Below are 224864 nucleotides of genomic sequence, written 5' to 3' on the forward strand. Positions count from 1 at the left end.
TATTTTTATTAAAATACTATAATGCCGAAAATAATCGTGCGCGAAGTTTAGCAGGCTTTCAAGAACGGTTAGAAGTGGCAATTTTAGCATCTAATATGGAGTATTGTCTAGAAAAGTTTCACTAGCACCACGCGTATTTTAATAATCCGCAATTTACTAGCACATACAGCCGAAGAAATTACAACAGTTCCGAAAACATGGCGATTTTTAACTGATCTCAGTAATCAATTTGATCTTGTTGGCTTAACAATTGCTGAATATATGCCATGGAGTGCTCAGCAGCTAGCAGATTTAATGGACAATCTTAAAATTTTTAGGCAGTAATTGAAAACGCAACAAATTCAGCCACTTAAAAAGATCACTATCGACTCATTAGGTGGCTGAATTAATTTACTCAGTTCTTTCATCTGCTAACCGGGTAGAATGGAGCGGTTCGTTATGCTGGCTTAAATCCAGACCAAGTATTTCATCATCGCTAGAAACTCGAATTTGCATCCAGCAACTAATTAACTTAATTAGGAGCATTGAAATTATCAAAGTCCAAGCAATCACGATAATAGTTGTTAATAATTGAATATTAAATAAATGCCAACCGGCACCAACAAATAGGCCATCGCTAGTAACATGACCATTAATCGCATGACTGGCAAATAATCCTGTTGCAATACTACCCCAGATTCCACTAACCCCATGACAACCAAAAGCATCAAGGGTATCATCCAGATGGATTCTTGGCTTAATCAGTGTAACAAATAAGAAACTCACGATCGAACCAATTAGCCCGATCCAAATTGCACCGTCGATAGCAACATAACCAGCAGCCGGTGTAATTGCTACTAGGCCACATAAAGCGCCCGAACATGTCCCAACCAGGGTAATATGACCAACTCGCCAAACTTCTAATAATTGCCAAGCAACCATTGAAGCGGCCGTAGCGATAGTTGTTGTAATCATCGCTTGCATTGCAACATCATTAATTGCTAAGGCAGAGCCAGCGTTAAAGCCATACCAGCCAATCCATAAAATTGCGGTACCTAATAAGATCCAAGAATGGTTGGCGTGTTCGTCTTCGGGATGAGAACGGGGCCCAACCATTATAGAAAGGGCCAGCGCGGTAATCCCAGCATTAATATGAACTACTGTTCCGCCTGCAAAATCTAATGCTCCCAGTTTTGAAAGTAATCCATTGCCCCAAATCATATGGACGAGTGGATAATAGACACAGATTGACCAGCAAATTATAAAGACCATTAAAAACTTAAACCGGACCCTTCCAACAATCGCACCAACGAATAAAGCCGGGGTAATGATTGCAAACATCATTTGGAATAGTGAATACAGTCCTAATGGGATTTTCCCCGTAGTTAACTGGTCGAGTCGGACATTACTCATCATCATGGCATGAAGATTACCTACTAATCCAAAGACGTTGCCGTTGAATGATAATGAATATCCTAGGATAACCCATAGAATAATGGCGAGTCCTGAAATAAAGAATACTGAGAGCAGCGTATTGACTGAATTACGGCGTGACACCATTCCACCATAGAAAAAAGCTAATCCTGGCGTCATAAAAAACACCAGGATACTAGCAACCATTACAAATAATGTGTTTGTCGTACTCATCTCAACTCACTCCTCATCGTTACTAAGATAATAGTTAGACTATACAGAGGTAGGTGGTCTAATTCAATACGATGACAAAAGATTCGTTTAATATTAAGCAAATTAAGATGGACTCGAAATGATAATAACCAGATTGGTCCAAATAGCGAATAATATAAAGAGCTTGCAGATAGATCTTAGGCTTAACTACATCTAACATTATTCATTCCATTGACCTAAAAGTGTATCAAAAAAGATGAGTAGCAATTCATAACCTACTACTCATCTTTACTATTATTTCCGCTTATTCAATTTGGCGTTAATCTCTCGAACATCGCTTTCTTGTTGGAACCGCAGGACAATCCAAATAATCACGTAAGCAACCACGATTAGCCACAACGACTGCAAAGTGATTCCCCAGTGGTTGACGACAATCATCACTGCCACCAGCAGAACCGTAATTATAAAATGAACGATTAACGCCACAAAATAATTTAAGTCCGTTTGAAAGATAAACGTTGCCACGCCAATTAACCCACTGATGACCATAACGCTGACCGTGTTCAATGCCGTTGGCAGCATCGGTTGGAAGTGAATGGTTAAAAACACTAAGTACGTGGCTGACCCAATTGCCAGTCCTTTTAAAAATCGCTTTAAAATTCTCTTCATCTGTGAAATCCCCACTATAAGCCTAAGTATTGCTTAATTACCGGTACGTACCGTCTGCTAACCGTTGTTCTGACCCCCGTTTCGAGCCTGGCTACTAACGTTCCCGAAAAGCCGTTCTCAATTGCCTGCAAATAATCCATATTGATAATTGCAAAGCGCGAAACCTGGATAAAGTTCGGCGCTGTTAGCCGGGTATGAACATCCTTCAATTTGCCCACCGACTTAATCACTTGAGCGGTCGTATAAAACGAGAGCTCATTTTGGTTGACTTCGACCATTACTAAGTCAGCCGTCTTAATAATCATAAAGCGGTCAGGTGTCTTGATCGGCAACTTCTCCGCTGGGTTACTCTCAAACGCTTTTAAATAATTAAGAAGGCGGTCAACACGGGCCGTTTTAGCGGAGCTCTCGACAATTACTGTCAGTTCTTCTGGCTCTAGGTCCGCCTGTTGAAACCGAACTTTCAATTTATGAAAACCTCCTGAATAAGTTAATGCTGCTTATATTTTAAATGATTAACGATAATTAGCAAACCAAGGCCAAGCAGACTTACGATTGTGACCAGCAGCATGTTTTGTGACAGTCCCAAAGAATGCTTAAACACCGTCAGCTTAATCCCTAAGTAGTCATTGAGCTCTGGTAGGACTACTGCCGGAATTCGGTTTCCAACCAGAAGCTCACGAAAGCTGCTGGCAATATAAGAACTTGGAAAGGCCTTGACCAGGTGGCGGCCAAACGCTGATAGTGCGCCCACCGGCATGTAAGTAGCAATTGCGAACCCGATTCCCGTTCCAATCAAGGCCGACGTTCGGTTAAAGACGACGTGACTGTGGATAAACTCGATAATAATCTGGCAAAAGACGGTCGCGACAAGCGTGCCCAGTAGTGAAACCAGCAGGAGCTTACCCCCATCTGCCCATTTAATCGTCAAGTTATCAGTCACTTTAAAGTAGACTGCCATGATGATAAAAGACACCAATTGCATAATCAAGCTAATTAAAAAGGCACTGATAAAATAACTAATCGCGAGCTGCCACTGCTTTAGTGCTGTCATCCGGAAATCCTGATAGCGGTTGTCTTCCCGGTCGCTTACTAACTGGCCTAAAGCGCCAAAGGCTGTCGTGACCCCGGCAATTGTCAAAATGCCGCCCATCATCCAGGCATCTAAGACCTGGTTTGCGTTAGCGACTTTTTGCCATTCTTGGACTAAATTTTCTTTCAGAAAACTAATGTAAATAAAGAATGTAATCAGGGCTCCTAGTAACGACATCATGGCACCCATGCGGTTACGAAAGTATAGTTTGAGGTTACGGTAAATTAAAGCTGCCATTATTGAATCTCCTTTCCGGTAATGTTGACAAAGGCGTCATCCAGGTCGCCCTGCCGGTATTCAAAGTTTTCCAAACTGCTCCGGTAATGGTCGAGGAGCGTCAAGGCTTGCTCATGGTTAATGCCATTGATTTCATAGCGCCGGTGGTCAACCAACTTGGCACCCTCTGGAACTGTGTTATCCTTGAAGATCAGCAGCAATGAATTCCGCGCGTATTGTTGTTTTAACTGCGCTGCCGAACCGGTCGCCAGTACTTTCCCCTCTTCCAGAATATAGATTAATTCCGCGTTACTGGCCTCTTCCAGGTAGTGGGTCGTCAGAAAAATCGTCAGTCCCTGCTCGTACTGCAGTTTTCTCAAAAGCCCCCAAATGACGTTGCGCGTTTGAATATCAAGACCCGTTGTTGGTTCGTCCAGAAACAGCAAATTGGGATGGTTTAACAGTGCCCGGGCAATATCGACCCGTCTTTTCTGACCACCGGACAGGGTTCCGTACCGCTGGTGCAGGAACTTAGTCAGGACCATCATCTTGGTCAGGCGCTCAATCCAGTCTTGGTCAATCCCCTGGTACATTGCCGCCCGGCTTTGTAAATTCTCGCTGACCGTTAAGTGATCATCCAATACGCTATTCTGGAAAACAACGCCGATTTTTAAGTCCTTGGCGTAGGAAATGATTCCGCCAGTTGGTTTTAGCAGGCCCACCAGCATGTTAATGGTGGTTGATTTGCCAGCGCCGTTTGTTCCCAAGTACGCAACCAATGCTCCTTGGGGTATCGCTAAATCCAGCTGATTGACAGCAATTTTGCTACCATACTTCTTAGTTAAATTTTGGGTTGTTATTAGCATTTCTCTCACCTCAGTTAGCATTGTATTAACCTGGGGTCACTAATACGTTGTTTCCTCAATGGGCGGTCAACATTGACGGGTAAGTTGCTGATTTCCTTATCCCAAATTCAATTTGCAATCCCTACTATTCTCTGCTATGATACTGATAATTTAATAACAGGCGCTCAAGAACAGCGGGCGAAAAAATAAGAGCTGGATAAGGAAGTTAATTTCCTGTCCAGCTCTTTTACTTTGAAAGGAGTTATTATGTCTCGTCAAAATAAAATTCTAATGGTGGTTACCCTGCTCTGTGGGAGCTTCATCACTGCCTTTTCCGAAACCTTGCTTAATAATGGCCTGCCAACAATCATGGCAGAGGTCCACGTGAGCGAAATGACTGTTTAATGGCTCAGCACTGGTTACATGCTTGCCGCTGGAATCACCATGCCGCTCGCGGCTTACCTTACTAATTCGGTTAAACTAAAGCCGCTTTTCTCGGTTACCATGATGATTTTCCTCGTTGGGACCGTTATCTCAGCATTGGCACCGAACTTCGCCCTCTTACTAATCGGGCGGCTGATTGAAGGTGTTTCCGTTGGTATTACCATGCCACTGGTTCCTAATGTTCTTGCCCTGATTTTCTCGCCGCAGCACCGAGGAACCGTAATGGGCCTGGCAGGAATTATCATTAACTTCGGACCGGCTACGGGACCCACCGTTTCCGGGATCATCGTCGACTACTTTAGTTGGCGGATGCTATTTATTATTCTAATTCCAGTCTGCATCGTTGTCCTGATCGCCACCCAATTATTCGTTAAAAACGTGGCTCCAGCCAAGCCGTCATCCCTTGATATTCCTTCCGTCCTCACCTCGATGGCGGGCCTGGCAATCTTACTATACAGTCTGGGGCGAGTTGGTGAAACTGGACGGTTAGATTGGCAGACTGTGATTCTCCAGGTAGCCGGAATCGCCATTATGACTTACTTTGTCAAACGCCAGCTCAGGCTCAAAAGGCTACTACTGGAAATGCGGGTCTTCAAGGCGCCCTCTTTCCGGCTTGGCGCAATTCTGGCCCTCCTTAACACTTCGTCCTTAATGGCAACCGAACTAATGCTGCCGCTCTTTAACCAGAACGTCTTGAAAGTCACGCCCACTGTCTCCGGATTGATGCTGATTCCGAGCGCCCTCGTGATGATGGTGGTTTCACCAATTGCTGGGCAGCTCTATGACCAAATTGGGATTAAGAAGGTCGCCTTCCTCGGTTTTGGGATTGGCTTGCTGACGACAATCCCGATGGCCTTTTACTCACCAACTACGAGTATTTCTACCGTGACGGCCCTGTACGCCATTCGCTGTGGTGGTATTAATCTGGCTTACTCCCCGGTCAGTGTCTATGGTCTAAATGCCCTTTCGCAGGAGTATGTCGTTTTCGGTAATACTCTGATGGTTAACCTGAACCAAATTGGGAATGCTTTCGCTAATGCGATGGCTGCTAGCTTGCAAGCACTCGGCCAAAAGCACGGCATTGCCCACCAGCTTTCGATGCCCGCTTCAGTTCTCCAGGGTTTTCACTGGTCTTTCTGGTCGATTGCGGTTCTCAATATTATTGCCTTTGCGCTCCTATTCAAGCTCAAAAATCGTTCGGCGGTAGAGCTAAAGTAGCTACATCGGCTCATGCACCATCTTGATATGTGGTGTGGACTTATAAATGAACGGCTCTCCCTCACTGACAAAGCCGACTCGTTTATAAAAATCTTCAACTTGGACCTGAGCCTCAATTTCAATCTGTCTGCCTGGGAACTCTTGTTGGATTGTTTGCATAATTTTATCCAACAACTGACCACCAAATCCCTGGCCACGCACCTTGTTGCTCGCTGCAACCCGACCATCAGGATCCTGGTAAACGCGCTGTTGGTCAACCACAAAAACTTGCGCCCGTAATGCGAGAAGTTGATAAAGATCGGTTACCGTTAATTCATTGAATCGTTTAACCTGCCACATGCTTAATCCATCCCCTTCTTGAAAAGTAACTGATTAATGGTCTTGATACTTTGAAAATATTCTTCCTGCTCCGCGGGCGAAAGATCTTCAATCATCTTCTTAATCAGGTCGTTAGATTTCTGATTAATATCTTCAAATACCGCGTGACCATGTTCGGTCAGCGAAATATTAATTGACCGTGAATCCGTTGGTGAGGGTGTCTTTTGTAAGATCCCCTTATCTGTCAACCGTTTAATTGTCCGGCTGGCATAACTTTTATCCAGGTGCAGGGCCCGGGTGACTGCCATCGGGGTGTCGAGGTGGTTAACTGCCACTTCGATTAAGATCCGCCCCTCCGGCCAAGTTAGGTCAGTATCAAAAGTCCGTTTGTTCAATACTCCTAAGACTTGGGTGTAGTGCCGGTTAAATGCCCGAATACTATCAATTTCTTGGTCGGTTAACATAGTTACGTTCCTCCTTGATTAATGATGCTTTTTCACGAAAAGATTAAAGATAATGTTATACTGAGCGCCTGCAAGACCAAATAGATCAATCTGTTCTTCTGTCGTCATGCTGTATGGGTATAGAGTTAATAAATGTTTGTTCAGCTCTTCCAAGTAGAGATATGAAAGACCAGCCCTTTCAAGCCCTAAAACTGCTCGTTGGTCACGTAATAAGTAACGCCACACTTCACGCATATACTCCTTTTGAAACCGTTCTTTAATTGTCTGGGGATGGTACTGCTGATCAAAGGCAGTTAATTCCTGTTGGATTAAAAAACGGACAAAATCTAATTTATCTGTAAAGTGCCGATAAAAAGTTGATCTTGCCACACCGGCAGTTATTACCAACTGGCTAATCGTAATTTTCTCAAAACTCTTTTGGTCTAATAACTGTAATAATGCTTCCTTTAACGAAGAAAATCACTTGTTTCTCTTCGGCTCGTTTTTGCATAGACAATTCCCTCTTCATTGTCCGACTAACATTAATTATCTCTCACTAAAATGATTATAAAGATAATGTTAGAAAGGTGTCTAAAATGAATCAAATAACAATCCAACAAATCACTGTCAATCAGCAAACATTCACGGTTCGGACAGCTGGACTTGATAATAATGGTGACCTGGTGGTGCTACTCCATGGTTTCCCCGAAAGCTCGTTAATGTGGGAAACATTAATGCTTAAACTAGCGAATCAGGGATACCGGGTAATTGCCCCTAACCAACGCGGATATTCTGCTGGGGCTAGGCCACTGGGTGTTCAAAATTATAAGATGAAGTTACTGGCCGCTGATGTTGTTGCGTTAGCTCACTTTTTCGGTTTTCAACAAAAATTTCACCTAGTAGGTCATGACATTGGAGCAGTTGTCGGTTGGACAACGGCAACCCTTTACCCACAACTATTGAAGTCCTGGACTGCGCTTTCCGTTCCTAATTGGCCTGCATATATTTGGGCATTGGAGAATGATCCTGTCCAAGAGGAAAAAGGGCATTATGTTCATACCTTCCAGCATAAGTACATTCCTGAACTAATTCTTCGCGCATTTCACTACCGAGTATTAAGGAAACTATGGGCCGGGTTCCCACAAGCAACGATTGACGCTTACCTAGATCTCTTCTCTGAAAAAGGTGCGTTAACAGCGGTTGTTAATTGGTACCGTGCCCTTCTCCAACTACCGCAAATTAATTACAAACAGATCACCGTGCCAACCAAATTTATTTGGGGTAATCAAGATCTTGCAATTGCTAGGAGTGGTGTTGAGCGAAACCGCCAATATATCACTGGCCCTTATCAATTTGTCGAATTAGACGCTGGTCACTGGTTCATGGAATTCAACCGTGAAGAAATTTGTAAACAAATTAGTGAACACATTAAAAAATATTCTTAATAACTGATTGTTAAACATTATAGCTGATTTAGTTTACTTTAGCCACTATATTAAAAACGAGGCGGGAAATAAGGCCGCCTCGTTTACTTTACTAAACTGTCCCCTGCTTCTTCTTTACCCAATACATGCAAGAAACAAGCAACAGGAAAACGACGCCAATGGATACGGAAACCTGAGTGTCTGGATTGATGAACATGAAGAATAAAATTACAATCAATAAACCAATCGAGAGATAGTTAGAGTATGGATATAGGGGTAATTTAAACGGATGGGAACGCATAACCGCAAAGAGGGCCATCCCCACTAGCAGGTAGGCGAGCACTACTGAAGGACCAGTCCACTTAATCGTTGAGGTTGAACCCATGAAGAGGCCAACCCCGATAGAGCCACCAATGCCAATCATTTCCATTTGCAGTGGGGTCATTGACCGGCGAAGTTTTTTACTTACAACGTTTTTTGCCATTCACATTCCTCCCCTATAAAACTTGTACTTTAATACGTTTCTTTAGCCGACCCTTGTTCTTTAACTGGATAAACTTAAAGTCCCCGACTTCTCCGGTTAAAGCCACATGAGTGCCGGCACATGCTTGTTCATCGAAGTCGCCGATTTTGACCAGGCGGACGTTTGTAATTGACTTGGGAATCAGGTTGGTGTAAGTCCGGATCAGGTCCTCTTCGTTCAAAGTGTTCCGGTCAACCGTCTCAGTGGTAACCGGGAAGTCATCTTTAATTAGTTGCCGGATGTTTTGCGTAATTAGTTCCGGGTCAAACTCACTTGGGACATTGTCCTCCTGAAATTCGACTTCGAGTCGGGCGTGGTCAGACATTATCCCGCTACTAGTGATGCGGTACAAGTAGCCGGAAATAATGTGGAGTAAAGTGTGATAACGCATGTTTTGGTAGCGGAAGGCCCAGTCAAACTGGATGAACGCCGCCTGGCCACCACCCACGATTGGGCGAGCTTGTAGCTAAGCCCGTTCTCCTGCTCACGTAGGGTAGCTGTTATTCAAGTATAAGTTTTCGATAGGATCTCCTCCTTTTATGGTAGCTTTCGTCCACCATCGGTTTTAAATTCAATTTTTGAATAGGTAATTACTTGATATTGGTATTTTTCATTTCTCACCTAGCGGTTTATAGTAAGAGTACAGAGAAAGTTTTGAAGGGAGTTTTTCTTATGGCAAAGAAACAAACTGCTGGCCGTGATCAACTGGGTGCTTTTGCCCCGAAATTTGCAGAACTGAATGATGATGTCCTCTTCGGACAGGTTTGGTCCCGGGAAAAGGAACTGAGTCCCCGTGACCGGAGTTTTCTCACCGTCACTGCGTTAATCACTAAGGGCGCTTTTGAGCAGCTTCCCTACCACATGCAAACCGCAAAGAAAAATGGGATTACCAAGGAAAAAATTGCCGAAATGATTACCCAACTCGCCTTTTATGTTGGCTGGCCGAATGCCTGGTCAGCATTCAACGTTGCCAAGAAGGTCTGGGACGATTAATGAAGTGACTCTGGCTCGCCGTTACATTCACGGCAAGCTGGAGCTTTTTAGGTTTAAATCAACTTCAACAACTGGTCGACACTCTCTGCCGGGGTGGCCCAGCAGGCGACAAAACGGATGACCGAGTGCTGGTCGTCATACTTTTCCCAGCGGGCAAAGCGCACCTTCTTTACTAACTCGGCAATTTTTTGGTTGTCGACGATGAAGAATTGCTGGTTGCTGACCGAGTCGAGGTAAAGCCGGTAGCCTTTATTCAGGAAACCCCGCTTGATTTTTGCCGCCAGTTCGTCGGCGTGCTGACTAAGCTTGAAGTAGAGGTTGTCCTTAAACAGTTCAGCAAACTGAACCCCGAGCAGCCGCCCCTTTGCTAACAGGGCCCCGTGCTGCTTGACAATCGTAAGGAAATGGTCGGGCTCATTGTGGTGACAAAAACTACTGTCTCCCCACATAGAGCTCCCTGCTTGGTCCCGCCGATGTAAAAGACGTCACATAAATCGGGTAAATCACTAAATTGGAGGTCAGCTTGTGCGCTCATCAGGTCGTAACCGAGTCGCGCACCATCAATGTACAGGGGTTGGCAAACCGCGTGCAAGGCGGCTAATTCCTCCCTTGAGTACAAGGTCCCGAATTCTGTTGGGTAGGTAATGTAAACCATTCCTGGGAAAACCATGTGGTCCCGATTCTCGTCCTGTTCGAAGGTCTGAATGTATTGGTCAACAGTTTGGGCATCGAGCTTCGCATCCTTAGCTGGCAGGGCCAAGACTTTGTGTCCGGTTGCTTCAATGGCTCCGGCCTCATGGACGTTGATGTGCCCCGTTTCAGCCGCGATGACTCCTTGGTACTGCGTCAGCATTGCATCAATAACAACCTGGTTGGTCTGGGTGCCTCCTGTCAGAAATTCAACCTGAGCTTCTGGGTGCCCCAGTGCCTTTTGAATTCTTTCCTTTGCCAGCTGGGAAAATTCGTCAAAGCCATAGCCCGGTTCCTGGTCCATGTTGGTTGCCATTAGCTACCGTAAGATATTTGGATGGGCACCCTCAGTGTAGTCACTCTCAAAAGATAACATTTGCTAGTCCTCCTCTTAATGCTTGGACAATGAATGAATAACTTCGATCAACTCTTCAATTAGTCTTGCGTTGTGTAAGTATTCGTTTCTCATCAGATTCCTTCTCATTTAGTTGACTTTAGCAACCATTATAATGATATGGTTGCTAAAGTCAACTATATCTTTGGGATAAGTTTGTATTCCGCGCACAATGTAGCTTGGCCCACTTTACCGATTCCATTAGCAAAGCGACCAAAAACGGGCAGTTTGCGTTCTTGCCCAATTGTCGGAAGCGGTTTAAAATAAAAATGGGTAAATTTAATCTCCCACTAACTTAGAGCCAGAGAGTATCGGTTCAATTACAGGTAGGTATCAATTATGAAAAAAATCAGCTTATTTTTTCTCCTAATGCTTTGTTCTCTGGGAATGTCGTTTGCAATTGCACAACCGCAAGCAAAGGCCGCACCAGCTGACCGACAAAGCCAAAAACAGCTTGAGGATTACCTTAAAGCCCACCACATCAACGGGGTAATGCTGGTCAATGGCAAGGGGAGCCAGCCAATCACCATCACTCACAACGAAAATGCTAATCAAAAGCAGGTTGTCAAAGCTAACCAACTATTTCCCATTGCTTCCCTTCAAAAAATTATTACCGGAACGGCGATTTACCAGCTAAGACAGAAAAAACAGCTTGACTGGGATACACCGCTGAATAGATACTTCCCCCAAGTTGCGGGCAGTGAGGATATTACGGTTCGCGAATTAATGAACCACACTAGCGGATTGGTCAATAACGACCGTCCAGTAATGCCGCTAAAGGGTGAAAAGCAGCAAATTGCCTATATGTTGAAACACCTGAAAAACGACCACGTCCACACTTGGGACTACCAGGACGTGGATTATGAAATGTTAGCGGCCATCGTTCGCAAGCAAACTCATACCAGCTACAATACTTACCTCCACCAGAAGTTCGCCCAGCCCCTGCAGCTTCATCAAATGAAGGATTTTTCCGAGGTTGCTCAAAAGGAAGTTCCCCAGACGATGGACCGGACAGTTGATTGGCGGCAAGTGACGGTTACGACCTCTTCAGACTTCGGAGCGGGAAACCTCTTTATGTCGCCAAATGATTATTGGAAGTTTATTTACAACGAAGTCTTGAATAACCCCAAGATGACTGCGGAATTTTACCAGCAGGCGGCCAAGCAAGAAGTTGCCTACTTCGGGGGTGTGTACTTTGGCGGAGACATTATCCGTGCCAACGGCAGTGTCCCTGGCTATAACTGCTGTTTCATCGCCAACTACAAGACCAAGAAAATGGTAATGCTTTTTACCAACAATATCGACTACCTGACCCTCAAGTCAACGTCTGATGACCTATTGCACAATTATATGGGCGATTAGGAAAGTATCATTATTAAAACGAAATGAGCTCCAGTGCTCGGCAAATGATATGCTCCCCTTAGAGTAGACACGGAATTGTACAAAATTCTGTATCTAACTCTAGGGGGAGTTTTTATGTCCAATCGAACTAGTAATCATACTCTAAATCAGCGGCTAGTAGCCGTGGTAAAGGTTCTGGAGAGAAAGCACTCTTTAAGCGGGGTGGCCCGAGAACTGGGAATTGCCAGGACAACTTTAAGAAGGTGGATCGTTAACTACCAGAATAATGGGGTGGCGGGCTTAAAGGAGTCACACACTTGTCGCCGTTATCCTACTGACCTCAAGCGAGCGGCGGTCCTGGATTATCTGGACAATCATTACTCGCAACTAGAGTGCTGTCGTAAGTATAATATCTCCAGTCGTAGTCTTCTCATGCGTTGGGTGAACCAGTATACTAACGGTAAAACCTTGAAGAAGATTACGGGAGGTTCTACCAAGATGAAAACACCGCGGAAAACTACTTACGATCAACGGCTGGAAATTGTCCACTTCACGCTTGCCAATGATAAGGACTACCAAACAGCGGTGAGGAAGTATGGTGTTTCTTACAGCCAGGTTTATAGCTGGGTTCGGAAATATGAACGTGACGGTCGAAAAGCACTCGTTGATCATCGCGGACATCAAATGCAAAAACCGGCTTTGGCTAAGTTAAGTAAAGAAGAACAATTGGAACGGCGGATTAAGGAACTAGAAGCCCGCAATCAAGACCTCGCCGCGGAAAACTTCTTCCTAAAAAAATTAAGTGCCCTGGAGGACGAAGACAAGAAGTAAATAATCGTAGTCATCTGATGCGATATCAGGCCATTCAGGCTACTTGTCAGGCTTTTCCAGGGCAATTAGTCAAGCGACTTTGTGCTCTTGCCCAGGTCTCACGATCAGCTTACTATCGCTGGCTTTCCCGACCACTTCCTACTAAAGAAGCAGTCAATAAGCAACTAAAAGCGCGGCTCAGACAGGCCTATTGGGAAATGAAGGGTACCTGGGGCTACCGCAGACTAACGATGCTCATTAATCGCCGCTATAACTGCCACTACAACCACAAGCGCATTCGGCGACTTCTCGTTGAAATGAACCTGCGGGCGGTGATTCGTCGTCCTCGTCACAGCTGCACAATCGCTCGTGGACAAAGCTATGAGCCGAACCTCCTTAACCGCGATTTCACAGCTAAACGGTTAAATGAAAAGTGGGTAACTGATGTAACATATCTGACTTATGGTAATGGTCAAAAAGCCTATCTCAGTGCTGTTAAGGACTTATACAACGGCGAGATTATTAGTTATGTCGTTAGCCAGCGCAATGACAACCCATTGGTAATGAAGACGCTTGAACAGGCTTTAAAACTCTATCCGACTGCCAAACCATTACTTCATAGTGATCGCGGTTTCCAATACACTTCCAAGGAGTTTGCTCGTTTGACGGCCGAACATGGTATTAGTCGCAGTATGTCCCGCGTCGGGAAGTGCATTGATAATGCCCCGATGGAAAGTTTTTGGAGCCACTATAAGGACGAGGCCTACTATGGACAAATCTTCCGAAGCTATGAAGAACTAGTCACTTCAATTGATCAATATATCTACTTCTACAATCATCAACGTTATCAAGTAAAATTAAACAGCCTGACCCCGGTAGAATACCGGCATCAAGCTGCCTAACATTCATTGTATAATTACCTGTCTACTTGACAGGGTGCAGTTCAAAAGAAAGTCCTGGAGCTTTATTTATGATTCAGAGTATAAAGGTACCTTTACACAAGTCAATGAACTTCGTAAAATGCAAAATTACTTTTCTATACAAAAAAAGGGATAGGTAATTGAGCCCACCCCAATGTACGAAATGAATGTTGTTACGTTTGGTAACTTTATATCTATACCCTTACTTATTACATCTCTGGATCAAAGCCGTTTGCCATCATGACTTCGCGACGTGGACGGTCACCATCAGAGCCCGGCTTATCAACCCCGATTGAGTCCCGAACATCCTTCTCAGAATCGTTGACCAAGCTGACCACATAAGCGGCCACGCTCTTTCGAGAAGTTTCGGTCCCCTTAAATGCTTCGCCATTATTATAGCTAGTCGTTTCGTAGTCAACTTCACCATTATCCGTTAGCCATGCTGGACGAATAATTGTGTAGTCCAGATCGCTATTGCTAATAACATCGGCTGCTTCACGGTAAGTTTGCAGGTAACCTGGTAATGCCCTGGTATTCAATTCGCCAAACTTGCCAGGAACTTCATCGTAAATTCCCAGTGAAGAAGTCCAAATCAAGCGTTTAACGCCCTGCTTATCCATGGCAGCAACAATCTTCTTTGCTTCATCAACGACGTTTCCCGCCAAACTAGCATAGACGATGTCCTGTCCCTTGATTGCTGCTTCAAGGTCAGCGCTATTAGTGGCATCCCCCACAATTACGTTCTGATCCTGTAATTCTGGATCAAGTTTAGCCTTATTCCGTACAAACATCGTTAAATTAGCATCTTGTCAGCCCATTGTGCAATTCGACTGTTAGCACCAATAATTAAAACGTTCTTTGTCATCATAAAGACCCTCTTTCTTAAATTAATCCTTAATCGTCAGATATTAATCTAGGTTCATCCGTTCAGAACGGAACTGATTAATCTTGGCGTCTTTTGGATAGCCAAGCCCAATTCCTACCGCAAAGAGATAGTCATTGCTTACCCCTAATACTTGGTGTATGTAACTTGGATTGAAGACGAACTCTTCAGCGGGAATAGAATCAATCCCGCGGTCCTTAGCTGCTAGTATCAAAGTCTGCCCAAAGGCACCCAGATCATAAGTTGTCCAGGGGTTGATGTCCCGCGGCAAAAGCAAGTAGGCGATTGCCGGCGCATTAAAAAGTTTTTCTGAATCGCTATACATGTCATTGGCATCGGCGCCTAAGAAATTATGAATCCCGCTGGACCAGGTTCGTAAGTTCGCCTGTCCCTGCTTTCCCATGCTTCCGCGGTGGAGGGATGGGAATTCAGAATGTTCCGCCCTTCCTGATTCATGGTAAGAACGAATCTTTTCCAAACTATCGCCAGTTGCAATTACTACTTTCCATGGCTGGGTGTTTGCCCATTAAGGGGCCTTCCCGGCAGTTTCAACAATTTTTTCGAGCTCTTCTTTAGCAATTGGTTGTGACTTAAAATCACGAACCGAATGACGGTTGTTTACTGTATCGATAAATTCCATTTCTAATCCTCCATTCTTCCTTAAAGGTATTTCTTACTTTCTGTAAGTATAGTAGTCCATGCTAAAAGAAAGCGGAAGTATTAAAATGTTATTAGCTAATAACTTTAGATTAAAAGGATGGTATTAATAAATGATCAATTAACAACTTTCATTGCTGTAGCGGAGAGCAAGAGCTTCAACAAGGCTGCCAGCCAACTATTCATTTCTGCTCCCGGTGTTATCAAGCAGATCAACGCTTTGGAGAAAAACATTCATGTCTCCCTCTTCAATCGAACCCACAGCGGGGTCACATTAACGCCAGCTGGCGAATCTTTCTACCAGGATGCCAAGAAATTGGTAGCTGCTTATACCCAATCAATTAATCATGCCCAAAACCTTGCCGAAGAAAAGCAGGTTGTCAAAATCGGTGTCGGCCCATTAGCGACCGGCGTGGGAACAAATAATTTATGGCTGGAGATTAGTCAAAAATACCCCAATATCAATTTTCAATTCATCCCTTGCTCATGTGCCCTGGGGAGCTTTAATGAATTTCTTGCTGGCATTAATAGCGAATTCGATTTGGTTTCATCAGTATATGATGTTAATTTACTGCGAGCTTACAGCCTGACTGCGACTGAATTAGACCTAACTCCGTTAAAAATTTCCGTCCCGATTCAAAATCCGTTAAGTAATAAGAAGCGCTTATCATTAGATGACTTAAAATGACAGACAATTGCCCTATCACCACGGGGAGAATTTTCCTGTTTTGACCGGGTCAGAGACCTACTAGAAAAAGAGCCAACTATCACGATTAAGAATATTAACGGCTTTGACATCCCAGTATTAAATTCATGCGTTGAAAATAATTGGCTCCTTTGCTCAGCCGAAGATTGGCAGACTGCCCACCCCATGCTCAAAACCCAAAATGTCGACTGGGACTTCACTGCTCCCTTTGGCTTAGTCTATGGAGAAACGCACCGCCAAGTCGTTAATCAGATTGTTGATTTTGTAAATAGTAATCATTAGAAACAAACGGGAAGCTGCCAAGTTACAACAGCTTCCCGTTTTTAGTTATTTATAACTGCCGGGAGTTTTAGTAGCCCACTGACAAGCAGGGCAATGACGATAATTACCGGTGATAGTTCAACCGCTACCAGGAAAAAGAGGAGGACGATCACAAGGATCGGTTTCCCTAAAATTCTGGTCAAGCTGGCAGTTACCACAACGATGGCATTGACCCGCAGGTTCCCAGGCAGGAGCATTGCGCAGGCAACTCCAACTGCCACGCTCGAAAAGATTGCCGGGAAAATCGTTCCCCCGCGCCAGCCCATTACGAAGCCCAGGTTGGTCAGCACTGCTTTGAGCAGGGCGAGCAGGATCAGGAAGGCAACCGATAAATTGAGGGCTTCGTTACTAAACGGCACAATCCGGAATTCGCCGGAAAACATGACGTCAGGACTAACCAACGAAGCTAGTGCTAAGGTCAGCCCAAAGATGATTCCCTGCATGACTGGCCCCAGGCGAATGTTGATCAGCTTGGCGAAACTATTTTCAAGGTAGACGAAGAAGCAGCCAAAAGCGATCCCGACAACCATTGCCGGCAGCCAGGTCCACAGGTTGGCTGGCGCCCATTGAATAGCCTGGTGGTGAATACCAAAGGCCCCTTCTTCCGGAAATAATTTAAAAATAATACTGGCGCCCACGACCCCAACAATAGTCAAGGCGGTCACCGTCGCTAAGCGCTCCGCCTTTGAATGAAATAATGCCGAAAAGCGCGGCGCTTGCTTTAACTGTACTGGGTCCATTCGTCCGCTCCATAAGTTCCGGGCGGGCTGAACGGAGGAACTGGACTTTTCCCAGCGCAGGCGGTCACCGAGCCAGTTGATCATACTGCCCGTCAGGACTGCTGTGGACGCTTCAGGACCAACACTTCCACCAAGCCCAAGAACCAAGAGACCGAGGACCAGTGACTTCCACCACTGGTGATAATCCAGTTCACCATGGAGTCTGACCTTGCTCAGCACCTGTTCAATCGTCCAGGGGTAGTTCCCCCAGTGGCGGTTCAACCAGCCGACCAGGCCTCCGCCGAGCCCACACACCAGGAAGGGATACCAACGACCAAACGCATTATCACCGTGTAAGTAGGAGTGCCAGACCAGCTCAATTAGCCAGTTGACAAAATTAAGGTAGCTTGCCGTGGCAACCCCAATCACGAAGCTCCAAACGATAGCATATATTCCAAGGTTGAGTTGGCGTTTCCACTGTTTTTTCATTTGCTATTCTGCCCCCGCTTTGCCAAATTGTCCTTCTAACCGTTGCAAGTCGCGCAAGAAGCTAGCAACGAGCCGCAAGTCCTGGGAAGAATACTTCTTTAGTAGCGCGGCTTCAATGTTTGTCCTGATCGATTCGTGCATTTCGTCGTGGGCAGCAGCTACCTGTCTTCCCTGGGGAGTCAAAGAGTAGTAAATTTTCTTTTGGTCATCTGGCCGCTTATTGGCCCGTACCAAATCATACTCCAATAATTTTTGGGCCGCCCGGGTAACCCCACCGCGGGTAACCCTAATTTTCTGGGCAAGTTCAATTCCAGTCAGCGGAGCATCTTCCAGGGCCGAAAGGATGTGGAGGGCGACTAACGAGAGTCTGGTCACGGTCTCCTGAAGATTCTCGTTAGCTAGATGGTGCTGGAGCCATTGCTGTTCGTACGACCCACGTGGATTCTCGTGGGCTGCCCGGAGTTCCTGGATAGCCCGATAGATTTCATCAGTAGCAGTAGTCATAAAAATACGTTCACCAGCCTTTTTTTACTGATTATATCAAAAATGCTGTGCAAGCGTTTCGGCTTGGGTGAGCGCCTGCTTTAAAATCGCCGCTCGCTGGTCATGGTGGGCGTCAGCACCTTCAATGAAGAGCTTTGTAACGTCCTTAATACTGTAGAACTTCATCATGTTAGTTAGGTAAGTATCGCCCAGGTCCTGTAACGCACAGCTTTCCTTGCTTTGAATCCCCAAGGCCTTGCGAACCAAGAATTTGACAATCCCCCACTTACCGCTTCGGTGGTATTCACTCCCCGCCGCCTGAATATGCAGGGCTTTCTTTCCCTCCAGCAAGCCGACCGGCCCCTTTGACGTGTACTTGAAAGTTTTATGGGCTACCGCTGTCAGATCAAGGTACTGCTTCATTTCAGCCGGCAGAAAGTGATTGTACATCGGGTTGACAAAAACGTACTTGTCAGCATTGATAAACTCGTCCAGCCATTCCTCGTGGCGCTTTAGCAGCGCCTTTTCTTCCCCGGTCATTGGCTCATCAAACTTTTGCTTTCGCCAGGCTTCCATCGTCACATCGTTCAGCGGGGGAACGCCGCCCGCAGCATACAAGTCCCGGATGATGATTTGGTCGTTGGAGTGACTTTGCCGGTAGGAATCAATGAAATGCTGACTAACCGTCAGTGACAAGCTGTTTGAAGTATGCGGATGGGCTTGAATTACTAATAACGTACTCATGATTAATCTCTCCTTTATTGACTAGCAACATAAATCAATTGTAGTTTATCATCATTTTGTTGAGTGTCAACAAAATCGTAGTTGAGAATATTTGGCGGATTTACCCTTTAATTCTGGTCGAGATATGATAAAATGCTACTATCAAGACGGATTATCCGGCAATAATGTTCGGATTTTGCTGATCAGACAGGGAGAATAGAATGAATAACGATATTGAACAGGTCTTATACAGTCAAGAAGAAGTTAACCAGCGAATCGACGAACTCGCGGCAATCCTCACCGCTAAGTACCAGGGTGAATTTCCAGTCGTCGTACCGGTAATGACTGGGGCAATGATGTTTGCGACCGAGTTGATGAAGCGCCTGCCATTCAAGCTCAACATTGATTACGTTGATGTATCCAGTTATGAGGATAACTCCCAATCATCAGGACGGGTGCGCCTGCTCCGGGACCTTTCCCATGACGTGAATGGGCGGCCAGTTTTAATCATCGAAGACATCGTGGACACCGGTCACACCCTCCAATTCTTGAACAAGCTGTTTGCCAGCCGGGGCGCCAAGAGCATTGAAACCTGCTCCCTTCTGGACAAGCCGGCCCGCCGGGAAGTCGAAGTCAACGCTGATTATGTCGGCTTCGAGGTGCCAAACGAATTCATCGTTGGCTACGGCCTTGACTATGACGGCCTTTACCGCAACCTCCCCTACGTTGGAATCTTAAAACGCTCAGTTTATGAAAATTAAAAATGAAGTCTGTTGCACAGCAGTGTGTGGCAGGCTTCATTTTTATTACAAGTTTTGCTTAAAGAAACTATCAATCTTGCCAAACGGAATCTTATCCATTTGGTCATAAAGGTCCGTGTGGGTAGCGTTAGGTACCAATACTAATTCCTTGTTGTCACCCTTTAATTTTTTAAAGGTATCTTCCCCCATGTAGCGTGAGTGAGCCTTTTCACCATGAACGATCAAAACGGCATTCTTGATGTCTTCCGGGTGAACTAGGATCTGCGTATTCATCCAGGCTGGCTGACTCTGCAAAACCCAGCCTTCATTGGAGTTAACGGAACGCTTATGGTAACCGCGCTTGGTCTTGTAGTAAGCACTGTACTGCTTAACAAAGTCCGGTTGGTCATCAGGAGCCGGTTAATCGTCGCAGCCACCCGCCTTTGCCAAATCCTGCTGACTATATTCCTTGGTGCGTTGTTCCGCAATTTGCTTTTTGCTTGCATAACGTTCCTCAGCAGTTCACTGATCAAAGTAGCCCCAGGCACCAACCTGTGGCATATCATACATCGTCACTGCTGCCGTGGCCTTAATCCGGGGATTAATTGCCGCGGCGTTGAGCGAAATACCTCCCCAACCACAAATACCGATAATTCCGATTTTTTCTGGATCAACATTACTGAGGTTGCTTAAATAGTCCACTGCCGCTTGGTAGTCTTCAGTATTAATATCCAATGAAAAAACGTCGCGGACATCGCCACCACTTTCGCCAGTAAAGGATGGATCAAATGCAATCGTTAAATGCCCTTTTTCAGCCATTGTTTGCGCGTAAAGGCCACTTGATTGTTCTTTAACTGCTCCAAAGGGCCCTGCCACTGCTAATGCCGGTAATTTGCCCTCATAATTTTTAGGTGTGTACTGGTCAGCTGCCAGCGTAATTCCAAAGTGATTGGTGAAAGTGACCTTCTTGTGATCAACTTTATCGCTTTTAGGAAAAACCTTATCCCACTCTTGAGTTAAATGTAATTCTTGCATTGCTATTTCCTTTAATTATGGATTTCCATTGACTTAATAAATGCCGCTTATCTAATATTTTCTATTATATTGACCCTAACCTATAATCGGAAATACTTATATAATATCAATAACAATAGCTTTTAGTTATAGGAGGAAGTGAAATGGAATTAAGAGTACTGCGCTACTTTCTCGCCGTGGCTCAGAAACGGAACATCACTAAGGCCGCGCAGGAATTGCTTATCTCGCAGCCGACACTTTCTAAGCAACTGGCCGACCTGGAAGACGAACTCGGTGTCCAACTCTTTATTCGTGGACACCGGCAAATTACCCTAACGGATGAAGGAGAATATTTACAGACGCGAGCCAGGGAGATTACCCAGCTAGCCGAGCAAACCGCCTTAAACATTAAAGGTCAAGAAGTCATCAGCGGAACAATTTCAATTGGTGCTGGGGAAAGCATTGCCATGGAAAGGATTATGCGGGTCCTTAGTGAAATTATTAAAGACTATTCTGATGTCAAGGTTCGCTTAATCAGTGGCAACGCTGACGAAATGGAAACGGCCCTCCAACACGGAAGCATTGACTTCGCAGTGTTAATGGCAAATCGCTCGCTTGATAATTACCATCATCTTCAGATTCCCGAAAGCGACCGGTGGGGATTAGTGATGCGGAAAGATGATTCCCTCGCAAACAAAGCGGAGATCAGTCCTGAAGATCTTGCTGACCTTCCCCTTTTAATGTCAGAACAAGCGATTGAAGAACACCGTTTTCAAAGTTGGTGGGGTAACCTCGACAGAAAAATGAACATTATCGGAACCTATTCCCTGGTTTTTAACGCTCAATTAATGGTGGCCCAAGGGAGCGCCTACCTAGTTACTTTTGACCATCTGATTAATAATGCTAATAACAGTCAACTAACTTTCCGCCCCCTTGCACCTGCACTGACCGAAACTACCAATGTAATTTGGAAAAAGAATGTTACTCAATCTAAAGCCGCTCAGCTTTTCATAAAACGCCTCATGGCATCACTAGACACATACGCATAACATTATAAAAATGGTCTAACCGGATGTTAGATCTTTTTTTGTAGTTGACAGGTGAGTATTCACTCACTATAATAACCGCAAAGTCTAAGTGAGTGTTCACTCACCAAGGAGGTACAATTATGCAACACTTAATTGAGCTTGATCATTTAGCCAAGTCATTTGGTAACCGCGCTATCCTTCACGATATTAATTTAGCTGTCAACCGCGGGGAAATCGTTGGCCTGATTGGCCCATCTGGTTCCGGGAAAACCACGACTATCAAAACAATGCTGGGGATGGAAAAGGCAACTTCCGGTACCACCCTCGTTTCGGGTCAACAAATGCCTAATCGGCAGATTCTTGGGCAGATTGGTTACATGGCCCAATCGGATGCTCTATATGAAAGCCTATCGGCCCGGGAAAACCTAGAATTCTTTGGTGAAATGAAGGGCGTTACTGGTAAAAAATTAAAGCAGGAAATCGCCCATGTCAGTCAGGTGGTCGATTTAACAAGTGATCTTAACCAACGCGTCAGTGGCTATTCAGGTGGGATGAAGCGCCGCCTGTCACTAGCGATTGCCCTCCTCGGTCAGCCTGAATTATTAATTCTGGATGAGCCAACGGTCGGGATTGACCCCGCATTGCGGAGAAAGATCTGGAAAGAGCTAAAGACATTGCGCAATCAAGGTCAAAGTGTCCTAATTACTACCCATGTCATGGATGAGACCGAACTCACCGACCGGGTCGCCCTCTTATTGCATGGTGATGTCATTGCCTTTGCTTCGCCACAAGAATTGGAAAAGCAGTATGGAGTCCCGACAATTGAAGATGTCTTCTTAACGGCAGAAAAGGAGGAAGAACAAAATGAGAACCCTCGCCATCACTAAACGAATTTTGAAGGAACTGCTCCGGGATAAGCGAACCCTCGCTCTAATGTTTCTTGCGCCAATCTTGATTATGTGGTTGATGAACGTCATGTTCTCTGCTAATTCAAAGACGGATGTTGAAATTGCAACTGTCAACGTTAGCCAAACGATTCGCCACAACCTGGCTCAGGTTGATGGCGCTACAGTGACACCCACGAAAACGGTCCGCCAAGCCGAAGATAAACTTAAAAGTGACCATGTTGACGCGGTAATCGAATACCAAGAGAAAGGAAACCGTCTCAACGTAACGTACGCTAATACTGATTCCAGCAAGACTGCACTGACTAAACAAGCACTTAAAGCAGCAATCACCGGGCAAACCATCACGACCCTTTCTACCGGAATCCAGCAATTGCAGTCAGTGATTAAAGACACTAACCCTAGCTTCAACGCTCCACAGCAAAGTAATAAGGCACCATCAATCAGCAACCACTACCAATACGGAAACGCTGATACCGGCTTCTTCGCTAAGATTGTGCCAATCCTCATGGGCTTCTTCATCTTCTTCTTTGTTTTCCTTATCTCTGGAATGGCCCTGCTCAAGGAACGAACATCAGGTACGCTTGACCGCCTCCTGGCGACACCGGTTAAAAGGAGTGAAATTGTTTTCGGCTACATGCTCAGCTATGGGATCCTCTCTATCCTGCAATCGACGGTCATCGTGATGGCAACCATCTGGCTATTAAAGGTCGAAGTGGTTGGTAATATCCTCAACATTATTATCATTAGCGTCCTGCTGGCCTTTGTCGCCCTCGCCTTCGGGATTTTAATGTCAACTTTGGCTAACTCTGAATTTCAGATGATGCAATTTATCCCGCTAGTAGTGGTGCCGCAAGTCTTCTTCTCGGGAATCATTCCACTTGATTCAATGGCTTCCTGGGTCCAGTACATTGGTAAAATCCTTCCCCTAACTTACACCGGGGATGCGTTAACCCAAATCGTAATGTACGGAAAAGGATTACCGTGTCTCGGCGGTGACATTTTAGCCCTGCTGATTTTCCTCATCGTCCTCCTCTGGTTGAACATCATTGGCCTGAAACACTACCGCAAAGTATAATAAGGGAAAAGGAGGCGCTAACCTTGTCACAAGTATTAAATAATTATGCCGCCCAGCTTGACCAAGCAAAAATGCCGGCCGGCAAGAAGAAAGTCCTTCAAACCGCCCTGACCCTCTTCGCCAATAATGGCTTTCACGCCACTACAACCGCGAAAATCGCCAAACAGGCCGGGGTCAGTGAAGGAACAATTTATAAGTATTTCAAGTCGAAGGACGATTTGCTGGGGAAGCTACTGGAGCCGATCCTATTTGAAATCAAGGATAACTTCTTCGCGACGATTGACGATTCGCAGTCGTTAGAAGAGCTGGTAGCCTTCATTGTTGCCGATCGTCTGGAATTTATCGAAGTTAACTTTGCTTTCATCCGGCTGATTATCCAGGAAGTCTTAACCAACCGGCTGGCACCCCAGTACTACGGTGCTTTCTTCAATGGCGATAATGGAATGTTCGACCGGGTCCGGGAGTTGCAAAGCCATTACCCGGAGATTAATCAGCAACTCATCCCGAGCCAGTTGCTGCGGGCGTTTGTTGGCCCCCTTCTAACCTACGTCGTTCAGGAAAGAATTTTTCAAATCCCCGGCACAACAACCGACCGCCAAGTTATCGTCAAGCAAATTATCGCCAGCCTAACTTTTAAGTAAATAATCAGCAGGCAATGAGTGCATGTTTCATTGCCTGCTGATTTATTTTTAAAAATTTAGTTATTTAATCAAAGCATTTATTTCAACGTTGAGATTGATATTGCTAACCCCTACTCCCTACCTGCCCGTTTGCATTCTTTCAATCAAGCGAGTATGCTTCTTGATTGTAAATAGTAATCATTACGATTAAGAAGGAGAAATTGTATGCAAAAGAAATCTACTTGGGGCTGGAGTGCCCTAATTGCTATCTTAGTAATCGTCCTAGTGGCGGCTCTTGTTCCTTGGAAATCAATTGGCAGCCGGCAAAAGCCGATCCGTGTTGTTACCGGAATGGACTTTTATGGTGAGGTTGCCAAGCAGATAGCCGGCAGCCATGGTCAAGTCACCTCGTTTATCAATAATCCCTCTGTGGACCCTCATGACTACCAGCCAGGAACTAAGGAAGCCCGGGCAGGTGGAAATGCCAACGTGGTAGTTGAAAATGGTCTTGGCTACGACCAATGGATGAACAAACTGACACGTGCCAACGCCGGGCAAAATGCCAAAATAATCAACGTTGGTCAACTAGCCGGCAAAAAAGTCGGTGATAATGAACATATCTGGTACCAGCCAGCTACCATGGAGAAACTCGCCCACCGTTTGGCAAAGCAATATAGTAAGCTCGACCCAGAGCACGCGGCTGATTACCAGCAGAACGCTCAAAGTTACCTCGCCTCACTGCGACCACTTAAACAGGAAATCAACCAGGTCAAGCGCCAGGTGAACCCCAATAATCGACAGGTGGCCGTCAGTGAGCCCGTCTTTGACTACGCCCTCAGCAACCTTGGCTATCAGGTAATGGACCGTCACTTTGCAAAAGCAGTTGAAGATGGTAGCGACCCGTCACCCAAAGACATTGCTGAACTCCAAGCCGCCATCAAAAATCATCAAATCGCATTTTTCGTTAATAATTCGCAAGCTAGTGATTCGGTAGTTAAAAATCTGGTCAAACTTGCCCAGCAAAACAACGTTCCCGTCCTGAACGTGACGGAAACCAAACCGAAAGGAAAAACCTACACTGAATGGATGTTAAATCAGTACAAGGCCCTGGCTGCAATTCAAAAGCGGGAACAATAATGTATTAAAGCTGGAATACTGTTCTGTATGCAGAACAATATTTTAGGTTTATCAACCTGTATATTGAACACTGTATCGCCAAAATCGACTTATCAAAACTGGAAACCCATTGATAGTTAGCGGTTGGTGAATTAGAAATCAACCTTTTGCTCCACAACTATCCTTACGGAAGCGCTCAGAAACTTTATTTGAAAGACAAACGACCCAAATCAGCTATTACCGCCGATTTTGGTCGTTTGTTGCTTACTAGGGAATAAGGAAATTTGGCCGATGTTTAGTCTTCATCTTGTCCCCAGCTATATTTTCCAAAGCGTTTCTTCATATCTTCTTCGGTCAGGAGTATATCATACTCAAAAGATTGTTCAACCAGGTGCCGATCATGTTCAACATCAGCTGAACTTATAATTAGACGATCCTGATTTGTCCCTCCAGCCGCTTTATAATTCATCCACTCACCTCGCACATAAGTATGTCACTACTTTACATCCTTAGGCAGCAAGCCATCTGGATTGCTATCCAACGCACCAACAATCTCATGGGCAGTGTAAGGTTCATCAAGGTAGGCAACCTCTTCTGGTGTCAGCGTAATTTCAGTAGCCTGGGCCGCGTCGTCGAGGTATTGCTTCTTTGTTGCCCCGACAATAGGTGCAGTAACGCCCTTCGCCCACTGCCAAGCAAGGGCAATCTGCGACATCTTTACATTATGCTTTTCCGCTAGTCCTGCTACCCGTTTGATAATCGGCAGGTCTTGCTGCTCGGCGTGGTCGTACTTGGATCGGGCCGAGGTATCAACCTGGCTCCGTTTTGATGAACTGTCCCATGTTGGCCGAGCAAGGTGCCCACCAGCTAGCGGACTGTACGGCATCAGCATCACCCCGCCCTGCTTGCAAATCGGGATCAGTTCCCGTTCGTCTTCCCGGTACAGGAGATTATAGTGATTTTCCATTGCCACAAACTGGTGCCAGCCATTCTTTTCCGCAACGTGTTGCATATTTTGGAACTGGTAACCGTACATGGCGGACGCACCGATTGCCCGAACCTTTCCTTCTGCAACCAAGCTATTAAGAGCTTCCATTGTTTCTTCGATTGGGTGGTCATAGTCAAAGCGGTGAATGATGTAGAGGTCTAAGTAGTCGGTTTTCAGCCGCTTTAGGGTTCCGTCAATTTCCCGGTTGATAGCCTCTCTTGGAGAGACGGCCGTCATTGAAGTAAACCTTGCTGGCAATCGCTACTTGGTCCCGTGGAACCTGGTGTTTCTTTAGTGACTTGCCGATAAATTCTTCACTGTTCCCGGCACCGTAGACATTGGCGGTGTCAAAAAAGTTAATTCCTAGGTCAAGGGCGTGCTGAACCATCTGATCAGTCTGGTCTTCGTCCAAAATCCAGCGGTAGGTTTTCACTGCGGGGATCCCGAAACTCATCCCCCCGACCGCTAACTGAGAAATTTTAATATCTGTTCCTGGAATATGACTGTATTTCATTTGGCACCCTCCTGCCTTCTTGCTAATTTTCAGTATAAAGAAGGGCGAATCCAATGTTAAATGCTTATCATTGATGGCAATCTATCTAAGAAGTGAATATCAAAGCTGTTCATATAACGGCAACAAGTCGTTAATGGCCGTCAAGATATACTCTTCCAAATCGTCAACGGTGTCCTGACGCCGAAAAGCAAACTTTCCCAGGAGGAAACTCGTCTGCAAAGCTGTGTTATTAAAAGTCTGCCGTTTCTCCTGATTATCAAGGTACTCTGCTAGTGATAAATGGTCAGCAAACTCCATTTCATCCTTGTCCCAGAGATACCAGTGGGCAGGAGCGATTCCCGCGGCCCATGCTGGTATCTGCGGCAAAAGCTGGTTGTACTCTGCCGCCGTGCCGGTCCGCTGGTCGCTCTTGTAATGCTGAAACATCAGGTAAACCTGAAATTGTTTGCGGTCCAGCATCACCCCAATACAGGGGTTGGCATCCGCCAGGCGATCCAGCCGGTAAGCGGCCCAGTAATGATCACGTAAATTCCAGCCATTAGTCCAGCTCTCGACGTGGACTTTCGCGAACCTGCCTGCTGGTAATTCTTTTGCTACATTTTGCTGAACCTGTTTCCAAGTCTGCCAAACGGTTTTAAATTTGGCCTTTAATTGGTCAACCTCGGCAGGCGTGTGCTGCTCCTTAATCTTTTTGAAAGAAAATTCGGGCTGGTCAAAGATGCCATACATTTCTTCTGTTAAAGCGGTCATTAATGTTATTCTCCTTAAAATTGCCGATGTTCAAAAATTCTGCACCTAATCTCATACTAAATTATCTCACTATATTCAGCCAGTTTTAAAATCCCCACCATTTGCCATTAACGATTAACTTTGGTAGGCTAATAATAAATACCAATATTCCCACCTGGGAAGCCGAACAACTATTACCATCATTAGGTCATTGAAGATGGTGATAATTATTCGGCATTTTTATTTTTAGGAGGAAATTACAATGGCATGGATCTATTTATTAATTGCCGGAATTTTTGAGGTTGTTTGGGCGACAGCGATGAAACTCAGCAATGGCTTTAGCAATCTGCCTTACGCGGCCCTAACGCTGGGAGGGATGGTCATCTCTTTTGCCAGCTTAATCATGGCTACCAAACACCTGCCGCTCAGCCTCGCTTACCCTATCTGGACTGGGATTGGCGCGGTTGGTTCAATCATTGTTGGGGTGATCCTCTTTCACGACCAGCTCCCAGCAATCACCTGGATTTTCGTCATCCTATTAATCATTGCTATCATCGGGATTAAGCTAACAGCGGGCCACTAAAACAAACGGCAGGAAGCCGATCAAACAATCAAATTCCTGCCGTTTATTATTTCGCAGCCAACGGTTAATTTGCAAACCTAGCAGCTCTCCTACCATTTAGTCGCTGCGGGTTATCATGTTCAAGAATATTCTGCTGGATTAGGTCCAACACTTCTTGATTTTGGGGCAAGGCTGAATGTTGAGCCAGTTTCCCGGTCACCGTTACCTGAGTGTAATGCTTGACCTTCCCCTGGTAAATATACTTGCCGGCCATCACACTACTGAGCGGGACCAGGCCGTCCTCGACGTAGTTTTCCGAACCGGCTACCGAGTACATTGTCAGGTTGCTGGGCAGGTTATTCCGGTACTTAATGAAGTCGGTCAGCATTTGCGTCCGCCGGTTGGCCGGTTCCGCAAAGTTATACGGTGTCCCAATCGTCATCAGGCGTTTAATTTTAATCTGTCTTTCATTGAAGTAATGTTCCAAGAAGTAGGTATAAATCAGTCCCCCATTGGAGTGACCAATCCCCTTAAAATTGTTAAAGTTATAACGGACCTTTAGTTGGTTAAACGCGGCCTTGAACATTTTCGCCTGTTTCTTGATGTTGTTATAGCCATCATGATTATTTTCAAAGCCAACGACGATGAATGGTTCGTTATCGTTTTGGCGAATTTGCCCGGTATAAGTGATCTTGCCGTTATTATAGACCTTCACCTTTAGCAAACTATGGTTCCGCTGGTCCATCCGGTTAATTTTGGCAACCAGTGTATCAAAGCGGTTTACGGTTGCGCTACTTCCAGGAATCATAATCACCGGTGACATCCGTGACTGCTGCCGCCGTTGAAGGACGTCAATGCTTTGCCGTGACCAGCAATAGGAAAAGAAGGTCAGGACGGTAAAGATTCCCACAAAAGCAGCAATAATCCACCTGCGTCGTTTAGTCATTTTCATTTTGAGACGCTTCCTTTCCGCCGTCTTTAAGTTGAGGCTCAAACGCCCACTTAATGAAGGGAAGATAAACGGCAATATCGAGAATCAGTAAGGCAATCGAAAGCACCAGGGCTCGCCAATCGCCACCCGTCCCAATAAACGGAACCAGGATTCCTGGGGTCCCATTAGGAACCGGGTAAACAATTGGCGGAATGATGTGCAGGAAAGTGAAGCCACTGGCAATCACCATATTAAGAACCGGCAAGAAAACGAACGGCAGGACAAAGAAAGGATTGAGAAATACCTGCGCCCCGAACATGATTGGCAGACCCGTATTGAAGATTGCTGGTAGGGCACTCCACACGGCCACCGTTTGCTGGTTCTTGTGTCGACCAATCCATAGAATCCCAATTACCAGTGCTAACGTAACCCCCACACCGCCAAAGTTGGCAAAGCCATTGTAGAGCGAGGACGGGGTAAAGGGGTACGGAACATTGACGAGGGTCTTATGGGTCAGTGCATAGACCAAATTACTCGTCACCTCATTGTTATAGGCCCCTGATGATAGGCGAACTGGTTCTGCGAATCCTAGCCAAACCGACATGGTATTGTTGAGTGAAAGAAAGCCATTTAATAAATAATTGCTGTTTTTGCTGATCGATGACGTTAAAATTTGGTTGGCAGTGACGTCGATGTTAAAAGTCCGTAATAAGGCGTATCCCAAGTGGAGCACGAACGCCCCGCTAAGGATTCCTGCGACCAAGGGAAGGTTTGCCAGGCTCTTGCTCATTAATTGCTGATCCTTTAACCGAACATCAGCAATGCTGAATTCTTTGCCCCACTTAGCAAAAATCAGGCCAATCGCGTAGCCAATCAAAACGGCAACTATAAGCCAACCGGCATTGTAATAACGCATTTCGATTGTCTGCGCCCCCCGCTGGCTATGGAAGAAAATTAAAATATACGCGGCCGCGGCCGTTAACCCAGCAATGATATTGGGGTGCTTGTAGTGATAGGTTGTTAGTGTCGCACTCGTGAAGGCCGCATATGGCGACACCAAACCAATCGTCGCCAAAGTGATGTCATTAAATAGTTGCTGCAAAAATTGCATTTGGGGCAACCACTGGCGAACCCGAAAAATATTTGCTAAAAAACCATTAGTGGCTAATAAGTTATCGCTAATCATCCAGGTAAAGGACCCAATCAGGGCCACCGGAAACAGGATAATCATTGTTTGCTGCATGATTTTGACAAATGGCCGCTCGTTAAACCATGTCGCCCAGTTGACAAACCGTCGCTTCTTTCCCATGAGGCACCTCCAACTTTGTTTCCTTCCTATTATAAAGCTAGATAATGAAAAAGAGGACGGAATTTTTCCTCCTCTTCATTATTAATCTTAATTACGCCCCATTGGTTTATTCGCTAACAATCAATAATGACTTGATTGCTTCACATTTGTCCATTGCCTGGTAAGCGTCTTGGATTTTATCCAATGAGAAGCTCTTCGTAAAGACCTTACCAGGATTAATTTTACCATCGAGGACTGCCTGTAACAGGACTTCCTTGTCCGGCTTAGTAACAGAGGCAATTCCGCCGCGGAGACCAACATTCTTCCAGAAAAGTTGGTTGGACTTGGGTTCAGTTTGCGGAACACCAACCCGGCCGATGACGGCACCAGGACGGGCAATCTGGCCAGCTTGATCAATCGCGCTAGTGGCATCGACACATTCCAACACGGCATCAGCACCGGCATTCTCCTTGGTTAATGCTAAGACACCCTGCACTGCTTGATCGCCTTTTGTTGCTACAATTTCAGTTGCACCAAATTCTTTACCTAATGCTGCTCGATCCTCATGGTGGCTAAGCAAGATGATCTTTTCAGCACCCAAAAGCTTGGCACCAATCACCCCACACAGACCAACAGCACCGTCACCAATTACCGCAACCGTGTCACCTTCCTTTATCTCAGCACTCTTAGCGGCATGGAAGCCAGTAGCCATAACATCAGAAAGGGTCTGTAAGGATGCTAATTGGTCAGCAGTATAATCTGCTGGAGTACCCGGAATTTTGACTAAGCCAGAGTTGGCTGGTTCGTACTTCTTAAATTCTGCTTGGTAACCACCATTGGTACCTGGCTTCTGGTTTAGACAGTTACCTTCAAAGCCATTCACACAAGCAACACAGTGACCACAACCATGAGTAAACGGTACGATTACAAAATCACCCGGCTTGATCTGGTCAACATCATCGCTAACACTTTCGACCACCTCGATGGCTTCATGGCCGACTAAGGAATTTGCTTGCCGCTTAGCAATTCCCCGGTACCACCACAAGTCAGAGCCACAGACACTCGCCCGAACCACTCGAATGATCGCTTGATTATCACCATCAATTGTTGGCTTAGGAACATCGTGAATTTCAACTTTTCCTGGTTCCATAAATACGGCTGCTTTCATTTATATCCGCTCCTTTAATATTTTTTATAGTATCAACTTAACAGTTCTTACTATAAACTTTGAAGTCGACTATAAGGTAAGTAACAATTGATCTAGTATGTATGCCACATGATGACTTCGGTTGATGGCCGAATTGACTGTGGAATGACTGCACAACTTCAAGGAAATAATACTTATTATTCGGCACTTGATGAAATTGACACCCCAACACGGATTAGTGGACGGGTAACCGCGCAAACTGAACTTTCGAACGGTCAATTGCTTTCTAGTAGTGCTAGTCCGATCAATAAGGAAACATTTTATCAAAATACGGTTGCAGACGCCTATGAAATCGTGATGGATACCAAAGGACGAACCAGTTGGGGTGATGATTGTGGCAGTTCCAAGCCGCACCTCATTATTACTAGCGAACAAGCATCAACAGATTATTTAACTGATCTTGATAATAAGGGAATCTCTTGGATTGCAACCGGAAAAGAACAAATTGACCTCGCACGAGCCATGGAGATCTTGCAAAACAAATTTGGTGTTGAACGCCTAGCGATTGTTGGCGGTGGCAAAATCAATGGTGGTTTCCTTGAGGCTGGGCTGATTGATGAAATCAGTATTGTCATTGGGCCAGGTGCCGATGGACGGGTTAATCAACCGAGTTTATTTGACGGTCGCGCGGAAAATCAGCAACCAATTGATTTGAAACTAAAAGCTGTTCGATCATTTGATGACGGCGCGGTTTAGTTGAGTTATTTAACTAAGTAACTTTAATACCGGAACATTAAAAGTGCGTAAGCGAGCTATGTATATAGTTCGTTTACGCACTCTTTTTCTAAGAAATTCACTTAGAAAATAACGTTAATTAATTTCCACTTCTTTTTAATTTCTGATAGCGAGCAAAGGTAATTATCATCAAAATAGTCATTATCAGTGTTGCCATAAATGCATAGCGAGCACCAAGAACAATATTACCTGGAGCGGCAGTAATGACTACCATTAATGTTACCGAAGCAGAACCACAAGCCTGGCGGACTGTATTATTTAATGATGTTCCGTGACTATTTTCTTCTAAACTAAGTTTGTTTCACCTCATTATTTTTGATATCCTTTCAACGGTTTATATACTAATCCTTATAGTCGACTTTAAGGCAAGCACTTTTTTACAAAAAAATCCTGGACAGGTGTTTAATCTCTCCATCCATCCAGGATTTTTGCGCTGCTAAGCAATTAGTAGTCGAATAATTCAGTTGATAAGTAGCGGTCTCCACCATCAGGCGCAACGGTGACAACCTTCTTGCCCTTGCCCAGCTTCTTCGCTAGTTCAATGGCGCCTTTAATATTGGCACCCGCGGAAATCCCCACGAGAATTCCTTCCTGGTGCCCGACCTCACGGGCCATGGCAATCGCATCGTCACTCTTGACTTCCAGAATCCCGTCATAAATATCAGTATCTAACACATCCGGGATAAAGCCAGCACTGATTCCCTGAATCTTGTGCTTGCCGCCCTTACCATCTTTTAGCAACGGTGACTCAGCGGGCTCCAGGGCATAAACCTGAACCGCCTTGTCAGCATTCTTTAGCGCCCGGCCAACACCGGTCAAGGTTCCACCGGTACCAACTCCAGCTACAAAGACATCCGGGGCCTCACCGTCAAACGCTGCTAAAATTTCCTGACCGGTCGTCTTTTCGTGGATTGCCGGGTTGGCGGGGTTTGCAAACTGCATTGGCATGAAGTAACCCTTTTCTCTTACTAGTTCTTCGGCCTTCGCAATCGACCCCTTCATTCCATCAGCGCCGGGTGTCAGAATCAGTTCAGCACCGTAGCCTTGCATGAGCTTCCGCCGCTCAACGCTCATCGTTTCCGGCATGGTAATTACCAGGTGGTAGCCCTTTGCCGCAGCAACCATTGCCAGACCAACACCAGTATTCCCCGACGTCGGTTCAACAATGGTTCCCCCAGCCTGCAGCTTTCCTGCCTTTTCCGCATCCTCAATCATTGCCAAGGCGATCCGGTCCTTAATTGAACCCGCGGGATTAAGAAATTCAAGTTTAACGTATACGTCAGCAGCATCTTCAGGCACCACCCGGTTCAGCTTTACAAGCGGGGTGTTTCCTACCAAGTCAACGATTGAATTAACGATTTTAGTCATAGTTATTACTCCTTTACTAATTGATTAACGGTCATCTGTTCAGCAACCGACCGCAGCCAGTTGTCAAAGAAAGTGCGCTGGGTTCGTTCCCAGCTGAACTCCGGCCCCTTCATGTGAAGCGGATCCCGGAAGTAGTTTTGCGGCTTTAAGTATTGAATGTCAGGATGGGCATTGCGTTCACGCCGGTATTCCTTTAGCAGGGCATCCCGACCGTATTCCAAATGTGAAAACAGGAAATACTGATTTTGTCCACGCGCCTGGAATGAAAATAAACGCTGCTCCTTAGTAACTGCATTGATGACTAGCCGTGGGTCCGCGGCTACCCGTGCAGCATTTAATTCCGCGTAGCGAGCATGGGGAGCCCAAAAACCGTCGGGCAGTCCTGCCAGCAACGGGTCAGGGTCGCGCCGAAAGTTGGGAAAGACACCAAAGAGTTTCTCCGGTAAAAGCCGCTTTGGAATACCATAAAGGTAGTCAGCCGCCGCCATTGCTCCCCAACAGATATATAGTTGGGGAATCTCTTGCTCTACCAACCGGTCAATCAGTCGGTGAACTTCTTCTAGGTAAGTAATTTCTGCAAATGGTAGCTGCTCAACCGGGGCACCAGAGATAATAAAGGCATCGTACTCCGTAACTTTCCGCAAATCCAAGGGTTGTGAAATTTGCTGAACCAGGTCCGGAACCGGACGACCAGTGTAATGGCTCCAGGGGTAGAAGAAATCGACTTCAACTTCGTACGGGCCATTTTGCAAAACTTTGCTAAAGCGCTCTTGGGTATCGACCTTATCATGCATTAGGTTAAGGATACCGATCCGCAATGAAGGCTGCTTCATTAAACCACCTCACTTATAATGAATACTGTTGCAAGCTAGAGGTTTCCCAATAGGAGGCTTAACAACAGCAGCTAACCGTAGGCTGATTATGAACAACCGTAAACTTCACTGTAAGCATCTCCTTACAAATATTTTTATGCTTATAAATAGTAAGTATAGTTTATACTCTACCACTGGCAACTGTCAACAAATTAGTTTCGCCATAAAGCAGTTCACATTAACCCTCGGCTGTAAAGAAAAGACTAAGCAATTGACCTGCCCAGTGCATATGCCTCCTGAACATGCCGGGAAAGTTTTGCTTCATTCCACGAATCGGCTGCCAAGACACTCCCCGCTAGCTGCCAGCGCATATAATCCAACAACTGTTTAAAATACAAATTCAGGGAAGCAAAGGCCTCCTCCTGCCCGTAGCCGGAAACCAGGGTGATTGCCTGCTTATTACCGTGCAGTTCGTGATTATAACTGTAAAAACGGTCGATTACGGCCTTTAAAGCGGAATTAATTCCGTAGTAATAAAGGGAACTGACCAGCACTACCAGGTCAGCCTCTAATAGCTTGGGCATGACTTCCCGTTTGATGATGTCGTTTGGTTCGACCTCAACTTCCTGCCCCGGATGATTATCTTCTAATTGAATTAGCGAAAATTCATTGACCCGCCGGCCAGCATCAAAGCGGTAAACCTCATTTCCTGCTTCAGTAGCACCCTTAACGAAAGCATTCGCTAATTGTTCCGAGCTTCCCGGGTGGTGTGGGCTTCCGGTTAACACAACAATTTTCTTCATAATAACGTCACTCCTTTGGACTAAATTACAATCAGTACTGTTTGAAAAAATAAAAAATTTAACTAAGACTGGAAATGGACGCAGCCTCTTAAATATTATACTTAAAGGTAAAAACGTAACAGTGCAACCGCTGATCAGCCAGCGCTTGACCCCCCCATAGGTTAACGGAGCTGGAACGACAAACTAGTCAAGCTAGTTCTGTCCCACTTCCAAGCTCCCTACCGTTTCTTCCGCGGCGTGCCTCCTGTTAAGATCAGCAGCAGGCCTGCCATCACGCTCAAACCGACCATTTGACTTACTAGCATCATCCAACCTCCTCAACATTTACATATCGCTATTTAACGATTTATACTCGCAAAAGAAAAGAAGAACCACTACAATTCTTCCTTGATCAACTCACCCAGCTTTTGGATTGCCGCCTCATTCCGACGGTAGAATGTCCACTTGCCATGCCGCACCGCTATCAGCAGGTCCGCCTCCACTAGCATGTTGAGGTATGACGAAACCGTCGACTGTGCCAACCCCGATTGGTTGACCAGGTCGCTAACACAGACACCCCCGTAATCCTTGATTTCCTCGCTAATGGGTATGCAGGTGGGCACGTGAATCTCATTTTCTGGGTCCTTGAGCCACTGTAAGATTTCTAGGCGCGTCTTATTAGCGAGCGCCTTAAAGAGTTTTTCATTTAACTTCATGTTTACATTATATCGTCGTTTTTCGATATGTCAATGAAACACTGACAAAAAATTAGTAGTTGGTGCAAACTACTAATCTTGCTTGATTAGGAAGCGGACCAGCATCCCCGCATTAATGACCGTTACGAGTGCCGCAACTAACGTTAACAGAGCAAACTCATGGCTGGTTAATGATACTAAGTAGCCGGCCAGGGTGACGGCAATAAAGCCCCCCTTTACCACCGGGCTTACCCGTAAATGACGCTGGTTATAATAATTCGCAATGTCTAAACCGATATAGAAGAGCAGAATGACTACATACAAGAAGGTCACTGCAAAGACATGGTTGGCTTCTGGTTCGTGGATAAAGCGTAGCGCAACGGTCACCATGCTCAGGCCAAACAGAATGAAATAGTGCAGGTAAATTAGCAGGTTTCCCGTCTCCTTGCGCCGGTGCTCATCGATCAGGTGGTCGAATTCAACGATATAAGTAAAGAAGAGCCCTACCACAACGAGAAAGATAAGAATTGACGGCCAGGAGAGCGTTTCTCGGGTAAAGTAATCCGCAATTCCGACAATGGTTTCCCAAACATCACGATAATCAGGGCCGTCAGCCGTTCCAGAATGTGGGAAAAGATAATCGGGTGGTGGCGGGTATACTTACCAGTAAACGCCGGCGCAATCCAGCTAACCACGATTCCAGCCAGGGCAATCGCAATCCCCCAGGTGTTATAGAAGAAGCCACCAATCAGCAGGGTGACCGTCCGGAAGCCGAGGATTCCAGTAAACGCCACCGTAATCTTCTTATCTACCTCTTTTTCGGCCTGGAAGTAGGTAATCAAGTATTGCAGGCACAGCGTTAACGACAACAAGCCTGCCGCAATGAAAAAGGTCGCCAGCTTCCGGTCAAAGGTCACCGTAAAGGCATTCGACATGTACAGCACAATTGCCATGTCGACAAACGAAAAGATAATGTTAGTCCACGATGATTTGCCATAGCGGTTGGTAAAAACCATCTGCACCATCCAGGAATTGATAAAGACAATTACGATTCCCAGCGTCGTTAGACTAACGACGCCGTGGTGCAGGTGGCGAATCAGGCCCGTGGCCTGCGAAACCATATAGACAAAGACCAGGTCGTAGAACAATTCAATCAGTGAAACCCGTTTGCTCAAAGTATCTGCCATCAAGAATCCTCCCCTATTAGCCTAATAAGAACTTTTTAGTCATCTGAAAGTAGTTCTTATATAACGCGGTGAATTTCCCGTGGTTGACGTTCTCCAGCCACGGTTTCTGCCTTCCGCAATAATGAAGGAGGACGGTATTTTTCATGACCCAATCCAGGGTATCAACCCCCATGGAAATCGTTTCGTAAATTCGCAGGTTGCGAACATCAAAGTTATACAGTTCGTCCGGCACGGACTTAATATGGTGGCCATACAGAGCATTGAGCACGTCCTGGTCCGGCAGCAGGAGGACGTGGCTACGGATGTAGTTAAAAATGTCATCCGGCCGGACATGACTACGGATCTCGTCAAGGTTCATCAGCAGCACGCCCGAATTGTAGTAACCATCCGCATCGAAGTTTTGCAGGCGGATTTTGTTAATAACCTCGGTTGCGTTGGTCAAATTGGTATGGATTGCCGAAGCATAAAGATAGCCAGTCAGGTCGGTGTTATACAGCGGCTGCAAGTCATTGATACAGAGAATGTCGGCATCTAGGTAGAGGATGCGGTGCAGGTCCTTCGGTAGGTACAGGTGTGCTAAGAGCCGGTAATAAATGGTTAGCGGATAGCGATCGGTCACCGGGGCATTTTGAAAGGCGGTGTCCGGAATCGGCACCTCGTGGTAGTGCATCCCCAGGCGCTGACACCCGGCCGCTAATTGGGCCGAATAGTGGAACTGTCCATTAGCAATGACATAGACGTTCACTTTCTCACCAGCAAAGCTCGAATTGAGCTTAATGGAGTACAGGGTCGTTAGCAGTTGCTGGTAAAAACGGTCGTCAATTGAAAATAATAAGTTCATGAGTAGCAGAGTCTCCCGTTGCTAATAATTAATTCGATTATCCCGCAAGTGGGGATTCCTTATCCAGTTTTGAAACCGGGAATGCGCACAAATTTTCTTTCCGTATATATAATTTGACTAAATAAAAAAGAGGCCGGAGCCCCTTTAAATTTTTACTTTTCGAGTTGATCGTAATATTCATCATCAACTTTTTCCAGCCATTCACTAGTTCCCTTGGTAATCGCAATGTGGGAGAACCAAGAGTCCTTAGTAGCGCCATGCCAGTGTTTAACGCCTTCGTGAATGGCAACCACGTCACCAGGCTTGAGCAGTTGAGCAGGCTTACCTTCTTCTTGGTACCAACCTTCACCGGCAGTTACCAAAAGGATTTGGAAACCATCGTGATGGATATGCCAGTCGTTCCGGCAGCCGGGTTCAAAGTTAACGTTAGAAACATTCACGTCAATGTTGTCGTCAGGTGCCACCAACCCATTTAAATAACTGTCACCGATAAAGTACTTAGCAAAGGCAACGTTCTTTTCACCAAAGCCAAACAGGTCCTTCTTTACTGTTTCTTCATTTTTTGCCATTATAATCACTCCTTGAATTTCATTACCGTTAGTCTAAACCGGAGTCATGGCAATGTGAAATACTTATTTCAATTACCTTTACATGCAAAAAGTGAATTATAGTTTCCGCAGCCAGGACATCAGGCTTGCCTGGTCATACCGCGGCCGGCCGTGGGTCAAGATGTGATAGCCGGGAAGGACCCGCAACTTTCCGGCATGGGCAGTGAAGTCCTGCTGATAATTCCCCGTCGCGGACCAACCCGTGCTAAACGGGGCGACCTTACCTTCGAAGCCCTGCAACCGTTCCAGTAGCGCCATAATTGGCGACGAGAGCTGCCCATCCCATACCGGACCGCCCACTAGAATCACATCGTAGTAATTAAAATCCGGCCACTGGTTTACAAGTTTAGGCAGCTGTCCCCGTTGTCGCTGCCGTTTGTACACCCGGTCAGTGTCTTCCATATCCGCGGGAAAATCAAGTGCGGTTTGGACACGAAGAATATCGGCTCCGGTCAATTGACGAATCTGACCTGCCAGCCGGGCAGTGCTGCCAAATTGAGAATAATAAAGAATCAACGCTTCTTGCGCCATGTCGGACACCCCTTAATGCTATAATAATCATATTAACTTTACTTGGAGGAAGACAGATGGATACGCGGGTCTTAAAATACTTTTTAACCGTCGCTCATACCAATAATATCACGAAAGCGGCGGAGCAATTGCACATTACCCAACCAACCTTGTCCCGGCAAATTATGGACCTGGAGCATGAACTGGATGTGCCGCTCTTTGACCGTAGCCAGCGGCGCCTTCAACTCACCAAGGCCGGGGTGCTGTTTCAGCAACGCGCTACCACCATGCTCCAGTTATTAGATCAGACCAAAGACGACCTCCACCAGCACGAAAAGGAGCTGGTGGGGACGGTTAACCTGGGCTGCGCGGTTTCCGCCGCTTCAATCGCTTTGATGAAACTCGTTGACCGGTTTCAAGCAACTCACCCGGCAGTCCGCTTTAACATCTTTGACGGGGACGGCGACATTTTACGCCGGCAAATTGATGAAGGAACTGCCGACCTGGCTTGCCTGCTAGAACCAGTTGAAGCAGCCAAGTACAACTACCTGGTAATGCCCCAAAAAGAACATTGGGGTGTGATCATGCGCGCCGATGATCCGCTTGCTAAGCGGGGACACATCACTAAGGAAGACCTCTATAAACTTCCCCTAATCCTCCCCCGCCGGAACATCATCCGTGATGAAGTCAGCGATGTCCTTCAACTGGATCAGACCAAGCTAAATATCATGGCTAGCAACAACTTGCCTAATAATGCCCTTGAACTTATCCGGACCGGTCACTACTATGCAGTTGCCATCAAGGGGGTAACTGACATCTTAAAAGATCCTGACGTTCGGTTCATCCCCTTCTCTCCCGCCAAGGAAACCGGCCACGTAATGGTCTGGCGGAAAAACAATGTTCTCGCCCCCGCTGCCGAAAAGTTCCTCCAGTACGTAGTGGAGGAAAGCAATAAAAAAGCCCCCACTGAGGAGGACTAATCAAATCTTTACTTATCTTCTTCTGAATGGGTCAGCTGTGCGTAAACGTACAACACTTCATCTGGCCGGTAGTAGCCGTACACCTCGCCGACCTTCTTAAAGTCGTGCTTGGTAATCAGGTGCTGCATAATTTTGTTGTCGATATGAGTATCAATCCGAATCGTCTCGATGTCCGTCCGGTGTTCCTTAATATAATCAAGGACCGCAACGAACAGCTTTGATGCGTATCCGTGGCCGGCGTGGCTGGAGTGAATAGCGACCCGGTGAAGAACAACGTACTTATCGGTATCGATCAGCCAGTTTCCCTTCATGGTATCGTATGAATGATCTGGACCATCAACGATTGCGATAGTACCAACAGTCATGCCATCCGCGGATTCAGCGAGATACGCCCAACCATTCTTAATGTCATTTTTAACAACATCTGGATTAGGGTAATCACCCTGCCATTGGTCAATCCCTTGTTCTGCCAGTTGGTTGCTGCCATCACGTAGGATCGTCATAATTTGGTCGTAATCTTCCATCGTGGCCTTTTTAAGTTTCATCGTTATCCTTCCCCTCTGATTTTGATTGTTAATCGTTTTTCACAGAATCAACGTAAAAAACTTTACCACACTCTTTTATTTTTGCCAACTAAAAATAAAGAGCCGGTTTGCTTAGAAATTTTTTAGCTATCAATGCTATGATAGCACTAAATGATTAAAGAAGGTTTTAATTTGTCTAAGATCAAAAATTTATTTCTCTGTTTCCTCGCCGGTAGCATTGCACTTATTCTGACCGGACAGCCGGTCAAGGCCAGCCAACAGTACGTTCACTCCTCTACCCCAACGCTCTTTTTCCACGGCTATAACAGCGGGGCCCATGCTGAGCAGTACATGATCAACGGCATTAAAAAAGCCGGTGTCAGCAAGACGGTCATTACCGCCGTAGTCGCGGCCAACGGCAAGGTCACACTCCAGGGTCGAATCCCCGACGGCGCTGTTAACCCGCTGGTAATGGTCAACTTTGTTAATAGCCGCAATACCGATTACCCCCTGCAGGGACAGTGGGTTAAAAACGTCATCGTCAAGCTGCGGGAGCAGTACCATTTTAAAAAGATCAATATTGAGGCCCATTCGATGGGCAACATGGCCGTAATGTACTACCTGCTGGCTAACGCGCAGAATAAAAAGCTCCCTCAGTTGCAAAAACAGGTTGCGATGGCCGGAACCTTTGATGGTGCGATTGGCTGGAATGAGCCGGAAAACCTGACCGTCGACAAGAAAACTGGCAAGCCCTCGGCCGAAAATGACGCCTTCAAAAAACTCTTACCGCTCCGCCAGACCTACCCCCGCCAAGTCAAGGTTCTCAACATTTACGGTGATATTGGCGGTGGCAACGATAGCCAGGTCAGCAACCGCTCTTGTCAGACCCTCCGCTACCTGATTAACGGCCGAGCCAAATCGTACCGGGAGATTAAGGTTACCGGGAAGAATGCCTCCCACGAGCTGCTGCACCACAACCCAGCAGTTAACAAACTGCTCATCCAGTTTTTCTGGGCAAAATAAGGAGTCACTGGAATGGAACTGACTTTAGAACAACTCTACCAAAAAATGCGGCAGGAAATGGGACCGTCAGGCTGGTGGCCCGCTGACTCTAAAGCCGAAATAATTATTGGCGCCATCATGATTCAAAATACCAACTGGCAAAATGCTGCCCGGGCCGTCGCAAATTTTCGCCAGGCGAGTGAATTTCTCCCGGCAAGAATCCAGCAACTGCCGCTTGAGCAAATTCAGGACTTAACGCGCCCTGCCGGTTTTTACCGCAATAAGTCCCGGGCAGTGCAAGCGGTCTTTGCTTGGCTCAGCCAGTACGGTTTCGATTACCAGCGGGTCGTGGCCGAGAACGGTGACCAGCTGCGTGATCAGCTCTTGGCATTGCATGGAATCGGTGAGGAAACTGCCGACGTCCTGCTGACCTTTGTCTTTGGTATCCCGACCTTTGTCAGCGATAAGTACGCACGAACCCTTTTTACCCACCTGGGAATCACGGGTCTGACCGACTACCATTCGCTCGCCAAGCGTTGTCGGCTAAGCGCCTACTTCGACCTGGCCCGGGCCCAAGACTTCCACGGCTTGATTGACGAATTCGGCAAGCAGTACCTCCGCAGTCCCGGTCGTTTCCAAGACAGCTTTCTCGCTGGTGACCGGTTGGTATTAGAGTAGCCATGACTGCTTGCACCACCAGCAAAAATTAGGTACCCTTAGAATATTAGTTAAAAAGGAGCAAGAGACGGGAATGAATCACGAACAACAGATTGCTGCTGTAAAGCGCTATACGGTCGAGAAGCTGGGTGAAGATAGCACGGGCCACGGGATGGACCATATCAATCGGGTCGTTAAGATGGCCAAAAAGATTGCGATTGGGGAAGGTGTGGATCCCTTTGTGCCAGTTGCTGCGGCCTACCTTCACGACACGATCGACGAGAAGCTGATTGCCAACGTTGACGAGGCAAAGGAGGAACTCTGGACCTACCTCGAACAACACGACTTTGATGATGCCGACATCATCACTATCATGGACGTGATTGCCAACATTTCTTTTGCCCACACCCTTGATGACCAGCCGATTCACCTGACCAAGATTGGGGAAATCGTCCGTGACGCTGACTGGTTAGACGCGATTGGGGCCATTGGGATCATCCGGGCCATCTACTACGGCGGTGCCCACCACGAAAAGATCTATGATCCACTGGTTAAGCCGCGGGAGAATATGACCCACGAAGAATACCGCAATTTAGAAGACGAAACGATTATCAACCATTTCCATGAAAAAATTCTGAAACTTGCTGACATGATGCAGACAGCAACTGCCAAGCAAATTGCCCGTCACCGCCAGCAGGTTCTGGAAAACTTCCTGGATGAATTTTACAGTGAATGGGACAACGAGTGCTAGCAAAAAGGAGCATGACAGAAGTAACTTGAACACCTCTGTCATGCTCCTTTTTTGTTAAAAGTGCAAATTAAGCAGGGTCACGATACAATAGGTCATTCCACTCGCGATGACCGGCCCCGCGGCCACACCCTTGAAAACTACCACACCAATAATCGTTCCGAGGACCAGAGCAACGGTCACCTGGGGAACGGCGGCCAGCTGATTGACCCCGTACTTAGATAAAATGGCTACGGCAATTCCGGCCGCAATCGCAATCCAGCCTGCCGGCGTCCGAAAGGCCTTCCACAGGTCATTAAAGGTAATTTGTCCCGTCGCAATCGGGATTAAGATGGCAACGGAAATCACTGTTACTCCCCAATTAATCCCTTTGTTCTGGATGATTGGTAGCCACTTGGTCGTCATCGGCAGGAGTTTAAGCACCATCACAACAATACTGGCGATAATCAATGAGGTATTTTTGCCAAAAACCGCAATTGCCAGTACCAGTGCTAAAAACAACCAACTTTCCATTGTTACGTCCTCACTTCTGCTTATGTTTATCTTTGTTACTAAGGTCAATTTCCACCGAGCCCTGTGGCGAATTTTCGGAATCGCCTTCCTGTTCTTCCGGCGGCAGGACCTGTCGGCCAAGCCAGCGCCAGAACATTGCCAGGGGGCCCACCAAAACGGCATACATGAGCGCCGTTAGTACACCGGGAAGCAGGGCCAGGCGGATAAAGATCAACCAGCCTGCACCCGTCAGTGCCCCGATCAGAGCCACTTGAACCAGATTAAGGATAAATTCACTGATACCAGCGACAATCCCTAACCAAATCAACTGTTGCTGGGTTACCCGTTGACCAAGTGGAATGCACCAGCCAATCAGCCAACCGACAAGAAGGACCAACACAAGGAAATTAAGGACGAGGGGCCAATCCGCGCTCGCCAGTAAAAGCAGTCCCAAGCCACCAACCAGTGCGGTGGCAACGCCGCTGACGGTTCCCAGGCCAATTGTCATCGACACTGCTACCAGGCCAGCAAGTGGCGCAACCAGGACGGCGGTCGGCGCACTAATCCGCCAACTGTTGACCCCCAGCAATAACATTAATACAACCGCGAGAATGATAATTCCCGCGGTTTTTAGCTGTTTCTTCGTCTTCATTAGAGCGGCTTCTTTGACGTGTCTTGCAGCCATGCTAACGCCAAAGCCCCTTGTCCCAGGTGGGTCCCGATCACCGGACCAAAGTAGCCTAGGCTAAAGTCAATTTCAGGGTGGTCCGCCTGGAGCTTATCCAGCCACTTTTGCCCCGCCTCTTCCGCGTTGGCATGGATAACCATTCCACGAACCGGGTAGTCGACGTCAGCAATCTTGTCATTAAAAATTTCCTCACAACGGAGCTTAGCCTTCTTCATCGACCGCACCTTTTCAAAGGCTTCGATTGAGTGGTTAGGGTTGTCGAATGACAGGAGCGGCTTAATTTTTAGAATCGAGCCAACAAAGGCCGAAGCATTCGATAACCGACCACCGCGCACCAGGTTTTGCAAGTCATCAACCACGAAGAGGTCACCAACCGTATCACTCAACGCTCGGAGCCGGCTGGTAATTTCGTCAGGATTATCGTATTCTTTAACCAGCTTTGCCGCCTCTAAGACGATGTAGTGCATTGGCTCCGAGGTGATATGACAGTCAAATGGGATTACCTTAATCGTATCGGCCATTTCTTCCGCAATCTGAGCAACGTTGTTCAAGAAACCAGAAATCGAGCCTGTCAAAAAAATGCTGATGGCGGCATCGTAGCCGTCTGCGGCTAGTTGCTGGTACAATTCCATCATTTCACCAATTGATGGTTGGGACGTGCTGGGGAATGAACTAGATGATTTCAGCATTTGGTAGAAGTCATCGGTTGAAATGTCGACCCCTTCACGGAAATTTTGCCCATCGATTGAGAATGGAATGGGCACTACGTGAATATTATTCTTCGCCGCCTCTTCAGGAGTGATGTTGGCGGTGCTGTCAGTCACAACAGCAATTTTCATCTTCTCTTCCTCCAAGTCGTTATAAACTTTGAATAATTGCAAAAATTAAATATCAATAATATAAGAAGCATACCACATGAACGCCGATAAACCAAACAATTCTTCTAGCTGATAAACCTTCTAGCTTGTGTCTTTTTTGCGAAAAACGTTATAATAATAACCGCATTTAACTTGTTCGAATAAAACAAAAAAGGAGTAATCACCATGTCCTTTGACGGCTTTTTCACTCATGCCATCGTGCATGAATTAAATTCTACCTTGAAGACGGGCCGCGTCGCCCGGATCAGTCAACCCTACCCAGCCGAACTGATCATCACAATTCGCGCCCAGCGTCATAACTACGCCCTTTTGCTTTCGGCCAACCCAACCTATCCCCGGGTCCAGATTACCGAAGTGCCCTTCACCAATCCCGCTGTCCCAACCAACTTTACCATGACCATGCGGAAGTACCTTGACGGGGCAATCCTAGAAGAAATTGACCAGGTGGGCAACGACCGAATCATCCGGTTGACTTTTAACACCCGGGATGAACTCGGCGACAGCCAGCGCCTGGTTCTGGTTAGTGAAATTATGGCCCGTCACAGTAACATCTCACTGGTTAATGAAAAAACGGGCAAAATTATTGACACCATTAAACACGTCGGGTCTGATCAAAATCGGGTCCGCCTGCTCCTCCCAGGAGCGACCTTTGTGATGCCGCCGAAGCAGGACAAGGCGAACCCCTACCTGCCCAACCAGCTTTATAGCGACCTTGTTCGCCAATATCCGGATCCTCAAGAACTAGCCAAACAACTGCAAGCCCGCTACGAGGGGCTAGGCCGCGATACTGCTCGTGACCTTGCAGACCGACTGATTGCCAGTGACCACCTGCCGACAACCTACCAGCAGTTCATCCACCTCTTTGACCAGCCCGAACCCGTGATTATTGACGGCCGGAAGAAGGATTTTATGGCTTTCCCACCGTTAAACGCGGCGGCAGATGGGCTCCAATATTTTGCTACCCTCTCTGCCCTGCTTGATAATTATTACCAGCAAAAGGCCCAGCAGGACCGTTCTAAGGAACTTGCTGGACAAGTCATCAAGGTGATTAAAAACGAGTTGAAAAAGGACCGGCGGAAGGTCAAGAAGTTAAATAAAGAACTTGACGATGCTAACAAGGCCGATCAGTACCGGACTAGGGGCGAAATTCTGACCACCTACCTAGGCAAACTAAAGCCGGGGATGGATTCAATTACCCTGCCTAACTTCTACGATGACAACAAGCCGCTAAAAATTAGTCTGTCACCAGAGCTGTCCCCCTCACGAAATGCCCAAAAATACTTTACCAAGTATGACAAACTCAAGGCATCCGTCGCCCACGTTAATGAACAGCTCAAACTGGCTAATGCTGAAATCGACTACTTTGAAAATATTCAAAACCAGATTGAACTCGCCTCCCCGGCAGATATTCAGGAAATCCGCCTGGAATTGCAAGAAGAGGGTTACATTAAGCGAAAGCACAAGGGTAAAAAGCAACGCAAGGTTCGTGCTAGCAAGCCGGAGCAGTTCCATACCAGTGATGGGACGACTGTGCTGGTCGGCAAAAACAACCTGCAAAACGACCGCTTGAGTTTTAAGACTGCCAACAAGAACGAAATCTGGCTCCACGTCAAGGATATTCCGGGTTCCCACGTGGTCATTCGGGATACTAACCCGAGTGACGAGACGATTTTAGAAGCGGCCCAGCTCGCCGCCTACTTCTCTAAGGGACGGGACTCGGATAACGTCCCAGTCGACTACCTTCCCGTCAAGCGACTACGGAAACCCAATGGCGCTAAGCCCGGTTTCGTTACTTTCACGGGCCAGAAGACATTGCGGGTCACACCGAAGAAACTGAATAATTAAGCTGTATAAAGCCACGAGATTTTTTGTCTGGTGGCTTTTTATTTCAGGTTATTGGTTTGCTTTTAGTTAAAGTAAATAATATCTTCTAAGCCGGCTCCATTATAAAAAGGCACCAGCCGGTGAACATTTCGGCTGGTGCCTCCCCTCATCATCAGCTGAGCTAGGAGTAAACCTGCTTAACCACTAACAATAAGGCTGTTTCTAGTATAAATGACGAAATCAACAGTAAACTTTCCATCGCAATCGCGCGCTCCTTTAACTTAATTATTATTTTAGTAACCGTTTTCATCTTCTAGTATAGCACTTCCCAACAAAATGCGCGGCCCAAACAGGCCCCTGAAACTCTTTTCCGTTCCAGGGGCCTCGTTTAGTTATAGTAAGTGCTGTTCTTCCATCAATTCGCCAATCCAGTTTTTCTTGATTTTATTCAATAGCGGCTTTTTAATCATCTTTGGAATTGGTAAGTCAATGTCTTCAAGGGGCATTTTATCGTTCATGTAGTACATTGCCCGCATCAGCTCCCGGATATCGTAAATGGAGTTGAAGACTTCGGGTACTCCCCGGTCAACATTTAAGAGCGAGTATACAGCCTCCATTGCCGTCCGGACAGAGTATTCGGTTGTAAAGACCGTATCACGGGTCGGCGATTCGGCGAAGTTGCCGATAAAGGCAAGGTTGGCAGAGCCTTCAGGAACGACCGCGGGACGGTCACCCTTAACCCGGGGCATGAAGTAGCTGGTAACAAATGGCATGTAAACCGGAACGGTATTAATTGACTCTTCCTTTGCCAGGTCATCAATTAACGCTTCCGGTACACCAAGGTGGTAGAGCCACTCCTTAGTAATCTCTTCCCCGGTGCAGTCAACAATCCGCTTTTTAATGTAGTTACCCTCAGTGTCTGAGTACAGGCCGTAAATCCAGACAATCGTTTCATTTTCCTTTTGACTCTTAAAGTGAGGTTGCCGGTGAATTGTCCAGCTCATCATCCAATTAGAGTCCGTTACCGTAATTATTCCACCGGTGTTAACCTTTCCATCGTGGAGGTCCCGTTTGGTCAGCCGCTCAATATACGGTTCGACCTGCGGATTCTTCACAGTCGCGGTGGCGGAAATAAACCAGCTGCGGTTGGGGATATTCTTACAGAAAACATCCGGATGACCGAACGCCGGTGACTGTTTTGCAATGTTTTCCCATAGCTTCCAGCTACCGCCAAGGGCCCGGGTTGGCTGCGCCACTCGATGGTGACTGCCATAATTAGAACTTTCCGTAATTGACCCATTCGTAACAAAGATAAGGTCGTCATCGGTGAGAGAGATGGTTTTATCTTCGCCCCCTTGCTTTAAAGCAATCTTCTGAGCGTGCTTCTCCCCATTCTTGGTGTCGACAAGGACATTTTGGACTTGGCTATCATATTCAAAGTTAACGCCGTGATCTTTAAGGTAGGCAAGGAGCGGTTTGGTCATTGATTCGTATTGATTATACTTATTAAACTTTAAAGCGGTAAAATCAGGCAAACCATCAATATGGTGGATAAAGCGCATTGCATACCGACGCATCTCCGCCAATGAGTGCCACTTTTCAAAGGCAAACATAGTTGACCAGTAAATCCAGAAATTACTCTCAAAGAATTCATCAGAGAAGTAGTCGCCAATTGTTTGGTCCCCCAGCTGTTCTTCGGGAGTAAGGATTAATTTCATGAGCTCCTTGGTCGACTTGCCAAGAAGGTACTTTCCGTCCGTTGGCACCTCATTTCCCCGCTTGTAGGTTAGCCGGCAGTTGGAGCTATTTGGGTCGTCTTTGTCCAACCAGTAGTATTCATCGAGGTAGGATGCGCCTGGTACCTCCAGTGAAGGAATTGACCGGTACATATCCCACATACATTCAAAGTGGTTTTCCATTTCCCGACCACCACGGGTTACAAAGCCGACGTCTGGCCGGTCTTGACCATCTAATGAGCCCCCAGCAATGGGGAGTTCTTCGAATATATGAATGTTTTTTCCAGGCATCTGAGCATCCCGAATTAAAAAGACGGCGGCGGACAATCCGGCAAGGCCGGCACCAACGATGTAGGCGTGTTTATGGTCTACCCCTGCTGGTTTGCGTGGCCGGGCAAATGCTTCATAGTTACCATTAGAGTAATACATAAGAATGTCTCCTTCCTGTAGACAAGCACCCAACTCTTATAACTACATTATAGCGCTTTCAAAGGACTCTTTCCCAGAAAATAAAATCACTGAATGCCGGCTAATGGTCCGGTTCTTGATCCTAACAATAAAAAGGTCCCCAGTGCTTGGCAGCCAAGCTCTGAAGACCTGATTATAGAAATAGTGGCACGGTGACGGGGAACAAGGTGGGGGACCTATAAGTAGTCCCTAGCCCGCCTCTCAGTTTCACTTTAGGAAGTGGATTTGGGCCCCAATAATTTTGTTCGCAGCTGGTACACCATCAGCCACGTGTAAAGCCTTAAAAGGAAAACTCGGCTGATACAGTACGGTGCCCATCGTCGCTTCCCGCTTTAGAAAAGTGTTGATTTGCTCATCACTCACCTGTCCAGTCATAATCCGGGTAAAAATTCCCGTTAAATCCAGCTGGAGCGCCTTGGAAAGAAAGGCTAGCTCAGGAAGGGGCATTTCTTGAATTCCACGTTTAACGTAACTATCTCCTGGCTCTTGTTCGAAAAGCACTTGGTATAGTCCCGGACGGTTCTCCTTTAGCACGTCGGCAAGTCCCTGTTCGGTCAACTGCTGGTTAAGTGAACCATTGACTTCCGCCGGGTACTGAATCACCGTTGAGGCTAGCTCAGGGTGAGCAGTGTGAGTATTGCTGGTCGAGCCCAGCGGATAAGCATACTTGCCATCATAAAGAAAATTAACGGCCAGGAGACGCTGGTCAGGATTTATCAGCTGGGAACGGCTCGTATCTGGAATCACTACCACCCGTCCGCTGATTTCATTTTTTGCCAACGCATTGAGGAGCTCAGTATAGCTGGCCGGGACAAAGAGAAAGCGGGGCTGCTCAATGCGAACGATTTGAAGAATGTTTTCCGCGGTTGCCGGTTCCAGGTAGCGTTTATCGGCTAATGAATAGCTGAGGTTAACTGAGCTGGGGTTGGAATTAACGACAATCGTGTGGAAACCATCCGCATGTAGATGCCGCATCAGCATTGCCACGAAGTAGTCCCCAGCATTGCTCAAGCCCAGCCGCAAGCCACCGGTACCAACAACTAGCGCACTGGGTTGCGCAGTCTTTCGAACCTCGTTTTCGTCCTCAAAAGCAGCGTAAAAACTGTGCGTGTGCTGAGTAAATTCGCCTCCCGATGGCTCAATTTCTTTGTACTTAGCCATCAGCTGGTGGTCTTCCGCCATTTGGTAAACCTGCTCAGGGGTTGTCTCCCAGAGGTGAGCAATCAGCTGGTTGCTCAGGCCATAGTACTTCGCCTCCGCCAGCATTGGCTCCTTCTGACGGTGTTCAATCACGTCTTCAATCAGCAGCCGCATCCGGTTAATCTGGTCAAAGTAAAAGGGATCGATCTTGGTCATTTCGGTTAGTTCCTCAACCGAATAGCCCCGGCGCATTGCCTCAATCAGGGTAAACAGCCGCCCTGCTTCAGGGTGAACTAACTTAACTACCAGCTCATCATCAGACAGCTTTTCCTGCTCATGCAGACGGGCATCAGTCGACTTGCTGTGGGTCGCCTCAATGGCCTTAAAGACCGCCTCAATCGGACTCCGCCCTACACCAAAGGCCGTTCCCACCGACTTCTTTTCGGTCGCCAGTTGACGGTCGGCTTCGGGAAGTTCATGAAAGCCCCACAGCGGAACCCGGGCGGCAATATGGTCCATTGTCGGTTCTACCAGGGCGGCATGATGGATGTAATCATCGCCGAGGTCAATTTCCCGGAGCAGGCGGCCAGCGTACAATTGCGCACAGACTTGGGCAATCGGGTAGCCGGTCGACTGGGCTACGAACGACGTCATCCGGTCGAAGTAGGGACTGTTCTTGATGACGTAAAAGCGGTCGTTGGCGGGGTTCAGGGCAAACTGAACATGGTTAATCCCCACGATCCGCAGCTTCCGGGTGATGGCAAAGGCCGTGTCCCGCATATCCTGAATCTGTCGGTCCAAAAGTGTCTGTGGCGGGTTAAAGGCGATGGAGTCCCCGGCGTGAATACCGATCGGGTCCATGTCTTCCACCATCGACAGCATCATCATGGTGCCGGACCGGTCACGCTGGACCATGACCTCGATTTCCTTATAGCCCGCCAGGCTCTGTTGGACCAGCACCTGGTCGGCCCGGGATTGCTTCAGGCAGTTTTGGACGGCCGTGGCCAGTTCCCGCCGGTCATGAACGATCCGCCGCGTACTGCTGCTCTTGGGGAGGACCGACCGGATGATGACCGGGTAGCCAAGCTGGTTGGCCTCCTGTAGGGCATCCTGGTAATTATCGACGGTGGCAATTGATTTCATTGGCGCGTCCATGGCGTGGAGGGTCCGACTGAGCAGCACCGGGTTATTAATTTGGTGGATCGTTGCCTCCGGGATCCCCAGCAGCTGGATATTCTTCTCCCGGAGGACCCCCTTCTCCATTAACTTTTGGGTCAGCTCGAAGGCCCGCCGGTTGCCCAGGGTCGGCAAGATGGCGTGCGGCTTGTAACGGTTGATCAGCGCCATCAAGTTATCGACGGTTAGGGCTTCGACACACAAATGGTCAATGACATCGTGGCTTTCAAGGCTTACCGAAAAAGGATTATCATCGACAAAGATTGTGTGAATTCCCAGTTTCTTAAACTCGGTCGCTACCTGAAAGGTGGCCGCGTCGACTTCATCCCCATGCTGGATATCGTTAGCCCCCGCACCGATAATTAAGACTGAGTGCACATCACTTTCCATCAGCGCTGAGCCTCCTTTCGGTTCATTACGTCAATAAATTCGTCAAACAGTGCGTTGGTCTCATCAGGACCCGGTGCCCCATCTGGGAAGAACTGGACGGAAAAGGCCGGATATTCCCGGTGCCGCAAGCCCTGAATGCTATTGTCCAACATATCGATATAGGTGACGAAGAGCTTGGTCCGGTCAACGGTCGTCGGATCAACCTGGAAGCCACCGCCCTGGGTCGCGTAAACGATGTGGTCAGTAATCACTTCCCGGAGCGGGTGGTTCATCCCGTGGTGCTCGACCGGCTGCCGGTTCACGCGGGCACCATTAGCCATCGCGAAGAGCTCGTGCCCCAAGCCAATGGCAAACAGCGGAATCCGCTCTTCAACTTCCCGAATGGTCTGGAGGATCGACGCCTTGAGCCGGTTCGGGTCCCCCGGCCCGGTTGACAGGACGACCCCGTCTGGATCTAAGCGAAGAATTTCGTCGGTCGTCGCCGTGTACGGTAATACGGTAACGTTACACTTGCGACGGCTCAGTTGGCGCAGGACACCGTTCTTGAGTCCAAAGTCGACCACGACGACGCTCTTCCCCACTCCCGGATTTGGGTAGGGCTTGGGCGTTGCTACCTGGGCGACCTGCTGACTGGTAAGCACGGTCGCATGCAGCTGGTCAAAGGCGTGATCATCTGGCACGGGGACAATGCTCCCCTTGAGCGGTTTACCCGCCGTCCGGAGCTTATGGACGATTGCCCGGGTATCAATGTTGGTGATTCCTGGGATGTTCATCTGCTTCAGGTACTGATCCAGGGTCAGACGGCGCACGTTATTAGTAGCCACATTGGAGAGGGAGCGGACAACGACCCCCTTAATCGTTGGCACAATTGTTTCATAAATATTCCGTTGAATCCCGGTACTGCCAATATTCGGCTGGGTAAACACCAGCAGCTGGTTATTGTAAATCTGGTTAGTAATAATTTCCTGGTAACCGGTCATGCTGGTGTTAAAAACTACCTCGCCAAACGTGACCGCTGGAGCCCCAAAGTCTTCGCCGGCAAAAACCGTGCCATCTTCAAAAATCAGGTAACGTGCTGCCATTGAATGTCCCTCCCTGTCATTGCTTGCTCATTAATTCACTCATATTATTATAAACGAATTTTCGCTGACTGTTAATTAGAATCCGTTTTTTTCAGCTTGTCTAGCATCTGCTGGAAATACTCCGGTAACGGTGCCGTAAAGACCAGTTCTTTCCCGGTTCGTGGGTGTTTAAACCCGAGAAGCCGTGCGTGCAGGTACTGTCCCCGGCCAGGCAAGGTCTTCCGTGGTCCGTACAGGGGGTCACCGGCCAGCGGGTGGCCGATTGACTTCATATGAACCCGGATTTGGTGGGTCCGGCCAGTTTCCAGACGGCAGGAAACCAGGGTGTAGTGACGGAAGCGGTGAAGAACCTTGAAATGGGTGACTGCGTGCCGCCCGTCACTCACAACCGCCTGCTTCTTGCGGTCCTTTTTTGAACGACCGATGGGGGCGTTGATTGTCCCCGCATCCTGCTTAATGACCCCGTGGACCAGGGCCACATATTCCCGCTGGTTGGTTTTGGCCTTCAGCTGGGCCGCCAGCGAGCGGTGAGCCAGGTCATTTTTGGCAATCATCAGCAGGCCCGAGGTATCCTTATCGATCCGGTGAACGATTCCGGGACGAAATTCCCCATTAATAGTTGAAAGCGGGCTATGATACAGCAAGGCATTAACCAGGGTATGGTTCGGGTGCCCGGGGGCTGGATGGACGACCATCCCCTGGGGCTTATTCACGACGATGACATCATCATCTTCATACACAATGTCAAGGGGGATCTTTTCCGGTGTTAGGTCAACTTTCTGGGGTGCCTCGGGTTCAATTACGACCTGGTCCCCGACCGCCAGTTTATACTTAGGCTTAACCGGTTGACCATTAACGCGGACGTTTCCGTCCTCAATCCACTTTTGCAGGTGGGAACGGGAAAATTGATTAAACTGGTGGGCGAGGACCTTATCAATCCGCCCCGTCAGCGTATCATCTACTGTTAGTTTGAGTGTATCTGCCATCTAATCTTCCTCCCGCACGACGATTACCAATAACCAGAGAACCCCGACCGTCAAACAGCAGTCAGCAAGGTTAAAGACCGGGAAGTTAATAAACAGCAGCTCAAACATATCGACCACGTAGCCATTTTGCAGGCGGTCGATGAAGTTGCCAATCGTTCCGGCAATAATCAGACACAGGGGCGCCAGTAAGCGTGGCTGCCGGCGCCACCGCCAGGCAAAGAAAAGTTCTGCCAATAGTGCAACCACGGTGATGACCGTAAAAAGCCACTGCTGCCCCGCCAGAATGCTCCAGGCAGCCCCATCATTATGCAGGTTGGTTAACGCAACAAGGTTACCAAGAAAGGGCTGACTGGCACCCAGGGCAATGTGAGCAACCACCCAGTGCTTAACCAGCTGGTCAGCAACTATCAGGATAACCGTTAGCAGCAAAGCTCCGAGTACTGGCACGACTAATTCTCCTTTTCCTGTTGTTTGATAAGTGCCTGCAAGCGGCGCACCGCTTTATTACTGAAGGTAAAATTCAAGACCTCCCCATTAACTGTCATTGTGACGGTATGTTTAGTAAAATGGGGTTGGCGAATATCAGCCAGGGGAATTACCAGGTAGTCCCGTTGTAAGAGCCGGCTAAAAGTCAGCTTGGTCGGGGTGACCAGGACGGTGCGCCGTTTGATTTCCAAGAAGGTTAAAATTGCAAAGAGGGCAAACAGGATGGCCGTCAGCCACTGAAAGTGAGTAATTTCCAACCAGACCACCAGACCGGCGACGAAAATCAAGAAGGTCCATGACCAGCTGATAATGGCTCCGGTCAAATCAGGCTGATAAAAATAGCGGGTTTCTTCTTCCATTATGTAATCAAGTTCCTTTCAATCTGAGGTGATTTTGAATGATCAAACTATATACTGACGCGGCAACCAAGGGCAACCCGGGGCCGACGGGACTGGGGGCCCTTGTGCTCGCCGACCACCAGCAATTTCAGCTAACATCAACGGTTGCCAACTGTGACAACCACCAGGGAGAATTCGCGGCAGCCGAATTTGGCTTCCACTACCTCCTCCAGCACTTTCCTACCGCGCAAACAATCCTATTTTACACTGACAGCCGCCTCCTGAGTGACGCCATCGGCAAAAATTATACAAAACATTACCAAGCTGAGCTGGATCGGCTGAATGACCTGCTCAACCGTTTTCCCACCGTGGTAACCCAGTGGATTCCGGACGCCCAAAATCAGGGTGCCCATCACTTAGCAAACCAGGCCCTGCAATCAGTAGAATGAACTCCTCCAGTATAACAAAAAGCTGTGCTGGTGTCCCTAATAGTTCCTTGTCGATGCTCCTATAATAGATATACGTAATAAGGAGGAATTTTAAATGAAAAAACAATCTACGACGATTATCTCAATTATCCTATTAATCATTATCGCTATCCTTGCCGTTGCCAATATGGCGCCCGTTGAGGTCAACCTGCTCTTCACCCGCTTCCAGAGCCCGTTGATTCTGCTGATCCTCGGTTGTTTCCTAATAGGGGCACTGATTATCTACCTCTTTTCCTTCTCTAACCACCTGAAACAGGGGAAGGAACTCAAAACACTCCGAGCCAGCAAAGCCGATCCGCAGAAAGTTGCTAAGCTGGAAAAACAAGTTCAAGAACTGTTGAAAGAAAACGCCGCCCTCAAGTCCGCCAATGCCAACTTGAACAAGGAGCAGCAAAAAGCCGCTGCCGCCAATCCAGCAAAGTAAGCTAAGTGCCCCCATCTGCCCTTCACAGCCGGTGCGGGGCCTTGCCGTTTTCCCTTTATGTCCTTCACCCAATATTGAGACACAGTAAAAGGGCTGTGACAGAAGTCATTTATGACTTCACCTTCACGCCCCCGTCGACGCGCAGCTAGTCTTTAGAAAGCACAAAAAGGGCTTCAGAGTTCGGCTTTGCCGAGCACTGAAGCCCCTTGCTATATTAGCGTTTCTTTTTGCCCCAATATTGGAAAAGATCGGTCCGCAAGGCACCATTGTATAGTTTACGCCGCTTCGTAGCCGGCGCACCATAGTACTTTTCAAACTCCAGGTCGGCGGTCAGAATGTACTTGCTCCAGGTCGTCATTGGCCGGTAGATATCCCCCATCTGCCGATACAGCTCGTGGACTGCCTCGTGGTCGGAAAGCCGCTCCCCGTACGGCGGGTTGGCGACGATCACCCCGTTAATCTTATCGGTATGCCAGTCCTTGACCGCCAGTTGCTTGAAGGCAATGTCATGGGTCAAGCCAGCGGCCCGGCAGTTTTCCTGGGCGATGTCAATCATGTTCTGGTCAATATCATATCCGTGGATATCCAGTTCAACGTCGTAATCAGCCTGGGCATCAGCCTTATCGCGGACCTCGTCACTAAGGCCCGCTGGCGTCAAGTTTGTCCACTGCTCACAGACAAAACTCCGGTTGATTCCAGGAGCAATGTTGTGGCCAATCAAGGCCGCCTCAATCGGGATCGTCCCCGAACCACAAACAGGATCAACAAACGGGTTATCGGTAAACCAGTGGGCCAAAAGCACCAGGGCTGCGGCCATGTTTTCCTTTAATGGCGCGCCCCCCTTATTCCGCCGGTAACCACGTTTAAACAGGCTATCCCCCGTAGTATCCAGGGTTAGCATGACCTGGTCCTTGTTAATTGCTACTTCTAGCGAGTACAGGGCACCGGTTTCCGGCAGGCGGGTCCGCCGGTGGTAAACTTCGCTTAGCCGCTGGACAATCGCCTTTTTGACGATGGCTTGAACACTCGGCACGTTATGCAGCTGCGAGTGGTGACTCCGCCCTTCCACCGGAAATTCAGCGTCTACTGGCAGGAAACTTTCCCAGGGTAACGCCTTAGTCTGTTCAAACAGCTCATCGAAGGTGCGGGCCGTAAACTCACCCACAATAATTTTGACCCGGTCAGCTGTCCGCAGCCAGAGGTTCGTAGTCAGGATATCCCTCATGTCCCCCTGGTAGCGCACCCGGCCATTCTCCACCTGGGTGTCATACCCCAGTCGACGGAGCTCCTTGCCGACCAGGGCCTCAATTCCCGCTGCTGCAGTTGCCATTAATTTATATTTTTGCAAAAGTATCTGCTCCTCTTCGTCGAAACTTCTGTTACTATTCTACCCGATTTCCGGCGAAAGCCAAAGCTAATATTGGTCCTCCTGCATCGCGGCCGGCCAGCCGTCAATTGACTGCCGACTATCAAGGCTTTCTAATACCCGGATATCTGCCAGTTCAATGGTAAAGTTATCGATATTAAAGTTATCAACCATGTGCTGGGGATTCAGTGTCTTCGGGATAACAACAATCCCTTCTTGAACCAAGAAACGCAGGGTAAGCTGGGCCGGAGTTTTGTGATAACGGTCGGCCAGTTTGACTAGGGTTAGATTGTCTAAGAAGCCCCGCTGCCCTTCACCCAGTGGCGCGTACGATTCGTGGATCATCCCCCGACTGGTCAGATAGGCGTGCATCCGTTTTTGCTGTCAGTTGAGATGGGTCTCAATCTGGTCGAGTGCCGGCATGACTGTAGCGCCGTCAATAATTGACTGTGCCTGCTCAGCATTGAAGTTGCTCAATCCCAGGGCCCGTACCTTACCATCACGGTAGGCGTCCTCAAGGGCCCGGTAAGTTTCGGCATCGTTTCCAGTCGGCCAGTGAATAATGACTAGGTCAAAGTAGTCATGGTTGAAACGGCGCAGGGATTCATCAAGGCCCTGCTTGGTTGCCGCATAACCACTGGTCTGCACCTTCGTCGTCACAAAAACCTGGTCTCTCAGTCAGCGCCTCACCGACCTCGGCCTCGTTGCCATAGTATTGAGCTGTGTCGATCAGCCGGTAGCCCGTGCGCAATGCTCGTAAAACATTCTTAGTCGTTACTGCCGGGGCAATCTGGTAAGTCCCATAGCCCACCATCGGCATGAAAATGCCATTGTTTAATTCTACTGTTTCCATTTTATAACCTCCAATTTATTCCCAATACTCTTCATACTTACGGGAGGCAGCGGTACTAGCATCAGCCGGAGCTGGCGTTGGTTGCTGCTTCGTGGTGTCTACGTTCGGGACTGGCTCAGCAGCAATTTCATACGCTAGCCGGTCATCACCGCGATAGTCGATTGTCACCTGCTTGCCAGAGAAAAACCATTCTTCGGCAAACTCAACGTAAAAGTCCACGCCACCCTGACTAACAGTTGCCACTGCTTGATCAGGCTGCTTAGCCTGGTAATTAATCCGCACTTGATTACCCTGTTTCTCCGCCCAGACAGCCACCTGACTGCCCCTAGCGATTCCCCTTTGTTGGAGCCAGTCACTGGCCCGTTCAGTCACCACTAATTTCATCCCGTCCACTTCCTTTCATTATAAAAATAACATAATTTAAAAAAGAGGGTACAAAAAAGCGCCTAAACTCAGCCAAAAAAGTCGAGTTTAGGCACTTGTCGTTTGATCTGTAACCGAGCTAGGCTTGCATTTTATTAAAGCGCCTATTCCCGGTCCAATTTTTTTACAAGGCGGTCGTCGAGAAGGAACGGTTCTCAAGCGCCCGTAACAGGGCATCAACCGTGTCCAGCGCCGTCAGCAGCGGGATGTTGTGTTCAATCGCCGTCTGCCGGATGATAAAGCCGTCTGAGTTCTTTGCATAGTCATGCCCCATCGTGTTGATAACCAGGTCGACCCGGTTATCCTTGAGCTTGTTGATGATGTTAACATCCCCATCATCCTCGCCAATCTTGCCGACCGTTTCGACGTGGAGGCCGTTCTCTTTCAGGAAGTCCGCGGTCCCCTTCGTTGCAAGAAGCCGGTAGCCAATCAGGGCAAAGCGCTTCGCCAGCGGCAGAATCGTCTCCTTATCGTTATCTTCAATCGTCAGTAGGACGCTCCCGTTATCCGGCAGCTGCATTTTAGCCCCAGCGAAGGCCTTGTAGAGCGCCTTTGCGAAGGTCTGGTCGCTGCCCATTACCTCCCCCGTCGACTTCATCTCGGGACCGAGGTAGGCATCAACGTCATCCAGCTTGTTGAAACTGAAGACCGGTGCCTTGACGTGAATTGTCTTGCTCTCTGGATAGAGACCATCATGGTAGCCCTGGTCCGCCAAACTCTCACCGAGGATTACACGGGTCGCCACCTGGGCCATCTCAATTCCGGTAATCTTGCTCAGGAACGGTACCGTCCGGCTTGCCCGCGGGTTGACTTCCAAGACATAGGCCTCGTGGTCGTGAATGATGAACTGGATATTCATAATTCCCCGACACTTGAGGGCAATTGCCAGCTTCTTAGTAGCGCCGACAATCTGCTGCTTGATATCATCATCAAAACTCTGTGGTGGGTAAACCGCCATTGAGTCCCCTGAGTGGACTCCGGCGTGTTCAATGTGCTCCATGATTCCCGGCAGGAGGACGTCCTGGCCGTCACAGATGGCGTCAACTTCACACTCCCGTCCTTCCAGATAGGCATCGATCAAGATTGGATGATCGCTCGCCACGTCGGCGTTTTCCTTAAGGTACTGGCGGAGCTCATCTTCGTTATAAACGATTTCCATCGCCTTTCCCCCGAGGACGTAGCTCGGCCGAACTAACACCGGATAGCCGATTTGTTTAGCGGCGTCGATAACCCCCTGGTGGGTCGTGGCGGTCAGACCAACCGGTTGCTTTAAGTCAAGCTGCTTGATAATCTCATCGAAAATCCGCCGGTCCTCAGCAGCATCAAGGTCCTTGACACTGGTCCCCAGGATCTGGACACCGTTTTTCTCCAAGCCGGCCGCCAGGTTGATTGCCGTCTGACCGCCGAACTGAACGATGACCCCTTCCGGCTGCTCAAGGTCGATCACATTCATAACGTCTTCAAGCGTCAGTGGTTCAAAGTAGAGCTTATCGGAAATGGAAAAGTCGGTTGAGACCGTTTCGGGATTCGAATTCATGACGATAGCTTCGTAGCCCAGTGCCTGCAGGGCCTTAACACAGTGAACGGTGGCGTAGTCAAATTCGACCCCCTGCCCAATTCGAATCGGGCCAGAACCGATAACCAAGACTGACTTTTTATCCGTCCGCTGGCTTTCGTTTTCCCGGTCGTAAGTGCTGTAAAAGTATGGGGTTGCCGACTCAAACTCGGCGGCACAGGTATCAACCATCTTGTAGACCGGCACAATCCCGTTAGCCTTGCGCAAGTCCCGCACTGCCGCCGGAGTCGTTTCCCAAAGGCGGGCAATTGTTGGGTCACTAAAGCCGCACTTCTTGGCCTGTCGCAGGGTAGCGACATCGTTCGGCTGGTCCTTGATTGCCTGCTCCAGTTCAACCAGGTGGGCCACGATATCAAGAAAGTAGTCGTTAATCTTAGTCAGCTCGTGCACGTCGTCAATACTGTAACCGCGGCTGAAGGCTTCGGCAATGTAGAAGAGACGATCATCCTCCGCATGGACCAACTTGTCCTCCAGGGCGGTATCGGTCGCCGCATGGGCCGACGCAGAGTACAGGTCCTTTTCGTCAATTTCCAATGAACGAACGGCCTTTTGGAGGGCTTCCTCGGCGGTCCGACCAATTGCCATAACCTCCCCAGTCGCTTTCATTTGACTGCCTAGCCGGCGGTCAGCTCGGTTGAACTTGTCAAACGGCCAACGGGGAATCTTGCAGACTACGTAGTCGAGGGCCGGCTCAAATTCGGCGTAGGTCGTCCCGGTAACCGGGTTCTTAATTTCATCTAGCGTCAGGCCAACCGCAATCTTTGCCGCCATCTTAGCAATTGGGTAACCCGTAGCCTTGGAGGCTAAGGCCGATGACCGGGAGACCCGGGGGTTGACTTCGATCACGTCGTAGTGGTAGCTGTTGGGGTCGAGGGCCAATTGAACGTTACAGCCCCCCTCAATCTTCAGGGCGCGAATCAGCTTGAGAGCACAGTCCCGCAGCATCTGGTAATCACGGTCGGAGAGGGTTTGGCTCGGTGCAAAGACGATCGAGTCCCCAGTGTGGATGCCGACTGGGTCGAAGTTTTCCATGCAGCAGACTACCATCGCGTTGTCAGCGGCGTCCCGCATTACTTCAAACTCGACTTCCTTGTAACCGGCAATTGACTTTTCAATCAAGCACTGAGTTGCTGGCGATAAGTCCAACCCGTTGGCCGCAATCGTCCGTAATTCCTCATCGTTGTGGCACATTCCCCCACCGGTGCCACCCATGGTAAAGGCGGGCCGGACAATGACTGGGTAGCCGATCTGGTGAGCAAACGCCAGCGCTTCGTCAACCGTTTCAACCGTTTGGGAAGCCGGAACCGGTTCACCAAGACGCTGCATCAGTTCCTTAAATTTTTCCCGGTCCTCGGCCTCATCGATTGAGGCCAGCTTGGTCCCCAGCAGTTGGATGCCGAGTTCATCCAACAGGCCGGTCTTCGACAAGGCTACCGCCAGGTTTAAGCCAATCTGTCCACCCAAAGTCGGCAGGATGGCATCCGGGTACTCCTTACGAATAATCCGGGAAACGGACTCGACCGTCAGCGGTTCGATATAAACGTGATCGGCAATTTCATTGTCGGTCATGATCGTTGCCGGGTTGGAGTTCACCAGGACGGTCTCATAACCTTCTTCCCGCAAGGCCAGGCACGCCTGAGTTCCTGAATAGTCAAATTCTGCGGCCTGCCCAATGATAATCGGGCCAGAACCAATCACTAAAATTTTATGAATATCCGTGCGTTTAGGCATTCGTCCGTTCACTCCTTTGTTGGTCTACCATGCTAATAAAATCGTCAAATAGGCTGTCGGCGTCGTGAGGACCGGGAGCCGCGTCCGGGTGGAACTGGACGGAGAAGGCCGGGTACTGCTTGTGGCGCAGGCCCTCAACCGTTCCATCGTTGACCTCCACGTGGGTAACCAACAGCTTTTCCGCGTCCACCGAAGCCGGATCCACGGCATAACCATGGTTTTGGGAGGTAAAGTCGATTTCGCCGGTGGCGATGTTGCGAACCGGGTGGTTGAAGCCCCGATGGCCGAACTTCATCTTGTAAGTCTTAGCACCGTTCGCTAGCGCAAAAATCTGGTGCCCCATGCAGATGCCAAACAGCGGCAGGTGCTTTTCCACCTCAGCTACCATCTTGGCCGCCGCCGTCATTTCTTCCGGGTCTCCAGGGCCGTTGCTCAGCAAAATACCGTCCGGCTTAAGGTTGAGGATTTCTTCAGCCGTCGCGGTATATGGCAGGACAATCACGTTGCATTCCCGCTCTGCCAGTTCCCGGAGGATACTATGCTTGATCCCGAAGTCGATGACAACAATGTTGCGCTTCGTTCCCGGATTCGGGTACGGCGACTTGGTCGAAACTTGGCTGATGATGTTAGCCGTTGGTGCCGCTGTCTGGAGCTTTTTAACGATGTCTTCCAGATTGGCCACACTATCAACGATGGCACCGCGCAGGGTCCCGTGATGGCGGAGCTTCCGCACCAATTCCCGGGTGTCAATCCCCTGGATCCCCGGAATGCTGCGGTGGCTGAGGAAGTGCGGTAAAGTATCCTGCATCCGCCAGTTGCTTGGCCGCCGGGCAACCTGGTGGCAGATAACACCCTTGATTTGCGGTTCCAGGGACTCATAATCATCGAGGTTGACCCCGTAGTTGCCAATCAGCGGGTTGGTAAAGACCAGGATCTGGTTGGCATAGGACTGGTCCGTAATTGCCTCTTGGTAACCCGTCATCCCTGTGGTGAAGACCACCTCACCGAGGGTTGACCGGTCGGCGCCAAAGGCTTCCCCGGCGTAAACACTGCCGTCTTCTAATACTAGGTAGCGTTCCATCATTAATCTTCCTTTCGTTCATAAACTACATGACCATCGACTAGGGTCATGACCGTCGCCCCATAAACGTGATCACCGGTAAACGGCGTGTTAATGCCCTTGGACTGGTAATCTTCCTGCTTGATTTCACTTTCGTGTTCCAGGTCAAAAATTGCGATGTCGGCAGGCTTCCCTGGTTCTAGGTGCCCCGCCTGATCCAAGCCAAACAGGTCTGCCGGTTTCGCCGTCAGCAGGTCCAAAAGCTTTGCTAGACCGCAAATACCGGTTTTGACCAGCTTCGTATACAATTCGCAGAATGCCGTCTCGCTCCCGGTAATCCCGTTAGCCGCCTTGGTAAAGTCGCCCGGCTTGTCGTCAACGGTGTGGGGGGCATGGTCGGTCGCAATCATGTCGACCGTCCCGTCCAGCAGCCCCTGAAGCAACGCCTGCCGGTCTTCTTCACTGCGCAATGGCGGGTTCATCTTATAGTTGCTGTTGCAGGTCGGAATGTCTTTGTCGGCCAGCAGCAAGTGGTGGGGAGATGCCTCACAGGTAACGTTCACCCCCTGCTGCTTGGCAAAACGGATCATGGCAATGCTTTCCTTCGTGGAAACGTGGCAGACGTGGTAGTGAACGCCAGTCGCCTTGGCAAGCACCAGGTCCCGGGCCACCTGAGCTGATTCAGACACGCTCGGTGCACCCGGTACGCCCAATTCACGGGACCGTTTGCCCTCGTTCATCACTCCACCGAAAAGGAGGGAGTTGTCTTCGACGTGGGCTGCTAGTGGCAATCCCGCGGCGGCTGCGCCCTGCATTGCCTTGTACATCGTTCCGGCGGTTTGCACCCCACTGCCGTCATTAGACACGGCAAAGGCGCCGGCTTCCTTGACGCCGGCAAAGTCAACGAGCTGGTCGCCGCTCCGCCCGGTCGTAATCGTAGCGTACTGGGCAATGTGAACCAGTCCTTCTGCCTGGTTGCGTTTAACCATTTCCGCAACTCGTTCCGGCGTGTCCGGTGTCGGTTCAACGTTTGGCATCGCACCAACGGTCGTAAAGCCACCGTGTGCCGCCGCGGCAGAACCGGTTTTAATCGTTTCCTTCTGGGTCTGACCGGGGTCACGGTAATGAACGTGAACATCGACCAAACCCGGTGCAACCAGCTTGCCACTAGCATTAATTACCCGGCCAACTTCATCACCGAGGTCGCCAAAATCGCCAAGTGCCTGAATCTGACCATCATCGATCAATACATCGGTTTTCACTAATTGACCGTTAGTATATACGGTCCCGTTTTGAATTAAGGTTTTCATTATTGCAGACCTCCTAGATGCCGTCCCCGTACTACTGCTTCTAACATCGCCATCCGCATGAAGACACCGTTTTGCATCTGCTTGAAGAAGGCCGACTTTGGTGCTTCCACCAGGTCCCCGGCCAGCTCAACGTCGTGGTTGATCGGACCCGGATGCATAATTAGACAGTCATCCTTCAGACGGTCGTAACGGTCGTGGTTAATACCGTACTGTTGATGGTACTTAGCGGCGTCGAAACTAGTTTCGTTAGCATCCCCGGCGTGCCGTTCGTGCTGAACACGGAGGAGCATCAGCACATCGACCTGGTCAACCAGCTCGTCTACCGGCAGGTACTTACCGTACTTGTCGAAGCGGTGGTCATACCAGTAATCTGGACCGGAGAAGTACACTTCCGCACCGAGACGGGTAAGGATTTCCATGTTCGACCGGGCCACCCGGGAATTGGTGATGTCCCCGACAATGGCAACCTTCAAGCCGGCAAAGTGACCGAAGTGCTCATGGATAGTCATCATATCCAAGAGACTTTGCGAAGGGTGTTGACCACTACCGTCGCCAGCATTGACAATTCCTAAGTTCAGGTGCTGGCCCGCAGCCGGGTTAATCAGCGGTTCGTAGTAGGCGTTCTCACTGGCCCGGATAACGGACAGGTCCACGCCCAAAGCATTCATGACCAGGCAGGTATCATAAAGGGTCTCCCCCTTGCTCATTGACGAGTGGGCCGCGTCAAACGGGATTTCCGTCAGTCCCAGCTTTTTCTCGGCCATCGCAAAGCTAGTGTGGGTCCGGGTTGAGTTCTCAAAGAACATGTTGGTAACATAGACCGGTTGGGTCAGTGTCGGCGTTGCGCCCCCCTGCTTGAAATATTCGGCCCGGTCAATCAGGGCGTTGATCTGGTCAACGGTTAAATTTTCAACACTTACGAAATGTGGTAATTGAACAAGTTCTGTCATTATGATTCTCCTTATACTAAAAAAGCCTGGGGCAATTGCTCCGGGCGTACTGATCGCTAGTTTTCTCGCTAGCGTAGATACCATGACGCCCTCTCTGGAGCAGAGTTAATGGTTGCTATTTAATTAATTCGACCTTATCCTGGTCATCAATTTCGGTCATATTAACCCTGACCGCCTCGCTATTCGCCGTCGGGACGTTTTTACCAACGAAGTCCGGTCGAATCGGCATTTCCCGGTGCCCCCGGTCAATCAGGACCGCAATCTGAACTGTTTGTGGCCGGCCCTGGTCCATGATGGCATCCATGGCCGCCCGCATTGTTCGGCCCGTGTAGAAAACATCATCTACAAGAATCACCCGCTGATCGTCAATCGAAACTGGCAAGGCTCCTTCTACATGGCTCTGACTTTGCGCTGCCTGACTAGGCTGGTCATCACGGTAGCCGGTAATGTCCAGGGCAATAACTGGAACCGTTGCCCCCTCGAGCTTCTTCATCTGCTCAGCGATTCGCTGGGCGATAAACTCGCCGCGAGTCTTGATGCCAATCAGGACTAGCTGGTTAGTACCCTTGTTCTTTTCGATAATCTCGTAGGTGATCCGGGTCAACGCCCGCTTCATCGCCATTGCATCGATAATCTGCTTATTCATAAACACACCTCTTTCTGCAATGCCCCAAAAGAAAAGCCCCTAGACTCATCCGTGTAGTCTAGGGGCTCCAATACCAAACAACTGGTATTCTCGTATTTTTAGCCGCACCTTACTAGCCTCACGGGACTAACTTAAAGGACATTGATTGTCTATAAAGATACCAGCTTTTAAGAAAATGTCAAGACGATCTGGAATTTTATTCTGAATGCGACATAAGATAACGTGCTTTCCACCCACGGGACTAGCACTTCCACAAAAAAAGCCCGGCAGAACCGGGCACCTGTTTGCAAGAATCTATAGGCCATGTTTTGTCGTAGGGCCACCACCAGGCAATGGCCACCCCGAGGCAATCATCTATCTCAGAGCAAAAGCTCTCCCCTGGAATCGCTTCAATTTGCTATCCAAAGCTCCCCTACCGTAGTTTGGGTTTACCGCTTGAGGGGTTTACCGCGTTCCACCAGCTGGGTTTCCCCAACTGTATCGTCACTGTGGCACTTTTCAGGAATACTCGGGCATAGTAAAACCGTAGCCGTTTTTTCCGCCGTCACCGGACCAGCCGGTGCCCCGCCTTATTTTTTCAGCGAGCACAAACACTACAGGCATCGCAGCCTGTGCGAGCATGGACCTTCCTAACACAACAATAGCTGTGCTCAATCACCCAAGACTTGCAAGTAAATATTATAAACTTTTACCGCGCACTAAAGCAAGTGTGAATCTTCGTTATTGTTATTTTCCCCACCGAGTTGGGAGCCAAAGACCCGCCGTTCCAGGTTAGATAAGCGTTTGAGGATATCCATATTGGTAGCGGATGATACCGGCTGCCGGCTAGCAGACCGACTCGGCATCGAAGAGCCTACCTCGACCTGGCGGTTTAATTCGTCAACCTTCGCTTTGAGCCGTTCGTTCTCGTCGTTCAAGCGGTCAACTTCCTTGTTGTAGGCGTCGTAGTCCTTAATCACATTGTCGAGGAACTCGTCCACATCAGCCATGTCATAGCCCTTACCAATGCTCTTTTCTTTAAACTGCTTGTGCAGGATGTCCTGCGGCGTGTAATTAATACTATCCAACCTTAAACACCTCAATCTTTAGTTTGCGTAATACACTAATAATGGTAACAAATTTAGCTTCGATTGCAAGGGCCAATTAGTAATCCTGTTCAGCCAGCTTCCGCTCCCGTTGCTCTTCGCCCCACTCGATTGCTGCTTCCTGCAGTTCATCAAAGTCCACGAGGTCGACCGGGTAGTCCTGCTGGTCACCGTACTTTTGGGCCAGTTCGTAATCGTACTTTGGCTTGCCCGGATGATCCGGGTCGTACACCATCAGCATACTGTCCGTGTGGTCCAGCATAAAGCGTTGGTACAAGCGGAGCTGCTCCGGTGACTCATAAGGCTTAGTCGTCACCTCGCGGGCAAAGTCAACTCGATCACGCAGGTTTAGCAGCCGGTCGCGGTTAGTAGCGTTCCACTGCTGACCAAAATCTGCAAACGGCAGCATCATCGCAACCTTTAACTGGCGAAAGTTCTTTTTAAGTTCTAAGGCCACCGCCGCTCCCCACTGCTCGACCCCGAGCTGGGGCCCGGTAATCACCCAGAATTCATCGTCATCCTCTTCTAGCAGACTCGTCAGCCGTTGCGTAAGGACCCGCTTGACCACGGCTACTTTGGGGTCATCATCCTGAAAAGCATTCAATTCATAACTGCGGTAGCCTGTTAACCATAAACGACGCATAATTTCACCCCCGTAACTGTTCTGTATCAATCATTTTACATTTTTTCTGGTATAATATAATGCTAGTTAGGAGAGTGAGCAAATTGACTATTCACTATCCCAATGGTCAGCACCCTCACCAATCATATCACGCTAACCGGGATTTACCGACCCCCCACCAGTCGATTTACGCGAAGCGGGGGATGTCGTTGGAAGACGAAATCAACCATAGCAACCAATACTACCTTAGTCGGCACATCGCAGTTATTCATAAAAAACCGACGCCGATTCAGCTAGTCAAAGTTGACTACCCGAAACGCAGCGCCGCAGTCATTAAGGAGGCCTATTTCCGGCGTCCTTCTACCACCGACTACAATGGTATCTATAAGGGCTACTACATTGACTTTGACGCGAAGGAAACCCGCAACAAACGTTCCTTCCCACTCAAAAATTTCCACGAACACCAAATCCGGCATATGCAAGAGTGTGTGCGGCAGGGGGGCATTTGTTTTGCCTTCATCAAATTCACCGAATTGGACCTGGTATACCTTCTACCAGCCAGCACCCTGATCCGGTACTGGGATGCCCAAACAAATGGTGGCCGCAAATCAATCCTGCTGACCGATATTCAGCAAGCGGGATTTCCTATTGACTACCAATTGAATCCGCGCTTACCATATCTTCAAGCAGTCGATCAGATTATCGCTGCAAAGAACAAAGGAGCCTATCATGTCGAATAACGAACAACCGACTCGCAGTTCTCGCCGGCAAGCCGATGAAGAACGCGACGAGGAACAACGAAGCGGCGGTTTAGTTAAGAAGATTATCCTCTCAATTGTTGGGGTCGTCGTCTTGCTATTCGTCGCTGGTGCTGCCCTCTTCTTTTACTACGCGTCGAGCGCGCCTAAGATTAGTCAAAGCGAATTAGCTAGTCAGAATGGAACAACTATCTATGACAGCCAAAATCGGGTCATCTCCCGGCTGGGCCTGCAAAAGCGTGAATACGCCAAGGATAGCCAAGTTCCCGCGACCTTAAAGCACGCGGTCGTTTCCATCGAGGACCGGCGCTTCTACAAGCACCACGGGGTTGACCCGATCCGAATCGTGGGCGCCGCGACCGCGAATATCTTTGGCCGTTCCGACGGGATGCAGGGTGGTAGTACCCTTACCCAGCAACTGGTCAAATTATCCGTCTTTTCCACGGCGGCTTCAGACCGGACCTTTAAGCGCAAGGCCCAGGAAGCCTGGCTGGCAATCAACGTTGAACGGCACTTCAGCAAAAACCAGATCCTCGATTTCTACATTAATAAGGTTTACATGGGGAACGGGGTCTATGGGATGCAGACCGCGGCCCAGTATTACTACGGCAAGGACCTTAACCAGCTCAGCCTCTCCCAACTGGCTCTGCTGGCAGGGATGCCCCAGTCACCGACCTACTACAACCCCCTGTCTACTAACACCCAGGCCGCAACGCGCCGGCGGAACGAGGTCCTAAACGCGATGGTCCGGAGCAAGTACATCACCCAGGCCCAAGCGGACAAGGCCGCCCAGGAAAGCATTACCGCTGATCTGGATTCCAGTCACGGCAATACTTCTAATGGGGACGTCAACGTTGATGAAAAGGTCATTGACCCGTACATTAAGGAAGTGCTGGCCGACCTGCAATCTAAGGGCTACAACCCTTATAACGACGGTCTGCAAGTCCACACTAACATTGACCTGGCTGCCCAAAAGCACCTCTATACCGCAGCTAACGATACCGTACCGTTCCAAAGTAGCCAGATGCAGGCTGGTGTAGCGATTACCGACCCGCATAACGGTCAAGTGGTTGCCATGCTTGGCGGCCGGCACACTGGGAACGTAGTTTATGGTCTGAACCGGGCCGTACAAACCAACCGGAGCTCTGGTTCGACTGCCAAGCCGTTAATGGATTATGGTCCGGCAATCGAGTACCTCCAGTGGCCGACCTTCAAGGCGGTTCAGGACACGAAGTTCTACTACCCAGGCACCAGCATTGCCCTTCACGACTTTGATAACAAGTACAAGGGAACGATGACAATGCGGGCGGCCCTCGTCCAATCACGGAACGTTCCCGCAATCCGGACACTGCAGGATGTCGGAATCAAACGGGCGACGACCTTCTTAAATGGTCTTGGTATTTCGCAAAAGAAGCCGTACACCCTGCAAAACGGGATTGGCCTCTACATCTCCCCATTACAAGTATCTGCAGCGTACGCAGCCTTTGCCAACGGTGGGACTTACTACGAACCATACTATATTTCTTCAATCACTACCCAGGACGGTAACGTCAAGCGCTTCAGCTCCAAGGGACACCAAGCAATGAATAAGGCCACTGCTTACATGATGACCGATATGCTCAAGGGCGTCTTCACCGATTCCCAGGGGTCTGGACGGGAAGCAAACATCAGTGGCGTTAACCAGGCCGGAAAGACCGGGACGACCAACTACCCTGGCGGCAACCAGTCTGGGGTCATGGATTCCTGGATGGCTGGTTACACCAAGAACTACTCGATTGCTGTCTGGACCGGTTATGACCGGCCACAGTCAGCCAGCCCGATTTCCGACACTTACACCAACTCCGCCCAGTGGTTATACAAGGACGAAATGCAGTACCTTGATAGCCGGAACCACGCCTCCAACTGGAAGATGCCAGACACAGTCGAAGCTGTCCGGGTCAATGGTAAACGTCAGTTGGTTATTAAGGATTCCAAGTGGGCCTTAGAGTACGCGGCAATTGATGATGACGACGACAGCAGCAGTAGTAGCAGCGAAAGCCGTTCCTCATCACTTAGCAGTTCGATTGTTTCTTCGTCTTCAGTCTTTAGCAACAATCAGGAGCAAAACAGCTCCAGTCAGACGACCCAGTCGAGCAATGCTAACACGACTACGCCGGGTAACGGGAATGGTAATCAACAGCCAAATACACAACCCAGCAACGGGAATAATAATCAATAAGTACAATTACAATTAAGACTAATACAACGGCCCATGCCAGAACTACTTTTCTCTGGTATGGGCCGTTGCTGTATTTAAAAGAGGCTGGCTGGGACGACGACGCGGAGCTAGCCTGTAGGAAGGATAACTCCGCCGCACAGCAAGGCTATTTGAACTGCTAGCCAGCTACTGCGCTGTTGCATTTTGTCTTTAAAACAGTAAGAGGCTGTGACATAAGTACTATTACTTAGATAAAAGACGAACAGCGCAGTACACAAAGGGGCTTCAGTGCTCGGCAAAGCCGAACTCTGAAGCCCTCTTTGTGCTTGCGGGGGCGTGAAGACGAAGTCATAAATGACTTCTGTCACGCTCCCTTTAAGTTTATTAAATGGAACATCATACCTGAATCTTCCGACGACCATCCTGCAAGAGGTAAATCGCGACCAGGACCAGGATAATCCCGATAATTTCCACCCAGTTCATGAAGAGGTGGAAGAAGATCACGCTCAACACTGAGGTAACGATTGGCTGCAGGGCATCCATAATGCTGACCACGTCCGATGGCGCAAAGTTCGTCGCGTGCAGCAGCAAGCCAAATGGCAGAATCGTTCCGAACAGGATTACCGTCCCCACTGATAACACGAGGGTCGTCGAGATGTGAGGCGGGTTGACCCACATTGGACGGTAAAGGTTAAACAGGACCCCGGCAATCATTGTCCCCCAGCCGAGGACAACCAGTGGCGGGTTTTTGGCAACGGCTCGCTTCGGCAGAACAACGTAGAAGGCGGCCGTGATTCCGGATCCCAGGCCCCACAGCAGGGAAACCACTGGCAGCGACAGGGAATGCAGGTTACCCCGGGTAACGCACATTACAATCCCGATCATTGCCAAGACAAAGGCAATGATGTCGCTCCGGAGGGGCCGTTCCCGCAGGATAAAAATATCCCCGAGAACAATAAACAGCGGTGACAGGTACTGCAAAATCGTCGCCGCGGAGGCGTTCCCCGTCTGGACCGCATAGTAGAAAGTCAGCAGGTTCAGCATCAGGCCAAAGATTGCGTAAGTCACAACCGAAATAGCAGTTTCCTTAGTCTTAAAGACGTCGAAAGTTCGCTTCCCATAAATGCAAAAGCTGATTGCCAGAAGAATCACTCCGGTAATCAGGGTCCGGGTCGAGAGCATCCAGGTTGCCGGAATGGCTAAGTTTTGCGAGATCAGCTGGAGCACCGTCCCGGAAATCCCCCACATAACGGAAGCGAGGGCCGCCCAGCCAATCCCTTTCATTACCTGCCGTGACAAATTACCATTATCCATTTTCATCCATCCCTTCTCTACTTCTACTCACCTAGTTTGTAAATTGGAATCTTGGGGCCACGCGGTTGTTTGCCTTTCCCGCTAGCAGCTGCTGACTGCCCCCGCTGTTCCTCAAACTGTCGTTCATGTTCCTCAATATCATGCTGACTGCGCAAGCCCTGATGAGCCCAGCTTTCCAGGATACGCTCCATATACTTCAGGTTGAGCGCACTGTTCAGGACCGCCTGGCGTAGGGCCAGCTTGATCATTACCGGGCTATAACTATCCTTGTCCAGCCAGTCATTGACGATCTGCATCTCCATTGACGACAGGGGCCGGTTGAATTCGGCTTCCAACTGGTTAAAGGTCTTCATCCGTTCATTAGCTCCCGTATCATCTTTTTGCTGGTCAGCCTGCTGCTCATCATAAAGAACCAAGCGGTTGATTAGCGGCGTAAAGTCATACACCGCCTCTTCCTTGCCGTCCGCCTGACGTTGCATTTTCTGCTCCGCAAGACCATTGACCATCATCTGGTGAAGCTGGTCAAACACCTGCACTTCGGACGTCCCCAGGTTTTTCGCTACTTGGCGGATATCGGGATTAGCCACCCCCTGGTCTTGGTACGACTTCAATTGTAAGTAGAGCACCAGCTGCGAGGTCGTCAGCCCTAACTCCTTGTAATGGTGGAGTAGCAGGTTGCTGATTAGGGTTTCCCCTGCCGCCAGGTACCGCTGCAAGATATTTTCTGCCATTTAACACCCCTCCTAGATAAGAGGTTGGAAGAAAATGCAACTTTCTCCCAACCTCTTTGTAATCTTATAGGTTATTAATCTCTTGAACATATTTCCCGGTCTTAAAATTGATCAGGTCATAGCACAGGCGGCCCTTCCCGTTACGGTAAGTGACTTCCCAGACAGCCTTATCGTTAAACACGCCCGGCGCCACCTTGAGGATTTCAGCGGGATGCCGGCGCTGCCTGGTCATTGTCCGAACCTGCTGAGCAGATAAGCCGTCCGCCTGCTTGAGCACCCGGATGTTGCCGCCTTTCTGCGGAACAATCACCAGGATCGACTGTCCCTGCTGGTTCTTGCCGGCTACTGTGTAGAAGGTACTCTCCCGATTATAGATGTAAAACTTTTGCGGATCCTGGAGATGACCGTATTTTTCGGCCAGCTGGATGGCCTGCCGGCGAGCGGCCGCTCGTGGTTGGTTGCTGACTGCGTAAGTCACCCAGCCTACCAGCAAGATTACCAGAAATACCAGCAAAACATTGCGAACCCGTTTCAGAAACGAACCGCGGCTTTGCGCTTGTTGAACTTCACGTCGACTTTGCATTCTTGCTATCCCTTCCTCAGCTTCTGATGTCAATCTTTTAGATTATATCAAAAAATTAGCAACTAGCGCTAACTAATGGTGCTTTTTAAGAAAATTATTAGCAGTCCGCACCAGCTGGTCGGTCGGCAGAATGGTAAGCGGGTAGTCCCGCTCCAAGTTTTTCATAATCGTCTGACCGTACCGACGGGTCAGGAGCCGCGGATCCAAGATTACCGCGACCCCGGTGTCCGTCTCGGTCCGGATGAGGCGGCCAATTCCCTGCCGGAGCCGCATCGTCGCTTTCGGCAACTCAGACTGGTAGAAAGGATTCTTTCCCTGTCGTTTAAGCAGGCTATTGTAAGCCCGGTTCATAATTTCGTCGGGAGAATCAAACGGCAACCGGGTAATGATCAGGAGTTCCAGGGCCGTATCCGGCAAGTCAACACCCTCCCAGAAACTGGCGGCCCCAAGCAGCAGCGCGTTTTCTCCAGTTGAGAACTGCTTTAAGATTTTTTCTCGGCTACCGGTGATTCCCTGAGCCAAAATATCACGCTGGTTAAACAGGCCGGTCTCGCGCAACTGTGAATAGACCTGGTCAACCATCAACAGGGAGTTGAAGAGGACCATCGTCTGACAGTTGCTGTCCTTGGTCAGGTCATAAATCGTCTGGGCCAGGTAGTGAACATAGTCCGCATTCTTCTGGTTGCCAGGCAGTGGAGCGTCCTTAGCAATCAGGACCTTAGAGTGGTGTTGGTAGTCGAACGGCGATGCAAAGCGCTTGGTCAGTGTTCCTCGCCGGTCTAGGTCTAGCTGCTGGTATAAATACTGCGACCGGCTCGAGCTAAAGAGGGTCGCGCCAACGAACAGCGGCTGGGCAAAGTACGGGTAGACCTGCTCCGTCAAAAAGTGGTTGACCGACAAGAGGCCCCCACGGAGGACCATCGTACTGTGCTCGGCTGACTGACGGATCGTTAGCCAAAATGCTGCCTCCTCACCCCGGTGGCGGAGGGTTTCGTTAAAACTGTTCAAGGTCGTGTCAGCGTCGACGAGCGTTGTCAGCTGACTCTGAAACTGGCTCATCAGGTAACGGTCACTCGGCAGCCACCGCCCCGCCTGCTGGCTAAAAATGTGGCGCAAGGCGGAGAAGTGCAATTGCACGCTCCCCAGCGCTTGTTCCAGCTCCATCATTACTGGTCCACCGATGTCGAGCAGTTGCTCCAGCTGTTCGTTTGCCAGCGGCTGCTCAATCAGCTCGTTGTCCGTACTCGTAGTCGACTGCTGCATAAACTGACGGTAAAGTGCCTGTTGAAACTGGTTAACGGCCTCGCTGACATGGTGCAGGTCCTCCCGGAGCAATTCAACGTTGTAGCTCCCCAGGGGGTGGTCGGCGAAAATGTTGACCAGGTTGCGCTCACTACTATTACTTACTAGGCCATCCAAAATATGAACAGCCGCCCTGATCTGCTGAAAGTTAAATTGCCGCCGCGACTGACGCAGGATGTTGCGACTGAGGTGCTGGGCCTCATCAACTACCAGGTACGGCCGCCGGGTGCCATCCCCCAGTAACTCAGCATGAGCTACCAAGTAGGAGTGGTTAGTAATAATCACGTCGGCTTGGTCGAGCCGCTTGTTCCGCCGAACCAGAAAGTCATCCCTGTAAAACTCACTCTTCGGGTTGAGTGTCCGCACACCCCGGTGGCGAATCTCGGTAAAGTATGGCGACCTCGTAGTCGTCAGGTTCAGTTCATCAAGGTCCCCTGTCGTCGTTTGCAACAGCCAGACGAGGATTTTTGCCTTAATCAGCTGGACCAGCTTGGAATCTTCAATAATACTCAGGGAGTGCACGAACTTGGCAAGGTCAATGTAATGCTGGTTGCCCTTAACCACCACGCTATTGACGGTAAACGGCAACACCTGGTTAAGCTGCCGAACAGCCTGACTATCGACCTGTTCCTGGAGCAGGTTCGTGGCGGTGCTGACGACAATCCGTTTGTCAGGGAAGGCAGCGTAGGCCAACGGCAGCAAGTAGCCGAGGGTCTTCCCACTCCCCGTCCCGGCTTCCACAACCATATTTTTGGGTTCGTCATGCGTGTAGTTATTGTAGATACTATTCATCATCTTGGCCTGGACCAGACGAAAAACGAGCTGGTCTTTAAAGAGCTTTTCCTTTGCGCGCCGGGTGGCCGGGTAACGAACCTTGGCGGTGGCTTTTTCTACCGCTACTAGCCGTTGCTTATGTAAGACCAGGCCATGACTGACGAACAGGTCCTCGCTGAGCGGCTGCGGGTGGGTACGGCGCCGTTCGAGCTCAGCCGTGAACACTTCGGCTGTCTGCTGAGGCAGGTCCAACTTCATCTGAACCAGCTGGTCAAGGGTCACCGTCGGCAGGTCATGAACCCGCTTTAAGAGGTCGACCAGCAAACTGGCGGTCGCCTCGGCGTCAGAGACCGCACTATGCGGATGGTCATGCTCGATTTGCAAGCTGCTCGTCAGGTCCCGCAGGCGGAAGCTCTTCGCCGTGGGCAGCAAGATTTGACTGAGCGTCACTGTGTCAATGGCCTTGATTGGCAGCGGTGGGTAGCCCGCCCGTTCAAGTTCCGCGTTTAAAAACGGAAAATCAAAGTTAACGTTATGGGCGACGAACGTTGTGCCCGTCAAGAGGCTGTAGATTGTCCCCGCCACATCTTCAAAGAGCGGGGCCTTGCGAACGTCCCGGTCCTGGATACCGGTCAGCTGTACGACCGCCCGGGGGATCTTCTCCCGCGGGTTAACCTTTGTCTCAAAGTGGTTGATGACCTGGCCGTCCTGGACAAGAACGCAGCCAATTTGGATAATGCGGTCACCGTGATTAACACTGGTACCAGTCGTTTCCAGATCAACGACCGAATAGATCGGCGCGGTCCGGTCACGCTTGGGTGTCCGCCGTTTATTCTTCTTTTGCAAAATATCACCGGATTTCTCCTATTTTATTCCTAATAGTATGATACACCATTCTTCCCCGGCCGCGGGGGATTAAGTCGCCGATTTCTTTAGATTTGGTTACAAGTCAAGTCCGCCCCTTTGACTTTGGACCATTTTAAGTTATGATGGAAAATGGAATTTTTATCTGAGAAAGTAGGTTACGATGGTGAAACAACAGGGGATTGGAACGAGCCATGCCAAAATTATTTTAATGGGGGAGCACAGCGTTGTCTATGGACAGCCCGCAATTGCGCTTCCGCTTCCCAACGTTAAACTCACGGCGACCATCAAGCACATGCCGACTAGCGAGCAGCTCATTGCCAGTCGTTACTATAACGGTCCACTCAGTCAACTGCCTCCGACGATGCGCGGCATTCAAAAGTTGATTGGGGCCCTCACCCAGCACTTTGCTGGCGAAAAGGATGGCTGGCGCCTGACAATCGCTAGTGAACTGCCCGCAGAACGGGGAATGGGATCATCAGCCGCAACCGCAATTGCGATTGTGCGCGCTTTTTTTGATTACTACGAAAAGTCCTTAGACCGTCCGACCCTGCTCCGGCTCGCCGACATCGAAGAGGAAGTCACCCACCGGAGCCCCTCTGGTCTGGACGCGGCCACTAGCTCATCTGCTAACCCGCTCTACTATGTCAAGGGTCAGGCCGGACAACCACTTGAAATGAAGCTCACGGCTACGATGGTGATTGCCGATACCGGAATCAAGGGGGCCACTAAGGAGGCCATTACCGACGTGCAAGCCCTCATCCGAAAGGATCCGGCAGGCGCTAACCAGCACATTGACCACCTGGGCGCACTAGTAAAAGATGTCCGTGGTTTCCTAGAACACAATGAAGTCGGTAAACTGGGGATGGCACTCGATGCCGCCCAGGCTGATCTAACAGCTCTCGGCGTCAGCAATGACCAGCTGGACCACCTGATCGCCGTTGCCCGGGCAAATGGCGCCCGGGGGGCCAAACTAACGGGGGGCGGCCGCGGCGGCTGTATGTTTGCCATTATGGAAACCGCCCTCGGCGCCCGCAAGCTCGCCAGCATCCTCAAGGAGAATGGCGCGGCGCAGACCTGGATTCAGCCACTCGACCAAGGAGGGACGATTTAATGGCGACCGCGAAAGCCCACACCAACATCGCCCTAGTCAAGTATTGGGGCAAAAAGGACCAGGAGCTGATTATTCCGCAAACGGACAGCCTGTCCTTAACGCTTGATGAATTCTACACCACCACCAGGGTCAACTTTGACCAGGAACTAACCGCCGACCAAGTAATGATCAACGGCCAGCAGCTTGCCGGACCAGCGGCCGCGAAAGTGACCCACCTGTTGGACATTGTACGACAGCGCAACGGCCTAAGTGCCCGGGCACGGGTAGATTCGCAAAACCACGTGCCCACAGCAGCAGGATTGGCCTCTTCTGCCTCCGCGTTTGCGGCTCTGGCGGGTGCTGCGAGCCGGGCGGCTGGTTTACAGCTGAGCCGGCGCGAACTTTCCCGACTGGCACGCCGGGGGTCCGGTTCGGCAACCCGGTCAATTTATGGCGGCTTAGTCGAATGGCAGGCCGGCCACGATGACCAGACTTCCTACGCGCTGCCGATTATGGAACAAGTCGATTTTGGTATTGAAATGATTGCCATCCTGGTCGATACCCATAAGAAGAAGATTTCGAGCCGGTTTGGCATGCAGCAGAGTGTTTCGACCTCTCCCTACTACCGGGTCTGGCCGGAAGTGGTCGCTCAAGACATGGCGGCGGTTAAAAAGGCCATCGCGGCCCAGGATATTGACCAGATTGGGGCCATCGCCGAGGAAAACGCCCTGCGAATGCACGCCCTGACACTCTCCGCCGACCCCGGCTTCACCTACTTTGACAGTGATACCATAACGGCGATGACCATCGTCAGGGAGCTGCGTGAAAATGGTGTCAACTGCTACTTTACAATGGACGCCGGGCCGAACGTGAAGGTCATTTATGACCAAGCCAACCGGAAAGCAGTCTACTCGACCCTGGCAGCCCAGTTTGGTACTGACCGGCTGGTAGTTGCTAAACCGGGACCGGGAATTGAGATTTGGAATGATTAATTTGGATGAGAAGGGAACTTACGCAATTGATTACTGAAAAAGCACCAGGAAAATTATACATTGCTGGCGAATACGCCGTGGTTGAAAATGGTTATCCCGCCGTGCTGGTCGCCCTTGACCAGTTCGTCACCTGCACGATCAAGGAGTCGGCGCGGGAAATGGGCCAGATTTTTAGCCGGCAGTACCACAACAACCAACTACTTTGGCGGCGAATGGGTGACCAGATGGTAGTGGATAAAAGGGATAACCCTTTCTCCTACATTCTCTCTGCCATTAAGGTAACCGAGGAATACGCCCGGCAGTTTGAGCGGGAACTGCGCATCTATGACTTGCAGATTGACAGCCAGCTTGATAGCCAGAACGGCCGTAAGTACGGCTTGGGATCTTCCGCGGCGGTCACGGTCGCCACTGTAAAGGCCCTCTGCCGTTTCTATAACCTCCCCGTAACAAAGGATGAAATTTTCAAGCTGGCGGCAATCGCCCACTTCGAGGTTCAGGGCAACGGCTCCCTGGGTGATGTGGCGGCGTCCGTGTACGGGGGCTGGATTTCCTACCACTCCTTTGACCGGCAGTGGCTCGCTCAGCAGCGGCAATACCTGGACATCAAGTCCCTGGTCGACCTCCCCTGGCCCGACCTGCAGATTGAATCACTACACGCGCCAGAAAACCTCCAGCTCCTAATCGGCTGGACCGGTAAACCGGCGTCTACCTCTCAGCTGGTCGACAAGATTTCCCTCTTCAAGGCCCGGCGGCAGGATGATTACCACCGCTTCCTCGAGGAAAGCAAGTCTTGCATCCAGCGGATGGTCGATGGCTTCCACCAGCAGGATCTTGAACGAATTAAGCGGGAAATCCGCTATAACCGCGACCTCCTCAAGCAGCTTGGAACTAACTCCGGTGTTGACATTGAAACCCCCGTCTTAAACCGTCTGTGCCAGATTGCGGAACAGTTTGGCGGGGCAGCTAAAACCTCGGGGGCTGGGGGTGGCGACTGCGGAATCGTTGCTATCGACCAGAACGCCGACTTCAATGCCGTGCTAAAGTCCTGGGCGCAGAACCACATTGAACAGCTCCCCCTTAATGTCCACTTTATCTCTGACATCAAGCGGCGGATACAGCAGCACCTGCCGTTGAATTAACCCACCGGGGCCAATCATGCACTAACGACCCATTATTTTAAGGAGTAAGTTTATGGAATCGCGTCAAGCACAACGGAAAAACGAACACCTTTCCCTCGCCAGGAAGTATTACGACCAGGCACACGCCAGCCACCCCTTTGATCAGGTTCGGCTGATTCACACGGCCCTGCCCGAAACGGCGGTAGCGGACGTTGATATTACAAGCCCGCTGACCAAGCAAATCCGGCTTAACGCTCCCTTCTACTTTGAGGCAATGACGGGTGGCAGCCAGGCCGCGCTGACTATCAACCGCCAGCTCGCGCAAATTGCTGCCAAGTACCAGCTGGCAATGGCAACTGGGTCGGTCAGCATTGCCCTGAAGGATCCCGCTGCACGGGAATCATTCACCGTGATCCGGGATGAAAATCCGGACGGAATCGTCATTGCAAACCTCAGCAGCGGGGCCAGTCTGACGGATGCCCGGGCAGCCATTGACTTATTGGGGGCCAACGCGCTGGAGCTGCACCTCAACGCCGCCCAGGAGTTGATAATGCCGGAGGGCGATCGCTGGTTCTTCTGGCTCGACAATATTCGTGAGTTAGCAACCGCCCTTGACGTCCCGGTGATTGTCAAGGAGGTTGGCTTTGGGATGAACAAAGTCGACGTTGCTAAGCTGGCGCAGGCCGGTGTTGAGGCCATTAATGTCAGCGGACGGGGCGGCACCAACTTCGCCTTGATTGAAAACCGCCGCAACCACAAGCAGGACTTCGCTACGCTTGCCCAGTGGGGGCAAACAACGCCTGAAGCCCTTTTAGAAGCCCGGGCGTCTAAGAGCGGCCTGCCAGTTATCGCCTCTGGGGGAATCAGCTCACCTGTAGACCTTATCAAGGCCGCCGCTCTGGGGGCCAGTTCCTGTGGAGTGGCCGGCTACTTCCTGAACATTCTCCAGGCAGCCGGACCAGCAGCGCTCGACCAGGAAGTCGCGGATTGGCTGACCGTGATTCCCCGCTTGCTAGCCCTGCAAGGAGTCGAACAGTTCACCGACCTCTCGGTAATGGCCGATACAGTTCTAGCCCCAGAGCTAGCAAGCTACGCCCAGCAACGCCAACTGTTATAATTTAAAGATTAAAAGTAAAAGAGGCTGGGAATAAACCCAGTCTCGTTGCTATTTTAAAGCTAAAAATGTAACAGCGCAGTAGCTGGCTGGCAGTTCAAAAGCTGATAAATCAGCATTTGACCAACCTAGCCATCCTTGCAGGTGTGGGACAACGAACTAGACAAGCTAGTTCTGTCCCACTCCCTTTTACGACTGCAATAATTAATTATTTGTTCCAGTGTTAATTACCGGCTGGGTGCCCCGCTCGCTGACAATCGCAACCATGATGTTGTTAATAATCTGGAGGCGCTGAGCGTCAGTCAAATCCAACTCGGTTTCCCGAGCAAGGCGGTCAATGGCGTCCTCCGTAATGGAGACCGCCCCCTCAACAATAATCTTACGGGCAGATAGAATGGCAGCCGACTGCTGTTTCTGCAACATTGCACTGGCGATTTCGGTTGCGTAGGCCAGGTGAGTCAGCCGGGTTTCAATAATTTCAACCCCGGCAACATTGAGCCGTTCCTGGAGCTCCGCGGTCAACCGGTCTGACACCTCTGTTGGGTTGCTCCGCAAGGTCAGGGCGTCCTCATCCTCAAAGGTATCATATGGGTACTCACTTGCCACGTGGCGGACAGCCGACTCGCTCTGAATCTGAACAAACTGCTCGTAGTCATCAACAGCAAAGAGTGCTTTGGCAGTGTCAACTACCCGGTAAACTATTACGGCAGCAATCTCAACTGGATTCCCTTGTGAGTCATTGACCTTGAGAATCTGACTATTGAAGTTGCCAACCCGTAACGATACCCGTTCCTTCTCGGTAAAGGGCACCGTCAAAAAGAGGCCGGCATCCCGGATTGTCCCGATATAATTGCCGAAGAAAGTCAGGGCCTTGGCCTCGTTTGGCTGGATAATGGTCAATGACGTAGCAGCTACTGCTACCAGCACCAGCAAAATGGCACCGATCACCGTGAGGCCCACCTGGTCAGCGGTTAACCCCCGGTAACCCAGCCAGGCAGCAACCAACGCGACTATAATTGTGAGGAGGAAGGCTAAGTAGCCGTTGATATGAAACGCATTCTTTTCTTTCATTATTGGTTGTCCTTTCTAAAAGCGTAATCCTTTGGGATAAAAGTTTTTCACCGTGCCGTTAACTAACTTACCGAAGCCGACGTTAAAGCCCTGGCAGGTTAACAGGTACCAGCCGTTGGAAAGCTCAGCCGACCCGGACAGGACATCCCCGTGAACGTAGGAACGCCACTGTTCAGTGCTAAGGTCAATCCGGCGGGTCGTTACCGCGGGGTCAATCGCCAAGGCCAGTGCTAGGGCCGGTTCAAAGCGCCGCTTTTTAAACGTCCCCAGGTGGAGACCAGGTCGTAAGGCGGTCAGCCCCTCGACGGACGACATTTCAGCTGGCAGGTCATAAAGTTGGTCACCATAAGTCAACAGTTGATGTGGCTGGTAATCCGGCATGAACCACTGGCAGAAGTCACTAAAGAATTGCCGCTGCTCCTTAGTCACCCCGTCCTGCTGGTGACTCTTGCGGTGTTTCTTTTTCTTCTTCGCTTGTCCGCTAACCGCTGGCTCTGAACCAGTAGCCGCCAGTTGGAACTTGGCGATAAAGTGCCCCTCCCCTGCAATGTGGTGGGGGAAGAGCCGCACCGCCTTGGCTAAGTCAGGATTGCCATCAGCCCACTCCGGCCGGCCATCATCCATTCCCGGGTATTTTTTGATTGGAACCATCGTTAACCCCGGGTAGGTAGCCAACAGCCAGGCAGCATTCTGCTCGTCCTCTTCCGGGGCAAAGGTACAGGTCGAATAAACCAGCGTCCCCCCTGGCTTTAACATTCTCAGTGCCGAAGCGAGAATCTTCCGTTGCCGGTTAGCACATTCGGCCGGGTAGTCAGGCGTCCAGTATTCTATTCCCGCCGGCTCCTTCCGAAACATTCCTTCACCAGAACAAGGGGCATCCACCAGAATCCGGTCGAAAAACTGGGGAAAATGCTTTTCCAAATCAGCTGGGCTCTCGTTAGTAACTACCGTCTGGGCGGTCCCCCACCGTTCCAAGTTTTCCGCCAGGACCAGGGCCCGTTTGCGAAAAATTTCGTTGGCAACTAGCAAGCCCTGATCCTTCATCTTAGCGACCAGGTGGGTCGTCTTGCCACCAGGGGCCGCACAGAGGTCAAGAACCCGCTCGCCTGGTTGGGGAGCAACCACCTCGCCGACGTACATGGCGGACGGTTCCTGGCTGTAAATTGCCCCGGCGACATGGTCGAGCGACTTGCCATCCACCGGTCCCCGGTAGCCGGTCGGGACATACTCCACCTTTCCTACCGCCCTCTCAAGCGTCGCGGTCGGTGCCGCCTTAGCCGGGTTGACCCGAAAACCGCCGGTCGATGGCTGGTCAAAGGATGCCAAGAAGGCCGGTGCCTCGTCACCGAGCAGGCGCTGGTATTTGTTAATAAACGCATCTGGTAGTATCATCAATTATCCCTCATTTCTCTTCCCCACTATTATACAGTAATTTCTGGCCGCCACGAAACAGTTCACATTTAGCAGCAATTCCCGTATAATTATTTGATAAGTATTTTTTATAAAGGAGTGACGAACGTGGATCAGCACTTAATCGCCCTCGATCTCGACGGGACCACGTTAAATAACCAGTCCACCCTCACCCAGGAAACTATCCGTACCCTGCGAACCCTTGCGGATGAAGGCCATATCGTCAGTATCATTACCGGTCGGCCCTACCGGATTGCCCGGCATATCTATGATCAAATTGGAATTAAGACACCGATGGTCAATTTCAATGGTGCCCTGACGCACATCCCCCACGAGGCTTGGGATGGTGAATACGAAGTGGCACTGACCCGGGAACTGGCGCTGGACCTGCTTGCCAACCGCGAACAACTCGGCATCAAAACAATCACCGTTGAAGACAAGTACCGGGTCTGGGCAAACCACCCCACTAAGGACCTGCCCGAATTCTTACCGGACCACCTCCGGGATGACCAGCTGCTGACGGCCGAGAACCTTACTGGCCGACCGATCTCATTGATTATCGAGTACCAACCGGGCCAGGCTGAAAAAGTCATTAAGGCGGTCAACGAGAAGTATGGCACCTTCGTAGAAGCACGGGTCTGGGGCGGTCCTTACAATATTCTGGAACTAATCCACCGCGGCACGCACAAGGAATCAGGAATGTACTACGTTGCCAAGCAGTACCAGATTAGCCGGTCCCACATCATTGCGTTTGGCGATGAACATAACGACCTGGAAATGCTGGATGCTGCCGGCCGCGGGGTCGCAATGCAAAACGCGATTCCAGACATCAAGGCGATTGCCGACGACGTCACTCCGGTTGATAACGACCACGACGGGTTGGCAAAGTATCTTCAAGAATACTTTAAACTTAGTATTTAAAGCACCTTAATGACGTAACCGATAATGAGGAGGATAAAAAGACCGGTAACCACAGTGATGAAGCTGCGGTGCTGGTTGACAAAGCGGTCGGTAGCCAGCAAGACCAGGCAACCACCACAGGCAATGATCAAGCCCAGGACAACCATCATCATCCGCTGCGGGGTGTTGGTCACAAATGCCGCCCCAACAATCAGCAGGCCGACAAGGGCGAGGAGCAGAGAGAGTTTTGTTCGCATCCTATTACCTTCGGGATAATTAAAGTGCAGTAATTTAATAATTATTAGCACTTTTGATACTTTATTTAAAAATTTTGTTATAATGAAGGCGAAGGCGATTTTGCAATCACCTTCGCCAACATACTTCTACTAGGGGAACTGTGACCAGGGTGTCATGGCTCCCTTATGTATTTTAGCATGCTTTTTCTGCCAGTAAAAGCCGAAGCATAGCAAGAGCTGAAAACGAAATTTAACTAAATCGGCTGATAAATAAAGAATAGGCATTTAGACGTTCGTCTTTGCCCGCAAAAAGTCTCAGAACATTTCCTAACGCTTCACTGGGCCCCCGCGCCAGAGAAAAAAGCCTCTCTGCCGTTTCTGGCAGAAAGGCAATCTCCTTCGCTAAAAAGCAATAGCGAGGATCCTGGCTTGAGCAGCTTCCAATTCGGCCGCAGATATATTAATAAAGCGATTGACAAGCCGTGGAGCTACTCCAATATCATTAGTTAAGAAGTCGTGAATTGTGCTGATCGGCACCCCAGCGTGACGGAGGTGCTGAATGGTCATGGTCACCGCTAATTCCTTCACATGAGCAGCGGACAGGGCAGCTGGTGCGACTTCAACGACACCCTGATAGTAGCCATTCATAAATGTCCGGTTCATCCAGCACACCCCCTTTCGTGTCCCGGCTTACTTAATGTACTTTGAGAGGATTTGGTTATACTTGACCAAGTCCTTTAGTTTTGCCGTACTTTCCGGTTCAACTACAAGTACCGACTGGCGGTCGGCGTTATCATCCTGCTGCTGGGCTCCCCAGACGCTGAGTGACATCATCAGGCACCGCAGCTGTTCTCCATCCTCAGTCAGCGAATACTTATTTTCCGTATCCCGGATTGGGTTAGCAACACGAAGGTTTTGTAATTGACACAACTTTGCTGATAACTCTTCTTCTGACAAGGCTGGAATCAATTCCAGTAATTCCTGCTTTGTAAAGGTCCGGAAGCCTAGCCAAAAAAGCAGAACTGGTGCCCACTTGTCTTGTAAAATTTCATTGGCATAAGCTAAACCACTTTCTTTAGTTTCCTTTGTCATAGTTATCAATTCCTCCTATTCACAAGTTTGATAGCTAAACCCTTGGCACCTTCTATTATAAATTGTCCGCTAATCAGTTGAACATTATTTGACGAATTTTTCATATTTTTTAAGGGGCAGGCCAGCATAACCAATAACACTATTAAGTCGCCGCTGAAAATCAGCATCTGGCAGCTCGCCAAAGGTCGCCAAGAACGCCTCGTTAGTAACTGCCATCACGTAATTTGCGAGAATCTGCTGGTGAATAGCTAGTCCCTGCTGGTGACTCAAGTACGTACCGGAAGCAGGCCGCAAACCGCTGCTGTCCTGGTAGACCCCCATCCGCCACATGGCCCCTTCGATATTCGCTAATTGGAGGTTGGCTACCTGGTCAGCCGCGTCCAGGATCCGACCAAAACTGCTAAAACTTGCGTCAACCCGAAGCTGGTATAAGCCACCCTGTCCCTTGAGGATGATTAGCAGGCGGTTGAGCTTCTGTGAATAGCTATAAGTATCTAGGTGGTGGGCCATGTAATAGACAACTTGACGGTTGCTGGCACCATGAGTAGGAACCAGCCGGTAATGCCCCGAAATAATTGCCTGGGTCTGACAGCGGGCCAAGGAATAATAAGCGGATAGTTCATGCCGACAGATGCCATTCTCCTTGCGAAAACGGCAGAGACACTCCTGCAGCCGGCAATTCAGAATAACCGCCTGCCCCTCCCGAGTTAGGATCAAGGTTTGCTGCCGGTAAGCGGTCAGGGCTAGTGTATTATCAAAGCGCGGCTGAAAGCCTTCCATTTCCGCGTTAATCTCAATGGTCGACAAATCGCTAAAGTCAAACGTCTTCATAAAAGTCACAAAGACTCCTCCTCAAATTTTAAAAATTAGCATTTCTCCCCCAAAGTAAGAAAGCGTTTTCACAAATAATAAGATACCAAGCACGTTTACCCAGCGTCAACACTTTTTACCCTGCTAATCCCCTTTTTTATCGTTTGCTTAGCTGCTAGTAGATGCCTATAATCAGCGGTACTCAGGAGCTCTTGAGAATTTATCACAAGGATGATTCTCAGTATGAAAAACGAAAAAATTACGAACGGTCTGTATTTCCTAATGGACGATAAGCGGACCGGAATTATTTATGGGGTCCTTAAACGGCTCCATATTACTCCCTGGCAGGATCAGTTCGCCGACCTCTTTCAAGACGGCTGTCTAGCCTATGCGACCGCCTTTGCCGACTTCCCTGGCGACCCACGGACCAACAGCCGATTCCCCGCCTACGCCTATCAGAAAGTCTACTAGCGGCTGTTAGATGAACTGCGGCACCAGCAACGGGGACTAGCCTTGACCGAATACTCCCTTGACGACCAGGATAACGAGCTAACGGAACCGCTCCCCAGTACCGGGGCAGGATTAGCGATGTGCTTAGACAGGGTTTGTCTCCAGCATTTGCTGACCAAGTGCACCCCTAACCAGCAACGCTACTTAATCGGTAAATTGCATTTCCACCTCACCGACCGGGAAATTTAGTCCCAGTGCCGTCGCCCAGTGGAAACGGGGACTAATTGCCAAGGCACGGCAACTTGGCTACAATAAGGATGAATTTGAGGTGAGAAAATGACAAAACACCAGATTAGATTTGACCAGGACTGGTTCAACTCCCGTTATGCCGGTGAGGATGCTGATGACGGTTGTCCGAACGAATTGAGCCTGTATCGGCAAGCTGATAGTGACCAGCTTACCCTCCTGCTATCTAACATCGACTTTGCTGGAAGCAGCCATGACAACACTTACTTGCTAGACAAGCATGACGCCCAGGCACTGGTTCGCTTTTTAACGCAGTGGTTAGATAATAATATCTCAGCGAAGTAGCTAGCTGGCAAGATAACTGCTGACAAATCAGCGGTAATCTCCCTAAATATGCCTACTGCATAGCTATCCTTGTGGAGGTTGCCAAAGGTTAGTTTAGAGTTGAAAGACTAACATCGAAAATCAGCTTGTCAGCCAATTTTCGATGTTTTTTCTCTCTCAATTGAATGGTAGTACCAGTTTTCCCCTTCTTGCCGACACCATTAGCACTAAGCAGCAACTTGTCCAGCATTCGTCAAATTAATCTATAACGCCACTTTTTAATAAGCAATACCGGTAGTTACGACCTCTTTTGCCAATTGTGCAAGCAATAAGTATAGCCAGCCAGATGAAGAGATTAGGATATGTAGTTCGTCATGCATGATATTTTCCATCCTTACAATCTAAATACCTTAATAACACGGGATTACTTGTCAAAAAATGCTACTGTAGATATTTAAAAGGGCTAGTAGCAGTTTCTTGCTAATAAATTCAAATATCTGGACTCGCTCGAGTTAAAAATAGACTGTCCGGTAATTTTACCAAGACAGCCATTATTACTATATCGTTATTATTTCAATCAATAATGGATTTTTTGCTTTGACTAGGGTTACTGGATTATTCTGATAATCGGTATAGACTTTGACAATCTTGCCACTGACTGGGGACTTGAAGGTCTCAACCGCCTTTCCGCCCTCAATGTTAATTAGCTGGTCAGATTTATGAATGACATCATCGACCTGGGGTGTTTCCAAGAAGGTAATATCTCCTAATTCAGTAATCACCTTACTATCAAGGCCAACTTTAACCAGGTTACCTACCTGCTGCCACCAAAGGCCACTGTCCTCAACGTGAAGCAGGGGCTTACGACTGAAAAAGCGCTTAAAGCAATTTATAATTCGTTGCCACATTTTAATCTCTCCTGTCTGATAAAAGCAGGGTCGCCAATTCCTCGGCGCTAACTTTTCCCAGGTTAGCATCCAGATGAGCATCGTTAAAGGCTTGAATCAGGTTTTCACGATTCAACTTCGTACCGAGCAAATGCTGTTCAACGACGCGCGGATCGCCAGTCGTGAAGAAGTCACCATAGATTTTAACAGCCGTGATCTGACCATCTTTCTCATTGAAGTTGAAAGAAACAGTCCCAATTGGGTAGTGTTTGGTCACATAGTGCTTAAAGCCTGGATTCTTCCCGTAGTTCCATTCATCAGTGCGATACTGCTCAACTAAACGTGAGTCGATGATATCCCAATCGTGGTCGGTCAGGTGGTAGGTCTCTACATCCTCCATAGAGTCAACGCCAAACATGTGACAGAGCAGATAATTCTTGAAATCCTCCGTCGTCCAATTCTGATACTTTTCCGATAGGTAAGGCTTGATGTTAGTTACGCGTGCGTTAACGGACTTAACTCCTTTCGAAGCTAGCTTATCCTTTTCTGGTGTCAGGACTTCACTTGCGGCCGCCATATTCAAGTCAAACATGACTGTCCCACCGGCAGCATAGGAGTTGTCACCCTTGACAATTGCCATTCCAGAGAATTTCTTACCGTCAATTGTCATGTCATTTCTCCCACTAACCTCGGCAGATTCAATCCCCAAATCGTGGAGCGCATCGACAATCGGGTCACCAATGGCGTGGAAATTGCCAAACTCACTCATATCACCGACAACAATGTTTTCAAAGACCAAGTTGCCAAAATCATGGTAGACCGCACCACCACCACTGGAGCGCCGAACCAGTTCAATATTGTGCTTTTTTAGGTAAGGCAGGTCGATTTCGGCATAGGCATTCTGGTTGACGCCAACAATGACAGAAGGACGGTTAATGTAGCAAATCAAGCCATGACCCTTTAGGCGTAGGTCGTTAATCAAGTAGTTATCCAAGGACTGGTTGACGAGGGCATCGTAAACCGGCTTCCCATTTCGACTGGTATCAATAAAAAACATAAAAACACCTCTAATTAATTGCTGTATGCGATTTCAGTATATACCATAATCCGGTTAATTAACATTAGTTTGTCCAATCTTAGTTAGACTTGTTTTTTCTTTCCCGAAATGTCAAATTAAGTTAGAAAAAAGCTAGTTGTTCATCTGTGACGTGCTTCATGAATACTTCAAGTGGTGTGCGGTAGTTGAGTGACTTACGAGGAATGTTGTTTCACCAATGCATTAGCTGGGTGATGAGCTCGTTGGGCAGATGGCGGAAGTCCAACCGCTTACTGAGACCATCGCGCCGTAAGATCCCATTGTTGTTCTCGTTCAGACCACGCTGATTGGGAGCACTTACCTCCGCAAAGCAGGTGTGAAGGTCATGCTTATTAGCAATCTCACGCCAACCAGCGAATTCCTTACCATTATCAAAGGTAATCGACCTGACGAAGTGCCGCGGCAGTTTTGACAACCAGCAATCTAAGTGCTGATTAACGCTCTTAGCCGTCTTGTGATGGACATTTAGCACAATCATGACTTTCGACTACCGCTCAACCAGCGTCATAACGGCGCCGCGATGCGCCTTGCCTTGGACAGTGTCGGCTTCAAAGTGGCCAAACTCGTGTTGATAGTGCGGAAAATCCTGATAGCGCTGATAAATACTGCGTCCCAGGTGTCCAGCCTTCCCACACCGTTCCACGTAACCATTTGGACGACGTTGGCCCTTCATTGGTAGCTGCTGAGCCGCAAAATGGTACTGTCCACGGGCAAACATCCGGTACAGCGTCCGCATACTACAACTGATTGGCCGCTCTGCACGACCAATGATTGTATCTGGCGTCCAACCGGCCGCAACGCGTTGCTTGATATACTGGACCTCATCACGAGGCAATTGCGATTGTTTGCGGCCACAGCGACGCTTGTGCCGCTGATAGGCAGCTAAATATTGATCAATCGTCTTACCGCTATCTAGGAAGCGGTAAATTGTTTCTTGGCTCCGTTTAAGTAGCTTAGCGGTTTAATAGGCTTTAGTACCTTGGTGCCAAAAATCAGCTATGAGAGTCAGTTCGCGTATGGTAAGATGATGATAGGTCATTTGTGATATCCTTTGCTTTTGTTTGTGGTTATTCAAAAGTCTATCACAGATGGCTTTTTTTATATTTCTAACTGAAACTTGAAAGCACTCAAAATGACCAGAGCCCATGTCAGCTCTGGCTTTTCTTTGCCAAAATTAGTTTCAAACCACCTTTTGAAGGATATTTTGAACATTATGCGGTAAGTAAGCCAGGAATTGATTAATTGTTTGGCTGATAAAGCCTGCCTCCTGTGACTGGAATGTCTTCAAGAGGTAGACCAATGCCTCGATAAATTTAATTTCAGGCAAACTGTCATTCATCAAATAAAATAAATCACCAAGGGTCCGGTCGTCTTTATTCAGGCGCTCTTGCCAGGCTAAAAGAATGTAAGTCATCGCCGTGACAGTAATTTGGGCAACCTGGCCATCATAACTTTGAATTTGGGACTTATTTTTAGCGACGAAAACAATTTTGACTGGAAAGACCTGGCCTTGAAAGTTGGCTTCAACGATACTGCTATATAGGTAGCTTTGACCAGCGGGACGTTTAGAATTAAGTAATCGCTGATAAAGAGCTTTGATACTATAATTACGACCACGATATCGATAGTAAACTTTCGAACTGCGCTTAAGCATAGCGACACTTTCCAGCCCCAATTCTTTAAGGTGCCAGAACATTTGTGGCGAACTATACCAGCTATCAAATAAAACATATTTAGCAGTAACCCCAAGTCTAAGTGCTTGGCTAATTAACTCCAGAACTACTTCATTCATTTTACGTTGTGCCTGAGATCGACGTTGACCAGCGATGGTCCGTTGATCAGTTATGCTAGATTTAGAGCCAACGAGGTTAGTTTTCTTCCTAGTTGACATTAAGGCACAGTTAACCGGTAAAAAGGTATTACCATCACTCCAACCAATTGTTAAATTCCGATAGCCGGTTGAATACCGATGCTGGTCATGATCATAAATTTTAGCTAGTAATTCAGTTTTGGTCGAGTATGCCCGTTCTATTAAAGTATCATCAACGATTAACGCTAATCGCCGCCGTTGATCAATAAACGGAGTGAGGATTAAAATCATTTTAATGGCGACAAGGCATAGTAATTTCTGCCAATTAATCCGGCCATCATTGAGAATGTTTCTGGCTGTTCGAGAACTAAACCAGCGACTAGGCTGAGCACGATAGAGTGAGCGTCGACTAAAGATAGCCTCAAACAGCCAAGTAATAACAGCAGTTAGCGGAATAGTTGAGTGGCGTTTGAAGTTAATCCGTTTACTAGCCGACCTAGACCAATTAAGTGAATAAATGCAGAAATTATATTTTTGGCAGATTGCAAGAAATAACTTGAACGAATTTAATGACGTAAATTAAGCAGGAAGATCTCGATTGGTGTGCGCCAGTTAAGACATTTAAGTGGCCGGGAATTCAGATACCAATTGATTTGAACCAGCTGGCGATCGCTCAGCTCTTCAATGGCTTGTCCCTTGGGAATAAACCGTCGCAAAACTCGGTTACGGTTCTCATTACTACCGCGTTCATGTGGTGAATAAGCATGAGCAAAATAAACCGGAGTACCAGTTCGCTGCTCAATTGCCTGGTAGTTAGCGAACTCTTTACCATGATCTACGGTCAGCGTCTTGAGTTTGTCTTGAAGTTGACTAGCTAGTTCAAGCACGGCTTGAGTCATGGATTGACTATCGCGACCATGGAGCCGTTTAACAATTGTCAGGCGACTCTTACGCTCCACAAAAGTAGCCACAGCTTGACCTTTACGCTTGCCAGAAAGCACGGTGTCAGCTTCAAAGTGGCCAAATTCCTGGCGAGTTTCGATTTTATGAGAACGCTCCTCAATTGAGCGGCCGTGACTGAATGTACCACGCTTTTCTTTAGCGCGATGGCGACGTATTCCATGATCAGGCAAATCAGATAACTGCACATCAAGCCATTTTTGATCAATCCAGTTATAAACCGTCTTGTGGGCAATCCCAACCACATGGGCAACTTGTTCAGGGGACCACTTCTGGACTTGAATCTTTTCCTCGACCAAGTGTTTAAGGTTTTTAGTGAGCGAAGACTTCCGCCCCCGTTGACTAACCTTTTGTTCAAAGTCAGTTTGCGCTAGCTCAGCCTGGTACTCACTATTTAGCCGGTGAAGTTCGTTAAAGATGGTGGTCTTACTAAAGCCTAAGTAGTTAGCGATGTATCGCAAGGAACGTCCTTCATTATGAAGCGTTTCAATGACAACACGGTTCTAGAATGATAAAATAGTGGTGCTCATCAAGGTCCTTCTTTCTAATGGATTGTGTGGTAAAACCATTAAAGACCTTGATGGGTTTTCTGTCCACTTAAATGTTCAACTTAAATTTTACAATCTGCCTTAATTAAAAATTCTCTGCCTAAATTTAAGCAAAAAATTAATTTAAAAGTAAAAGAGAACCCTTGCTACACAAGGGTTCTCTTCATTAGGATTACTATTCAGCATCGCGACGACGTTCAGCAATCCGCGTAGCCTTACCAGTACGTGCCCGGAGGTAGTACAGTTTGGCACGACGAACGCGACCATGACGAAGAACATCGATTTTAGCAACCCGTGGTGAGTGCAGTGGGAAAGTCCGTTCCACACCAACACTGTTACTGATCTTCCGAACAGTATAAGTAGCGCTGATACCAGCACCGTGACGCTTGATAACAACCCCTTCAAACATCTGGATACGTTCACGGGAACCTTCAACGATCCGCGCGTGAACTCGCACAGTATCACCGGCACGGAATTCTGGAATATCATCACGCAGTTGACTAGCAGTAATCTTTTCGATTAACTTATTTTGACGCATACAATTTCTTTCCTTTCGCCGACATTCATGTCCACAATGGGCAGCGGAATACCGTTATTCACGGCTAAACAGCCATTAACTACTATACATGGTTTCGTGCTAACTTGCAAGGGCTATTTCCCGTGCTCCTGGTTAATGATGGAATGCCGAATACCATAAACAAAGTAAATTAGCAGGCCAATCACGAACCAGCCGACCATCAGAATCTTCGCATCCTTATTCAGACCCCAGAAAATCACCGCAGAAAACAGGGCCGAAACCGTCGGCAGCACCGGGTACCAAGGCATCTTAAACTGGGCATCCGGCAGATTCTTCCCCTCACGTGGCCGCAAGGCGTAAATTCCGAGGGACACGAAAATGAAAGCTACCAGTGTCCCGGCAGAAACCAGGGTCGCCAGGAAAGTAAACGGAAAGACCGAACCCAGGACCATCGCCAGCAAAGTAATCAGCCAGAGGGCGTGGCTGGGCACGTGGCGGCCATTAACAATCCCCAGCCGGCTCGGCAAGAGGCCGTCCCGTCCAAAGGCATAGATTAGCCGCGACGACGCCAGCAGAATCGCAATCAGCGCGGAAAAAATCCCGATAATCGCCACCACTGACAACAAGTTGGCCGTCAGGTAGTGCCCCGACTGGCGCAGCGCCCAGGCCGCCGGTTCAGCATTATTGGCGTAGCGGGAGTACTTAAACATCCCCACCAGCACCAGAGAAACGGCGATAAAGAATCCAGTCCCGAGCACCAGGGTTCCAATTAGGCCCCGGGGCATCGTCTTTTGCGGGTTCTTCGTTTCCGCTGTGTTGGCCGCAATTGCGTCAAAGCCAACGTAGGCGATAAAGATTTGGGCCGTCCCAGCGAGGATCCCCTGCCAGCCCCCAAAGCTCGTTCCCGGCCGGTGCGCTGGAATAAAGGGCACGTAGTTATGAGCCTGGATGGCGGTCGCCCCGACCACGATGAACATGATAATCACCAGGAGCTTGATTGCAACGATGATGTTTTCAATCCGGCTCACCTGGTGGACCCCACGGGAAATCAAAATTCCCACCGCCAGGATGGCGACCGCCGCCAAAATGTCAACATAGGATCCTTGCCGGGGATTAAAGCCCCCGGTCAGGGCCACCGGCAGCTTAATCCCCAGGCTGGCTAAGAAGCCCTGCATATAGGCCGACCAACCGGAGGCAACAAAAGCAACCGAGATAAAGTATTCGGCCAGCAAGGCCCAGCCGGCAATCCAGCCGAAAAATTCACCAAAGAGGACGTTAATCCAGGAAAAGGCCGAGCCGGCAAAGGGCAAGACTGACGACATTTCTGCATAGGCTAAGGCTGATAAACCCGCCCCAATTGCCGCCACGATGAAGGCCAGGGGAACTGCGGGTCCGGTATGCTCAGCCGCGACGATTCCTGGCAGGGTAAAGATCGCGGTACCAACAACCATCCCGGTCCCGAGACCAATCAGGTCAATTGTTCGCAGACTGGGCGTCAGTTTAGCATCCTTTTGCTGGTACACCGCCGGATTCTGCTTCCAAAGCAAGCGTTCAAACAATTTTTTCATGAACCTCTCCCTAATCCGGTACGTCCGGGTCTTCGTCCAGCTGAATATCTTCTAGCATCCGCTGCTGTTCCCGGCTGAGCGGGGCGGATTCCAGCAGGTCTGGCCGCCGGTGGAGGGTCCGCCGCAGCGACTCCTTCATACGCCATTCGCGAATTTTCTGGTGGTTCCCGCTGGTCAGGACTTCCGGCACCTTCATGCCACGGAAGTCCGCCGGCCGCGTGTACTGCGGATATTCAAGCAGACCGTTACTGAAGGAATCACCCATCGGAGAAGCCATGTTGCCAAGGACTCCCGGGATAAAGCGCACGGTCGCGTCAATCATCACCATCGCCGCTAGTTCGCCTCCGGTCAGGACATAGTCGCCCAGGGAAGCCTCATCAGTCACCAGCTGACGGATTCGCTCGTCATAGCCCTCGTAATGCCCGCAGATGAAGGTCAGGTGTTCCTCCTGGGCCAGTTCCTGGGCATAGTCCTGGTCAAAACGCCGACCCGCCGGATCCATCAGGATAACCCGTCCCCGGGGATACTTGCCCGCCGTTTCCTTTTCAATTGCATCCATCGCGTCAAAAATTGGCTGGGGCTGGAGGAGCATTCCGGCGCCCCCACCAAATGGCGCATCATCGACGTGGTTGTGCTTATCAGTGGTGTAGTCACGGAAATCGGTCACCTGGAGGTCCAAGAAGCCGTTTCCTTGCGCCTTACCGATAATCGACTCGCCCATCGTCGCTTGAAACATGTTTGGAAAAAGGCTCAACACATCAATTCGCATTATTCTAACCCCTCCATTAATTCAACCAGCACTTGACCGTTGTCGAGGTCGACCTGCTTGACCACGTCGTCAATCACCGGTAGCAGGAGTTCCGCCTTTCCTGGACGCTCCACAACCCAAACGTCATTAGCACCTGGAGCAAGGATCTCCTTGACTTTACCGAGTTCTTCCCCCGCCACCGTCTTAACAGTCAGGCCAATAATCTGGTGGTAGTAATACTGGCCGTCCTCTAAGGGTTGCTGGTCCGCTGCACTGACCATTAATTCATGGTTACGAAAACTTTCGACATCGTTGATATTGTCGTAACCCACGAACTTTACCAGGATAAAGCCTTTGTGCTGGCGGGAGCGTTCAATCGTTAATTCAATCGGCGCGCCCGTCCCTTGCAGGTAGAGTTTCTGCTGGGGCGCAAACCGCTCGTCAACAAAGTCAGTGGTGGGCAGGACCCGAACCTCGCCCCGAATACCATGGGTGTTGACAATTTTACCAACATTATAAAATTGCATATTTTCCTCCTAAAAAAGATAAAAACTCCCACAGAACTGGTGTGGGAGTTTTTATTTAGTGACGATGATCGTTAATCAGTAACCGGACTTTCTTAGAATTGGAACGCCGAGAACGCGCACCCTCAACAATAGTCCGCAATGCTGCAGCAACGTGACCCTGGCGGCCAATCAGGCGCCCAACATCATCTTGGGCAACATTAACAATATACTGGCGGTAACGCCCACTATCCTCTTGGGAAATTGTTAACGCCGCCGGATGTTTTAATAGCGGGGTAATCAAATCACGAATCAGCGTCTCTATATTTGTCTCAGTCATGATAAATCATCACTTACTTCTTTGCGTACTTAGCTTCGTGGTACTTCTGCATAACGCCAGCCTTTTGAAGCATGTTGCGAACAGTGTCGGATGGTTGGGCACCCTTTTGCAGCCATTCCATAACAGCATCTTCATCAAACTTGACTTCCTTAGGAGTAGTCAATGGGTTGTAAGTACCTAAAGCGGTAATGAAACGACCATCACGTGGTGAACGTGAGTCGGCAACAACGATCCGGTAGAAAGGACGCTTCTTAGAACCCATACGCTTTAAACGAATTTTAACAGACATTTTTGCACCTCCCTGATTTCTTTTAACAGGTAATAATATACCAGTCTTCCGAGAGAATGTAAAGTAGTTTTTCTTGACAGGCTTAATTATTTTTCCGCCGGGTACCTGCAAGGCCGAACAAAGCAGCGAGGACCGCTAGCCCAAGAGCAACCAGTCCTGGATTTTCACTCTTTCCGGTCTGGGGCATTCGCTGATGACCAGCCAGCTCATTATTAGCAGCTGGTGCAACGGTCATCGGCAGCCCGGTCCGCGTCCCGGACTGAGCTCCGCCTTCACCCGGTCGAGCCGGTTGCCCCGGTTGTTCTGGCCGTGGAGTTGGCACCGGAGCTGCAACTGGCCGGTAAACCACTGTTCGTTCCACATTTGAACTCACATGGTTGACCGTAAGCGCAACCACCGCCGTGATGTCGGGCCGGTAGCCGGAAATGGCGGGTGAGACCACGGCCGGGAAGGTTTGTGGTCCAGACCAGGTGGCCGTCACTGCCCCGGTCACCAAATCCCGGTTCCCCGTCTGCGTAAAGGTGACCTGCTTCTGGTAGTCCGGCCGCAAGTGGTGGCCAGCCGCGTCGACGTAATGAATAGTTTCCGTCACTGTTTACTGCTCACTAACCGGGGCAGTTCGGTGTGTAAAGTGGGCAATGAAATACTGGTCACCAGCTGGGGCGGTGTCAAAGTTGCCAAAGCTAACTTCGCTCAGCACAGTCCCATCCAGCCACTGGTCCTTGTTAGCCGGATCATCCCCCACGTAGATACCAGCATAGTCGTACTTACTAAAGTCATAGCTTGTAGGAATTGTAAAGGCAATCGGCTTATCACTCTTACCGCTAACGCTCAGGTCCGATAAGCCCGGAATAAAACGGTGGTCAGTATCATCGTAAAAACGCAAATGGGCATTCTCCTGAGCAACCGGCTTGTAAACCACATACTCAATAAAGTCAGCGTTCGGAAAGTCAAATGGCGCTTCCTGGCCGGCCTGGTGGATTGCCGTCCCCGTCGTTTGCACTTGACCCTCAGACGTCATTGTCAGCTGCCCGTCAGCCGACTGGACACCCTGATAAGCGGTATACCCGTCAAGTACTGGAAGGTTCAAGACGTTAAACTGTTCATCAGTATGGTAGCTGCCGGCTTTCCCCGTTTTGCTGGTGAAAACTACCTGCCGCTTGACATCGGGGATTTTCTCCCCAGACGGCTGCGTCATTGCTTGGCCCTGCTCATTAACAAAGTGGATCACCTGGTTAACAAAACCATAGTAGGTCGAGTCGACGTAGGCCCGGCTAACCGGCTTGAGGTCGTTCTTGATATCAATCCAGTATCCCCAGTCCGCGTCATACTTCGTTTGCCCCTGACTAACGACCTTCGCGTGCCAGGGATGACTATCCATATATTCACGAACCGCTGTGCTTTGGATTGAGTAACCACCCAGCCAGTTGCCCGGCTGGTCACCATAGCTAGCCGCCTGCCGGTCTTGCTTGTAGTTCCGAATACCATCCCCGGGCATCAGTGCGACCGGGTCCGTCGGTTTCCAGGTCAGCAGGGTGACCGGTGAACTCACTATTAGTTGAGCGGAAGCCCGCGTAATCCCCGCTAACAGTAACGTGGTAGGTCGCTTCATCGGCACCGTTATCCGTGCGTTCCACCTTTACCAAGGGCTTTTGATAAACATACTGTTTCGTCAGGTAAAAGGCGCCGGAATCCGTCAACTGGTCATTCAGCTTGATAGAATCACTGCTGATTACCGGAACGATAATCTCCTGCAGCTCCCGTTGCAAGTCCGCAACAGGAACGGTTAGGCCCAGGTGGAGGGTAACTGTCCCCGGATTACCAGTATCCTTATCGCCCGCTGCTTCGGTAATCGTATGATTGATAACCGTAACCCCTTGATCGACCTGGTCGGCGTTAAACTCTTGCTAGTACTCGTTGCCGCGGCTAGAGTAGCCGCCAGATTACTAGTAGCGTTCGTCAACGGTTGATGCTGATCATTTGCGGACACCCCACCCCGCTATTTGCCTGGGTGCCTGCCGGCGTCGGATTAACATCCACCCACACATTGATGGTCATGCCTAGCCAAAAGCTGGTGGATAGCAGGACCGATGCAACCCCGACGCCGGGCTTTCGCAGCCCGTAGCGTGGATACCGAGCAAGTACCCGTTGGTGATTATTACAAGAAATCATCATCAATCCCCCTATAACTAATTTTGAGACATACTTATAACATTCCATTCCATCCCCAATCGCAATATCAAATCATTTAACTGGCCAAGTACTAAAAAACAGCGCTACTAGCATCCGGAAATCTCGAATACTGGCAACGCTGGTTTTCATTTACTTTTTCCGCATCTTGCGAAGTTTCTTAATCCGCTTGGCCTTGTCCTTTTTCATCTTCCGGGCCAGCCGGTTCATCGCCATCTGCCCCATCTTGCCACCGGGCATCTGGCCGCCGAAGAGGTTTTGCATCCCACTCATGTTACCATTCGTGACCTGCTTCATCATCTTCCGCATCTGGTTAAACTGCTTGATCATCCGGTTGACCTCGACTATTGGCCGACCAGCACCAGCAGCTAGCCGGCGCCGACGACTGGGGTTCATCAGGTCCGGATTTTCCCGTTCCTCAGGGGTCATTGAGAGAACAATCGCCTTGATGTGGGCAAACTGCTTGGGATCAATGTTGATGTTCTTGAGTGCCGGATTGTTCGCCATCCCCGGCATCATCTTGAGGATGTTTTCCAGCGGCCCCATCTTGGTGACCTGGTCCATCTGGGCAAGAAAGTCGTTGTAGTCAAACGTATTTTCCCGCATCTTGTCCATCGTTTCCTGGGCCTGTTCTTCATCGAAGTTCTTCTGGGCCTTCTCAATCAGGGTCATCATGTCCCCCATGCCGAGAATCCGTGAAGCCATCCGGTCCGGGTGGAAGACGTCCAAGTCCGCCATCTTTTCCCCTTCACCGACAAACTTGATTGGCTTGCCAGTGACGGCCCGGATTGACATGGCAGCCCCACCACGGGTGTCACCATCGAGCTTGGTTAGGATAACCCCGGTAATGTCGAGTTTGTCGTCAAAACCCTGGGCGGTGTTGACGGCGTTCTGCCCGGTCATCGAGTCGATTACCAGCAGGATTTCGTCCGGGTTAACCAGCTCCTTGATGTTCGCCAGTTCGTCCATCAGCTGCTCGTCAATCTGGAGCCGGCCGGCGGTATCAATGATGACGTAATCATTGTGATTTTGCTTGGCCACTTCCATCCCCTTGCGGACAATTTCCACGGGGTCAACGTCGGTCCCCTTCTCAAAGACCGGGACGTCGATTTGGTCAGCGACCTGTTGCAGCTGGGTGATGGCAGCTGGCCGGTAAACGTCGGCCGCGATAAACATCGGGCGGGCGTGGTCTTCATTCTTCAGCCGCAGCGCCAATTTGCCGGCGGTGGTCGTCTTACCAGCCCCCTGGAGCCCAACCATCATGATAACGGTCGGGATATGGGCGGCCTTGTTCAGCGGTACCGCCTCTTCCCCCATCAGCTTTGTCAGTTCGTCGTTCACGATCTTAACGATTTGCTGGGCCGAGTTCAAGCCCTTAAGGACCTCCGCACCGGCGGCCTTTTCTCGCACGGTCTTCACGAAATCCTTGACGACGGTAAAGTTAACGTCGGCTTCCAGCAGGGCCAGGCGGATTTCCCGCATTGTTTCCCGCAGGTCGGCTTCCGTCACTTTCGGTTTGCGCCGAAGTTTTTCCATCGCCTTTTGCAGGCGTTCCGTCAATCCTTCAAATGCCATTTATTCTTCCTCCAAACTCTCTAAGTGGTTGACCAATTCATTGAGCTGGTCATCATCTGGGTAATGGCTGCGCACGTACTGCTGAATCTCGTCAGCCTGGCGGTTGCGAGCTTGAAATTCAGCATAAAGGTGCAGTTTTTGCTCGTAGTCTTCCAGAATACTTTCCGTCCGTTTGATATTATCATACACTGCTTGCCGACTGACGTGAAAGTTTTCCGCAATCTCGCCCAGCGAATAGTCATCCCCGTAGTACAGCTCTAAGTAGTCATTTTGTTTTTTAGTCAGTAGTGGTTGGTAGAACTCAAATAAGGAGTTGATCCGGTAATTTTTTTCGATTTCCATCGCGACGCTCCTAATCGACTTCGACTAGGCCCTTGAAGAGGCCGTAAACAAAGTCGCTGGCGTTAAACTTCTGCAGATCGTCCACCTTTTCACCTAGACCGACATACTTGACTGGCAGGTGAAGTTCGTTCCTGATTGCGAGAACAATCCCCCCGCGGGCGGTCCCATCAAGCTTTGTCAGGACAATTCCAGTAACGTCGGTACTCTGCTTAAAGAGCTTGGCCTGGTTGAGGGCGTTCTGGCCGGTCGTCGCGTCGAGGACCAGTAAGACCTCATGCGGTGCGTCGGGAATCTCCCGGGTCAGGATCCGCTTCATCTTCGCCAGCTCGTTCATTAGGTTGACCTTATTCTGCAACCGGCCGGCGGTGTCGACGAAGAGGACGTCATAGTCTTCCCGCTTTGCCTTTTGAACCGCGTCAAAAACGACGGCCGCTGGGTCACCATTTTCGGGACCCGTCACAATATCGACGCCGTCCCGCTGGGCCCAAACGTCTAACTGTTCAGTGGCCCCAGCCCGGAAGGTATCGGCTGCCGCCAGCAGGACTTTCTTACCCTGCCGCTTAAAGAGGGCCGCCATTTTCCCAATGGTAGTTGTCTTCCCGGCACCATTAACCCCGACGAACATGATAACGGTTGGGCCTTCCGCGGCCATCCGCAGGTCAGGATTTTCACCCTGGCCCGCTTCTTCGTAGAGGTCGACCATCTTTTCGATGATGACGTTGGAAACCTCCTGCTTGCTCTTGGCATTTTCAAGTTTAACTTCTTTCCGCAGGCTGTCACTGAGCTTCATCGCCATGTCATAGCCAACGTCTGACTCAATCAGCATATCTTCAAGGTCGTCAAAGAAGTCCTCATCAACGTGGCGGAAGTTCGCCAGAAAGCGGTTCAAGCGGGTACCAAACCCCGTCCGCGACTTTTCCAGGCCCCGGTCATACTTTTTCTCTTGCTGGTCTTCATTTAGTGCGGTGGTTGTTGACTTTTCGCCACTTGGTGCTTGTCCGGCTGTCTCATCTGGCATTTCTGAGGATGGTACCGCTGGAGAAACACTAGCCGCCATCGTCGTTGACTGGTTGGCAGCATCCTTACTCAAGCTAGCTGCCGCACTAGCACTCTCAAGGTCGCTCGTACTAGCTGACAACGATGACTGACTAAGTGGGGCCGCCGATTGGCTTACGCTAGTGCTTAGAATGCTGCTGGTCGACTGGGAGACCGAACTTGACCGTTCTGTGCTGGCACTTGCCACACCGGTCTGGTGGCTGCCACTGCCACTAGCGGAAACACTATCCGCCCCCGTCGTCGATGTGCTGGCCGACGACGCGGTCGTCAACGATGTGGAAGCTACGTGGTCACTCGCCGGTGTTTCCTTTTTGTGGCGGCGGAAAATATCAAATAATCCCATTCTGATTCCTCCTACTCTTCTTGGTCATTTAGGGTATCAATCACGTCTACGGAAACCATCTTCGACACCCCTGATTCTTGCATTGTCACCCCGTAGAGGACGTCCACCCCCATCATGGTCCCCTTCCGGTGGGTAATTACGATAAACTGTGGTCCTTCTTTGCCAAAGCGTTGCAGGTAGTTAGCAAAGCGTTGGACATTAACTTCGTCCAGCGCTGCCTCCGGTTCATCCAGGATGGCAAAGGGGACGGGACGAACCTTTAAGATGGCAAATAGTAAGGTAATAGCCGTGAGGGCCCGTTCACCACCAGACAAGAGGTTCAAATGCCGGTTCTTCTTTCCCGGCGGCTGGGCCATAATATCGACCCCAGTCGTCAAGAGGTCATGCGGATCGGTTAATTCCAGCTTGGCCCGCCCGCCAGCAAAAATCTGCCGGAAGGTTTCGTTGAAGGCAGCCGAGACCTCCTTGAAGGTGGCCATAAAGCGTTGCTTGACCTCACCATCCATCTCGTCCATCGTCTGCTGGAGTTGGGTCCGTGATTCCAAGAGGTCTTGCTGCTGGCCTTTTAGAAAGTCATAACGCTCCTTGACCCGGTCATACTCTTCAATTGCGCTGACGTTGATTGTGCCTAATTCATTGAGGCCCCGTTGCAGGAGCTTTAGCTGCCGGGCCAGGTCAGCATCACTGATTTGCTGGTCAGCCTTTTGCCGGGCGGCAGCAATCGTCAATGAGTGGTGGTCCCGTAGCTGGTTTTGCAACTGGTCCAACTGGCCTTCACACCGGATGCGTTGTTCATTCAGGGTATTCAAGTTATCGAGGGCGGCCCGCTCAAGGCTCATCAGCCGTTCCTGATTGCTTTCAGCGGCGTTCAACTGGTCAGCTAAAGCTGTCAGCTGATCATCGGCCGCTGCCAACTGTTGACGATAACCCGCCAATGCTTCCTGAGCCGTCGACAGTGCCGTCGCGGTATCCTCACCGTGAGTTCCCTGCTGCCAGTAACGTTCTTCCAGCTGGTGAAGCTGTTGCCCCAGGTCAGCGTCGGCCGATTTCAATTGAACTAGTTGCTGGTCGAGAGCAGCGGCCTGGCGTTGATACTGCTGCTGCCGCTCCTTAGCAACTGCTAACCACTGCTGAAGTTCGTGGACCTGGTCATTTTGCGCGTCTGCGTTGTGCCGTAACTCAGTAATTTGCTGATTAACCTCTTCAGTTTGCTTCTTGACCGTTGCCAATTGAGCATCAATCTGCTGCTGGGCCGCGGAGTTCGTCTGGAGCTGATCCTGATAAGAGCTGTGACGGGCGGTCTGTTCATCGGTCTGGTATTGAAGAGTCGCCACCCGCTGGCTTGTCGTTTTGGCCTGGTCAGCCAGGCGGTTAAGGGCCGTCTCTGCCGTCCGTAGTTCGTCCGCTTGCTCCTGGGCCGCTGCTTGCAGGTCAGCCAATTTGGCCTGCCCCTGCTGCTGGGACGCCTGTAGCTTTGCAACCGTTGCTTCAGCCTGCTTGGCATTTTGTTGCTGGTCAGCCAGGAGGTTCGCCAGTTGCTGCCCGGTCTGCTTTTGCGTCAAAACTCCAGCACGCTGATGGCGATTAGCCCCTCCAGTCATCGCTCCGCTGGCGTTAATTAATTGACCATCAAGGGTTACCACCCGGACCTGGTGGTGGCCAGCCCGGGCAATGGCCGTCGCATTATCCAAGTTATCAACGACCACAGTGCTGCCCAGCAGGTAGTCAATAATTAGCTGGTAGCGCTGGTCATACTGGACCAAGTCGGTAGCCCGGCCAACGTAGCCCGGCATCCCCTCTAGGGTCGGCCAAATCGACAGCGTCCGCCGAGGACGGAGGGTATCCAGAGGAAGAATCGTTACCCGACCGGCCCGTTGCCGCGTTAAGAAGCGAATAATTTCTTTCCCGGTGTCCTGTCGATCTACGACCAGTTGCTGGAGTTGCCCGCCGAGGACGGTTTCAATCGCCGTCGTAACGTTGGCTGGAGTCGTAATCAGCTCCCCGACTGCCCCCGCAAGCCCCGCAAACTGCTGCCGGTTGCGCAGGACACTTTGGACACCGTGATAGTAGCCGTCGTAGTCATCCTCACGTGTCCGGAAGTCCTTGATCCGAGCCGCGGTTGAATGAGCATCCCCCAGCAGCTGGTACCACTTTCGCTGCTGTTCCTGGTAACGGTTGGTCAATTGTTCCAGCTGCTCTTGGACACCAGAGAGTTCATGGTTAGTTGCCGCCAGGCGGTCCCGTTGCTGAGCCACTTCCTGCTGCTTAGTAGTTAATTCCCGCTGTTGGGCAGTCTGTTGCTCTTTCAACGCCGCCAGTTCGGCATCGCTTTCCTTTTGGACGTTTAGCGCCTGCCGGTGGTTTTCCTGGAGGTAGTTGGCCTGGTTGTGCAGGGTCGTCTGCTGCTGGAGAAGTTCAATCTGCTGGTTACGCAGTTCTTCTAGCCGGGCTTGCAACTGCTGTAACCGTTCACTAGCTGTTTGCTGTTCAGCCGCTTGGAGCTGTTTCTTGTGGTCCGCCATCGTTTGCTCGTGAACAGTCAAATTCTGCTTGACCGCGGCTAATTGCTTTTGTACTTGCTCTTGTTCCTGCTGGTTAGCACTAATTTGTTCACTCAGCCGGTGCTGCTCCTGCTCTTGCTGCTGGCGCTTGACCGTCGAAATCGACTGCTGGTTCTGATAATCAGCAATCAGCTGGGTTTTGCGCAGAATCGACTGGTTCGCGGCATCCTTGTCCCGTTGAAGGGCCGTCCGCTGCTGCTTGTATTTTTCTAATTCAGTATCAGCGGCCGCGGTCTTTTTACGGTACTGGTCGACCAGCTGCCGCGAGTCAGCCAGTTTGCTCTGCAGCCGTTGCAGCTGGTCATGCTGCTGATCATAATTGCGAACCAATTGGGTCTGATCCAGGCGGTCAAACTGTTCCTTTTGTTCCAGATAATCCTTTGCCAGCGCGCTTTGATCAGCTAACGGTTCTAACTGACTAGCTAATTCGCTGACAATATCGTTGACCCGGTTAAGGTTGTCCATCGTCTGTCCAAGCCGTCGTTCCGCCGTTTGCTTATTTTTACGGTACTTAGCGACGCCGGCTACCGTTTCGATAATGGCCCGGCGGTCTTCCGGCTTCCCATTGAAGATTGCTTCAATTCGTCCCTGGGAAATAATTGAGAATGACTCCCGGCCCAGTCCAGAATCGATGAAAAGGTCGACAATGTCTTTCAAGCGCACTTTATTACCATTGAGCAGGTATTCACTATCCCCATTGCGGAACAACTTCCGAGTAATGGTTAGTTCGTTAAAATCACTGGCAAGATAGTGGTCACTATTATCAAAGGTAATTGAGACCAGGGCCCGGTTTAGCGGTGCCCGGTTAGCGGCCCCGTTAAAGATTACGTCCACCATCTTATCTCCCCGCAGGTGCCGGGCAGACTGTTCACCCATTACCCACCGGATAGCTTCGATGATGTTGCTCTTCCCACTCCCGTTTGGACCAACGATTCCGGTCATCCCCTCCTCAAACTTGATCGTTGTCTTGTTGGCGAATGACTTAAAGCCGTCAATTGTTAATGACAATAATTGCATACTAACCTACTCTCACGTTACTTCTTTGCTCGTAATTTCTTTAGAGCACGCTGGGCTGCCTGCATCTCAGCCTGCTTTTTCGATGACCCTTGACCATCCGCAATGACCTGACCATTGGCTGCCACGTCAACATGGAAGGCGGGGTTGTTTTCAGTCCCACTCTCTTCAAGGAGGTGGTACTCGATCAAAACATCGCCATCCCGCTGAAGGAACTCTTGCAGGCTGGTTTTAGCATCAACAGCGTGGTCGAACCAGCCCATGTCCAGCTTCGGGAAGATGACCCGGCGGACAAACTTTTCAACTGCCGGCCGCCCTTGGTCAAGGTAGAGGGCCCCCACAAAGGATTCAAAAATATCACAGAGCAGTCCCGGCCGCTGGCGAGCACCCGCGAGTTCCTCCCCGTGACCCAGCCGGATGTACTGGTCAAAATGACACTCCTTGGCGAACTTAGAAAAGCTATCCTCGCACACCATGGCAGCCCTCAGGCGGGTCAGCTTACCCTGGGGCAACTCTGGATAGCATTTATAAATATATTCTGAAACAATCAGTTCCAACACGGCATCGCCAAGGAATTCGATTCGCTCGTAAAACTTCAAATTCTGATGAGGGTGCTCGTTGACGTATGAAGCCTGAGTAAAGGCCTCAGCTAACAAGCGCGGGTCAGAAAAATGAATATCAAATTCCTTGGCCAAGTAGTCTTGTAGTTCTTCGATCATGTTTAGATTCCTTTCTTCTTATCTATAAAAATTACATTCTTTCCTATTATACTAAACAAGTTCGCCCTGCGCAGGCTTTTCGCGATTTAAAAAGAAAAAAGCCCCACCATGCGGAGAAGAGAAACCGGTCCAACTTGGTTGAGTACCCGTTCCTGATGTTTGCCGTTTACCGCGGGGCTTGTCGGGAGAGTCCTTTACTGGCCGACCAGCGGGCAAACTTACAGCCAGCGCCGTGGCATTCTTACCTTTAAAATAGGAAAGAGGCTGGAGTTAATTCCCCGCCTCAACTATTACATAGATAAAATGCTTCAACACAGCAGCTGGCAAATTGGCCACCTAACTTAGTCAGCGGTGTGCTGGTCGATGTAGTCCACCACTTCACCGATTGTACTGAGCTTTTCTGCTTCGTCATCGGCAATTTCCGCGTTGAAAGTATCTTCTAGTTCCAGAACAAATTCAACAAAATCAATCGAATCGGCATCCAGGTCGGCCTTGAGATTCAAATCATCGGTAATCTTAGCCCGGTCAATATCGAAGTGGTCTGCCACGATTTCAGAAACCTTATTAAAAATTTGTGTACGCTTATCATTTTCAGCCATGGTAAATAACCTCACTTTATTAAATCCGAATCCTATTCTATTCGTTTTTGGCGTCCTTGTCCACTACCGCTTCCTGACCAAAAAAGTCAACCGTTTTCTCGATTACCCCAGAGGTCAGCATCGTCCGAATCTGACTAATCGTGTTAGCAACCGCCGTTGCATCAGAAGAGCCATGAGTCTTGACTACGGGCGCTTTCAGGCCGAGCAAAACTGCCCCGCCGTATGTCGACGCGCTCATCTTTTTGCCGATATTATGAAAGACTGGTTTTAAGAGGAGGTAGCCTAGCTTTGCCCGGAGGCCGCCATTTAAGATCCCGTCCTTAATCAGGGTCAGCATCATCTTGGCAGTTCCTTCGGTCGCCTTCAAAGCAGCGTTGGCAGTCCAGCCATCACTGACCACCACATCAACTTTACCCACGAGGAGGTCCCCCGATTCAATGTTGCCGACAAAGTTAAGGTCACTCGCGGTATTCAGCTGCTGCCACACATCCTTATGGAGCTTATCACCCTTGTCTTCCTCGGCCCCGTTATTCAGTAGGGCAATGCGGGGGTTTGCAACCCCCAGGACATTTTCAGCATAAAACTTCCCGAGATAGCCGTACTGAACCAGGTTGCGTTCCTTGCTTTCAGCGTTGGCCCCGGTATCGAGGTAAACAAAACTCTGCCGGGTCGCACCGGGCTGGGTAATAGGCAAAATGCTGGTTAAACCAGGACGGTCAATCCCTTTGATCCGGCCCACGATAAAAATTCCGGCAGCCAATACGGCACCGGTATTGCCGGCAGAAAAGAAGGCGTCCGCGCTGCCCTCCTTTACGGCCCGGGCTGCCCGGACAATCGAAGAATCCTTCTTCCGTCTGATTGCCCGGACTGGTTCTTCACCCATCGTAATTTCTTCGGTGGTCTCAATGACCGTCAGCCGTTCAGCATTTTTAATCAGTGGCTTAACCTTTGCCGGGTCGCCAAAAAGTTGGAATTCGAGGTCCGTGTACTGGTCACGTGCCTGTTCGACCCCCGCAATAATCGCCTGAGGGGCATTGTCGCCCCCCATAGCGTCAACAGCAATTTTCATTATTATCTACTCCTTAGTCAAAGTGTGTTTCAAGCTGGTGGCGTTGCAAATATAACACCAGCGGCTGATTATCGTCCTGTTCGTCCCAGTGGGGAGTCCGCAAGAGGTCGGTCGCATCCTGCCGTGCCACCTGGAGCATTTTAAGGTCACCAACCGGGTCACCAACTTTGAATTCCGGCATTCCTGACTGCTTACTGCCCAGGACATCGCCGGACCCCCGCAGCTCCATATCACGTTGGGCGACGACAAAACCATCATTCGTCTCGACCATTGTTTTCATCCGTTGCTTACCGTCATCCGTCTTCGGGTCGGCAAGCAGGAGGCAGTAACTCTGCCGGTCCCCACGACCGACCCGGCCCCGGAGCTGGTGAAGCTGTGCTAATCCAAAGCGATCAGCATTGTAAATCAGCATGACCGTCGCGTTCGGGTTATCAACGCCGACCTCAATCACCGTGGTAGAAACCAGGAGCTGGTACTCACCCCGTTGGAACCTATGCATTGCCTGCTCCTTTTCCTCAGCAGACATTCGGCCATGCAGCAGGCCAACCTGATAGCGGGGCTGAAAATACTCTGCCAGCTCATTATATAAGTCGGTGGCGTTTTGGACGTCGAGCGCCTCAGATTCCTCAATCAATGGACTAACGATGTAGGCCTGGGCCCCCGTGGCGAGCTGGTCGCGCAGGAAATGAAGGGCTTCACTCTGCTGGTCGACCTTTAACCACCGGGTTTCAATCGCCTTCCGTCCCGCAGGCAGCTCATCAATCACGGAAACGTCCATTTCCCCGTAAGCAGTAATCGCGAGGGTTCGGGGAATTGGTGTCGCCGTCATTGCCAGAACATCCGGATGGGCGCCCTTTTCACGCAGAAGCTGCCGTTGGTTGACCCCAAAGCGGTGCTGCTCGTCAGTGATTACCAGACCGAGGTTGGCATACTCGACGTCGTCCTGGATGAGGGCGTGGGTCCCAATAATCAGGTTGATTTCTCCCCGTTTGATGGCCCCGGTAAGTTCCCGGTGCTGCTTAGCGGTCAAAGAACCAGTCAGCAGGCCAACGTGAACGTGGGTTCCCGCGAACACCCGGGACAGCTTTTCAGCGTGCTGGGCTGCCAAAATTTCCGTCGGGGCCATCAGGGCGGCCTGATAGCCAGCCGTAATCGTTGCGTAGATGGCAACCGCCGCGACGATGGTCTTTCCCGACCCGACATCTCCCTGCAGGAGGCGGTTCATCTGGTAAGGTTCACGCAGGTCACGACAGATTTCATTCACGACCCGTTTTTGTGCTCCGGTCAACTCGAAACCGATTCCCGCGATAAACTCTTTTAATTCGTCATTGCGGTACAAAATACGGTCACCATTCGCGTGCCGGCGGGCCTGCCGAATGGCCTGTAAGCGCAACTGAAACAAGAAAAACTCCTCGTAGGCAGCCGTCCGCCGCGCGGCCTTGGCCTGACCCACGTTTTCCGGGAAGTGCAGGGCTTTAATCATCGTCCGCCGGTCCAGCAGACGGTAGTGCTGGCGAAGTGACGCCGGCAGGAGGGTGGGAATAACGTTTTGGTACTCATCAAAAGCCTGCTTGATCAGCCCCCGGAGCGTTGCCTGGCGAATATGCTTATTGACCGAATAAACCGCTCCCGAATCGGCCTGCTCCTGGTCACCAGCAGACAGGAATTTATTTGCCGTAACCTGGGCACGTTGGGCATCCCACTTCCCCATTACCGTAACGGTTTGCCCCAGCGCGACCCTTTTTGCGAGGTAGGCCTGGTTAAAGAAAGTCACCATGATTACCCGCGGGCCGACTTGGAGGCGAAAGCTGAGGCGACTTCGCCGGTAGCCGAAGTGGGAGAGGAGGGGTTCGGATACCACCGTTCCCTGAGTAGTGATTCGTTGCCGGTCTTGGACGTTCTCCAAATCTGCTGGAGTAACATCGTCATAACGGTTTGGATAGTAAGTCAGGAGATCCTCGACCGTGTCAATGCCGAGGGTCGCCAGGTCCGCGGCCCTTTTTGGCCCCACGCCCTTTAACGTCGCTACCGGATCCTGTAAGCTCTTCATCTGTTCCCCTCCTTCCTACATAAAAAGAGGCTGGGAAAATCCAACCTCACCTGTTGCTTTAGTCTACCAGTAAACTACTCAACTGAAATCAGGTATGGGTACACCGGCTGTCCACCCTCGTAAATCTGAATATCCAGTTCGTCGTCAACTTCTTCTACGGCCGCCTTAATTGCCTGGGCGGTTTCCTCCGTGCCGTCTTCGCCGTAGAGGATTGTCACGATTTCACTATCCTCGTCAAGCATCTTCTTGACCATTTCAATCGCGGTTTCCTCCAGGTCGGGGTTAGTCTCAACAATTTTGCCGTCAACAATTCCCAAGTAGTCGTTCTTCTTAATTTCCTGACCATCAATGGTCGTGTCGCGGACAGCATGGGTGACTTCCCCGCTAGCAACGTTGCCAATGTTGGCCTCCATGCTTTCTTGGTTAGTAGCCAGGTCAGCTTCTGGATTGTAATCCAGCAATGCTGACATCGCTTGGGCAATCGTCTTGGCGTGAACGACCCGGGTCGGGATTTCCGCTACCTCTGCCGCCTGTTCAGCCGTCATGAAGATATTGCCGTTATCCGGCAAGACCAGCGCCTGCTTGGCACCACTCTGGTTAATGGCATCCACGATGTCCTGGGTGCTAGGGTTCATCGTTTGTCCGCCACTGATGATGTGGGTCACGCCCAGGCTCTTTAAGAGCTTGATCACCCCATCACCAGAAGCGACCGCGATGACCGCAGTTTCTGGTGCAGGCTCAGTTTCTGCCGGCTGGGATACCTGCTCATCAGAAGCAGCTGCGTCGCCCTCGTCATCATGTTCCATAATCTCTTCCTGCTGCCAGACCATGTTATGGATTTCAATCGTCTGCAAGTCACCAAATTCCTGTCCCCATGACAAAACCTGTCCCGGGTGTTCAGTGTGAACGTGAACCCGGACAACCTGGTCGTCATTTAGGACCAGCAAACTGTCGCCAAGTTTAGCCAGGTAATTGTAGAAAGTATCGTAATCAAACTTCTTGGTTACTTCCTTCCCCTTCCCCAGGCGAACCAGCATCTGGGTACAGTAAGTATACTTGATGTCAGCAGGGTCTAGTTTACCCTGAACGCTTTGGTGGTCCATTGCGTTAACCATTTCATCTACCTCAGCCTGATCAGGCTTGTAGTCGGCACTCTTAGCAACTTCCTTGCCGCTGAGGGATTCGTCAAAGGCTTCAAGAACGTCAACCAGGCCCTGACCACCAGAATCAACTACACCGACCTCTTTAAGCACCGGCAGCAATTCAGGGGTCTTTTGCAAGGCAGCCTTGCTGGCTTCGTAAATGGCGTTGACGATTTCAACCAGGTCTTCGGTCTGCTTGACCTTGTTTAAGCCGGCCTGAGCTGACTCCCGCACTACCGTTAAAATCGTCCCTTCAGTTGGCTTCATTACCGCCTTATAGGCAACTTTGGCGCCATTAGCGTATGCGTCCACAAAATCTTGGGCATTCAAGGTCTGCTTGCCAGCAGCGGCCTTGGCAAAGCCCCGGAAAATTTGGGAGAGGATTACCCCCGAATTTCCGCGGGCCCCCATTAACAGGCCCTTAGCCAGCGCACCACTGAGGTCACCAACATTATCGCTTGCCGTTTCCCGCTCGTACTTAGCACCGCTCGCCATTGAGGACGCCATATTCGTCCCGGTATCACCATCAGGAACAGGGAAAACATTGAGCGAATTAATAAAGTCCGCCTGTTGGTTTAACTTATCGGCAGCGGCTTGGACCATCTTGCCGAATTCAAGATTTGTAATTTCTGTTACAGCCAATTAAAATTTCCTCCCGTGTTCCATCCTAGTCTTCTGTTGAGCGGACACCTTGGACGCAGACGTTAACGGCGTCCGCGGTGATGCCGAGCATTGATTCCAGGTTATACTTGACTTTTGCCTGGACGCTCTTGGATACTTCTGAAATTTTGGTACCGTAGCTGACGATAATATTCACGTCAACGACGATTCCGTTATCCTGCTGGCGCACAACCACGCCCTTGTTGAAGTTTTCCCGGCGCAGAATCTGGTTAACACCATCGCGCACCGGGTTACGGCTTGCCATTCCAACAACACCGTAATTATCCGTAGCGGCACCACCAACAACGGTCGAAATCACATCGTTATCAATGTCAATTGTTCCCGCTTTTGTTTTAATTTTTACTGCCATCGTCATGGCCTCCCTGTTAGTTAGAAAATCATTCTCTTTACAATTAACAATATCATAGCATAGCACACTAATAATAAAAAGTAACCCCAATAAAAAGTAGTTAATGGGGTGTTGTAATTTAGGTAAAAAATAAGCCGCCCACAATGGACGGCATCATTTTTAATTAAACCCGAGTCACTTTACCGGACTTTAAGGTACGTGCTGAAACGTAAACCTTCTTTGGCTTACCGTTAACCAAAATGGTTACCTTTTGCAAGTTAGGCTTCCAGCTACGACGACTTGAGTTAAGGGCGTGAGAACGCTTGTTACCAAAGCGTGTCCGTTTACCGTTGATGAAATCTTTAGCCATTGGTGATACCCTCCTCTTTATTACAGTATTGTTTATACGCATATCTGCGCTGTAACTCACCTAATTAATTTACCATAGCGGTTAGCACAATGCAATAGTTTTCTTTCAAGTATTTTTCCTTGACAGCTATAATTGCGGCCGGTCCGCTGCTTGGATTACCGCTACCACCCCGCTGGCAAAGTTGAAGTGGTTCTCCGCCGCCGTAAAGCGGTTGCTGGACCAGGAAAACGGAATCGAACTTGACCAGTCAGCAAGCGGGTACTGCTCATCTACCAAGTTCAAGCCCGTGACCGGTGTGAGGTTGACAAAGGCCAAGTAGTCCTTATCGGCTTCCTTAGTAATTGTATAGGAACCCGGCCGGTAGTAGCTAACCGTGTTGCCCCGGTCCAAGAGCCGGATCCGGTCGAGATAGTCCCGAAAATCATCCTGGAGAGGCAGGTACAGGTTAGCTAGGAGGTGGTCAAGCCGGCCGCCAGTAGCACCAAAAATGTCGATTTGAGTTGGCTGGAAACGGTCAATTGCCAGCTTGACTCCCAGCTGAGTATCCGTGAAGTCCTTCGCCGGCGGGAAAGTTTCAATCTCTGCCAAGTGCTGCCGGAGCCGTGCAAACTCCGCCTGGCTGGTCGAATCAAAATCGCCAATTGCTACTGCGGGTGTGATTCCCCATTTCAGGAGCAGACTCGCACCGTGGTCAACCGCAATCCAGGTTTCCGCCTGGCGTGCCCGGACCACTTCCTGGGGAACCAGTCCAACCGGTCCCCCGACCAATAAATTAACCCGCATTAATGCTTCCTCCTCACTTGAAAACATCCTAAAATGCTTCGATTATGAAGCCGAAACGGCCTCTAAAGTTCGTTTGAGAAACTTTAGAGGCCGTTGACGCGCCGTAGTTCACCTTAAAAGGTCTGGGAAGCAACTGCCTCCTTGGTGGTATGCTCCGGCGCAGAAAAGCAACTTATTTTGTCGCGTTCCGCAGTGCTTCGATCCGTTCTGCCGGGTTGTCAGCGTTAAAGACGTAGGAACCCGCCACTGCCACGGTAGCACCGGCCTGGTAGCAATCCTTGACGGTCTGATCGTTGACCCCGCCATCGACTTCGATGTCAAAGTCATAGCCCTTTTCCTGCTTAATAGCGTTCAATTGGGCAATCTTATCAACGGTTTCAGGAAGGAACTTCTGACCACCAAAGCCAGGGTTGACGGTCATTACTAGAACCTGGTCGACCATGTGCAGAACCGGTTCAATCATTGCCACTGGCGTACCAGGGTTGATGACAACTTCCGCCTTGACACCACCGTTCTTAATGATTTGCAGCGCCCGGTGGATGTGCTGGGTAGCCTCGACCTGGACCCCGATAATGTCAGCCCCGGCATCAATAAACATTGGGAGGATGTGTTCTGGGCTCTGAACCATCAGGTGGACATCCAAGGTCATATTAGTGATTGGCCGAATGGCTTTAACGAAACCAGGGCCGTAAGAAATACTTGGCACGAACGTTCCGTCCATCACGTCGATGTGGAGGTATTCTGCCCCGGCCTGTTCAACCTTTTCAATGTCCTTTTGCAAGTTTACGTAATCAGCACTCAAAATTGATGGTGCAACCTTAATCATTCTAAATTCCCTCATTTCTTGTAGTTTGGCTTCTGGTGGACGATGATGTCATGAAACTGAACATAATCGTCATACCGACTCTTCATGATTATACCATGTTCCAGCGCGTCCTTCACTGCACACCCCGGTTCTTTCAGGTGGAGGCAGCCGCGAAATTTACATTCAGGCGCCAAGCGACGCATCTCGGGGAACAGCGACGGCAACTCTTCCACCGTCATATCAAAGGTTTCATAAGATGAAAAACCAGGTGTATCAGCAATCAACGCGCCATCAACGTCTAACAGACTTACCTTGCGGGTTGTATGCCGGCCCCGCTTTAGTGCCTGGGAAATTTCCCCGGTCGCAAGGTCCAGCCCCGGCACAAGGTGGTTCAACAGCGTTGACTTACCGGCCCCCGTTTGCCCCATCATCGTGACAACCTTTCCCACCAGGAGTCCCTTTAGCTTAGCCAGTTGCTCCGGTGCAAATGGTTCTTGGTTGAAAAAGACTTGATAGCCAATATTGGCATAACCAGTCGCCACTTTTTGCAATTGGGCAAACTGTTCCGCCGTCAGCAGGTCGGTCTTGGAAAAATAAACCACGGGAGTAATCCGCTGCTCTTCCAACCCCACGAGCTGCCGGTCAAGCAAATTGGGTGAAAAGGCCGGCTGGGTTGCAGCCGTGACCACAACCGCAACGTCAATATTGGCCACGGGCGGCCGGACCAACAGGTTGCGTCGGTCTAAAATTTTGAGCAGGTAACCTGATGTCCCATCATCGTTGACCGTAAATTCCACGTGGTCGCCCACGACCGGTTTAACCTTCTTTTGACGAAAATTCCCCCGGCCCCGGGTCCGGTACAGCTGGCCATCTGCCAACACGTCATAAAAGCCGCTTAAAGATTGCTGAATGATTCCTGTCTTCACGTCACACCTCCGTTACTTAACCCGTGATGTTAGTAGCACTCATAATTGTCCGACCATTGCGAACGACCCGGTAAGCCCCCATCTGACCATTCCGAAGGGTGAACGGGACGTTAATGGTTGTTTCCTGGTTGATCGTAATGTCCTGGTACTCCATCGTCAGGTTGTGGTTAGCATCCCGGATATAAATCTGGACCCGGTTTTCCCGCTGACCACCATTGCCATCAAACGGAATATTAATCTGAATATTGGTCGTTTTCGTCTGGTTGCCCGAATTAGCCAGCGTCACGGTCAAGGTATCGCCGTGGTTCAACACGCCACCAGCCTTAGGAGTCTGACTAATCACGTGGTTGGTTGCCACCGTCTTGGATTTTTTCTCCTGGGTGGTTAACTGGAGCTTGTGTTCATTGGCAAACTTTTGAACAACGCTAATGTCTTGGTTCCGGAAGTTGGGAATTTTGATGTTCTCTTTTCCAGAACTCACTTGAAAGCTGATTACGTTGCCGCTAGTCGCCACCACTTTACCCTTGCTGTAATTCTGCTTAATAATCATCCCTGAATCGACCGTGTCGGAATGAAGCTCCTGCTTCCGCACCGTAAAGCCCTTGGCGCGGAGTGAAGAAGCCACTTCATCATAACTATCGCCTACGTAGTCTGCCATCGTCATGTTTTTGACCCCGGTGCTAACGGTCAGGTCAACGGTGCTGTTAACCCGTTTCTTTGAACTGATCCCCGGCGTGGTTGAAATAACGTGGTTTTTATCGACCTGCTGGTTAGTAACCCGGGTAATATTGCCGACGCGGAGGCCCTGCCGGTTAAGGGTCCGTTCCGCTTGAATTGGCGTCTGCCCCTCAACATCAGGAACGATTACCTGACGGAACATAAACCACCAGCTGGCAACTGCCAGGCCAACTACCGCCACTGCCGCAATTCCAGCAGTCCAGTAGCGAGCATGGTGCTTCCTTTTGGCCGGCTGCGTGGATTCAGGCTCTTCCTCCTGATTCTGCTCTTCCTGGCTGGCATCTGCTGCCCGGATCTGCTTAGCAATTTCAGCGGTAGAAAGAACCTTCGTCTTGCCGTCGTCACACTCGGCATGCCACTTCGGCTCGCCATCCCGGGAGGAATCTAAACTAGTCGCCAGATCTACCGCCATTTCTTGGACACTAGCATAGCGTTCGTGCGGGTTCTTAGCAGTCGCCCTGAGGACCACATTTTCCAGGGGCTGGGGAATTCGACTGTTAACCGTGCGCACTGACGGAATATCTTCGCGGAAGTGTTTAAGGGCAATCGAAACCGCCGTCTCCCCCTCAAAGGGAACCGTTCCCGTCAGCATCTCATAAAGAATTATTCCCAGCGAATAAATATCCGACTGCTTGGTTGCAATGCTCCCCCGCGCCTGTTCTGGCGAGAGGTAGTGAACCGACCCCATTAAAGTGTTCGTCTGGGTCAGCGAATTTTGGGAGGTCGCAACCGCAATCCCAAAATCGGTGATTTTAATATTCTTATTAGCATCAATCAGTATATTCTGTGGCTTTAAATCACGGTGGATGATTCCCCGATTATGAGCGGCCTCAACAGCTGACAGGACTTGTTCCATGATATCAACTACTTGGGGCAGCGGAATCGGATAGTGCTGCTTGATAAAGGCCTTCAGATCCGTCCCTTGCACGTATTGCATCACCATGTACTGCATTCCGTTATCTTCACCGACATCGTAAACCCCTACGATATGGGGATCATTCAGCTGGGTTGCCGCCAATGCTTCACGGTGAAAACGCCGTTTGGTATCCGGGTCGTCCCGTAAGTCTAACCGTAGGAGCTTAACCGAAACATCACGATCTAAAACCAAATCATGAGCTAAGTAAACGTTTGCCATTCCGCCCTCACCTAAGGAGCGGATAATCCTGTATCGGTGACCGATTATGTCTCCAGGATTCATACTCAACCCTCCTGGCTATTATTCATTTAATCCAATTAAGACGGTGATATTATCTGGGCCCCCGGCTGCATTTGCCAGTTGCACTAGCTGCGCGCACTTATCACTGCAGGAGGCTGTTGTCAGCAGAACTTCCTTGATTTTTTCCTTATCAACAGTCTTAAATAGGCCGTCTGAGCACATTAGTAGTTGGTCACCAGGAGCAAACTTAAACCGATTTACTTCAATTCGTGCATCGGGAGAAATTCCAATTACCCGGGTAATAATATTGCTCTGTGGAAGTTTCAGGGCCTCTTCTTCTGTAATATCGCCGCTCTTAACTAATTCATTTACAAGGGAGTGGTCGATTGTCACCTGAGTCATTAAGCCATCGTGAAAAAGATAGCCCCGGCTATCACCAATATTGGCAACCACCAAGGTTTCCGCAAAAGCAATCGCGGCAACCATCGTCGTTCCCATCCCCTGGTAAATCGTTTTTTCTTTTGATTTTGTTAAAATTTCATCATTAATCAGCTGGGTTTCCCGGGCAAACCACCGGATTGCTTCCAGCGGTGTCCCCGGCCCAGTTGTCATAAATCGATGACCAAGCTGTTTGACAGTGATTTCCGCCGCAACATCGCCACTGCGGTTACCACCGATTCCATCGGCAATCACCACTAGCTGATTTCCGCGTTGATTGGTAAATTGGGCAACCCGGTCTTGATTTTGCGACCGCCGGTGCCCAACATCTGTTTGATAAGCAACTTTCATTCTAGTGCTAATTCCCTTCTAAAGAATCCGTTGAAGACTACTGATAAAGAACCCGTCTGACCCATAGTCAGAGGGCAGAATCGTCAACGTGGCTGATGCTCGATCATCTTTTAAGTTCCGTGACGTTTTAGTTGTTAGCAGCCGAAAGTCGGAACGTGCTGCCAAGAATTCTTGGACCGTCTGCTCATTCTCTTGCTGCAAAATCGTGCACGTACTGTATGTGATTATACCGCCTTTTTTCACTTTTGGGGCAACTGCATTTAAAATACTTCCCTGGATTTGGTGTAAATTTTGTGAATCAGTCAGTTCTTTCGTATAACGAATCTCTGGTTTACGGCGGAGGAGGCCAATCCCGCTACAAGGAGCGTCAACTAAAATCTTATCAAAACTTTCATCGGCAAACTCCTCGTCCACCCGCCGAGCATCCAGAGTATGAGCGACTACCCGGTCGTCAACCTGCATCCGACGAGCGTTTTTTTGAATCAAGCGGGCCTTGTGCTGGTGAATATCTAAGGCGTCGACCTGCCCACCTGCCGTAGGATCAAGCCGTTCCGCAATTTGTACCGTTTTTCCCCCAGGTGCCGCACAAGCATCCAGGACCCGGTCACCAGGCTGGACAGCCATGCTATCGACAGCCAGCATCGCGCTTTCGTCCTGGACCGTGATCTGTCCGGTCGCAAATAAAGGTGAATCTAGGATTTCCCCCTTGGTAATCACCAAGGCGTTGGGAGCTACACGGCTCTCCTGATATTCGATCCCGGCCGCGTGCAGTCTGGCCTTCACAGTTGCCAGGTCCGTAACCACGGTATTAACCCGTACGACCAGTCTGGCCGGATCGTTGACGGCTTTCAGAATCTGGGCTGCCTGTGCTCGTCCATACTGAGCATCCAGTTCATGAACGAGCCAGCGGGGAATGCTATATTGAACCGCCAGTCGTTCTTCCGGATCCTGAACCTGGTCAAAGTCCGGGAAACCCCGTCGTAAGACAGCGTGTAAAACCCCCGTTACGAACTTCCGAATACCGGGATTTCCCCAGTGCTTGGCAATTTCAATCGTTTCATCCGTGACCGCCCAGTCAGGGACCCGCTCCAAGTAGTGGTACTGGTAAAGGGCCGTCAGCAGGAGGGTTTCCACCCAGGAATCCAGCCGTTTGCCTTTCACAAACGGTTGCAGCCAGTATTCCAGGGTCAGCTGGTGCTGGAGCGTCCCGTACACGATTCGCGTCGCCAGTCGGCGGTCACTATCATTCAAGTGGTATTTGCTGAGGAGTTGGTTTAACTGTAAGTTGGAATAGGCCCCTTGCCGGCGGATCCTGTCGAGGGCCGTCAGCGCGACTTCACGCGCCGTCATGTCTTGCTTAGTCATCGCTTACCGCTTGAGCTCCTTCCGTCAAGTCCTGGTGACCATTTAAGTAGGCGGTAATATCCATTGCCTGTTTCCCTGCCGGTTTTAACCGGTTAATCTGGTAGGTTGTGCCATCGCCAGCCGCTAAAACCAGCTGGTGTTTAGTTGTCCGAACGACCTGTCCCGGCTGTAAATTCGTTTTTTCGTCCAGGGGGGTTACATCATAAATCTTCGTTCGCAAGCCATCAATGACCATATTGCCCAGTGGCGCCGGCCGCAGCCCCCGGACCTTGTTATCAATTTGGTCCGCCGGCAGTCGGTAGTCGATCCGTTCCTGGGCCGTCGAGATGTTTGGCGAAAAGACTACTTGGGATTCATCCTGGGGAGTCGCGGTGGCAGTCCCATCGACCAGCTTAGGGAGCGTCTCCAGTAGCAAATCACGGCCAAGAATACTCAGCTTATCAAACATCGTGCCATTATCATCATCTTTTTCAATCGGGATGGCTCGCTGGGCAAGTACATCCCCTGCATCCATCTGTTTGACCATGTACATGATAGAAATGCCCGTTTCAGCATCCCCATTGATAATAGAATATTGGACTGGCGCCCCACCCCGGTATTTCGGCAGGAGGGAACCATGGACGTTTACCGCGGCAATTTTAGCCGCCGCGAGTAGTTTGCTCGGCAGGAATTGCCCATAGGCCGCCGTAATCAGTAAATCCGGCTGGAGGGCGATGATTTCGTCCATTTCAGGGCTCTTATTTAGCTTAGCTGGCTGGAGAACCTTGATATTATTATCAACCGCCAACTGCTTAACTGGTGAAGGGGTCAAAACGTGCTTGCGGCCGACCCGGTGGTCAGGCTGTGTCAAAACGGCTTGAACGTCATACTCGGGCTGGTCTAACAAGCCCTGTAAAACCGGCACGGCAAACTGGGGAGTTCCCATAAATACGATTGAAGTGGTCATAAATATTCATCCTTTCATTTACATAAAGTATTGGGGATCAGGGTCGATGCTAACCTGAACATCCTTAAAGCCTTTACTTTGTGTCTTCTGCATAATCTCTTGAAGGGTTGCGTGCAACGCCGGATCCTGCTTGTACTTGATAACGATTTGATAATAATAGCGGCGCTTCATCCGTGCAATTGCCCGGGGAGTCGGTCCCAGTACGATTGTCTCCGGTGCTAAGCGCTGGCTGAGCAGGGACTTGATCTCCGCCATGGCCCGGGCGGCCTCCTGCTCTTCAGGATGGCTTGCCATCAGGCGTACCGTGTAATAGTACGGTGGGTAGCTGGCCTGCCGTCGCAAACTCATCTCCTGGTAAAAGAAACGGTCATAGTCATGCCGCTGAGCATCCTGAATCGCATAATGCTCCGGGTTAAAGGTTTGAATAATCACTTGGCCGGGCTTATCCGCCCGCCCCGCGCGGCCACTGACCTGACTCAACAGGTCAAAAGTCCGTTCACTCGCCCGAAAATCAGGGAGTCCCAAACCAGTGTCGGCATTCAAGACCCCCACAAGGGTCACGTTGGGAAAGTCTAAGCCCTTGGCAATCATCTGGGTTCCTAAGAGAATATCAGCCTGGTGGTCGCCAAACTGCCGGAGCAATTTTTCATGCATCCCCTTACGCCTGGTCGTGTCAACGTCCATCCGGATAATCCGGGCCTGGGGTAGCAGCTGCTGTAATTCTGCCTGGACCTTTTCCGTTCCCGTACCGTAATAGCGGATGTGACGGCTATGACAGTGGGGACAGACGCGGGGGATCGGCTCCTCATGACCGCAGTAGTGGCACTTCATCGTCCGGGTATCCATGTGGAGAGTCAAGGAGATGTCACAGTTGGGACACTTGAGAACCGTTCCACAGTCCCGGCACATCATAAAGGAGGAAAAGCCCCGGCGGTTAAGCATCAGGATGCTCTGTTCTCCCCGGGATAGGCAATCATTAAGGGCCGTGAGCAGCGGCGTTGAAAAGTTGCTCTCCCCACGCCGCTTGATTTCGGGCCGCATATCAACTACCTGGATCGGTGGCAACGGCTGCTGGTTAACCCGGTGTGGCAGGCGGAGGAAGTGGTAACGCCCCTTTAATGCCCGGGCTCTGCTTTCCAAACTCGGGGTGGCCGAGCCGAGAACTACCGGGGCACCATGATAGTGCCCCCGCCACTTAGCAACCTCACGGGCATGGTAGCGGGGTGCTTCGTCCTGCTTGTAGCTGCCCTCGTGTTCCTCATCTAAAATCACCACTCCCAGGTTGTCAAGCGGGGCAAAGACGGCGGAACGCGCGCCGACTACTACCTTGGCCTCGCCCCGTTCGATCCGCCGCCATTCGTCATATTGCTCCCCGTTCGACAGCCCGCTATGGAGAACCGCAACCTGGGACCCGAAGCGGCACCGGAACCGGTTCACGATTTGCGGGGTCAGGGAGATTTCGGGAACCAGCATCAACGCCGTTCGGCCATCAGCCAGTGCCTGTGCAATGGTTTGCAGGTACACCTCGGTCTTGCCGCTGCCGGTGACTCCCTGGAGCAGGAAGGTCGTCGCCTTGCGGGCATGAACCTGACTGCTAATTTCGTCAACCGCCCGCTGCTGGTCAGCATTAAGCTGGAGCGACGCTTCCAAATGGTGGTCATCGGGGAGCGGCTGCCCGTGAGCTTGCGGTGTCCGGTAAATCTCGACAGGGACCTTCTTTAACCAGCCCTTTTTGACCCCCTGATTAAAGGTGGCGGCGGAAATTCCCGTTTGCTGCTCCGCCCGTTTTCGCACGACTGTCTGCCCGATAATGCTTTGCAAATAGGAAAGCAGGCGATTTTGGGCATGCGCATTCGGGTGAAGCGAGGTCCGGGCTTCTTCAAGGGCCTCAAAGTCGAGTTGGGGCCGAATTCCGGTAATTGTTTTAGCCTTGGCCCGATTTTCGACCTGGTAGTCAAACCGTACCTTCCCCGCTTTTTTCAGCTTCAATAGGCGGGCGATAGCCTCCGGTTGATTCTCAAAATCAGCGTAGTCGCGAAAGTCACGGCCAGCAAAGAGGTCATAGTAATCCTGCTCGTCAAGCTCATCCACGACCCGGACGATGCGGTGAGCCTTCCCTTTAAGGAGGTTGGGCAGCATCGTGTAGAGGCAGGCAATCCAAAAGGAGTAGGTCTGGTCCGCCAGCCACTTGCTAAGGGTCAGTAATTCCGCATTCACTACTGGCTGAAGGTCCATAACCGACTGGATTGGTTTTAACTTCCCCTGGTAGTCAGTACCGTCGGTGAAGCCAACGACGAAGCCCTGGACCTGCCGATGACCATTGCCAAAGGGCACCACCACCCGGGTCCCAACTTGTAACTGCCGCTCCAGCAGTACTGGTACCTGATATGTATATGGCCGGTTAGTCTGCATCGTCGGAACGTCGACTACCACCTGCGCCAATTCCACCATTTAATCACCTGATTCCATCTTCTGTGCTAAGGTCGCTACCAAGCGTGCGGCGACCGCGGTCTTCTTCATCAACGGCCACTGTTCCGGCTGGTGCCCGGCTTGGAGGAGGGTTACCTGGTTGTCATCACTCCCAAAGGCTCCCTGGACGCCCGCCACGCTATTGGCGACAATCATGTCCGCCCCTTTTACCGCTAACTTGCGCTGGGCATTGGCAAGCAGCTGCTGAGTTTCCGCCGCAAAACCAACGACAAGCTGCCCTGGCCGCTTGCTGCGTGCGACGGTTTTTAAAACATCCGGGGTTTCTGTCAAATCAAGCTGCCAATTGTCATGCCCTGCTGTTTTCTTAACTTTCTGATCAGCGGTTTGCCGGGGCCGGTAGTCGGCAACTGCCGCAGCCATTACCAAAATATCAGCGGCGCTAAAGCTAGTTTGCACTGCCTGGAGCAGTTCTTCCGTCGTTTCAACTTTAAGGTTGTGCACCCGCGGAGAAGTCGGCAGAGCAACACTAACCTGTCCCGTGATCAGGGTCACCTGGGCACCAGCAGCAGCGGCGGCCTCTGCAATGGCGATCCCCATCTTACCTGAGGATCGGTTGCCAATGAAGCGAACCGGATCAATCGGTTCACGGGTCCCCCCTGCTGTAACCACTAACCGCTTACCGGCCAGGCTAGTGGAACTGGTGAGCAGGGTATGGACCTGGTCAACGATTGCTGCCGGTTCAGGCATCCGCCCCTTCCCGGCATAGCCCTCGGCAAGGATTCCATCAACCGGGCTAATGACTGTTACCCCGTCACTTTGCAGCTGGCGGAGGTTCCGCTGGGTCGCGGGAGCCTGCCACATGTGGCTATTCATTGCCGGCACGACCACCTTCGGGGCACTGGTCGCCAGGAGGGTCGTCGAAGCGGCATCATCGGCCAGCCCCGTAGCCATCTTCGCCAGAATATCAGCTGACGCCGGCACAACCAGCGCCAGCTCTGTCCAGTCTGCTAGTTCGATGTGGGGAATCGGGTCCGTATTTTCCCAGAGCGAGGTTAGCACCGGCTGCTTGGTAAGTGCTGCCAAGGTCGTTGGCGTTACTAGGCGACTGGCCGCCGTCGTCATCACTGTCCGCACCTGGTGGCCCTTCTTTTGCAGCCCCCTAACTACTTCCACGCCCTTATAAGCCGCGATGCTTCCCGTCAAATAAACCGTTATCCTTGCCATCATTTCACCCCATCGTTCTTCTTATTACCTGATTATAGCATTTACAAGGTCAATCATGCGAGACAGTCGTTTCCGCCCCCTGGTAAAACTAAAAAGGCTCTGGTATTCGGCCAAGCAAATACCAGAGTCCATGCCAACTATTTAATTACTAGTCTTGCAAATCTTCTGTGTGGTCAGGATCAATCGTCACCTTGTCTGCCAAAATTTCTTCAAGAGCCTTCCCAACTGACTTGCTCGACTCATAGTGTTCCAGTAGAGGTGCCGCACCGTTATCAAGCTCATGGGCACGCTTGCTAGCCAGCATAACTAATGAATAACGGGAATCAATCCGTTTGAGCAATTCATCGACTGATGGATAAAGAATCATTTTTCTGAATCTCCTAACATATCAAGATACCGTGGCATTACCCGGGGAACCCGTAACCGCTCCGTCCGAATAATGTCCTTAATTTTAGCCACCGCATTTGGCACTTCATCGTTCACAACGGCGTAATCATAATTCTGCATCATTTGGATTTCCCCAAAGGCCTTATGAATCCGCTTGTTAATCACTTCCATGCTATCAGTTCCGCGGTGAATCAACCGCTGCTTGAGTTCGTCCAGATCCGGTGGGGTCAGAAAAATAAAGACACCATCGGGAACTTTCGAGCGAACCTGCATCGCACCGTTCACTTCAATTTCCAGGAAAACATCCTTTCCTGAATCCAAAGTTTCATTAACATATTTTAAGGGGGTTCCGTAATAGTTGTCAACATACTTTGCATACTCAAGCATCCCACCGGTTTGAATATGGTGTTCAAACTCTTCCTTCGAAACAAAGTAGTAATCAACTCCGTTCACTTCACCCGGACGAGGCTTACGCGTGGTCATTGAAACAGAGTATTGAAAATCATTATCATTTGAATCAAAAATTGCTTTCCGCACCGTTCCCTTACCAACACCAGAGGGACCAGACAGGACAATTAACATTCCTCGATTTGCCATCTTGCAACTCCTATCAAAAATTAACGTATTACTACTATAATGCACTACCTTGCTAACAAAATCAACTAAATCTAGCAATCACTACGGACAAAATTAATACTTGCTTTTCTGAACAGTTGTTCGTATAATGGAATCACAAACAAATGTTCGGAAGGTGACACCATGCAAGAAGTCAAAGCACATTCACTATTAAATAAAGCGCCGCTACTGACCCGGGTAGTTGGCCAGTTATTTGATGACGAACCACTTAATACTGCTCCGGCGGTTCGTCTGCTTAATCCCCCGTCAGCTCGGCAACGGCAACAATTTATCCAGACGGCAATCCAGCAGGACTACACCGTCTTTCTCCAGTTACTCCCCGCCAGTGACGCCGGACGGGTTGAAAACGTCCGCGGGCGTATTAAGCCGCTCCGGGCTGGCCGCTACCTGGTCAAAACTGATCACGCCAGCTACATGGTCCGTTTCGACCAAGTGCGCTACATTGCCCACCTCGATTAATTTTCCTTCATTTAAATAAGCAGCCCGCGCCGCTAATCATGACAGTTAGCGGCGCGGGCTGCTTTTTAGTTTAACTCATGCTTTGTCTTTCGGGTGAGCCATCTGCAACAACTCTTGGGCATGTTCCTTCGTCAACTTGGTTACCTTTTCGCCTGACAGCATCCGGGCAAGTTCATTCACCCGCTGAGCTGCTGCTAAGCTGGTAACAGTAGTAGTTGTCCGCTCATCATGGATTGCCTTCTTGATGAGAAAATGGTGCTGAGCGACGGCCGCAACCTGTGGCAAGTGGGTAATACAGAGCACCTGCGAATTAGCAGCAATCAACCGGATCTTATCGGCAATTGCCTGGGCAACCCGACCACTGACCCCGGTATCGACCTCATCAAAGATAATGCTGGTGACCCCTTCATTAGCCGCAAAGATGGTTTTAAGGGCCAGCATCACCCGAGACAGTTCCCCACCAGAAGCAATTTTGGCTAAGGGACCCATGCTCTCACCCGGGTTAGTCCGGATATAGAATTCGACTTCGTCAATCCCGGTGGGCGTAAAGGTCCCGCCGGCCTGCTTGGCGAAGTGGACTTCAAAGTCTGCCTTGGCCATGTATAGTTCTGCTAACTGCTGGTGGACCTGTACGGCCAGCTGGTGGGCCGCCTGCTGGCGAACCTGGCTAAGCTCCTCGCCAACGGTTTGCAGCTGCTCTTGGGCCGTTGCCAGCCGGGCTTCCAAGTCATTGTTGGAATCCGCTGCTGCCTCCATCGTATCCAATTCCTTTTTGATTTTAGCGTAGTAATCCAAGACTTTGGCGACAGAGTCTCCATACTTATGTTCCAGATCCCCGATGACCGTTAGCCGCTGGTCAATTTCCGCCAGGCGCTGGTCATCAAATTCAAGGAGGTCTAGCTGCTGCCCAGCCTGGTTAGCAACGTCCTGAAGGGCATAGTAGGCGTCGTTCAGGGACTTGCTTAACGAATCGTAATCATCATCAAACTCCGCAATCCCGTTAATGGCTTCCATCACCGTAGCAACCTGGTCTAGCACCGGTGCTTCACCGTCATTAAAGGTTGCCACGGCCTGTTGAAGGGCATTATTGATTTGCTGAAAGTGTTCCAGACGATCCCGCTCGCTGGTAAGTTGTTCCTCCTCATCAGCTTTGAGCTGGGCGCTCCCGATTTCATCGACCTGGTAGTGCAGCATATCCAAACGCTGGGCCCACTGCTGCTCATTTGCTTGCTTCTTAGTGACCGCCGCCTTGAGCTGAGAATAGTCGTGGTAAAGTTGCTGGTACTTAGTGAGCAGCGGCTGAACCTGCTTGCTAGCATACTGATCCAGCATTCCCAGGTGTTTTTCAGGTTGCAAGAGCAGCTGGTGTTCATTTTGCCCTTGAATATCAACCAGGTAGGCACCAATCTGCCGCAGCATTGTCGTATTAATCAGCTGGCCGTTGACCCGGATCGTGTTACGACCATTCCGGTAGATTTCGCGCATAATGATCAGGGTTCCATCCTCATACTCAATTCCGAGTGAATCCAAAAGCGCCGCCAGGCCAGAATCTGCCGTTAACGCAAACTGGCCCTGCAAGCGTAATTTTTCTTCCCCCCGTCGGATAAACTCCTGGGATCCGCGGCCACCAGCCAATAAGCCAACCGCATCAATAATAATTGACTTCCCGGCACCGGTCTCTCCGGTTAACACCGTCATCTGATTCGCAAATTCTAAGCTAAGGTGCTTAATAATTGCGAGGTTGTCAATCGTAAGTTCTTGCAGCATCGCCAATCTCCTTTATCCTACTAAACTGTTCAAGTAGTCCGCGAGCGTTTGAGCATCGTCAGCAGTATCGCATACCACCAGGACGTTGCTATCGTCACCAATGGTCGTAAAGACCCCCCGGTCAGTTAACCGCCGTATCAGGTTAGCGACAACCGGGCCGTTGCCAGGACGAACCGCCAGGGCTAAGAGGCGGTCACTGCGTTTCAACTGCACCAAGCTGTCGTGGATCGTCGTCCCGAGCTGGTCAGGCTCATCCCGGTGCTGCATTACGGGCAAGGCATAACGGTAACCCCCGTTTTCAGCAGGCACCTTAATCAGCTGCATTTCCTTGATGTCACGCGAAATCGTGGCCTGGGTTACTTGCAGTCCCAGCTCATTTAGGGCGCCGACCAGGTCTTCTTGGCGTTCAATACTCCGTGCCGTGATAATTTCGCGGATTTTCTTTTGTCGATAAGCTTTTTTCATCCTTAATTACCACCTTTCCCGTCGTTAGCCTTGTCATTCAGCTCCCGGTCAGCATTAGCAATTACCTGGTCAATATCGATTTCAGGTGCAAGCTGACCCGGCTGGTCGCTTAGCCGTAAGTGGGCCAAGAATTCCATGTTGCCCTGGCCACCCTTGATCGGTGAAAAATCTAACCCCAGGACATCAAAATGGTCGGCCCGTGCAAACTCCAAGACCTCCTCCAGGACTGCCTTATGCACCCCATGGTCCCTAATTATTCCGTGCTTGCCAACGTGCTCTTTGCCAGCCTCAAACTGGGGCTTGATCAAAGCAACCACTTCGCCGCCCGGCTGTAAAATCCCCGCAAGCGGCGGTAAAATCAGCCGCAAGGAAATAAAGGAAACGTCGATTGAGGCAAAGGCGGGCTGGCCGTGGGTAAAGTCCGCGAGTTTGCTGTAACGGAAATTAGTCTGTTCCATCACTACCACCCGAGGGTTCTCCCGTAGCTGCCAAACCAGCTGGTTAGTACCAACATCCAACGCATAGCTGAGCCGCGCGCCATTTTGCAGCATGACGTCGGTAAAGCCACCGGTTGAGGAGCCAATATCTAAAACCACCTTATCGGCCACTGAAATTTGGAAAACCTTCAGCGCCTTGGCAAGTTTTAACCCGCCCCGGCTGACGTACGGCATCTTATGGCCCTTCATATGTAAGGTCGTGGTCACGGGGATTTTCTGCCCCGGCTTATCGAGCCGTTCATTATTTTTACCAAGAATTTCTCCCGCCATGACAGAGCGTTTCGCTTGTTCCCGTGAATCAAACAATCCCTGCTTGACTAACAACACATCAACACGTTCTTTTTCCATAGTTTTGTTCCTTATAATTTAAAATACGCTAAAAAATCATCATATGCAGCAAACGACCGGCCAGTTAGCTGACTCAATGCTGCTTGGGCATTTTTCGCCCGCTCGAGTGCCTGCTGGAGTTGCTCTTCTGCCCCAGTGACACCGAGAAGGCCGGGATAAGTGTTTTTATGCTCAGCGGCGTCTTTGCCGACCCGCTTCCCCATTGTGGTCGTTGTTCCAACAACGTCCATCAAGTCATCGTAAATTTGGAAAGCCAGGCCGTAACTGCTGCCAAACTGGGCTAGCAACTGTTGGACAGCGGCCGGCTGGGCAGTAATAATTCCACCAGCCAAGACCGCGTATCGCAGGAGCGCCCCGGTCTTTTGCCGGTGAAGGTAGCGGAGCTGATCAAGGATCAAATGGCGCCCAGTTCCTTCAATATCACGGGCTTGACCAGCCACCATCCCCGCCGGTCCCGCCGCTTTAGCTAGCTCTAAGGCTAACTGGCTCTTCACCGTCGCCGGCAACTGATTATCCGTGACCCACTGGAAGGCCAGGGTTAGCAGACCATCACCGGCTAAGGTCGCCATCCCCGCGCCAAACTTGCGGTGGTTGGTTGGCGCTCCCCGTCGCAAATCATCATTGTCCATTGCTGGCAAATCATCATGAATCAGCGAATAGGTATGGAGCAATTCCAATGCCGTAGCGGCCCGAACAACGTCTTCGGTTAACTCGCCGCCGAAGGTCTCAACGGTTGCCAGCGTCAGCGTTGGCCGGAGTCGCTTCCCCCCTGCCAGCACCGAATACCGCATGGATGCCGCTAGGGTTGACTGGTCAACGTCATTTGCCAGGTGGGTGTCCAGGTAGCTGGTCACGCGGGCTTTTAACTGTTCTAAAGATTCAGCCATATCGTCACCAGGACCTAGTCAGCACTGCCAAAGCCCCGATTGCCCCCACCATTATTGCTGGGATCATCCGTGGCCTTTTCGTATTCTTTTTCTTCGTCGTTGTCATCAATTAAATGTCCGAGCGTCTTTTCCGCAGTGGTCAACTTCTTTTGAAGGTCCTTGGATAGCTTGATTCCTTCTTGGAACTGCTCAATGGCTGATTCGAGAGGGACATTGCCCTGCTCCAGCTGGTTAACAATTGCCTGCAGTTTTGTCAGCTGCTCTTCAAAAGTTGGTTCTTTACTTGCCATTTTTCTTCTCCTTAATATCTGTTATCGTAACGGTTACCTCGCCATCAGCAAAGTGTAAGAGCAATGGCTCCCCAGTGTTCAGTTGGGCGGCCTGGTTGACGACCTTCCCGTTTCTGGTCACGTAGGTATAGCCCCGTTCCATAATTTTCAGCGGGTCCAATGAATGCAGCTGCTTGGTCAGGGCCTGCAACTGCTGAGCGGTCTGCTGGGTCTTTGACTGGGCCGCCGTCTGTAAGCGGGCTGCCAGCTGCTGAACAGTTAGTCGCTCTTGATCAACCAACCGTTGCGGATTATAGGCTAGCAGGCGGTTATAGACCTGGGCCACATCATTTGCCGCATTGGTTAAACGGCGCTCCTGTTGCTGACGAAGCTGCTGGGTCAACTGGTCAACCTTTTGCGCGTAGTTTTCGTACAGCCGAGTCGGTTGTTGAAAAATATAGCTGCCGGTGAGCTTTGCGAGCTGCTTTTTTTCAAAGTCAATTTGTGCCCGCATCGTGTTGTACAGGCGCTGTTGAAAGTCACTAATCAGCATCAGGGTATTATCGAGGCGTTGGGGGGTCGCTAGTTCAGCCGCGGCAGTTGGCGTGGCCGCCCGTTGATCAGCGACCAAATCGGCAATCGTCGTATCGGTTTCGTGGCCGACCGAGGAAATCACCGGAAGCGGGCAATCCGCAATCGCGCGAGCAACCACTTCCTCATTAAACGGCCAAAGGTCCTCGATTGAACCACCACCACGGCCAATAATGAGCGTGTCAAAGTCGCCGCGTTCGCCCGCCCGTTTAATCTGCCGGGCAATATCAGCAGCAGCCTTCTCCCCCTGAACTACGGTTGGGAATAGTACCACCTGGGCAATCGGGTAACGACGCCGCACCGTCGTGTTAATATCCCGAATCACTGCTCCGTTCAGACTAGTTACGACCGCAATTCGCCGGGGAAAGAGCGGTACTACTTTCTTAGGCCGGGAAAAGAGCCCTTCAGCATTGAGCTTCTTCTTTAACTGTTCAAAGGCCAGGTAAAGCGAGCCCACCCCGTCCGGTTCCATCGTGTCGATATAGATCTGGTAGCGGCCGCTACGTTCATAGAGGCCGACATGGCCGGTTACACAAAGTTTCATCCCCTCTTCGGGGGTAAACTTCACCTTGCTAAACTGGCTCCGAAACATCACGGCATCAATTACCGCCTGGTCATCTTTCAAACTGAAATACTGGTGACCGCTGCGCAAGCGGAAATTGGATAGTTCACCGGTAAGGTAAACCGTCTGCAGGTAAGGATCACGGTCAAATTTTAGTTTTAAGTATTTGGTGAGCTGACTAACCGTCAGGTACTTACTTCTGTCCATTTCTCCTCCATTCAGCCAGGTCGACCGTCTGCTCCATCAGGCTGGCAATCGTCATTGGGCCTACTCCCCCCGGCACTGGAGTAATCATCTTGGCAATCGGTTCGACAGCCGCAAAATCCACGTCACCGGTTAACTTGCCGGACGGGAGTCTGTCCATTCCCACGTCAATGACCACCGCACCAGGCTTCACGTCATCCTTGCCGATAAAGTGGGCAATCCCCGTCGCAACGATTAAAATATCCGCCTGGGTGGTTAGTTCCCGCAGGTTCTTCGTGTGGCGGCCAGCAATGGTCACGGTCGCATTGGCATTAGCCAGCAGGGCCAGCAACGGTTTACCAACCAAGATGCTCCGCCCCACGATCACTACATTTGCTCCCGCTAGTGGGACCTGGTAGTAGCTAAAAATCCGCATAATACCACGCGGGGTACAGGCAACCGGGTAGTTGCCCGGCTGGTTGCCAAAGAGCTTCCCTAGGTTGTCAGGGTGCAAGCCATCAACGTCCTTGGCTGGAGAAATCGCATTGGTAATGGCAACGGCGTCCAGGTAGTCAGGAAGCGGCTCTTGAACGATGATTGCGTCAATAGAATCATCGTTATTCAGCTCCTTAATCGTTCCCAGTACCGTGGACTGCTTAACATCAGTCGGAAAACGGTATAGGTCGGACTTTAACCCCATCTTTTCCGCCAAGCGGTGTTTGTTGCGCGTATAAATTTGACTAGCAGGATCATCGCCAACCAGGACGACCGCGATTCCTGGTTTAATTCCGCGCTCAATCAAACCAGCAGCCCGGGTGGTGGTATGCTGGTTAACCTGCTTTGCTAGCTTCTTGCCATCGATTAGTATTGCCATTCCATTTCCTCCTCAAGTATTTCTATTTTAACATAAACTCCGGGACGGACAGAAACATGAACGAGGCCCAACATTTGGCTTCCCAAATGCTAGGCCCCACTCATTTTATAAGTTGTTTTCCTTTTCAAACCGGCCAAGAGCACCGTTAATGAACTTTCGGGATTGATCGTTACTAAATTCCTTTGCTAATTCCAGGGCCTCATTAATTGCCACGGGCGTTGGAACTTCCTCAACGTATTGCAGCTCATATAAGGCCAAGCGGAGAATGATCAAATCAGCCTTAGCCAGGCGATCAATCGTCCAGTCACTGGCAAGCAGGCTGCTAATCTGCCCATCTAAAGCAGCCTGCCGGTCACTGACTCCAGTCGCCAGCCGTTGGACGTATTCGGGAATCGCCCGTTCATCATGGTGTGGAATCGACTGGTAAATCGTTGCCAAGTCGGCATCCGGGTTAGTTTGTAAAGCAAACAAAACTTGGAACGCCTCTTCACGAAGCGCGTGACGAGTTAAACTCATGCTTCTTCGTTACCTCCATCATCTTCGGAATCTTCACTAAATAAGTTATCCGGATCAACCTGCTTTTCTTCCTGCAGGGCAACAACCCCCTTAACGTGGACGTTAACTTCCGTCACTACCAAATTAGTCATGAGAGTCACCTGTTGCTTGATCCGCTTCTGGATTTGGCCCGCTACTTTCGGGACGGAAGCACCGTACTCAACGTAGACGTCCACGTCGATAGTCAAGGAGTCACTGTCCTTTACCAGTTTGACCCCCCGCCGGTGATCAGACCGCCCCAACAGTTCACTAACGCTGTTGGCAAATGATCCGTACATCTTGGATACACCACCAACCTCGCTTGCCGCGTAACCAGCAATGATTTCTAATACCCGGGGAGCAATTTCGATTGTTCCGAGGCTCTGATCATCATTTAAAATAATTTTTGATTCTTCTGGCATTTTTAACCCTCCATGGGAACCGGGCACGAACCCTGTCTCTAAGTATTATCAACACAAGAGTGTAACAGCTGAGCAGTGGCACCCCTCATCGAGCATGCACCGCCGCAATTAGCAGCCGTTACCAATAGTCTTTATCTATTTTGCACTAAATACGGGTAAAAATCAACGGCCATCCCCCGCAAACGGCAGACGGACGCAGGACTCGACTTGGCGGTTATACCAGTCGTGAACGACTAAGTCGAGTGCGTGCATGGTAAAGTGACCATAATTTGTCGCCGCGTTTTCCTTAATTGTCGCCAAGAAACGATCCGGAGCACTAATGGGATGGGTGAACCGTGCCACCGTAACGTGTCCCGAAATGGTCGGGTACCGCTCCGCCACGAGCAGGTGCAGTGCAGGCAGTTCCGACCGGAGCCGGCGCCGCAATTCCGCCAACTCCGGACCGTAGTCGCCGGTTACTAATACCGCTCCTGGACTGACAATCATCCCCTGGAGCCGCCAGTGAATCGGTGGAGTGGTCGTGACGATTTTGCCAACTGCCGCCCGGTAGCGAGCAAACTGCTTGGCGGAAAGCCGCAAACCGTCCCGTGCCGCTAATAAATCCATCACCGTAATGTGGAGATTAGGCGATGGGTAATAGTATTGCTCTGGAGCAATCGCGACTAACTGCTGCAGGGTAAATTCAATATTTCGACTCACATGGGCTGGCAGGCGTCCCAGCAGAGTCAGTCCCCGGCGGCTATCTGGACGGGGCGACCGGAGGCGGCGGTCGATTTCCAGTTGCCGCGCGCGAATCCGCCGGCGGCCCTGGTCATTAATCGACCGGTAGAGCTGCCTTAACTGCTCCTCCACCTTAATCACCCACAATCATCAGATCAGTTGGCGCCGTTGTCAGCACCTGGGGACCGGCATGGGTAACGACCACATCATCCTCTATCCTAACGCCGCCAATTTCTGGAATGTAAATTCCCGGTTCAACCGTGAGCACTTCGTTATTAACCAGCTTGACCTGGCTGGTTCCCGGACCGTAGCTCGCCGGTAATTCGTGGACCGCTAGACCAATACCATGTCCCATCCCATGGTTGAATTCATCCCCGTAGCCAGCTTCTTCGATCAACTGCCGCCCCGCGGCGTCGAGCTTGTCACCACGGACACCGATCCGGGCCTGGTCAATCACTGCCTGCCGGGCAGCATTAACAATTTGATAAACATCACGCAGCTCCGGGTCAATTGACCCCACCGCAACCGTCCGGGTCATATCAGCAGTATAACCGTCAACGAAGTAGCCAAAGTCCAGCGTTAAAATGTCCCCGTCAGCTAGCAGCTTGTCACTAGCGGTAGCGTGGGGCTTGGCAGCGTTAAGGCCGCTTGCCACAATCGTTGGGAAAGAGGCCCCACTAGCGCCGTGTTCCTTCATCCAGTAGTCAAGCAGGTTGGCCAGGTGGCGTTCACTGACCCCGGGACGAATTTGCTCGAGGAGGTAGCGGAAGCCGGCGGTGTGCAGGTCCGCGGCCCGTTGGAGCTTTGCCACTTCCGTACTATCTTTGACCAACCGCATTTTTTCAAGCAGCTGATTAAACGGTACGAGATCCACAGTCATTATTTCGTCAAGCAGGTCGTATAAACGGTAGGAAATACTTTCCTCATACCCCAAGACGGCAATCTGCATAGCTTGGCAAAGACGGTCAAGATCATGATAGTAGTCTTGGCTGATGGTCGCCACGACCTCATCACTGTCAAACTCCTCCAAGGCCAGCTGGTAACGAGCATCAGTCACGATAATTGCCTGGTCCTCAGTAACTAACAGAAAGCCATCCCCTTGAAGAAGATTAAACCCGGTTAAATAGTAGATATTTGTCTGGTTGGTCACCAAGAGTGCGTCAACATATAATTGGGGAAGACGCTGTTGGAGACGCTGGATTCGAGTAGCTACCATCTTTTTCCCTCCAAAAAATAAAAAAAGACCATGACATCTCCGTCACAGTCTTCATTTTTAAACGTTATTCAGCAACTGGGTAGACAGATACCTTCCGCTTGTCACGGCCCATGCGTTCAAACTTAACAACACCGGCAACCTTAGCGTACAGAGTATCGTCACCACCACGACCCACGTTTTCACCTGGGTTGATGTGCGTACCACGTTGACGGTAAATGATGGAACCAGCAGTTACCATTGAACCATCAGCGGCCTTAGTACCAAGACGACGACCAGCTGAGTTCCGACCGTTGGCAGTGGAACCGCCCCCCTTGTGGTGGGAGAAGAATTGTAAATCCATAATCATAGTTGTTCACCTCCGGCAATGAACTTAGTTTAACATTTTTACTTCAATGTTAGCTGGATAACCTTGCTGAATGTCTAACAGGCCATTCAGCAAGGTATTCAGGAGGAGCTGACTATCATGGTCAGTTCCCAGTGCGGACGCCTTTAATAGGCCCCCGTTTTGATTATCTCTTTCTACCGCTGGCTTGTGGTGAACAACGTGTTCTAAGCCATTAATGGTAGAAATGGTCAAAGCAGATACGGCTGCACAGACAATATCTTGTCCGTACGGGCCAGCCTCAGCATGACCGGTAATCGTAAAGTCGGTGATTCGCCGATTCGAATCTAACGTAAAGTGTGCCCGAATCATGCCCTCACCTCCACATTAAGCGTTGATCTTGTCGATCGTAACCTTAGTGTATGGTTGACGGTGACCCTGCTTAGTGTGGGTGTGCTTCTTAGGCTTGTACTTGAAGGTAACAACCTTCTTTTCCTTGCCTTGCTTTTCGACAGTCCCTTCAACAGCAGCACCATCAACGAATGGCGTACCGATCTTGGTGTCGTCACCACTAACTAAGATTACCTTATCAAAAGTAACCTTGTCACCTTGCTTAGCGTCAAGTTTTTCAACGAAGATGGCTTGGCCTTCTTCAACCTTGTATTGCTTACCGCCAGTAACGATAATTGCGTACATATTGTGCACCTCCTTAATATCTCAGACTCGCCGAATCAAGCAGCAGTGCTTTGAACTTGATAGCGTGCGGTTGTAGTTGTTGGTTCACAAATACAACGTTTGTATGATAGCAAATTTTCCGATAGTCGTCAACTCTTATTTTAGGGCAGCCCTTTTGAGATGACGGAACATAGGACAAAGCCGACGTGACTAGCTTGTCCGTTTTCGTTCCCGCGTCACAAGCTACCCGAAAGAATAGTTCCGACGCCCAGAAAAGTTTGGTGGATAAGCTCTTTAAAAATAGTAAAGAGGCTGAGTTGTTTCTCAGCCTCCTGTTGGACAATTTAACTCTGGAGTGCGGATAAACTGTAATCTGTTTAGCAGGCACTCCTACCCCAGCCTAAATATCACTTACTGGCGCGCCCTCTTCACTGATAAAGAAGCCCGCACTAATGATATTGTCGCTGTTAAATTGATTAAACATCTTCTCAACGCTTTGGGTCATATAACGGGCGGTATAAATCATCCCGTCTTTAAGCCAGTGACGGATGAGCCCGAGAAAAGCCGAATCAATAAAGGAGATTTGCAATTGGAGAGGAACCGACTGCTGTTTTTGTGGATTGTTTACAGTATTACAATAATTTGCTAAACCGTTCGCCAAACGATCATACATTTGTTCATAGAAGAAATCTGTCTTTTCACTATTCAATAGAACATCAAAGATATCGGCGTTCTTCTCAATGTAGTTAAAAGCTCTACTTACGGAAAACACCTGCACAGTTCGCTTCATTGACAAACTAAAGTCATCACTATCTACCATTACTTCAGCAAAGAAGTCATCAAGGATTTCTTTAATCGCCGATTTAATAAAGTCGTGCTTATCCTTGTAATGTAAATAGAAAGTTCCGCGGGTGATGCTGGCAGTTTCTGTAATTTTTTGGACACTTATATCCTCGATCTTTTCACGCCGCATTAGGTAAACAAGCGCCTTGCGCAGGCTATTCCTTGTTTTTACCACGCGCGGGTCCGTCTTATTAACAGCCATCAATCATCATCCTTTCATCTTCAGCTTGTGTTCTTCTCCCCTTCCCATACTTCTACTCCTTTAAAGTATAGGTTCCTCGAAAGCGCTTTGTCAAACTTCTTAACGTACTTTTTTCAATAATTTATTTAATATCTCTTCAGTAAGCGATTGACAATGAATTAAAGAAAATTATATACTTAAATCTGTCTGGAGCGGTAGCGCAACTGGATAGAGCATCGGTCTTCTAAACCGAGGGTTGTGGGTTCGATTCCCACCCGTTCCATTTAAATAGAATTCTGTAAAATCATGAAAAAGCCCCAACCCCTTGATATTAAAGCAGTTGAGGCTTTTAGTTTATTTTTTAAAATCGTAGAAAATCATGCAAAATAATAAAGTTGGGGTACATTTGGGGTACAAATTATTCACCCAGCCGTTCAGTAATCATTTTTTGCAGTTCCCTTAAATCGTCATCGGTGGCTAAGTCCCGGACGAACTTTCGGGCGTATGATCGGTAGCGGTAAATCCTAGTTTTTTCCTTATTATTATCGCTCCATTTTTTCTTTGCTCGCTTCTGGGCTTCACTCTCCATAATGGTCGACCTCTTTATATTAGTATGGTATACTGTAAATGCAAAAGGACAAGAGCCCCATCTCTTGTCCCCTTGCGTTCCGGAAAAACGATTTTGTCAGCTAGTCGCTATTTGCGATTAGCTTTTTTTATTATCGCGTAGGCTATCGCAAAGTTGATAGCCGCTACTGACAAATAATAGATTGCCAGTGCGATAACAAGACGCCTCGCTTCCCGGATGGTATTTGTTTCCATCAGTATCATCCCCTTTCCGGATTCAGGGAATCACTTCCGGAACGCTGTGGTCTTGGCAAGGTCGCGACTCCTTATCTCAACCACAATCATTATTATACATTACTAACCCATATAAAACAATACTTTTTTGCACTAAAAAAGACCCGGCAGACGCTTTCCACACGTCTCCGGGTCACGGTTAACTTTGAAGGTTTTCCTTTCCATATTAAATTAGCTAAAAGTTACTTTCTGCTTGCCGCCTACTGATTCAACGGTCACGTGGTCAGCCAGTACCTCGTTGGTCGTCTTGCCGTCTAAGATCGGCTTGGCTGACCCTTCAAACTCAGGGAACCAGTAATCAACCCGACTGCCCTCGCCACCCTCATCATCAGAGTAGCGGGATACTAACTGGAGCTTTTTACCAACCAGGCCATCTGGGTAGTCGAATTCGCCATTAAAGCCAGCCTGCCCGGATCCATAGACACCTGGATATGCCTTAGCGACATCAGGACGGTCAACTGAGTTCACCTTGACCCGCTGAACTTCCTTACCGTCAGCCAGCAGAATCAAGAAGCGGTGCTTCAAACCAATCGACTGGTCAGCCGCGTGCCAGCCTGACAGCTGGAGCTTGCTGGTGTAGATGGTTGACTTCCGGCCGTCCAAGTAAGCCAGGTTTTGAGTGAACTCGTGGTCAGCCGTAAAGTCTGCCGCATTGCCATTGCCCGCTGGATCATCAGTATAGCGGAAGTAAATGGTGACCTTCTTACCAGCCTTATCCTTGGTGTAGTTGAATTTGGCTGAGAAGCCGCACTTAGCGTCGATGTCTGGATAGGCCGTGTGGACGTCTGGACGGTCAGCTAGATCTACCTTCTGCCGGGCCAACTCGTGACCATCGGCTGTCAGAATGATGTAATGGTAAGGCTTATCCTTGGCTTGGTCAGTACCGAACCAACCAGCTACGACAACCTGGTCGCCATCAAAGGCTACACTGTCTAGCCATCCGCTCGTGGTAATCTTGGCCGGTTCAACGGCTCCTTGTTCAGTGGTGTAGTAGCCGGAGAAGTCGTAAGACATATCAACACGGTAGCCACCGATTGGGTAGCTATTTGAGAACTGCCAAGTGCCGACATTATCCACACCAGGCTGACTAGCGCCGTATGCGGCAATCCAGCCGTTAATCTTATAGCCAAAGGCACCTAGGCTGACCTTACCAGCCCAGATATATGAAGCCATCGTGTACAAGTCAATCCGTGGGAACCCATTGGCAATGACCCGGTCCAGGAAGGCCTTAGCGAAAGCTGGGTTGCTTCCTTCTTCCAGGTCAAGGGCCATTACAGAACTGGCATCAATGCCGTACTGCTTGGCTACCGAACAGAAGTAGTCCGCTTCCGCAAAGGCTTGGTCTGCGCTCCAGAAGCGAGCATAGTGGTAGCAGTGGACAATCAGGCCCACTTTAACGGCATTTCGGATTTTCTCAGCCGATGTTGAACCAATCCAGCCGGTGCCTTCGGTTAACTTGATAATGACGGCTTTAACGCCACCGTCTTTTAGTGCCTGCATAAATTGCACGCTTGATTCCTGGTAGTCGGATAAATCCGCAACTAAGTTAGGCATGGTTATCATCGTCCTTTCTTTGGTAATCGTCATTCAGCTTGTAGATATACTTTTTTAGTTGGTCAGGGAGTGGCAACCCCATTTGGCCCCAGTTCTCCATAATCGATGTCAAGTAGAAAAGAATGTAGAACAGAACAAAAGTATTCGCCGCACTCCGATAGCCGGTAACGTCCATAATAGGATAAAGGGTCAGAATAACTAGTAAAAGGACACCGTGTTTGATTAAGCCATCGGTGCCCTTTGTTGATGTTGTCTTATGAGTGACCAGGCTCTTTGCAAAGCCGGTAATAATGTCAACGATTACCGCCCACACTAATAACCAGATCATCCAGTTATCGACCATTCCGGTGAAGTGCAAGATATACATCGTGTGGAATGGCGGTGCGGGTGGTCCCTGTAATAATTGCAATTTATATCACCTTCTCGTTATGAATCTTTATGAATGTATAGAAAATCCGCATGGCAACCGGCTCCTGGATCTAAATCAGTATCTGAACTTATCCATAATGCACCGCTTTTTCCCAGAGAGCACTTAAAGTTTACGCTATGAGAAGGCGCATAATAGGAAACAACTGATTCTTCGACAGGTCGTAAATGCTCCGCTAGATTTCCAACATTGACCCGCCATTGATTGCTGCTGTTATATAAGTATCCGGATACATCAATATGCAGTGAGATTAAAGTTGCATTTTCAGCAATCCTTACCGAATAGTAGGAATCATCGATAGTCCCGCCAAAGTTCGCAGTGAAATGCTTCTCACCTCTATGCTCGGTCAATTGTCGGGAAGCTAACAGTTGGGACGCTTGGCTATTGGCACTGTTGGCCTGATTAATCGCTGTTTCAAGTTCCTGCTTTGCCCCGTCTAATGCAAGCATTTTGGCAGATACAAGCTCTTTAACATCGTTCTCCGTTTCAAGTAACTGCTTGTTGACATTACTGGTCAGGGCCTCATTATCGAAATTATACCGGTCAGTCGTTAAAAACTGGCTAGTCTTTGCATTGATATACTTTTGGATCTCGTCCCAGGTGCCAACACCATCTTTACCAATGGCTTGCAACCCGGTATTGACACCACCAATATGCCAATTGCCATCTTCACCGATAACTGGCGTATCGCCAGGTTCACCCTTAGCACCTTTTAGGGCCTGTAAGAAATCGTTGAAAGTCCCGGTGTTTCCGTTTGCCAACCAAACCTCATAAGCAGATTTACCAGCGGGGCCAATCATTTTAGCGACATCTTGTTTTAATTCCTGCTTTAATTCGACAAACCGCCGCTCAAAATCTTCCACTTTGATTGCCGACACTACGGAAACCGTGTCGTCCCCAACCAGGTTACTGTTGACTGTTAGCTCCAGGGAACCGATTGTTGGGAAAATATCAGTCTTCTTATCCTCAGTGACCCACATCTCAACCTTGTATGTACCGGGTTTTAGTCCCTTGAGTGAACTAGAATAAAAGCCAACCGATTCCCCACCGGGAGCAATCGTAGCGTCAATGCTGCGCTTGTCATCGCTATCCAGGTGGAAAACAATCGTCTGATTGTCGGTAAAATGAACCCGGTCTAAGTCAGTGTAGGCCTTAAAGAGGAACTGGGTATTGGTATCGCCCAGCTTAGTTACTGGGTCACTGATACACTCCAGTCGTAAATCTTTCATTAAAGCACCTCCATAACTGCCGCCCCGTCAGGTACTGTGTATTTCTCAGGCGACTAAAAAAGGACTACGCCGCAACGTAATCCTTACCGGTAATTTCCTTATACTGTTCTGGTGTAATCACTACATTGACGTAGCCAGAAACTTCATTACCTAAGTTAAACATAGTCTTGATAAATGCTACCCAATCCATAGTTAGTTACCTCCGTTTTCGTTTTTCTTATTCATTGTTACTTGTGCCAACTGCAAACCTAGCGCATTAACTGACTGCTTTAATTGCTGGTTTTGCTTTGTCAGTTCAGCAACCTGCATTCCTAATGAATTCATTGCTTTGACGCTTTCACTAGGCTTGCTTGGATTCTGCGCCAAAAAATCTTCCTGTTGTGCTTCGACATATGCCTTATGTTCTTCTTCGGTAGCTGCTCGCCAAGTTAAGTCCGCCTGTAACTTGGCCGGCACCAGTAAACCACTCGGGTCTTCAAAGGTTTCATTGGCTTTAAGCTGATACTCATCTGGCACAATGTCAGAACTTGCAGAGATATGAGTTGTCGGATCAGCACGAAAAATTCCTTTCATTAGTATCCCTCCTTAGTCATGATGGAAGTAACGAACGTGGATAAAGAAACTACCGTTCCAATTATCTGTCGAATCACCATCCGTTCGATAAATCGAAACTTTGTTATCCCACAATCTTGTGTTAAAAACAGTCTGTTGCCAACTAGAAAAACCGACACTGATTCCCATAGCATCAGCACGCAAACTGTCCGGAATCGTTATAATATTTTCGGCAACAAGGCCTTTAACATTTACTGGGTGAAACTTTAGGTCAAACTCAACGTCTTTACCGTTCGGCAACTGAACAAAACGATACCCCTTAGAATTTTCGTCCCATCCAAAATTACCTGCTAGTACAATCCCAGTTGTTGACCAATCAGAAATTTTAAGCGGCTCATAGTCAATGATGCCGTCCAGCTTGGTTTGTGGATAAACCACGTTGCCGTTACGGTCTTTCATCTTTCCAATGTATGCCATTAGAGTAGTCCCTCCTCTTTCATCTTCATAACAATTTTGCGTACTTCCTTTTCAAAGCCAGTGATAGCCCCAGGCGTGGTCTCGTAGTAGATTTGACGCTTCCGGCTATCCGGCTCGTTCTTCATCGCTTTTACGACTTCCGTCATGCGCTCTTAACCTCCTCGATTGAGTAATCACTGGTTGGACCCACAACCAACCCGGCATTGTAGCCATCATCGGTTGTCTGAGCCACCTGGTCTACACTGAACGGTTCCGAAGTTGGCCCCAGGTCGGTCATGTGTAAGGTCTGAACCTCGTTGATGACCCGTTCAACCATGTCCGACTGAACAATCGAATCAAGAATGTACTTCTTAAATTCATCGGCTTCTGCCTGCGTGAACAGCCCTTGCTGGAGAATCTTCTCTTCCAAGGACTTCAAACGATTCTCACAGGTAGTCAGCATGGTCTTAGTTAACTCGCCCTGCGTGTTCAAGTCATGGAACAGCGTAGAGAACTTCTCGCTCCACTCGACGATGGCCTTCTTAACATCGCCATCACCCTTAGCCAGAATTGCTTCCAGTTTGGAGTACAGGTCCTCAAACGGCGTGATGTAGTCACTCGGGATAATCCCAGAAATGACTTTATCAGCTAAGACTTCCAGATTAAATTCTAGGGTGGCAATGTTTTCGTGATTCCGATAAATTCGGAAAAAGGCCTGCTGGTATGAGCCTGCAACTGCAAAGGCTCTAGCTGGCATATCAAACCGGAATTGCCCATTGAGCGGGTCCACTGGGACCCCATGCTTAGTGTCTAGCACTGCATACTTGCCACCTGGCAGCTTACCTTCAAAGACATAGTTAGCACCAGTCAAATCAAACGGTGTGCCATCTTCATTTTGAACATTAACAAAAATCTGCCGCATGGTATCTTCATACTGCCGGGCCTGTACCCAGTTTTTAATACCTGCATCGTTAAAATCAATGGTAAAGTTCTGAACGTTATCGACTAACGCTCTGCGATCTTTACCAATGACGTAAGTTAGTGTCTGCAACTAAATAACCCCCTTTTCTTTTAAAATTGCTTCGACCACATTACGGATGGCTGTATCATCAGTCCCCATCGTAATGCGGTCGATTCTTGCATTTAAGCGTTTCTCAAGTTGTGCCAATTCATTCTTGGCATCAGTACCATCATCATCGCCCTCCAACTCGGCAATTTTCTTGTACATCAACTCAAAGCCCTGGGCAATGGCTTCTCTGACATCAACGCCATACATCTTATGGCGGATTGCCTCAGCAATCTGCTTCATCGTGTGGTCAGAGTCGTCAAATGATGTATTGTCACGATAACTAACTGCCACTATTATCACCACCCTTCGCATTCTCCAGTGCTTCAACACGTTGGCGTAACTTTTCAAGCTCGCTGGTCGGCACATAGTTTTTCATGACCTGTGACAAGTCATTTTGGACATTGGTGACGTTTTGCCGCATGGCAGCTAAATCCTTGCTAGTAGCTGCATTAGCAATTACTCGGTCAGTACCACCAGTGATAGTCTCTTGAACTTGAGCCACCTGGTTAACCAGCACCTTGACTTGCTGGAATTCCTTCAAACCAACCTGGTTTTGCACCTGGTAGTCATCAAGCCCCATCTGCTTGTCGCCAATGGTCAGCTGAGAATTGTACGGGTGAAGCAGGTCAACCTTCTTCTCAACAATTCGCAGTAGCTGTTCCTTTGCCACGTACGGGTTAATGAACATATAACGATCGCTTACTGTAAAACTCTTAAAGTTAGGCATGTGCAGTTCAAGGGCGGTGACTGTCCACGACTGCGGGATCCGCTGGGTAGCTATCCAAGCGCGGGCCTGCTTTAACAGCTCATTGGGATCGTCAATGTCATCAAAGGGCACCTTGCCTTCGATAATGCCAAATTCCTTTTGCAGGTCAGGAATGTCAATGTAATCCTTACCTTCATTTACAGTGGCAATCGTGAGCTTAGGCCGGGGGCCGTTGTTGTTTTCTTGATAAGTCGTGTCTTCGGTAGGAGCAGAAGAGCCATCCCCACCGTTCTTGATGAGTTCCCGGACGTCCATCCAACCACCAGATGGGTCGAACGAGTGACTGACGGCTTCCATGAAGTCCTTCTTAGTTACCCCGATATGGCAGTGGTCAAGGTCACGCCAGCCGATAACATCGCCGGTTTTAACCTTATCACCAATGTTAACCCGGATCTGGCCCGGACCAGAAAAAGCTTCCTGGTAAACGATGTTAAAACCGTCAGCTGAATGGGTAACAACGTACCACTTCAAGCCACCCATGTAGCCTTTGTGGGTAACCGTGCCGCCATGCACCGCATGAACATCACGGCCAGGGTGGTCATAAGCGCCGAAGTCGACACCATCGTGGTAACCATTGCCACGAAAAGCACCAGTTCCTGGTCCAAATGACTGTTCTAGTGAGAATGGCTTATTTCCGTCTTCAGGAGAGAACGGCCAACCCCAGCCGCCACCGCCGGAACCATTGTGACCACCCCAAGACTTGATAAACCCGATACATTGTTGAATCGGGTGTCCAATATAGGCATTCGGCCATGGAGTTGCGTTGGCAATATCCCAGGTAGCAGCAGCCGTTCCTTGCAGGTAAACCCGGCCGATGGTCCCCTTACCAAACTCCTGGTTCCATTTAGCAGCCAGCCCAGGATTAGCCGGCATCGATCCTTCCGGTGCCCACCAAGCTGGTGAAATGGTATTTGATTGCGATGTGTTCTTGATCCAGTCGCAGACGTATTGGGCGTCCTGGTAAGCGTCCCCATGCCGACCCGTGTGATTCAACCAGCCTAGCCCACCAGATAGCATTTCGCACAGTTCATAAGCGAAAAACCACTCCGGGCTAACGCCGGCGTTCTTGATAGTGTCATATAGTCGATTAACATCGACACCCCAAGCACGGGCCCGGTTTGACCTCGCCATGAAGTCTTGCTTCATCTTATTAATGTCACAACCCCAGGTGGCGTTAATCGGTGATTTGCAAAATTCTTCCGGGCTGCCTAGTTGGCCAGAAGAATCATCGCCAGCAACGTCGACCTTTTCCGGCTCCAGGGTCTTCCCAAGCGGGATCACCCTCGTAATCACCTTGGTCGGGTCGATTGCCATCGTAGCGGCCTTCATGTTCTTGGCTAGTTGAATCGGCGTATTGTCCTTATGGTCTTCACCGATGTCTTTTAGGTAATCGACATAGTGTGGGCCATTCGGATTATACTCAACCCGCAGATAGCCGCCAATCGAATCCAACAGTTTCTCTTTGATGGCTTCACGGGTCTTAGGATAGTCAATCTGACGGTAGCCATTATCCTTGGGATTATCTACATCAACTTTCCGCAGTTGCATTTGCTTATAGTCGTCAACTTGTCCGTTGTGGACTTCAATTAGACTAAGCAAAAACTCCTTTGGTGTTTGGCCGACAAACTCACTGAACCGCTGCACACTATCCATTAAGTAGGCTTCGATGTCCTCGAAAATATACTCACGAGTGAATTGACCACTGGTTTCCATTTCGTACTTGGGCTTAATCGCCCTTCCACGAAAAATTAGCTGCTTATCGTCGTATACCTCAATATGAGTGTGCATTGGGCGAACATTATCAAACAACGGATTGCCTTGGTTAACTTTTAGGGTCAGGTCGTCAATTTCGGTTTCTTTCAAGGTCAAATCGCCAGAAATGACTTGACGGTCAACACGTGGATCATATACGACGAAGCCCCCCTTATCGGTTGGTTCGTTATAGCCAATAATGCGATACATCAAATCATCTCCTCTCGTTTGAACTTGAAAGTGATTGTGCCATTACCCGATAACTTGATCTTGTTATCACCAATATCCAGCACAATCTGAGTGGACTTATAGTTGTCCTTGTTCAGTTCGACCGTCCCCAAGGCGTCACTTTTAAGAGTGACGGCCCCTGACAAATCAAATGCACATTCAACGAACCGGGAACCGATATTGCGGACGTTAACTTCTTGTTCACCGCTCACAGTGAATTTAACCGGCTGGAACAACCAGTGATCGAAGTTAACATCATCCCAGATGTCAGTCCCTTCTTCGTTCTCAGTGATAGCGTACGGGTAAGCCGTAAAGGTTACCGTTGCTGTTAAGGTGCTGGCGTCAGCACTATCTTCAACAGTGACTTCACTACACTTGGCTCGCCAAACATAACCTGGCATGTGGGTATCAGTCAGATTCTGGTAACCTTGTGGAACTAGCTTTCGCTTGATTTCATGCTCAGCCCCTGACCGGTAGCGATAGTCACCGTCAAAAACAATGAACTTATAAGTCAGTGTCCGCACCTCAAAATAGCGCTGATTGTCCAGCATGGAAAAGTCATACTCCCCCTGTTGGTACGGCACCGAATCGGTAATAGTTTTCTCCTTCGGTGTGGGTGCTTCCCGTTCCAATAGCCACAAGCCAGACTTGGCAGAATCGAAGCTGCCGAACTTGATTCCCTCACGGGTTAGCAAATCCTGGACATCTTGGTCGGTAATTGCTAGATCCCGGAACGGAAAGTCAGGATCCGTTGGGTGGTGGAACTGGCTGAATGTTTTATATTCCAATTATGACCACCTACCTTTCAAGCTGACACCTTGACCTAAGTCTTGACTGACCGTTGGTGCAACAATGTGTCCAACGGGAGTGCCGTCCATGTAGACATCACCAGACTTGTCAACCAATTGCCGCAACAGCTGGTTATTCTGCATCTGCAATGTGCTGTCCTGCATGGTCAGCGTGCCGTTGTAGTTACCACTCACTGAGCCGTTTAAGCGGCTTAGTGAGTCTTGGAAACCAGCAGGGCTAAGGCTAGGGTTGACCATTGCTGCTTTGGACATCGTGTCGACAGCTTGTTTGACCATCCGAACTTCATCAGTAATCCCGATGGCAAAACCTTCTGTGAACCAGCGTCCATATTGCATCATGACCCGCGATGGCGAGCCAATCTTAAAGAATGATTTAGCGGCATCGACAGCTTTTCGGCCTAAGTTCATTACAGCATTCACCGCACTACTAATCATGGAAGTGACCCCATTGATAAAACCTTGAACAAAATCTCTGCCGACGCTGACCATTGTCTTAGCAATGTTGGCAACTGCATTTTTACATGCATTAATGCCATTCGAGGTAACTGCTTTAGCAGCATTCCAACCATTGGAAAAGACCGACTTAATACCGTTCATAATCGCAACAATTATACCCTTTAAGGCATTACCAGCAGTCGAAACGATGCTAGTGATGGCGTTCCAGACAGTTGAAACAACACCTTGAATTGCGTCCCAGGCACCGGACCAGTCACCTTGGATAGCTGCTGTGATTGCTTGAATAATTCCGGCCACAACGTTGATAGCCGTCGATACAACCGTGACAATAACGGTCCAAACTGTTTGAATGACGGTGACTAGCACCTGCCAAACAGTCGTCGCAACTGTCACCACGTTCTGCCAGATTGTCGCCATGATTGTGACGAAGTTTTGCCACATTGCCACAATGACGGTCCAAACACCCTGAATGACAGTAACAAGAATTTGCCAGATTGGTGTTGCCACTGCAACAATCCCCTGCCACAGAACACTGAAGAAGGCAGTTAGCCCAGACCACAGCCCCATGATGACAACGACAATTGCGCCAATAACCATCACCAGCGCTTGCCAAATTGGCGTTGCAATGGCGACAATTCCTTGCCACAAGGTACTGAAGAAGTCGGATAGTGCACTCCATAAGTTTTTAAAGGCTTCAACAATCGGCTGAATACTGCTGATAAAGCCGTTCCAGGCACCAACGGCAACTTCCTTGATGGTATTCCACAGATTACTGAAGAATTCACCAATTGGTTGCCAGACTGCTTTGATTTTCTCAACGGTGCCCGACACAAAACCAGCTATTGCATTCCAAACAGTCGAAGCAACGCTCTTTAGTGTTTGCCAAGCACTCGATAGGAAAGAAACAAAACTAGACCAAATCTGCTGGCCGGTTTTGGTTTTCGCAAAGAAGAAAACTAGAGCAGCTACTACGGCTGCAATAATGGAAATCACCCTAACTAAAGGGTTAGCATTCATAACTGCATTAAATGCCGCTTGTGCTGCCGCCGCAATCTTTGAACTCTTCGCTAATGTACTCATGGCTTCCGAAAAAGCCATAGCCAAGTTACCAGCCTTAGCAATTACGCTTAAAGCCACAAATGTTGAACGAAGCCTCATAACAATGGCAATTACACCGTTGATGGACTTAAATGCTCCTATGAAACTAAGCACACCAATAGCAGCACCTTGGAAAATCTTGTTATTAAGTGCTGAGCTTACCATCTTTGCAAAATTCAGAATAACCGTAGTAGCTCCAGCGACAACTGGACCAATAGCAGTAAAAGCAGCGTTAATACCGTTCTTCATACTATCCAAAGTGGAGGCAATTGAACCAAAGCCGGCATTCTTGAACCCTTGGTCAATATACGTCAGCATATTAGCCAGGTTCTTGATAACCGAGTTCTTCAAGTTTGCAAAGGACGTCCCGATTCCGGCACTATTCTTCTTAGCAAGTGCAGCGAATCCATTAGATCCACCATTCAACTTGATAAAGGCATCATTCAGTTGGTCAACCGAAATTTTACCCTTGGATAAGGCGTTGTACAGGTCCATTTCAGCCGATTTACCAGTGAAGCCAAACGATTTTGCCACCGCCCGCAAAGCCGTCGGCATGGTTTCCATCAGAGTCCGCCAGGACATCAAATCGACTTTACCAGTGGACATCATCTGCGTGTACTGTTGAAGTCCACGAGAAGCATCAGCAGAACTAGCACCAGAAGCCAAGAAGGCATTGTTCAATGCCACCGCTGACTTGGCCGCTTTAGTCGCATTACCAGTCAGCGGTCCCAGTTGTTGAGCTGAGGCAGTAATTTCATCGAGTGAGGTGGGCAAACCATCAATTCCTTTTTGCAGAATCTTAGATGACTTGGCTGTATCACCCATTGAGTAGCCTAAGGCGTGCATAACTACTGGATATTTGTTCAAGGTATCAAACCGAGAAATCGCACCACCCATGGAGTTCTTCACAACGTCCCAGGCCTTGCTGGCAATCTGAACAGCCCCCATTCCGGCTGCAACACCTTTAAAGGTGCCCATCATGGAACCACCGGCGGACCTAACGCCACCAGCAGTGTTATTAGTTGACTGTCCCAGCTTATAGACGTTGTTCAGTGCTTGATTCATCGTTGACGAGAACGACTTGTCGACAGCACTTAAAACGGCTTCTACACTAAATTCTTGTGCCACTACTTGCCGCCCCCTTTCCGACGTTTCCTTAGTTCATCCAGCTTCCCGCTTGCTTTCAAGCGCTGGTAAAGCGCAATGTTGGCGTTGAAACTGTCATACGCCTTTGCTTTCTGCTCATGTTCTCTGGTTCGCTTCGATACCTGGTAACCGGGTTCATAAGCACTCCGTAGCTGGTCCTCAAAGTAAGGACGGTCATAAAACTTTGGAAAAGACGTGTAGACAGGCTTAGGATTCTTCTTCCCCTTTGTTGCCTGTACTTGCTGGTTCAACCATGCTTGTAGAGCAATATCTTCCTCAAACTGGATTCTACGAAGCTGATAAGCCTCTAGCCGCAAGTAATACTCACTTAGCGTCAGTGCTTCAACTTCTTTTAAATCGTGAAAGCCCAGATAAGCTAAGCAGTTTAAGACGATTCCACGATAGGTGGTCGCAGAATCCTGCTCAACTTGATCTAGGCTTTCATGTTTTTTGACGTTAACTGAACCTGCGCTGACTTCAGCATTTCGGACTTTACAGAATCGAAAACCTTGTTCAGCTTAGCTGGTGTCAGGCCATCCAGATAATCATCGATTGCAGCTTGTCCTGGACGTGGTGAATTGCCATAAGCCGCTGCATAAATAATGATGGACAGCATACCGGCGTTGTTAGTTTCAATCCCTGTCAAAACCTGGGTTAAACCCAGGCCGAAGTTAATCTTGGGACCGCCCTGCTGAGTTGTGAAAGGCATTGCCTTATCCAGTTCACGGATAAAGCGAACCCCAAAGTGCAGCTCCAATTTCTTATCACCAAAAGTTAATTCCATGATTTATACCTCCACTTTATTGATCCTTGCTTACCAGTTCACCGCTTCCGGTATCTTCCTTAGTCCAAGCAGTACCATCACCAGTTGCGTCATCGTCAGTAATTGCGGCCAAACCACGGAAGCCGAAGTCGATTTCTTCTTCCATTTCCTTGGTCAGCGTTACCCAACCGCGCTTTGGCGCCCCAGTAGCGTTAAAGGTAATTTCACGGGTTGAAGCATCATCGGCGTCGTTAGAACCGCTATCTTCGGTTACGTACCCACGAATATACCAACCAAAATACTTGCCTTGGGTATTTTTACGACGCCGGTTCACCATCCAGATTTCCACCTGCTCACCGTTCAAAATAGCAGTGGCAATTGCATCAGAGGTGTAGCTGATTGCGTCAATAAATTCGTTGGTCAGCTCAGTTTCCAGACCAGCAGGAACAGCAATAGATCCGTCCTTAGTAGCGGTACTATCAGCATCCCGGCTCATATCAAAATCAAAGCTCGTCTGGTGGGGAATCAATTGAGCTGGCATCTTGTGGTCTTCCGACAATAAGCGGAAGAACCCGATGTTATCAATCCCCATGATGGCGTCCTTTGACTTTTTCATTTGAGCAACATTATCAGTAGCCATCTTTATCATCCTTTCTTATCGTAAAATAAAAGCCATCGTGATTACGCCGTGCCATAACAGCGTATTCGCAATGGTATCGTCAACCATCATTTGATTATCAATCAATCCTGGTTTCCCTGAGAAGAAGTAATGTTCTGTCCGAAAAGCCGGATTGTAGGTCAAACTGGCGATTCGTTCTTTCATCCAATCCACCTTTTGCTGCTGGTGGCGACTGCCCCAGATGTGAACCGTGATATAGCACGTCTCACCAGCAGACGTCTTCGTTATGCTTGGTGTAGACTGCTGTTCTCCCACAATGACGAACGGGTACTTGGCGTTCTCGCTATCCAGCGGCAAATGGTCCCAGGTATCAAAGCCCCAGCCCTCGCACTTGTCAGCAATGTAGTTATATAGCTCATTTAAAGCGCTCATCTGAACACCTTCTTCAAATCGCTAGTAAAGATTGCTGACTGGGTAAGGAAAGCTGGACGAACTGTCGGACGTGGCGACATGAACCGCGTCCCATACTCCAGGTAAGGAGCGTAGGTGGTATGCGGGCCCACCGATGCAGTAAACCCAGCATTGAAATAATGCTCAGTGACACTACGCTTAGTCATCCCGGTTGGATGTTTATACGTAGCCTGCATATTCTTCCGCATCTTACTGGCCATTTGAGAACCGTTCTTCTTCACGATTTCCATTACAGCAATCTTCATTTCGGGAGTCTCAGCTTTCAGCTTTGCTTCCAGCTGAGCCAGCCCCTTAAATTCGATGTTCATTCCACTAGCCAATGTCCTCACCTACAATCATCGTGTTTCCCTTGAGCGGGCGTCGTCCAGTCGTCAATCGGTAATGCTTATCACCATCATCAATGGTTAAATAGCTAAAACCAACTTCGACTGGATGTAGGGCCCGCACTACTAACGCCCGCTGGTTAATGTTTCCCAGCACGTTAGCAGAACGATCAACCCCTACATCAGTGACGTTTGCCATGTCCTCAGCTACTAGCTTGATGTCACCGCTGCGGTGGCCTTCCTGGTAGAACTTCACTACGCTATCCATTCGCATGGCTATCACCTGCGTATGGATTGATGAACTGAACTTTGCCCAATGACTTGATTTCCCGTTTCTTTCGCCATTCAGCGATGTCATCAAGGAAACTGTCAAAATCCGTGTTGTCAAAGGTAATGGATTCGCCTTCTTGAGAATACGAGGACATGCCTTCATTCTTCAAGCGGTTATACCGTTTCACACAGACTTCTAGGGGAATATAGCTCAATTCACTTGGAAATTTTTCTTCAGTAGTCAGACCTAGCTTGAACCGGGCCTGCGCAACTGTATTTTTGATAATCAATTCTAAAACACTGTCCATCTTATCGGTGGACAGCTGCAACATAGTCTTCAAATCTTCTTTATTAACAGGTTGGTCCTTCACTTTGGAACCCCCTTACTTTACTAGTGCCAATAATTCGTCCTTAGTGGCACTGGCAGTGTAGCTAATGCCGTGCTTATCAAGGTAAGCCTTAATTTCGGCTACGGTATTAGCAGACGTTGGCTTAACGTCGGTATCGTCCGCCGACGGGGTTAATTTCCCTTGCCATCAATAGTTGCCAGCACAATACCGTCCAGGCGTTCTGGAAAGACCTTCATGGCATCCATGATTACTGATTGATAAGTCAGAGAATCATTAACATTGTTATGGGCAATCCCAATTAAACCAGTTTCATCCGTTGTAAAGCTGAATGCCTGGGCTAGATTTCCACCGACCTGAGCATAAGCAATATTCAAGTTATTAGCCGCAGTAGCAATAACCTTACCCTGCGGAACGGCACTGGAAACAATAACTGAATTGAAGTTGAAGAAGCCTTGTAAATAAGTCATTCCAAAGGCAGTCTGCAAGGTAACATCCGTATCACCAAGGTAATCGTAGAAGTCTACTGGGTTAACGAAGAGAACAGACTGAATGTCGTCATCTTCCCACTTCACAGCTAACTGCCCCATTACCTTAGCCACAGCGCCCTTAAACGAGGTTGCAGTAGTCGTAGTAACGCCAGAAGTATTAGCCAGGTAGCTAAACAAGCCATTCTTAATATCCTTTTGAATATCCTTCAGCAGCTTGGCATCAGTATCATTAACTGCGGCTTGGAAGCCGGAGGACTGGATAGATTCCGCAGTAACCAGTTTCCGGTACTTAGAATATTCAAGCGTTAATGTATCGGCCAGCTTACGGGTAACCTTGGAGAGCGGAATGACTTCCCCTTCACCAACCTTGCCATTGGCCTTAGTGACTTCGGACTTGTAAATTTTAATTTGATTGCCGACAGGCATTGGCGTTAAGCGGGTAACGCCTAGAATTTCTTGTAACTTCTTAATGGACCCTGTGAACTGTTCCGTAAAGTCAATGGAAGCAGCAATCAAGTCATTTTGCATTGTAGTATTAGCTTCAGCAGCCATAGTATAACCTCCTATTTATTAAATAAGTCGAGGTGCTTAGCGATAGACTTCTGACGCTCCAGCGGATCTTTAATTTTCATAATGTCAGCCTTAGTTACTGACTGTTGACCATTGACCCGTGGCGTCGTGCCTTTAAGCATCCCTTGTTTCGTCTTATCTTGAACATCAGCGATTAGATTCAGAATTGCCTTGGTGTTAGCGTAAGTCTGCTCATCATCCCCCGTGACCACCATTTCAACAATTTCATCAGACGGATTAAAACCACTATCTTGAAAGACAGCCATTGTTTCCTTAACGGCCTTATTGTGGTCAAGCTGGTTCTGCAACTCTTGAATCCGTTTGTCCTTAGCCGCCAATTCGTCTCTCGACTTAGCATCATCAGATAGTTCTTTGACCGACTTCTTCTTGTCCATAGAGCCCTCAAGTTCCTTAATCCGGGCTTTCAGTCGGTCGTTTTCGTCCTTGTACTGATTTTTCTCGCTTTGTTCCTTACCAATCCGCTTCTTGAGCTTGCCTAGCAAGGCATCGCTGTCCACCCCTTCAACCTTTGGCGCCTTAGGCTGTTCTTGAGTTTCCTGTTTGCCTTGTTTTTCGTTAGCCGGAGTAACGTTTTGGCTAGTAGTATCTTCATTCATAGTAAAAACTCCTTTCACGCATTTACGGCCATGGGAGGCCCTCGGGCTTAGTTAACGTCCACACACACGGAACGGACAAAAGTTAATTAAGAAAAAAGAGAACCCTTGGTATAAAAGGATTCCCTTTGAAAAAATATTAACTGTGAAAATAAAAGCATCCACAAATTAATGCGAATGCCAAACCTATAATTTGATTAAATGCTTCTTGATTTCGTTTCTAAATAATTCTTTGTCTTCTGGCTTCAACTGCGGTGGAATGAGTTCTTCGATATTGTCAACGTAATCATAGCCATCTTTCGGATTAAAGCCACGTTTCTTATGTTTGTCATCATAGCCTAACGGATAATCAGACCAATCAGACCAGAAATCATTAATAGGATTCCACTCTTTGTCTGAATAATTCATAGAGGCATCGTTAAGTGCCCTTATTGAAAATTCATAATCTACGGAGGCTATTTTGTATTTTTTAGCCATTCAATTGTACCTCCATTTAGGACATTAATAGTACCGCCTGCTTTGATTATATCATGGTGACTAAGAATGCCGATAATATCGTAATTGAAATCCATTACGTTATTTCTTTCTCGGATATTATCAATTTCCCTAATAATTTGTTTAGCATCATCAATATCTAAAACGGTTGCTCCTTTAGCAATTCCCCACTTGGTTACTTTCCCATTAGGGCGAGCGTGTATCTCCGCTTGTAACTCTAGTTCAGCAAAGTAATATCCACGGCCCTTTGAAGAGCTGTATCCACCCGAAATCATCAATGGCCTATGTTTTAAGTCATCAATGAACTCGTCAGCGCTTTTCCCCTGTGAGTCATGAACGCCACGATAGACAACCTGGTCACTAAATTTGTCAACTGGTTTCGGCAATGAGTCGTAACTATTTTCGACCATCAAGTATTTAATAAACTTAGACTTAGCATCGTTATACTGATTCGAGGTATCGACAAATTTCCCTTGCTTCATCAAGTCGACTATATCGACACCTACTCGTTCTTTATAGGCTTTGACGGCTTGGTCATACCTATTTTGAATTATTCTTGGGTCTGTTGTTAATTCAAAGTCTGCTTTAGCTAAGTTAACACGTTTAACTTCATTCTTCCCAAAACCAAGCTCATTCAGCTTCTTGTCCAACATCTTGTCAGAGTAGTAAGAGCCAATCGAACAGCGGCAGTTTGGATGGGTATCTTGCGGAATCTTCGGCACCTTTTTCAATGGGTAAATCCCTGGCCCCTCGCCGTTATCGACCCGTGCAAGACGAGCACAAACAGTGCAAGCGCTCGGTTCCGCAAACCATTCTACCCACTTGAATCCGTTAGCCTCAATGGATTCACGCTGAACTTCATAAGCAACCCGTGCTGATTCAGTTCGAACTAGCCGTTCATTGGCATAGCGCTGATTCTCCATCGTGGAACGAACCGCTTTGCGTAACCGCTGGGCCATCTTTTGGTTAGATTCACCACTGATAAAGCCTGCGGATAATACAGCATCAAGATTGGCTTTCAAGACGTCCTGGTTCTTCCATAAGCGCTGGGACCAGTTACCACCTTGGACATTCTTCATAACCAACACCTGTGGTTGGAATGACGTCCAGGGCTTTGCATTGCCCAATTGTTCGCCCATGATTCCAGCTTGACGTTTGAATTCCTTACGGGCATCATCAGTCAACTTTAAGCCTAGTGAAGCGTTAAGCTCGCCGGTCAACTGTGTTAGTTCAAGGCCAACCTCAGACTTCAAGAATTCCAGGCGGTTGATCCGCATAGTGGCATTGTACAGCCGCATTCGGGCGTTCTCTTCGGACGTAAAGTCACCATAAGTAACGCGGTGGCCTTGCCCACGCAATTGATTAGCACGGCCAACCAGCTTCTGGGCATCCTGACTGGCTCGTTGAATATCCAGATTGTCAACTTCCTTTTGCATTTCAGCATAAGGCTGACCGGACCGGGTTGATAACCATTGCAATTGATTATTGATGTCGTCATTGATTCGACGAATAGCAGCTTCATACTGACTACGGATCTGACCGATATAGCGTTCATCATCAGCCAACTGCTTCATTTGCCAGCGACGTTCTTGTTCCTCCCGGTCTCGCCAATAACTACTCTTCTTCGCCATCAGCTTCACCGCCTAGTGATTCATCTTGGCCCTTCTGCTGGTCAGTAGCTGCAAACGGTAATCCGGGCATATTTTTCACCTTTTCGGCTTGCTCCTCTTGCTTCCGCTTCAGTTCTTCCTTCGGGTCATCAACAATTGACAGAACAGACAATGCTGTTTCCTGTGAAGTAATGCCCGATAGCTTCTGGGCGGTGTCAGCCTCCGATTCAACATTGGCTGGCATGTTCCGTGGGAAGTTGAAGTCGAGGTCGCTCCAGGCGTCTTCGGGAGCAACACGGCCAAGACTAAACAGGATCCGGTAGCACTGCCGTAATCCCTGACGAAACTTCCGTTCTTTATTCGCTGCCATGTTCTGCATGGGGAGCATCTTGTACTTTAAAGCTACACCAGAAGAATTACCGCTGAACTCTTTGTCGTTTAAGTTAACCACCTGACTAGTCTGATAAATCAGGTCCATTAAGCGGTTCAACATGTTCTCTTGCATGGTGTCACCATCAGGCTTACTGATGAAGTCAACTACTGCATCGGCCGCTTCAGCATCTGGCGAGTAGATCATGTGGTTCTGCATAATGTCAACATCAGGCTTACCATCGCCGTCCTTATCAAGGTTAAGCCCCAGCGCTTTCAAGTAAGCATTGTCAAAATACTCAACCTGATTGGCTTTCTGGCTCAGCACCTTATCTAACGACTGGCACAATGTCTTTACATTATCAAAGACGCCCTGACGCTCCACGTTGTCGAAGAATTCAACCGCCGGAACCATGCCATATGGGTTAGGTGTTTCTTCTCCCAGTTCATCACCAAAAGCAACGGTCTTAGTGGCGTAGTAGATATTACCAAGCCACTGTGACTTCCCCTTGCGGTCCTTAGCATAAGTGATAAAAGCTAATGGCCTCTGGGCAACGGTATCGTCATAAACCATAAAGGCCTTCTGCGGCGATACAACAGCAACCTTGGTCTCGGCATCTTCATCTTGATAGAAGAATAGAAAAGACCGGCCATACAGATCAGCTTGTTTGCTAACCTCATTCAGTCGGTCTTGTAATGAATTGCTGTCGTTCCAATCCTGTAATGATTGGTTCTGTCCCTTATCCGGCAGGGTAATCTTTGGAGGATTACCCATGAAGTAGCCATTGAAAGTGTCCACAATATAATGGGGCATATTGACCACCAGTCGATTGTCCGGGCCAAAAATCTTCTTAGCTGCGGACAGAATGTCGTGTTCCCCAACATACAAGGACCAATTTTCATGGTACTCCTTTGCCCAGTCCTCATTCTGACTAATCATTGACTGCAAATCTTCTTTAGTGATTTCCTGTTCCTTTGGATAAAGCAGCAAATGGTTATCGGTCACCTGAACATCGCTATTACTTGAAATTGCCATCTTATCACCTCACTAAATGTAAATATTGGGAAGAACCGTTGCCTTTGGACTCGCCATACCATTGATTTCATTCAAGGCGTACCGAATGGCATCAATTTCGTGGTTGTAGGCGTCAACCGGCTCATTGGTGTATTCACCAGTCTGGCGGTCCTTCTTGTAGGTGTAGTTCTCCAGTTCCTCAATCGTCTTCACACAGCGGTCATCAACAACTAGGTGGTACTGCTGCATGAAGCTAATGCCTTGAATAATACTGTCTTTTCCCTTCTTAGCAGGGCGGATCCGATAAATACCATCCCGTTTGATTTCAGCAATCGACTTCGGTTCAGCTGCATCAGCCGTGATGACTTCCTTGCTGTAACCCATCTGCTTAATCATCCGGGATATATCAGAGTTCAGCATCCCATGCTTGGCGTACTCTTCCATCACATAAATAATGTGACGGTCCTCATCGACTTTAACGTGCATGAAAGCTGTCTCGTCATTGGTGTAACCGAAGTCCAAGCCGAAGTAAGACGGTAGGCTCGACAGCTCACGAATGCTTAGTCGGCGCTTCTCAAATTCAGGGAACACCAGCTTGTCCAGCGTAGCAAACTCGCCCAGCGTGTAGATCTTGTAGTAGGCTGGGTTGGTTTGCTTCAAGTTCTCAATTGTCTTAATGTTGTCCTCATCCAAGAAGTGGTTGTCCTTGTAAGTCGACTGGTGGATTGCTACCCGATTAGTATCAACCTCAACATCAGGATCAAACCACTGCTTGTAAGTCCAATTCAGCTTCGACACCGGGTTGAACATACAGAACAACTGCCGTTGCTTATGCTTTGGTTCACGTAGACGAAGAGTAAGCTGGGTAAAGTCATCCTGGTTGAACTCAGACGCTTCTTCCATGACCACATCAGATAAGCCCTTAATGGACTTAATCTTTTCCGGGTCGTCCATCCCTTTAAACAAGAAAACCGCACCATTCGGTAAATTGATAGTACGGTTGGATTTATTGACCCGGCACAGTGGTAGTAGCCGCCAAGTAGACAAGCAATCCAGCACATCGGTAAAGATTGAATCTTGAATAGTCCGGTCGACCTTCCGGAGCCACAGCACCTTGCGGGGATGTTTCCAGTGTTTCAGTGATTTAAGCACTACCTTCTGGACTACGCCATGTGACTTGCCAGAACTGGCACCTCCATACCAGACTTCGATGAAGTGATCGTAGTCAAATAAACTATCAAAAATCTGTTTGTTAAAAACATTGGCAGGCTTAGGGAAGTTCAAATTAATCGTCGGCATAATCCATCACCAGGAATATAATAAAGAATTCAACTATCAGTGCAGCGATAAAGCACCAGGTGTTGACTAACTCAGGTTTCAACCACAATGTTGCTACAAGCATAACCGGTATAAATGCCATTGCACTAATCTTCATCATAATTCCCCACTCCAATATCAATATCCAGGTTACCGTTGACTTCCTTCTTGTCCGTCCAGGCTCCAAACCGTTTGCCGATTAGCTCCAATGCTTTCAGCTTATCAGCATTCCGGGTAGACGTTTCGATAACGTCCCCCTTGTTAGTAACGGTTTCTTCGGTAGTTTCGCCTCGCCCCATTGCTGCCAGACGCTCCATGACTTCCTGCATGTCCATCGTTTTGGCGGATTGGATTTCAGCGTTACGGCGATCTAGCTCAGCTTTAATGACAGGTTTTGACAAGTTTTCAGTAGCAATCCGGTTAGCTGTCTTCTCAGAATAGCCCGCCTTAATGGCTGCTTGAGTAGCATTACCGGAAATAATGTACTCATCGACAAACCGTTGTTGTTTCAATGTTAACTTCTTAGTAATGCCACTCACCTCCAAACAAAAAAAGCCAGCGCTAGGCTGACTCTTCTTTTAATTCCTCCATTTGGTAATTAAAATAATCTCTTGCAACATTTACAAATTCGTTTAGCAATTGGCTATTAATACCAAGCTGATTATTCATGTCGCTTTCTAATGCTTTTATCATATCAAGAACTTCTTTTTCATGGTCGTCGTTTTTGCGGAAAAGATAAAGCCGGATCATTGTTACCTCTTCATTCAGTGAAGAAAGAAGTTCTCCTGCTTTATGTAAATTTTCACTAGATTCCCTAGACATACCATCCACTTCACTTGGGCTGAAATTTAATTTTTCAACTTTATTATTCATGCTTTTAATATTTTTGACTAAAATGTTAAGCCGAAAACTATCGCTAACAAACTTAGCAATTAATTTTCTTGTTTCGTTTGCCCATTCCAATTTACTTTCATAAAAGAGTTTTTCATCTCTCTGCATTTGCGCAATCTCCTTTTGAGCCTCGATTGCCTTTTTCCCGTTTCTGCTTTGAACAAAAGCTGTAATACTATATCCAATTAGAGCAACAACACCAGAAACCAATGCAGCTATTAAACCACTATATATTGCGGTAGAAGTTGTTGCCGCATTTGTAGTTGTTAAAAGTATCATAAAAATCACCCAACTAAACATAATACAAAAAGCCTAGCCAAATGACTAGACTTCTTTGGGTGATTAGAATGGTAGTCGTTTACTTTTCGACAATACTATCCTAGCGCCATTATAGTCCCGTTCGTATCCCGCTGGCGACCTGCTCACGACCCTTTCATGACCCGTTTTTCTCAAATACCAGCAAGTTGGGGATGATTTCACTGTCGACATTGTTCTCCCACGCCTTACGTTCCAGACAGTCTGCAAACTCAAGACAGGCATACTTATCAGCGTTGGTATACGTTTCGTGACCATACCGGTTAACCAGAGGTCGCACATCATAAATATCCCAGCCATCAATATAACGTTTCTTGAGAATGACTTGGCTCATTTGCCGACAACCAGAAATAGCATCATCAACTGTCCGCTTAGCCTTAGCATATTCGGCAAACATGACCATCATCTTTTCGGTCGAGTTGCCGAACCGTGAACCACGGATTCCAGTGATGTCCATCTGTGGTGACTTTAAGCCATACTCACCAGATCGCCGCTTAATCGTGGGATAATACTCATCTTCAGAGAAAAACTCACGAACCTTTTTGATAGTTGCTTTTTTATCTAACGTTGGCACTAAACCCACAATCAGCACGCTCCTTTGGTATAATTAGTATGTTAGTTGTTAAGGCATGCTCTGTTATGGGGTGTGTCTTTTTTAGTTTCATACGACGAAAATAAAATGTAACAACCCAGACACCAATTCTGACACTAGCCACCAGCCGAACAGACCAATTAGAACTAGCAGCATCGCAATCCAGATGATAGTGATGCCAACAATCATGATTCGTTCAAACATGATTCGCCTCCAAACTTAAATACCTTGGTTAAATTGGAACCGGGCCATAACGGTTATTGAGTGACCGCCGCTGTACTATCGCCACATCACCTGTCGTGCTCTGCTTGCAGTAGATGATGTCGTAGCAGTCACCCAAGTAGCAGACCGGTCGCTTGTTTTCCATAGCCTTAATGGCTTCTTCAATCGTCATCTTGTCCAACCTCACGTAATCCAAATAATAGCAACTACCGCAATGGCGAACCCAAGAATCGTTAATAGCATCCATGCTGGTTGGTTAAGCAATCCGCTAAGTGCTACCCCAGCAATGTCCATAACGACTGCAAATGTAAGCGAGGATTTTACCACCACTTCTTGTTTAGTCATCTTCGTTACCTCCTAAGGGACGGCCACACATGGGACAGTAATTAATAGCCGTTCGATAATGTTCGGCTGGATTTTTAATTACCCAACCTCCCGGCTCATAGTCATCTTCAATTAACTTATTTTTATACGTAACGTTTAAACAATAGGGATGTTTTTTATTGCCTCTCAAGTTAATTCGTACCAATCTAACAGAATTGTCTTTCTCATAAATTAGCTGGTGCCCTGAATGACAGTACGGACAGTTCTTCTGCTTTTCAATTCTATTTTTTATTAATTTAGCTTTGCTATAGCCCGTTTGATCAGCATACTCATCAAAACGCCCTTGATCGTATCCTCGATGATATGCTTCAAATTCTTTATCCTCATCCATCAGTCGCACCTCTCATACGTCCGGCGGAAGATGTCATCGGCAATGGCCCAATGTTCGCCATCAATACCTGTGGCAATCCAATCGCCTTTATGAATGGCCATCTTGCCTTCCTTCGTTGGAATAGTGTAGAGGGGAAAGTCAGCGTAGTAATGGCCTTCTGGATTAGCTTCAATACCATACTCTTGCATCATTTCATCAGACCCATCGAACTGCTCGGCCTTGATGGTCGTCTTCTTTCTGTACTCGTGTAGCATTAGTCGTCCTCCAATTCATAATTGCCATAAATAAGTGCAAGCATGATTAATACCGGACCAAAGCGGTAATGCTTATCCATCCAATCGCCAAAATCCTTAGATGGCTTGAACTTCGACTTGTCGCCAATAGCGTTCATCTCGTAGTCTTCTCGATTGCATTCACCCAAAATTAATTTAAGTGAACCAAAGATTGTCCATCCGGCCGCTGCCGCTTCTTCGCCACCGAACATTTTAATGCGGTCATAAACCGCCTTGGGGAACTTCTGCTTGGGTAGAACGGGCTTGCCATCTTCAACCCGTACTTCGTAAATCTGCTTTAAGATTTGATCCATATTTTCAAGCTCGAAGAAGTAATTATCCATGTCTGCATTCTTACTCATTAGTCGTCCTCCACTGGTTCAGCGTGCCGAATCAAATCCTGGAGCCAGCCGACGCCTTTGAACTGGTTCCGATTAGCGATGATGTCTAGTTCTTCTTGAGTGAACTCCTGCTTTAAATCTGGTCTTTCTGCACAAGCAAAGAATTTTGCTGTTTTGACGTCTTCTCTATCAGCAGCCAGATACTGGTATCCATTGTCGGAATTAAGACCCCGTAGACGGACACGATACTTAGGCTTGTCTTCACGGTCTTCCAGTGGTGTAGATAGAAATTGATTAATCAGTGACGAAACGTATACACGTTCAGCATTATTAAAAGCACCAGCTGTAACCTTTTCGTAATTGCTAATTTCAAACCATGTTTTTGCATTGTTTGGGATTAGTAACGAAATTATGCCACCAATCCAAACATGGATTTCACCATCCTCCCCGACTGTTACATCTTCGATTTCTAAAATAGATTTTAGTTTTTCGATTAGTTCTTCTGTTGTCATCATTGTTCCTCCTCAATCCACGTCATCAAAGACTTCCGTAATACTATCAATCGAAGCAATCGGGATAATGACCCGTCTGCCGTTCAAGTTAGTGCCAATGAGCACCACCGTCCCAGCATGATCCAGGGCCCGCCTGGCTTCCTGATACGTCGTTCTCAGCTTGTGGGTTGCCCCACCGATTGTCTGCACTCTAATCAATTTCATGGTTGTCCTTTCTCATCAGACCAGCCAACTAAGTAAGCAGGGCTGACGTGTAGTGCGGAGGCAAGCTGTTCCCATTTAGCCAGCTTGGGCTCACGCAAACCTAGTTCATACTTTGCTATTGCGTCACCCACAAGTCCTGCTCGTTCCCCTAGTTCCGCTTGTGTCATTCCAGCGGCTTTCCGGCACTCTCTAATTCGATTTTTCATCGTCTTCTATCTTCCTTTCACTTTTCGCCATTGATCTTCCTGGTAATCAGCAACGGCAACTAAAATCTTTACCACCAGTGGATTGCGGTTGTACCGCACTTCAATCATCCCCAGCGTTTCGGTCAGCCATTTCCAGTAACGATCACTAGTCAAACCCTCCCGCTGTAACATGACGTTCGATGCCTTCATCCACTCTTGCAGGTCGTTAAAGAACGCTGCCCAATTCATGATTCCACCTTCTCCAAACTGATGAACAAGCCCGGAATCTTAGCCCAGAACTTCTGAGCAATCAGGCTAACCACCAAACGATCATCTTCAAAGTAATTCAGCTTGTTCATTACGTCTTGCAAGAGTTTCACCAGGTTGTCGCAATCTGGCTTGGTTGTCTTAGGCTGTCCATCATGTGTACCAGTCACCAGTGGGAAGCAGAACTTCACCACCAGCTCCAACGGTCCTTTCATTGGCTTCTTAGGCGCATACTGTGCCAGATAGTCAGTTAAGTTAGCCCGAGCTTGCTTCAGCTCGGTCGGCTCATAGAAGACAGGCTTATCATGAACAACGTGGACTTGCTTTTCTTGGTGGGTCACCGTTGGGATTTTCATTGGGATAAAGAATTGCATTATTGTTCTCCTCATCACTTGACTTTTACTACATTGTGTTCATCGACAAACAAAATATTGTTTTGCTTAATACGTTGGTAAACTGCCGGTTGACTAATTTTTAGTTCTTTCGATAAGTCTTCTAATGTCACTGGCAAAGGCCAGTTAGCCTTTGTAAGTCGATTGTAAGCAACCCGTAGCTCTTGTTGGGTTCTGAGGCGCTTCCTACGGTTAGCCTCTTGTACACTTTTTATCCATTTCTGATTAGGCTTTTCAGCCTGGTTTGTTTCATCTTCAGATGCCCCGTGCCATAAATGGGTTCCTCTATCAAAAATAATCCAATGGTTCTTAGTAACTAAATCTAAAAGCACATCAGCAGCACTTGGCTGTTTCAATAACCACTGTGCAACTTCATTTTTTGACAACTCATATTCTTGACCCGGCTGTTTCATATACAGAGGTGGCATTTGTCTAACCGCTTCAATGAAGCGTTGGCCCTTTCTCGTTTCGTTAAATGTTTTTCTTTTAAGCATTTCTGATACACCTCTTTTACTTACTTTTATTCAGTGACTGTAAACCACCCCTTTTAAACTTTTGGGTGCCGCCTGTAAACGGGGTTCGGGGGTCTCGATGTTTCAGTCATCCTCCCCCGTTTTGTCACCACGTGGACTTGAAAAGTCCGTGGTGACAAGGGGGTGGTGACAATCGCTGTCGTAGCAGTGGTTTCAAGGTTGTCACCGCCAAGTGACCGCCAAGTTGGCATTCACGTAAATTGTCACTGTCACCGCTAATAGGTGGTTTACTGGCTGTTTACAATTACTTATTTTTAGTAACAATACCGTCAGTTGCTTCAAATAGCTCTGACTTCTTAACTCGTTTGTATGCTGCCTGTCGACTAATCCCTAGGTTAGCGGCCAGCTCCACAATTGAAATTGGCGCTCCATCGTTGTGAAAGTCCACCAATTGCTGATAGGCTTCTTCCAACTCACTTTGTGCCTTTTCATTCTTACTTTGGTTGGCCTCTTGCATGCTCTTCTTCCACTTGGCATGATTTTCTGGATTCTCAATCGCCACCGTGTCCAACTTATGGTCCACCTCGTAAACCGGATATTTGAACCAGTAGCTGATGGGACGGAATGACGGGAATTCCCGCAGGGTCCCCTCTAGCCGCCAAGCGGTATGCAGTGCTGCTTGTTCTTTGACTTGTTGCCGCTTCTTAGCAATCTGCTGTAAAAGAACTTGCTTATTCGGCAGGTCAACAAAGGCACTCATCAAGTGGTCGTCCATCTTGCGGACGTTCATCATGTCGGCTTCTGGCACCTGGTGATAGGGATTGTACTTAGCGATTTCACCGGCAATGAAATGGCATTCCTCATCAATCACGTGGGTAGTCCGCAGGTTCTCATCAACCGGCAACGGCGTTGCTGTCAAGATGCTGTCGGGATCCCGTGAAAAGACCCCCGATCCACTTGACCGTTCCATTGACGACTTGCCACCCTGGGCACCCTTGCTGAAGTGGTGAGCGTAAATGACGGAACTCCCCAGCTCGGTCGCAATCTTGTCGAACTGGTTGACGAATTTCGCCATATCAGAGGCGGAGTTTTCATCCCCCGTCAGGACCTTGTAAATTGGATCAATGATAATCGCTGAGTAGTGACCATCTTGAGCACGTCGAATCAGCTTCGGGGTCAGTTTGTCCATCGGCGTTGTCTTCCCCCGCAGGTTCCACATGTCGATGTTGTTGACGTTGCTATGGGTGATTCCCATCGCCCCATAGATGTCGACTAGCCGCTTCTTAGCGGAGTTCGGGTCGATTTCCAAGTTGACGTACAGCACCCGGCCTTGCTCACACTGAAAACCATTCCACTGAGTCCCTTCAGCAATCGCGATTGCTAACTGCATGAGTCCAAAGGACTTCCCGGCTTTACTAGGGGCCGCGAATAACATCTTGTGACCTAGCCGCAGAATGCCGTGAATCAACTCCGGTGCCAGGTGAATTGGCTTATCGAACAAGTCGTTCAGATTCTCAATGTCTGGTAGATTGTCGTTTAGGTCTTCGATGTAGTCTTTCCAACTTGCCCAATCTGCTAAGCCGATGTTAGAATCAACTAAGAATTGTTTGTCCCCGTTGCGTTCAAAGCCCGGTAAGCGGCTAAGGCGTGACGGGTTTTTGTCTTGGGTATCAATTTCAATTCCATTTTGATTTAACACGGTATACAGGTACTGAACCCGCTCTTGGTACTCATACTTGTTCTTAGCGTCAATCTTGACTAAGGCATGCAGGCTCTTCCCAGCCGAGTAGGTCAAGGTCGCGATTGGCAATTTGAGCTTGCGGAACAGTTCATTCTGTCGTTCTAGTTCCAAACTGTCACTTTCCACCAAGGCATATTCAAACTTAGCCACGTTGTTGTTCTTAATGCCATCCCCATCGAGGGGGTTAATCCGCATCCAGGCCCCCGCCTGTGGGTTGGGGTCGCCAAACACCATCGATATATCACCCTTGCAGCTGTCCAGAGCTTTTAGTAAGTCCCCCGCAGTCCGGGTGTATACTCCATTCCCTGACGGTACCCATTTTGTGGTGCCGTCTTTTTCTTCCTTTGGATAAGCCTGTGTGACGTAATTGATATAGTCTTCCGGCTTATAAAGAGCTTGCACGAAACGCTTAATCTGGTCCACCGGATCCCAGTTCTTCGGCTCTTGTAGTTTAGTCCCCTTGATGTAGTCCGTATCAATCAGCCGATAGCCTCGGTCCAGGTCGTCCACTTCTAAGGCGGAGTCCCAGTCTAGGACTTCATCATCGTGGCTTGCTGGTTGCCAGCCAGCATCTTTTGCCATCTGGGTAATGGTGGCCCCCGTGACGACACTGCCCGCTTCTTCCTTAAAAGTGCGCCACTTGCGCTCGCACTCACCAGCATGGTAGCGGGATCCGTCACGTTGCGACCACTGGTCCCAGTCCGATACAGAGTAGCCTTCGTGTTTGAGGGCCATCCCCACCTGGGCCCATTCCGTATAGGAGCAGGACGCCGGGTCGATGTAGTCCAGCAAGGGTCGTAAGTCGAATTGCTCGTCCATTGTTTACCTTCTTTCTGTTAAATTTTCAGCGCTGAATGCCAAGTGAGGGACTCGGACCCCCACCAGTCACCATGACTTGGCTAGTTACTTGGTACAAAAGTTTGAACGTTAATGCTGTATGGCACTCGCCAATGATTAGCGGCAATCCGGCCAATCATGCTTTTGGCCGCTTCAAAGGACCACATGCCGACATTCTGGAATCCGTATATTTCCAGGCGATGAATTTGCTTTGGCGTGGCGAACCCGTTTTGGCTACGCTTAATCAAGCGGGTAATCATTACGGACGCCTTGCCCGCATTACCGATCGTTGTTGGATCAATCCCAAACCTTTCCAGAGTAGCGGACTGTTTATCACTCATCGGGCCCATTTCCCAGCCGAACGCTGGTTGGTAGTTTGCTAGGTCCAGGTCTTGAATCGACATTTCAAACTGCAAAGGGTCCACAAGTTTTCGCCGCTTGTGCCGTACTTCTTCGAGCCGCTTCTTCAAAGCGTCTTCCCGCTCTTGAACGACGTCTCGCTCCGCCTTCTCCTCGGCTTCTTGTAGGTCGGTCGCTTCTTCACTTTCAGCCTGCTGTTCGGTCATCTTCTTCACCACCTCATCGTTAGTGGTGATTAAGTTGGCCGGGTGACAGAGTTCGTGGCGCTCCGTGTTCCAAAGGAAGTCCAGCAGTAGCAGGCTTTCCTTGCCAGGAGCTAAGCGGGTCCCCCGCCCCACCATCTGAACATACAAGGACCGCACCTTAGTGGGCCGCAAGACGACAATGCAGTCAACTTGTGGGCAGTCCCAGCCCTCAGTTAGCAGCATGGAATTACATAACACTTGGTAGCGGCCGCCAGCATAGTCAGCCAGGATCTGTTCCCGGTCTTCGGATTGGCCATCGACTTCCGCCGCCGTCATACCTCGTTCACGCAGTAGCTGGGTAAACTGCTTAGCCGTCCGCACCAGCGGCAGGAACACCACTGTCTTACGGCTCTGGCACTGCTTAACCATCTCGTCAGCAATCTGTGCCAGGTATGGTTCCAAGGCATCCCCCAGCTGACCAGCGGAGTAGTCCCCTGCTGTTTGCTGGACGCTGGTGATGTCCAGGTTTAGCGGAATCGTCAGTGCTTCAATCTTGGACAAGTAGCCCTCATTGATGGCCTTGGGGAGCTTGTATTCGTAAGCCAGGCTGTCGAAGTATTCTCCCAGGTTCTTCATGTCGCCCCGATCTGGTGTGGCCGTGACCCCGAGGACCTTGGCATTTTCAAAATGCTTTAAGACTTTTTGATAGCTATCGCTGATAGCATGATGGGCTTCGTCGACTACGATGGTATCGAAGTAACCTCGAGCGAACTTCGCCAGCCGCTTGTCACCTTGCATAGTTTGGACCGAGCCAACAACTACACGGGCCGAATTGCCAAGGCTGGTCTGACTTGCCATCTCAGTAGCGGTAGCCAACCCGCAGGCTTTATAGAGCTTGTCGGAGGCTTGCTCAAGCAACTCCTCCCGATGAGCCAGTACCAGGACCCGGTCACCATTAGCCACACAGTCCTGAATGACTTTGGCAAAGACAATAGTCTTTCCAGTCCCGGTTGGCAGGACTAACAAGGTCTTACGGTTGCCCTGTTGCCATTCAGCTTCAATGGCCTGCCGGGCTTCTTCTTGATATGGACGCAGTTCCATTAGAAGGCCCCCGGTTGTCCACCATTAGCCCCCTGCTGGCCGTTGAACGGTTGCTGTGGTTGTTGGCCCGCCTGACCATTCATCGGCTGTTGGGGTTGCTGTGGCTGTTGTGGGAACGGCATTTGGGGTTGATTCATCTGCCCCTGGTTCATCTGCTGGTTAGCCACATTAGCGTTCACTGCCGGAGTTGGATCCTGTGGCTTCAAGTAGCGGCCAATCTGGTTATTAGTCCGGTCGTCACCGTTCTGGTTGGTGTAGTGATGCTGGGTGATTTCAGCCTTACCTTTGGAGCCGATTACCGTACTCCAGTTTGGCGTGAAGGGTTGACCGGTAACAACTGGCTGACCAATGCCGGCAAAGAATTGAGTTAGCTTCCACAGCATTGACTTCATCAGATACAGCCGCTCCTTGATATTGGCCGTACCCTTCTGCGATTCAACCTGGATAGTCAGTTCTGCATATGGGCAGCCATTCGGAATTTTCGTAGAGTTCCCGTCATAGACTTTCTTTTCCATCTTGGACACGGTGAAGTTATAGACCCCTTCGTCTAGTAAGATGTACTCGTCCTCTTGTGCGGTAAAACCCTCGCCCCATTGTAAAAATTCGTTGTTTTGATTGTTCATAAGTAAATACCTCTTTCTTAATTGTTTTTAATCTGTGTGTTGTAAAAGTTGATTGCATCTGTCCAATGGTCATTGATATGCTGCCAGGTTGTCGCTGGTACTTGCGATATTGGCGTGCCTGGTGCGACGAACTTGCCTTGGTACAGAATTGCTTGTAAGTCGGCTAACTGAATCTGGCTGCCAATCATCTTGGTAAGAATATCAGCCGGGACCTCACCATTGTCAGGTTCAGTAGGCGGTTGCACGTTCAGTCCCATCACCTTTTCTAGCGGCCCCTTAATGGCGTCATAATTGAATGGCAACTGGTCATCTAACCCTAGTCGGTTCTTGGCGTCCCAGGCGGGCTTGTGGGTAGTGTACATAACCCGTTGGCCCCCTTGGGCTTTGCCATGACCATTAGAATCGGTAACGACTGTGGTCTTGTAATCGGCGAACAGCAGCAAGTCGGCCCACTCTTTTAGCAGAGCGGAATTCTTATCCCGGTCTAGCTTCAGTTCCCAGCGGTCATAGCGGCCAACCTCATCAGGCTGTTCTCGTTTGACCAACTTAGCGTGGGCAACAACAACCACGTTGATCCCCGCCTGGGTAACTAGGTTCAGCCCGTTCAGCAACCGAATGATTTCATCAGTCCACGCAACGTACTTGGTTCCATACCCAGCGGCGTCCATGATCTTCCAGTTGTGTTTTCTTAATAGCCATTCCTTTGCCATCAACTCGGACTTGTCCATCGTGTCCAGGACTAAGGTTTTTGCTGGCCGCTTGGTCGCCACGAAATTGACTTCGTTTAGTAACTCGTCCCAGTCTTTGGGGTACGGCAGTCGCTTGGCATCAATGAAGCTCGTCCCCCTATCATCGGTGTCGATGAAGAGTGGGTCGGGAAACTGACTAGCAAAAGTGGTTTTTCCGATTCCCTCGGGTCCGTAAATGACGACTTTCTGCGGCCTAGCTTGGCGGGTGTTAGTGATTTCAAATTCCATAGGCACCACCTAGTTGACGATTGTCTCTTTCTTGTTTAGCTTTCAAAGTCACATCTTTTTCAAACATCCAATAACCCTTTTGACGGCTTTTATTATCTGCGTAACAAGCAGAAGCTATTGCAGTAGCAGAAATTCCAGTTTGGCGTTCTGCTTCGGCAATTGATGCGAATCTATGCCATCGCTCTCCTTTTCTACTTTTAAACAAGACCGGAAAAGACCTCTTTGGATTGTTGTATAAAGCTTTGGAAAGATTAGGGTTGTGTCGTTTGTTAAATGCTGGAACATTGTTCTTTAATTTATCCATTATGAAATCACCGTCTTCCGATTTGGCACCAGCTTAGCCGCTGGCACTTCCTGTCCAGCTTTTAAAGCAGCGTACAGAGCTTTCTTGTCTGGTCGGCTAATGGTCTTAGTTTCCGTATGGACAAATGTCATTGGGAGCTTGTCAGGGTCACCGATTACCACTGACGCTTTGTAGTTACGTGGCTTTAAGATGTGGTTAGCCGTCCGGGCTTCCTTATAGCCAGCATCATCAATGGAATCCGTTAGATAAGTCATCAGGTTCTTGGACTGGTTTTCCAGGTACTTCTTTTTGTCTTGAAGCTCCTTGATCCGCTTGGCAATCCATTCCTCAGTAGCATTATTCTGGTCAATCCAAGTGGCAATGTTGTCCCACTTGACTTCACGGGTGTCTTGAATGGCGTCTAGCGAATCCGCCAGCACCGTTGGGTCTAGGTCGTCCCGGTCTTGCAGGGCCCGGAAAGAGTCGTTTAATTCAAATAGATTCACGGTTAACAACCTCCTTTAGCTCATCGGCTAAATCGTACTTAGTAATAATTTCATACAGTACCTTGGGCAACATCTCGGGAGTGCGTCCCAGAGCCGCCACAATCATGCGGACTTGGGTGTCAACGTCCCCCCCTTGGTAACAGCGGAACTGCTCAGTGTTATCTTTGATGGTTGCAACAGAAAAATGTGCTTGTTTCATCCTGATTAACCTCCGTTCGTGGTATAATTCAGGAAACGAATAGTTAGTTGAGAGAATCAATTCGTTTCCTGGGCGTCGATGTCATCACCATCGGCGTCTTTTTTTTACGTCCGTGTACATTGACTGCGGTGCGTACCGGAGCAGCAGTACCAGAAGCACCATTGCTAAGAACAGTCCTGCGTTAAACATTCCGTAGAAAAACGCAACAGTCATTGCAACGGACACGGTTGCTGTCAGTGCATGGCTCATCGGTCGTCATCTCCTTTCTTCTCAAAAAATAGGTTGTACAGTACCGCCCCCAGCATAATGACTGTGATAATCAATGGTGCTAAGGCAAACGCTAAGCTGTCCATAATGCTCACCTCCTACGGCAACGGTTGGTTCCAGTCAATTTCGTCAACGTGTTTATTCAACCAATCTGAGGCTACTTGGTCGTTAATCCGAATGGGATGTCCTGATCCACAATTCAATCCATACACGCCTGGCATCTGTGGTAATAAGATTGTTCTTAACCAATTAGGTGACTTTTTAATTTTGTGTTTCTTTTGGAATTCTTCCAGACTAATCAGTTGCGGCAAGGCTGGCTTATCCTTAGCTGGTTCATCAAAGTACGGTTTCAACATTTCAGCTGCGGCCTTGCGATCCTCAGGCGGTGCTTCCTTGATTAGCTCTAGTAATGCGCTCATTTGACCAGCTCCTTTTTCTGCTCTTACGCTGCCAAAAAATAATTGGTAAAGTATTGCTGGCCTTTCCCAGTAACTTTAGTAGTCTTGTTAACTCGGGTAGTGCCGTTGGCATCAATCGATGTGCTTTCTTTAACCTTGAAAAGTCCCTTATTCATTGCCATTTGAGTCGGTGCATTGTAATCAGTTCCGCGACGTTTGATCAGGTAACCATTCTCCCGAAGCCATTGGAAGAAGTGATTCTGCCCCATCGTTACTTTCTGGCCTGCAACAGTGATGTAATCAACGCCATTGGCTTTTAAAATCTTAGCCATCTCGCCAATCAGAATATTGGTCTTAGCAGTTGAAACTGCATCGGCAAATAATGCCTTGGGTTTCATTTCTTCGATTTGAATATCCTTTTGTTTAAGCTGGTCAGCAGCCTGTTGAAGCAAGTTTGCTAGGCCTTGAGCGTTATGAGTAACCTCAAATGCTTTTTGATCAGTCATGTAAGCACCATGCTTGCGGATAGTCGGTAGAACCTCACTGGTTACCCAATGCTTGAACTCATGAGCTTGTGGTAACTCAGAGCTAAAAATAAGAGAGTAGACTCCAGATTCAGTGATTACTACTTTGTTGGTCCAATCATTTGGCGACCAAAGGGTGGCGCATGAATCGCCCGAATTCTTGCGGCTCAAGGATTTGCGGTCATCAGAATCAACGTGTTGGTTAATTGCACGGTTCAAATCTTTATACCCAAGAATCTCAGCTACGTCCTTGCCAACAAAACAGGGTTCACCATCAATGGTTACTGTCCGGACTTGTTTTCCTTTGAAATTGAATAGTTGTGGTTGCATTTAATCGTCCTCCTTTTTATAGGTATAACTTAAAGTTGACTAACGTGTAAAAGAAATGCCCTCTAAGGGGATGTTGTAGATACTTGCAAAGCCCTGCCCAAAAGCTGGCGGAGTTTCAGCTGGATGCTTTTCGTATTCCATAATACGCTGACGTGAAATTTTCATGCCAAAGTATTCACTTAGCTTGTCCGCAGCCTGAGCTTGAGTCATATTTGCATTTGCCCTAGCTGCCCTTAAAGAAATTCTCGTAGTGCCATTAATCATTTCTTCACCTCCTTGTTTCAATTTACGGTTATCATATTAGTCTAACTTAAAGTTATAGTCAATAACTTTTTAGAAATTAATATAACTTTTTGTGTTTATATCTAACTTAATGTTATATAATAAGTGCTGTAAGGAGCTGATAAACATGAGTGATAGTACTATCGCTTCTCAAATAAAAAAGCTAAGAAAAAGCAGAGGCTGGACCCAGCCACAGTTAGCCGATAAAATATCTGTTTCTAAACAAACAATTTCAAATTGGGAAACTGGGTTAAAGGTACCTCGCATGGGGGCTTTACAGAAGTTGGCTGATCTTTTTAATGTTCCTATTAGTGAAATTGTTAGTGATCAAATGGAGAATTCTTCAAATAAAGGTTCTCATACACCTAAAACTGCTGACCTGGCCGATAAAGAAACTATTTTCACATATGAGGGTAAAGAAATACCACCCGAAGATCTTGAATACATGAAGCGAATCTTACTAGGTGGGCAACATAAGTAGGTGATTGGATGGATAACGATGCAATAGCGTACTTAGAAAAGCGGGCTGTTGATTATCATATTGATGTAGATTGGACTGATGACCTTAATCCATTTACGCCACCAGCTTGTAGTGTGCTAACCCGTAAAATATTAATGAATCGAAACTGGCACAATCCTGTTTCGGTTGCTTTCCAACTGGCTCACGAAATGTCTCATATCATCAACGGCGATGATTCTGACTTTGTGTTCTACAACGCCTCCTTTACTGGAAAGCAATCCGTTGAGTACAAAGCAAATGTTGGGGCTGTTAAATTGCTAGTTCCCTACTACTATCAAGATGTCGAAAAAGAAAATGCTAATGTCTACGACTTTATTAATCAATTCGATGTTCCGTCATTCTTGGCTGGTGTAGTTCGTGAGCAAACCAAAGAATATTATGTAGGAAATTACTTTCTGTCCAAACACTGAAGACGTTAAAAGCTGAAATTATTGGGAGGCCTTATAAATGGCGAAGAAAATTAAAGATGAAAACGGAAATGTTTATGTACAGAAGAAACCATTTTACAAGCGTTTTTGGTTTTGGCTTTTAGTGGTGGTTCTGCTATTTATTGGTTTTGGAGTTGCAGGGAATGGCGGTTCTGATAATTCGACTAATAATTCATCTTCATCAAGTACTAAGCCTAATGTACCAACGAGTTATATTTCAGCATTGCATAAAGCTAAAATTTACTCAGACACAATGCACATGTCAAAACAAGGCATTTATGATCAGCTTACTTCTGACGCTGGTGAAAAGTTTAAGCCAGAGGCTGCACAATATGCTGTTGACCATTTAAAAGCAAATTGGAATAAAAATGCTTTAGAAAAAGCAAAATCGTATCAAAAAGAGCAAGATATGTCTCCGGAAGCTATTCGTGATCAGCTTACTTCAAGTGCTGGTGAGAAATTCACTCAAGAACAGGCTGACTATGCTGTAAACCATTTATCAGAATAACTTAGATAATTAAAAAAGCCCCCAGACAGCTGCAACTGTCCAGGGACCAGGGTTGATATAACATTGGCGTGTGGTATCAACCCTTTCATTATATCAAATTTAATAATGGAGGGACAATCTATGGCTAACTACAAAAAGCGTGGTAATGGTTGGCAAGCGAGAATTTCATGGTATAGCGGTGATGGCCAGCGCCATAATAAAAGCAAAGCCGGCTTCCCTACCAAGCTACTAGCCAAGCGGTGGGCTACTGAGCAGGAAGCTAAACTTAATCAGGGCATAAACATTAGCAAGAAAATCACTCTAGTCGATTACTATGACCAATGGGTTAAGACCTATAAAGAGCCCAAAGTTGCACCAATCACAATGCACTTATATCAATTGACTGGTAACCGTCTTAAAACATATTTCCCAGGAGTTAAAATTAAAGACATTACCCGAGGCCAATACCAGGAATTTATTAACTGGTATGGGAAAGACCATGCCCCACAATCCGTCAAGAAGTTAAACATGGCAGTTCGTGGCTGTGTTCAGTCTGCTATCCTTGACGACTATCTAATCAAAGACTTTACCCAAGGAGTCACCCTTACCGCCAACGACAGCAAAAAGGTTAAAGTCGACTACCTGAACTTGGCAGAAATCAAACAGCTCATTGAAGCAACGCAAGCCGGTATCACTAGACACCGCTACACTAGCCGCTATATGATTCTGACCGCCATTTATACCGGAATGCGGCTATCAGAAATTCAGGCGTTAACCTGGAAAGACATCGACTTTATTCACCACACGATTAGTATTAATAAATCATGGAACGCAACTGACCGCAGTTTCAAACCTACTAAGAACAAATCATCGGTCCGCACTATCAAGATTAACCACAAGCTAATTGCTTTATTGAAACAATTAGCAGTTGGTCGACAAAGCAACCTGGTCTTTATGAATCAGTATGGGACAGTTCCAACAAGCAATGCTGTCAATAAGACGCTCAGGAGCCTCCTGGAGGCCCTCAATATCCATCGGCGTAACTTTCACTTCCACAGTCTTAGACATAGCCACGTGGCGCTCCTGCTGGCTAAGGGCGTAGATATTTATGCGATTAGCAAAAGACTGGGCCACAGTAACACAGCAACTACAAGCCAAATCTATGCCTACTTAATTGACGAGTACAAAGACCAAACGGATAATCAAATTGTAACTATCCTGGATAACATTTGATTTTGGGGTACACTTGGGGTACAAAATGCCGTAAACACTTGATATATCAACACCCCTTATGGTCACCCGTTCCATTTAAATGGAATTCTTTAAAATCATGCAAAACAGCCCCAATCCCTTCATCAGCAAGGAGTTGGGGCTGTTAGTTTATTTTGGAAAATCACTCAAAGCCTTTTCTAGCTCTGGCCTTCGTCATTGGCAATCGACCCGGTCAAGAAAAAGTAAAGAATTAGCCAAGATTAATTCTAAAATCTTGCGGATAATTATCAGCCTATATAAACTAAAATTAAGATTAGCTTTGAGGTGATTAATTATGTTACCATTCTTTATCATTGTATTAATCCTAGCTGGAGCGTTGGTTGGTCAAATCCTTTGGGGCAACCAAAGCGAAGAACCAGTTGGTAAACACAGTGCCAAGCGAAAGGCTTAATCTTTTTTCGTTCAACAAAAGGCCGCCGCGATTCATCGTATTGATGAACCGCGGCGGCCTTTCTTTTATTGCTGGTCAAATTGTTGGTTAGCCGTCGTGACCATTTGCTGGTAAGCACTGGTAATTTCAGCGGGACTAATCTCAAAGTCAACTATCCCAAGCTTCAACAACAAGTGCCAAGCGTGACGAAGATCCTCCTGGTGGCGGCTGACATAGGCACCATTCAGTAAATTCTTAATCGCCAAATATTCGCGATTAAGGTCTGCTAACTGGTCTTTTTTGTCAGCACCGCTAATCCGTTGCCACTGTTCAGCACTCAGGACAATCAGGTGCGTCCATTGCCGTTTTGCACTAAACAGCAAGAACAAGGCCACCACCTTTACATATTGCGCCACTAACTGCTGGTGGTTTGCTGGCTGATTCACGTGCAGAACATCGGCCCAACCAGCCAGACTTGCAAAGCGGCTCAGCTGGACATCCAGCTGGAGATAAATAGTCTGCTGCCGCGTTTCAGGACCAATCAGCAATTCATAGGCATCATCGGCCGCCAGCTCGAGGTCGATTGCCTCGTGCAACAGCTTGGTAATGTCTAACTGCTCATTTGCGGTCACCTAGTTCACCCTCCTCTCGTTCTGCTTGCTCACTATCCGGTTGAAATACCTCGGTTGGCTTTTCAAAGGATTCCTCTTCATCCGCTGGCGCCACTACCAGCTTATCGGACCGGACCGCCAATTCAGCCCGGTTATTCAAATACCACTGCCGAATCAAGTTATAGTGCAGCAAGGTATCAAAGAACGAAACCCGGGAGTCAGGATCTTTAACCGCAAAGAACCACTGCTGACTGTAATCGTCCGGATCAAAGGCAATGTCTAATTTAATTCCCTGGTCCAGCATCAACTCTGCCCCATTGTTACGCGGCAAGTTCATCAGCATATAATCATTTTCTGCCGTAGCCACGAACAGGCGGTCAATCACCGTTAAGTCAAGGTCTGACCGTGCAAGGGCAAAGCGTTCCGTATTATCAGTATTAAGGATTCCCAAATTAATGGTAAAGTCAAGGTCCGTCGCTAACTCCTGTGCAAAGGCAATCAGTGGTTTTACAGCATCCCGCAGTTCTAAATCCGTATGCTTCTTGAGAGCCCGAACGATGAAGTAGTTTACCAGGGCCTGATTATTGAACTGGAAAAAGCGGTTCGCCAAATCAAGGTAAAAGAGCGGTTCTTGTTCCCCCTGCTCTGTAAAGGCCGCTTCCCCATCTTCACCAAGCTGGAACTTAAAGCTATCACTATCAGCAATCGGTTCGATCCGCGCGATAAATTGGTGCCGTGAATTTTCGGAAATCTGGATTGCATCGATACCATGCTTTTCCAGCAGGCGTCCCATAAAAATAAGATAGTAATCGACTGCTTGGTAGTGCTGTGGAAAATCAACAAAGGCGTTCTGCAAGTCCAGTTCGGCCAACTGGGTCGTCGCCGCCAACATCTCCTGAGCATCATCGGTTTCCGCTAACTGGTCTAACAACTCGACATAGTGCCGACCAAGTTTAAGGACGTCCTTAAAAGAGGCGGAGAGAGCAGTCAACCGGGCCTGTGGTGAGCTAATCATCTTATTATTGTTCATCTTCACTCACCTGCTTTTCTTCGTGACGGTCACCGTCAAGGCTTGCCAAGTAATTGGCATAAAGGTTGCGGTTTGCCAACTCAAAGTCCTCGAAACTGCCAAAAGTATCCATAATACTCTTCTGTTCATAGCTCAGAATCGTGTTTTCCTTAGATAAGGAAAGGACTACCTGCTCGTTTTCCTTAATCGTCTTGTTAGCAGTCCGGGCTTCCTGTTCTTCATCCTCGATTTTCTGCAACTGGTCGACTAATTCCTGACGGTTTTCCTTATTCTTACTGGATTCAAAAATCCCCGAGCGCGAGTTAATGTCCTCCAGCTGCTGTTCGACCTGCTGACGACGGTCTTCGCGTTCTCGTTGATGGTCAATTAAATCCTGTAAATGGTCATTCTGCTTTGAAATCTCCGCAATCCGGTCACTGTTGAAACGCTTGTTTTCTCGCGCCAATTCAAAAGACTGGCGTAGCTTTTCGTACTCGGTCGGGTCAAAGGAGAAGCGGACGTTCAAGACATCCAATTCACCAAACTGCCGCCGGTCCCACCAGTTACCAAAGTAAATCCGGTAGTGGCCGGTCTGGTACTCTTCGTAATAGAAAAACGGGTACGCCTGTCCTAGGTACTTGATCAGCTTTTCGCTTAGATAATTGCTCAGCTGGTCAGCCAGGTCATCGACTAAGCTCATGACTCCCTGGTCGTTAGGCTGTTGTTCCCGGTGTTCAATTTCCTTTGCGTACCGTTGGTTATCCAACAATTGGTAAATTTGCCGGTCCTGATGAGCCGCGATGGCTTCGTTTAACTCTTGTAAGTACTTAATCTTAATCGCCACTTGGCGTTCGATCAAGCTCCCGATCTCCACTGCTCTGTTTCCGTGTTCTTCATTCGCCATAAAGCACTAACTCCTTGTCTACATAACTAATTTAATAGTAGCCGAAAGTAATTCCAAACGATTAAATTTTCTTCATTTTTATCAAAAACTTTATAATTCCCGAAATGTCAATTTAAATTAGAAAAATGTTGAAAGCTGTTCATCTGTGACGTGACTTAGGAATACTTCAAGTGGTGTGCGGTAGTGAAGTGACTTCCGTGGAATAGTATTTCGTTTGTGCATCAGCTGGGTGATTAGTTCATCTGGTAAATTACGGAAGTCTAATCGTTTACTGAGACCGTCACGACGTAAGATACCATTATTGTTTTCATTCAGGCCGCGTTGATTGGGCGCTCCAACCTCCGCAAAATAAGTATGAAGGTCATGTTTATTGGCAATCTCACGCCAGCCCGCGAATTCCTTACCATTATCAAAGGTAATCGACTTAACGAAATGACGAGGCATTTTAGAAAGCCATTTATCCAAGTGATAGTTAACTGCTTCATCAGTTTTACGATGAACGTTAAGCACAATCATCACCTTAGATTGACGTTCCACCAAGGTCATGACCGCACCACGATGAGCTTTTCCTTGAACAGTATCAGCTTCAAAGTGACCAAACTCGTGTTGGTAGTGAGGAAAATCATGGTATCGCTGGTAAATACTCCGACCGAGATGCCCCGCCTTACCACGTCGTTCGACATAGCCATTGGGGTGTCGCTTGCCTTTCATCGGTAATTGCTGGACGGCAAAATTGTACTGTCCACGAGCAAACATCCGATAAAGTGTCCGCATACTACAGCTAATTGTCCGTTCTGCTCGACCAATGATCGTATCAGGTGTCCAGCCCGCTTTAACCTGCTCATTGATGTAGCTGATCTCATCCTTGGCTAGCTAAGCCTGCTTACGACCACAACGCTGCTTATTCCGCTGGTAAGCCTTAAGATACTGTGCAATGGTCTTACCGCTATCAAGAAATCGATAGACTCGGTAAATAGTTTCTTGGCTTCGTTTAAGCAGTTTAGCAGCTTGATAAGCCTTCGTACCTTGGTGCCAAAAATTAGCTATGAGGGTTAGTTCACGTGTGGTAAGATGTTTATAAGTCATTTGTGATGTTCCTTTACTTTTGTTTGTGGTTATTCAAAAGTCTATCACAAATGGCTTTTTTATTTTTCTAACTTAATTTTACAAACGGCGATTAGTTAACAAAACGTAAACCTAAAACCATTTTCACATATTTTACCCGTTTTTCAATAGGCGACCACGAAATCTTGGATGCAAGGCGCCCTTCCTGCCAATTTGCTTTTATTAAGAACTGAACTATAATTGAATAAGCGGGTATTATCCCGCACTTGATGGAGCGTTTCGAAAAGAGGCGAAGTTAACTATGGCATTAAGTAAGCAAGAACGTAAGGAAATGGCACGGAAGGCCATGGAAAAGCGTGGCAACAAGAAGCCTAATGGCTCTGGTTTTGCAAAACTTGACGAAGAAGCCAAGAAACTGAGTGACTAAGCTTTTTGAAGCAATCCTAGATAAAACGACTGGCAAGGTTAGTTTGTCAGTCGTTTTTCTGTTTTAAAAACAAAAAGAGGCTGGAAATTAACTCAACCTCTTTAATATCTTAAAGTTAGTAATGCTTCAGCGTAGTAGCTGGCTGGCAGTTCAAACGCTGATAAATCAGCATTTGACCAACCTAGCCATCCTTGCGGAGGTGGTACGACGAACTAGACAAGCTAGTTCTGTCCCACTCTCTTTATATTTATAGCTTAGGCTTCAACCGCCGCAATCATCCGGTCGAGCAATTCGACATCGGTCTTGCGGGAGTATATATCCATAATCTCATAAATCTGCGGAGCAGAAGTGGACCCGGTAAAGGCCAGGTTCAGTGGGAAGTACAGGTTCCGGCCCTTAACACCGGTTTCCTTACCAACTTCCTTGATAGCCTGGCTGTAATCCAAGTCGTCACCACCATTGACCAGCTTATCCTTCAGGCCGTTCAGTACGGCTAAAACGTCTTCCTTGGCGAAGTCTTCATTATCAACGATTTGGTCGTAGTTGAAGTGTTCGTCCAGGACATTGTAGTAACTCCAGGCGTATTCAATGACTTCGAGGAGCTTGTTAACGTCGCGCTGGTGAACATGAATGGTCTTCTTGAGCAATTCCCGGAGTTCGTCTTCAGGAATTGATTGCAAGCGTTGTGCTTCTTCGGTTTCGCCTTCCTTAACCAGTTCCATCGTCCGGTCTGCCAGCTCGTCGACGTCCATCTGCTTGATGTATTGGGCGTTCATCCAGTCCAGCTTCTTTTGGTCAAAGTATGCTGGAGCCTTGGACATCCGCTCCGGATCATAAACCTTGATCAATTCATCCTTAGAGTAGATTTCCCGTTCGCCCTTTGGTGACCAGCCCAAGAAAGCAATGAAGTTAAAGATGGCTTCTGGCAGGTAACCGTGCTTCTTGTATTCGTTGATGAACTGTAAGGTATCCTTGTCCCGCTTACTGAGCTTCTTCCGTGTCTTAGGGTTGAAGATCAATGGGATGTGGCAGAAGACTGGGTGTTCCCAACCCAGTGCTTCGTAAATCGCCATCTGCTTTGGCGTGTTGGAGATGTGGTCAGCACCACGTAAGACATGGGTAATGTCCATCGTGTGGTCGTCAACAACTACGGCAAAGTTGTAGGTTGGCATCCCATCACTCTTTTCAATGATGAAGTCTCCACCAAGGTTGTCAGAGTTGAAGGAAACGTGACCCCGGGCGATGTCGTCCCATTGGTATTCGTGGTCCTTTGGGAAGTGGAAGCGGATTGTCGGCTTCAAGCCCTTCGCTTCGGCTGCCTTTTGTTCCTCTTCACTCCGGCCGTACCAGCGGCCATCATAGTGCGGCGCTTCCTTGTTAGCCCGTTGCCGTTCACGCATTTCCTGAAGTTCTTCTTCAGTCGTGTAGTCCTTGTAGGCAATCCCCTTGTCCAGCAATTCCTGGATGTACTTGTGGTAAATTCCCTGGGCGTTCCGTTCACTTTGCCGGTATGGAGCATACTTTGGATTAGGCTTGTTTGGGCCCTCATCCCAGTCGATACCTAGCCAGTGCAGGTTTTCCCGCTGGCTGTCTTCACCAGACTGGACGTTCCGCTTAGTATCCGTATCTTCAATCCGCAGAACCATCGTTCCGTTAAAGTGACGTGCAAATAAGTAGTTAAATAATGCTGATTGGGCATTTCCAATATGCAGGAAGCCTGTTGGACTAGGTGCATACCGAACTCTGACCTTTTGATCCATTATTTCGATTCTCCTTTAGTAACTTGTTAGCAGCCATCATGACTGCCGGTGCAACAAATATAATTTTATCTGAATGTCCTAATTTGTCAATGCAAGAGCCAGCTGAACCGCATCCCCCCCCCGGATATTCATTCCCGGTCGCTGACTCCATCACCGCCCGTCTGAGTGGAAAACCACCAACTTAAAAAGAGGCTGACACTTCAGCCGAAGTCCCAACCTCCTTAATATTAGTACTTTTCCATGTAACGTTGCCGTTCCCAATCAGAAACGTGCTGGCGGTAGGCATCGTATTCGCGGGTCTTAGCTTCCATAAAGCTGTGGTAGATGTGGTCACCCATCGAACCCTTGACAACTTCATCCTTAGCCAGCGACTTCAGGGCATTGTGCAAGGTGTCTGGCAGGTTGCGCACATCCTTTTCCACCCGTTCCTTACTGGTCATCTGGTAGATGTTTTCATCGACTTCGTGAATGGCTGGCAGTTCGTTCCGCAAGCCATCCAGCCCGGCTTCCAGCACGGCCGCAATTGCCAGGTAAGGGTTGGCAGACGGATCAGCAGAACGCAATTCTACCCGCGTTCCCATTCCCCGGTCACTTGGGATCCGAATCAGTGGTGACCGGTTCGAAGTGGACCAGGCAACGTATACCGGTGCTTCAAAGCCTGGAACCAACCGCTTGTAGGAGTTGACGATTGGGTTGCAGACAGCGGTGTAGGCCCGGGCGTGCTTCATTAACCCGCCGAGGAAGTGGTAGGCCGTTTGGGATAACTGCCGTTCATCCTCCGGATCAAAGAAGGCGTTGTCACCGTTTTGCGTGAAGAGGGACATGTTGAGGTGCATCCCCGAACCGTTGATTCCAGAAAGTGGCTTCGGCATGAAGGTCGCGTGCAGGCCATACTTCTTAGCAATCGTCTTTACAATCAGCTTAAAGGTCTGGATGTTGTCGGCAGCTTCGAGGGCATCGGAATACTTGAAGTCCACCTCATGCTGTCCGGGAGCAACTTCGTGGTGGGCCGCTTCCACATCAAAGCCCATCTTTTCCAGTGCTATAACGATATCCCGACGGCAGTCTTCACCCCGGTCAGCCGGTTCCATATCAAAGTAGTTTTCCTGGTCGTTAACCGTCTGCGTAGGGTTTCCCTGCTCATCAGTCTTGAAAAGGAAGAATTCGGGTTCCGGTCCAATGTTGAAGTCCTTGAAGCCCATCTTTTGCATATCTTTAAGAACCCGCTTCAAGTTATTCCGGGGATCACCAGCAAACGGTTCACCATCAACCGTCTGCACACTGCAGATTACCCGGGCAACCTTCCCGTGCTCAGCCCCCCATGGGAAGACCAGCCAAGTTGACATATCTGGGTACAGGTACATATCACTTTCTTCAATCCGGACAAAGCCGTCAATTGAAGAACCGTCAAACATAATTTTATTATCCATCAACTTGTCAAGCTGACTGACCGGTAAGTCAACGCTCTTAATCGTCCCCAGCATATCGGTAAACATTACCCGCAAGAAGCGAATGTTTTCGTCCTTGACCATCTTGCGAACTTCATCTTTTGATAATTCACGCTTTGCCATATCTTCCATTCCCTTTCAATCAATCTATGCTCTCTGCCATTCTTAACAATCTGAAGTCAGAGCTGGTTAGTGCGGTTCCCCCTAACGGATCTTCGCGAATAATTATAAGCAGCTCCACTTCAATACGGTTATTAGAATAACAACCCCAACCGGGCAAGTCAATTTAATTCCAGAACTTTTAGCCAATTATAATCAAATTTGTTCGTCAGCTTTACTTTTTTAACCAATCATCGACGACCGACTTAATATCTTGAATCGTATCCTGCCCGCTAACCAGGTCAAACCAGTGTACCGGCATCCGGTTCCTAAACCAGGTGAGCTGTCGTTTCGCATAGTGGCGCGAGTCCAACTTGATTTTGGCAACCGCCTCATCCAGGCTGCACCGGCCCGCAAAGTAGTCAAAAAGTTCGTGGTAGCCAATTCCCTTTCCCGCTGGCAGCTGGGGGCCGCCTTGCTCATACAGCCAGCGTGTTTCCTCTACCAGTCCATGGTGAACCATCTGATCCACCCGGGCGTTGATACGGTCATACAGGACCGGCCGGGCAGTATTAAGGCCAATCAGTAGGAAGTCCGCCTGCCGTTCTCCCTGTGGCTGCTCGGAAAAAGGCCGTCCCGTTTTTTCAATCACTTCCAGGGCCCGAACTAACCGCCGCTGGTTGCCAACCGGAATTTTCCTGCTAGCGGCCGGGTCAAGCTGCGCCAGCTGCTCCCACAGGTAAGCATTCCCCTTCTCCGCGGCAAGCCGTTCCCAGCGAGCCCGGATTGGCGATTCCTCACCTTCGCCCTCGTCCTGGTCATCCCCTAAGGCCAGGTTGTCAGTGAGGCTCTGAATATACAATCCCGTTCCCCCCGCGATAATTGGGAGGCGGTGGCGCTGAGTGATCTCCTCAATCCACCGACTGGCCTCCTGCTTAAAGCGGGCCGCCGAATACTGCTGGTCAACGTCGCAAATATCGATTAAGTGATGGGGAATCCCCGCCCTTTCCGCAGGCGTGACTTTTGCGGTCCCGATATCCAAGTGCCGGTAAACCTGCATAGAGTCGCCGGAAATCACCTCCCCGTCTTCCTGACGCGCTAATTCGATTGAAAGTGCCGTTTTACCGACCGCGGTCGGACCAACGATTGCAATTACTTTATCCATAACCAACTTCCTTATAAACTCGTAAATTTTCTGATAATGACTGGCAAAAACGGCCTTCTTCGCTCATAATAGTGGTAAGTTAACTAATAAGGAGGAATGCCTGATGAAACAAGTTACCAAAGGATTTTTGATTGGTACCGCCTCAACTCTTGCCGCAATCGCCAGCGGGGTGTTTGCTTTTCACAAGACCGTGATTAAGCCGGTCGAAGAAGAAGAAATTAAATTTGATGAGAACCGCCGGGCAGCTAACCGGAAAAACCGGTCCGCACACCAACTTTAATTACCTTCACTATTATATAAAAAATGGCATGGTGACCAACTGCGATCACCATGCCATTTTTTTAATACTTGGCTTTCTTTGTCTTGCCATCCCACTCCCGGTAGCCATCGCGAAGAATGTAAAGGTTGTGGTAGCCATGCTTACCCAGAAACGCTACCGCCTGCGTACTCAGCGTCATCGTTTCATCATAGAGGTAGATCGGCATATCCTTTCGCAATTCACCATACTGCTGCCGCAGGTAGATGTACGGCAGGTTGCGGGCGCCCAAGATGTGCCCAGCTTTAAAGTCATTTTCCTGGCGGAGGTCAATCACCTGGGCCTTCCGCATTCCCTTTCGGAAGTCCTCCTGGTCTAGAACGGTTGCATAATGTTTCCGGCGCCAGTTTTGGAAGCCCCAGCTAAACAACCATACTAGGATGATTACCGCCACTAGGAGGTTAATCGTCAATAACGTTTTACTAATTCCTAAAATCACTTTTCCCGCTCCTTATTTAGGCTTCTGCAAATTGACGGGCCAGTGAAGCGGCACCGATTACCCCGGCGTCGTTTCCTAATTCAGCCAGCTTCAGAGTTGTGGAAGTCCGCACAGTCGGGAAGGCAAATTGTTCAAAGTTCTTTTGAACCCGCTTCAAGAGGAAGTCCCCCGCAGCGGAAACCCCACCACCGATAACCAGGAATTCTGGGTTCAGGGCATTGGATAAGTTTGCACAGGCTAATCCCAGGTAGAAGGCCACTTCGTCAACAACGGTGTTGGCGAGGTAGTCGTTTTGCTTGGCAAGGTCAAAGACAATCTTAGAGGTGATTTCATCGCCGTTGTCGATCATGGCCTTCAACCGGCTGTTCCCCTCGTATTCTTCTGCCTTGTCCTGGGCGATGTGAACAACCCCGGTAGCGGAAGCATACTGTTCCAGACAACCGTGGTTACCACAAGTACACAGGTATCCATTTGGCTTAACAATCATGTGACCAACTTCACCACCAGCACCGACAATTCCGTGAACCAGCTTACCGTTGGAAATCAGGCCACCACCGACACCGGTCCCCAGAGTAATGAAGGCCACATCGTCACCTTCATTGCCGGCACCCTTCCAACGTTCACCCAGCGCAGCAACGTTGGCGTCGTTGTCCAGAGCAAACTTCATGCCGGTGCCCTCTTCAATCTGTTCCTTAACGTGCTGAGTGGTCTTCCAGTTCAAATTGAAGGCCCCCACGACGGTACCTTCTTCCCGGTCAATGGTTCCAGGGGTCCCCATCCCGATTCCGATGAACTGGTCCGGACTCATCTTGTAAAGGTCCAGGTGGTGGTTAATCGAATCAATGATATCAGGAACAATGTGGGAACCATCATCCAAAATGTTAGTCCGAATTGACCACTTCTGTTGAATTTCCCCATCCTGCGTCAGGATTGCAAACTTAATCGTGGTCCCACCAAGATCTACACCAAATAACTTTTTTGCCATGTTTTCTTCCTCCTCAAAACTTTCACTCTATTTAATACAAACGGCCACTTTTTTCCCGGAACTGCTCCTCACGGTGTTCCTTTCGTAGGACAATCTTCGCTTTCATGTACACCTGCCGGTCAATTACCCCCGATTGGTAGAGGTTATCCAGCTCAATCGCCATCAGCTCGATGTCGTACAACCGTTTGCCCACATACACAAAGACGTTAAACTCTTTTAATAACTGCTGGACATCGTATAGTGTCCGGTATTCACGCGGTAAACTTGCCATTTAATCAGCTCACTTTTATAAACAGGACCAGGATACCAGCCACCAGGACCAGGGTAGCTAACGTCCGTTCGATGACGTTCACCCGTCCTAAGCGGGGTGCCCCGACCAGGTAGGCCAGTAGGAAACCACCGATAAAGCCGCCGAGGTGCCCCGCAAGGTCGATCCCCGGTACCATCAAATCGGTCACGATATTCAGGACTACCAGAATCAAAAACTGCTGACTCAGCATTCGCAACGCCTGATTTTCCCGGAAACTGGCCCCTAACATGATGAAGGCACCAAACAACCCGAAAATCCCGGTACTTGCACCGGCCGAAATCCCGGCTGGCAGCCAGTAGGCACTCATCAGGTTTCCGACCACTGCACTGCCCAGGTAAATTACCAGCAGCCGCCAATGACCAAAAAGCTGTTCAATGTACATTCCAATAAAGTACAGGGTAATACTATTGATCAGCAGGTGCGCAAAACCGATGTGAACGAAGACGGGCGTAATCAACCGCCACCATTCACCGGCTTGCAGGGCGGCCGACTGTAAGGCACCAAACCGGAGCAGCACTGCCGGGTTTGTCGACCCACCGGCTAGGGTCATCAGCAGGTAGATAATTACCTGAATCGCAATCAGCGTGACCGTAACCGGGTTGTCCTTCCACACACTATTCCTCATCAACTAACGCTCCGCTAGCGTGAGAACCTGGTCAACCGGTTGGTCGTGCGCCTCACTCACCCATTCATCAGCATCAGCCAGTTGAGTTGGCAAGGCCAGGGCAATGGTTTTCCCATGGTAATTAGTCAGGTAGCGGTCATAGTAGCCCCCACCAAACCCTAGCCGGCGGCCAGTCGCCGTAAAGGCTACTCCGGGAACGACCATCAGGTCAATTTCATCCGGTCCGAAAACACGGCCCTCCTTCGGCTCAAGAATACCAAAGCCGGATTCCTCAAAGGTCGAGTTTTCCTTTAGCTCAACAAACTCCATCTGCCGCTTGGGTAGGGTTCGGGGAACCACTACTGTCCGCCCCTCATGCCGGGCATGAAGAATTAACGGGGCCGTGTCAATTTCAAACGATTGACTAAGGGTCAAGGCAATGACCTTGGCCCCCATCCATGCCGCCTGGTCATACAGTTCCGATGCCAGCGCCTGTTCCTCTTTCAGACGGGTGTTAACATCCAACTGTTGAAGCCGGGCGATGTAAGCCTGACGTAGTTCTGACTTTGAAGACGTCATTATTCTACAATCTCCCCTTTATACTAAGATGATAAACGGTTTCAACAATTTATTATCACCGCTCGTTATCTTTTTTGCAAGCGTTTTTTCTAGTTCTCACTTAATTTACAGCCGGGCTATTTTTGGTCTAGGCGGTCGTAGAGGGCCACTAGCTCTTCCGCCAGGTCAACATAGGTGATTGCCGTCATCAAATGGTCTTGGGCGTGAACAAGCAAGAGGGTCAGCTGGACAGTCTTTCCCTGGGCCTCAGCCGTCAACATGGTCGTCTGCACGTTATGGGCCGCAGTCAGTTTTTCCCGGGCTGCGGTGAGTTTTTCCTTTGCCAGGTCAAGGTCACCATTACGGGCTGCGGTGAGCGCTTGGTGCGCCAAGTCCTTGGCATCCCCCGCGCTGACCATCAGCTGCATCGCCTGACCAATACTTTCGTTATCATTTTCTGCTGCCATTCGTTCTTCCTCGCTTCTTATAGTCCCTTGTGACAAAAAAATCCCGCTAATAGCACAGGCTATTGGCAGGATTAGTAAACTAATTACTTAGTTTCACGGTGTAAGGTCACCTTTTGTTCCCGTGGGCAGTACTTGTTTAATTCAAGACGGTCGGGATTGTGACGACGGTTCTTACTCGTCAGGTAAGTCCGTTCGTGGCATGAAGTACATTCAAGTGTAATGTTGACACGCATGAGTTGAAACCTCCAAACTTATTTTTAATCTTTAAATGGTTATTTATCGTAACCCTAACTCGTACAACTATATCATTTATTAGCAATTTTGGCTAGTGCTTTGTCAAAGTTTGTTAAGGAAAAAGCCTTGACAGGAATCTGAGTGACCATTAATTGCTGCTATCATCGGCTTCGCTCGAATTCCGAACCGTCTTCCAGTAGGCCTGGAAAATCTGCTTAGCCATCGTGATGTTCGCTTCCCCGTTATCGTTGGTTGCTCCCGGAATTGCCAGGGCCACAACTACCTGTGGGTGGTTCGAAGGTGAGTAACCGGCGAAACTCAAAGTTGTAGTTTCGTGTCCATCTGAAACCGTCTGAGCAGTCCCGGTCTTCCCAGAGATTGACGGCTTAACACTAGCCAAGTTCTTGGCAGTCACGTAAGCGTTGGTCCCATGGGTAACCAGGTACAGCCCCTGGTGAACAACTTCAAAGTAGGACTTCGGTGCTGGAATCACTTGCTGGACCTGTGGCTGAGTCGTGTATTGAACCGGCCCCAACTCACCATTGCTCTTGGTCCCCCGAATCTGCTTAACCACGTAAGGCCGCATCCGGTTCCCGCCATTAGCAATCGTTGACATGTACTGAGCCAGCTGGATAGTGGTGTACCCGTCATAGTTCCCGTAGGCCAAGTCCAACGCGGAAACGATGTGCTTTGCATCAGACGGCCCTTCGTAACCGGTCGTCTCACCCGGAAGGTCGATCCCGGTCTTCTGCCCCAGACCAAACATATTAAAGAAGTAGCGTTCCTTTTGGAAGATACTTGGCTTCATGGTTACCTGCATGCCCGGCGTGTAGTCCATCTTTCCTTCCTTCATTGCAATCTGCATCATGTAGGAGTTCGACGAAACTTCCAGGGCGGTTGCGGCGTCTACCGCCATATTGGCCCCACCATTATGGTTAAACCATGAACTCTTCTGCGTGCTGTTAACCCGGATTGGCTTATCAACCAGGGTGCTGTTTTCGGGGGTAATTACCCCACTCATTAACCCGCCCATCACGGTCGCCGGCTTCACAACCGATCCCATCGTAATTGGCTGGTTAATCGCCCCGATTGGGTTGGTCGTCTGCTTTCCCGTCTTGGTATTCCGGCTGATTCCAGCCATTGCCAGGACGGCTCCCGTATTCGGGTCCATTACCACGGCATAGACACCAGAAGAATAGGCGTTCCCAGCGGCCGCATAGTTTTGTTCCAGAATCTGTTGAACCTGTTTCTGGAACTTGGAGTTAATGGTTAGGACCAAGTTATCCCCTTTCTTACCAGGGTATTTCAACTTTTCCTTCGTTACACTATTACCGCTAGTCGTAACCTCGGTTTGAGACTTGGAACCAGCAAGCGTGGCCTGGAAGCCCTTTTCTAAGTAACTTTGACCAACGCTGTCGTTTCGAGAATAGCCTTGCGAAAGGAGTGAGTTGACCTCATCACTTGGCAACCCAGCCGTCGACATGCCACCGGTTAGAGCTTGAATTTCCTTTCCCTGAGGATAGTTCCGGGTCCAGGCCGTTCCAATCTTAACTCCCGGCATTTCACTCAGGTGTTCCCCAACCTCCGAAAGCTCCCGAGAAGTCACTCCGGTTTCCTTGATATAGGTCGTCGAAAGCGAGTAGGCGCCGCTCATCGCCGCGTAAATTCGCGCATTATTCTTCTGCTGGGCAGTCAGGCGCCAAGCAGACGGGTGCGCGCTCAGGTAATCGAGGGCTTTATTATACTGCGCATCGTCGGAATCAGTCTCAGAGGTCTTAACGTGCTTCAAGACTTCCTTTAAGCGGCTGCTATCGGCAAGGTAGTAGTCCTCCTGGTTCCGCTTGGTCAACCGCGAATCCTTATTAGAGACCGTCACGTACCGGCCCAGACGGTTGGCAATCTTGTAAAGGTCGTCTGTCGAAACGTTAGCGCCTTTAGTATAAGTGATTGCCTGGTGCGTCTGGTTACCCACCAGCACCTTTCCCTGGCTGTCATAGATCATCCCCCGCTGAACATTATTGGTCTGGATTGTAGTATCTGACCGTTTAACCTCAGCTTTGTAGGCGGTCCCGTTTAGCACCTGTAAGTAAAACAGGCGGCCAGCAAGGGCCAAAAGCAAAATCCCAACAACCCACAACAGGAAGTTCAGTCGAAAGGGAATAATCGACTGAGCGTTGCGGTTTTTACTATTACGGTGCGAACTAATTGCACTCTTCATTCGCTCAAAAATTTTCACCGGATCAACTTCTCCTTCATCATAGTGAATACTATTTTACCGTTGGCGAGGTCCTAATTTCAAGCAGTCGCTCTTCCTCATTAGGCCCACCAGTCACTAACAAAAAAATAATACTCTTTATTTGTTCAAAAATGAACTCCTTCTGCACAGATTTACTTAATTTTAACTTCCTTGTCGAATTTAAATTAGCGATTCGTTATATAATAATCACTATGCAAAAAACAAAGGAGTTTTTTTAACAGTGTTAACAACTATTCGTTCTCATCAACGTTCATTTATTTTGGGAATTAGTTTTCTACTTCCCATCCTGCTGACGGGGAGTTACTTTGCTTACCGGCAAATGGCCCCCTTTGGCCCCAGCAGCTTGCTCACGGTGGACCTTGGTCAGCAGTACGTCGACTTCTTTGCCTACCTTCGAGCAAGCCTGCTCCACCACCCCAGCAGCTTTTTCTATTCCTTTGCGAAGGGATTGGGCGGTGAAATGTGGGGGACAGATGCATACTACCTTTTCAGCCCCCTTAACCTCCTATTAGTCTTTTTCCCTGGTCGTTTTCTTACTTCCGGGATTATGCTAATCCTTCTCTTACGGTACGGTTTAGCCGGGCTGAGCTTTGCCTGGCTCCTGGATAAAACGGGTTGGCAAAAGGGTCCCCGGATTTGGGCCTTTAGCACCGCCTACGCCCTCAACGGCTGGATGATTGCTAACCAGCTTAACATGATCTGGCTGGACGCCCTTGTGATCCTCCCCCTGATTATCTGGGGCCTGCTAAAACTCTTTTACCGCCGTCAAGCTGGAACTTACATCTTCTGGCTAGCGGTCATGATGGTTGATAATTACTACATGGCCTGGATGGTTTGCCTGTTTACCCTTCTTTTGGTCTGCTGGTTGATGCCAGAAGCACGCACTTGGCACGCTCGCGGCCGCTTTATCCTCCGCTATGGTCTGAGTTCGTTGGCGGCTGCCGGTGTGGCGGCAGTCACCCTCTTTCCCACGATTTATGCCCTAATGCAGAGCAAGGGAACCTATACCGAGCAGACAATTCATAGCCGGTTTGAGTACTTTCCGTTTAAGATGCTGGCCAAACTGGTTCCCGGTTCGTTTAACTTTGACCAAATGCCCAGCGGCCAGCCAAATATCTACATCGGAATGCTTTTGATGATGGCGGCCTTCCTCTACTTTTTCAACCGGCAGGTAAAACTTAGCCGGCGGTTAGCAGCCTTAGGTGTAACTTTCTTCTTTATCTGTTCGTTTTGCTACGAACCCCTGGACCTCTTGTGGCACGCCGGCCAGTTTCCCGTCTGGTACCCCTACCGCTTTTCCTTTCTTTTTTGCTGTTGGTGCATCATCTTGGCTACCCAGACGCTCCGCCCAGCCTTTCGACCTCGCTACTGGCAGCTGGCCCTCCTCCTGCTGGTAACGGGGGCAATTTTTGCCTACGTCAGCCAGCTCAAGCTCTCCTACCTTAGCAGCAGCCAGCGCTGGATTGGGCTTGGCTTCGCGGCCATCAGCCTGCTGTGCCTAGCTATTCCACGCAAAGATTCACCCCGCCTGTACGACCTCCTCCTGGTTTGCCTAGTCATTTGTGATGTCGCCACCAGCGCTTTTACAAGTTTCAATAACCTCGCCTACGTCTCCCAGGACGAGTTTGCCCAGTACACCACCCAGCTCGACCAGGCGGCCAAAAAGCTCCGCCAGGGTGACAAGGGACTCTACCGGGTTGCCAAGACTTTCACACGAACCAAGGATGACCCCTTCCAGGGCGACTTCAACTCCGGTGACCACTTTGGCTCTACCCTGGAGCCTGCCATCCCTAACTTCATGGGAGCTATTGGTCAGCCGGCCGGCGATGGTTTTGTGACCTACGCTAACGGAACCCAGGTCACCGACGCCTTATTCGGCTTCAAGTACACCCTTGCAAAGCAGAACCTGGCAACACCAACGCTGCCGCTCTCGGGCTACCGTCCTGACTGGCGGCAATTGCCAACTACCGCTAAGACGGGCAACGTTATTATCCGGCGCAACCCGAATAGTCTCCCCTTTGCATTCGGGGCCAGCAGCGAGATCCTCCAGCTCCCGCATACGACCCTGGACCCGGTCAGCTACCAGTCGCAAATTATGCAGGCCCTGGCTGGACGGCCGATTAACAAGTCGCTCTTCCAAGTACAAAACTTTGACTCCGTCCAATTCAACAATGTTCAGACCAGTCGGCAGATTACCGGCACCCTTTTCAAGAAGCAGGACTTCCTAAAGCCAGCCTCGATTCGGCTGACCTTCATCCCACCAACTAATGATTCCTACTACCTTACCTTGGGGCCAAGTGTCAAAGACGATGCATCAATTTCCATCAATAACAAGGCCTTTGCCCAGTCCAGCAACTACCGGGACACCGTCGTCATCAACCTCGCCCACCAGCAAAAGGGTCAGCCAGTCACCATCACCTTCCGCTTGAAGAAGATGAACGTCTGGCTGCAAAACGTCAGTGTCTACCGTCTCAAACAACGCTCCTTTAATGCTAGTCTTCAGACCTTAAAACAATCTCCACTGAAGATCAGCCACCATTCCAGTAACAGTATCACGGGAACGGTGGACCTCAAACGCCAGCAACGGGTCCTCATGACAACTATTCCGGCCGCTCGTGGCTGGCACGCCATCGTGGACGGTCGGCCAGCAGCTACCAAGACGGTTTTAGGAACTTTCATGGCGATTCCACTGGCACCGGGTCACCACCAGGTCAAGCTCTACTACCGACCACCATTTTTAATCCTTGGGCTGTTCACCAGTCTGCTGACAATTAGCGGCACCTGGTTAGTTCTTCGCTACCAAGCCCGGCGGCGAACACGAGGACGTACTGGTACGGACAAACCAAGCACAAACTAGGCGGCAGTTCGTTGCCCGCCAGAATTTATTTCACCATCTAGCTATTAAAATCGGCCGGCGACAAAATACTATTACTAAGCCCAAAAGCAAATAACGTGGTACGCAAATGAGGTCTAAAGCTCGGCAGAGCCAAACTTTAGACCTCATTTATACTCGCAGCACCTCGGAAAAAGTGAGGCTGGGAATTAACTCAACCTCTTAACTATTTTATAGATTAATAATGCCTCAGCGCAGTAGCTGGCTGGCAGTTCAAACGCTGATAAATCAGCGTTTGACCAACCCCAAATAGGCTAGCTGCGCGTCGAAAGACAAATGCCCCAAATCAGCTTGCTGGTCGATTTGGGGCATTTTTTCTCACTCTCTTCTGTCTCGCACTTTAATGTGCTGACGCCCCGGTAGAAGCATCTGGATGCTCTTCTTGTTCCTTGCTAAGGCCGGCAATGTCCGGCTGGTCATCCCTATTTTCATGCTGAAAATGGAAAACAGGACCATCACTCCGGGTGTCATAGTCGACAGTGGTAATTAAATCCTTAAAGAACCACTCATCTAACTCGTCAATATGATAGTCAATGCCGTCCTTGTCAACTTCCAGGACTGGCTCTACCGGCTGATCTTCGCGCGTAAAAGCTGGTGAAAAGCCATGGTGAACTTCCGTATAGCCGTAGGTTTTGCCATAGAACTTAATCCCGTTGCCGCTCACTAAACCCATCTCATCGCGGAACCAGCGGTCAACCCGGTCAGTAATAATTAGTTTCATCCAAAACATCCCCTTTGCTGCCGATTTTGGCAGCCCTTTCATACTTACTACTTTACCATGTTTCCACGTAAATCCCAATGATTTAGCCTGACAAATTGAATAATGCAGTTAAAAAAAGAGTGGGCCGGTGAACTAGCTTAGCTAATTCGTCGCCGCACTCCTTAATTAATGATTACTTAACATCGAGAATCTTAACCTTCATCGTCCCGCTTGGGATTTCAATTTCAACTTCTTCGCCAATCTTGTGCCCCAACAAGCCCTTGGCCATTGGAGACTCATTTGAAATTTTGCCGCTCAGCGGGTCAGATTCGGATTCACCTACAATGCTGTAAGTTTCCGGTTCTTCATCCGGCAGTTCCTTAAAGGTAACACTCCGCCCCATGGAAACTTCATCCTTATCAACGTCTTCGTTGTCGATGATTTCAGCGTATTGCAGCATATTTTCAATCTGGGCAATCCGACTCTCGACCATCGCCTGTTCGTCCTTTGCAGATTCGTATTCCGAGTTTTCGGAAAGGTCCCCGTAACTGCGGGCAATCTTAATCCGCTTAATAACTTCTGGACGCCGCTTCATTTTATATTCTTCAAGCTCGTCCTCCAACTTCTGCTTTCCTTCCAAGGTCATTGGGAAAGTCTTTTCTTCAGCCATAACACACTCACTCCTTATTAATAATTCACGTCGTTACATTACCATTTATTATGGCGCTTGTAAACCGACTTACAGGGTGTGACCCCGCTTGACTAAAATGTCGCGAACCTTCGTCGTCAGCAAGTCAATGGCGACGTGGTTTTCACCGCCCTCGGGGACGATAATATCCGCGTAGCGCTTCGTTGGCTCCACAAACTGGTGGAACATCGGCTTAACGGTAGCCAGGTACTGGTTGATTACGGAATCCAAGGACCGGCCCCGCTCATCCATATCCCGCTTAATGCGGCGAATGATTCGAATGTCATCATCGGTATCAACGTAGACCTTAATGTCCATCAGGTCCCGGAGGCGCTCATCATCCAGAATCAAGATTCCTTCTAAAATGATAATCTCGGTTGGCTCCACGTGGACCGTTTCCTGGGACCGGGTATAAGCCTTGTAATCATATACCGGCATCTCAATCGCCCGGTTATGACGGAGGTCACTTAACTGGCTGATCAGGAGGTCGGTATCAAAAGCCAGCGGGTGGTCATAATTAACCTGCTTCCGCTCCTCCATAGTCATGTCTGCCTGGTCGTTATAGTAGGTATCCTGGGTAATGATTTGGATATCCTGCCCCTTTAATTGATTATAGATGGCCTTGCTAACAGTCGTCTTTCCACTACCAGAGCCACCGGTTACCCCAATAATGATTGGCCGCCGTTTTTGTTCAGTACTCATTAATGCAGTCTGCTCCCTCTTTTAATTTAATCTGAAATAGTATACAGCACTATCGGTATTCGAGCAACTAGCAATTAGCGTTTTGCCGCCCGACTGCTCTGGAGTTCAGCCGCAATTTGGGGAACCGACTGGGTCTGCGCCAGCCTAAACTTCCCAGCCTTGACTCCCTTCGTCTTATGCGTCTGCAGGTAGTAGCTGAACACGTACGCACTCCTCACCAGCTGTTTTTCTTTCAAGATCCTTGCCACCTCGTCATCAGTCGCTCCCCGGGGGATTGTCACCGTGACCCGTTGCTGGCTAGCACTGCTCACGGGACGCAAGGCGTAGTTGAAATACTGGTGAATTGCCAAACCCGCGGCCACCAGCAGCACTATAATAACTAAGACCAGGCGGTTTTGCTTTTTTAATTTCTGTTCTTCCATAATTTTGCCCTTAGTGAAAAGGAGGCTGGGAAGAATCTCAGCCCCTTTCCGATAATGTTATAACACAGTAACTGCTTAATAGTGGTGGACAAGGGGAGCCGCAGCGACTCCCCCTTCCAATCCCGTTAATAAATTTACCGAATTTCTGCTGCCAGTTCATCCTCCAACGCCTGGGTAACCTTGGCAAAGGCCTTGTTGACCTGGTCTTCGGTCAGGGTATCATGGTCATCCTGGTAAGTCAGCGTGTAGGCCAGGGACTTCTTTCCCTTTGGCAGATGAAGGCCGCTGTATACGTCAAAGAGATGAACCTTCTTTAAGAAGGCGCCGGCCCGCTTTTCGATTACCGCAATCACGTCGGCATTCGTGACGTTGCGATCAACCAACAGGGCAATATCACGAGTAATTGCTGGGTACTTACTGATTGGGTGGTATTCATTAGCCACCTTATCAGCTGCCAGCAGTGCTTCCAAGTTCAGTTCAAAGACGTAAGTTGCAGGTACCTTGTAGTCCTTCGCCGTCCGCGGGTGAACTTGGCCCACAAAGCCCACTAATTGGTCATCGACATAAATATCGGCCGTCCGTCCCGGGTGCATCTCCGCCCGGGCCTGCGTTGCCCGGTAGGTGATTGTCTCGGCCAGGCCCAGATTATGCAAGTACCGTTCTACGATTCCCTTAATTTGGAAGAAGTCCACCGGCTGATCCTGCTTATGCCAAGAATTGGCCAGCAGCTGACCGGTAATTGCACCAGCCAAGTGTTCCTGTTCTTCTGGGCGCTCGCCACCCTTCGGCAGGAAAACCCGTCCGACTTCGTAAAGGGCCACGTTGTTGACGTTTCGGGCCACGTTGTACGCCACGTCAATCAGCAGGCCGCTGATGAGGCTCATCCGGGTCGCAACGTGGTCGGAGCTCATCGGAAAGTCCAGCTTCATTGGCTCCGCGAGGGGGTCAATTTGGAACTGCTTAGCCTTATCCTCAGTCGTTAAGGAATAGCTGATTGCTTGCGTCAGGCCCATCCCCTCCATCTCATGTCGGCTCGCCCGCAGGAACTTTTGCCGTGGGGTAAGGCCCCCGTGGTTGCGAGTCATTACGGGCAAAGTAGCGGGAAGGTTATCATAGCCGTAAATCCGGGCAATTTCTTCGTACAGGTCCGCGGCCACAAAGATGTCCCACCGCCGGGATGGAACGGTTACCGTCAGCTGGTCATCATCAACGACGTCAACCGGGAAGGCCAGCCGGTTAAAAATGTCGCTTACCTCGTCCTGGCTGAGTTCGGTCCCGAGCACGTGGTTGATTTTGGCAAGCGATAAGGTAATCTGCTTATCCTCCGCCGGTTTTTCACTGGCAGTGACAATTCCCGTGGTAACCTGACCACCAGCTAATTCGCTGATGAGTTCCGCCGCTTCATCCAGCGCCGTTTCCACCGTAGCCGGGTTGATTCCCCGCTCAAAACGCATTGACGATTCACTGTGAAGGTCTAACCGCCGAGCCTGCTTCCGCACCATAATTGGGTCAAAAATCGCTGCTTCCAAGGCAACCGTCTTTGTGCTGGCGGAAACCGCGGTCCCCTGACCACCCATTGTCCCGGCCAGGGCGACCGGCTGACCAGCGACCGTAACGACAATGTCGCTCTCTTTCAGGGTCTGTTCATCCCCATCGAGGGTGGTGAATTTCTCGTCAGCTTGGGCATGGCGAACGCCGAAGTCGTGACCTGGGAGCTGGTCATAGTCGTAACTGTGGAGTGGCTGGCCGTACTTGAGCAGTACGTAGTTAGTGACGTCAACCACGTTGTTGACCGGCCGAACACCAGAATTCCAGAGCTTGATTTGCAACCAAAGCGGACTATCAGCTACCGTAACACCGTCAACCACCCGCAACTTGTAGGCTGGTGCCAGCTTGGTATCCGTTACCTGGGCAGACAAGCGGTCGCTGGTTGCCTGGCTAGCCTCTTCCTTAACCGCGACTTTCTTAAAGTGGGACTTTAGGCCGTAGAAGGCGGCAATGTCGTTGACGTTCCCGTAGATACTCAGCATGTCACCCCGGTTAGGCGTAACATCAGTATCAATGATCACATCATCCATCCCCAGGTATGGGAAGACCGACTCGCCCGGCTTGGCATCGTCCGGCAGGAGGTAAATGCCGTCATCGTAGTCCTTCGGTGCGATCTTATCACTAAAGCCCAGCTCCTGCAGGGCACACAGCATCCCGTTTGATTGTACACCGCGGATCTTGCCCCGCTTAATTTTGACGTTGTCACCAATCCGGGCACCGTGAAGGGCTACAATCACCTTTTCACCAGCCGCCACATTCGGCGCACCACAGACAATCTGAATTGGTTCGTCTTCACCAACGTCGACTTGGCAGACGTGCAGGTGGTCCGAATCCGGGTGCGGTTCGCAAGTAATGACGTTCCCGACCACAATTTTCTTCAGGCCGTCGCTCAGGGAATAAACATCGTTAATATCGACCGATGTCCGGGCAATCTTTTCGGCTAGTTCATGGGGCTCAACGTCAATATCTAAGTATTCTTTCAGCCATTGGTATGATACTTTCATTTAACTTATCCTTTCTCGTCGAACTGGTTCAGGAAGCGCACGTCATTTTGGTAGAAGTTCCGGATATCGTCGACCCCGTACTTCAACATTGCAAACCGGTCTGGGCCTAGTCCAAAGGCAAACCCGCCGTAAACTTCTGGGTCCACGCCCGACATCTTGAGAACGTTCGGGTGAACCATTCCGGCACCCAGCACTTCAATCCAGCCGGTGTGCTTACAGATCGCGCAACCCTTCCCCAGGCAGTTGAAACAGGTAATATCCGCTTCCACAGATGGTTCGGTGAAGGGGAAGTAACTCGGCCGCAAACGAACCTTGAGCTTGTCACCGAAGAGCGACTGGGCAACTACTTCCAGGGTTCCCTTCAGGTCAGCCATGGTGATGTGCTTGCCGACAACCATCCCTTCAATCTGGTTGAACTGGTGACTGTGGGTCGCGTCATCCGTATCCCGCCGGTAAACCTTCCCGGGGGAAATCATCTTCAACGGCCCCCGGCTAAAGTCGTGCTTTTCCAGCATCCGGGCCTGCATTGGCGAAGTCTGCGTCCGCATCAAGACCGTGGGGGTAACGTAGAAAGTATCCTGCATATCCCGGGCCGGGTGGTCCTTCGGCAGGTTCAGCTTTTCGAAGTTATAAACTTCCTGCTCGACTTCATCCCCGACGGCCACTTCATAACCCATGGAAACGAAGAGGTCGACCACCTGATCAATGATCTGCTGGATAACGTGAGACTGGCCCTGGGCAACCGGCGTCCCAGGAAGGGTCACGTCTACCGTTTCCGCCGCCAGTTCAGCATCCAGGGCAGCCTGTTCCAGCTCGGTCCGCCGTTCCTCGATAGCCGTGGTCAACTCGTCACGAACCTTGTTGGCAAACTGACCAACCACCGGCCGTTCCTCGGCACTGAGGTCACGCATTCCCCGCAGAACACTCGTGATTGGCCCCTTCTTCCCCAGCATTTTGACCCGAATTTCGTTAATCTTCTTCAGGTCCTTAGAATTCTTAATTTCTGCCAGCCCTTCGTCGCGAAGTTCCGTCAGTCGATCTTTTAATCCCATTTTTTCAGCTCCTTTGAAATAAAAAAGCTTCGTCCCCAAATAGGGACGAAGCATCGCGGTACCACCCTAGTTTACCGGCGCAGTGCCGGTACACTTAGTCGATCAATAACGGTGATCAGCCGGAATACCATTACGTACCAGCTCAGAAAATGAAATTCACCAGTTGGCACCGGTCGTCACTTGCAGAATGAGGTGACGACTCTCTGCCGGGCCTGAACTAGCTACTAGTTTTCGTCAACGCTTTTAACATTTAACATTGTAAACACTCCGCTAAGTCAGGTCAAGCCTAAATTAGCACCACTTGTCGCTCCACTTGTGGACGGCTTCCATTACTGGTGCCAACTCACGGCCTCGTTCGGTCAGTGAGTAATCGACCCGGCTAGAACCAGGATAAGTATTCCGTACAACGATCTGCTCATCTTCCAGTTCTTTGAGCCGTTCACACAGTACCCGGTCGCTGCACTTGGTGATAGCGCCTGCAATGTCTTTGAACCGCAGTGTCGGCTGTTCCAGCAGGACCTCAATAATCAAGCCATTCCACTTCTTCCCCAGCATCATAAAGGTTTGGGTAAATTTCGGACAGAGTTTACAGCCTCCTTCTTCTCGTTTCTTTGCTACCATTTCAGTCATAGTATTACTCCTCCCTACCAGATAGTACGCATCCGCCGTTTCTTAATCTTGCGCCGCAGCTTCGCTCGCAGTGGGCTAAAGAATTCGTGCTCCGCTTCGAAATCGTCGACTAAGGAAACAATCAGGCTCTCCGGATAACGCGGCGTCGCCATCGTTGCTCCGAACATATGCTTTAAGATAATATCCTTTTCCTTTTTATTCAATGGGGTAATCTTCTCCGCGTTGCGCAGGGCCACACGGGGATGGATGAAGGCGTGCGTTCCCAGGTCAAACTTGGTCGTCCGCCAGTCATAGTAGAACAGGTCATGCAGCAGGCCTGCCCGGGCCGTACTCCGGTAATCCAGGTGCAGACGCTTCGCAATTCGGTAACTATCGTAAGACACCGCGATTGAATGCTGGAGACGGTTAGAATGATGGTGCTGAGTATAGTCCGCTAACTTCTGTACAGCCGGTTGGGCTAATAAATCATTGACAATCGCCATGTACTCACGATCTTGACGCCATTCATTCTTTGTTTTCATGTAATACCCCTTCCTAATTGTTTTAGATTATCATACTGAAAAATGACCAGGATTTAAATTAATTTGCTCCTAGTCCAGTTCCCGGTTCAGTTGGAACATCAGGATTCCCGCGGAAACCGCCACGTTTAAGGACTCAGCGTCTCCCCGCATGGGGATATAAAGGTTGGCCGTCGTCTCTTTCAATAGGTCAGCTGCCATCCCCTGGCCTTCATTGCCCATAATCAAGGCAAAGGTCTGTCCAGGATGAACATCCCGGAAATTTTTTGCTGCCGGATTAAGCTGGGTACCATAGACGGGAGCGCCGAGCTGCTTAAAGTCCTGAATCCACTTGTGGAGATCGCCTTCGAGCAGGGTCAAATGAAACTGACTCCCCTGCATGGAACGCACAACCTTGGGACCAAAAAGGTCAGCCGACCGGTCGCCAACAACCACGCCTGTAAACCCTGCCGCGTCCGCGGTTCGAACCATTGTACCGACGTTGCCCGGATCTTGGACCCGGTCCAAGAGGAGCCAGGCCCCCTGAATATTCGCTGGTACCCGGTGCGCGTCTGGCAGGTCAACGACCGCAGCAATTCCCTGGGGAGTTACCGTGTCCGTAACGTGCTGCATAATCTCTGGAGTCACCACATAGGCTTCCGCAGTGCGAGCAACTAAGTCCTGGTGAGCCGCAAGCTGGTCAGCCGTCCCAATCAGCTGCCGGAGTTGGTTGCCAGCCTTGACGGCCTCGTTAACCAGGTGCCAGCCATCCAGCAGATATTCTCCACTCTGCCGACGAAACTTCTTTGTTTGCAGCTTCTTCCAATTTTTGACGTGTTGGTTGTGAACAGATGTTAATTCTTCCATTAAAAACTACCTTTCTCTTATTTTTAATTATACCATGAAACAATGGTGTACAATACAGACAACCCATTCGGCAGTTACTAAGTTTTTGTTAAGGAGTTTGCCAATGATCAACTATCAGCTTACCGTCAGCGGCCAGGTTCAGGGAGTCGGTTTTCGGTGGGGCTGCTACCGCCTCGCCCAGCAGTACGGCGTCAGTGGCTTTGTCAAGAACCTTCCATCCGGCCAGGTCTATCTGGAAGTTCAGGGGTTGCCAGACGCGGTGACCAACTTTATCGCCCGCGTTGAAAGCGGGCCCACCCCTTATGCCCACGTCAATCAAGTTAGCAAGCACCGCCTCCCCTGCCAGGATTACGGGGGCCAGTTTACAATCCGTCGCTAATTCGCCTCACCAGCTGGCTTTTAATGCCGCTTTAAGTTAAGATATGTACTGTTACCCAAATTAAGAAATTGCAAGGAGTTATTATTAACGCATGAAACACAAGAAACTAACACTTGCCGGTCTGCTGTCCGTCTTATTGCTGACCCTGAGCGGCTGTGTACGAACGACCAAGAGCGGGAAGCCCTATGGTTTTGTCTACGACTACATGGCAAAGCCAATGCAGCACCTGATGGAATGGCTAGCTGCCCACCTCGGCAACAACTACGGTTGGGCAATCATCGTTATCGTAGTCGTGGTTCGGTCCATCTTGCTACCGGTAATGTTCTCACAAATGAAGAAGTCCACGATTACCCAGGAGAAGATGGCTAAGGTCCAGCCACTGATCAAGGAACTGAGTGAAAAGCAAAAGGCCGCCAAAACTCCAGAGGAACAAGCGGCGGTAAGCCAGCAGATGATGGCCCTCTACCGGGATAACAACATCAGCATTACCGGGGGGATTGGCTGTCTGCCACTGTTAATTCAGTTGCCAGTCTTTGCCGCCCTTTACGCTGCCATCCGCTACTCACCAGACCTTTACCACGCTGAATTCTTCGGCATCGCCCTGGGGAAGCCAAGCATCATCCTGGCGGTCCTTTCCTTTATCGCCTACGCTGCCCAAAGCTACCTGGGGCTCATCGGGGTTCCAGAAGAACAGAAGAAGCAGATGAAGATGGCCATCTGGATGAGTCCATTTATGACCTTCTTTATCTCCCTGACTTCCTCCGCTGGGCTGGGACTGTACTTCTTTATCGGGGGACTCTTCGCCATCTTGCAAACCCTGATGGTCAACGCCTACCGGCCACGCATCCGGAAGCGGATCGAAGAAGAAAGCAAGAACCACCCAATTAAAATGCCTGCGGCACCACAGACGCCTGCCAACGCAACCGCTAGTGCGATTGACCAGCTGAAACAGCCGGGACAAACAACAACCGAGGCTAACAAGGCAGCTAAGCGGAACCGGCAACGGAACGCGGGTAAACAGCACCATCACAAGTAAATATTAGATAGTGGCTGGGAGATTATTCCTGGCCCCTTTTATTTTAAGGAGGATTCACCATGATTAAGCCAGTCAACAGGGACGTAAATATCCTGCGCCAAGTCAGCCAGCTGGCGAGCAAGGACGATTTACCAGTCGCACAGGACCTCAGAGACACCCTCACGGCCAATGCCGACCGCTGTGTCGGGATGGCCGCTAATATGATTGGGGTAACAAAACGCATCATTATTGCCAGTCTCGGGCCGCTCCAAGTGGTAATGTTCAATCCGCAAATAGTTGCCAAGAGTGGGCCTTACCAGGTCCAAGAAGGCTGTCTCTCACTCTCCGGACAACGTTCCACAACCCGGTTTCAAAAAATTAGGGTTCGCTTCACCAACGAGCAGTGGGAACAGCAGGAGTTAACCCTCACCGCCTTCCCGGCCGAAATTATCCAGCACGAACTTGACCACTGCAACGGTATTTTAATCTAACCTGTCTACGTGGCTAACCACCACAAACGAAAACGTCCCAAACCAGCTTTTAATAGCCGGTTTGGGACGTTTTCCTATTCTGATTTATTTTCCTGATCTTCAATAATGGGCAGGACGACCTTGAAGAGGGAACCTGCGCCAAGGGAACTTTCCAGACTGATACTGCCATGGTAACCCTCGACCAGTCGTTGGGCAATCGAAAGTCCTAGTCCATTCCCGCCTTTCTTGCGACTCCGGGCCTTATCTACCCGGTAAAAGCGGTCAAAGACCCGTTGGGCATCTTCCGGCGGAATCCCTTCACCGAAGTCTTGAACCCCGATTTCCACGGTGTTCATCCCCCGGGAAAGGGTCAGGTGGATCTCCTTGCGCTCTCCTGAATACTTCACGGCGTTATCGCAGAGGATTACCAAGACCTGTTCCAAGTGGTCGCGGTAAATGTTCACGCTGATTTTCTCATCCACGTCATCATCGAGGGTAAAGGTAAAGTCCGGGTAGAGCATCTTGAAGTTATTAAAGACCTGATGAACCACGTCGTTTACCACCGTCCGCTGGTCCCGGAAGTTGATTTCGACCTGTTCCGCCCGGCTGAGGTCCAGCATTTCTTGGACCAGGTTCTTCATCCGTTTTGTTTCCACCAGTGAAGCAGCCAGGGAGTCGTCAAGGACTTGCGGATCATCCTTGCCCCACCGCTGCAACATTTCCAAGTGACCTTGGATAATTGCGACCGGGGTCCGCAGTTCATGACTGACGTCGCTGACAAACTGGCTTTGCTGGTCCAGGTAGCGCTGCATCCGGTCCAGCATCTCGTTGAACATCTCAATCAACTCGGCTAGTTCATCATTCCGGTTGACCTTGGGAACCCGGATGTCCTTGGTGGGGTCCTTGCTGATGGCCTTAACGGTGTCATGGATCCCACTGAGCGGCTGTAAGAAAAAGGACGACAGGAAGTAGCCGAGCAGGCCACTTGCTAAGACCACCAGGCACAGGGCCAACCCACAGACAAGCCGTAACTGACGGTAGCTCTGGACATACGCGTTCAGGTTATTTTCTACTTGGAGGTAGCCGATTACCTGCCGGCTCTTTTGCGAATAAATCGGCATGTGCCCCACCAGGATTTGGTGACGGGCGCCCTTATAGATTCGAACTTGCCGGTCATTTACCAGTGACGGGCGGACATCGGAGCGGCCCGTCGACAGCAGCTTTTTGCCCTGGGGATTATAGATGTTGACAATCAGGTGCCCATCGCTCAGCTCTTTGATTAGCGGTCGCTTGTAGTCGGCCCCCTGGACGATCGAATGGTCCTTATCCGGATCAATCACACTGGCGATACTCTGCCTTGTCAGTGGCCGGTCATTTTTGGCTAGTTGCTGGCTGATGTTGGTCATCCCCTGGTTGAGCAGTGACCGTTCTTGACGAAAAAGACTTTGGGTAAAGGTCATAAAGAGTGCCATCGTGACCACGATAAAAATCAGCAGTGAACCGACGGCGGTCCCAAAAGCCCACTTTAAGCGCAACGAAATAAATTGTTTGCTTTTCGCCTTATTCTCCATAAATCATCACGGACCTTACGAACGAATAACGTAGCCGGTTCCCCGGACGGTTTGAATATAGCTCTTCTCACCCGAGCGGTCGATCTTGTTTCGCAGGTAGCGGATGTAGACGTCAACGACGTTCGTTTCCACCTTTGAATCATAACCCCAGACCTTGCTGAGCAACTCCTTCCGGGACATGACCACATTGATGTTTTCCATCAGGATCAGCAGGAGCTCGTATTCCCGCTTGGTCAGGTTGATTACTTCATCCCCCCGTCGAACGACCCGGTTTTCCTTTTCAATTGTCAGGTCCTTGTAGTTAACCGTCGTCTGGTGTTCTTTATTATTGCCATCCTCAATACTGATTCGCCGCAGGAGGGCCCGGACACGGGCCAGCAGCTCTTCAATGGCAAACGGCTTTACGATGTAGTCATCGGCCCCGTGGTCCAACCCAGAAACCCGGTCAATGACGGAGTCCCGGGCCGTCATGATGATGATTGGGGTGTCCTTTAGCTCCCGAACCCGCCGGGCAACCTCAATCCCGTTTAATTCTGGCAGCATCAGGTCAAGCAAGATTACATCAAAATCCTGGTTTAAGGCAGCGTCCAGGCCGGCCCGTCCATCCAGTTCAACGTCCGTCTCGTAACCCTCATGCTTTAATTCCAGGTTAACAAAGTTTGCTAAATTTTCTTCATCTTCAATAATTAAAATTCGACTCATTAATTTCACCTACTATATCTAATCATGGTATTTAGTACTTCTTCTCATTAAATTAACAGAATAATTTTATCACAATTCTTTAATAAACCATAGTAGGAGCGCTGGTAAAATCAGAAGAACTTTGACAAAATAAAAAAAGACGATCCCAGGTCCGGCGCCTAAGGAATCGTCTTTCAGTCATTAGTTGTTAGTGTTAACAACTTGCTTGCCGTCGTAGTAGCCACAGTTAGGGCATACCATGTGGGACTTACGCAGTTCACCACAGTTTGGGCAAGGAGTCAAGCCAGGGACATTCAACTTAATGTGGCCCCGACGCATCCGCTTCTTAGCCTTTGAAGTCTTCCGTGCTGGAACAGCCATGTTTGACACCTCCTAGAAATAAATTATCCACAAATGGTTTTTAACCGCCCGCTACTTTTTTTCATCCTGATCAGGAAATAGTTTTTGCAACTTCGCGAGGCGTGGATCAACTTTTTGATTCTGCCGCTTTTCAGCCTCATAGTCATCTTCAGAGATGACCGACCAGCCCTTGCCGTTTGGCATCGGCTTGCCGGCCTTTTCATCGGCAGAAAGCACCCGTAATGGTACCTGCTCAACAATGTTTTCCGCTAAGGCCGTATCGAAATCAATCAGTTCCCGATCCTGGAGTAGGAAAACAACCTCGTCGTCTTCGTACCGGGAAAAGTGACTGCAATCATCAATATAGGTTTCAGAAAAATCAAAGTCCAGCGGCAACTGAACGGGAGTCAACGAACGACTGGACGGAACCGTCAACGTCGTCTTTACATTGGCGCTAATGGTGGCGTCCCCATCGTCATAAGTCACGTATCCGTCCACCTTCACCGGGGCGACCCCGAGGATGATGTCTGGAAATAACTTCGTCAATGATGCGTTCAGGTCAAAAGTACTCTGAATATGAAGTGGTTCATTTTGATAACGATGTAACTCAGCTAACGACCATTTCATCGTACTAACCTCCTAATGCAACATGTGCAATTATACTAGTCTACCTGGTCAGTTGTCAACGTTTTTTCCTTGACAGTCTTCCCAGCTAGCTACTCTCTTGATTTTACCATACTTCACCGCCAGATAACGGGAGCGTGTTTCAAGTCCTGCTCGACCGGGGTAAAGGTTTGGTACAGTTTGCCGGCCCGGTAATCAACGTTATACAAACGGTCGCGCATCTGCTGGCTAACCTTGGTAAACAGTGGGATTGCGACCTGCTTTTTAACCTGGTGGAGGTACTCCTGCCCCCGCTGGTTGAAGCCCAAGATGTGGATGTAGGGGTGGGCGGCGTGCCGGGCCAGCTCCTCTTCCGTCAGCTGCAGGGTTGTATACAGGCAGAGGCGGATTAGGTGGGCATACGTATACCGCTTCGTCTTAATGGCGTGGATAAACTGGTTAAAGCCTAGTGACTGCTGGGCCGCAGTCTTCAACCGAAACTCCAGCCCCTCTGCCATCTGGTAGGTTTGGCGGAGGCTTTCAAGTGGCGCCTGAATTAACTGGTTGCGTAACAGTGGGTACAGGTCCTCCCAATCTGGTACGCTGCTCAGCTGCCGCAAAGCCGCGCCCGTTTCTCCTGGGACCGCTTCTGCAAAGCTAGCGTGCTGGTCAACCGCTTCGCGAATCGCGCTCGCACTGGCGATCCGCCCGGTAATGACCTGGTCATGGTAGTTGCTTCCGACCCGCTGAATCGGCACTAGCCGCATTTGGTAATGGTGATCCAAAACCGCCTTGTTGTAGGCAAAGGCAAGGATATCATTCGGCGCTTTCAGGCTAACACCGGTTTGTTGGGCAAGCTGGTCATTGAACTGGGTAGCGTAGGTCGCATTGTACTGTTTGAGCGCCGCCTGGTCAAAATCAGCGGCCAGGCGAACGAACTTCTTAAAATCCCACTGGGGATGTTCCGCGCCAAAAGCCACCGTCGGCACCTGAAGTTGGTCCAGGAGCGCCAAGGCGCCCGCCGCAAACCGGTGGGCCGGCTGGCAAGCAAAGTAAAGCGGCAGCTCGACGACGAGGTCCACCCCATTCGCCAATGCGGTCCGGGTTCGTTCCCACTTATCAACGATTGTAGGTTCGCCCCGCTGGGTAAAGTTACCGCTCATCACGGCAACGGCCACGTCAGCGCCAGTCTGCTTTTTGGCCTGCTGGACATAGTAGGCGTGCCCATTGTGAAAGGGATTAAACTCAACTACCATTCCCACTGCCTGCATTTCATCACCTACTTTTGACATTCGAAGAACCACCGGGTCGTTTCAGGAGTAACCTCCTGACGACCAAAGTCAGCTGTCACTTTTACCCGTTGAAAGCCCGCCTGCTGGAGTGCCGCCTGCAACTCTTCCAGGGGATAACTCCGCTCAAAGTGGGTCTCACCAACCCGGTGGTAGTTACCATCCGGCAGCTGGTTGAAAAAGGCCAACTCATGGATGACCCCGTGTTTCACGTCGTCATCGGCAAAGCTGCGCCAAATAAACGCCCGCTGCTGGTCTTCATCCTCGTAATTATACATATAGCCGGGATAGACAACATCGGTCTGGTAGAGGCTGATCATGTCAAAGAGGAACCGGCCTCCGGCAGCCAAATGGGCAGAGACCTGGCTGAAGGTTTCCTGGACATCCGCCAGATCATCAAGGTAGCAGAGCGAGTCCGCATAGCAGGTCACTGCGTCAAACTGGGGGAAGCCAGCCAAGTCACGCATGTCGGCTTGAACTAACTGGAGATCAACGCCGGTTTCGGCAGCGTGCTTGCCCGCCAGGCTAAGCATTTCTGGAGAAAAATCAGCGACGGTTAGGTCCAACCCCGCCGTTGCTAGTAAACAAGCTAACCGACCCGCCCCACCGGCAAGGTCTAAGACGGTCTTGCTAGTGGAAGGGAGCCGGTTAAGGGTATAATCCTGCCATTGCTCGTACAGCTGGGCATCAAACAGCTCATCGTACAGCTGGGCAAAGCTCTGGTAAATCATTAGTCGCTTACCCACTCGCTCAGGTTAACCAGCGGTGCCTGCGACCAGAGCTTTTCAAGATTGTAGAATTGACGGGTCTCCTCCCGGAAAACGTGGACAACCACATCGCCCAGGTCGATCAGAACCCACTTAGCATGGTTCTTTCCTTCAACACTGCCAATCGTGACCCCGGTTTCGTGGGCCTTTTCGATTACCGCGTTGGCAATCGCCTGTACTTGACGGTCAGAACCACCAGTCATGATGACAAAGTAGTCCGCCATCGGACTGATTTCGTCGACCTTGAGGGCGGTAATATCTTCCGCCCGGCGGCCATCCGCCGCTTTAACGACCATTTCCAATACTTGTTTGCTATCCATTTATTCAATCTCCTTTCGGTAAGCCGGTACCCAGGCATTGTATGTCTCCAGAGTCGTTGGGTAAACCGGACTATTGCGTTTCACCAGGTACTCCAGCGTTTGCTTCGTTTGGTAGGCTACTCCTGCTCCCAGGTCCTTAGCGGTAATTTCCCGGGCCCGGTAGACCTCTGGGAAATCCCGACCGGGTTCAATATAGTCCGCCATGTAAACTACCTGTTCTAGCGGACTCATTACCGCAGCGCCGGTAGTATGGTGACGAACGGCATTCAGGATATCCTCATCCCAAATCCCCAGCTCGTCCTTGATTAGTTCAGCACCAACTACCCCATGCCAAATTGCATTGCCATAGTTCAGCAGGTCGGGATTGAGCCCCTTACGGTGGATTTCGTCAATAAAATCCTGGTCAGGACGCTGCTTGGCGTAGTCGTGACAGAGGCCGGCAATACTAGTCTTCTCGACGTCAACCCCGTTGGCCCGAGCTAACTCAATTGCAGTCTGCTCCACCCGCAGGACGTGCTCAAAACGCTTGTCCCGCAATGCCGCACGCAAACGTTCTATCAGTTGATCACGGCTAAGGGGAATATAGTTATGGGTATAGGTTAATTTTTCAGTCATTATATAAATGATGCTCCTTAATAAAAGCGGCCACTGACCGCGGTAGCAGATAATTGACCGACTGGCCCTGCCGGATCCGGGTCCGGATATCGCTCGAACTAATATCAATTGCGGGAATATCCACCCAGATCACCGGATACTTCGTCTCATTCTGTGCGTGGGGCCGTCGAACCCCGACAAAGTGAAAGCGGGGCAGCTTGACCAGGTCCTCAATCCGGTACCACTTATCCAGGTAGTCAACCATATCACCGCCGATAATAAAGTAGTAATCGGTATTAGGATGGCGCTCAAGCAAGGCCTTCATCGTATCATAAGTATAGCTGACGCCGCCCCGCTTCAGCTCCGCATCCTCAATCCCCAACATGGGGTTACCCTCAATGGCCAGTCCTAACATTTGCCGGCGCAAGTCAGCGCTGACGGCGGACTTATGGTCGACGTGCGGCGGGATTGCGTCAGGCATCAGCAGGACCTTATTTAGACATAGGGCGTGCCCCACCTGGTCTGCTACTATCAGGTGGGCATTGTGCACCGGATTAAAGGTCCCACCGTAAATACCAACCCGCTGGTGGCGGGAACTTGTTTGCGGCTGGTACTGAACGGCCGGCTGGGTTTTCGCGTAAACTTGACACCCCTGCATAATCCAACCGCCTCGTTAAATTCGGGCAACTTGGTCTGACAGCTGGCGCAGGTTTTCCTTTGAAGAAACCTTAAAGAGCACCAACACCCGACCAATCGTCTGCACCACTTGGATGTCGGTCTGGTCCTCAATAAAGGTCTTGACCTCATCAGTAGTCACATCCGCGTTTTGCAAAATATTGACCTTGATCAGCTCGCGCCGGTCCAAGGCCCCGTCTAACTGGGCCAGCCAGTTATCACTAAGGCCTTCCTTCCCGACCGCGAAAAGCGGCTGCAGGTGGTTGGCCTGCGCCCGTAAGAAACGCTTTTGTTTTCCTCGTAATTGCATGTGTTCACCTCATTAAATCATTGCTTTGCGCACTAATGCCGCGACACCCTTTGGTACCCAGGCCGCGACCGTCACTCCGGCTGGAACAGTAACCCAGCCAAGGCCTTCAAAGACGACGTCACTCTTCTCGTTAACGTGGAATTCCTCACGAACCAGCGGTGGAAAGTCGTTTAGCTCCTCCGCTGTCGGCGGGGTCAGCAAGCCGCCCCGGTGCTTTTCGTAAAAGCTGTCGGCATTGCTTAACTTGGTCCGGTGAAGCGTCAGATTATTGTCAAAGTAAGTAACAAAGCCGGAATGAGGACCCGTTTCAAAGTCAAAGCGTGCTACCCCGCCGATAAAGATGGTCTGCCCGGGATTCAGCTGGTAGGTCCGGGGCTTGATTTCCTTTTGCGGTGCCACGATCTTGAGGTCCTTTGCAGAAAGGACGTGGGCCATCTGGTGGGGATGGATAATTCCCGGCGTGTCGACCAGTTTATGACCGTCGTCCAGCGGAATTTCAATTTCATCGAGAGTCGTCCCGGGAAAACGGGAAGTTGTAATCAGGTCCTGAACGCCAGTCCGCTGCTTGATAATCTGGTTGATCAGGGTCGACTTGCCCACGTTGGTGACCCCAACCACGTAGACATCCCGGTCGTGGCGGTACTTTTCAATCGTCGCTAGCAGCTCATCAATCTCGTGGTTCTTCTTGGCGGAAACGAGCACCGTGTCAACCGGCCGGATACCAGCCTGGTTGGCCTGCTGCCGGATCCAATCACAGAGTTTCGGCCGACGCAGGGAACGGGGCAGGAGGTCCTCCTTGTTGCCCACTAGCAGAACCGGGTTGTCACCAACAAAGCGGTGGAGGCCCGGGATCAGGCTGCCGTTAAAGTCAAAGATATCCACCACGTAGACAATCAGGGCATTGGCGTCCCGAATCTGACCGAGCAAGCGCAAAAAGTCATCATCGGTCAGTGATACCGGGGCAATTTCGTTATAGTGGCGGAGGCGGAAGCAGCGCTGGCAGTACAACTCGTCATTGGCCAACCCTCTTTTGACCGCTGAGGCCGGCGTATAGCCGAGCGCCGCGGGATCCGTCGACTGGATTACTGCCCCACAGCCAATGCAACGTAATTCTTCATTTTGCTCAGTCATTCAAATCCTCCTGCCATTGTAGTTGCGGATACTTTTTCCTTAATTCACGCCAAACAATTCGTTCAAAGAAGCGGTTGATTCGGGTGTCCCACTTATCCGTATTCAGGAGGGGCTTGACCAAAATACTCCGTACCTCGGCCTCGTTTGCCGCGACCATGTCGGTCATCAACTGGTCCCCGACCATCACCACTTCACTTTTCTTTAGGCCCAGTTTCGTTCGCGCCCGGTTAATGCCAAAGCTCAGCGGCTTCAGTGACCGGGAAACGAAAGGCAGATCGAGGTTCGCCGTAGCCTTGGCAACCCGGTCCTTGCTATTATTTGAAATTACGATTAACGGAATCCCGGCTTCCTGCAGCGTGGTCATCCACTCCCGCAGCTCTGGCGTACCATCAGGGTTATTCCACGCAATCAGCGTATTATCCAGGTCACTAAACACCGCCCGGATTCCCCGCTCCTTCAGCTGGGCGGGAGAAACCGCGTAAATACTGTTGACCATCCAGGTAGGTTTAAATTTATCTAGCAATATCGCACCTCATAAACTTTTGTCATAATTAAATCAATTATAGCGATTATAAAATCGGGTTTCAATCAATCCCCACCAGGGGCGGGATAAAAAAAGCCACCCACCACTGAAAGATGGATGACTTCTTAATTTAACTTAGTTTAATGCTTGCTTAGCTTGGTCAGCGATGGCAGCGAAGGCCTTTGGATCGTTAACCGCCAAGTCAGCCAGCATCTTCCGGTTGATGTCGATGTTAGCCAGCTTCAAGCCGTGCATCAACTTGCTGTAACTGATGTTGTTCATCCGGGCAGCAGCGTTGATCCGGGCAATCCAGAGTTCACGGAACTTACGCTTGTTGACCTTCCGATCACGGAAAGCGTAAACGTAACTCTTCATTACTTGGTCCTTAGCAGTCTTGAATAAACGAGACTTAGCACCACGGTATCCTTTTGCTAACTTCATAACGCGCTTCCGACGAGCACGCGTAACAGTTCCACCTTTAACTCGCATGTTGAAATCCTCCTACGTATTTTAATTCTCATTCGAATGAAGTTTACTTAAATGGTAATAACTTCTTGTAACGCTTTACGTTGGACTTGTCCATCATGCTCAAGCCACGTAATTGACGACGTTGCTTCTTAGTCTTACCGTGAAAACGGTGGCTCGTAAATGAGTTACCACTCTTAAATCCACCATTTGCAGTACGCTTGAAACGCTTAGCAGCAGCGCGGTTAGTCTTCATCTTTGGCATCAGATATTCCCTACTTTCCTAAAATACTATTTCTTTGCTTTATCAGCAGCTGGAGCCAGAGTTAAGAAAATACTCCGCCCCTCCATCTTTGGACGTTGGACAACAGTAGCAATGTCTGAAGTTTCTTCAGCCATCCGTTCAATCATGTCACGACCGATATCCTTGTGCGTGATGGCACGACCCCGGAAACGGAGTGAAACCCGGACCTTGTCACCCTTCTCAATGAACTTGCGAACCCGCTTCAGCTTAACGTTGAAGTCGTTCGTGTCGATTGAGGGGCTCAGGCGAATTTCCTTGACCGTCACTGTCTTCTGTTTCTTCCGAGCTTCCCGCTCTTTCTTTTGCATCTCAAAACGGTACTTACCGTAATCCATGATGCGGGCAACAGCTGGACGAGCCTTTGGTGCAACCAGCACCAAATCAAGGTTGGCATCTTCTGCTAATTGCAGCGCTTCACGCTTTGACTTGATCCCTAATTGTTCGCCATCCTGGCCGATCAGCCGCACTTCGCGTGCACGAATACCGTTATTGACAATCATATCTTGTGCTATGGCAACGCACCTCCAATTTTATTAGCGAAAGATCAAGCAAAAAAGCGGAGTGCCAAACGCACCCCGCTCAATAGGAACAGACCTTCCTCGTCTGCTCAATTTCATCTCGTCAGCCCGGCAATCCTAATCACCAAGGCGAGAAGCGGGTGCTTCTGCTTTTTCTTTCAACGTTTATTAGAATACCGAATCTCCAGATAATTGTCAAGGACATTATCCCTTAGAACGCAAATTATCTCCCGTCATCGGCAATTCCCGGGACAGGAACTTGACCCGTTCCATGATTCGCTGGGCCTTCAAGGGTTCATGGTCACCCTGGGTGTCAATCGCCAAGTGGTTCTTTTCCAGTTCATCCATGGAGAAGTTAGAACTAAAGAAGGTCGGGAGCTCTTCCTGCATCCGGTACTCCAGGATAATTCCCAAGACGTCGTCACGAACCCACTTGCTCATCGCGTCGGCACCGATGTCGTCCAGCATCAGGACCGGTGCTTTCTTGACTGCTTCCAGCTTCTCGCTGGTATTGTTCTTCTTAATCGAGTTGCGCATCTCAACGGCAAAACTCGGGAAGTGCAGCATCGTCGTCGCCACACCCTTTTGCTTTGCCAGCTCGTTGGCGATTGCTCCTAGGAGGTAGGTCTTGCCAACTCCAAAATTCCCATAAAGGTAAAGCCCGGGCATGAAGTGGTCCGCGGAATAGTGGTCGGTAAAGTTGATGGCCGCTTTTAGGGCTGCCATCCGGGTCGCGGTCTGGTGCTGCTCGTCAATGTAGAAGTTATCCAATGAAGCGTTCTGGATAAACTTTGGCATGTTGATTGAGCGGACGAGCCGCTGAATGTGCCGCTGCCGTTCCTTTTCCAGCAGTTGCTGGGTGGGCACATAGGTGACATCTATTTGCCCGGAGTTCAGCACTAGCTGCGGCGAATAGCCTGGAGCCACCGTGGTTTCTCCCTTCTTCGCCAGCTGTTTTTCATGGTAAAACTCATACAGCTTGGATTGCCCGCTTTGGACCATCTCCCGGGAAATCCGCTCCTGATTGTCCTGCAAAAAGGCCTGGACATCCGGATCGGCTAGTACTCGCTTCATCAGCTGGTCGACACTGGCAGTCACGTTTTGATTTTTCATTAGCCCTTGGAGGGTTTCATTTAACGACTTCATTGCTTTCACCACCCCTATTTCTGCTTTCGTTTAGCCAGCAGGGCCTGAACCTCTTGAACCTCTGCCTGCGACGCTTTCTTGGTGCGCTCCGCCTGACTAGTCTTGGTCCATTCCGGCATCTGCTCTTCAATCTGTGGCCGGCCCCGGTAATTTTTCCGCTGGCGGGGCCGCCCCTTTGACTGACCAGCCGCCCGTTGCTGGTTAAAGTTCTTGAGCTGGAGTAAGGCACTGGCCCCATCATGGACCCCCGCTTTGACCCAACTATTGGCAATCGCGTCAACAAAGTTAGCCTTCAAAAGGTCATTATCCAATTCAGCAATCACGTACCAGGAAAGGACGTTGATGACTTCCGGGCTAAGTTTGACGTCCGCCAACAGGTGGGTCAGGATATGCCGCTCGCTGGCGGTTACAAAGCCCCCGGTCTGTTCTTTAAGCCCCTGGAGGAAGTCCACCGGGGCATACCCGGTCACGCTCTTTAACAGCTGCTGGTCCTTAGCAGTCAATCCCTGGTCCTTCTTGGCCGGCTGGTTGGCCCCCGTCGAGCTGCCAGTTGAACTGCCGGTAGGCCGGTAGGCCGCGGCAACGACCCGTTTAAACTTCGCCGCGTCAAAATGATTATCAGCCAGGTTGACCGCCTTCAGGATCAGGTCCTTCATCGTTGGGACGTCAATGCCGTACAGCTGGTGTTCGACCTCGATTAACTGCCGGTGGGCGTCCAGATCCTTTTTGACAAGCGGCTGGTTAGCGAGGAGCTGAAAAAGGGTCGGCCAGTCAAAATCACTAGCTGCGAGTGACGGGCGAGCGGTCTCCACGCTGAACTGCTGCCGTGCTTCTTTGACGGGTACTGGTGCCGTGATAACTGACTCCGCGGCAACATGGAATTCATCCAAGAAGCGATGGCTGACTTCCCTTAGCTGGGGCCGCGAGGTCAACTCGTAACGCCGAGCCCACTTCGCCAGGTGAGCAAAGGCAGCGCTCCCCACCGCCTCAAGGAGGAGGACGCTCAGCAGGTCATCTTCAATAAAGGCGGCAGGGGAAAGGGTCGGCTGGAGCTGGTAAACGTAAAAGTCCCCCTGCTCATCATTCCCGGCGAAGGTTCTTACCAGTCCCACTGCTTCCAAACGGTGAAGGGCGTGGGTAATCTGCTCCGCCCCCGCGTTCATCTGTCGAATAAGGACAGCTTGCAGGCGCCGGTCAGCCAGAGTTGGCCGTTCCAACAGCTGACTATGCAGGGCATAGAACAGGCTAAAGGCGGTTGGCCCCACCACCGGCTGGTAAAAACGGGCCAGGGTCGTGGCATTAAAGTTCACAAAGTCGCCGGCCGCCGTCACGAGGAAGGCTGCCTGTGGTGCAAACTGGTCCTCCTGCTTAGCCATCCTCATTCCTCCTAATCATTACTTTTGTGCTCCGTCTTCACCATGGTTTCCAGTTCGCTCATAAAGGCGTCAACGTCCTTAAACTGGCGGTAAACACTGGCAAAACGAATGTAGGCCACCTCATCGACGTCCTTTAGTTCGTTCATCACGTACTTGCCGATCAGCTGACTGGAAACTTCATTTTCGCCCAGGCTCCGCACCTTCTTCTCGACCTTATCCGTCAGCTTGGTGAGGCGCTCCATACTGACCGGCCTTTTCTCGGCGGACCGGACAATCCCATTAAGAATCTTTTGCCGGCTGAATTCTTGCCGGGTCCCGTCCTTCTTCACAACTAACAGCGGGGTCTCTTCATAGCGTTCAAACGTGGTAAAGCGGAAGCCGCAATGCACACACTCCCGTCGCCGGCGTATAAAGCTGCCATCTTCACTCGGCCGACTGTCAACGACCCGTGAACCATTCTGGTGACAATGTGGACACTTCATGCGCTTACCTCCCTTATAATACTTAACACTTTATTGTACCATACCTCGGTCTAGTTTAATCGTTTAACAAGCTGGGCCACCTGCTGCCGCAAGTGATTATCGTCTCCGTTGTTATCAATCACGATGTCCGCCCGCGCGGCCTTCTCATTTAACGGCATTTGAGCCGCTACCCTGGCTTGCGCTGCCGCTTGGGATAGGCCATCCCGCTTCATCAGGCGTGCGAGCTGGGTCGCCTTATCGACGGTCACCACCACGACTAGGTCGCAATCCTCGTCGTAACCCTGCTCAAACAGCAGTGGCACGTCTAAAATGACGACCGGGACAGCAGCCTTCGTGAAACCCGTGAGCTGGCCCATAATGGTTTCCCGAATCAGGGGCTGCATTACTTGGTTCAGCTGGTTGCGAGCATCCTGGTTATTAAAGACGAACTGGCCGAGCCGCTGGCGGTCAAGGCTACCATCCATGGTCACGATTGACCGGCCAAACCGCTCTACCAGACGTTCAAAACCTGGTTGACCAGGCTGCTGGAGGCGGTGGGCAACCAGGTCAGCATCGATGATTGGAAAGCCAACTTGACCCAGCAGCCCGCTGACGGTCGACTTACCGCTGGCAATCCCGCCGGTTAATCCCACTACTTGTGTCATCTTAATCCTCCACTAACGGCTGACAACGCGGACAGAAAGTCGTTCCCCGCTGGGCCACCTTGATTTTGACCATCTTGGCACCGCACCGGGGACATTTCTCGCCGCCCCGCCCATAGGCGTTCAACCGCTCCTGGAAGCCCCCAGCATCACCAAAGGCATTGGTAAAACTGTGCACAGTCGTCCCCTTATACTTAGTTGCGACCGCTAATTCCTTAATGATGTTGTCATGCAGGACTGCAGCCTGGTCAGGGGTAAGGCTGTTGGCCGGCTGTTCTGGGTTGATCTTGGACATCCAGAGGACCTCATCGACGTAGATGTTGCCGAGACCAGCGACGTGCCGTTGGTTCAGCAGGAATGGCTTGATCTTGCCCCTGCTCCTGCCCAGCTCATCCTGGAAAAAGGCCAGCTTAAAATCAGCGGCGGTCGGTTCAGGTCCTAAGGTTTTCAAGCCGCCGACTGTCTTCTCATCTCCCGTCTTGACCAGGGTCATCCGGCCAAACTTACGGGTATCGTGGTAGCACAGCTCGGTGCCGTCTGTAAATTGAAAAACAACGTGGGTGTGCTTGTCGATCGGTCCCCCAATCGGCTGGTTATAATACTTCCCTTCCATCCGTAAATGGGACACCATCGTTAGATTATTACTAAAGCGGAACAGCAGATACTTTCCCCGCCGGTCAACGTCTTCAATCGTCTGCCCAATCAGGGCCTGGCGAAAGTCTTCCACGTCATTAGTAATCGTTTTGCCGTAGTAAACATCAATTGCGTTAATTTTGCGGCCCTTGGCGATTTTTAAAAGTCCCCGCCGGACCGTCTCAACTTCAGGTAATTCTGGCATTTTCTACCGCCCCTATTTCAAGTCGTACCAAGTATCGCCAATCTTGCTCTCAACTTTCAGCGGCACGTTTAATTGAACCGCGGAGTCCATGACCTGGGGAACCAGCTTCTGGAGGACCGGGATTTCTTCCGCCGGTGCTTCAAAAACCAGTTCGTCATGGATTTGCAAAAGCATCCGGGCTTGGAGTTGACGCTGCTTGATTTCTTCCTTCATCCTAATCATTGCAATTTTAATGATATCCGCCGCGCTCCCCTGGATAGGGGTGTTCATCGCCGTCCGCTCAGCAAAGGACCGCCGGCTAAAACTCTTTGCATGAATATCCGGCAGGTAACGACGACGGTGGGTAATGGTTTCGACATAGCCGTGCTCACGGGCAAAGGCAATCGTATCATCAATATACTTCTTTACGCCCGGGAACTCCTTAAAGTAATTCTGGATAAACTCGTGGGCCTGGGAACGGCTAACGTGAATTCGCTGGGCCAGCCCGTAGTCACTGATTCCATAAACGATCCCGAAGTTAACCGCCTTGGCTCGCCGTCGCATATTGCGGTCAATTTCAGCATCGGCCGGCAGATGGAAAATCCGCCGGGCCGTGCTGGCGTGAATGTCCTCCCCGTTCTTAAAGTCCTCCTGGAGATTCTTATCACTGGTGATGTGGGCCAGTACCCGCAGTTCCACTTGGGAATAGTCAGATGAAAAAATCTGCCAGCCCTCATGGCTCGGTACAAAGGCCTTCCGTATCAAGCGGCCTTCCGGCAGGCGAATCGGGATGTTTTGCAGGTTAGGATCCACGGAGGACAGACGGCCCGTCTGCGTTAGGGTTTGCAGGTACCGGGTGTGAATCTTCTGGTCGCTAGAATGGATGACCTTCAGCAGGCCGGTGATGTAAGTCGACTGGAGCTTGGCGATTTGGCGGTACTGGAGGATGTCCTCCACGATTGGCGCCTGGTCAGCCAGCTTCTCCAGCACATCCACCGCGGTCGAGTACCCGGTCTTAGTCTTCTTGATGACCGGCAGTTTCAGCTTTTCAAAGAGGATGTGCCCCAGCTGCTTAGTAGAATTGATATTAAATTCCTCGCCAGCGGCCGCGTAGATCTGGTCTTCAATGTCGGCTAAGCGCTCGGTCAGCTTGCTGCCCATATCTTTGAGTGTCTGGGCATTAACCTTGATCCCGGTGATTTCCATCGCCGCTAAGACCCGGGTCAGCGGCACTTCGATTTCCGTATAAAGCGGCGTCTGCTGGTTATCGTCAAGTTTCTTAAACAGCGAGTCCCGCAGGTCGTTAATCGCCCGGGCTTTTTGTGCCAGGTGGGTATAGAAGGTCTGGTCATCGTCAGGGATGGCCCGCTTAGCCCCCTTACCATAGACCTCCTCGTCAGTAGCGACCTCATGATAATCGTGCTCCAGGGCGACCTGCCCAAGGTCATTGCTGTTGTCGTTTGTGTTCAGCAGGTAGGAAGCCAGTAGGAGGTCAAAATCAACGTTCCGCAAGTCAATCCCCAGCCGGTGTAAGCCGACAATCTGGGCCTTAGCGTTAAAGACATTCTTCGCTACCGCTGGTGACTCCAACAGCTTTTTGAGCCGGTCCTGTTTTAAGAGTTCTGCGTCGCGACTGACCAGCCAGGTCGTGCCATCACCGATTACAAAGCCGGCAAAGGGAGAGGTGTGGTAGTTAGCGTCCGGCATTTCGAGGTAGAAACTCAGTTCACCCTTGAGCTGGTCGACTGCCGCCAGGTTATCCGCGGTTAGTTCCGTATACTTCACCGGCGCGCTATCATCCGCCCCTTCTTCGGGGGCCAAGTCCATCTTCGCGAGGAAGGACTTAAAGCCCATCTGCTGGTAGAACGCCACCAGTTTCTCCGTCTGCTCGCCCCGGTAGGCGATGTCGTCTAAGCTAATTTCCAGCGGTGCGTCCTGGAGGATGGTTGCCAGGGTCTTGCACTGCCGCGCAATCTCTTCGTCTTCGACCAGGTGTTCCTTCATCTTGCTCTTTTTAAGGTCATCAATGTGGTCGTAGAGGTTTTCAACGGAGCCAAACTGCTTGACCAGCTTGATGGCCGTCTTTTCACCGATCTTGGTGACTCCGGGATAATTATCCGAGCTATCGCCCATCAGCGCTTTCATGTCGATAATTTGCCGCGGCGTAATGCCGAGTTTTTCTTCTACGTGGGCCGGAGTGTAGTGCTCGGTGTCGGTGACCCCCTTATGGGTAACGGCGACCGTGGTGTGGTCGCTGGCCAGCTGGGTCAGATCGCGGTCCCCAGTAACGATCAGGGTTTCATAGCCCGCTTCGTCCCCCTCCTTCGCCAGGGTCCCGATAATGTCGTCGGCCTCGTAATTCTTTAGTTCGTAACTGTGGAGACCGCACGCTTCCACCAGTTCGCGAACGTAGGGAAACTGCTCCGTCAGCTCGTCCGGGGTCTTGTTCCGACCGCCCTTGTAGTCATCGTACATTTTCGTCCGAAAAGTGACCTTTCCGGCATCGAAAGCTACCAGGGCAGCGTCCGGGTGAAACTTATCCAAGACGTGGTCCAGCATCAGCTTAAAGCCATAAATAGCTGCCGTATGCAGACCATCCTTATTGGTAAACTTGTCAATTTGGTTGTGCATCGCAAAAAATGCCCGAAAGACAATGCTGTTTCCATCGATTAGCAATAATTGTTTTGCCATTTATTCTCCGTCCCTTCTCTTGATAGTGTTATTGTACCAAAGATTAAGGTCGACCGTTAGTTCCCTGTTTAGTCTTCTAAGTGTAATATAATGAGGATGTACCAATTTGCAAGAAGGGATTATTTTGGACAAACTGCTAAACAAACGTCACGTCGAGGAGGCCCGGCTCTTTGCCATCCTCCTCACCTTTTGCGGCGGCTTTTTGGACGCCTTCACCTACATCCAGTGCGGGCACACCCTCGCTGCCGCCCAGACCGGGAACATCGTCTTCCTCAGTGCCGCCCTGGTCAACCACAATGTCATCGGCATCGTTGACCGCTGTGGCGCCATCATCCTCTATATTCTAGGCATCATCGTCGCCATCGGCTTTCAGGCCCACATCAAATACTGGCGAATTTTCTGCCTCTTCCCAATCCTCATCATCGGTGGTTTCGTCGGTGCCATGCCGGAGGACTTCCCCACTCGCTCCCTTTCATCGCCGCTTAAATTTAACCGTCTTCTTTTTCAGAGAAATCTTTTCCACCTGCCAGCCGTAGTCTATCAACTCCTTCTTGTAGGAAAGAAAAGAATGATCCAACGCCACCCCCGCAACCTGTTCAATTTCAGCAAATGATAGCGTGACAGTTGTCCCATCCTGCTGGCTTACAAACGACCAAAGTGCATTATACTTACTCATTTTGATTATCCCCAAGAAAAGACTCCTGCGGCCCAATCGCCACAGGAGTCTTTGCAAAATATATTAGTCCCGGTCGCTCATCCCAAAGATTTGCAGGAAGGAGATGAAGAGGTTGACGAAGTCCAGGTAGAGCTGGAGTGCGCCCACGATTGCCAGACCCATCACTGAATTTTCATTGCTGTAATTCAGGTAGATCTGCTTCATCTTCTGCGCGTCCCACGCCGTTAGCACTACGAAGATAATCACGGCAATGTAAGAGAAAATGTAGGTAATTGCCGAGCTCTTCAAGAAAATGTTGATGATTGAAGCGATAATCAAGGCTACCAGTGCCGCCATGGCGTGGGCACCAAACTTGCTGAGATCCCGCTTAGTAACCGTCCCGTAGAGGGCCATCGTCGCGAAGACCGCCGCCGAAGAAATAAAGGCCGCCGTGATATTAGCCGCCGTAAATGCTCCCGCAATCAGTGCAAACTCAACCCCGTAAATAATCGCCACCAGCATCAGCATGATAAAACCGCCGACCGGGTTCCGGGTGGCGCTAAAGCTAATCCCCATCGACAGTGCGATTGGCAAGAGGAGAATCAGCCAGACCATCCCCTGGTGCTGTTGGAAGTAGCCCAGCACCTGCGTAGCAAAGACGTTCATCGTCAAGTAGGCGCTCAGTGCGGAAACTAAAACTGCCAGGGTCATGTTTCCGTACATCTTAGTCAGGAAACTATTCAACCCCGCCTGGTCGGCAACCACGCGCCGGCCAGAATCATTTGGAAAATTATCCATTATTTAATTCCTCCTAAAGGCTTATTGAAATACAATACCACATTTGGACTTGCCAGTGGTCCTTTTGACTACTTATTAAGCAATTCTTTGAACTTCTCTTCATACTTTTCGATGTCGCCGGCCCCCATGAAGATCAGCACCGCGTTATGGTACTTCGTCAGCTTGTCAATGCTATCCATGTCTACCCCTTCACTGCCCGGAATCTTGGCTTCAAGGTCTGCACTGGAAACTGACCCGTCCTGCTCACGAATGGAAGAGAAGATCGGCGTTACAAAGACCTTGTCCGCCTTGCTCAGACTAGCAGCAAAGCCATCAATGTACGCCGCCAGCCGGGAGTACGTGTGGGGCTGGAAGACCGCCACGATTTCCTTATCCGGGAACTTCTGCCGCGCAGCGTCAATCGTTGCCTTGATTTCGTTTGGGTGGTGGGCGTAGTCGTCGATCAGCTTGTCGTCAGCAACATCGGTCTCACTGAACCGCCGTTTAACCCCGGAGAAGTTGGCGAGTTCCTGCTTGATCTTGTCCATGTCGACTTTTTCCATGTAAGCCACCGCCAGAACTGCCAGGCTATTCAGGATGCTGTGTTCACCATAGAGGTGGATGGTGAAGGTTCCCAACTTCTGGTCGCGGAAGTAGGCGTCATAGGTCGAACCAGCTGGGGTCCGGCGGATATTCTCAGCCCGGAAGTCGTCGTCATCCCCGGTCCCGTAGTAGTAAACCGGCACGTCGACGTCCAACTTCCGCAGGTTGGCATCATCACCCCAGGCAAAGATGGCCTTCTTGACCTGCCGACCATAAGTTTCAAATGAACCACGCACGTCATCAATGTCTTTGAAGTAGTCCGGGTGGTCAAAGTCAATATTGGTCATAATGGCATAGTCCGGGTGGTAAGCCAAGAAGTGATCCCGGTATTCATCCGCTTCAAAGACGAAGAAACGATCGTCATCGTTCCCCTTGCCGACACCATCACCAATCAGGTAGCTAGTTGGTTCAACCGCGGCGAGGACGTGGGACAGCAGAGCCGTGGTACTGGTCTTGCCGTGGGCACCGGCAATTCCGATACTGGTGTGGTCCGCCACTTCCTTTTCGACCGCTTCCGGATAGGTCAGCACCGGCAGACCCATTTCCTTAGCCCGCAGCACTTCTGGATGATCTTCGGCAAAGGCATTTCCCTTGATCACCGTCATCCCCTCCTTGAGGTTGGCAGGGTCAAACGGCAGAATCTGGATGCCCGCCTTGAGCAGGGGCCCCTGGGTGAAGGTTTCCTTCGCAATGTCTGAGCCTAAGACTTCGTTTCCTTGATCATGTAAAACACGGGCGAGGGCCGCCATCCCGGTGCCTTTAATGCCGATGAAGTAATATGTCTTCTTTTCCATTCTCTCTTTTCCTTTCCGTGTTCCTGCCTAGTTTGCTGGGAAGAAGGTATCAGCCTTGGCAAAGTCGACCGCCTCGCCAACCTCCTGCCAATCATCAGGAATAATCCACAGGCCCTTCTCGTCCGGAGCATTCTTCATTCGCAATTCACGGAAGCCACAGAGCATCCCATCGCTTTCGACCCCCATCAGTGCGCCAGGCCAAATGAGCTTACCATCGGGCATCATGGCACCGGGGCGCGCCACGACCACCTTAATGCCGGTAGCGACGTTCGGCGAACCACAGACGATTTGAACTGTCTGGTCAGCACCGATCCGGGTTTTGGTGACCTTGAGGTGGTCGGACTTCGGGTGGTCTTCCATCTTCTCGACGTAACCGACCACGAACTTTGGTGTATGGTCGGCCGTTAATTGCTGGTCAAACCCGGCTTGAGTCAGTTTCTGGTTGAGCTTGGCAACCTGGTCATCGGTCAGGAAGACCTGACCATTTTCCTTTGTCAATTCCGGCAACAGCTTGCTGGCGTCCATAAAGTTGTAGCCAAGCAGCTGCTGGTCCTTGGCACTCACGATTTGGACAACCCCATCCTTGATCGTGCTTGTCTGGTCACCATTATTAGGCGCGGTAATCGTTACTAGGATGTCGCCCATCTCTGCTGGATTATAGCTTGCAATTAACATTCTCTATTCATGTCTCCTTTACTTTCAAACCGCTGAATTAGAAAAGGGAGTGGGACTGAACCAAACCACCTGGTTCGTCGTCCCACTTCTACCAATCCACAGCAGGATCAGCGCAGGTCGGGGTCAATACCGGCTAAGCTGCTAACTGCCCTGCTGCTCTACTTATCTCCATCAAGAAAAAGGAGGCTGAGTGGTCCCAGGCCTCCTTATAAATCTAAAAAAGCGGGCCATTTTGACTTGCTTTTTTATTTTACTTCAAATTCCGCAAAAAATCTTCAACTTGTTCCTTAGTTTTGCGATCTTTATTGACTAGCCGACCAATTTCCTTGCCGTGGTCATAAGCGATGAAGCTGGGAATCCCAAAAACGTTTAGTTCTGCTGCCAAGTCAATGTTTTCATCGCGGTCGACGGTGTAGAAGGTATAATCCGCAAAATCCTGTTCGATTTCCGGCATGGCGGGTTTAATAAAGCGGCAGTCGGGGCACCAGCCAGCGGTGAAGAACAGGACAACCTTGCCCTGACCAATCTTGTCGATTAACTGGTCATCTTTAATTACAGGTAACTTTTCCATAGAAGTATCCCTCCTCATTGATTACAATGTTACTATACCATAACTGCTTCTTAATTACTCGTGAATAGCACCTGCTTGGCTTTTTACCGCTGTTAATGTTAGAATTGGGTAATCATTATATTAAAGGAAGCGTTGCAATGAACGATTCAAACAACACACTCAATCCATGGCTGGTCCCAGTAACGCTGGGCGCCTCCGGGGTCGCAGGATTTCTGGCCGGCAAGCTCTTCGGCAAACGGCCCTACCCGGCTAACCGGGCGCTCAAACAAATTCGCCGAGACTTTGCTAAGGAGGGTACCATCACCGGCAGTTGGATCGACCACCGGCAGACTCCCTTCCAACGCTTCGCCGTTAAGACCAGCGCCTACCAGGGCGGCTTAACGCGCTTAGAAGATGGTGAACCGGTAAATTACGAGTTTAAGGTTGACGCCTTTACCGGCAGCCTGCTGGAATTAAAACGGCTGGAAAATTAGTTTATAAATGTAAAAGGGTGGGACAGAACTAGCTCAGCTAGTTCTGTCCCACCCTTTTACTTTTTAGAGCATTATATTGACGTCCCCACTGTTCCATTGCCATAATCACTGGTGACAGGCTCTTGCCCAGGGATGTTAGTCGATAATCAGTCTTAGGCGGCACAGCCGGATAAACTCTTTTCACAATAATATTATCTTGTTCCAACTCATTAAGTTGCAGGGCCAGCATCCGTCGCGAGCAATGTGGCATTAATTTCTGCAATTCACTAAAACGGCACACCTGCTTTTTCATCAGATGATATAAAATGACGCTTTTCCATTTTCCCGAAATAATTTGAAGCGTGCTTTCTACCGGGCAGCCGGACGCACAATCATAAATATGTCTTTGCAAGCTAATACCTCCTCAGTTGTAATGATATAATTATTGACTTTCCTCAACCATAGTGAAATATTTGTTACTTAGGCATTTTTATTTCTCCTCTTGTGCTCCCATCACGTTCCTTTACTATTAGTAAGTAAAGGAGTGAACTTTAATGAAAGCAATCGGATTTACCGAGCATTTACCAATTGATAATCCCCACAGTCTCTATGAATTTCAGGCAGCAGTCCCCAAACCACACCCTCATGACCTACTCGTTAACGTAGCTGCCAGCTCAGTTAACCCCGTTGATACCTATATTCGCAAAGGCGGACGAGGAAAACTGAAGTCACCAAAGATCATTGGCTATGACGCTTGTGGAATTGTAGTAAAACAGGCGCAGCGGTCACCTTATTTAAACCC

Annotated in this window: 248 protein-coding genes, 1 tRNA gene, 1 other RNA gene, 14 pseudogenes and 3 other annotated features (1 of these 267 only partly in view); of the genes and pseudogenes, 49 read left to right on the forward strand and 215 right to left on the reverse strand. The window is 49.4% G+C overall.

Translation table 11 applies throughout. From position 1 onward, the window contains the following. Positions 1-5: 5 nt before the first annotated feature. Positions 6-125: pseudogene (locus N4599_RS01735) on the forward strand (IS982 family transposase); the annotation flags it as partial. A gap of 265 nt (positions 126-390) precedes the next feature. Here the strand turns inward: N4599_RS01735 and N4599_RS01740 are convergent. From N4599_RS01740 to N4599_RS01760, 5 genes are all read right to left on the reverse strand, one after another. Beyond that, entirely contained in the window at positions 391-1626 is a 1236-nt protein-coding gene (locus tag N4599_RS01740; protein WP_062812501.1) for an ammonium transporter, read from the reverse strand. Between the two features lie 273 nt (positions 1627-1899). Continuing rightward, positions 1900-2274: a DUF3021 domain-containing protein gene (locus N4599_RS01745; RefSeq protein ID WP_260901580.1), complete on the reverse strand. Its 375-nt coding sequence runs from the start codon at positions 2272-2274 to the stop codon at positions 1900-1902. Positions 2275-2288: 14 nt separating this feature from the next. Further along, entirely contained in the window at positions 2289-2741 is a 453-nt protein-coding gene (locus N4599_RS01750) for a LytTR family DNA-binding domain-containing protein (protein ID WP_062812499.1), read from the reverse strand. A 23-nt stretch (positions 2742-2764) separates the two neighbouring features. Then, the gene (locus tag N4599_RS01755; RefSeq protein WP_260901583.1) at positions 2765-3604 is read right to left on the reverse strand and encodes an ABC transporter permease; all 840 of its coding nucleotides are present in this window, start codon (positions 3602-3604) and stop codon (positions 2765-2767) included. Further along, a complete protein-coding gene (locus N4599_RS01760; RefSeq protein WP_260901586.1) occupies positions 3604-4449 on the reverse strand; it encodes an ABC transporter ATP-binding protein in 846 nt (281 codons plus the stop codon). Before N4599_RS01760 ends, N4599_RS01755 begins: the two co-directional genes overlap by 1 nt. Positions 4450-4695: 246 nt before the next feature. Between N4599_RS01760 and N4599_RS01765 the strand changes: the two genes are divergently transcribed. Beyond that, complete coding sequence (locus tag N4599_RS01765; protein ID WP_260901588.1) at positions 4696-4833, forward strand: hypothetical protein; 138 nt, start codon at positions 4696-4698, stop codon at positions 4831-4833. Between the two features lie 18 nt (positions 4834-4851). Next, positions 4852-6090, forward strand: a complete 1239-nt coding sequence (locus tag N4599_RS01770) for an MFS transporter (RefSeq protein ID WP_260901591.1) — start codon at positions 4852-4854, stop codon at positions 6088-6090. Here the strand turns inward: N4599_RS01770 and N4599_RS01775 are convergent, their stop codons facing one another. The 3 genes from N4599_RS01775 to N4599_RS01785 are packed head-to-tail and all read right to left on the reverse strand — an operon-like array spanning position 6091 to position 7259. Next, positions 6091-6429, reverse strand: a complete 339-nt coding sequence (locus tag N4599_RS01775; RefSeq protein ID WP_062812495.1) for a GNAT family N-acetyltransferase — start codon at positions 6427-6429, stop codon at positions 6091-6093. Positions 6430-6431: 2 nt separating this feature from the next. Next, the gene (locus tag N4599_RS01780; RefSeq protein ID WP_062812494.1) at positions 6432-6872 is read right to left on the reverse strand and encodes a MarR family winged helix-turn-helix transcriptional regulator; all 441 of its coding nucleotides are present in this window, start codon (positions 6870-6872) and stop codon (positions 6432-6434) included. 18 nt (positions 6873-6890) lie between these two features. After that, on the reverse strand, positions 6891-7259 hold the full coding sequence (locus tag N4599_RS01785; protein WP_260901593.1) for a TetR/AcrR family transcriptional regulator: 369 nt from the start codon (positions 7257-7259) through the stop codon (positions 6891-6893). A 188-nt stretch (positions 7260-7447) separates the two neighbouring features. Between N4599_RS01785 and N4599_RS01790 the strand changes: the two genes are divergently transcribed. Then, positions 7448-8296 carry an alpha/beta fold hydrolase gene (locus N4599_RS01790; RefSeq protein ID WP_260901595.1) on the forward strand — a complete coding sequence of 283 codons (849 nt, stop codon included), beginning with the start codon at positions 7448-7450 and terminating at the stop codon, positions 8294-8296. A 271-nt stretch (positions 8297-8567) separates the two neighbouring features. Here the strand turns inward: N4599_RS01790 and N4599_RS01795 are convergent. Continuing rightward, positions 8568-8759: pseudogene (locus N4599_RS01795) on the reverse strand (amino acid permease); the annotation flags it as partial. Between the two features lie 13 nt (positions 8760-8772). Continuing rightward, a complete protein-coding gene (locus N4599_RS01800) occupies positions 8773-9246 on the reverse strand; it encodes an alanyl-tRNA editing protein (protein WP_260901598.1) in 474 nt (157 codons plus the stop codon). 224 nt (positions 9247-9470) lie between these two features. Between N4599_RS01800 and N4599_RS01805 the strand changes: the two genes are divergently transcribed. Further along, complete coding sequence (locus tag N4599_RS01805; RefSeq protein ID WP_260901600.1) at positions 9471-9791, forward strand: carboxymuconolactone decarboxylase family protein; 321 nt, start codon at positions 9471-9473, stop codon at positions 9789-9791. A gap of 53 nt (positions 9792-9844) precedes the next feature. Here the strand turns inward: N4599_RS01805 and N4599_RS01810 are convergent. Continuing rightward, positions 9845-10797, reverse strand: a pseudogene (locus N4599_RS01810) (threonine aldolase family protein). 417 nt (positions 10798-11214) lie between these two features. Between N4599_RS01810 and N4599_RS01815 the strand changes: the two are divergent. From N4599_RS01815 to N4599_RS01825, 3 genes are all read left to right on the forward strand, one after another. After that, positions 11215-12237, forward strand: coding sequence for a serine hydrolase domain-containing protein (locus N4599_RS01815; protein ID WP_260901602.1), 1023 nt, complete (start codon positions 11215-11217; stop codon positions 12235-12237). A gap of 114 nt (positions 12238-12351) precedes the next feature. Beyond that, positions 12352-13047: a helix-turn-helix domain-containing protein gene (locus tag N4599_RS01820; RefSeq protein WP_062812850.1), complete on the forward strand. Its 696-nt coding sequence runs from the start codon at positions 12352-12354 to the stop codon at positions 13045-13047. A 17-nt stretch (positions 13048-13064) separates the two neighbouring features. Further along, positions 13065-13928: an IS3 family transposase gene (locus tag N4599_RS01825; protein WP_260901606.1), complete on the forward strand. Its 864-nt coding sequence runs from the start codon at positions 13065-13067 to the stop codon at positions 13926-13928. A gap of 227 nt (positions 13929-14155) precedes the next feature. Here the strand turns inward: N4599_RS01825 and N4599_RS01830 are convergent. Further along, positions 14156-14811: pseudogene (locus N4599_RS01830) on the reverse strand (NAD(P)H-binding protein). A 43-nt stretch (positions 14812-14854) separates the two neighbouring features. Further along, positions 14855-15469: pseudogene (locus tag N4599_RS01835) on the reverse strand (nitroreductase). A 117-nt stretch (positions 15470-15586) separates the two neighbouring features. Here N4599_RS01835 and N4599_RS01840 point away from each other — a divergent pair. Further along, on the forward strand, positions 15587-16174 hold the full coding sequence (locus tag N4599_RS01840) for a LysR family transcriptional regulator (RefSeq protein ID WP_260901609.1): 588 nt from the start codon (positions 15587-15589) through the stop codon (positions 16172-16174). Between the two features lie 341 nt (positions 16175-16515). Here the strand turns inward: N4599_RS01840 and N4599_RS01845 are convergent, their stop codons facing one another. Genes N4599_RS01845 through N4599_RS01855 form a run of 3 tightly spaced genes read right to left on the reverse strand, consistent with a single transcriptional unit; the run spans position 16516 to position 18948 of the window. After that, positions 16516-17721: a chloride channel protein gene (locus N4599_RS01845; RefSeq protein ID WP_260901611.1), complete on the reverse strand. Its 1206-nt coding sequence runs from the start codon at positions 17719-17721 to the stop codon at positions 16516-16518. Positions 17722-17724: 3 nt separating this feature from the next. Continuing rightward, on the reverse strand, positions 17725-18225 hold the full coding sequence (locus N4599_RS01850) for a MarR family winged helix-turn-helix transcriptional regulator (RefSeq protein ID WP_260901613.1): 501 nt from the start codon (positions 18223-18225) through the stop codon (positions 17725-17727). Between the two features lie 36 nt (positions 18226-18261). Next, positions 18262-18948, reverse strand: a complete 687-nt coding sequence (locus tag N4599_RS01855; protein WP_260901616.1) for an FMN-dependent NADH-azoreductase — start codon at positions 18946-18948, stop codon at positions 18262-18264. A gap of 200 nt (positions 18949-19148) precedes the next feature. Between N4599_RS01855 and hpt the strand changes: the two genes are divergently transcribed. Continuing rightward, positions 19149-19688, forward strand: a complete 540-nt coding sequence (gene hpt, locus N4599_RS01860) for a hypoxanthine phosphoribosyltransferase (RefSeq protein ID WP_260901618.1) — start codon at positions 19149-19151, stop codon at positions 19686-19688. Positions 19689-19733: 45 nt separating this feature from the next. On the opposite strand, the pseudogene N4599_RS01865 reads toward hpt, so the two are convergent. Next, a pseudogene (locus N4599_RS01865) lies at positions 19734-20702 on the reverse strand (alpha/beta hydrolase). A 143-nt stretch (positions 20703-20845) separates the two neighbouring features. Here N4599_RS01865 and N4599_RS01870 point away from each other — a divergent pair. From N4599_RS01870 to N4599_RS01890, 5 genes are all read left to right on the forward strand, one after another. Continuing rightward, positions 20846-21730, forward strand: coding sequence for a LysR family transcriptional regulator (locus N4599_RS01870; protein WP_260901620.1), 885 nt, complete (start codon positions 20846-20848; stop codon positions 21728-21730). Positions 21731-21849: 119 nt separating this feature from the next. Next, the gene (locus N4599_RS01875) at positions 21850-22596 is read left to right on the forward strand and encodes an ABC transporter ATP-binding protein (RefSeq protein WP_260901621.1); all 747 of its coding nucleotides are present in this window, start codon (positions 21850-21852) and stop codon (positions 22594-22596) included. After that, a complete protein-coding gene (locus N4599_RS01880) occupies positions 22574-23692 on the forward strand; it encodes an ABC transporter permease (protein WP_260901623.1) in 1119 nt (372 codons plus the stop codon). The genes N4599_RS01875 and N4599_RS01880 overlap by 23 nt, the downstream gene beginning before the upstream one ends. A gap of 23 nt (positions 23693-23715) precedes the next feature. Beyond that, positions 23716-24333 carry a TetR/AcrR family transcriptional regulator gene (locus tag N4599_RS01885; protein ID WP_062813211.1) on the forward strand — a complete coding sequence of 206 codons (618 nt, stop codon included), beginning with the start codon at positions 23716-23718 and terminating at the stop codon, positions 24331-24333. 204 nt (positions 24334-24537) lie between these two features. Beyond that, positions 24538-25449: a metal ABC transporter solute-binding protein, Zn/Mn family gene (locus tag N4599_RS01890; RefSeq protein WP_062813210.1), complete on the forward strand. Its 912-nt coding sequence runs from the start codon at positions 24538-24540 to the stop codon at positions 25447-25449. A 274-nt stretch (positions 25450-25723) separates the two neighbouring features. Here the strand turns inward: N4599_RS01890 and N4599_RS01895 are convergent, their stop codons facing one another. The 3 genes and pseudogenes from N4599_RS01895 to N4599_RS01905 form a co-directional block, all read right to left on the reverse strand. After that, a complete protein-coding gene (locus N4599_RS01895; protein ID WP_260901627.1) occupies positions 25724-25897 on the reverse strand; it encodes a hypothetical protein in 174 nt (57 codons plus the stop codon). A 27-nt stretch (positions 25898-25924) separates the two neighbouring features. Continuing rightward, positions 25925-26930, reverse strand: a pseudogene (locus tag N4599_RS01900) (aldo/keto reductase). Between the two features lie 99 nt (positions 26931-27029). After that, complete coding sequence (locus tag N4599_RS01905) at positions 27030-27680, reverse strand: glucose-6-phosphate 1-dehydrogenase family protein (protein WP_062813209.1); 651 nt, start codon at positions 27678-27680, stop codon at positions 27030-27032. 241 nt (positions 27681-27921) lie between these two features. Here N4599_RS01905 and N4599_RS01910 point away from each other — a divergent pair, with 241 nt between their 5' ends. After that, complete coding sequence (locus N4599_RS01910; protein WP_260901629.1) at positions 27922-28242, forward strand: DMT family transporter; 321 nt, start codon at positions 27922-27924, stop codon at positions 28240-28242. Between the two features lie 64 nt (positions 28243-28306). On the opposite strand, the gene N4599_RS01915 is transcribed toward N4599_RS01910, so the two are convergent. The 3 genes from N4599_RS01915 to N4599_RS01925 all read right to left on the reverse strand — a co-directional run bounded on the left by N4599_RS01915 (position 28307) and on the right by N4599_RS01925 (position 31608). Continuing rightward, positions 28307-29173 carry an alpha/beta hydrolase gene (locus tag N4599_RS01915; RefSeq protein ID WP_260901631.1) on the reverse strand — a complete coding sequence of 289 codons (867 nt, stop codon included), beginning with the start codon at positions 29171-29173 and terminating at the stop codon, positions 28307-28309. Beyond that, positions 29160-30461 (reverse strand): PTS sugar transporter subunit IIC, encoded by a 1302-nt coding sequence (locus N4599_RS01920; RefSeq protein ID WP_260901633.1) that lies wholly within the window; start codon positions 30459-30461, stop codon positions 29160-29162. The genes N4599_RS01915 and N4599_RS01920 overlap by 14 nt, the downstream gene beginning before the upstream one ends. A 106-nt stretch (positions 30462-30567) precedes the next feature. Next, positions 30568-31608, reverse strand: coding sequence for a zinc-binding dehydrogenase (locus N4599_RS01925; RefSeq protein ID WP_260901635.1), 1041 nt, complete (start codon positions 31606-31608; stop codon positions 30568-30570). Between the two features lie 108 nt (positions 31609-31716). On the opposite strand from N4599_RS01925, the gene N4599_RS01930 reads away from it, so the two are divergent. Continuing rightward, positions 31717-32343, forward strand: a complete 627-nt coding sequence (locus N4599_RS01930) for a dihydrofolate reductase family protein (protein WP_062812771.1) — start codon at positions 31717-31719, stop codon at positions 32341-32343. 483 nt (positions 32344-32826) lie between these two features. Here N4599_RS01930 and cysK read toward each other — a convergent pair whose 3' ends face one another. From cysK to N4599_RS01975, 8 genes and pseudogenes are all read right to left on the reverse strand, one after another. Continuing rightward, the gene (gene cysK, locus N4599_RS01935; protein ID WP_062812772.1) at positions 32827-33750 is read right to left on the reverse strand and encodes a cysteine synthase A; all 924 of its coding nucleotides are present in this window, start codon (positions 33748-33750) and stop codon (positions 32827-32829) included. Positions 33751-33755: 5 nt separating this feature from the next. Then, positions 33756-34583, reverse strand: coding sequence for a homoserine O-acetyltransferase/O-succinyltransferase family protein (locus N4599_RS01940; protein WP_062812773.1), 828 nt, complete (start codon positions 34581-34583; stop codon positions 33756-33758). A gap of 242 nt (positions 34584-34825) precedes the next feature. After that, positions 34826-35365 (reverse strand): flavodoxin family protein, encoded by a 540-nt coding sequence (locus N4599_RS01945; protein WP_062812774.1) that lies wholly within the window; start codon positions 35363-35365, stop codon positions 34826-34828. Positions 35366-35739: 374 nt separating this feature from the next. Beyond that, positions 35740-36060, reverse strand: coding sequence for an ArsR/SmtB family transcription factor (locus tag N4599_RS01950; RefSeq protein ID WP_003713309.1), 321 nt, complete (start codon positions 36058-36060; stop codon positions 35740-35742). A gap of 72 nt (positions 36061-36132) precedes the next feature. Beyond that, positions 36133-37226: pseudogene (locus N4599_RS09955) on the reverse strand (low temperature requirement protein A). A gap of 16 nt (positions 37227-37242) precedes the next feature. Further along, positions 37243-38067, reverse strand: a complete 825-nt coding sequence (locus N4599_RS01965) for a glycosyltransferase family 8 protein (protein WP_062812775.1) — start codon at positions 38065-38067, stop codon at positions 37243-37245. Positions 38068-38219: 152 nt separating this feature from the next. Next, entirely contained in the window at positions 38220-38636 is a 417-nt protein-coding gene (locus N4599_RS01970) for a cupin domain-containing protein (protein WP_062812776.1), read from the reverse strand. Between the two features lie 96 nt (positions 38637-38732). Beyond that, entirely contained in the window at positions 38733-39206 is a 474-nt protein-coding gene (locus N4599_RS01975) for a flavodoxin family protein (protein WP_062812777.1), read from the reverse strand. 56 nt (positions 39207-39262) lie between these two features. On the opposite strand from N4599_RS01975, the gene N4599_RS01980 reads away from it, so the two are divergent. Beyond that, positions 39263-40165 (forward strand): LysR family transcriptional regulator, encoded by a 903-nt coding sequence (locus N4599_RS01980; RefSeq protein ID WP_062812778.1) that lies wholly within the window; start codon positions 39263-39265, stop codon positions 40163-40165. A gap of 8 nt (positions 40166-40173) precedes the next feature. Here N4599_RS01980 and N4599_RS01985 read toward each other — a convergent pair whose 3' ends face one another. Continuing rightward, a complete protein-coding gene (locus N4599_RS01985) occupies positions 40174-40710 on the reverse strand; it encodes a GNAT family N-acetyltransferase (protein ID WP_062812779.1) in 537 nt (178 codons plus the stop codon). Positions 40711-40860: 150 nt separating this feature from the next. Here N4599_RS01985 and N4599_RS01990 point away from each other — a divergent pair, with 150 nt between their 5' ends. The 3 genes from N4599_RS01990 (at position 40861) to N4599_RS02000 (ending at position 43099) form a co-directional block, all read left to right on the forward strand. Continuing rightward, positions 40861-41712 carry an alpha/beta hydrolase gene (locus N4599_RS01990; protein ID WP_062812780.1) on the forward strand — a complete coding sequence of 284 codons (852 nt, stop codon included), beginning with the start codon at positions 40861-40863 and terminating at the stop codon, positions 41710-41712. A gap of 12 nt (positions 41713-41724) precedes the next feature. Further along, positions 41725-42369: an endonuclease III domain-containing protein gene (locus tag N4599_RS01995; RefSeq protein ID WP_062812781.1), complete on the forward strand. Its 645-nt coding sequence runs from the start codon at positions 41725-41727 to the stop codon at positions 42367-42369. A 73-nt stretch (positions 42370-42442) separates the two neighbouring features. Then, entirely contained in the window at positions 42443-43099 is a 657-nt protein-coding gene (locus tag N4599_RS02000) for an HD domain-containing protein (protein WP_191364090.1), read from the forward strand. Between the two features lie 54 nt (positions 43100-43153). Here N4599_RS02000 and N4599_RS02005 read toward each other — a convergent pair whose 3' ends face one another. Genes N4599_RS02005 through N4599_RS02015 form a run of 3 tightly spaced genes read right to left on the reverse strand, consistent with a single transcriptional unit; the run spans position 43154 to position 45115 of the window. After that, positions 43154-43609: a DUF441 domain-containing protein gene (locus tag N4599_RS02005; protein WP_003714923.1), complete on the reverse strand. Its 456-nt coding sequence runs from the start codon at positions 43607-43609 to the stop codon at positions 43154-43156. A gap of 10 nt (positions 43610-43619) precedes the next feature. Continuing rightward, positions 43620-44240, reverse strand: a complete 621-nt coding sequence (locus tag N4599_RS02010) for a hypothetical protein (RefSeq protein WP_062812783.1) — start codon at positions 44238-44240, stop codon at positions 43620-43622. Continuing rightward, positions 44240-45115, reverse strand: coding sequence for a DegV family protein (locus tag N4599_RS02015; protein WP_062812784.1), 876 nt, complete (start codon positions 45113-45115; stop codon positions 44240-44242). Before N4599_RS02015 ends, N4599_RS02010 begins: the two co-directional genes overlap by 1 nt. 204 nt (positions 45116-45319) lie before the next feature. Between N4599_RS02015 and N4599_RS02020 the strand changes: the two genes are divergently transcribed. Further along, positions 45320-46999, forward strand: a complete 1680-nt coding sequence (locus tag N4599_RS02020) for an NFACT family protein (RefSeq protein ID WP_260901647.1) — start codon at positions 45320-45322, stop codon at positions 46997-46999. Positions 47000-47370: 371 nt separating this feature from the next. On the opposite strand, the gene N4599_RS02025 is transcribed toward N4599_RS02020, so the two are convergent. The 6 genes from N4599_RS02025 to N4599_RS02050 form a co-directional block, all read right to left on the reverse strand. After that, positions 47371-49143: an oleate hydratase gene (locus tag N4599_RS02025; protein WP_191364089.1), complete on the reverse strand. Its 1773-nt coding sequence runs from the start codon at positions 49141-49143 to the stop codon at positions 47371-47373. A 246-nt stretch (positions 49144-49389) separates the two neighbouring features. Continuing rightward, positions 49390-51888, reverse strand: a complete 2499-nt coding sequence (locus N4599_RS02030) for a carbamoyl phosphate synthase preATP-grasp domain-containing protein (protein WP_062812787.1) — start codon at positions 51886-51888, stop codon at positions 49390-49392. Beyond that, a complete protein-coding gene (locus N4599_RS02035) occupies positions 51888-52970 on the reverse strand; it encodes a carbamoyl phosphate synthase small subunit (protein WP_062812788.1) in 1083 nt (360 codons plus the stop codon). The genes N4599_RS02030 and N4599_RS02035 overlap by 1 nt, the downstream gene beginning before the upstream one ends. Positions 52971-53041: 71 nt before the next feature. After that, the gene (locus N4599_RS02040) at positions 53042-53956 is read right to left on the reverse strand and encodes an RluA family pseudouridine synthase (protein WP_062812789.1); all 915 of its coding nucleotides are present in this window, start codon (positions 53954-53956) and stop codon (positions 53042-53044) included. Beyond that, entirely contained in the window at positions 53957-54403 is a 447-nt protein-coding gene (lspA, locus tag N4599_RS02045; RefSeq protein ID WP_003713510.1) for a signal peptidase II, read from the reverse strand. Between the two features lie 2 nt (positions 54404-54405). Then, positions 54406-54801 carry an EbsA family protein gene (locus tag N4599_RS02050; protein ID WP_062812790.1) on the reverse strand — a complete coding sequence of 132 codons (396 nt, stop codon included), beginning with the start codon at positions 54799-54801 and terminating at the stop codon, positions 54406-54408. Positions 54802-54839: 38 nt separating this feature from the next. Here N4599_RS02050 and N4599_RS02055 point away from each other — a divergent pair, with 38 nt between their 5' ends. Both N4599_RS02055 and N4599_RS02060 read left to right on the forward strand, forming a co-directional pair. Then, entirely contained in the window at positions 54840-55229 is a 390-nt protein-coding gene (locus N4599_RS02055; RefSeq protein WP_062812791.1) for a ribonuclease HI family protein, read from the forward strand. 94 nt (positions 55230-55323) lie between these two features. Then, positions 55324-55692 (forward strand): LapA family protein, encoded by a 369-nt coding sequence (locus tag N4599_RS02060; RefSeq protein ID WP_062812792.1) that lies wholly within the window; start codon positions 55324-55326, stop codon positions 55690-55692. A 214-nt stretch (positions 55693-55906) separates the two neighbouring features. Here the strand turns inward: N4599_RS02060 and N4599_RS02065 are convergent, their stop codons facing one another. The 11 genes and pseudogenes from N4599_RS02065 to N4599_RS02115 form a co-directional block, all read right to left on the reverse strand. Further along, positions 55907-57040, reverse strand: coding sequence for a THUMP domain-containing class I SAM-dependent RNA methyltransferase (locus tag N4599_RS02065; RefSeq protein WP_260901657.1), 1134 nt, complete (start codon positions 57038-57040; stop codon positions 55907-55909). A gap of 66 nt (positions 57041-57106) precedes the next feature. Then, positions 57107-57911, reverse strand: a pseudogene (locus N4599_RS02070) (aldo/keto reductase). A gap of 15 nt (positions 57912-57926) precedes the next feature. Beyond that, positions 57927-58295: a hypothetical protein gene (locus tag N4599_RS02075; protein WP_062812794.1), complete on the reverse strand. Its 369-nt coding sequence runs from the start codon at positions 58293-58295 to the stop codon at positions 57927-57929. A gap of 163 nt (positions 58296-58458) precedes the next feature. Next, complete coding sequence (gene carB / locus N4599_RS02080; protein WP_260901660.1) at positions 58459-61641, reverse strand: carbamoyl-phosphate synthase large subunit; 3183 nt, start codon at positions 61639-61641, stop codon at positions 58459-58461. Further along, positions 61634-62722 (reverse strand): glutamine-hydrolyzing carbamoyl-phosphate synthase small subunit, encoded by a 1089-nt coding sequence (carA, locus tag N4599_RS02085; protein ID WP_191364093.1) that lies wholly within the window; start codon positions 62720-62722, stop codon positions 61634-61636. Before carA ends, carB begins: the two co-directional genes overlap by 8 nt. Positions 62723-62724: 2 nt before the next feature. Further along, the gene (locus N4599_RS02090; RefSeq protein ID WP_191364081.1) at positions 62725-64011 is read right to left on the reverse strand and encodes a dihydroorotase; all 1287 of its coding nucleotides are present in this window, start codon (positions 64009-64011) and stop codon (positions 62725-62727) included. Continuing rightward, positions 64011-64961: an aspartate carbamoyltransferase catalytic subunit gene (locus tag N4599_RS02095; protein ID WP_062812585.1), complete on the reverse strand. Its 951-nt coding sequence runs from the start codon at positions 64959-64961 to the stop codon at positions 64011-64013. Before N4599_RS02095 ends, N4599_RS02090 begins: the two co-directional genes overlap by 1 nt. Before the next feature lie 115 nt (positions 64962-65076). Then, positions 65077-65607 carry a bifunctional pyr operon transcriptional regulator/uracil phosphoribosyltransferase PyrR gene (pyrR, locus tag N4599_RS02100; protein ID WP_191364080.1) on the reverse strand — a complete coding sequence of 177 codons (531 nt, stop codon included), beginning with the start codon at positions 65605-65607 and terminating at the stop codon, positions 65077-65079. A 292-nt stretch (positions 65608-65899) separates the two neighbouring features. Next, an RNA gene (rnpB, locus tag N4599_RS02105) (RNase P RNA component class B) lies at positions 65900-66273 on the reverse strand. Positions 66274-66305: 32 nt separating this feature from the next. Continuing rightward, positions 66306-66674: a cell division regulator GpsB gene (gene gpsB, locus N4599_RS02110; RefSeq protein ID WP_003713516.1), complete on the reverse strand. Its 369-nt coding sequence runs from the start codon at positions 66672-66674 to the stop codon at positions 66306-66308. Between the two features lie 76 nt (positions 66675-66750). Further along, positions 66751-67335, reverse strand: coding sequence for an SLOG family protein (locus N4599_RS02115; protein WP_260901666.1), 585 nt, complete (start codon positions 67333-67335; stop codon positions 66751-66753). A gap of 83 nt (positions 67336-67418) precedes the next feature. On the opposite strand from N4599_RS02115, the gene recU reads away from it, so the two are divergent. Together recU and N4599_RS02125 are read left to right on the forward strand one after the other, a co-directional pair. Then, positions 67419-68054, forward strand: a complete 636-nt coding sequence (gene recU, locus N4599_RS02120) for a Holliday junction resolvase RecU (protein WP_191364092.1) — start codon at positions 67419-67421, stop codon at positions 68052-68054. Further along, on the forward strand, positions 68044-70290 hold the full coding sequence (locus N4599_RS02125; protein WP_191364078.1) for a PBP1A family penicillin-binding protein: 2247 nt from the start codon (positions 68044-68046) through the stop codon (positions 70288-70290). Before recU ends, N4599_RS02125 begins: the two co-directional genes overlap by 11 nt. Before the next feature lie 375 nt (positions 70291-70665). Here the strand turns inward: N4599_RS02125 and N4599_RS02130 are convergent, their stop codons facing one another. The 4 genes from N4599_RS02130 to N4599_RS02145 form a co-directional block, all read right to left on the reverse strand. Beyond that, positions 70666-71589 carry a DMT family transporter gene (locus tag N4599_RS02130; RefSeq protein ID WP_003714920.1) on the reverse strand — a complete coding sequence of 308 codons (924 nt, stop codon included), beginning with the start codon at positions 71587-71589 and terminating at the stop codon, positions 70666-70668. A gap of 17 nt (positions 71590-71606) precedes the next feature. Beyond that, on the reverse strand, positions 71607-72314 hold the full coding sequence (locus N4599_RS02135; RefSeq protein ID WP_003713364.1) for a DnaD domain-containing protein: 708 nt from the start codon (positions 72312-72314) through the stop codon (positions 71607-71609). A gap of 64 nt (positions 72315-72378) precedes the next feature. Then, positions 72379-72897, reverse strand: a complete 519-nt coding sequence (locus tag N4599_RS02140; RefSeq protein ID WP_260901673.1) for a cell wall elongation regulator TseB-like domain-containing protein — start codon at positions 72895-72897, stop codon at positions 72379-72381. Positions 72898-72969: 72 nt separating this feature from the next. Next, the gene (locus N4599_RS02145) at positions 72970-75819 is read right to left on the reverse strand and encodes a helicase C-terminal domain-containing protein (protein WP_191364076.1); all 2850 of its coding nucleotides are present in this window, start codon (positions 75817-75819) and stop codon (positions 72970-72972) included. 181 nt (positions 75820-76000) lie between these two features. Between N4599_RS02145 and mvk the strand changes: the two genes are divergently transcribed. From mvk to fni, 4 genes are read left to right on the forward strand one after another with little or no spacing between them, the layout of a single operon-like run. After that, entirely contained in the window at positions 76001-76951 is a 951-nt protein-coding gene (mvk, locus tag N4599_RS02150; RefSeq protein ID WP_260901675.1) for a mevalonate kinase, read from the forward strand. Further along, positions 76951-77922 carry a diphosphomevalonate decarboxylase gene (gene mvaD, locus N4599_RS02155; protein WP_191364074.1) on the forward strand — a complete coding sequence of 324 codons (972 nt, stop codon included), beginning with the start codon at positions 76951-76953 and terminating at the stop codon, positions 77920-77922. The genes mvk and mvaD overlap by 1 nt, the downstream gene beginning before the upstream one ends. Before the next feature lie 26 nt (positions 77923-77948). Next, the gene (locus N4599_RS02160; protein ID WP_191364073.1) at positions 77949-79061 is read left to right on the forward strand and encodes a phosphomevalonate kinase; all 1113 of its coding nucleotides are present in this window, start codon (positions 77949-77951) and stop codon (positions 79059-79061) included. A gap of 52 nt (positions 79062-79113) precedes the next feature. Then, on the forward strand, positions 79114-80157 hold the full coding sequence (fni, locus tag N4599_RS02165; protein ID WP_260901679.1) for a type 2 isopentenyl-diphosphate Delta-isomerase: 1044 nt from the start codon (positions 79114-79116) through the stop codon (positions 80155-80157). 201 nt (positions 80158-80358) lie between these two features. Here fni and N4599_RS02170 read toward each other — a convergent pair whose 3' ends face one another. Together N4599_RS02170 and N4599_RS02175 are read right to left on the reverse strand one after the other, a co-directional pair. Then, positions 80359-81225: an SPFH domain-containing protein gene (locus N4599_RS02170; RefSeq protein WP_191364071.1), complete on the reverse strand. Its 867-nt coding sequence runs from the start codon at positions 81223-81225 to the stop codon at positions 80359-80361. Between the two features lie 15 nt (positions 81226-81240). Beyond that, positions 81241-82617 (reverse strand): RsmB/NOP family class I SAM-dependent RNA methyltransferase, encoded by a 1377-nt coding sequence (locus tag N4599_RS02175; RefSeq protein ID WP_191364070.1) that lies wholly within the window; start codon positions 82615-82617, stop codon positions 81241-81243. A 126-nt stretch (positions 82618-82743) separates the two neighbouring features. On the opposite strand from N4599_RS02175, the gene N4599_RS02180 reads away from it, so the two are divergent. Beyond that, entirely contained in the window at positions 82744-83556 is an 813-nt protein-coding gene (locus N4599_RS02180; protein ID WP_191364069.1) for a Cof-type HAD-IIB family hydrolase, read from the forward strand. Here the strand turns inward: N4599_RS02180 and N4599_RS02185 are convergent. The 4 genes from N4599_RS02185 to N4599_RS02200 form a co-directional block, all read right to left on the reverse strand. Beyond that, a complete protein-coding gene (locus tag N4599_RS02185) occupies positions 83553-83792 on the reverse strand; it encodes a hypothetical protein (RefSeq protein ID WP_191364068.1) in 240 nt (79 codons plus the stop codon). The genes N4599_RS02180 and N4599_RS02185 overlap by 4 nt on opposite strands. Before the next feature lie 381 nt (positions 83793-84173). Next, complete coding sequence (locus tag N4599_RS02190) at positions 84174-84434, reverse strand: hypothetical protein (protein ID WP_191364067.1); 261 nt, start codon at positions 84432-84434, stop codon at positions 84174-84176. 27 nt (positions 84435-84461) lie between these two features. Continuing rightward, a complete protein-coding gene (locus N4599_RS02195) occupies positions 84462-84863 on the reverse strand; it encodes a winged helix-turn-helix transcriptional regulator (protein ID WP_191364066.1) in 402 nt (133 codons plus the stop codon). A gap of 84 nt (positions 84864-84947) precedes the next feature. Continuing rightward, positions 84948-85694: a hypothetical protein gene (locus N4599_RS02200; protein WP_224758026.1), complete on the reverse strand. Its 747-nt coding sequence runs from the start codon at positions 85692-85694 to the stop codon at positions 84948-84950. Positions 85695-85916: 222 nt separating this feature from the next. On the opposite strand from N4599_RS02200, the gene N4599_RS02205 reads away from it, so the two are divergent. From N4599_RS02205 to N4599_RS02215, 3 genes are all read left to right on the forward strand, one after another. Beyond that, the gene (locus tag N4599_RS02205; RefSeq protein ID WP_224758024.1) at positions 85917-86144 is read left to right on the forward strand and encodes a hypothetical protein; all 228 of its coding nucleotides are present in this window, start codon (positions 85917-85919) and stop codon (positions 86142-86144) included. Positions 86145-86186: 42 nt separating this feature from the next. Beyond that, positions 86187-86372 carry a hypothetical protein gene (locus N4599_RS02210; RefSeq protein ID WP_224758023.1) on the forward strand — a complete coding sequence of 62 codons (186 nt, stop codon included), beginning with the start codon at positions 86187-86189 and terminating at the stop codon, positions 86370-86372. Between the two features lie 87 nt (positions 86373-86459). Beyond that, positions 86460-86714: a hypothetical protein gene (locus N4599_RS02215; RefSeq protein ID WP_191364064.1), complete on the forward strand. Its 255-nt coding sequence runs from the start codon at positions 86460-86462 to the stop codon at positions 86712-86714. 536 nt (positions 86715-87250) lie between these two features. On the opposite strand, the gene N4599_RS02220 is transcribed toward N4599_RS02215, so the two are convergent. From N4599_RS02220 to gmk, 36 genes and pseudogenes are all read right to left on the reverse strand, one after another. Further along, positions 87251-87601: a biotin/lipoyl attachment domain-containing protein gene (locus N4599_RS02220; protein WP_191364063.1), complete on the reverse strand. Its 351-nt coding sequence runs from the start codon at positions 87599-87601 to the stop codon at positions 87251-87253. Position 87602: 1 nt separating this feature from the next. Then, on the reverse strand, positions 87603-88637 hold the full coding sequence (locus N4599_RS02225; protein ID WP_191364062.1) for a lipoate--protein ligase: 1035 nt from the start codon (positions 88635-88637) through the stop codon (positions 87603-87605). A gap of 121 nt (positions 88638-88758) precedes the next feature. Continuing rightward, positions 88759-89715 (reverse strand): annotated as a pseudogene (locus N4599_RS02230) (IS30 family transposase). Positions 89716-89856: 141 nt separating this feature from the next. Further along, a pseudogene (locus N4599_RS02235) lies at positions 89857-91052 on the reverse strand (IS4 family transposase). After that, positions 91053-91937 (reverse strand): IS30 family transposase, encoded by an 885-nt coding sequence (locus N4599_RS02240; RefSeq protein WP_260902449.1) that lies wholly within the window; start codon positions 91935-91937, stop codon positions 91053-91055. A gap of 232 nt (positions 91938-92169) precedes the next feature. Continuing rightward, entirely contained in the window at positions 92170-92532 is a 363-nt protein-coding gene (rplS, locus tag N4599_RS02245) for a 50S ribosomal protein L19 (RefSeq protein ID WP_260901685.1), read from the reverse strand. Between the two features lie 113 nt (positions 92533-92645). Next, the gene (locus N4599_RS02250) at positions 92646-94079 is read right to left on the reverse strand and encodes an APC family permease (RefSeq protein ID WP_260901687.1); all 1434 of its coding nucleotides are present in this window, start codon (positions 94077-94079) and stop codon (positions 92646-92648) included. Between the two features lie 10 nt (positions 94080-94089). Then, positions 94090-94848, reverse strand: coding sequence for a tRNA (guanosine(37)-N1)-methyltransferase TrmD (gene trmD, locus N4599_RS02255; RefSeq protein ID WP_260901689.1), 759 nt, complete (start codon positions 94846-94848; stop codon positions 94090-94092). Beyond that, a complete protein-coding gene (gene rimM / locus N4599_RS02260) occupies positions 94848-95354 on the reverse strand; it encodes a ribosome maturation factor RimM (RefSeq protein WP_062812654.1) in 507 nt (168 codons plus the stop codon). The genes trmD and rimM overlap by 1 nt, the downstream gene beginning before the upstream one ends. Positions 95355-95409: 55 nt before the next feature. After that, positions 95410-95670 carry a KH domain-containing protein gene (locus N4599_RS02265; protein ID WP_191364095.1) on the reverse strand — a complete coding sequence of 87 codons (261 nt, stop codon included), beginning with the start codon at positions 95668-95670 and terminating at the stop codon, positions 95410-95412. Between the two features lie 13 nt (positions 95671-95683). Continuing rightward, positions 95684-95959 (reverse strand): 30S ribosomal protein S16, encoded by a 276-nt coding sequence (rpsP, locus tag N4599_RS02270; protein WP_003713500.1) that lies wholly within the window; start codon positions 95957-95959, stop codon positions 95684-95686. An 82-nt stretch (positions 95960-96041) separates the two neighbouring features. Next, complete coding sequence (locus N4599_RS02275; protein WP_260901693.1) at positions 96042-96551, reverse strand: mucin-binding protein; 510 nt, start codon at positions 96549-96551, stop codon at positions 96042-96044. Between the two features lie 3 nt (positions 96552-96554). Further along, the gene (locus tag N4599_RS02280) at positions 96555-97571 is read right to left on the reverse strand and encodes a hypothetical protein (protein WP_260901695.1); all 1017 of its coding nucleotides are present in this window, start codon (positions 97569-97571) and stop codon (positions 96555-96557) included. A 347-nt stretch (positions 97572-97918) separates the two neighbouring features. Further along, positions 97919-98131, reverse strand: a complete 213-nt coding sequence (locus N4599_RS02285; RefSeq protein WP_224758029.1) for a YSIRK-type signal peptide-containing protein — start codon at positions 98129-98131, stop codon at positions 97919-97921. A 150-nt stretch (positions 98132-98281) separates the two neighbouring features. Next, on the reverse strand, positions 98282-99724 hold the full coding sequence (gene ffh, locus N4599_RS02290; protein WP_191364096.1) for a signal recognition particle protein: 1443 nt from the start codon (positions 99722-99724) through the stop codon (positions 98282-98284). Beyond that, on the reverse strand, positions 99725-100066 hold the full coding sequence (locus tag N4599_RS02295) for a putative DNA-binding protein (RefSeq protein ID WP_062812652.1): 342 nt from the start codon (positions 100064-100066) through the stop codon (positions 99725-99727). Positions 100067-100076: 10 nt separating this feature from the next. Beyond that, positions 100077-101465: a signal recognition particle-docking protein FtsY gene (gene ftsY / locus N4599_RS02300; RefSeq protein ID WP_260901700.1), complete on the reverse strand. Its 1389-nt coding sequence runs from the start codon at positions 101463-101465 to the stop codon at positions 100077-100079. Positions 101466-101476: 11 nt separating this feature from the next. Then, positions 101477-105043, reverse strand: coding sequence for a chromosome segregation protein SMC (gene smc, locus N4599_RS02305; RefSeq protein ID WP_191364098.1), 3567 nt, complete (start codon positions 105041-105043; stop codon positions 101477-101479). A 17-nt stretch (positions 105044-105060) separates the two neighbouring features. Then, positions 105061-105759: a ribonuclease III gene (gene rnc / locus N4599_RS02310; RefSeq protein ID WP_191364099.1), complete on the reverse strand. Its 699-nt coding sequence runs from the start codon at positions 105757-105759 to the stop codon at positions 105061-105063. Between the two features lie 341 nt (positions 105760-106100). Then, positions 106101-106358 (reverse strand): acyl carrier protein, encoded by a 258-nt coding sequence (gene acpP / locus N4599_RS02315; RefSeq protein WP_191364100.1) that lies wholly within the window; start codon positions 106356-106358, stop codon positions 106101-106103. A 37-nt stretch (positions 106359-106395) separates the two neighbouring features. After that, positions 106396-107427 carry a phosphate acyltransferase PlsX gene (gene plsX, locus N4599_RS02320; protein ID WP_260901705.1) on the reverse strand — a complete coding sequence of 344 codons (1032 nt, stop codon included), beginning with the start codon at positions 107425-107427 and terminating at the stop codon, positions 106396-106398. Between the two features lie 13 nt (positions 107428-107440). After that, positions 107441-109477, reverse strand: a complete 2037-nt coding sequence (gene recG, locus N4599_RS02325; protein WP_062812649.1) for an ATP-dependent DNA helicase RecG — start codon at positions 109475-109477, stop codon at positions 107441-107443. A 74-nt stretch (positions 109478-109551) separates the two neighbouring features. Beyond that, on the reverse strand, positions 109552-111261 hold the full coding sequence (locus N4599_RS02330) for a DAK2 domain-containing protein (RefSeq protein ID WP_191364102.1): 1710 nt from the start codon (positions 111259-111261) through the stop codon (positions 109552-109554). A gap of 25 nt (positions 111262-111286) precedes the next feature. Next, positions 111287-111649: an Asp23/Gls24 family envelope stress response protein gene (locus N4599_RS02335; RefSeq protein WP_003715705.1), complete on the reverse strand. Its 363-nt coding sequence runs from the start codon at positions 111647-111649 to the stop codon at positions 111287-111289. Positions 111650-111812: 163 nt separating this feature from the next. Beyond that, positions 111813-111998 (reverse strand): 50S ribosomal protein L28, encoded by a 186-nt coding sequence (rpmB, locus tag N4599_RS02340; protein ID WP_003713527.1) that lies wholly within the window; start codon positions 111996-111998, stop codon positions 111813-111815. 126 nt (positions 111999-112124) lie between these two features. Then, positions 112125-112781, reverse strand: coding sequence for a thiamine diphosphokinase (locus tag N4599_RS02345; RefSeq protein ID WP_003713514.1), 657 nt, complete (start codon positions 112779-112781; stop codon positions 112125-112127). A 172-nt stretch (positions 112782-112953) separates the two neighbouring features. Beyond that, the gene (gene rpe / locus N4599_RS02350; RefSeq protein ID WP_062812647.1) at positions 112954-113607 is read right to left on the reverse strand and encodes a ribulose-phosphate 3-epimerase; all 654 of its coding nucleotides are present in this window, start codon (positions 113605-113607) and stop codon (positions 112954-112956) included. A gap of 11 nt (positions 113608-113618) precedes the next feature. Then, positions 113619-114512 carry a ribosome small subunit-dependent GTPase A gene (gene rsgA, locus N4599_RS02355; protein ID WP_191364105.1) on the reverse strand — a complete coding sequence of 298 codons (894 nt, stop codon included), beginning with the start codon at positions 114510-114512 and terminating at the stop codon, positions 113619-113621. 16 nt (positions 114513-114528) lie between these two features. Further along, positions 114529-116448: a Stk1 family PASTA domain-containing Ser/Thr kinase gene (gene pknB, locus N4599_RS02360; RefSeq protein ID WP_191364106.1), complete on the reverse strand. Its 1920-nt coding sequence runs from the start codon at positions 116446-116448 to the stop codon at positions 114529-114531. Positions 116449-116466: 18 nt separating this feature from the next. After that, positions 116467-117195, reverse strand: a complete 729-nt coding sequence (locus N4599_RS02365) for a Stp1/IreP family PP2C-type Ser/Thr phosphatase (RefSeq protein WP_062812644.1) — start codon at positions 117193-117195, stop codon at positions 116467-116469. An 18-nt stretch (positions 117196-117213) separates the two neighbouring features. Beyond that, the gene (gene rsmB, locus N4599_RS02370) at positions 117214-118560 is read right to left on the reverse strand and encodes a 16S rRNA (cytosine(967)-C(5))-methyltransferase RsmB (protein WP_191364107.1); all 1347 of its coding nucleotides are present in this window, start codon (positions 118558-118560) and stop codon (positions 117214-117216) included. Further along, complete coding sequence (gene fmt, locus N4599_RS02375) at positions 118553-119506, reverse strand: methionyl-tRNA formyltransferase (protein ID WP_260901715.1); 954 nt, start codon at positions 119504-119506, stop codon at positions 118553-118555. Before fmt ends, rsmB begins: the two co-directional genes overlap by 8 nt. An 18-nt stretch (positions 119507-119524) precedes the next feature. Then, a complete protein-coding gene (gene priA / locus N4599_RS02380; protein WP_260901717.1) occupies positions 119525-121957 on the reverse strand; it encodes a primosomal protein N' in 2433 nt (810 codons plus the stop codon). Further along, entirely contained in the window at positions 121958-123160 is a 1203-nt protein-coding gene (gene coaBC / locus N4599_RS02385) for a bifunctional phosphopantothenoylcysteine decarboxylase/phosphopantothenate--cysteine ligase CoaBC (RefSeq protein ID WP_224758031.1), read from the reverse strand. Between the two features lie 148 nt (positions 123161-123308). Further along, entirely contained in the window at positions 123309-123527 is a 219-nt protein-coding gene (gene rpoZ / locus N4599_RS02390; protein WP_003713351.1) for a DNA-directed RNA polymerase subunit omega, read from the reverse strand. Next, positions 123524-124144, reverse strand: coding sequence for a guanylate kinase (gene gmk, locus N4599_RS02395; protein WP_003713505.1), 621 nt, complete (start codon positions 124142-124144; stop codon positions 123524-123526). The genes rpoZ and gmk overlap by 4 nt, the downstream gene beginning before the upstream one ends. A 162-nt stretch (positions 124145-124306) precedes the next feature. Here gmk and N4599_RS02400 point away from each other — a divergent pair, with 162 nt between their 5' ends. Then, positions 124307-124642 (forward strand): hypothetical protein, encoded by a 336-nt coding sequence (locus tag N4599_RS02400; RefSeq protein ID WP_191364111.1) that lies wholly within the window; start codon positions 124307-124309, stop codon positions 124640-124642. A gap of 75 nt (positions 124643-124717) precedes the next feature. Here N4599_RS02400 and recN read toward each other — a convergent pair whose 3' ends face one another. The 15 genes from recN to N4599_RS02475 form a co-directional block, all read right to left on the reverse strand. Further along, positions 124718-126409, reverse strand: coding sequence for a DNA repair protein RecN (gene recN / locus N4599_RS02405; RefSeq protein WP_191364112.1), 1692 nt, complete (start codon positions 126407-126409; stop codon positions 124718-124720). Positions 126410-126421: 12 nt separating this feature from the next. Next, entirely contained in the window at positions 126422-126874 is a 453-nt protein-coding gene (locus N4599_RS02410; RefSeq protein WP_191364113.1) for an arginine repressor, read from the reverse strand. Between the two features lie 2 nt (positions 126875-126876). Beyond that, positions 126877-127719 (reverse strand): TlyA family RNA methyltransferase, encoded by an 843-nt coding sequence (locus N4599_RS02415; protein WP_191364114.1) that lies wholly within the window; start codon positions 127717-127719, stop codon positions 126877-126879. Positions 127720-127730: 11 nt separating this feature from the next. Further along, positions 127731-128606, reverse strand: coding sequence for a polyprenyl synthetase family protein (locus N4599_RS02420; RefSeq protein WP_260901723.1), 876 nt, complete (start codon positions 128604-128606; stop codon positions 127731-127733). A 14-nt stretch (positions 128607-128620) separates the two neighbouring features. Next, entirely contained in the window at positions 128621-128896 is a 276-nt protein-coding gene (locus tag N4599_RS02425; RefSeq protein WP_003713405.1) for an exodeoxyribonuclease VII small subunit, read from the reverse strand. Beyond that, positions 128886-130235, reverse strand: a complete 1350-nt coding sequence (gene xseA / locus N4599_RS02430; RefSeq protein WP_191364117.1) for an exodeoxyribonuclease VII large subunit — start codon at positions 130233-130235, stop codon at positions 128886-128888. Before xseA ends, N4599_RS02425 begins: the two co-directional genes overlap by 11 nt. After that, on the reverse strand, positions 130222-131085 hold the full coding sequence (locus N4599_RS02435) for a bifunctional 5,10-methylenetetrahydrofolate dehydrogenase/5,10-methenyltetrahydrofolate cyclohydrolase (protein ID WP_260901727.1): 864 nt from the start codon (positions 131083-131085) through the stop codon (positions 130222-130224). The genes xseA and N4599_RS02435 overlap by 14 nt, the downstream gene beginning before the upstream one ends. A gap of 105 nt (positions 131086-131190) precedes the next feature. Further along, the gene (gene nusB / locus N4599_RS02440) at positions 131191-131601 is read right to left on the reverse strand and encodes a transcription antitermination factor NusB (protein ID WP_003713492.1); all 411 of its coding nucleotides are present in this window, start codon (positions 131599-131601) and stop codon (positions 131191-131193) included. Further along, complete coding sequence (locus N4599_RS02445; RefSeq protein WP_191364119.1) at positions 131598-132041, reverse strand: Asp23/Gls24 family envelope stress response protein; 444 nt, start codon at positions 132039-132041, stop codon at positions 131598-131600. Before N4599_RS02445 ends, nusB begins: the two co-directional genes overlap by 4 nt. 162 nt (positions 132042-132203) lie before the next feature. Beyond that, positions 132204-132893 (reverse strand): 2'-5' RNA ligase family protein, encoded by a 690-nt coding sequence (locus N4599_RS02450; protein ID WP_260901731.1) that lies wholly within the window; start codon positions 132891-132893, stop codon positions 132204-132206. Position 132894: 1 nt separating this feature from the next. Next, positions 132895-133977, reverse strand: coding sequence for a M24 family metallopeptidase (locus N4599_RS02455; RefSeq protein ID WP_260901734.1), 1083 nt, complete (start codon positions 133975-133977; stop codon positions 132895-132897). A gap of 64 nt (positions 133978-134041) precedes the next feature. Next, positions 134042-134323, reverse strand: coding sequence for a 50S ribosomal protein L27 (gene rpmA, locus N4599_RS02460; protein WP_003713367.1), 282 nt, complete (start codon positions 134321-134323; stop codon positions 134042-134044). Positions 134324-134347: 24 nt separating this feature from the next. Then, positions 134348-134671, reverse strand: a complete 324-nt coding sequence (locus N4599_RS02465) for a ribosomal-processing cysteine protease Prp (protein ID WP_260901740.1) — start codon at positions 134669-134671, stop codon at positions 134348-134350. Positions 134672-134686: 15 nt separating this feature from the next. Then, positions 134687-134995, reverse strand: coding sequence for a 50S ribosomal protein L21 (gene rplU / locus N4599_RS02470; RefSeq protein ID WP_191364123.1), 309 nt, complete (start codon positions 134993-134995; stop codon positions 134687-134689). A gap of 13 nt (positions 134996-135008) precedes the next feature. Next, positions 135009-135077, reverse strand: a sequence feature (ribosomal protein L21 leader region). Between the two features lie 297 nt (positions 135078-135374). Beyond that, on the reverse strand, positions 135375-136019 hold the full coding sequence (locus tag N4599_RS02475) for a TetR/AcrR family transcriptional regulator (protein ID WP_260901744.1): 645 nt from the start codon (positions 136017-136019) through the stop codon (positions 135375-135377). Positions 136020-136207: 188 nt separating this feature from the next. On the opposite strand from N4599_RS02475, the gene N4599_RS02480 reads away from it, so the two are divergent. Then, a tRNA-Arg gene (locus tag N4599_RS02480) sits at positions 136208-136281 on the forward strand. Between the two features lie 135 nt (positions 136282-136416). Here the strand turns inward: N4599_RS02480 and N4599_RS02485 are convergent. The 52 genes and pseudogenes from N4599_RS02485 to N4599_RS02740 all read right to left on the reverse strand — a co-directional run bounded on the left by N4599_RS02485 (position 136417) and on the right by N4599_RS02740 (position 171651). Then, the gene (locus N4599_RS02485) at positions 136417-136587 is read right to left on the reverse strand and encodes a hypothetical protein (protein ID WP_260901746.1); all 171 of its coding nucleotides are present in this window, start codon (positions 136585-136587) and stop codon (positions 136417-136419) included. Positions 136588-137030: 443 nt separating this feature from the next. Then, positions 137031-138413: a GH25 family lysozyme gene (locus N4599_RS02490; RefSeq protein WP_260901748.1), complete on the reverse strand. Its 1383-nt coding sequence runs from the start codon at positions 138411-138413 to the stop codon at positions 137031-137033. Beyond that, on the reverse strand, positions 138406-138822 hold the full coding sequence (locus N4599_RS02495; RefSeq protein WP_003714717.1) for a phage holin family protein: 417 nt from the start codon (positions 138820-138822) through the stop codon (positions 138406-138408). The genes N4599_RS02490 and N4599_RS02495 overlap by 8 nt, the downstream gene beginning before the upstream one ends. 17 nt (positions 138823-138839) lie before the next feature. Continuing rightward, positions 138840-140069, reverse strand: coding sequence for a hypothetical protein (locus N4599_RS02500; protein WP_260901751.1), 1230 nt, complete (start codon positions 140067-140069; stop codon positions 138840-138842). 64 nt (positions 140070-140133) lie between these two features. After that, on the reverse strand, positions 140134-140259 hold the full coding sequence (locus N4599_RS02505) for an XkdX family protein (RefSeq protein ID WP_260901753.1): 126 nt from the start codon (positions 140257-140259) through the stop codon (positions 140134-140136). Between the two features lie 2 nt (positions 140260-140261). Continuing rightward, the gene (locus tag N4599_RS02510; protein WP_260901755.1) at positions 140262-140642 is read right to left on the reverse strand and encodes a hypothetical protein; all 381 of its coding nucleotides are present in this window, start codon (positions 140640-140642) and stop codon (positions 140262-140264) included. Positions 140643-140654: 12 nt separating this feature from the next. After that, positions 140655-141098, reverse strand: a complete 444-nt coding sequence (locus N4599_RS02515; protein ID WP_260901757.1) for a hypothetical protein — start codon at positions 141096-141098, stop codon at positions 140655-140657. Beyond that, the gene (locus N4599_RS02520; protein ID WP_260901760.1) at positions 141098-141244 is read right to left on the reverse strand and encodes a hypothetical protein; all 147 of its coding nucleotides are present in this window, start codon (positions 141242-141244) and stop codon (positions 141098-141100) included. The genes N4599_RS02515 and N4599_RS02520 overlap by 1 nt, the downstream gene beginning before the upstream one ends. Then, on the reverse strand, positions 141241-142128 hold the full coding sequence (locus N4599_RS02525) for a phage baseplate upper protein (RefSeq protein ID WP_260901763.1): 888 nt from the start codon (positions 142126-142128) through the stop codon (positions 141241-141243). The genes N4599_RS02520 and N4599_RS02525 overlap by 4 nt, the downstream gene beginning before the upstream one ends. Further along, on the reverse strand, positions 142129-142437 hold the full coding sequence (locus tag N4599_RS02530) for a hypothetical protein (protein WP_260901766.1): 309 nt from the start codon (positions 142435-142437) through the stop codon (positions 142129-142131). Further along, entirely contained in the window at positions 142427-144874 is a 2448-nt protein-coding gene (locus N4599_RS02535) for a phage tail protein (protein ID WP_260901768.1), read from the reverse strand. The genes N4599_RS02530 and N4599_RS02535 overlap by 11 nt, the downstream gene beginning before the upstream one ends. Further along, a complete protein-coding gene (locus N4599_RS02540; protein WP_260901770.1) occupies positions 144874-145680 on the reverse strand; it encodes a phage tail family protein in 807 nt (268 codons plus the stop codon). The genes N4599_RS02535 and N4599_RS02540 overlap by 1 nt, the downstream gene beginning before the upstream one ends. Beyond that, positions 145681-148383: a tape measure protein gene (locus tag N4599_RS02545; RefSeq protein WP_260901772.1), complete on the reverse strand. Its 2703-nt coding sequence runs from the start codon at positions 148381-148383 to the stop codon at positions 145681-145683. After that, positions 148383-148652, reverse strand: coding sequence for a hypothetical protein (locus tag N4599_RS02550; protein WP_260901774.1), 270 nt, complete (start codon positions 148650-148652; stop codon positions 148383-148385). The genes N4599_RS02545 and N4599_RS02550 overlap by 1 nt, the downstream gene beginning before the upstream one ends. Before the next feature lie 182 nt (positions 148653-148834). Continuing rightward, the gene (locus N4599_RS02555) at positions 148835-149185 is read right to left on the reverse strand and encodes a tail assembly chaperone (protein WP_062812755.1); all 351 of its coding nucleotides are present in this window, start codon (positions 149183-149185) and stop codon (positions 148835-148837) included. A gap of 16 nt (positions 149186-149201) precedes the next feature. Continuing rightward, on the reverse strand, positions 149202-149804 hold the full coding sequence (locus tag N4599_RS02560; RefSeq protein ID WP_062812754.1) for a phage major tail protein, TP901-1 family: 603 nt from the start codon (positions 149802-149804) through the stop codon (positions 149202-149204). Positions 149805-149819: 15 nt separating this feature from the next. Next, complete coding sequence (locus N4599_RS02565; protein WP_260901777.1) at positions 149820-150215, reverse strand: DUF3168 domain-containing protein; 396 nt, start codon at positions 150213-150215, stop codon at positions 149820-149822. Then, positions 150212-150574, reverse strand: coding sequence for an HK97-gp10 family putative phage morphogenesis protein (locus tag N4599_RS02570; RefSeq protein WP_242362518.1), 363 nt, complete (start codon positions 150572-150574; stop codon positions 150212-150214). The genes N4599_RS02565 and N4599_RS02570 overlap by 4 nt, the downstream gene beginning before the upstream one ends. Continuing rightward, positions 150567-150845 (reverse strand): hypothetical protein, encoded by a 279-nt coding sequence (locus N4599_RS02575; RefSeq protein ID WP_260901782.1) that lies wholly within the window; start codon positions 150843-150845, stop codon positions 150567-150569. Before N4599_RS02575 ends, N4599_RS02570 begins: the two co-directional genes overlap by 8 nt. Beyond that, on the reverse strand, positions 150838-151179 hold the full coding sequence (locus N4599_RS02580) for a phage head-tail connector protein (protein WP_260902452.1): 342 nt from the start codon (positions 151177-151179) through the stop codon (positions 150838-150840). Before N4599_RS02580 ends, N4599_RS02575 begins: the two co-directional genes overlap by 8 nt. 51 nt (positions 151180-151230) lie before the next feature. Continuing rightward, a pseudogene (locus N4599_RS09935) lies at positions 151231-151344 on the reverse strand (Ish1 domain-containing protein); the annotation flags it as partial. 23 nt (positions 151345-151367) lie between these two features. Continuing rightward, positions 151368-152237: a hypothetical protein gene (locus N4599_RS02590; protein WP_260901784.1), complete on the reverse strand. Its 870-nt coding sequence runs from the start codon at positions 152235-152237 to the stop codon at positions 151368-151370. Between the two features lie 11 nt (positions 152238-152248). Further along, the gene (locus N4599_RS02595) at positions 152249-152872 is read right to left on the reverse strand and encodes a capsid assembly scaffolding protein Gp46 family protein (RefSeq protein ID WP_260901785.1); all 624 of its coding nucleotides are present in this window, start codon (positions 152870-152872) and stop codon (positions 152249-152251) included. A gap of 183 nt (positions 152873-153055) precedes the next feature. Further along, a complete protein-coding gene (locus tag N4599_RS02600; protein ID WP_260901786.1) occupies positions 153056-153346 on the reverse strand; it encodes a hypothetical protein in 291 nt (96 codons plus the stop codon). Continuing rightward, complete coding sequence (locus tag N4599_RS02605) at positions 153325-154995, reverse strand: hypothetical protein (protein ID WP_260901788.1); 1671 nt, start codon at positions 154993-154995, stop codon at positions 153325-153327. Before N4599_RS02605 ends, N4599_RS02600 begins: the two co-directional genes overlap by 22 nt. Then, positions 154979-156379 carry a phage portal protein gene (locus N4599_RS02610; RefSeq protein ID WP_260901789.1) on the reverse strand — a complete coding sequence of 467 codons (1401 nt, stop codon included), beginning with the start codon at positions 156377-156379 and terminating at the stop codon, positions 154979-154981. Before N4599_RS02610 ends, N4599_RS02605 begins: the two co-directional genes overlap by 17 nt. Positions 156380-156391: 12 nt before the next feature. Beyond that, the gene (locus N4599_RS02615; RefSeq protein WP_260901790.1) at positions 156392-157657 is read right to left on the reverse strand and encodes a PBSX family phage terminase large subunit; all 1266 of its coding nucleotides are present in this window, start codon (positions 157655-157657) and stop codon (positions 156392-156394) included. Then, the gene (locus N4599_RS02620) at positions 157644-157796 is read right to left on the reverse strand and encodes a hypothetical protein (protein ID WP_260901791.1); all 153 of its coding nucleotides are present in this window, start codon (positions 157794-157796) and stop codon (positions 157644-157646) included. Before N4599_RS02620 ends, N4599_RS02615 begins: the two co-directional genes overlap by 14 nt. Beyond that, on the reverse strand, positions 157783-158187 hold the full coding sequence (locus N4599_RS02625; RefSeq protein WP_260901793.1) for a terminase small subunit: 405 nt from the start codon (positions 158185-158187) through the stop codon (positions 157783-157785). Before N4599_RS02625 ends, N4599_RS02620 begins: the two co-directional genes overlap by 14 nt. Before the next feature lie 49 nt (positions 158188-158236). Beyond that, positions 158237-158866, reverse strand: coding sequence for a hypothetical protein (locus N4599_RS02630; protein ID WP_260901795.1), 630 nt, complete (start codon positions 158864-158866; stop codon positions 158237-158239). A 133-nt stretch (positions 158867-158999) separates the two neighbouring features. Continuing rightward, positions 159000-159464 (reverse strand): ArpU family phage packaging/lysis transcriptional regulator, encoded by a 465-nt coding sequence (locus tag N4599_RS02635; protein ID WP_260901796.1) that lies wholly within the window; start codon positions 159462-159464, stop codon positions 159000-159002. Between the two features lie 241 nt (positions 159465-159705). Continuing rightward, entirely contained in the window at positions 159706-159867 is a 162-nt protein-coding gene (locus tag N4599_RS02640) for a hypothetical protein (protein WP_260901798.1), read from the reverse strand. 11 nt (positions 159868-159878) lie between these two features. Next, positions 159879-160040, reverse strand: coding sequence for a hypothetical protein (locus N4599_RS02645; protein WP_260901799.1), 162 nt, complete (start codon positions 160038-160040; stop codon positions 159879-159881). Next, entirely contained in the window at positions 160033-160410 is a 378-nt protein-coding gene (locus N4599_RS02650; protein WP_260901802.1) for a hypothetical protein, read from the reverse strand. Before N4599_RS02650 ends, N4599_RS02645 begins: the two co-directional genes overlap by 8 nt. Then, entirely contained in the window at positions 160410-160664 is a 255-nt protein-coding gene (locus N4599_RS02655) for a hypothetical protein (protein ID WP_260901804.1), read from the reverse strand. Before N4599_RS02655 ends, N4599_RS02650 begins: the two co-directional genes overlap by 1 nt. Continuing rightward, positions 160664-161044: a hypothetical protein gene (locus N4599_RS02660; RefSeq protein WP_260901808.1), complete on the reverse strand. Its 381-nt coding sequence runs from the start codon at positions 161042-161044 to the stop codon at positions 160664-160666. The genes N4599_RS02655 and N4599_RS02660 overlap by 1 nt, the downstream gene beginning before the upstream one ends. Beyond that, positions 161044-161535: a hypothetical protein gene (locus N4599_RS02665; protein WP_260901809.1), complete on the reverse strand. Its 492-nt coding sequence runs from the start codon at positions 161533-161535 to the stop codon at positions 161044-161046. The genes N4599_RS02660 and N4599_RS02665 overlap by 1 nt, the downstream gene beginning before the upstream one ends. Positions 161536-161547: 12 nt before the next feature. Further along, positions 161548-161739, reverse strand: coding sequence for a hypothetical protein (locus N4599_RS02670; protein ID WP_260901810.1), 192 nt, complete (start codon positions 161737-161739; stop codon positions 161548-161550). Beyond that, entirely contained in the window at positions 161736-161945 is a 210-nt protein-coding gene (locus N4599_RS02675) for a helix-turn-helix domain-containing protein (RefSeq protein WP_260901812.1), read from the reverse strand. Before N4599_RS02675 ends, N4599_RS02670 begins: the two co-directional genes overlap by 4 nt. A gap of 6 nt (positions 161946-161951) precedes the next feature. Then, a complete protein-coding gene (locus N4599_RS02680; protein ID WP_260901813.1) occupies positions 161952-162173 on the reverse strand; it encodes a hypothetical protein in 222 nt (73 codons plus the stop codon). Further along, on the reverse strand, positions 162170-162565 hold the full coding sequence (locus N4599_RS02685) for a RusA family crossover junction endodeoxyribonuclease (protein ID WP_336604905.1): 396 nt from the start codon (positions 162563-162565) through the stop codon (positions 162170-162172). The genes N4599_RS02680 and N4599_RS02685 overlap by 4 nt, the downstream gene beginning before the upstream one ends. A 14-nt stretch (positions 162566-162579) precedes the next feature. Then, complete coding sequence (locus N4599_RS02690; protein ID WP_242363032.1) at positions 162580-163077, reverse strand: hypothetical protein; 498 nt, start codon at positions 163075-163077, stop codon at positions 162580-162582. Positions 163078-163360: 283 nt separating this feature from the next. Continuing rightward, the gene (locus N4599_RS02695; protein WP_260901815.1) at positions 163361-165616 is read right to left on the reverse strand and encodes an AAA family ATPase; all 2256 of its coding nucleotides are present in this window, start codon (positions 165614-165616) and stop codon (positions 163361-163363) included. Between the two features lie 80 nt (positions 165617-165696). Then, positions 165697-167280, reverse strand: a complete 1584-nt coding sequence (locus N4599_RS02700) for a DEAD/DEAH box helicase (protein WP_260901816.1) — start codon at positions 167278-167280, stop codon at positions 165697-165699. Further along, positions 167280-167903 carry a hypothetical protein gene (locus N4599_RS02705; RefSeq protein ID WP_260901817.1) on the reverse strand — a complete coding sequence of 208 codons (624 nt, stop codon included), beginning with the start codon at positions 167901-167903 and terminating at the stop codon, positions 167280-167282. Before N4599_RS02705 ends, N4599_RS02700 begins: the two co-directional genes overlap by 1 nt. Positions 167904-167920: 17 nt before the next feature. Next, positions 167921-168880, reverse strand: a complete 960-nt coding sequence (locus N4599_RS02710; RefSeq protein WP_260901818.1) for an ATP-binding protein — start codon at positions 168878-168880, stop codon at positions 167921-167923. Next, a complete protein-coding gene (locus N4599_RS02715; protein WP_260901819.1) occupies positions 168870-169184 on the reverse strand; it encodes a hypothetical protein in 315 nt (104 codons plus the stop codon). The genes N4599_RS02710 and N4599_RS02715 overlap by 11 nt, the downstream gene beginning before the upstream one ends. After that, positions 169184-169669, reverse strand: coding sequence for a siphovirus Gp157 family protein (locus tag N4599_RS02720; protein WP_260901820.1), 486 nt, complete (start codon positions 169667-169669; stop codon positions 169184-169186). Before N4599_RS02720 ends, N4599_RS02715 begins: the two co-directional genes overlap by 1 nt. Then, complete coding sequence (locus tag N4599_RS02725; protein WP_260901822.1) at positions 169656-169868, reverse strand: hypothetical protein; 213 nt, start codon at positions 169866-169868, stop codon at positions 169656-169658. The genes N4599_RS02720 and N4599_RS02725 overlap by 14 nt, the downstream gene beginning before the upstream one ends. Positions 169869-170233: 365 nt before the next feature. Further along, positions 170234-170554, reverse strand: coding sequence for a hypothetical protein (locus N4599_RS02730; protein WP_260901824.1), 321 nt, complete (start codon positions 170552-170554; stop codon positions 170234-170236). Positions 170555-170577: 23 nt separating this feature from the next. Then, positions 170578-171387, reverse strand: coding sequence for a phage antirepressor (locus N4599_RS02735; RefSeq protein WP_260901826.1), 810 nt, complete (start codon positions 171385-171387; stop codon positions 170578-170580). A gap of 39 nt (positions 171388-171426) precedes the next feature. Further along, complete coding sequence (locus N4599_RS02740; RefSeq protein WP_242363097.1) at positions 171427-171651, reverse strand: helix-turn-helix domain-containing protein; 225 nt, start codon at positions 171649-171651, stop codon at positions 171427-171429. 145 nt (positions 171652-171796) lie between these two features. Between N4599_RS02740 and N4599_RS02745 the strand changes: the two genes are divergently transcribed. The 4 genes from N4599_RS02745 (at position 171797) to N4599_RS02760 (ending at position 174337) form a co-directional block, all read left to right on the forward strand. After that, positions 171797-172150, forward strand: coding sequence for a helix-turn-helix transcriptional regulator (locus N4599_RS02745; protein WP_242363096.1), 354 nt, complete (start codon positions 171797-171799; stop codon positions 172148-172150). 8 nt (positions 172151-172158) lie between these two features. Then, positions 172159-172599, forward strand: coding sequence for an ImmA/IrrE family metallo-endopeptidase (locus N4599_RS02750; RefSeq protein WP_260901828.1), 441 nt, complete (start codon positions 172159-172161; stop codon positions 172597-172599). Between the two features lie 37 nt (positions 172600-172636). Next, positions 172637-173125: an Ltp family lipoprotein gene (locus N4599_RS02755; protein WP_260901832.1), complete on the forward strand. Its 489-nt coding sequence runs from the start codon at positions 172637-172639 to the stop codon at positions 173123-173125. Positions 173126-173245: 120 nt separating this feature from the next. Continuing rightward, positions 173246-174337: a tyrosine-type recombinase/integrase gene (locus N4599_RS02760; RefSeq protein ID WP_260901834.1), complete on the forward strand. Its 1092-nt coding sequence runs from the start codon at positions 173246-173248 to the stop codon at positions 174335-174337. Between the two features lie 495 nt (positions 174338-174832). Here N4599_RS02760 and N4599_RS02765 read toward each other — a convergent pair whose 3' ends face one another. From N4599_RS02765 to N4599_RS02780, 4 genes and pseudogenes are all read right to left on the reverse strand, one after another. Beyond that, the gene (locus N4599_RS02765; RefSeq protein ID WP_260901835.1) at positions 174833-175378 is read right to left on the reverse strand and encodes a hypothetical protein; all 546 of its coding nucleotides are present in this window, start codon (positions 175376-175378) and stop codon (positions 174833-174835) included. Continuing rightward, positions 175365-176387, reverse strand: a complete 1023-nt coding sequence (locus tag N4599_RS02770; RefSeq protein ID WP_191364126.1) for a hypothetical protein — start codon at positions 176385-176387, stop codon at positions 175365-175367. Before N4599_RS02770 ends, N4599_RS02765 begins: the two co-directional genes overlap by 14 nt. Then, positions 176377-177270, reverse strand: a complete 894-nt coding sequence (locus N4599_RS02775; protein ID WP_260901836.1) for an exonuclease SbcC — start codon at positions 177268-177270, stop codon at positions 176377-176379. Before N4599_RS02775 ends, N4599_RS02770 begins: the two co-directional genes overlap by 11 nt. Positions 177271-177387: 117 nt before the next feature. Then, positions 177388-178356 (reverse strand): annotated as a pseudogene (locus tag N4599_RS02780) (IS30 family transposase). Positions 178357-178636: 280 nt separating this feature from the next. Here N4599_RS02780 and N4599_RS02785 point away from each other — a divergent pair. Next, positions 178637-178762: a hypothetical protein gene (locus tag N4599_RS02785; protein WP_003712584.1), complete on the forward strand. Its 126-nt coding sequence runs from the start codon at positions 178637-178639 to the stop codon at positions 178760-178762. Between the two features lie 254 nt (positions 178763-179016). On the opposite strand, the gene gltX is transcribed toward N4599_RS02785, so the two are convergent. The 3 genes from gltX to miaA form a co-directional block, all read right to left on the reverse strand. Next, positions 179017-180522: a glutamate--tRNA ligase gene (gene gltX / locus N4599_RS02790; RefSeq protein WP_191363876.1), complete on the reverse strand. Its 1506-nt coding sequence runs from the start codon at positions 180520-180522 to the stop codon at positions 179017-179019. Between the two features lie 227 nt (positions 180523-180749). Then, a complete protein-coding gene (locus N4599_RS02795; RefSeq protein ID WP_191363875.1) occupies positions 180750-182093 on the reverse strand; it encodes a glutamine synthetase family protein in 1344 nt (447 codons plus the stop codon). Between the two features lie 211 nt (positions 182094-182304). After that, a complete protein-coding gene (gene miaA, locus N4599_RS02800; protein ID WP_191363874.1) occupies positions 182305-183234 on the reverse strand; it encodes a tRNA (adenosine(37)-N6)-dimethylallyltransferase MiaA in 930 nt (309 codons plus the stop codon). A 103-nt stretch (positions 183235-183337) separates the two neighbouring features. Here miaA and N4599_RS02805 point away from each other — a divergent pair, with 103 nt between their 5' ends. Continuing rightward, positions 183338-183514, forward strand: a complete 177-nt coding sequence (locus tag N4599_RS02805) for a DUF3042 family protein (RefSeq protein ID WP_191363873.1) — start codon at positions 183338-183340, stop codon at positions 183512-183514. Positions 183515-183575: 61 nt separating this feature from the next. Here the strand turns inward: N4599_RS02805 and N4599_RS02810 are convergent, their stop codons facing one another. From N4599_RS02810 to N4599_RS02845, 8 genes are all read right to left on the reverse strand, one after another. Next, on the reverse strand, positions 183576-183989 hold the full coding sequence (locus N4599_RS02810; protein WP_260901841.1) for a rhodanese-like domain-containing protein: 414 nt from the start codon (positions 183987-183989) through the stop codon (positions 183576-183578). 16 nt (positions 183990-184005) lie between these two features. Next, positions 184006-184974 carry an ROK family glucokinase gene (locus N4599_RS02815; RefSeq protein WP_056984689.1) on the reverse strand — a complete coding sequence of 323 codons (969 nt, stop codon included), beginning with the start codon at positions 184972-184974 and terminating at the stop codon, positions 184006-184008. A 31-nt stretch (positions 184975-185005) separates the two neighbouring features. Beyond that, the gene (locus N4599_RS02820; protein WP_003714561.1) at positions 185006-185245 is read right to left on the reverse strand and encodes a YqgQ family protein; all 240 of its coding nucleotides are present in this window, start codon (positions 185243-185245) and stop codon (positions 185006-185008) included. Positions 185246-185249: 4 nt separating this feature from the next. Then, the gene (locus tag N4599_RS02825; RefSeq protein WP_191363871.1) at positions 185250-185909 is read right to left on the reverse strand and encodes a rhomboid family intramembrane serine protease; all 660 of its coding nucleotides are present in this window, start codon (positions 185907-185909) and stop codon (positions 185250-185252) included. A 3-nt stretch (positions 185910-185912) separates the two neighbouring features. Continuing rightward, on the reverse strand, positions 185913-186467 hold the full coding sequence (locus N4599_RS02830; protein ID WP_191363870.1) for a 5-formyltetrahydrofolate cyclo-ligase: 555 nt from the start codon (positions 186465-186467) through the stop codon (positions 185913-185915). 116 nt (positions 186468-186583) lie between these two features. Beyond that, complete coding sequence (locus N4599_RS02835) at positions 186584-186913, reverse strand: PTS lactose/cellobiose transporter subunit IIA (RefSeq protein ID WP_191363869.1); 330 nt, start codon at positions 186911-186913, stop codon at positions 186584-186586. Positions 186914-186996: 83 nt separating this feature from the next. Beyond that, complete coding sequence (gene rpmG / locus N4599_RS02840; RefSeq protein ID WP_003664049.1) at positions 186997-187146, reverse strand: 50S ribosomal protein L33; 150 nt, start codon at positions 187144-187146, stop codon at positions 186997-186999. Between the two features lie 149 nt (positions 187147-187295). Then, positions 187296-189365 carry a peptidoglycan D,D-transpeptidase FtsI family protein gene (locus N4599_RS02845; protein ID WP_191363878.1) on the reverse strand — a complete coding sequence of 690 codons (2070 nt, stop codon included), beginning with the start codon at positions 189363-189365 and terminating at the stop codon, positions 187296-187298. Between the two features lie 259 nt (positions 189366-189624). Here N4599_RS02845 and N4599_RS02850 point away from each other — a divergent pair, with 259 nt between their 5' ends. Continuing rightward, positions 189625-192261: a YfhO family protein gene (locus tag N4599_RS02850; RefSeq protein ID WP_191363868.1), complete on the forward strand. Its 2637-nt coding sequence runs from the start codon at positions 189625-189627 to the stop codon at positions 192259-192261. Positions 192262-192637: 376 nt separating this feature from the next. On the opposite strand, the gene N4599_RS02855 is transcribed toward N4599_RS02850, so the two are convergent. The 9 genes from N4599_RS02855 to N4599_RS02895 all read right to left on the reverse strand — a co-directional run bounded on the left by N4599_RS02855 (position 192638) and on the right by N4599_RS02895 (position 200407). After that, positions 192638-193018, reverse strand: a complete 381-nt coding sequence (locus tag N4599_RS02855; protein ID WP_191363867.1) for a HesB/YadR/YfhF family protein — start codon at positions 193016-193018, stop codon at positions 192638-192640. Positions 193019-193190: 172 nt separating this feature from the next. Next, the gene (greA, locus tag N4599_RS02860) at positions 193191-193667 is read right to left on the reverse strand and encodes a transcription elongation factor GreA (protein WP_191363866.1); all 477 of its coding nucleotides are present in this window, start codon (positions 193665-193667) and stop codon (positions 193191-193193) included. A gap of 69 nt (positions 193668-193736) precedes the next feature. Next, positions 193737-194387, reverse strand: coding sequence for a uridine kinase (udk, locus tag N4599_RS02865; RefSeq protein ID WP_003714562.1), 651 nt, complete (start codon positions 194385-194387; stop codon positions 193737-193739). A gap of 74 nt (positions 194388-194461) precedes the next feature. Beyond that, on the reverse strand, positions 194462-194809 hold the full coding sequence (locus N4599_RS02870) for an endolytic transglycosylase MltG (RefSeq protein ID WP_191363865.1): 348 nt from the start codon (positions 194807-194809) through the stop codon (positions 194462-194464). A 134-nt stretch (positions 194810-194943) separates the two neighbouring features. Beyond that, positions 194944-197361, reverse strand: coding sequence for a phenylalanine--tRNA ligase subunit beta (gene pheT, locus N4599_RS02875; protein WP_260901858.1), 2418 nt, complete (start codon positions 197359-197361; stop codon positions 194944-194946). 5 nt (positions 197362-197366) lie between these two features. Then, a complete protein-coding gene (gene pheS / locus N4599_RS02880) occupies positions 197367-198413 on the reverse strand; it encodes a phenylalanine--tRNA ligase subunit alpha (protein ID WP_191363863.1) in 1047 nt (348 codons plus the stop codon). Between the two features lie 38 nt (positions 198414-198451). Beyond that, positions 198452-198660, reverse strand: a binding site (T-box leader). 44 nt (positions 198661-198704) lie between these two features. Then, the gene (locus N4599_RS02885) at positions 198705-199043 is read right to left on the reverse strand and encodes a winged helix-turn-helix transcriptional regulator (RefSeq protein ID WP_191363862.1); all 339 of its coding nucleotides are present in this window, start codon (positions 199041-199043) and stop codon (positions 198705-198707) included. 14 nt (positions 199044-199057) lie between these two features. After that, a complete protein-coding gene (locus N4599_RS02890) occupies positions 199058-199564 on the reverse strand; it encodes an HD domain-containing protein (protein WP_003714558.1) in 507 nt (168 codons plus the stop codon). A 69-nt stretch (positions 199565-199633) separates the two neighbouring features. After that, on the reverse strand, positions 199634-200407 hold the full coding sequence (locus tag N4599_RS02895; protein WP_191363861.1) for a TrmH family RNA methyltransferase: 774 nt from the start codon (positions 200405-200407) through the stop codon (positions 199634-199636). 103 nt (positions 200408-200510) lie between these two features. Between N4599_RS02895 and N4599_RS02900 the strand changes: the two genes are divergently transcribed. From N4599_RS02900 to N4599_RS02910, 3 genes are all read left to right on the forward strand, one after another. Then, the gene (locus tag N4599_RS02900) at positions 200511-200786 is read left to right on the forward strand and encodes an acylphosphatase (RefSeq protein ID WP_191363860.1); all 276 of its coding nucleotides are present in this window, start codon (positions 200511-200513) and stop codon (positions 200784-200786) included. Positions 200787-200877: 91 nt separating this feature from the next. After that, positions 200878-201822 (forward strand): membrane protein insertase YidC, encoded by a 945-nt coding sequence (gene yidC, locus N4599_RS02905; protein WP_191363859.1) that lies wholly within the window; start codon positions 200878-200880, stop codon positions 201820-201822. A gap of 59 nt (positions 201823-201881) precedes the next feature. After that, complete coding sequence (locus N4599_RS02910; protein ID WP_260901864.1) at positions 201882-202292, forward strand: peptide deformylase; 411 nt, start codon at positions 201882-201884, stop codon at positions 202290-202292. A gap of 74 nt (positions 202293-202366) precedes the next feature. On the opposite strand, the gene N4599_RS02915 is transcribed toward N4599_RS02910, so the two are convergent. From N4599_RS02915 to polA, 21 genes are all read right to left on the reverse strand, one after another. After that, positions 202367-203842 (reverse strand): HAMP domain-containing sensor histidine kinase, encoded by a 1476-nt coding sequence (locus N4599_RS02915; protein WP_260901866.1) that lies wholly within the window; start codon positions 203840-203842, stop codon positions 202367-202369. A 15-nt stretch (positions 203843-203857) separates the two neighbouring features. Continuing rightward, the gene (locus N4599_RS02920; protein WP_191363856.1) at positions 203858-204544 is read right to left on the reverse strand and encodes a response regulator transcription factor; all 687 of its coding nucleotides are present in this window, start codon (positions 204542-204544) and stop codon (positions 203858-203860) included. Positions 204545-204724: 180 nt separating this feature from the next. Continuing rightward, positions 204725-204904, reverse strand: a complete 180-nt coding sequence (gene rpmF / locus N4599_RS02925; RefSeq protein WP_003715340.1) for a 50S ribosomal protein L32 — start codon at positions 204902-204904, stop codon at positions 204725-204727. Positions 204905-204955: 51 nt separating this feature from the next. Continuing rightward, the gene (locus N4599_RS02930) at positions 204956-205510 is read right to left on the reverse strand and encodes a YceD family protein (RefSeq protein WP_191363855.1); all 555 of its coding nucleotides are present in this window, start codon (positions 205508-205510) and stop codon (positions 204956-204958) included. A 113-nt stretch (positions 205511-205623) separates the two neighbouring features. Continuing rightward, entirely contained in the window at positions 205624-206757 is a 1134-nt protein-coding gene (locus tag N4599_RS02935; RefSeq protein ID WP_260902458.1) for a nucleotidyltransferase, read from the reverse strand. An 8-nt stretch (positions 206758-206765) separates the two neighbouring features. Beyond that, a complete protein-coding gene (locus N4599_RS02940) occupies positions 206766-207506 on the reverse strand; it encodes a class I SAM-dependent DNA methyltransferase (RefSeq protein WP_191363854.1) in 741 nt (246 codons plus the stop codon). Next, positions 207506-207862, reverse strand: a complete 357-nt coding sequence (gene rsfS, locus N4599_RS02945; RefSeq protein ID WP_003715348.1) for a ribosome silencing factor — start codon at positions 207860-207862, stop codon at positions 207506-207508. The genes N4599_RS02940 and rsfS overlap by 1 nt, the downstream gene beginning before the upstream one ends. After that, entirely contained in the window at positions 207863-208477 is a 615-nt protein-coding gene (gene yqeK, locus N4599_RS02950) for a bis(5'-nucleosyl)-tetraphosphatase (symmetrical) YqeK (RefSeq protein ID WP_260901874.1), read from the reverse strand. Continuing rightward, entirely contained in the window at positions 208470-209114 is a 645-nt protein-coding gene (locus N4599_RS02955) for a nicotinate-nucleotide adenylyltransferase (RefSeq protein ID WP_191363852.1), read from the reverse strand. Before N4599_RS02955 ends, yqeK begins: the two co-directional genes overlap by 8 nt. A gap of 15 nt (positions 209115-209129) precedes the next feature. Then, positions 209130-209441 carry a ribosome assembly RNA-binding protein YhbY gene (yhbY, locus tag N4599_RS02960; protein WP_003715326.1) on the reverse strand — a complete coding sequence of 104 codons (312 nt, stop codon included), beginning with the start codon at positions 209439-209441 and terminating at the stop codon, positions 209130-209132. Positions 209442-209453: 12 nt separating this feature from the next. Continuing rightward, positions 209454-210572 (reverse strand): ribosome biogenesis GTPase YqeH, encoded by a 1119-nt coding sequence (yqeH, locus tag N4599_RS02965; protein WP_191363851.1) that lies wholly within the window; start codon positions 210570-210572, stop codon positions 209454-209456. Beyond that, the gene (locus N4599_RS02970; RefSeq protein WP_260901878.1) at positions 210565-211095 is read right to left on the reverse strand and encodes a YqeG family HAD IIIA-type phosphatase; all 531 of its coding nucleotides are present in this window, start codon (positions 211093-211095) and stop codon (positions 210565-210567) included. Before N4599_RS02970 ends, yqeH begins: the two co-directional genes overlap by 8 nt. Before the next feature lie 135 nt (positions 211096-211230). Beyond that, on the reverse strand, positions 211231-211584 hold the full coding sequence (gene rplT / locus N4599_RS02975; protein WP_003715331.1) for a 50S ribosomal protein L20: 354 nt from the start codon (positions 211582-211584) through the stop codon (positions 211231-211233). Between the two features lie 43 nt (positions 211585-211627). After that, positions 211628-211825, reverse strand: a complete 198-nt coding sequence (rpmI, locus tag N4599_RS02980) for a 50S ribosomal protein L35 (protein ID WP_003715352.1) — start codon at positions 211823-211825, stop codon at positions 211628-211630. A 26-nt stretch (positions 211826-211851) separates the two neighbouring features. Continuing rightward, the gene (gene infC, locus N4599_RS02985; protein WP_003715336.1) at positions 211852-212364 is read right to left on the reverse strand and encodes a translation initiation factor IF-3; all 513 of its coding nucleotides are present in this window, start codon (positions 212362-212364) and stop codon (positions 211852-211854) included. 42 nt (positions 212365-212406) lie between these two features. Then, positions 212407-212540: a sequence feature (ribosomal protein L20 leader region), on the reverse strand. 46 nt (positions 212541-212586) lie between these two features. Continuing rightward, positions 212587-213528, reverse strand: coding sequence for a primosomal protein DnaI (gene dnaI / locus N4599_RS02990; RefSeq protein WP_260901882.1), 942 nt, complete (start codon positions 213526-213528; stop codon positions 212587-212589). A 14-nt stretch (positions 213529-213542) separates the two neighbouring features. Next, positions 213543-214904, reverse strand: coding sequence for a DnaD domain protein (locus N4599_RS02995; protein ID WP_191363848.1), 1362 nt, complete (start codon positions 214902-214904; stop codon positions 213543-213545). Positions 214905-214915: 11 nt separating this feature from the next. Further along, positions 214916-215386, reverse strand: coding sequence for a transcriptional regulator NrdR (gene nrdR, locus N4599_RS03000; protein ID WP_191363847.1), 471 nt, complete (start codon positions 215384-215386; stop codon positions 214916-214918). A gap of 50 nt (positions 215387-215436) precedes the next feature. Then, positions 215437-216030, reverse strand: a complete 594-nt coding sequence (coaE, locus tag N4599_RS03005) for a dephospho-CoA kinase (RefSeq protein ID WP_191363846.1) — start codon at positions 216028-216030, stop codon at positions 215437-215439. Between the two features lies 1 nt (position 216031). After that, positions 216032-216865 (reverse strand): DNA-formamidopyrimidine glycosylase, encoded by an 834-nt coding sequence (gene mutM, locus N4599_RS03010; RefSeq protein WP_191363845.1) that lies wholly within the window; start codon positions 216863-216865, stop codon positions 216032-216034. A 12-nt stretch (positions 216866-216877) separates the two neighbouring features. Next, entirely contained in the window at positions 216878-219535 is a 2658-nt protein-coding gene (gene polA / locus N4599_RS03015) for a DNA polymerase I (protein ID WP_260901888.1), read from the reverse strand. 106 nt (positions 219536-219641) lie between these two features. On the opposite strand from polA, the gene N4599_RS09990 reads away from it, so the two are divergent. Continuing rightward, positions 219642-220148 carry a DUF1275 family protein gene (locus tag N4599_RS09990; RefSeq protein ID WP_473828399.1) on the forward strand — a complete coding sequence of 169 codons (507 nt, stop codon included), beginning with the start codon at positions 219642-219644 and terminating at the stop codon, positions 220146-220148. 126 nt (positions 220149-220274) lie between these two features. Here the strand turns inward: N4599_RS09990 and N4599_RS03030 are convergent, their stop codons facing one another. The 4 genes from N4599_RS03030 to N4599_RS03045 all read right to left on the reverse strand — a co-directional run bounded on the left by N4599_RS03030 (position 220275) and on the right by N4599_RS03045 (position 223610). Next, positions 220275-220988: a Bax inhibitor-1/YccA family protein gene (locus N4599_RS03030; RefSeq protein WP_194176443.1), complete on the reverse strand. Its 714-nt coding sequence runs from the start codon at positions 220986-220988 to the stop codon at positions 220275-220277. 68 nt (positions 220989-221056) lie between these two features. Beyond that, positions 221057-222364 (reverse strand): UDP-N-acetylmuramate--L-alanine ligase, encoded by a 1308-nt coding sequence (gene murC / locus N4599_RS03035; protein ID WP_260901891.1) that lies wholly within the window; start codon positions 222362-222364, stop codon positions 221057-221059. Positions 222365-222391: 27 nt separating this feature from the next. Then, positions 222392-223039, reverse strand: a complete 648-nt coding sequence (gene ytpR / locus N4599_RS03040; protein ID WP_260901893.1) for a YtpR family tRNA-binding protein — start codon at positions 223037-223039, stop codon at positions 222392-222394. 250 nt (positions 223040-223289) lie between these two features. After that, the gene (locus N4599_RS03045; protein WP_003715330.1) at positions 223290-223610 is read right to left on the reverse strand and encodes a thioredoxin family protein; all 321 of its coding nucleotides are present in this window, start codon (positions 223608-223610) and stop codon (positions 223290-223292) included. A gap of 137 nt (positions 223611-223747) precedes the next feature. On the opposite strand from N4599_RS03045, the gene N4599_RS03050 reads away from it, so the two are divergent. Beyond that, positions 223748-224083, forward strand: coding sequence for a PepSY domain-containing protein (locus N4599_RS03050; RefSeq protein ID WP_191363840.1), 336 nt, complete (start codon positions 223748-223750; stop codon positions 224081-224083). A 37-nt stretch (positions 224084-224120) separates the two neighbouring features. Here the strand turns inward: N4599_RS03050 and N4599_RS03055 are convergent, their stop codons facing one another. After that, the gene (locus N4599_RS03055) at positions 224121-224474 is read right to left on the reverse strand and encodes a winged helix-turn-helix transcriptional regulator (RefSeq protein WP_194176439.1); all 354 of its coding nucleotides are present in this window, start codon (positions 224472-224474) and stop codon (positions 224121-224123) included. 142 nt (positions 224475-224616) lie between these two features. On the opposite strand from N4599_RS03055, the pseudogene N4599_RS03060 reads away from it, so the two are divergent. Further along, positions 224617-224864, forward strand: a pseudogene (locus tag N4599_RS03060) (zinc-binding alcohol dehydrogenase family protein); it runs 771 nt beyond the window's last position.

This window comes from Limosilactobacillus oris, from assembly GCF_025311495.1.
Taxonomy (GTDB): domain Bacteria; phylum Bacillota; class Bacilli; order Lactobacillales; family Lactobacillaceae; genus Limosilactobacillus; species Limosilactobacillus oris_A.

Coding starts and splice junctions, on each gene's coding strand:
- N4599_RS02295 (WP_062812652.1), bottom strand. CDS start 100,066: ATGGAAATCGAAAAAAATTACCGGATCAACTCCTTATTTGAGTTCTAC.
- N4599_RS02060 (WP_062812792.1), top strand. CDS start 55,324: ATGAAAAAACAATCTACGACGATTATCTCAATTATCCTATTAATCATT.
- N4599_RS01755 (WP_260901583.1), bottom strand. CDS start 3,604: ATGGCAGCTTTAATTTACCGTAACCTCAAACTATACTTTCGTAACCGC.
- N4599_RS02600 (WP_260901786.1), bottom strand. CDS start 153,346: ATGGCTAAAAAATACAAAATAGCCTCCGTAGATTATGAATTTTCAATA.
- N4599_RS02205 (WP_224758024.1), top strand. CDS start 85,917: ATGAAAAACGAAAAAATTACGAACGGTCTGTATTTCCTAATGGACGAT.
- N4599_RS02675 (WP_260901812.1), bottom strand. CDS start 161,945: ATGAAAAATCGAATTAGAGAGTGCCGGAAAGCCGCTGGAATGACACAA.
- N4599_RS01765 (WP_260901588.1), top strand. CDS start 4,696: ATGTCTCGTCAAAATAAAATTCTAATGGTGGTTACCCTGCTCTGTGGG.
- N4599_RS01775 (WP_062812495.1), bottom strand. CDS start 6,429: ATGTGGCAGGTTAAACGATTCAATGAATTAACGGTAACCGATCTTTAT.
- xseA (WP_191364117.1), bottom strand. CDS start 130,235: ATGGACAGAAGTAAGTACCTGACGGTTAGTCAGCTCACCAAATACTTA.
- N4599_RS02190 (WP_191364067.1), bottom strand. CDS start 84,434: ATGAACCGGACATTTATGAATGGCTACTATCAGGGTGTCGTTGAAGTC.
- N4599_RS02920 (WP_191363856.1), bottom strand. CDS start 204,544: ATGAGTCGAATTTTAATTATTGAAGATGAAGAAAATTTAGCAAACTTT.
- N4599_RS01820 (WP_062812850.1), top strand. CDS start 12,352: ATGTCCAATCGAACTAGTAATCATACTCTAAATCAGCGGCTAGTAGCC.
- N4599_RS02595 (WP_260901785.1), bottom strand. CDS start 152,872: ATGAATGAAGATACTACTAGCCAAAACGTTACTCCGGCTAACGAAAAA.
- N4599_RS02640 (WP_260901798.1), bottom strand. CDS start 159,867: ATGACGATTGAAGAAGCCATTAAGGCTATGGAAAACAAGCGACCGGTC.
- N4599_RS01745 (WP_260901580.1), bottom strand. CDS start 2,274: ATGAAGAGAATTTTAAAGCGATTTTTAAAAGGACTGGCAATTGGGTCA.
- N4599_RS02650 (WP_260901802.1), bottom strand. CDS start 160,410: ATGGATGAGGATAAAGAATTTGAAGCATATCATCGAGGATACGATCAA.
- N4599_RS02505 (WP_260901753.1), bottom strand. CDS start 140,259: ATGGATTGGGTAGCATTTATCAAGACTATGTTTAACTTAGGTAATGAA.
- N4599_RS02170 (WP_191364071.1), bottom strand. CDS start 81,225: ATGAAAGAAAAGAATGCGTTTCATATCAACGGCTACTTAGCCTTCCTC.
- N4599_RS01990 (WP_062812780.1), top strand. CDS start 40,861: ATGATTAAAGAAGGTTTTAATTTGTCTAAGATCAAAAATTTATTTCTC.
- ftsY (WP_260901700.1), bottom strand. CDS start 101,465: ATGGGATTATTTGATATTTTCCGCCGCCACAAAAAGGAAACACCGGCG.
- murC (WP_260901891.1), bottom strand. CDS start 222,364: ATGGAAAAGAAGACATATTACTTCATCGGCATTAAAGGCACCGGGATG.
- recN (WP_191364112.1), bottom strand. CDS start 126,409: ATGCTGCAAGAACTTACGATTGACAACCTCGCAATTATTAAGCACCTT.
- nusB (WP_003713492.1), bottom strand. CDS start 131,601: ATGAGTTTAACTCGTCACGCGCTTCGTGAAGAGGCGTTCCAAGTTTTG.
- N4599_RS02555 (WP_062812755.1), bottom strand. CDS start 149,185: ATGGAATTAACTTTTGGTGATAAGAAATTGGAGCTGCACTTTGGGGTT.
- plsX (WP_260901705.1), bottom strand. CDS start 107,427: ATGAAAATTGCTGTTGACGCTATGGGGGGCGACAATGCCCCTCAGGCG.
- N4599_RS02745 (WP_242363096.1), top strand. CDS start 171,797: ATGAGTGATAGTACTATCGCTTCTCAAATAAAAAAGCTAAGAAAAAGC.
- N4599_RS02510 (WP_260901755.1), bottom strand. CDS start 140,642: ATGAAAGGAATTTTTCGTGCTGATCCGACAACTCATATCTCTGCAAGT.
- acpP (WP_191364100.1), bottom strand. CDS start 106,358: ATGGCTGAAAATGATAAGCGTACACAAATTTTTAATAAGGTTTCTGAA.
- mutM (WP_191363845.1), bottom strand. CDS start 216,865: ATGCCAGAATTACCTGAAGTTGAGACGGTCCGGCGGGGACTTTTAAAA.
- N4599_RS02125 (WP_191364078.1), top strand. CDS start 68,044: ATGTCGAATAACGAACAACCGACTCGCAGTTCTCGCCGGCAAGCCGAT.
- N4599_RS02870 (WP_191363865.1), bottom strand. CDS start 194,809: ATGGAAGAACAGAAATTAAAAAAGCAAAACCGCCTGGTCTTAGTTATT.
- N4599_RS01855 (WP_260901616.1), bottom strand. CDS start 18,948: ATGAGTACGTTATTAGTAATTCAAGCCCATCCGCATACTTCAAACAGC.
- gmk (WP_003713505.1), bottom strand. CDS start 124,144: ATGGCAAATCGAGGAATGTTAATTGTCCTGTCTGGTCCCTCTGGTGTT.
- N4599_RS01740 (WP_062812501.1), bottom strand. CDS start 1,626: ATGAGTACGACAAACACATTATTTGTAATGGTTGCTAGTATCCTGGTG.
- yidC (WP_191363859.1), top strand. CDS start 200,878: ATGAAACACAAGAAACTAACACTTGCCGGTCTGCTGTCCGTCTTATTG.
- N4599_RS02535 (WP_260901768.1), bottom strand. CDS start 144,874: ATGTATCGCATTATTGGCTATAACGAACCAACCGATAAGGGGGGCTTC.
- N4599_RS02515 (WP_260901757.1), bottom strand. CDS start 141,098: ATGGCATACATTGGAAAGATGAAAGACCGTAACGGCAACGTGGTTTAT.
- N4599_RS02195 (WP_191364066.1), bottom strand. CDS start 84,863: ATGACAAAGGAAACTAAAGAAAGTGGTTTAGCTTATGCCAATGAAATT.
- N4599_RS02605 (WP_260901788.1), bottom strand. CDS start 154,995: ATGGCGAAGAAGAGTAGTTATTGGCGAGACCGGGAGGAACAAGAACGT.
- N4599_RS01850 (WP_260901613.1), bottom strand. CDS start 18,225: ATGACTACTGCTACTGATGAAATCTATCGGGCTATCCAGGAACTCCGG.
- N4599_RS01825 (WP_260901606.1), top strand. CDS start 13,065: ATGCGATATCAGGCCATTCAGGCTACTTGTCAGGCTTTTCCAGGGCAA.
- ffh (WP_191364096.1), bottom strand. CDS start 99,724: ATGGCATTTGAAGGATTGACGGAACGCCTGCAAAAGGCGATGGAAAAA.
- N4599_RS02090 (WP_191364081.1), bottom strand. CDS start 64,011: ATGAAAACCTTAATTCAAAACGGGACCGTATATACTAACGGTCAATTA.
- N4599_RS02935 (WP_260902458.1), bottom strand. CDS start 206,757: ATGCAGGCAGTGGGAATGGTAGTTGAGTTTAATCCCTTTCACAATGGG.
- N4599_RS01840 (WP_260901609.1), top strand. CDS start 15,587: ATGGTATTAATAAATGATCAATTAACAACTTTCATTGCTGTAGCGGAG.
- N4599_RS01790 (WP_260901595.1), top strand. CDS start 7,448: ATGAATCAAATAACAATCCAACAAATCACTGTCAATCAGCAAACATTC.
- nrdR (WP_191363847.1), bottom strand. CDS start 215,386: ATGAAGTGTCCACATTGTCACCAGAATGGTTCACGGGTCGTTGACAGT.
- N4599_RS02485 (WP_260901746.1), bottom strand. CDS start 136,587: ATGGAGAGTGAAGCCCAGAAGCGAGCAAAGAAAAAATGGAGCGATAAT.
- N4599_RS01930 (WP_062812771.1), top strand. CDS start 31,717: ATGATGACTTCGGTTGATGGCCGAATTGACTGTGGAATGACTGCACAA.
- N4599_RS02705 (WP_260901817.1), bottom strand. CDS start 167,903: ATGAACAATCAAAACAACGAATTTTTACAATGGGGCGAGGGTTTTACC.
- N4599_RS01905 (WP_062813209.1), bottom strand. CDS start 27,680: ATGACCGCTTTAACAGAAGAAATGTATGGCATCTTTGACCAGCCCGAA.
- N4599_RS02265 (WP_191364095.1), bottom strand. CDS start 95,670: ATGACTGAGACAAATATAGAGACGCTGATTCGTGATTTGATTACCCCG.
- N4599_RS02365 (WP_062812644.1), bottom strand. CDS start 117,195: ATGAAAGTTGCTTATCAAACAGATGTTGGGCACCGGCGGTCGCAAAAT.
- N4599_RS01915 (WP_260901631.1), bottom strand. CDS start 29,173: ATGAAAATGACTAAACGACGCAGGTGGATTATTGCTGCTTTTGTGGGA.
- N4599_RS01985 (WP_062812779.1), bottom strand. CDS start 40,710: ATGAAACTTAAAAAGGCCACGATGGAAGATTACGACCAAATTATGACG.
- N4599_RS02825 (WP_191363871.1), bottom strand. CDS start 185,909: ATGAGGAATAGTGTGTGGAAGGACAACCCGGTTACGGTCACGCTGATT.
- N4599_RS02200 (WP_224758026.1), bottom strand. CDS start 85,694: ATGAAGACGTTTGACTTTAGCGATTTGTCGACCATTGAGATTAACGCG.
- yqeK (WP_260901874.1), bottom strand. CDS start 208,477: ATGACTGAAAAATTAACCTATACCCATAACTATATTCCCCTTAGCCGT.
- N4599_RS02700 (WP_260901816.1), bottom strand. CDS start 167,280: ATGGAACTGCGTCCATATCAAGAAGAAGCCCGGCAGGCCATTGAAGCT.
- N4599_RS02335 (WP_003715705.1), bottom strand. CDS start 111,649: ATGGCAGTAAAAATTAAAACAAAAGCGGGAACAATTGACATTGATAAC.
- N4599_RS01770 (WP_260901591.1), top strand. CDS start 4,852: ATGCTTGCCGCTGGAATCACCATGCCGCTCGCGGCTTACCTTACTAAT.
- N4599_RS02730 (WP_260901824.1), bottom strand. CDS start 170,554: ATGAGCGCATTACTAGAGCTAATCAAGGAAGCACCGCCTGAGGATCGC.
- N4599_RS02785 (WP_003712584.1), top strand. CDS start 178,637: ATGGCATTAAGTAAGCAAGAACGTAAGGAAATGGCACGGAAGGCCATG.
- rplT (WP_003715331.1), bottom strand. CDS start 211,584: ATGCGAGTTAAAGGTGGAACTGTTACGCGTGCTCGTCGGAAGCGCGTT.
- N4599_RS02695 (WP_260901815.1), bottom strand. CDS start 165,616: ATGGACGAGCAATTCGACTTACGACCCTTGCTGGACTACATCGACCCG.
- N4599_RS02410 (WP_191364113.1), bottom strand. CDS start 126,874: ATGAAAAAAGCTTATCGACAAAAGAAAATCCGCGAAATTATCACGGCA.
- rpmB (WP_003713527.1), bottom strand. CDS start 111,998: ATGGCTAAAGATTTCATCAACGGTAAACGGACACGCTTTGGTAACAAG.
- N4599_RS02755 (WP_260901832.1), top strand. CDS start 172,637: ATGGCGAAGAAAATTAAAGATGAAAACGGAAATGTTTATGTACAGAAG.
- N4599_RS02185 (WP_191364068.1), bottom strand. CDS start 83,792: ATGCGAACAAAACTCTCTCTGCTCCTCGCCCTTGTCGGCCTGCTGATT.
- N4599_RS02005 (WP_003714923.1), bottom strand. CDS start 43,609: ATGGAAAGTTGGTTGTTTTTAGCACTGGTACTGGCAATTGCGGTTTTT.
- N4599_RS02580 (WP_260902452.1), bottom strand. CDS start 151,179: ATGTTGCAGCTGTCCACCGATAAGATGGACAGTGTTTTAGAATTGATT.
- N4599_RS02590 (WP_260901784.1), bottom strand. CDS start 152,237: ATGGCTGCTGAAGCTAATACTACAATGCAAAATGACTTGATTGCTGCT.
- mvaD (WP_191364074.1), top strand. CDS start 76,951: ATGGCGACCGCGAAAGCCCACACCAACATCGCCCTAGTCAAGTATTGG.
- N4599_RS01910 (WP_260901629.1), top strand. CDS start 27,922: ATGGCATGGATCTATTTATTAATTGCCGGAATTTTTGAGGTTGTTTGG.
- N4599_RS02915 (WP_260901866.1), bottom strand. CDS start 203,842: ATGGAGAATAAGGCGAAAAGCAAACAATTTATTTCGTTGCGCTTAAAG.
- N4599_RS02115 (WP_260901666.1), bottom strand. CDS start 67,335: ATGCGTCGTTTATGGTTAACAGGCTACCGCAGTTATGAATTGAATGCT.
- rimM (WP_062812654.1), bottom strand. CDS start 95,354: ATGCAATTTTATAATGTTGGTAAAATTGTCAACACCCATGGTATTCGG.
- N4599_RS02845 (WP_191363878.1), bottom strand. CDS start 189,365: ATGAAGAGTGCAATTAGTTCGCACCGTAATAGTAAAAACCGCAACGCT.
- N4599_RS02885 (WP_191363862.1), bottom strand. CDS start 199,043: ATGACTGAAATGGTAGCAAAGAAACGAGAAGAAGGAGGCTGTAAACTC.
- rpmI (WP_003715352.1), bottom strand. CDS start 211,825: ATGCCAAAGATGAAGACTAACCGCGCTGCTGCTAAGCGTTTCAAGCGT.
- udk (WP_003714562.1), bottom strand. CDS start 194,387: ATGAGTACTGAACAAAAACGGCGGCCAATCATTATTGGGGTAACCGGT.
- yqeH (WP_191363851.1), bottom strand. CDS start 210,572: ATGACTGAGCAAAATGAAGAATTACGTTGCATTGGCTGTGGGGCAGTA.
- pheT (WP_260901858.1), bottom strand. CDS start 197,361: ATGAAAGTATCATACCAATGGCTGAAAGAATACTTAGATATTGACGTT.
- N4599_RS02475 (WP_260901744.1), bottom strand. CDS start 136,019: ATGGCTGTTAATAAGACGGACCCGCGCGTGGTAAAAACAAGGAATAGC.
- N4599_RS02250 (WP_260901687.1), bottom strand. CDS start 94,079: ATGAAAAAATTGTTTGAACGCTTGCTTTGGAAGCAGAATCCGGCGGTG.
- N4599_RS02775 (WP_260901836.1), bottom strand. CDS start 177,270: ATGGCGAATGAAGAACACGGAAACAGAGCAGTGGAGATCGGGAGCTTG.
- rplU (WP_191364123.1), bottom strand. CDS start 134,995: ATGTACGCAATTATCGTTACTGGCGGTAAGCAATACAAGGTTGAAGAA.
- N4599_RS02930 (WP_191363855.1), bottom strand. CDS start 205,510: ATGAAATGGTCGTTAGCTGAGTTACATCGTTATCAAAATGAACCACTT.
- dnaI (WP_260901882.1), bottom strand. CDS start 213,528: ATGAAGTCGTTAAATGAAACCCTCCAAGGGCTAATGAAAAATCAAAAC.
- N4599_RS02500 (WP_260901751.1), bottom strand. CDS start 140,069: ATGAAAGATTTACGACTGGAGTGTATCAGTGACCCAGTAACTAAGCTG.
- pknB (WP_191364106.1), bottom strand. CDS start 116,448: ATGAATCCTGGAGACATAATCGGTCACCGATACAGGATTATCCGCTCC.
- N4599_RS02040 (WP_062812789.1), bottom strand. CDS start 53,956: ATGGCAGATACACTCAAACTAACAGTAGATGATACGCTGACGGGGCGG.
- N4599_RS02835 (WP_191363869.1), bottom strand. CDS start 186,913: ATGGCAGCAGAAAATGATAACGAAAGTATTGGTCAGGCGATGCAGCTG.
- N4599_RS02690 (WP_242363032.1), bottom strand. CDS start 163,077: ATGCTTAAAAGAAAAACATTTAACGAAACGAGAAAGGGCCAACGCTTC.
- N4599_RS02710 (WP_260901818.1), bottom strand. CDS start 168,880: ATGGAATTTGAAATCACTAACACCCGCCAAGCTAGGCCGCAGAAAGTC.
- rnc (WP_191364099.1), bottom strand. CDS start 105,759: ATGATCGAAGAACTACAAGACTACTTGGCCAAGGAATTTGATATTCAT.
- N4599_RS02420 (WP_260901723.1), bottom strand. CDS start 128,606: ATGGCTGAATCTTTAGAACAGTTAAAAGCCCGCGTGACCAGCTACCTG.
- N4599_RS02910 (WP_260901864.1), top strand. CDS start 201,882: ATGATTAAGCCAGTCAACAGGGACGTAAATATCCTGCGCCAAGTCAGC.
- N4599_RS02660 (WP_260901808.1), bottom strand. CDS start 161,044: ATGAGTAAGAATGCAGACATGGATAATTACTTCTTCGAGCTTGAAAAT.
- pyrR (WP_191364080.1), bottom strand. CDS start 65,607: ATGAATAAGCAGATTATCGATGCAATGGCGATGAAGCGGGCGTTGACC.
- N4599_RS02030 (WP_062812787.1), bottom strand. CDS start 51,888: ATGGAAAGTGATGTGCACTCAGTCTTAATTATCGGTGCGGGGGCTAAC.
- rpsP (WP_003713500.1), bottom strand. CDS start 95,959: ATGTCTGTTAAAATTCGTTTAAAGCGTATGGGTTCTAAGAAGCGTCCT.
- N4599_RS02895 (WP_191363861.1), bottom strand. CDS start 200,407: ATGGAAGAATTAACATCTGTTCACAACCAACACGTCAAAAATTGGAAG.
- rpoZ (WP_003713351.1), bottom strand. CDS start 123,527: ATGATTCTTTATCCATCAGTCGATGAATTGCTCAAACGGATTGATTCC.
- rpmA (WP_003713367.1), bottom strand. CDS start 134,323: ATGATTATGGATTTACAATTCTTCTCCCACCACAAGGGGGGCGGTTCC.
- infC (WP_003715336.1), bottom strand. CDS start 212,364: ATGATTGTCAATAACGGTATTCGTGCACGCGAAGTGCGGCTGATCGGC.
- mvk (WP_260901675.1), top strand. CDS start 76,001: ATGGTGAAACAACAGGGGATTGGAACGAGCCATGCCAAAATTATTTTA.
- N4599_RS02140 (WP_260901673.1), bottom strand. CDS start 72,897: ATGCAAAGTCGACGTGAAGTTCAACAAGCGCAAAGCCGCGGTTCGTTT.
- polA (WP_260901888.1), bottom strand. CDS start 219,535: ATGGCAAAACAATTATTGCTAATCGATGGAAACAGCATTGTCTTTCGG.
- N4599_RS02130 (WP_003714920.1), bottom strand. CDS start 71,589: ATGAAAATGGATAATGGTAATTTGTCACGGCAGGTAATGAAAGGGATT.
- N4599_RS02075 (WP_062812794.1), bottom strand. CDS start 58,295: ATGAAATTAGTGGTGACTGAACGGGCCAGTGACTGGCTCCAACAAAGG.
- N4599_RS01925 (WP_260901635.1), bottom strand. CDS start 31,608: ATGAAAGCAGCCGTATTTATGGAACCAGGAAAAGTTGAAATTCACGAT.
- N4599_RS02725 (WP_260901822.1), bottom strand. CDS start 169,868: ATGAAACAAGCACATTTTTCTGTTGCAACCATCAAAGATAACACTGAG.
- N4599_RS02645 (WP_260901799.1), bottom strand. CDS start 160,040: ATGACTAAACAAGAAGTGGTGGTAAAATCCTCGCTTACATTTGCAGTC.
- N4599_RS02055 (WP_062812791.1), top strand. CDS start 54,840: ATGATCAAACTATATACTGACGCGGCAACCAAGGGCAACCCGGGGCCG.
- N4599_RS01870 (WP_260901620.1), top strand. CDS start 20,846: ATGGAATTAAGAGTACTGCGCTACTTTCTCGCCGTGGCTCAGAAACGG.
- greA (WP_191363866.1), bottom strand. CDS start 193,667: ATGGCTGAAGAAAAGACTTTCCCAATGACCTTGGAAGGAAAGCAGAAG.
- carA (WP_191364093.1), bottom strand. CDS start 62,722: ATGGAACGCTACCTAGTATTAGAAGACGGCAGTGTTTACGCCGGGGAA.
- N4599_RS01845 (WP_260901611.1), bottom strand. CDS start 17,721: ATGAAAAAACAGTGGAAACGCCAACTCAACCTTGGAATATATGCTATC.
- N4599_RS02620 (WP_260901791.1), bottom strand. CDS start 157,796: ATGATGAAGATTAGTGCAATGGCATTTATACCGGTTATGCTTGTAGCA.
- N4599_RS01890 (WP_062813210.1), top strand. CDS start 24,538: ATGCAAAAGAAATCTACTTGGGGCTGGAGTGCCCTAATTGCTATCTTA.
- N4599_RS01805 (WP_260901600.1), top strand. CDS start 9,471: ATGGCAAAGAAACAAACTGCTGGCCGTGATCAACTGGGTGCTTTTGCC.
- N4599_RS02135 (WP_003713364.1), bottom strand. CDS start 72,314: ATGGCAGAAAATATCTTGCAGCGGTACCTGGCGGCAGGGGAAACCCTA.
- N4599_RS02020 (WP_260901647.1), top strand. CDS start 45,320: ATGTCCTTTGACGGCTTTTTCACTCATGCCATCGTGCATGAATTAAAT.
- N4599_RS01875 (WP_260901621.1), top strand. CDS start 21,850: ATGCAACACTTAATTGAGCTTGATCATTTAGCCAAGTCATTTGGTAAC.
- N4599_RS02940 (WP_191363854.1), bottom strand. CDS start 207,506: ATGATTTACCAGAGCTTTGCCCAGCTGTACGATGAGCTGTTTGATGCC.
- N4599_RS02750 (WP_260901828.1), top strand. CDS start 172,159: ATGGATAACGATGCAATAGCGTACTTAGAAAAGCGGGCTGTTGATTAT.
- N4599_RS02890 (WP_003714558.1), bottom strand. CDS start 199,564: ATGAAAACAAAGAATGAATGGCGTCAAGATCGTGAGTACATGGCGATT.
- N4599_RS02770 (WP_191364126.1), bottom strand. CDS start 176,387: ATGAACAATAATAAGATGATTAGCTCACCACAGGCCCGGTTGACTGCT.
- N4599_RS02015 (WP_062812784.1), bottom strand. CDS start 45,115: ATGAAAATTGCTGTTGTGACTGACAGCACCGCCAACATCACTCCTGAA.
- N4599_RS02025 (WP_191364089.1), bottom strand. CDS start 49,143: ATGTATTACTCTAATGGTAACTATGAAGCATTTGCCCGGCCACGCAAA.
- N4599_RS02670 (WP_260901810.1), bottom strand. CDS start 161,739: ATGAAATTGATTAGAGTGCAGACAATCGGTGGGGCAACCCACAAGCTG.
- N4599_RS02655 (WP_260901804.1), bottom strand. CDS start 160,664: ATGCTACACGAGTACAGAAAGAAGACGACCATCAAGGCCGAGCAGTTC.
- fmt (WP_260901715.1), bottom strand. CDS start 119,506: ATGACCACTTCAATCGTATTTATGGGAACTCCCCAGTTTGCCGTGCCG.
- N4599_RS01780 (WP_062812494.1), bottom strand. CDS start 6,872: ATGTTAACCGACCAAGAAATTGATAGTATTCGGGCATTTAACCGGCAC.
- N4599_RS03030 (WP_194176443.1), bottom strand. CDS start 220,988: ATGGATAATTTTCCAAATGATTCTGGCCGGCGCGTGGTTGCCGACCAG.
- yhbY (WP_003715326.1), bottom strand. CDS start 209,441: ATGCAATTACGAGGAAAACAAAAGCGTTTCTTACGGGCGCAGGCCAAC.
- N4599_RS02415 (WP_191364114.1), bottom strand. CDS start 127,719: ATGGAAAAAGAACGTGTTGATGTGTTGTTAGTCAAGCAGGGATTGTTT.
- N4599_RS02220 (WP_191364063.1), bottom strand. CDS start 87,601: ATGTGGCAACGAATTATAAATTGCTTTAAGCGCTTTTTCAGTCGTAAG.
- N4599_RS01995 (WP_062812781.1), top strand. CDS start 41,725: ATGGAACTGACTTTAGAACAACTCTACCAAAAAATGCGGCAGGAAATG.
- N4599_RS01815 (WP_260901602.1), top strand. CDS start 11,215: ATGAAAAAAATCAGCTTATTTTTTCTCCTAATGCTTTGTTCTCTGGGA.
- N4599_RS01970 (WP_062812776.1), bottom strand. CDS start 38,636: ATGGCAAAAAATGAAGAAACAGTAAAGAAGGACCTGTTTGGCTTTGGT.
- N4599_RS02735 (WP_260901826.1), bottom strand. CDS start 171,387: ATGCAACCACAACTATTCAATTTCAAAGGAAAACAAGTCCGGACAGTA.
- N4599_RS02995 (WP_191363848.1), bottom strand. CDS start 214,904: ATGGCTAAGCAGGAGGACCAGTTTGCACCACAGGCAGCCTTCCTCGTG.
- smc (WP_191364098.1), bottom strand. CDS start 105,043: ATGCAATTATTGTCATTAACAATTGACGGCTTTAAGTCATTCGCCAAC.
- N4599_RS02215 (WP_191364064.1), top strand. CDS start 86,460: ATGACAAAACACCAGATTAGATTTGACCAGGACTGGTTCAACTCCCGT.
- N4599_RS02610 (WP_260901789.1), bottom strand. CDS start 156,379: ATGGCAATTTCAAGTAATAGCGATGTTCAGGTGACCGATAACCATTTG.
- N4599_RS02565 (WP_260901777.1), bottom strand. CDS start 150,215: ATGAGCGCTTTAAATGAGCTATATAACTACATTGCTGACAAGTGCGAG.
- N4599_RS02630 (WP_260901795.1), bottom strand. CDS start 158,866: ATGTTTAGTTGGGTGATTTTTATGATACTTTTAACAACTACAAATGCG.
- N4599_RS01880 (WP_260901623.1), top strand. CDS start 22,574: ATGAGAACCCTCGCCATCACTAAACGAATTTTGAAGGAACTGCTCCGG.
- N4599_RS02615 (WP_260901790.1), bottom strand. CDS start 157,657: ATGCCGACGATTAATTTGAACTTCCCTAAGCCTGCCAATGTTTTTAAC.
- N4599_RS02175 (WP_191364070.1), bottom strand. CDS start 82,617: ATGATACTACCAGATGCGTTTATTAACAAATACCAGCGCCTGCTCGGT.
- rpe (WP_062812647.1), bottom strand. CDS start 113,607: ATGATTAAGGTTGCACCATCAATTTTGAGTGCTGATTACGTAAACTTG.
- N4599_RS02795 (WP_191363875.1), bottom strand. CDS start 182,093: ATGGCAAAGCGTGAATTATCAAAAGATGAAGTTCGCAAGATGGTCAAG.
- N4599_RS01895 (WP_260901627.1), bottom strand. CDS start 25,897: ATGAATTATAAAGCGGCTGGAGGGACAAATCAGGATCGTCTAATTATA.
- rsfS (WP_003715348.1), bottom strand. CDS start 207,862: ATGGATAGCAAACAAGTATTGGAAATGGTCGTTAAAGCGGCGGATGGC.
- carB (WP_260901660.1), bottom strand. CDS start 61,641: ATGCCTAAACGCACGGATATTCATAAAATTTTAGTGATTGGTTCTGGC.
- cysK (WP_062812772.1), bottom strand. CDS start 33,750: ATGACTAAAATCGTTAATTCAATCGTTGACTTGGTAGGAAACACCCCG.
- priA (WP_260901717.1), bottom strand. CDS start 121,957: ATGGTGGAATTGGCGCAGGTGGTAGTCGACGTTCCGACGATGCAGACT.
- N4599_RS02900 (WP_191363860.1), top strand. CDS start 200,511: ATGATCAACTATCAGCTTACCGTCAGCGGCCAGGTTCAGGGAGTCGGT.
- N4599_RS02285 (WP_224758029.1), bottom strand. CDS start 98,131: ATGATTTCTTGTAATAATCACCAACGGGTACTTGCTCGGTATCCACGC.
- N4599_RS02455 (WP_260901734.1), bottom strand. CDS start 133,977: ATGGTAGCTACTCGAATCCAGCGTCTCCAACAGCGTCTTCCCCAATTA.
- N4599_RS01975 (WP_062812777.1), bottom strand. CDS start 39,206: ATGGCGCAAGAAGCGTTGATTCTTTATTATTCTCAATTTGGCAGCACT.
- N4599_RS02805 (WP_191363873.1), top strand. CDS start 183,338: ATGAAACAAGTTACCAAAGGATTTTTGATTGGTACCGCCTCAACTCTT.
- N4599_RS01920 (WP_260901633.1), bottom strand. CDS start 30,461: ATGGGAAAGAAGCGACGGTTTGTCAACTGGGCGACATGGTTTAACGAG.
- rsmB (WP_191364107.1), bottom strand. CDS start 118,560: ATGACTAAGCAAGACATGACGGCGCGTGAAGTCGCGCTGACGGCCCTC.
- coaE (WP_191363846.1), bottom strand. CDS start 216,030: ATGACACAAGTAGTGGGATTAACCGGCGGGATTGCCAGCGGTAAGTCG.
- N4599_RS01950 (WP_003713309.1), bottom strand. CDS start 36,060: ATGAAGTTAAATGAAAAACTCTTTAAGGCGCTCGCTAATAAGACGCGC.
- N4599_RS01945 (WP_062812774.1), bottom strand. CDS start 35,365: ATGAAGAAAATTGTTGTGTTAACCGGAAGCCCACACCACCCGGGAAGC.
- N4599_RS01965 (WP_062812775.1), bottom strand. CDS start 38,067: ATGAACTTATTATTTTCAATTGACGACCGTTTTTACCAGCAACTGCTA.
- N4599_RS02010 (WP_062812783.1), bottom strand. CDS start 44,240: ATGAAGACGAAGAAACAGCTAAAAACCGCGGGAATTATCATTCTCGCG.
- trmD (WP_260901689.1), bottom strand. CDS start 94,848: ATGCGAATTGATGTGTTGAGCCTTTTTCCAAACATGTTTCAAGCGACG.
- N4599_RS01760 (WP_260901586.1), bottom strand. CDS start 4,449: ATGCTAATAACAACCCAAAATTTAACTAAGAAGTATGGTAGCAAAATT.
- recG (WP_062812649.1), bottom strand. CDS start 109,477: ATGAAGAGCTTACAGGATCCGGTAGCGACGTTAAAGGGCGTGGGGCCA.
- N4599_RS02425 (WP_003713405.1), bottom strand. CDS start 128,896: ATGGCAAGTAAAGAACCAACTTTTGAAGAGCAGCTGACAAAACTGCAG.
- N4599_RS02760 (WP_260901834.1), top strand. CDS start 173,246: ATGGCTAACTACAAAAAGCGTGGTAATGGTTGGCAAGCGAGAATTTCA.
- N4599_RS02815 (WP_056984689.1), bottom strand. CDS start 184,974: ATGGCAAAAAAGTTATTTGGTGTAGATCTTGGTGGGACCACGATTAAG.
- N4599_RS02035 (WP_062812788.1), bottom strand. CDS start 52,970: ATGGCAGCACGTTACCTGATTTTTGAAGATGGCACGGTTTTTGCCGGC.
- N4599_RS02280 (WP_260901695.1), bottom strand. CDS start 97,571: ATGAAGCGACCTACCACGTTACTGTTAGCGGGGATTACGCGGGCTTCC.
- N4599_RS02400 (WP_191364111.1), top strand. CDS start 124,307: ATGCAAGAAGTCAAAGCACATTCACTATTAAATAAAGCGCCGCTACTG.
- N4599_RS02465 (WP_260901740.1), bottom strand. CDS start 134,671: ATGATTCGGGCACACTTTACGTTAGATTCGAATCGGCGAATCACCGAC.
- gltX (WP_191363876.1), bottom strand. CDS start 180,522: ATGGATCAAAAGGTCAGAGTTCGGTATGCACCTAGTCCAACAGGCTTC.
- N4599_RS02575 (WP_260901782.1), bottom strand. CDS start 150,845: ATGGATAGCGTAGTGAAGTTCTACCAGGAAGGCCACCGCAGCGGTGAC.
- N4599_RS02435 (WP_260901727.1), bottom strand. CDS start 131,085: ATGGCAATACTAATCGATGGCAAGAAGCTAGCAAAGCAGGTTAACCAG.
- N4599_RS02050 (WP_062812790.1), bottom strand. CDS start 54,801: ATGGAAGAAGAAACCCGCTATTTTTATCAGCCTGATTTGACCGGAGCC.
- ytpR (WP_260901893.1), bottom strand. CDS start 223,039: ATGTTAATTGCAAGCTATAATCCAGCAGAGATGGGCGACATCCTAGTA.
- N4599_RS03050 (WP_191363840.1), top strand. CDS start 223,748: ATGAACGATTCAAACAACACACTCAATCCATGGCTGGTCCCAGTAACG.
- N4599_RS02830 (WP_191363870.1), bottom strand. CDS start 186,467: ATGACGTCTTCAAAGTCAGAACTACGTCAGGCTTACATCGCCCGGCTT.
- miaA (WP_191363874.1), bottom strand. CDS start 183,234: ATGGATAAAGTAATTGCAATCGTTGGTCCGACCGCGGTCGGTAAAACG.
- rpmG (WP_003664049.1), bottom strand. CDS start 187,146: ATGCGTGTCAACATTACACTTGAATGTACTTCATGCCACGAACGGACT.
- pheS (WP_191363863.1), bottom strand. CDS start 198,413: ATGGGATTAAAAGATCGACTGACGGAACTTCGCGACGAAGGGCTGGCA.
- N4599_RS02490 (WP_260901748.1), bottom strand. CDS start 138,413: ATGCCTAACTTAGTTGCGGATTTATCCGACTACCAGGAATCAAGCGTG.
- N4599_RS01980 (WP_062812778.1), top strand. CDS start 39,263: ATGGATACGCGGGTCTTAAAATACTTTTTAACCGTCGCTCATACCAAT.
- N4599_RS02225 (WP_191364062.1), bottom strand. CDS start 88,637: ATGTTTTTTATTGATACCAGTCGAAATGGGAAGCCGGTTTACGATGCC.
- coaBC (WP_224758031.1), bottom strand. CDS start 123,160: ATGGCAAGGATAACGGTTTATTTGACGGGAAGCATCGCGGCTTATAAG.
- N4599_RS03045 (WP_003715330.1), bottom strand. CDS start 223,610: ATGGAAAAGTTACCTGTAATTAAAGATGACCAGTTAATCGACAAGATT.
- N4599_RS02095 (WP_062812585.1), bottom strand. CDS start 64,961: ATGACAGAACTTGTTCAATTACCACATTTCGTAAGTGTTGAAAATTTA.
- fni (WP_260901679.1), top strand. CDS start 79,114: ATGGAATCGCGTCAAGCACAACGGAAAAACGAACACCTTTCCCTCGCC.
- N4599_RS02740 (WP_242363097.1), bottom strand. CDS start 171,651: ATGATTAATGGCACTACGAGAATTTCTTTAAGGGCAGCTAGGGCAAAT.
- N4599_RS02680 (WP_260901813.1), bottom strand. CDS start 162,173: ATGAATTGGGCAGCGTTCTTTAACGACCTGCAAGAGTGGATGAAGGCA.
- N4599_RS02445 (WP_191364119.1), bottom strand. CDS start 132,041: ATGCCAGAAGAATCAAAAATTATTTTAAATGATGATCAGAGCCTCGGA.
- N4599_RS02855 (WP_191363867.1), bottom strand. CDS start 193,018: ATGAAACTAATTATTACTGACCGGGTTGACCGCTGGTTCCGCGATGAG.
- N4599_RS02955 (WP_191363852.1), bottom strand. CDS start 209,114: ATGCAGGGGTGTCAAGTTTACGCGAAAACCCAGCCGGCCGTTCAGTAC.
- hpt (WP_260901618.1), top strand. CDS start 19,149: ATGAATAACGATATTGAACAGGTCTTATACAGTCAAGAAGAAGTTAAC.
- rplS (WP_260901685.1), bottom strand. CDS start 92,532: ATGCGTCAAAATAAGTTAATCGAAAAGATTACTGCTAGTCAACTGCGT.
- N4599_RS02665 (WP_260901809.1), bottom strand. CDS start 161,535: ATGACAACAGAAGAACTAATCGAAAAACTAAAATCTATTTTAGAAATC.
- N4599_RS02715 (WP_260901819.1), bottom strand. CDS start 169,184: ATGGATAAATTAAAGAACAATGTTCCAGCATTTAACAAACGACACAAC.
- N4599_RS02560 (WP_062812754.1), bottom strand. CDS start 149,804: ATGGCTACTGATAATGTTGCTCAAATGAAAAAGTCAAAGGACGCCATC.
- N4599_RS01940 (WP_062812773.1), bottom strand. CDS start 34,583: ATGAAGCAGCCTTCATTGCGGATCGGTATCCTTAACCTAATGCATGAT.
- N4599_RS02820 (WP_003714561.1), bottom strand. CDS start 185,245: ATGGCAAGTTTACCGCGTGAATACCGGACACTATACGATGTCCAGCAG.
- rpmF (WP_003715340.1), bottom strand. CDS start 204,904: ATGGCTGTTCCAGCACGGAAGACTTCAAAGGCTAAGAAGCGGATGCGT.
- N4599_RS02000 (WP_191364090.1), top strand. CDS start 42,443: ATGAATCACGAACAACAGATTGCTGCTGTAAAGCGCTATACGGTCGAG.
- N4599_RS02685 (WP_336604905.1), bottom strand. CDS start 162,565: ATGCAATTCTTTATCCCAATGAAAATCCCAACGGTGACCCACCAAGAA.
- N4599_RS02345 (WP_003713514.1), bottom strand. CDS start 112,781: ATGCGGGTTAATTTATTGGTCGGGGGACCGGTTGGACTGGTTCCCCAG.
- N4599_RS02520 (WP_260901760.1), bottom strand. CDS start 141,244: ATGACGGAAGTCGTAAAAGCGATGAAGAACGAGCCGGATAGCCGGAAG.